Consider the following 230,686-nt stretch of genomic DNA (forward strand, 5'->3'; position numbering starts at 1 on the left):
TAGGTGGATGACTGAATACCACAGTTGGTACTAGGTCGTAGTCCATCTTCGCATCTGGTTTGTTGTTAAATAGGCGCTCAGAAAGCTGACGACCTGCTTTAACGGCAACTGGAGTGAGCTCAATGCCGCCTTCCATGATGTCACCAACACAGTAAATACCATCTACATTCGTGGTTTGGTACTCATCGACTTTGATGTAGCCACGATCGTTGGTTGCCACACCTGTAGCACCAAGATTAATTGCATCTGTCGCTGGGTGACGACCGATTGCCCAAATCAAGGTATCAACATTTTGGCTCTCACCGTTTTCAAGATGTAGCGTTAGGCTACCGTCCGCCTCTTTAACCACTTCTTTAGGCACGGAGTGGGTGTGCAGCGTTGGACCTTCGGTATTCATTACTTCAACCAACGTCTCGATGATCATTGGGTCAAAGCTACGTAGAGGTGATTCTTTACGGCAGAATAGGTGAGTTTCTGTACCTAGTGCGTGTAGTACACCTGCGATTTCTACTGCAATGTAGCCTGCGCCGATAACTGCAACGCGTTTTGGCTGCTCGCTTAGCTCAAAGAAACCATTAGAATCGATGCCGTATTCTGCGCCTGGAATATTTGGAATGGTTGGACGACCACCAACGGCAATAAGGATGTGATCAGCTGTGTAGTGCTCGCCGTTCACTTCGACAGTTTTCGCATCAACAAACTTAGCAAAACCACGAATGACATTAACTTTGTTGTTGCCAAGCACGCGATCGTAAGATTGGTGAATACGGCCAATGTATGCTTGGCGGCTCTCAACCAGTTTGCTCCAATCGAAGCCTTTAACGTCGACATCAAAACCATAGTCTTCTGCGTACAGGTTCATCGCTTCAGCAACTTGTGCACCGTGCCACATGACTTTCTTTGGCACACAGCCAACGTTTACACAGGTACCGCCAAGATCTTGAGCTTCAATCAGCGCGACCTTCGCGCCGTACATTGCCGCACGGTTAGCAGATGCGATACCGCCGCTGCCACCACCAATACAGATATAGTCAAAATGCGTTGCCATTACGTTCTCCGAGAGCTTATTAATTTTATGATTGCTAGTAACAGATACATTGGGGTGAAGAGTAGGGAACTCAATATCATCGCAATGTTTTGTTAAGAATCGCTATCCATACTATAAATCGAGTCTAGCAACTTTCTCCAATGGGAAAAAGCAGAGTTAATTATGAGTAATAACGATTAATGACGAGATAAGAGGGCATTACGCCCTCTATAAAAGTCGCTTAGCCACAACAGCTTGATGTTGAGCAATCTTGTTTAGCTTGTACGTCTTTTCCAGTAGCAAGGTAAGTATTAGTTAGGTAGAAATCAGCAAACTGCGTTTCAAAGTCGCTAGAGACGGTCTTCTCGACCAATCCTGATTCCATGATGTTGCGTTGCCACGCTTGCATTTTTGGCAGTCCGCAGAAAAAATCATAGCCAGAGTGCGCTTTTACAATTGCAGCGCGATGCAAGAGTGGTAACCACGCCATATCAACATTGCTGAAGGTGTCCGACTTGAAAAACTTGGTGTTACCAGATAGCTGATTCTCTGCCTTTTGGAATGCCTTAATCAGCTTTTCCGCACGCTCTTCAAAGGTCTCTTTATCTTTGCTGCTCATTGTGCCGCATTGAGCAAGGTAGTGTTTAGAGCCTAAATAGCTCCATGCACGATCGAGTGCGCGCTGCTCGTTACTCACGCCTTGCTCAATCGGACCATATTCATCTTCGATGTATTCAATGATAGCGTCTGATTCAAACAAAGCGGTACCTGATTCCGTGACCATCACTGGCACCTGACCATTGGGTGAGATATCTAGGAACCATTGTGGCTTGTCTTTTAGGCTGATGTATTCAATCTCATAGGGAATGCGTTTTGCTTCCAGTGCAGCAGTGACACGTTGGACAAAAGGACAAATCTTAAAGCTAACAATCTTAATCATCTGGGTTTTCCTCACTAGGCTATTAGGGTGTACACATTGCACATGGCTTCGGTACTTTCACTAGTAAGACGCAGGAGGCGAGAGAAAGACGAAAATAATTTCAATAAAGTCGAAATGTTTTCTGGAGAGCTAAAAATAAGCGCAATTAAGAAAGGCGCAATATTGCTTTAAAACAATTGATTACGCCTTTTCTTGAGATTAGAAGTGTTTCCCAAAAATTATTCTGGGACAATCCACTCCACTTTAAAGTGGCCTGTTGCTGGAGCGATCTTGTCTTTAAGGTACGGCAAAATGGCATTCATTTGCTGCTCTAGCTTCCACGGTGGGTTGATGACAATCATGCCCGAAGCTGTCATTCCGCGTTCGTTAGTATCTGGTGAGACACCAAGTTCGATTTGCAAAATCTTGCGAATACCAAGACCTTCTAAGCCTTCAATCATATCGTCGATATCATAGCGATTGACCACAGGGTACCAAATCGCATAAATACCCGTTGCCCAGCGTTTATAACTTTGGGCAATGGCCGTCACGACATCACGATATTCACGAGCGAGTTCATAAGGTGGATCGATCAAGACCAAGCCACGGCGTTCTGCTGGTGGCAAGCTGCCTTTTAAGCGCTTAAAACCGTCTTCTTTAAAGATTTTGACTTGACGGTCGCGATGGAATTCTTGCTCAAGTAATGGGAAGTCGCTTGGATGTAATTCTGTTAAAACCATGCGGTCTTGAGGACGCAAATGGGCACGCGCCACACGAGGAGAACCAGGGTAATAACGCAGTGTGTCGCTGTTGTTCAGTGTCTCTATCGATTCAATGTAGCTAGCGATATCTTCAGGAATGTCGGCATTGCCCCAAATACGGCCGATGCCTTGCTTGTATTCACCAGTTTTCTCTGACCACTCGTGGGTAAGGTCATAACGGCCTACGCCCGAATGAGTATCGTGATAAACGAATGGCTTTTCCTTGTTTTTTAGTGAATTAAGGATAAGACTTTGTACTATGTGTTTAACCACATCGGCATGGTTACCCGCGTGAAAACTGTGACGATAGCTCAGCAAAATAAAGACTCTGTTTAACAATAATGGACGGATTATAACCTCTTCTGACGAGAAGCGGCAGAGGTGTTGGTGTTTTGAATCACCGTAATTGAATCTCGAAGGATTGAAATTTCTCTTTCGAGACTACATTTATCTATTAATTACGCTCACTTGCCTTCCAATGAAGTGAGGGAATCCAATAACTAAAAAGGGACGCTGCATGGCAAATCCACTACTGACGTTTACCGACTTACCTCCTTTCTCTCAAATTAAGCCTGAGCATGTGAAACCAGCCGTTGAACAAGCGATTGAGGCATGCCGAGCAAAAATAGACGAAGTGCTTGAAGGTAATACCAACCCGACTTGGGACAATGTCGTTGCGCCAATTGAGCAAATTGATGACAAGCTTAGCCGCTTATGGTCACCTGTGAGCCATATGAACTCAGTGATGAACAGTGATGAATTGCGTGAAGCGTATGAAAGCTGCCTACCAATTCTTTCTGAATACGGCACTTGGGTGGGGCAGCACAAGGGGCTGTATGAAGCGTACAAAGCGATCAAAGCCAGTGACGCGTTTAACACGCTTTCCCAAGCGCAACAGAAAACCATCAAAGATTCACTGCGTGATTTTGAGTTGTCTGGTATTGGTCTGCCAGCTGATGAGCAGCATCGCTATGGTGAAATCAGCAAGCGTATGTCTGAGCTAGGCTCGCAATTCTCTAATAATGTCCTAGATGCCACCATGGGTTGGACTAAGCACATTACTGATGAGAAAGAGCTAGCCGGTATGCCAGAATCGGCACTCGCGGCGGCAAAAGCGGCAGCTGAGGCGAAAGAGTTAGAAGGTTATCTACTGACATTGGATATTCCGTCTTACCTCCCAGTTCTAACCTACTGCGATAACCAAGAGCTACGTAAAGAGCTGTACGAAGCCTACGTGACGCGCGCTTCTGATCGCGGTCCAAATGCGGGTAAATGGGACAACACTGAGATTATCGCTGAGCAACTTAAGCTGCGCCATGAAATCGCCCGCTTGCTTGGCTTTGGTACTTATAGTGAAAAGTCACTGGCGACCAAGATGGCAGAAAGCCCAGCCCAAGTGCTTGGCTTCCTCAATGATCTTGCGACTAAAGCTAAACCTCAAGGTGAGCGTGAAGTAGAAGAGCTACGCCAGTTTGCTGAAAAAGAGTTCGGCGTGACAGAGCTAAACCTTTGGGATATTGCTTACTACAGTGAGAAGCAAAAACAGCACCTGTTCCAATTCTCTAATGAGGAGCTGCGCCCTTACTTCCCAGAATCAAAAGTGGTCAGCGGGCTGTTTGAAGTGCTAAACCGCGTCTTCGGGATGCAGATTAAAGAGCGTGAAGGGGTGGACACTTGGCATGAGTCAGTACGCTTCTTCGATATTTTTGATAGCACTGACACACTGCGCGGTAGCTTCTATCTTGATCTGTATGCGCGTGAGCACAAACGTGGCGGTGCGTGGATGGATGAGTGTCGTGTACGACGCACCGATCTTGACGGTGAACTGCAAACACCAGTGGCGTATCTAACGTGTAACTTCAATAAGCCAGTCGGCGGTAAACCTGCCATGTTCACTCATGATGAAGTCGTGACTTTGTTCCACGAAACAGGTCATGGTATTCATCATATGTTGACGAAGATTGATACGGGGGCGGTCTCAGGCATTAACGGTGTTCCTTGGGATGCAGTTGAGCTGCCAAGTCAGTTCCTAGAGAACTGGTGCTGGGAAGAAGAGGCACTTGCGTTTATTTCAGGCCACTATGAGACAGGTGAACCGCTACCTAAAGAGATGCTCGACAAAATGCTAGCGGCGAAAAACTTCCAATCTGCGATGTTTATTTTACGTCAGCTTGAGTTCGGTTTGTTCGATTTCACGCTGCACACGGAATACGATCCAGACATCGGTGCACGCGTGCTAGAGACTCTGGCAGAAGTGAAGTCGAAAGTAGCCGTACTTCCAAGTCTTGAATGGAACCGTTTCTCACACAGCTTTGGTCATATCTTTGCGGGAGGTTATAGCGCGGGTTACTACAGCTACTTGTGGGCAGAAGTGTTGTCTTCCGATGCCTATTCACGTTTTGAGGAAGAAGGCATCTTCAATAAAGAAACAGGACAAAGCTTCTTGAATAACATCCTTGAAATGGGTGGCAGTGAAGAACCAATGGAGCTATTTAAGCGGTTCCGTGGTCGTGAGCCGGAGATCGATGCTCTATTACGTCATTCTGGCATCAGTGCGTAGTATCTAATTGAAGTAATATTTGGAGCCCTTAATCTTTGATTGAGGGCTTTTTTATTATGTTGAGAAAGCTAATTTTACCGGCTGAGCCAATAGTTAAGTTGGTAGAAAAGACCGTTAAGATGATATATCTCCCCAATTGAATAACTATTGAATAGCGATTAATAATCGATAATTCGTCATCAAAACCTTCCGACCTTGATCAAGGTCCGTCGTGTAAACAAGTTTCAATGTTCGAAAAAACAGAAGTGTTATTTCAGTGAAAATTAGGTGTTATTAAAATCTGCTTACAATGAATAATTAGTTCTAAGCTCTGAATAAAAAACTAGTTTGTTTTAAGTCAAAGAATCGTCCTAGAGTGCATGTAAGCGCTCCGAAAGTTAATTACAAGCCTATTTGGTTTCGGGTAATTTATTTTTACTCATCGCTTACGCATTAATTGTTAATAAACATGCAAACAGCGTTGAGATTTTAAAAATTTATATTCAGCGATTGCTTTTTATCGGTTTGCCATTCTACCGGTGTCGACTGAATTTATTCGGAGTATCCCCTATGACTAAAAAGTGGTTCACTGAAACCGTTGAGAATACCCAACAGATGATGGGTGTAGCGCCAGAGCAAGGTTTGTCTTCACAAGAAGCGGCGGAGCGTCAATCTCAGTACGGTAAAAACGAACTTCAAGAAAAGGCAGGAAAATCTGCGCTTGAACTCTTTGCTCATCAATTTAAAAACCCACTGATCTTCATTCTAGGTGTGGGTGCCATTGTTTCCTATTTCACCGGACACTTAGTGGATGCTATCGCGATTACCGCGATCATCTTTATCAATGCGCTTATCGCATTCTGGCAAGAATTCAAAGCTCAGAAAGGGATGGAAGCGCTGCGCCAAATGGCCGCACCGTCTGCACAAGTGAAGCGTGATGGTGAATGGATTGATATTCCAGCTAGCGACATCGTGCCTGGTGATATCTTAAAAATCAGCACAGGTGACATCCTAGCGGCTGACGTTCGTATCTTAGAAGCTAATCGTCTGTCTATCGACGAAGCGGCACTGACTGGTGAATCTGAACCGGTAGATAAAACGGCTAAAGTGATTGACGACGAAACGGTAGGTCTTGGTGACCAGTTAAACATGGGCTTTATGACTACCATGGTTACGTCGGGCACGGGTCTAGGTTTAGTTGTGGCGACAGGTATGCAGACCGAAGTAGGTCACATTGCCGACCTGATGGCGAACACTGAAGAAACTAAGACACCAATGCAAGAGCGTATGGATACCATCGCCAAGACTTTGATGCTAGTTGCGCTTGGCGTAGTAGCAGTAGTGTGTGCGATTGGTCTTTATTATGGCATGCCATGGCTAGAGATCTTAAATACAGGTATCTCACTGTCGGTAGCCGCTATTCCTGAAGGTCTTCCTACGGTTATCACTATTGTTCTGACCATGGGTTCTACTCGTATGGTGAAGAATAATGCTCTGGCTAAGCAGTTGGCGGCGATAGAGACTTTAGGTTCTACCACAGTTATCTGTTCAGATAAAACAGGTACGCTCACCCAAAACCAAATGCAGGTAATGAAGGCGTATGATGCAAGCGGTCGTTACTGGGAAGTAAGTGGTAAAGGCTTCAGCCCTGAAGGTCAATTTAAGCCGCTATCGCACAGCACAGATGCAAAGCAAAGCCCAGAGATGATGAAAGGGCTAGTGGTTGCAACATTATGTAATGACTCTGAATACATCATGGATGGCGACAAGTCGACGGTTCGTGGTAATCCAACAGAGGGCGCCCTGATTGTGGCGGCGGCGAAGGCGGGTCTTAACCAATCTGAGATGCTGACTTCAGGCGGCTATTCAATTGTTGAGAAGTTCCCATTCGACTCTTCTCGTAAGATGGCATCAGTGATTGTTAAAGATCCAGAGGGTAACCATTTCCTAGCGATTAAAGGTGCACCAGATGTGATTCTTCGCAATGCTGCAGGCTTTATGGTTGATGGTATGCCAGTAGACCACACACCAACCGCGACAGACGGCAACTTAGCGCTAGCGGCAAGCCCGAGCGAAGAGGTTGTGGCGAACTATGAAGCGGCGATTGAGAACTTTGCTCAAGATGCATTACGTACGCTAGCGGTTGGCTATAAAGCGTTATCTGAAGCTGACCTTGAGCGTGACCATAGCGAGCTTGAGAAAGACATTACTGTGCTTGGCCTATACGGCATCATGGATCCACCGCGTCCTGAAGTACGCGATGCCATTGAAAGCTGCTACCAAGCAGGGGTAAGAACGGTAATGATCACAGGTGACCACGCGCTAACTGCCGCGGCGATTGCTCGTGATATCGGTATCATCCGTAGTGAGAAAGACTTGGTTGTGACGGGTGCAGAGCTCGATGAGATGGACGATGATAAGCTTCGTCAAATCTGTCCAGACGTTGCGGTATTTGCCCGTGTAACGCCAGAGCACAAGTTACGTATCGTTCAAGCTCAACAGTTCAACAACGAAGTGGCTGCGATGACAGGTGATGGTGTGAATGATGCGCCAGCACTGCGCCGCGCAGACATTGGCGTTGCCATGGGTATTACTGGTACGTCGGTTGCGAAAGACTCAGGTGACCTTATCTTACTGGATGACAACTTTAGCACTATCGTGAAAGCGGTACGCCAAGGTCGTCAAATCTTCGATAACCTTCGTAAGTTCATCCGTCAGGCTCTGACAGCGAACGTTGGTGAAGTATCGGTAATTCTGTTCGCATTCTTAATGATGGGCCCAGAAGCTATTTTGCCGCTAACACCATTGATGATTCTATGGATCAACTTGGTATCGGACGGTCTACCAGCACTAGCGTTAGGTGTTGAGCCAGAAGAGAAAGATCTGATGGAGCGTAAGCCTCGCAAACGTAACGAGAGCTTCTTCAGTGACCATCTAGGTACTCGTATCCTGACTCGTGGTCTGGCACTAGGTGGCATGAGCTACATGGCGTTTAACTGGGCACTGACGAACGGTTTCTCAGCGAACTACGCACAGACAATGGCATTTGCGATGCTGGTGTTTGCTCAGCTATGGCACCTATTTGACTCACGTACCTTTACGTCGCTATACCGCAGAAACCCATTCACTAACCCGTATCTACTAGGTGCGGTAGCGGTGTCAGCGATTCTATCGCTAGGGGTTATTTATACCGGTCTAGGTCAGCTAATCTTCAACACGGAAGCATTAGCAGCAGGTCACTTATTCGGTGTCGTTATGGCAGCATCACTACCGACGCTGGTTATGTCTGCAGTGAAAGAAGCAACGAAGACTAAGTGGGTTTAATCCTTCACTTGGGATAGTAAAAAGGCGCTCTAAAGAGCGCCTTTTTTTGGGTTGGTGGGGCTTTGGAGTAGACCCCTGTCTGCGCAGGGGGACGGACTTAAAAGTATATTTCCTCAAAATGTTCCGTCATTCCGCTAGCTTCGCAGGAATCTACATACGGCGCACACAACCCTTAAGGATTCACATTGCGACTAATCGGGTTCTGCAACGAGATCAACGTTTCCGTCGATTGTACTTCTTCAATCGCTTGCAGTTTATCGATTAACACGTGCTGCAACTCCTCAATTGAGCGACACATCAGCTTCACGAAGATGTTATATGCCCCTGTGGTGTAGTAGGCTTCAACCACTTCATCCAAGGCATTTAGTTTCTCTAGTGCAGAATGGTAGTCACGCGCAGCGTAAAGGTTAATACCGATAAAACAGCACACGTCGTAGCCGAGTTTTTTGGTATTCACGACCACTTCGGTACCTTCGATAATTCCAGCGGCTTTCATCTTTTCAATGCGCACATGGATAGTGGCAGGGCTGACATCGAATTGCTTCGCCATCTCTGCATAGGGGCGACGGGCATCTTCCATCAGTGTTTTTAGGATCGCTTTGTCGAGGTCATCAAGTCCATTAGTGGCATGCATATCGAGTCCTAGGTTATGGTCGTATTGATGGGGCTAAAGCTTATCACTATTTCCATCTGGTCGTCTTTGTGCGGATCACGGTTATTGGTCACCGTTGCGACTTGAGGTAAACTTGCGCGCTATACCTTAGCCTTATTCGGAGCCTATCTTGCAAATCCAACTTATCTGCGAACATGAGCCACGCCAACAACAGCTACTGGATCTTGCCAGTCGTTGGGGCTTAACGGCGTGCCAATCGTCTGAGTTCGCTCTGGTTTTAACTGAAGAAAGGCTAGAACTACGCAAGTTGGATGAGCCTAAACTAGGCGCTATCTTTGTTGATCTTGCTGGTGGTGCGGTGGCTCATCGTCGTAAGTTTGGAGGTGGCAAGGGACAGGCTATTGCTAAAGCGGCAGGGTTAAATAAAGGTGCGACCCCCACCGTTCTTGATGGAACAGCAGGTCTGGGCCGCGATGCTTTTGTACTAGCTTCTCTGGGCTGTAAAGTACAAATGGTAGAAAGACACCCGGTAGTGGCCGCTTTACTTGATGACGGTCTTTCACGTGCCAAGCAGGATGAAGAAATCGGAGAGTGGGTCAGCGAGCGAATGTCTCTGTTGCACGCATCAAGCTTGGAAGCTTTGGATTCCCTCGCCGATGACAGCCAGTTTGAACGCCCCGATGTCGTTTACCTTGACCCGATGTACCCGCATCCAGAAAACAAGAAAAAATCTGCTCTGGTAAAAAAAGAGATGCGAGTTTTCCAGTCTTTGGTCGGCGCTGATACAGATGCCGATGGGTTACTGGATCCAGCTCTGAAGCTTGCGACTAAGCGGGTTGTGGTGAAACGTCCTGATTACGCCAATTGGCTGGATGAGAAAAAACCGACAATGGCGATTGAAACCAAAAAAAACCGTTTTGATGTTTATGTCAACGCATCAATGAGTTAACGCTCTTCATTTGTTTATTTGAGTAATTTGCTCGTTGTAACTGGAGCAAGTTACTTGAAACTGCCCGCATTAGACGTTATATCTAACTAAGAATCATTCCTGTTTTCGTTGTCTGGGTGTTGGAGAGTGGTATGAGTAAGCGTCTGTGTAAGTTAAATCGTCGTGATATTAGCGACAACCTCGGTGAAATACACCGATTAGTCACTGAGCCTAAATACCTATGCCGCTCCTGTTCCCGATCTTCTGTGGACAAATCAACGCTGTGCAAGCCTGCCGCGATTCCTCCTGCCTCTTGTCAAAATAAGCCAGTTCACGAGCAACAGCAATGTGGTGTTCTTGCTGAAGCTTTGCCTCAAATTCGCCCTGCTAAGTTGGAAAAGCTCTCAGAGAAAAAAGTAAGCAAAACATCAGTGTTAGAGGCAAATTTGATTGATTCAGAGATGATGGACGTAGTGGACAAAAAAGCGGTAAAACGAGCCAAGAAGGCCCTAAAGGCACAGAAAAAAGCTCAGAAGAAGTTGCTGAAAGTACTCAAGAAGAGCCAAAAGCTCGCTCGTAAACAGAGTAAGTTGGAACAGAAGTATCAGCTCGCGGCCAATGTGGTTGAGAAACAGGTTGTTAAAGTGCAGCCAGAACAGCTGCACTAGTTTTCTCTAGATGGAAGTCCTAAGCGTTATTGAACTGGGCTTCCGCTCTCGGTTTCACCCACAGTTCGTTGACCACTAACGACAGCAGAATGATACCGCCTCCAATCGACAGTTTTACTAAATCCACATCGCGATTCCAAATCACAATATTGACGATAAGCCCGGCAGGAACCAATAAGTTATTCATCACGGCTAGCGCCCCTGCATTGACCAGACACGCCCCTCTGTTCCAAATGAAATACCCCAAGCCCGATGCAATTACACCCAAGTAAATTAGCACGCCCCATTGCAGGTTGGTGGTCGGCATCTTGTCAAAACTGCCAAACAGCGCAAAGGCGATCGTTGCCACGATGGTTGCTCCAAAGTAGAAGTAACCAAACACACTATGCTGTGGCAGTTCAACGTCTGCTTGCTCCATCACATATTTATAACCAACCTGTCCAATAGCAAAACAGAGGTTGGCTCCCTGTACCACGAGAAAGCCCGTGATGAAGTTGTCGTTGATACCTGCAAATTTGATAAAGGCAGCGCCAGCCACCGCAATCGCGGCAGTGATAAAATACCAAGGAGAAAAGCGTCCTTTTAGGAAGTCATAGAAAAGTGTTACGTAAATGGGAGTAAAAACAGTGAACAGCAACACTTCAGGTACGGATAGCAATAAGAAGGACTGATAGTAGAAGCAATACATCAAGCCTAGTTGGATACCACCAATGGCCATCAGCTTGGCTTTTAAGGCTCCTGGCACTTGTCTAAAGTTAGTAAAAGGCAAAAAGACTAACGCGGCTAGCACCACACGCATTAGAACTGAGAACCACGAATCCACCTGACCCGCTAGATAGACCCCGATTAGGCTAAAAGAAAAAGCCCAAAGCAGAGTGACAGAATAAAGATAACCCATTGCTTAAACATGTTGTTAATGTGAACGATGGAGCTATTGTAACATCTTTGTGAATCAATACAGATCGGATCAAAAAAGGCTCCTTTCGAAGCCTTTTACTGCAAGTTAGTCCTTAATCGGAACCACTAACATATCGACAGGTGAGGTATTGATAAGCTGGCGAGTCGAAGACAGGATTTTACTCCAGAAATCTTGGTGATGACCACATACCACAAGGTCGACATTGTATTCACCAATGGTATCGCGTAGCTCGTTACTTAAATCACCACTACCTACTAATGAATGCTTAATTGGGTAACCTGCGTATTCTGCGAAATCTCTTAATTGAGTCATCGAGGCTTCCATCGCCTGATGTTGTGTCTCGGCCATGTTTAAATCAATCAGCCCGGTGTACAGCTCGGCATAATTGACATCAATATGGATAAATGAAACCTCTGCATCCAGTGGCTTCGCGAGAGAGACCGCCTTGTCTATGAGCATTTTGCTTTCTTCTGAGAGATCTAATGCGACCATAATATGTTTATAACTCATAACGCACTCCTCCTGACGTTAGTACTATGGAAAACATAGCATTTTCCTCCTTAAAATTATGTTGATGTGATCTCAAATCGTTATCCAAAGTACAAATTACAGGCGGTCATTCGTGATCCTGTGAAGACATATCGCGTTTGAACAGAGAGCCTGTTTTGCGCCAGCTAGAGATGAAAAAGTGGAGTCCATAAAGTTAATTCTCAGCAACAAGACAATAAATTGTGAGCAAAGTCGCCAAAGTTTTCTAGAATCAAAAGTAGCGATTGAGTATCCAGCAGGTTGCGAGTTTGGGTTTGAGATCAGAGACTCCTCAATAAGTTATGTTATAGTGGCGTTAACTTTTGAAATAAAATTAGGAGTCTAGAATGCTTTCTCCAGCAATGGTTCAGCATCTGAATGAGCAAATTAACCTCGAATTCTTCTCATCCAATCTATACTTACAAATGAGTGCTTGGTGTGAAGACAAAGGTTTTGAAGGCGCGGCGCTATTTCTTCGTAAACACGCTGACGAAGAAATGCAGCACATGCACAGACTGTTTACTTATGTGAGTGAGACTGGTGCGTTACCGATTTTAGGTAGCATCGAAGCTCCAAGACATGATTTCGAAAGTCTAGGTGATGTGTTCCGTGAAACTTATAAGCATGAGCAGATGATTACTGAAAGAATCAACAAGCTTGCTCATGTGGCGTTCACCGCTCAGGACTACTCAACGTTTAACTTTCTTCAGTGGTATGTTGCGGAGCAACACGAAGAAGAAAAATTGTTTAAAGGGATCTTAGATAAGCTAGAACTCGTAGGTGAGAATGGTCAGGCGCTATTCTTTATCGACAAAGATTTAGCAGTGTTAGCAAAAGAGGGTTCTTCTTCCATTATGGACGCCCCAGCTGAGTAATCTCAGCGTCTAAAAGTCGACTGTTCGTCTTTTTCTCTTGGGTGTCTAGGAAGATGTAGGGAGGAAAAGATGATCAGTGGAGACACTATTCTATTAGCATTGATGCTCATTACCTCAGTCAATATGGCGAGGTATCTGACAGCACTACGCGCACTTATATTCATCATGCGTGAAGCGCATCCGTTGCTCTATCAGCAAGTGGATGGACGAGGCTTCTTTACGGCGCACGGCAATATGTCGAAGCAAGTGAGACTGTATCACTATCTCAAAACTAAAGAATACCTCCACCACCACGATCCAGTGTTTACCGGAAAGTGCGACAGAGTGCGTGAGCTGTTTGTACTTTGCTGTGCGCTTATTGGTGTCACCTTGTTTGCTGGATTTTTGCTTTAACGACAAAGCATTACGGCACCTTTTATAAGGTGAGATTGAGGTAACACAAGGATAAGGCGTTGTCGCGAACCGGGCTAATGGCTCCGGGGAGTTGGCTTTATTTAATGAAGTCGCTAAAATAGCGCCAAATTGTCGAAAGGATGTGCAATCAGCACATCCTTTTTTTATTGAAATTCTTGTCGGAACGTCGTGATGAGTCAAAAAGTAGATGTGGTTGTTATTGGTGCTGGTGCTGCAGGTTTAATGTGTGCAGCAGAAGCGGGAAAACGTGGGCGTAGTGTGCTCGTGCTTGATCACGCCAAAAAACCAGGTCGAAAAATTCTTATCTCTGGTGGTGGTAAATGTAATTTCACCAACTACGACGTTTCTGCCAGTAACTATCTGTGTAGCAATCCACACTTTGTGAAATCGGCCCTGTCTCAGTATACCAACTGGGATTTTATTGCCATGGTGAGCAAATACGGCATTGAGTTTGAAGAGCGCGATCACGGCCAACTGTTCTGTTTAGAGTCGGCAAAAGATATCGTCAAGATGCTGCTGTCAGAATGTGAAACACCGAATATTCGCTTCCGTTATCAAACCGACGTACACAGTATTGAGAAGACGGAGTCCGGTTTCTCTTTGCACGCTGATACTGATGTTATCGAATGTGAATCATTGGTTGTCGCTACTGGTGGGTTATCGATGCCTAAACTGGGGGCAACCCCGTTTGGTTATAAGATTGCTGAGCAGTTTGGTCTCGAAGTAAAACCTACAACTGCGGGTTTAGTGCCATTTACTCTGCACAAGGAAGACAAAGAGGATTTTGCGGAGCTATCGGGTATTGCGGTACCTGCGGAGATTACCGCTAATGACGGCACTTTGTTTAAAGAAGCCTTGCTGTTTACTCACCGTGGTCTGTCTGGACCGTCAGTGCTACAGATTTCTTCTTTCTGGAAGCCGGGTCAAAGTGTGTCGGTTAACCTAGCTCCAGAAGCGGATATTGATGAACTGCTTGCTCGTTCGTTGGAAAAGCACCCAAATCAAAGCTTGAAGAATACTCTGGCACGTGTGCTTCCTAAACGTTTAGTGGAAGTGCTTATTGAGCGCAAAGTATTTGCAGACAAACCATTGAAGCAGTACCACGCCAAAGAGTTGGTGGCAATTCGCGAAGCATTAGAGCACTGGAAAATCGCACCGAATGGCACTGAAGGGTATCGAACGGCTGAGGTGACGCTTGGCGGTGTGAATACCGATCATCTCTCTTCTAAAACGATGGAATGCAAATCGATCCAAGGTTTGTTCTTTATTGGCGAAGTCATGGACGTCACAGGCTGGCTTGGTGGCTACAACTTCCAGTGGTGCTGGTCTTCCGGTTTTGTAGCTGGTCAGCACGTTTAATTAGCCACACTATTCAGCATTCTCTCTCGTTGGGCTTCTACACATTTAGAGAAGTCCATCGTGTACTAACTCTCATCTTCAACTCTCTTTATCCTATCTAAAAATGTGATGCACTTAAAAGACCTTATTTTTAAAGAGGTAATTGGAGAAAATAATTCTCCAATTTTGGTTTTTGATAGTAAATAAGGTAAAAAAAATCTCTAACAAAGCTCGTATAGTGTACCTATTCGCTTAAAAGCATATCAGCCTGAAACGCTTGTTGAACGGGTTGAGATTCATAATTTTCGGTCTTGGAATTCTGAGGCTTGGTGAGTATAGGTGTATTTATGAGAACTGAACTTTGGGATGGTTTTACCCGCTTAATTAAAAAAGAAGTCGTACCTGCATTGGGTTGTACTGAGCCAGTATCGGTTGCACTAGCGAGTGCGATTGCCGCTCAAAAGCTTGCTGGAGATATCCAGATGATCTCGGTCCATGTTTCTCCTAACTTAATGAAAAATGGTATGGGTGTTGGTGTTCCTGGCACGGGAATGGTTGGGTTGTCGATCGCGGCCGCTATCGGTGCCGTGGCTGGTGAGCCAGAGGCTGGGCTTGAAGTTCTCAAAAATATTACGCCGGAAGATGTGACTCAAGCGAAATCATTGCAAAGTGCAGTGACGGTCGAAGTAGCCGACGTGCTCAACATTATTTATGCCAAAGTCGTGGTCAGTGATGGTGAACATCGCGTCGCTGTGACCATTGCAGACAGCCATACTAATGTAGTGTCGATTGAAGAGGATGGCTTAACCACTTACATCAATACACAAGAGCAAGAGGCAGAAACAGCTTCTGAGCCAACAGAAAGTCCAATGAAAGATGCTTGCGCACAGGACATTTTTGACTTTGCTCTGAATGCGCCGTTAGAAAGCATCAGCTTTATTGAGCAAGCCTATCAGCTGAACAATGACCTATCCCATGAAGGGTTAAGCCAAGACTATGGTTTGCAAGTTGGCGCTACATTTAAGCGTAATGTCGACAAAGGTTTGCTTGCTAAAAGCTTGATGACGGACGTACTTTGTCGAACTTCGGCTGCGTCGGATGCTCGTATGGATGGTGCGATGAAGCCAGCGATGAGTAATTCGGGTTCGGGAAATCAAGGTATTTCCGCAACAATGCCTGTTGTGGTAGTAGCTGAGCATGTGCATGCTGACCGAGAAACCATGATTCGAGCACTGATGTTATCTCATTTAATGGCAGTCTATATTAAGAGCTATCAACATAAATTGTCGGCACTATGCGGAGCGACAACCGCTTCGATGGGAGCTGCGGCCGGAATGACATGGCTTCTCGGTGGTAACTTCAAACAAATTAGCGATGCGATATGTAGCATGATTGGTGACGTGGCAGGCATGATTTGCGATGGTGCGAAAACCAGTTGCGCTATGAAGGTCTCATCCTCTGCTGGTGCTGCTTTTAAGGCGACATTGATGGCGTTGGATGGTATTCGCGTAACAGGAAACGAAGGCATTGTCTCAGAAAATGTGGATGAGTCTATTCGTAATCTTTCTAGTCTTGCAAATGGCGCGATGACTCAGACTGATGTTCAAATTCTAGAGATCATGGTGAACAAGTAACGCTCTTTGGTGCCCAAATTGCTCTATGTGTTGATACGTAAAAATAAGCTAAATTGAATACAATAAAAGGCCAATGCTTCATTGGCCTTTTTTACTTTTCTTGTAGGGTTGTTTTCTTCAGCCTAAAACCACCTTCTTTCCTCTCTTTATGGAGCGTATATTCGTGCTTAATAGCATGTTAGTAATATTTGTTATTAACGTTATTTTCTGTGTAATTGTTGAATTTATATTGCAAAGAAATACCTATAAGTAGATTTTAGAACAAATTTCATAAAAGGGTTTATTATTCTTATTTGAAATAAAAGGCTTTTTATATATTGTTATTTATTATTAGTGCAGATATAAAATAAGAGGAAATTGGTTCGGTTATTTATTTTTGGTTATTTTATTTCTTATTGTGTGATCTTGTTCAACTTGAAGGACATATTAGTTAACGTTTTTATTGTTGTTAAATATTGTGCTATGTCACAAATATGCATTGTTTAAAGTTGGGGTTTATTGATTGTAATCAAAGTGAGAAATTGTTTTTGTGCAGTGTCTCTATGAGTAGAATTATATTCTAATTATCTATTTTAATTTAAGAAAAGGAAAAAAATTTTCTCATATTGTTAATGTACTCTCTAAAAATCATCTAAGTTCCACTTAGAAAATAACAAAAAAATAGAACAATAATTAATTCCAAAACGGAGACGTACAATGACACAGATTAGTGATGGCATCGAGCTAAGAGAGCAAGAAACGCCTTACGAAAAAGCAGGAATGTCGCTGCAAGAATGGCAAAAAGCCATTAAATTCGATAGCGTAGATATTGGTTGGATTGTGATGAGTATCGGTATGGCTATTGGTGCTGGTATCGTATTTCTTCCGGTTCAAGTCGGGGTAATGGGACTTTGGGTTTTCTTACTCTCTTCGGTTATTGGTTACCCTGCCATGTACTTATTCCAAAAGCTGTTCATTAATACATTGGCTGAATCAAAAGAATGTACTGACTATCCGGGAGTCATTACTGGCTATTTAGGCAAGAACTGGGGTATGGCTTTAGGTGCATTATATTTCATCATGCTAGTTATCTGGGTGTTAGTTTATTCCCTAGCAGTGACTAATGACAGTGCATCATACCTGCATTCATTTGGAGTGACAGAAACGAAGTTAAGCGATAATGTTTTTTATGGATTAGCACTTATTTGTGTGCTTTCTTTTATCGGCTCTAAAGGTGAAAAGCTGTTGTTTAAACTGTCTGGGTTTATGGCAGTAACGGTCCTCTCACTGGTTGCACTAATGGGTGTGCTTTTGGTTGCAAGATGGGATTTTAATAATATTCCAGCGGTGGGCAATATAGGCCCTATGATTAAAGATGCCATTATTACTCTACCATTTACGCTGACCTCAATTTTATTCATCCAGTCTCTTAGCCCGATGGTGATTTCTTATCGCTCTCACGAGAAGTCTATCGAAGTTGCGCGTTATAAAGCGACCCGTGCGATGAAGATTGCCTTTGCGATTCTCTTTGTTATCGTATTCTTCTTTGCTGTTTCCTTTACGTTTGCTATCAGCCAAGACCAAGCGGCTGATGCAATGAACCAAAACATTTCTGCGTTAGCGATTATTGCTAAATACTTCCCAGGCAGCTGGGCGACCATTGCTGGTATCGTAATCAATATCTTTGCTGTTGTGACGTCTTTCTTCGGCGTATTCTTGGCATTCAAGGAAGCGTGTACTGGTTTGGCTATGAATGTGATTCTACGTAAATACGATGAGTCTCAAGTAGATGCTAAATTGATCAGCAAGTTGGTTACTGTTTTCATTATATTACTTGCTTGGGGTGCTATCGCCATCAATGCTCCAATCCTATCATTTACTTCGATTTGTAGCCCTGTGTTTGGTTTGGTTGGCTGTTTGATTCCAGCGTACTTGGTGTATCAAGTCCCGCACTTAGCGAAGTATAAAGGCATGGCGACCAACATGATTATCGTAACGGGTATCCTGCTTTGTATCTCTCCGTTCTTAGCGTTCTTGTAATCAAATACATAATTATACGCTAGCCTAAAAAAACGCCGAGCATTGAGCTCGGCGTTGCTGTTTTTACATTATCCATTTCCACCAAATGAATAAGGCGAGGAAACCGAACAAATAGATTAAGCCTAGAATTGACAGTGCTTTTAGCTTACTGCCCATTTGGAGAGCTGTCGGTAGCTCCGTTTTAGAGACAAGAATGTAGTTCAAAAGAGCAAAAATAGGCGTCGTCACAAAGGCCATGATCATCGCAAAGTTGAGCATTGGCATTAGCGCTTGAGCAAAGAAGGCGATGATAGAGATCGCGACAATAGAAACCACGATGACCCAGGCTTGATAAGTCTTCGGATTCTCTTCCGTTTGATCTTGTAGCAGACGTTGTGACTCCGCGATTGCGCGTGAATAACCGTCGATCACCGTGATAGTACTACCAAAGATACAGAAGAAGGCGATGACCGCAATTAGATAACGAGACCATTCACCGATGGTCGAAGCATACATGCTAACCAACTGATGGGAAAATCCTACGCCTGATGCTGAAAGCTCAGTACCAGAGCCATGAATTACCAAAGCACCTAAGGCGACAAAAACAATCGCCAATACTGCTGTACCAATATAACCGACGTTGAAATCAAACAGAGCAGACTCAGCAGTTACTTTTTGTTTCTTACACTGACTCTTGAGCCACATAGATGTGATGCTAGAAATCTCAATTGGAGCAGGCATCCAACCCATGGTAACCACAATGAAGCCAATGGCGGCAATCGTCCAAGGAGAAGGGGATTGATAATCTGCCGGAGCTACACTGCCGTTAGAAGCGGCGATAACGACAGCTGTAACCGTCGCAACGGTGAGTGTTGCCATGATGGCTTTTGACAGCCCATCCAATGCCCTGTAGTGCCCTGCAAACAAAATTGCTACACAAGTCACTAAGACCACACCACATAGAGCTAACGAAGGTAGTTCAAAAGGTAGGAAATAACCAAGTAGGCTGGCACTGAATAGTAGAAGCGCTGCGGTGTTTACCACTGCAGAAATAACATTGAGAATCGTGAAGACCCAAAGGTAGCCGCGACCAAGTCCCGCGTAGCCTTGAATAAGGCTATCACCAGTACCTACGGTATATTGAACACCTGCTCGGAAGAATGGGTATTTAAATAGGTTTACGAGCAGAATGAGTGCAGCTAATTGCCAACCATAAATAGCACCTGCTTTGGTTGAAGCGACGAGATGTGAACCGCCAACGGCGGCGGCAGCCATCATAATGCCGGGGCCAAGTGAACGAATTAATTGAGAGATGCCGGGACGAGCGGCACTGGATGAAGGAATGGAATTATCCATAAAGCATTTCCTTTGTCATTATTATCCGTAGAGGGAGTGTTGGGCTGTATCTAAATATTTACACTTTGATTATTAATTTATTTAGTGCGCTTACATTTCTACAGGTTTTTTAGAGTGATGCAATGCCAAAAAGGCCATGTCATTTTCCAATTTGGAGTTAATGATTGTTTTGGTGGTTTTTTCTGGAGTTTTATGCTGATAAAGAGAAGGGCGGAAAAGGTTCGTTTTTGAGATCTAGGTAAAAAAAGTATGAAAAAAACGGCTGATGATGCAGTAAACCAAACGTTTAAAACGCTTGGTTTACTGCAGTTGATAAGCGGAGTGAAGTTATGCTTTGCGTTTGATTTGCTGAACAACTAGTCCGATAACAATCAGTACTAAGCCAACTAACGTGGATGGATGTATTTCTTCGCCGATAACATATGCTAGCAACATCAAAGAAATAAACGGTGATGCAAATATAAGGTTACTAATACGAGCGGTGTTCTGTGTTAGTTTCAGCGCACTTAGCCATAAGACAAAGGTTATGCCCATCTCAAATAGACCCACATAAGACACCGCCAGCCAACCTTTGATGCTGATGGTTGACCACGCTGCGCCTTCATAAAGTGCGACGGCAAAGGCAAACGGTAGTGCGACTAAAAAACCGAGTAACACACCAACAACAGGGTCGGCGGTATTGCGAGTATTTAAGATCCAATAACCCGCCCAAAGTAGAGTAGAAAGCAGGGCTAAACCGACGCCAGCAGGACTATCGAACTGTAATCCCAGTACATCGCCTTTAGTGGCGATAACCACAACACCTAAATAGCCCAACGCACATGCAAACCAGTCTTGAGGGCGAATTTTCTGCTTTAGAAAAACCGCGGCCATTAAGGTCAAGGTAATGGCCCAACTGTAGTTGATGGGCTGAGCTTGCGAAGCCGGTAGTAAGTCGTAAGCTTTGAACAAAATTAGGTAATATGCTAGCGGGTTAATCAAACCAAGTAGCAGATAATAAAATGGGTTTGAGACAAAGGTGGTCTTTACTTGCGACAAGGTACCTTGAAATGCGCAGACTGCGACTAAGGCAAGGGTTGAGGCGAATGAGGCTGCTGCGACCATTTGTGCTGGTGTGAATTCAGCTAAAGTCAATTTAAATGCCGTCGCGACTGTTGACCACAGGAGGACAGCGGACAATCCGAAGATGATTGCCTTGCGTTCGTTATGCATGAAAGTGAGTCTGGGTGAATAGGTTAGAATGTCAGCATCTTACCAGTGAATAAGGTGATGGGAACAAGCAATTTTCAGATTGTTAGCTTAGTCACAGCGAAATCAAGGGGGGCAGTGGTGTTAAGTCGATAAGCGGTGCTTGTTGCCAATGGGTTTCGCTGGCAAACAGCCACATTGTCGTCACGCGATCTTGTCTTAGTGAATTCACGTCGACTAATGCCAATAGAGCATAAAACCGGTGAACGTAGTGTGTGGTCTCAGTGGGTAATCGTAAATCTGAAAATTGCCGACTACCCGCTCTTTTGATGGCTCGCTGTACACGCCCTTCACCTGCGTTGTAGGCGGCGAGAGTCAGGTTAATATCACCGTCAAACTTGTTATACAGAAAGTCGAGATATTGCATCGCCGCATGTGTGCTCGGCGCTATCTCAAAACGTTGGTCGTGCTGCTGAGTCACTGTGAGCCCAAAACGTTTCGCAGTAGCCGGCATTAGCTGCCAAAGCCCGGCTGCTTTTGCAGGCGAAATAGCTTTAGGGTTATAGGAGGACTCAAGCATGGGAACTAAAACTAAACTGTCTGGCAGAGAACGCTTAGAGAGCTGTTTGAAGATCTCATCGACCAAAGGGTTGAATTCTTCAAACTTCTTCATGATCTGTTTTTGGTAAGGCTTTAGAGTGTCTAAATGGGGCTGGATTGCACTCTCTGGCGGCCGACTATTCGCATGACTAGGACGAAACCAGAGACACGCAAAGATAATTCCCACCCATAATAGTAAGTGGTAACAGTAGATGTTGCGGTTCAGGTTACCTGACATGTTCCCCATAACAGTGTTGTTTTTGCCCTGTTAACTCCCCGAGTAACTCATGGAAAGCGGCCGAACTTTGTCCATTGTCATGATTGTACTTTTGACACTCTTTAATCAGCGCCTCTAGAATTTGCCATTGCTTGGCAATACTATCGGACAGCTTGGCTGGCAGAGCGCGAATGAGCTTTTTAGCTCCGTTTTCAGAACATGGTAGTTGCAGTTGTTGCAACGTGTGGCTGCGTTTACTGGCATTGCTTCCTAGTTGCTTGAGAACTGGCAGTTGGTTATGAATATTGTTACTCAATGCTTCACCATCAAACTTTAAGTACAGCGCTTTTTGATGCTGTAGCAGTGCCAATAGCTTTCGATAAAGCTTGATGTCTTCAGAGATTGAAAGTACAAATTGCTGGACTAGCTCTGTCCTTGTTGCTGCCATTTAGTTGTCCTCTTGCTGAGACATAGCCCATTAAATAACGGCTAAGACTCATGTCCTGTATGAAAACGCATTACTGCTTGTGATAACGCTTTGACGTCTAGTCCCAACTCACCTTTCGCCAGTGCATTACGAACCGCCTCAACCTTTGCCATATCGACATTCGGCATTGCGGCAAGTTCGGCTTGGGCTTTATCCAATGCTGCTGTATTGGCATTAAACGCCGACTCAGAAACGGTCTTGCGCGTCGGAGCTTCAGTGGTCTGTGTTTTAGATTGATTAAAGTTGGTTTGAGGGACGTGCCCACCGGCCACCTTGTCGATTTTCATTGCTATGTTGTCCTGTCGCTGTGTCGTTAACAGTATAGGGCGGCAAAAGTGAAGGCAGTATTAAATCTGCCTTGATGAATTTGGGTCTTTTTATTTTTTTACAGCAGAAATCCGATTTGATTCGAGCACTAAAATCGAAAATTGTTATCTTGAGCCAGAAATTAGAACTGAGTGTGAACTTGGTTCAAACCTGTTACCACAGCTCGAATTACTTTCTTAGATTGGCTATTTTGCACCTCGATTTGCTCCCCAGCTCCACCGGTTTCCAACGCAATGCCTTTCGTGCTGGCATTGAATTTTCCTTTTGTTGCAATGATGACGACTTCATTGCCCTTCTCGACGAGCGGGGGCTTGACCACGAAGCTGGCATCAATGATTTGCCCTGTTCGCATACGGCGAGAGACTTGGTTGCCAATGATTTGTGATAAATCGGCAACGAAATGAACGGCGCGATTGAGAGTGCGAGTTTCCAGTTGTACTGATGCAGCAGTGATCTGAGTGTCTCGATTTAATGTTTGACTGGCGACGGCCACAGGCAGCGATAAGGTCACTTTGGCGCTGGTATTGATGCGCCAATCGTTGTGACCATCTTGGCATTGCACACTGCGTCTTAAGTTGCCTACAGGCAGTGCCTGACTATCTCGGCTTGTGATAATCAATGGTGCTTGGCATTTCGCTAAATGTTTTGCTGACTCTGGAACGAACATCACCAGATTGGTTTCGTAGTGTTGCCAGTTTTGTCTCTGGGCGGTGCGTTCGATCTCCGCCAAGACGGACTGTTGTACTGCCACTTCCACGTCTTGTGGCGTCATTTTTTGCTGAATTTCGGCCTGTGAAGGTAAAGTAAGCAGCAGCAAAAAAGCACTTCCTAGCCACTTCCTCATCCCACGTCTTGCTTCCGTAAAACGGAAGTTCCATTTCCTGATAAATATGTAAGTCATTGTTTTTGTTTTATAAAAAAATTGGCACATATCTTGTTATTTCCCTTGGTACTTCGCCCATTTAAGGACAAGAGACATGGCAATCAGTTTTGATAGTGCATTGGGGGTTCACCCACAAGCACTCAACTTTCGGGTTCAGCGTACCAAGGTGCTTGCTAGTAACTTAGCAAATGTCGATACCCCTGGATACCTAGCCAAAGACTTGAGTTTTACCACCGTGATGAAGCAAGCCAATCCAAATGGTGTGCATACGCCAACACCAAAATTGGACATTGCGACGCAATACTCAGTGCCTTACCAAAACAGTAAAGACGGCAATACCGTTGAGCTCGGTGTAGAGCAAGCCAAGTTCACCCAAAACAATATGGATTTCCAAACCAGTCTGACCTTTATGAATATGAAATTCAGTGGTTTGGCTAAAGCGATAGAGGGACGCTAATCATGTCATTCACTGATATCTATTCCATCGCAGGCTCTGCGATGACGGCGCAAACTGTGCGATTGAACACAGTGGCAAGTAACTTGGCAAACGCTGATGCCGTGTCGGCTAACCCAGATGATGCTTACAAAGCGTTAAAGCCAGTATTTGCCACGGTATACAGTCAAACTCAACTTGCCGCGGGACAAAATGTGTATCCGAATGCGGAAGTGCGCATTGTTGATGTGGTGCAAAGTGATACCAAAGCCGATCAGCGTTTTGAACCGAATAACCCGCTGGCAAATGAAGAAGGCTATGTGTACTACCCAGGTGTCGATGTGGTGGCGGAAATGGCCGATATGATGTCGGCAACTCGCAGCTTTGAAACCAACGTTGAAGTGCTGGCTAATGTGAAAAGCATGCAGCAAGGCTTGTTGAGACTAGGAGAAGGACGCTAATGAGTATCGCGCAATTTACCGCTCTGGATACGGACACGCCGGTTGCGAGTCAAAGTAATGCTGGTATCGCGGCTAACCCACAAGACATGAACAGCGCAACGTCACTGCAAAATGAGTTTATCACCTTGATGGTGGCGCAGATTCAAAACCAAGACCCACTGAACCCACTAGACGGCACTGAGTATGTCAGCCAATTAGCACAGTTTTCACAGGTACAGAGTACCGAGAATATGTCGATGCTGATGCAAAACAGTATGGTACTGCTGGATAACATGCAGGTGCTTTCAACGGCAGGGCTCGTGGGGCAAACCGTGTATGTCAGTGGTAATGAAGTGGAGTTATCGGACGGGATACAAAACGGCCGCGTTGAGCTGGCGCATTCATCCAATCAAGTGACCTTAGTTGTAGAAGACGAGTTCGGTCAGAAAACCAAAGTACCGCTTGGCGCACACCCTGCGGGAGACGTGGATTTTTCAATCAACCCTGAAGAGTTGGGTCTTAAGCCCGGTAAGTATTCGCTATCGGTAGAGGTTCAAGAAGGTCAGGCGGACCCTAACTTATTGCTTGCCGGTGAAGTGAAGCAAGTACGAATTCCAAGTAACGGAGGCGCAGCCATGGTGAATATCGCTGGTGTTGGCAATGTGCCTTTCTATCAAATCAGTCAGTTTGGTGCCTAGCGCCTACGCTCATCGCACAACAACGTGCTGAGACACATTATCAGAATTAGAGGACATTATGAGCTTTGATATCGCATTAAGTGGCTTGGACGCTACTAACACTCAGCTTAATACCATCAGCCACAATATCGCTAACGCATCGACTTACGGTTTTAAAGAAGCGCGCACAGAATTCTCTGCGGTGTATAACGGTATGCAAGCCGGAGGGGTAGAAGTCGCATCCATCTCGCAAAACTTTGATAAGAACGGTTCGGTTTCGGGAACAGGTCGTGCTATGGACTTGGCCATCAATGGTAATGGCTTCTTCGTCACTAAAGACCATATGGGGCAAACGCTGTATACCCGTGCGGGCGTATTTGGTACCGATAAAGACAACTATGTGGTTGGTAATACGGGAGCGAAACTACAAGGTTATGGTGTTGATAGCAACAATAATCTACTGACGGGTTCAGTGGGTGATCTGAAGATCAGTACTTCATCACTAGCCGCACAAGCGACTGATAAGTTGGACTTCGTGGCTAACTTTGACGCCAGCTCAAAAATCGTCGATCAAACGGTGAATCCTTTTGACCCAGCAGATCCAGATTCTTTCAACTCATCATATACCTCCAAAGTTTATGACTCATTAGGCAACTCGCATACGGTGACTCAGTACTTCACTAAGACTGCAGACAATACTTGGGAAGTGAATGTTCAGGTTGATGGTGGCAGTACGCCAGCACAAACGGTTCCGGTTACCTTCAATCCGGATGGCACACTAGCCTCGCCAACGGGTAGTTTTAACGTTGCGTTTCCTGCGGCAGGTGCGAATGCCATGAGCATCGATATTAGCCTCGAAGGCAGCACTCAGTTTGGAGCGGCATTTGGTGTGAGTACCAACAATCCCAACGGTTACACCTCTGGTGAATTAGCAGGCGTACGCGTTGAAGATAACGGCATGGTGTTTGCGACCTACACCAATGGTCAATCTCAACTGCAAGGACAAGTGGTGTTAGCCAACTTTGCCAACCCTCAAGGGCTTGCGAAAACCAATGGTACCGCATGGACTCAAAGCTATGGCTCAGGGGCACCAGTCATGGGTACCCCTGGCTCTGGTGTGTTAGGCGACCTAACGCCGGGTGCATTGGAAGGCTCGAACGTTGACCTGACCTCTGAGCTTGTGAACTTGATGACAGCACAGCGCAACTATCAAGCTAACGCTAAAACCATCTCAACGTCTGACAAGCTCACTCAAGCTCTGTTTAACGCAGTATAAGGTGTAGAGCATGGATAGCTTGTTATTCACAGCAACCACAGGGGCGAGCCGAGTACTCAAAGCGCAACACGTTCGCTCCAACAACTTATCGAACGCGGACACTGCAGGTTTTCGCGCAGATATGGAACGCGTTAAAAGCATTCCCCTACAAGGTTCTGGTTTTGATGGCCGCACTATGGTGGTCACCAACTCGGCAGCGACACGCTTTGATGCTGGCGATGTGGTGAAAACGGGCCGAGCGCTAGACATTGCCATCATGGGTGAAGGCTACATCAGTGTACAAACCCCTACCGGCAATGAGGCATACACTCGTGCCGGTAACATCAAAGTCGATGAACTGGGTGCGATGAGCATCAATGGTTTTGCCGTGGTTGGTGATAATGGCCCGATGGTACTGCCTGAGTTCCAAAAGGTAGAGATCAGTGAACGTGGTCGTGTTTCGGTGATTCCTCCAGGCGGTGGTGCCGAAGTGGAAGTAGGCACATTGAAGTTGGTCAAACCGGATATGAATCAACTGCAAAAGGAAAGCGATAGTTTGCTGCATAGCCTTGATGGTCAACCTTTTGCCGCTGATCCAACGGTAAACCTTGCCCCGGAACATATCGAAGGCAGTAACGTGTCAGCCATTGATGAACTGCTTAGCGTTATGTCACTTACCAGAAACTTTGAGATGCAAATCCGCATGATGAAAACGGCGGAAACCCTTGCGCAATCCGGCAACAAATTAATGAGTGCGAGCTAATCGCTCGCGCCAAGGAGTAAACCATGCATTCAGCATTATGGGTCAGTAAAACAGGGATGGCCGCCCAAGATACAAAAATGACGGCGATTTCCAATAACCTTGCCAACGTTAATACCGTAGGCTTCAAACGCGATCGAGTGGTGTTTGAAGACTTATTTTATAGCATTCAGCGCCAGCCAGGCGCGCAAGTCGACCAAGTGAACCAACTACCGACTGGGGTTCAGTTAGGTAGTGGTGTGCGTGTGGTGGGCACTCAAAAAGTCTTTACTCAAGGCAGCGCGCAAAACACAGGGCAAGACCTAGACCTAGCTGTGATGGGACAAGGCTTTTTCCAGATTGAAAACTCTGATGGCCAGATCATGTATACCCGAAATGGTCAGTTCCATGTCAATTCAGAAGGTCTGATGGTAAACAGCCAAGGTTTGCCATTGGAGCCTCAAATTCAGATTCCCGATAACGCTTTGACACTCTCTGTTGGTGTTGATGGCACGGTGACTGCGACCACGGCAGACGGTCCTGCGCCACAGGATCTAGGACAAATCACCCTAGCGAAATTTGTTAACCCAGCCGGTCTAGAAGCCATTGGAGGCAACTTGTTTAAAGAGACCGAAGCCAGTGGGCAAGCAGAAGAGCTGATTGCCGGTGAAGAAGGGGCGGGCAGTATCAAGCAAGGCGCATTAGAAGGCTCAAACGTGCAAGTAGTGGAAGAGATGGTCGATATGATCACCACCCAACGCGCTTATGAAATGAACGCCAAGGTGGTCTCGGCTGCCGATGACATGCTGAAGTTCGTCGCACAAGCGGTGTAGGTTAGTAAAGTTGGGAATTAACGGAAAAGGGATAAGTGGTATGAAATGGCTTTCTCGCTGGGGAGTGGTAATTGGGCTACTCGTGCTTACTGGCTGTGCAGCTCGACCAGAGTTTGTACCACCAGAGCCGGATGAACAAAAGTATGCACCGCCTGAGCTCAATTACGCGCTGCCACAAGCAACGGGAGGAAGCCTCTATCGCCATCAATATAACTTAACCTTATTCCAAGACCGTCGAGCGTACCGAGTGGGTGATGTACTGACGATTTTGCTGGTGGAAGAAACGCAATCGAGCAAGAAAGCGGATACCAAATTCGGCAAGACGTCTAAAGTGGATTTTGGTGCGGCAACCGTTGGTGGAAACACCTTTGACGAGACGGCGGTGGGTCTTAATGGCAGTCGAGCTTTTGATGGCAGTGCCGCTAGCTCCCAAGGTAATAAGTTAGAAGGTGCTATTACGGTCACGGTACATGAAGTGATGCCCAATGGCGTACTTAAAATTAGCGGTGAGAAATGGATTCGTCTTAACCAAGGCGATGAATTTATTCGCGTCACGGGCATTATTCGTGCCGACGATGTGGACCGTTACAACCAAGTGTTTTCTCATCGCATAGGGGATGCACGCATCACCTACTCTGGACGTGGTGCTTTAGCTGACAGCAACTCTGCTGGTTGGCTCACTCAGTTCTTTACCAGCCCATGGATGCCGTTCTAATGACTCAACAACGCTATTTCTTTACTTCAATTCTACTGGCATTTGCTCTCGGTATGATGTCATCAGCCAGAGCCGAGGTAGAAATCCCAATTATGGATCTGGTGGACGTACAAGGTGTGCGCACTAACCAGCTTGTTGGTTATGGTTTGGTTGTGGGTCTCGACGGCCAAGGTGACCGAAACCAAGTGAAGTTTACCGCTCAGTCTATCACCAATATGCTGCGCCAATTTGGGGTACAAATCGGTGATGATGCGAATCCAAAATTGCGTAACGTCGCCTCGGTGAGTGTCACTGCTTCGGTGGACCCGATGGCAGGCCCAGGGCAAATGTTGGATATAGTGGTCTCGTCAATTGGTGATGCCAAAAGTTTACGTGGAGGCACGTTACTCTTAACGCCATTGCGAGGTGTGGATGGTGAAGTCTACGCAGTTGCTCAGGGTAATGTGGTGGTTGGAGGTGTGTCTGCTGAAGGACGCAGTGGTTCTAAAATCGCAGTAAATACGCCCACCGCAGGACGAGTGCCTAATGGCGCAACCTTAGAACGTGAGATCCCGTCGGACTTTAACTCTCGTTCTCAAATCACGTTGAATCTACGTAAAGCCAGCTTCACCACGGCAAAGAATATCGCTCGTGAAATCAATGGTACGTTTGGTCCAGATGTGGCCATTGCTATCAACAAAGTGCGCGTCGATATGCGCGCGCCAAAAGATACTCAGCAGCGTGTGACCATGATGTCGATGCTAGAAGAAATGAGTGTTGTAGAGGGACGCAAACCTGCTCGAATCGTCTTTAACTCGCGTACCGGCACGGTTGTCGTAGGACAAAACGTAAAAGTGACAGAAGCAGCGGTAAGCCATGGCAACCTAACGGTATCGATTACTGAGTCTCAACAAGTGAGCCAACCGAATGCTTTCGCTGACGGTGACACGGTTGTGGTCGATCAATCGAAAATTGATATCAGTGAAGACCAAGCGCAAATGGTGATCTGGCCTGAAGGGACAGAGCTCAACACCATTGTGAATGCCGTCAACAGCTTAGGGGCAACCCCAACCGATTTGATGTCCATTCTACAGGCCTTGCATGAAGCAGGTGCGCTCAATGCTGAGTTGGTAGTGATCTAGGAGAGTGTGATGAAAATAGACGCGATGAATGACAGCACGAGAATTAATAGCATGCTCTATCACGATAATGCCGCTCTGACCAACATTAAACACAGTGCCGATGAGCAAGGGGCACTAAAAGAAGTCGCCGGGCAGTTCGAAGCCATGTTCTTGCAAATGGTACTGCGCCAAATGCGCAGCAGTAGTGACGTACTGGCAGATGAAGACAGCCCTTTCTCGTCGCAGCAACATGGCGTGTTTCGAGATATGCATGATGGACAATTGGCTATCGAACTTGCCAAAAAGCAGAATTCTGGCATTGCCGATATGCTGGTGAAACAGCTAAGCCCTACTCAAGCATCAGCCTCGAACCTCGAGGTGCAGTTCGACCCTAGCTTAACACGCACCCTAAGGTCGGCTAACGATATGGAAGCAACTTCACAGGTTAGCACAACAGCTTCGCTTCACAGTGACGATGTGATTAATGGCATCGATCATTCCGTCGCCTTCACTATTCAGTCCCCAAGCGAGGCGGCCACGACCATGGCGTTTTCTCAGCCTCTCATTAGAACAACGGAGCTCTAGTTATGAACCTCGTCAATATTGCGCTTTCAGGCATGAATGCCAACCGAGTGGCATTGGATGTGACCGCTCAAAACGTCGCCAATATTAATACGCCGGGATACAGCCGTCAGCAAGCGGTGATGGCGTCGTTGGCTGGGGGGAAATACGATAAAACCAACCCCGGAATGGGGGTGGAAGTGACCAGTATTCGCCGAGTGACCGATCAATATTTGGTGAAGCAAACGTGGTCAACGGCCAGTGCCGCTAACTACGCATCGGGTTATACCAGCGCCATGAGTCAGCTGGAAAACATGTTAGGGGCTGATGGCTTTAGCTTATCGGCAGGCTTAGATTCTCTATTTGCAGCACTGAACGATGCAACGACAAAGCCTGAATCAACCCCACTGCGTCAACAGGTGATTAATGAGTCGGAGGCCTTAGCTCGCCGCTTCAATACTTTGACCGAATCGCTGCACAATCAACATAAAGATGTACATGACCAGCGTAACGCCGCCATTTCTCATGCAAATAGCTTGATGTCCAATATCGCGGAAGTGAATAAGCAAATTGTTGAAATGCAAGGCACGGGTGGTAACCCTGCGCAGTTGATGGACACGCGTGATGCGCTTGTGGGAGAACTTTCCAAAGTGATGGAAGTGAAGACCACCAATCAAGCGGATGGCAGTATTCAAGTCTCATTGGCTTCAGGGCAGCCTTTAGTAATGGGCAGCGATGCCAGTGTGATTAAAGCGATTCCTGACCCAAGCGATCCATATCTTGCCGACATCCATATTGAGTTTGGCAATCAAACCTTTGCGGCTAAAGGTGACCTTGGCGGTAAGTTGGGCTCACTTCATGACTATCAAGTGGATGTACTCAAACCCTATCAAGACGCCATTGATGATATGGCGCGTAGCTTGGCGGATGAAGTGAATGCGGTCTTGGCAGCAGGTCAGGATCTTAATGGCAATGCGGGTAAAGCCTTATTTAGCTACGACCCAGCTAACCCAGCTGCCAGCTTAACTATCACGGATATTAAGTCGGATGAGTTAGCATTTTCGAGCGATGGTAACCCAGGTAACAGTGATAACCTCAAGGACTTGATTGCCATCAGTAACAAACCAGTGACCATTACTGGCTTTGGTTCCCTGTCGCTGAATGACGCGTTTACTGCGATGGTTGGCGAAACGGCAATCAAAGCCCGCCAAGCGGATTCAGATTACCAAGCGAAACAGTCAATGTTTGAACAGTCGGTGGCAGCGCGCGATAACGTCAGTGCCGTTAATAGTGATGAAGAAGCGGCGAACCTAATGACCTTTGCCAATGCGCACAATGCCAATATGAAGGTGATCAGTACGGCTAACCAGCTGTTTGATTCCGTTTTGCAGTTATTTTAAGGAGTTAGTATGAGAATCAGTGATACTCAATTTAGCCAGATGATGCTGCAAAGCTTGCAGACCAATAATGCTGGGCTTGGCAAAGTGCTACAACAAATGGCGACCGGTGATCGGCTAACTAAATTGTCTGATGACCCAATGGCCTCGATTCAGTTGTTGAACCTCGACCGTGAAGGCAGCGCAATTAATCAATATCAACGCAATATTGCTAATGTGAAAACCACGCTATCAAGCCAAGAGGTTTATCTTGATTCGGTCAATGAGAGTTTAAAAAGTATGCGTGAATTGGTGCTGTGGGGTTCTAATGGCACGCTAACGGACGAAGACCGCGACGGCATGATCACCGAGCTGGAAAGTCTACGTGATTCCATTGAGTCTTCGTTTAATGCTCAGGATGAAGAAGGCCACTATTTGTTCTCAGGCACCAAAACTGATACGCCAGCACTGTCAAACTCTGGGGCCGGTTATGTCGTGGATGGTAACAGCGATAAGCGAGTGGTGACGGTTGCTAAAGGCGTCACCATGGAGTCGAACATGACGGCCAAGGATATTCTTGAGCTTGGCGGAGGAAACAACGTACTTAATCAAATCGATGCGTTGATTGTTGAATTTAAGAACCCGAGTCCAAATTTCCAAGCTGAAGTTGATGCTAGCCTGAACGCCATAGATGATACCTTGGGTAACGTGCTTGGGGCGATGACAGAGATCGGTGGTCGCCACAATAACCTTGATTTGATGGATGGCGCACACGGTGAAAACAAGCTATTCGTTGATAAAGTGACCAGTGATATTTCTGCGTTGGATTATGGTGAAGCATCCGTTCGTCTCAGCAACTACATGGCAGCATTACAAGCAACTCAAGCCAGCTATGTAAAAATTAACGATCTCTCGCTTTTCGACCGTATTTAGGTCTAAGAATTAGTTAACAAGGAAAGGTGTTATGGCAGTAAGTACGGTTGAAGTTAGACCGCATAGTATCAAGCTAACAGGGCAAGAAGCGGCCAGTATCGCGCCCTCACAAGCGTCCACTGATACCAGTACCTCACTGTCAAAGCGCCTGCTAAGACCTCAAGCTGACATTACGTCAGCTTATTCACTTTCAGGCGTGTTGCTTACACAAGGTCAGCAACACGCTACTTCAGTGCAAATTGCCACTAAGGCACTGCAAGGTGTCGGTAAAGAGCTCACCCAAGTTAAACGCCAACTGACCCAAGCGCTTTCGCATGGTGTTAACAGTAACATGCCTGATTCGTTGGCACGCTCTAAAGCCACGATTGAAGCGACATTGAATCAAGCGAGGTTTGATGGCAAGCGAGTGGTGGATAATGAGCTTAATCTTAAGCTCGATAGCGCCGATGTGCGCCGTTTTTCTATTCCAGGGCTCAACGTCCATCGTATGAGCGAAAGAGCCGAGCAAATTCGACTGGATTTCCCAAGTGGCGGTTCGGTTGTGTTGCAGTTTGATGGCCAATCTGATGGTGTTCGAACGGTGAAACAGCTCGATCGCAGCTTAATACCTATGGGTATGCGAGCCTCTTTATCGCAGGATGGCAGCATTTTGTTTGATGTCCATGAATCTGCTTATGCGGCCATGCAGCAACAAGTGCTGGTCACTGGGCAAGGACACCGTTTCCCTGCCGGACAAGCGAACGCATTCAATATTCAAGCTGAGCCTGATGGCATGGCGGAGTTAAAATTCGACTTAGCGTCTCGAGATGGAATCAAACAGTCCATTGCTAAGGTCAATCAACATCTACAGCAAGCACAAGTAAGCTTAAACGAAGCTAGACAATTTCAATCTCAATTGAATACCCAAATGACGCGCATTCAAAGCCAGTCTAATGTGCCATCTTCAGAACAAGTTTCCCAAAAGCTCAATGACTTCACTCAGCTCTCTCAAGACTTCACCACTACATTTAAAGCCCTCAACGCACAAGCGAATGTTCGTCGTCATACTGTAGTTGCCTTGCTTAAATAATCCCTTCGAAAAACCTCGGAAACAAATCACTCTCCTCACGGATGTGAGGATCTGCAGTTGCCCGTGAAAAGAAAAATTGTCACGGCAGCATCCTGTCTCCTGCAATCTCAAATAGACCGTCATCTTCGTGACAACGAAGAATTTCTAATTCGCGTAGATGACTGAAAATTAGAGCGTAAGTCATGTTATTTAGGTTTGAGATGCACTGTATGAGATTCCCTTTTTCAAGGGAATGATGAACGTTTTTTTGGGGGGGATGACACCTGAGGTAAATGACTTATTAAATAGGGTTTAAGTCACACCAAAAAGAAAAAATACAAAAAGCAGATAAACGCTAACAGCGTCGCTGAAAGAGTGGGGTAGATGATGTAGGCGTCGCGCTTATTGGTTCGACGGAAGCAGAGGAAAGTCAGTAGGCCGTTATAGACTACGAGCAGCAAGCTGATCCCCGTTCCTCCTTTTAAAGACAGCGTGGATAACTGACTTAAAAACAGAGCAAGCAACGCGTAATCAATAATGATCAGCCACAAAAATGCTTTTTGAAGCGGGTCAGATTTGCTGTCTGCAATGTGAGGATGAGTTTGACGCATAACACGCTCTACTTCGATGAAATCAATAAGAAATTATTAGCATATTTAGGTGTTCTACCTAAGCATAGAACACCTGATTAAGCGCGCAAGCTAAAGTGCTTGTGGCTCAACGGAAGAGGTGCCTTCCGACTCAAAGCGAATGGTATCGGTTCGGAACACAGGTTGATTAAACTGAGCCTTCTCACGTGCCTTTTCGACCTCGTTAGTCGGCTGTTCGCCAAATAAGGTGCTGATCACTTCGGCAGCTGGAGTGGTCAAGATAAACAGTTCAATACGGCGGTTCTCACTCGATTTAGGATCCTGTTGATTGAGCAGCGCTCGGTCAGACATTCCGGTGACTTGTAGCACTCTTTGCTCAGGCATACCGCCAGCGACCAAGGTTTGTCGGGCGCTATTGGCTCGAGAAGAGGACAGTTCCCAGTTAGAGGAGCTACTAAACGCTTTACGGTATTGAGTTGCGTCGGTGTGTCCACTGATGATCATCGGGTTTTCAACGCGTTGGAATACCGGTGCTAATGCCAATAACAGGTCTTCAAAGAAAGGAGTAAGCGTTGAACCACCTCGTCGGAACATGTTTTGTTTGTAGTCATCTTGCAGCACGATTCTTAAGCCTTGTGGGGTGACCGTGACGTCAACGTTCCCATCAGCATTAATCTGGCGCATCATTTCATTGACCACTTTCGCCAAGGCTTCTAAGCGCTCTTGGGTATCAAAGGTGCCGTTTATCAGCGAGTCAGACTCTGGTCCATCGCGATCACCCTGGAAAAAAGAGGTCACGGTATGCACTGAGTCATGACGGCTGGTCACCGATGAGTCGGAGGCAAGATCAATAGGGGAGATACTTTGTGAAGTATCGAAAAGGCTGCCAGTGCTCTTATCAAAAACACTGGCCATTTGTAGGTGGGCGACAATCGCTTTGCGCTCTTCTTTGTCGACCACTTGCATTACCCATAACACGAGGAACAGAGCCATTAACGCGATCATAAAGTCGGCTAAGGCGACTTTCCAAGCACCGCCATGGTACTCATGGTCATGGCGGCGTCCTGAACGCTTAAAGACGACTTGCTCTTGTTTTTGCATTATCCCTCCTGTTCAGCTAGCCACCTCTCCATTTGATTAAAGGTTGGTTTGATGTCGAGCTGAATGTGTTTGCGGCCAGCATCAATCGCGAGCAATGTCGGCTTCTTCGCTACATAGGCGACCAGTGTCGCGCGGATGCAATCGAAGGCTGACATATCACGCTTAACGCGTTGAGCCATGGCATTACTGGCTGGGTCTAAACAGCAGTAACAACCAAAAATACCTAAAAATGTACCTACTAGAGCGGCGGCGACGTGATAGCCAATCAAGGCAATGGAACCATCAATAGCTTGCATGGTGATGATGATCCCGCCAACGGCTGCCAATATCCCAAAACCGGGTAGAGCTTCTGCCGTACGTTGCATTGAGCGAGATGGAAGCAGCAGGTCTGATTCAATCGCTTCAATCTCTTGCTCTAGTAGTCCCTCTAATTCATGAGGCGACATTTGTCCCATTGCCATTAAACGCAAATTGTCGGTAATGAAAGAAACAAGACGATAATCACGGCTAACCAGTGGGTAACGGTTGAAAATCGGGCTTTGTTCAGGGTTCTCGATATGTTTATCGAGTGCTTTGAAGCCACCACTGCGAACGGTTTCTAACAAGACTTGCAGTAATGCCATTAATTCCATGTAGAACGCTTGCTCGTCCTTGTGAGGTGACATAATAGAGCGAAGCTGGCTGCGCATTTCTTTCAAGACTTGCGGAGGGTTACCTATGATCAATGAACCGACTGTGGCACCTATGATGATCAGAAATTCGGCTGGCTGCCAAATGGCCATCATGCTTCCCCCGGCCCAAACGTAACCGCCGAAGACACACATCAGAATAATGATCGCGCCCATAAACTTTTGCATATGTGACTCCTAAGAAGATAGTAATTGGTTGAGTTGTTTTAGCGCTTGTTTGTGGAGCTGACAGATCCGTGGTGGTGTCAGTTCGAGTACCAAGGCAATTTCATGTAGGTTGAGTTCGTGCTGATAAAACAGTGTCATCAGCAGTTGTTCTCGTTTTGGCAATTTTGCGAGAGCGACCTCTAGACTGCGGCGAATATGCTCATGGCTCATACCTTCATAGGCACTATCTACCTGACCTTCCAGCCCTTTTTCTATCAACTGATCGAGACTTTGCATCTCGCCAGCCATTGAGGCGCTGAGCCGAGTGTGATAATCCGCTTGATCGGTGCCAAGGGCTTTAATGATCTCTTGCTCCGTCGGCATTCGTTTCAGTGCTTTGGTGAGATCGCGGGTGATATCGTTGAGCTCATGCGCTTGCTGGCGTGTTTTACGTGAACGCCAATCAAGTCGGCGTAGCTCATCCAAAATAGAGCCTCGAATACGACACACAGCAAATGCAGGGAAGTTGGGGTCATCGATATTGCCATAGCGACGCCCTGCTTCCAGTAACCCTATCAATCCTATTTGCTGCATGTCTTCGATGCTGCAATGGGTCGTAGCATGGTTACGCAGTTGATTGACCACTCGTTTCACCAAAATCTGGTGTTGGCTCAGAAGACGATTTTCATCAATGGGTGTCGTTGGCGAATTCACTTCGTCGGCGACACCATAACTGTCCGTGTAATTCATATCCAACATAGGCGGCCTCTACTGCACGACGTACTTGGTAAGCAGTACATCGTCGATATCGCGTATCACCTCAGTTTTAGCAAACGCCATCATCACAGTGTTTTTTACTTCGTCCTGTAGCGATGCAAGGGCTTGTTCGCCATGAAGGTCTTCATAAGTTTTTTGGCTGAACAAGTTGAGCATGGCATTGCGGACAATGGGCATGTAGTCATTGATGTTCTGCAGTCGATCTGGGCGGCGAGTTTCTACCGCTAGCTCGATCATTACAAAGTGAGTTTGCTTCTTGCCTCTGACACTCAGTACTACCTTGTCCAATGATTGAAAGCTTGGGCCTTGGCTATTTTGGTTGTCTTGGGTCAAAAACGACAGTGGAGTGTCTTCAATCATGCTGCGGTCATCGCCCGCTTGCTTTAAATACCAGGCTGCACCAAACACAGTAGCAGCAGAGACCAAGGCACTGGTCACTATCATGGCGATGAACATGGCAAAGAGTTGCGGTTTAGTCATAATTTATTTCCTATGAGGTACTTAGTGCATAGCACTAGGCTTGCGTACTGAGCCAGTGTTCAGCAGTGGTAAAGGTGGATTGAAATGAAGAGTCATCATCAAAGCGACGAGAGGCGAGAACCGTCGACTCTTCCTCCTGACTATGCTGCGGTGATTCGTGTTGGCCTTCTCCAGTACCGACCTGAACGTCAACATGCATAAAGTTCTGATTTTGCAGTTCAAATCGAAGACGTTCTGAGACCTGCATTAATGCCTCGCGTGTAGCAGCGGCATTGGCATTGATTTGCACACTTAAGCGATCGCCTTCAACACGAACCATAAGATCCAATTTACCAAGATCAGGCGGATCTAATCTGATCCGAGCCTCTTGCAAGTTTTGTTGAGCTTGTAGAGTGACTCGGTCGTTGAGCACTTGCAGCATTTGCTCCCCCCATTTACCTGCTTGAGTGTCCACTCGAACCGGTGCCCATTCTGTTGTGGAAGGTGTGGTGGATACTGGCGCAGGAGTAGTCTGGTGACCTTGAGTTTGTTGGGCTGTCACTGGCTGGCTACTTAAGTTTGTTAGTGAGTTAGCTATCTCTGCATTAATGGGGCGAGAGATGGTGTTGTCTGGAGCTGCTTGTGTCACCAGCAGAGCCGAGTTGACCGAGCTACGTGGTGAGTTTTCTTTACCTATCGCTATTGATGGGTGAGCGACATGTGCCTCAACTTGAGGTGCCGCGGAATGGCGTGTATTGGCATTGACCACAAACTGACTAAGTAGCTCGGAAGCTTGTTGCTGCAGTGAGGTTGCAGGTGTTTGGCTTGTTGCAACGGCAGAACCTTGAGGCAACTCTGGCTCGGTAATCAGTGTCGCTAGTGTAGCGTGCACAGCACTTTCGTCAGCGTTATCTGCCTCGTTGGTTAACAAAGGGTCATCAACCACGGATTGATCGTGTTGTTTTGGCGCTTTAACGAGCTGGCCAAAAGGGACAGCAGCGTCCTTAGGTGATGAGGTACTTGCTGCATTAATGCTCTGGTTTGATGAACCATCACTAACACGCGCCGAACTGTCACCACTTTGAATATTGGTCATGGTTAGCATGGGGTTACTCCAATGTCATCGCAAGTTGATAAGCCACCGTTCGCTCTTTTTCCTCGCTCACACTGTGGAGGCGTTTTTTGAGTTCACTGGTTGCAACGGACAACGCTTCGTACGCCGCTAAATGAGTCTGTCTAGCATGGCGAATTTCGGGCGCTAACCTAGGGTCCTTTAAGTAAGGTCTATGGGTGTCCAAAAGCTCACGAAGCTGTACGTCGTAGCGTTTTAGTGCGTGCCAATCTTCCGTTTTTGTCGCGATTTCAATAAGTTTACTGAGGTGTCTGAATCGCTCAGGGGACACCTTATGCTTGATTGCCAAAATTCAACCATCCTTCTCTGATATTGCCCATCACACGCTCTACACTGGCGAGTTTTTCCACGTCATTGTGAATACTGGCTTGATAGAGTTCGATTTGGCAGAAGTCATAAAGTTGGTGCAAGTTCTCGGCGATTTCGCCACCATTTTCATCATCAAGTGCGCTATCGAGGCCGACAAGAATGTTCATACACTTGCTGATACCATCTCCTTTTTCAGCTAAGCGCCCTGCGCCTATATGACCGCGCACACGTTCAATTTCATTAAGTAAACCGTCGATCAGCATCACCACTAGTTGATGTGGGTTTGCGGCTGCTGCTTGGGCATCTAAATCGACCTGCTGATATGAGTCGTAGCCTGAATCCATTAGCATAATTTTGTACTCCTAGCCCTAACCAAACATGCTCATGGTTTGGTTCATTTGTGTCATTAAGGTGTTCATTTGAGTGAATTGTTTGAGGTAGCGGCTGTACGCCATGTCGTACTTGCGCTCTAACGTTGCTTGTTTGTCGTCAATGCGCGAAATGTTCTGTTGTAAGGAGTCTTTACGGGTTTTGAAAAGACCGGTGGTCGACTTCAAAAATGGGTCAACCATGGTGTCGATGGAATCCAGAAGATTACCGTCGCCGTTAAACATGGCTTCTAGCGCGGCACTGTTATTTTTTTGCGCCTCTTCGAACTTGGTAGTATCCAGTGTCATCTTGCCGCTGCGATCAATCTCAATACCCACTTCACTTAGGCGCATTCCGTTGTATTCACCACGAATAATGCTGGTAAGTTGGCTTTCAATAGAGCGAAGTGTTGGGTCACTCGCTAACACGCCACGTGCTTTATCCTCCCCGCCGATACCAGTGTATTCATCCATGGTAGACATCAGAGTGTTGTAAGCATCAATGAAGGCGTTAACTTGTTCTTTTGTCGCTTCATCATCGGCACCAATAGTCAGCGTCAGCGGTTGCTCTCCCGAGACCTGCGCCTTACTGACCGTCAGGTCAACACCATCAATAACGCCAGTAAAGGTATTGCTACTGTTGGTCAGTTTTAGGCCGCTACCCTCAGCGCCTAGCCAAATGACGGCATCTTGCGGTGTACTGATATTGCTGGTGTTAGTAAAGGCATCTTCAAACCAGGATGCTCCAGTGCCTGAAGCTGACACGTTTACAGTATTGGCAACACCCGTTTCAGTACTCGACAGCATGAAGTGTGTCTGGCCATTGGAACGAACCAGAGTGGCATTGACGCCTGGGTTATCAGGGTCGTTATTAATAGCTGAAACCAAATCGGCCATAGTTGCTTTGCCATCGCCGTCGGTATCAACTGTTGATAGATCGAGTGATAGGGTTTTACCGTCAACCGTTAAATCGAGCGTGCCTGTTGTTGGAATCTCAGTGTTGGCATCTAGGTCGGCTGGCATACCCGTTGAGAGTTGGTGTGCGGTGGCAACTTGTTCCACAAACACTTGATAGCTGCCCGCCATGGCACTGGCATTGGCCGTCGCAGAAAGGAAACCCTCTTGTGAAACCGTTGCCGTATTCTTAATGATGTTCGAGCTGCTGCTGTTCATGTTGGTTACGGCAGTTCGGAACTCACGCAATGCCGATTCCACTTTACCTAGCGCAGTAATTTGAGCCTGATACTTATCCGCTTGCATTTGGTAGCGCTGCTGAAATGGCTGCACATCATAAGTGGCAAGGTTGGTCGCCATAGTGATTGGGTCAAACGAACTCATTGGAGTGCTCCTTAGTTTTGCTGCTCGCCGTGCAATAGGGATGGACAGCACAGTATTCTTAGTGGGTTAAATCAAGATGTATGCCATGATTTAAAACATTAAAATTCAATTGGTTAGGATAGTTTTCTCTCGTGGGCGGAAGCGGGGTTTCCATTGTGCTAGTTCCGCTTTTCCACCAGTAAACTGCCTATTACTCAGAGGGTTAAGGCGACTTGACGGTGAGAGGTATTAATCGTTGGTGATAAGATAAGTGGCAATATGAGATCTGGGTTCAGAGTTAGTTTTGTTTTCATCTCTTCACATCCCATCAAGCACCACCTAGTAATGAAAAAACCTCCCGAAGGAGGTTAAAAGGACGGATGAATAGTTAACGAAGGAAAATTCATCATATCCAAAAATAACCGATGCGGTTGGCTGGTAGCGATCACCGCACCAATTATTAAGGATGCTTGCTTTATTAACGAAGTAGTGACATCGCCATACCAGGTAGCTGGTTAGTTTGCGACAGAACTGTTGTACCCGCTTGCATTAGCATTTGGTTCTTCGTCATGTTTGAAGACTCAACAGCGAAGTCAGCGTCAGTGATACGACCTTTCGCAGCAGATGTGTTCTCAACCATGTTGCCAAGGTTAACGATAGTGTGCTCTAGACGGTTGATGTTCGCACCAAAGCTTGAACGTGTAGTACCGATATCAGCAAGAAGACCTGTGTCACCTGTTGCACCTGTTAGAGTAGTAAGTGCTGTCTGAGCACCAGCTTCTGTCGAGATATCACCTAGAGCAAAGCCACCAGCTGCACCGATTGCTGTGTTTAGAGCTGTGATGTCTGTAGATACGTCAACTGCTAGTTGCTCACCAGCATTAGTACCGATTTGTAGGTTAACTGCACCCGCAGCGAAACCAGTCGTGTTAAACAGCTTTTGACCACCGAAGTTAGTTGAATCCATGATGTTTACTAGCTCTTCGTTAAGCTGTTGGAATTCTTTGTTCAGTGCAGTTTTGTCAGCTGTAGAAGCAGAACCGTTTGATGCTTGAGTTGCTAGGTCGTTCATGCGGTAAACGATGTTTGTCATCTCGTCCATCGCACCTTCAGCAGTTTGCATCATTGAGATACCGTCTTGTGCATTACGCATTGCAACGTTCATACCGCGAGTTTGAGATTCTAAACGAGTAGAGATTTGAAGACCTGCTGCATCATCTGCTGCAGAGTTGATGCGGTAACCTGTGCTCAAACGCTCCATTGCTGTGTTTAGCAGACCGTTTGTGTTGTTCAGAGTGTTTTGTGTAACTAGCGAAGCGTAGTTAGTGTGCATCGATAAAGCCATTGTCATTCTCCTTGAATCTATATCAATGTGGGACATTCGCCCCGCTCACTAACAAGAGGCGGTCGGTTAATTTCTAGGATTAATTGGAAAATGAAAAAAACTTGGAAATTATTGATTTTGGGTGGGAAAGTGTGAGGTTTATTCCGAAAAATAGCGATTTTGTTAGGGAGGTTGGCCTCTCTTTTCTGCTAGAAAGAGTGAAAAGAGAGGCGCCGATGTGGTTTAAATAAGCGCTTGGTTAGTACTCATCATTACCGGCATCACCGAATGACTTAAATGACATTGAGGTCGGAATATCACTAAAGTAGCCAAAGTAATGACTGGCTCCAAGGCGCTTAAATTGGGTGAGTTCATCTTGATTACTGATTCGTCCTGCCACCCAAGCTAACTTATGATTACGACAGAATTTCACCAAAGGTAATAACCGTGTTCGGTCTTGTTTGTTTTCTAACGTTGCTGCTACTTTGAGCGCATCGGGCTCGAAGGGCAGTAACTGTTCGAACATACCTTGGCTCGGGTCAACGTCGAACCATAATGCGAAAGCTTGCTCTTTGAGGGTTTCGGTTAATGCATTAACCCGCTCATGCAAAGGGGTGGTCTCACCCAGTTGCAGTGAAGGGATAATATGGTAGAACGCGCCTGCGTGGTATCGAATCACTTGTTTGAGAAAGTGCTCACCCGATTCCCACAGCAGGGCATCACTACTAATAGGCACGACGACATTACTGGTGAGATCTGGGTGAAAGGTCTCTATTTGGAACTTGGTTTGGCGCAAGGCGAGATACAAACTGTACAAATCGAGACAAAAGCGCATCGTATCAGAAAGGTCAAACTGGTAGACGCTTTGCTCACTTTGGCTGCCGAATCGCAGCGTTAAATGCTGAAACTCGACTTCCCCGTTTTTGGTGTCGCGAATGGCCTGACAGGCATGGCGAATGTCATTTTGTTCAAAAGCGTCAAAAATAATCTGGTCGTCTTCCGTAACGACATGCTGCTCCACTAGCTGATGTAGGTAGCGATACAGCGCTTGGTTTGAAGTTAGGTTATCCAAGGTTTCCTACCACGTTTATCTGTTTGTTTTCTGGGATTTCGTTATAAGACAGTACCGCCAATCCTTGCGAGAAGGTGCGGGCATATCGAGCGATCAAAGGTCTTAGCTGGGGCATGACCAATAAGATGGGCGCAAGCCCTTGTTGCTTAAGCTGCTGTTTTATCAGCGGCAAGTTTTGCTGGAATTGACTTAGGATATTGGGCTCAATTGGGAAGCTATCTAACATGACGCTGCCATTGGCTTGAGCTTGTTGTAGTGACGTCATCAACATCTGTTCGAGCTCATCAGAAAGTGCGTACACGCTTAGCTCTTTACGTTGCCCAGCCACAAGGTTAACTAAAGTGCGGCGCAGTGCACAACGCACGTCGGCAGCAATAAGAATAGGGTCCTTAGTATTTTCTGCTGATTCCAGCATGGTATTGGCAATGGTGCGAATGTCCTTAAGAGGAACCTGATCGAGCAGTAGTTGCCTGTACACCTTTAACTGTTGTGCTGGGTTTAAAGCTGCACCGAGCGCTTCGGAGAGTTTAGGTGCTTGTTGGGTTAAGCGCAGATTCATTGCATCCACGTCATCATGAGTAAATAACTCCGCTAGATGCGACTTCATCACCTTACTAATGTGTGTGGCGATAACGGTGCCATCATCGACGACTTGATAGCCCATATTAAGCGCTTTAGCTTTGTCTTTATGTTCGATCCAAACCGCCGGCAGATGATAAGCAGGGTCACTGCCTAAGATGCCATCCACTTCGCCATAAGTTTCACCAACAGCGATAGCCATCAGACGATCGGGTTCGATAAAGCCTTCTTCGATGATTTCACCGTTAAGTGATAAGGTGTACTGGTTAGGTTTAAGACTCAGGTTGTCTCGAATACTCACCTCTGGAACTAAGAAGCCCACTTGTTCGGAAAGATTTTTACGTACCCCTCGAATACGCTGTGTCAGCGGCGCACCTTGCTCTTTATTCACTAGGTGAACCAATCGATAACCCAAAGCTAGCGATAAGCTGTGTACATGTGGGATATCATCCCAAGATAGTGGTTGCTCATTGTCTGCTTGCATGGCAGCAGAAATCGCTTGAACTTCATCAAGTTGCGGGTCGCTAACAGGAGCTTTGGATTGACGCCAGCCTGCAAACGCTAATACACCAGAAAACGTGAAGAAGGCGAGATGTGGCATGCCTGGTACTAGACCAATAATCAGCATAATGGCGGCAACCGTGTATAAGGTTGCTGGCGTCGCCAATAACTGCTTATGCATGGTATCGGTCATATCGTTATCGCTATCATTGATGCGAGTAACAATGATGGCCGCTGCCGTTGCCAGTAACAGTGATGGAATCTGTGCCACTAAGCCATCACCGATGGTCAGTAGTGCATAGGTCTTGAAAGCTTCAGAAGCGGGTAAGCCGTGTTCAAACACACCGATACTGATACCGCCGATAATGTTGATAAACAGAATCATTAAGCCTGCGATAGCATCGCCACGCACAAACTTAGAGGCACCATCCATCGAACCGTGGAAATCAGCTTCGTTGGCGACTTCTTTACGTCTTTGTCTTGCCGCTTCTTGATCAATCAGTCCTGCGTTTAAGTCTGCATCGATCGCCATCTGTTTGCCAGGGAGCGCATCAAGGGTAAAACGAGCCGAAACTTCAGAAATACGTTCACCACCTTTGGTGATCACCACAAAGTTAATGATCATCAAGATGACGAAGACAACCATACCTACGACGTAGTTACCACCAATCACGACTTCACCGAAGGCTTGGATAACTTTACCAGCCGCGTCTCCACCATTATGGCCTTCGAGTAGAACAATACGAGTCGAGGCCACGTTCAAGGTGAGTCGCATTAGGGTTGCGATAAGCAAAATGGTTGGGAAGATGGAAAAGTCGAGCGGTCTTTTGGCGGTGGTACTGACCAGTAACACCAAAATAGCCAGAACAATATTGAACGTGAACAACGCATCGAGTAGCAAAGGTGGCAATGGTAAAATCACCATCGCCAAAATCATCAGCAACACAATAGGGATGCCAATATAGCCTTTTCCTGAGCGTCTAAATTGTTTAAGACGATTCAACATGAGAGTTCCTTTGTTACTTGTTCTAGTTATCCGTTAGTGTTGCAAATGTTTAGGTATTGAGAACACGGGAAGTGGTAGCGGTTTGTCTCCCGAGCCTTGGCGAAACGCCTTTAATTGCATCACGTAAGTTAAAATATGTGCCACGGCGATGTAGAGCTGGCTTGGGATCGCTTGCTCTATGGCGGTGGTGTAGTAGATAGAGCGCGTTAATGGCGGCGAGTGTAATATTTCTACCTGATTTTCGCGGGCAATACGTTGAATGTGCATCGCCGTCTCATCGATACCTTTCGCCACCACAAATGGCGCATCTGACAAAGAGGTGTCGTATTTTAGAGCCACGGCGTAGTGCGTTGGGTTAGTGATCACCACATCAGCCTTGGGGACGGCTTTGTCGATTTTTCGGCGTGCAAACTGCTGTTGAATTTGACGAATACGCTGTTTTACTTCCGGACGCCCTTCATTATTTTTGTACTCTTCTTTCAGCTCTTGCTTGGTCATTTTAAGCTGCTTGAGATGCTCCCAACGTTGGTAAGGAATATCAATTACGCCGAAGATAAGCAGAGCCACACCCATCAGTAATAGACCTTCAAACAAAATCGTCATCACCATAGTGATACCCTGAGATAGGGTGAGCTTTTGCATGCCAAGTAGTTGAGAAAAGTTGCTATCCAAATAGGTATACAGTAAGGCAAAAATCACCGTGACCTTGAGTGACGACTTCAGTAATTCAACCAATGAACGTGTTGAAAACATACGTCCAACACCGGAAATGGGGTTGAGCTTACTCAACTTGGGTTGGATATTTGCTGGGCGAAACATCCAACCGCCAAGTATCATGCTACTGCCGATAGCGGCAATGACGATTACCATAAACATGGGCAGCAGTAATTCGATGATGATGCCAAGGCTTTGACCCAGTTGCTCAATCATTTGTTTAGGGTTTTCTAGGTCCTGACGTGTTAGTGCCATATTGAAGCGAAATACACCAGAAATGTGCTCCCAAATACGACCGATTTGGCTATAAAAATAGATGGCAACAATCAAAAACAGCACCGCAGTAGTGAACTCTTTGGCACGAGGAATTTGACCTTCCTGCCTCGCCTTTTTGATCTTCTGGGGTGAGGCTTTTTCGGTTTTATCTTGGCTGGACTGCTCGCTCATGCGCCCCCCACCATAAACAGGTTAAGTTGACTCAATGTTTCGTGTACCAGCGCGGTATAGCGACTAGGGATGCCACTAACTGTTAGCAAGATGCTAAACAAACCAAGCAACATGGTCATTGGGAAGCCAAGGGCGTAAACGTTTAGGCTGGGTGCCGCTCGGTTCATGACACCAAAACTGATGTTCGCCAATAGCATGGAGACGATGGCTGGCAACGCCAAAGCTAAGGCTGAAGCAAACATCCAACCAAACAAAGAAACGATATTGTCTAAAGAGGCGATGGTGATGCCAGAGCCGACCGGCCATACCACAAAGCTCTGCACCAAAATATCAATGACCAGAAGATGCCCTTCGAGTGCAAGGAATAATAACGTACACAGCAGCAAGAAAATTCGTCCCAAAATGGCAACGGAGAGTCCATTGACCGGGTCGTTCATGATCGCCATACCAAGCCCCATTTGTAGCGAGACGATTTGCCCTAGCATGGTGAAAATGGTGAAAAAAAGGTGCAGTATGAGTCCGAAAAAAAGTCCCCACATAGCCTGTTCAAAGGCCAAAAACAGAGAGGTCATCGACAGCAAATCAACGGCAGGCATTGCAGGCATAAGCGGTGCCGTGATCACCACAATCGATAAGGCAAGTAGGGCTCTGACCCATACTGGAATTAACGCATCACCGAAAAATGGCATGGCCAGAAAGGCAGCCCCAATCCTGAAAAAGGGCCACCATAACTGACCTAACCATTGAGATATTTCGGCGAACGTAATCTGCATTAACCAATCATCCCTGGAATGTTATGGAACAAGAAGTCGAATAGCTCCATGATTTTGCGTAGCATCCAATGCCCGGCAAAAATGACCATCAACAGGGTGGCCAATAATTTGGGTAAAAAGCTGAGTGTTTGTTCTTGGATTTGAGTCGCAGCTTGAAAAACCGCGATAACCAAACCCACAAGCAGTCCTGGCACTACCAGTACCATCACGATGCTGATGATGAGCCAGACGGCGTTTGAAAACAGAGTAACGGTCAGTTCTGGAGTCATGATTCACGCTCTCATCCACTGCCAAAGCTGGCGGATAGGGTTCCGACTGTCATCGCCCAACCATCAACCAAAACGAATACCACCAATTTGAATGGTAATGAGACAATCAATGGCGAAAGCATCATCATACCCATTGCCATCAAGACACTTGCGACTACCAAATCTATGATTAAAAAAGGAATAAACAGCATGAAGCCGATCTGAAACGCGGTTTTCAGCTCACTGATCACAAAGGCTGGAAGAACAATAGCAAAGGAAATGTCCTCCACTTTTGAGTTCACTGGTTCGTTGGCAATGCGCAGCATTTGTTCGAGTGAATTACGTTGTGTTTGTGCGAGCATAAAATTGCGTACCGGCTTTTCTGCGGTAGCAAAAGCTTGCATCAAAGTGATCTCGCCTTGGTCATAAGGAACAAAGGCGTGCTCATACACATCGCTCCAAACGGGCCGCATGATGAGGATGCTCAGACTGAGTGCAATACCAATCAATACTCGGTTGGGGGGACTTTGTTGTAAGCCCAAAGCCTGACGCAAAATCGCTAACACGACAATGATGCGAGTGAAGCTGGTGGCCATCAAAATGAACGCAGGTAAAAAGCTCAAAGCTGTCATCAAGAGCAAGATTTGCAGCTTTACGCTGTATTCTTGTTCTGATTGACCATCGTTAACGGTCAGAAAAGTCAGCCCGTTATCCGCTAAAGCGGGATGAGCAAACAAACCGAGCATGACGATGACCAAGCCTATGAGGAGCAGGCGTAGGTTCGAAGGATAAGCGATACCAGCTAAACGCAGTTTCACGAGCTACTTACCCATAGAGGTGAGAGCAGAATCAACAACATCAATCAGTCTCAGGCCGTACTTTTCGTTGACGACGACGACTTCGGCATGCCCCATAAGAGAACCATTAACCTTCACATCCAACGGTTCGCCGTTTAGCTTATCAAGTTCGATAATACTACCTTCACCAGCAGACATCAGATCGCCTAGCGCAACCTCTTTGCTGGCGACTTCAAGCGTCACAGTGACGGGGATATTTTTGAAGAAGCTAAGATCTCGCTCAGATTGAACTGGAGCGGCCATTGGGGCGTCGGTATCAAAGTCTTCAAGTTGAAAGTCATCGAAGCGCAGTTCGTCACCGTCGAAGACACTTTGTTCTGGCGAATCGCTCATCGGTTGGTTTCCTTATCATTATTTAAAATTAAAACAAGTTGCCCCTCTTGCTCTGCCACGCGCCCTGTGAATAGGGTCTCTTTACCAATGTTCACTGGAGCGTTATTGAGCAGTTCAATAGGGAGAATGTCGTCGGCTTTGAGTTTGAGTACTTGTGTTAAAGGCAACACGGTCTTACTCAATTGAACGTTTAAGCGGACCGGGGTTTTGTGCAAAGCATGATTGAAGTCACTTGCCATGTGTGGGTTGGGTGTTAGCTCCAGTTCGTCGATCAGCGTTTGAATCAGAGCACTATCTAATGTGACGGCCAATAGAGCTTGTTGGTTACGCACATAAATGGATAGCTTGGCAGCAATACCAATGCCCGGAATAACCTCGAATTCATGTTGCTTCCATGTGGTTTCTGGCGCTATCCACTGTGAGGCGCACTTGGCAATGCGCTGTAATAATCGCAAGTCGCTATTAGTGAGCTCCCCGCCGCCGCGTTCCATGCTAGTGCTATAAAATTGGTCAGATAAGCGCATTAGCATGGTGGGTTCCATCGACACATAAAGCATGCCGTCATCGTAGTGTTTGAGGACTGAAACACTAGTGGCATCTACGTTAGTTTGTGGTAGTTCAGTAAGCGAAACATGGTCCAATTCGACTAACACTTGTTGTGTTTTTAACCAAGCTTGTAGTTCAAGGCTTAGCTGTTGGCATGAGTTAATCAATAACTCTTCGAGTTTATTGCGAATGATATGAATGGGTTTACCTAATAATTCTACATTAAGAGTTTGCACCTGTTCAGGCATCTCTGTTTTTTGCATATCCATATCTTTACCAAACGTAATCTGAGTGGGGTTTCATTTGTAATTATGTGTTGCTATTTAATAACAAAGCGTCATTTTTCGTCAGTCTACTCTGGTTTTTTTATTTATTTTTAGCCCTCTAATGTAAATTTGTGAACTTGGTTCATATGTTTGTTTTCGCTATATAAAGCACCTTTAAATATAAAATAAATACAGGTAGCTTAATTAAATAATAATTATATTTCATGGGCAAAATTGCGACTAAATAATGCGCACAGCCCTTGTATAGCAACAATCAGAGTGAGTATTTTATCTAAATTTATGTTTTATAACGCCTATCAAGGGATTTTATAAAACGTCTCTCTCATATGAAAGTAGGCTTCTATGTATTATGTGAAAGAGATATAGATGGACAGCAATATGATCTATGGCTTAGTTAAAAAATATTATTTCTCATTATGTCGAGATTTTTCTCGGTCAAGAGAATGTAAAATACAAATTCACACTTTCGCTGTTAATAGGATGTATCCATTGGCGTTATTAATGGGGATGTTTTTTGGGATTAAGATCTCACACGCAGCGGAAGTAAATATTCCGATGGATTTGGTTAATTGGCAATTTGTAGAGGGAGAATTTGAGTGCCAGCTTGTTCAGACCTTGCCAAATAATAGGGGGAAGTTTTACTTCCATGCGGAACCTAATAACCAATTGTCGGCAGTTCTGCATTTACCTAACAATAACATCAAACAAGCCCAGCTATTTCAAATGTCAGCACCATGGCATACCCCAGTGCAACACACCATGATTGATGATGCTGCGAAAACAACGCGTGGCTACGCCATCTTTGATGTGGATATTGATGCTTTATTAGCAGCCACCACTCGTGGGGCTTGGATCAGAGTGAGCTCTATGCAAGCTGCTAATCAAGTAGGTGATGCCTTTGTTTTACCTTCCACTCGAATTGAATCGGCATACTTTAGCTTCAATCAGTGCCGCTCCAAATTACCTGAAATGAACTACAGCCAAGCGAGAGACGTGGTGTTGAAGTTTGATTTTGGCCAACGAGTGGTCACCAGTGAACAGCGTCAAACACTGCAATCATTAGCCAGCTATATCAAAGCAGATGGCCACATATCAAAAGTGCTAGTGGATGGACACACGGATAATGTTGGTTCGTCATTGAGCAACCTACAGGTGTCACGAGTACGAGCCGATGACGTCGCCAGTGTACTCACTGAGTTAGGGACGCCAGCCAAACTGATCGAAGTACGAGCCCATGGTGCCCGTTACCCCGTGAGCAGCAATGAGACTGAGTTTGGTCAAGCTAAGAACCGCCGAGTTACGGTTCGAGTGGTTCGTCATCCTTCCAACAACACAGCGTCTTCAACGGATCTGAAGACGGAGGTTCAGTAAATGAAAAAGGATATTCTCTACGTTGAGCCTTGTGAGCATAACGCTCAACCTATTATCGACCTATTAACGGAGCAGGGCTTTAGCATAAATCATGTTCGAACTGGTCGTTCGGCACTGTTAACCACTTCAGGCTCCATCAGTTTAGTCAGCTCCAATCTGCCCGATATGAGTATTCGTGAGTGGATTGCCTGTCATCAGCGAAAAGCTAACCCTGGTGTAGCCATTGCCATCGTCGAACAAGACCAAGGTATATTAGCTGCAGAAGCGATGAAGGCGGGGGCGACAGATTACTTGCTGCGTCCATTTGAAGCAGCGCAACTGGTCAACTTGATTCGTCGCGTTGAAGCGTTAGAGAAGCCAATGGCCAATATTGTGGCGGAATCTTGGCGGAGCAAACAAGTTTTGCAATTGGCGCACCGTGCGGCGTGCACCAGTGCTAGTGTGTTGATTACTGGGGAATCGGGTACCGGCAAAGAAGTACTCGCTCGTTACGTCCATGATCAATCGCCTCGTGCACAGCAGCCTTTTGTAGCCGTCAACTGTGCCGCTATTCCTGAGTCCATGCTAGAAGCGGTACTGTTTGGTCATGTGAAAGGAGCATTTACCGGCGCGACGGGTTCACAAACCGGTAAGTTTGAAGAAGCTAACGGTGGCACAATTTTGTTAGACGAAATTGGCGAAATGTCACCAGCCGTTCAAGCTAAGTTACTGCGAGTACTTCAGGAGAGGGAAGTAGAGCGTGTGGGCAGCCATAAGTCGATTGCTTTAGATATTCGAGTGATTGCGGCCACTAATAAAGATCTTCGCGAAGAGGTTCAAAAAGGGACGTTTAGAGAAGACTTGTATTACCGCTTAGACGTATTGCCGCTGCATTGGCCGCCACTTCGTGATCGCAAAGATGACATCCTACCTATTAGCCAATTCTTTATTAATAAATACAAAGAGCAAGCCAATTGCTACTTATCTGAGGATGCGCAGCAAGCGCTTAGTCAATACCACTGGCCCGGCAATATTCGTGAATTAGAGAACGTGATTCAACGTGCGCTCGTCATGCGCCACGGCGACTATATTACGGCTCACGACTTGATGTTGCCGATTGAGATACCTGCTTTTAATCCTGTGGTGTCCAATGAAAACCTAATGGGACACGTGGAAGTCAAAAAGCAGGCGGAATTCCAATTTATCTTAGAAAAACTACGTCAATTTGGCGGAAACCGAACTAAAACGGCGGACGCTCTAGGGGTTTCTACGCGAGCACTGCGCTACAAATTAGCTGCGATGCGAGAGCAAGGAATCGATCTACAGTCAGCCATTGGCTCGGCTGCGTAAAGGAGAAATTTGATGGCGATGCAACCTATAAATAACGCGTTATCCGCAGAGCAATTAATGCTGACAAAAATGCAGGTAATGCAGCAGCACGTGCAGCCTGATTTTGTGGTGTCCAATAACCCAATCGATGTGAACAAGGTTAATGAACCGATGGCATTTTCTGGTGCAATGAAAAATGTGCTTGATATGGTGAACCAGCATCAATCTACGGCATCACAGAAAATCACAGCAGTAGAGACTGGGGAGAGTGATGATCTTGTTGGAGCCATGATTGCTAGCCAGAAAGCGAGCTTGTCGTTTTCTGCTCTAATGCAAGTTCGCAACAAGGTAGTTGCTTCCTTTGAAGATATTATGAAGATGCCGGTGTAGAACATGTCAGAATTAGCACCTCAAACTGTGGCGGCAGCGGGACCAATCGATGTTGCCCCCAAAACAGCAAACTCATCGAATATGAACGATATCAACGCCAAGGTGAAGAAGCTGTGGTCAAGCTCGCAGCGTAACTTGGTATTGTCAGCAGTACTGGCTGCTATTGTTGCAGCCATTATTGTGGTGGCGCTGTGGAGTTCTTCGCAAAGTTATCGTCCGCTATACAGCCAACAAGAACGTTTTGATATTGGTGAAATTGTCTCGGTATTAGAGTCCGAAGGTATTGCCTATCGACTGCAAGAGCAGAACGGTCAAGTGTTAGTCGCAGAAGGTCAAGTGGCGAAAATCCGTATGTTATTGGCGGCGAAGGGCGTTAAAGCTCAGCTGCCAACCGGATTGGACTCACTTAAAGAAGACAGTTCTTTGGGAACGAGCCAGTTCATGGAAAATGCCCGTTACCGTCATGGACTCGAAGGTGAACTAGTACGCACCATCATTTCTCTTAATGCTATCTCTAATGCTCGTGTTCACTTAGCCATTCCAAGACAGACATTGTTTGTTCGCCAACAAGGTGAAGAGCCGTCGGCGTCGGTGATGATTGAGCTTAAGCCGGGCGAAGATCTGAAACCCGACCAAGTCGAAGCCATCATCAACTTGGTGGTGGGTAGCGTAACGGGAATGAAACCAGAGTTTGTTTCGGTTATTGACCAATATGGCCGTCTGTTGAGTGCCGATGTTGGCTCGGCAGAAGCAGGTAAGGTCAATGCGAAATATCTGGAATATCAAAAGAACGTTGAAAAGCAGATCATTCAACGTGCGGCAGATATGCTTACGCCGATTGTAGGTCCGAGTAACTATCGTGTCCAGGTTGCGGCGGATATGGACTTCAGTCGAGTGGAAGAAACGCAAGAAATCCTCGACACTAATCCGGTGGTGCGCAACGAGCACAGCATTCAGAACAATACCATTGATAAAATAGCACTTGGTATTCCGGGCTCTCTGAGTAACCAACCACCAGTGACAGGTGAAGTGCCAACCAATGATAGTCAAAATACCAATGCACGCAGTGAGCTAAATCGTCAGTACGCGGTAGGCAGCAGCGTGCGCCGTACTCAATATCAGCAAGGTCAAATCTCTAAGCTAAGTGTCTCTGTACTCCTTAATGAAAGTGCTGCGCCAAATGGTACAGCATGGACACCAGCCGAACGCGCACAAATATCAACGATGATCACCGATGCTGTAGGTATCTCCGCCGATCGTGGAGACAGCTTGAGTCTAATGAGCTTTAACTTCACCCCAATTGAAATCGAAGCGCCACCGGCTATGCCGTGGTGGCAAGACCCGACAGTGCAACAGCCTCTGCGTTATGTCATTGGCGGTATGCTCGGAATGGCGATGATCTTCTTTGTACTTCGTCCATTGATTATGCACCTAACGGGAGCGGACAAGCGTGGCAACGAACTTGAATTCGCTGAGCCTCAAGAAGAGGAATACCAAGAGAATATTCAGACTCGTGAAGAGCGCGAACGTGAAGAGATGCTGAATCGTCGATTGTCTGAGAAAGGCATAGAATCCACCTCTTCAGGTCTTGATGCTAGCAGTGACATGCTGCCCCCTCCAGGGTCGCCGTTGGAAATTCAACTTAAACATCTACAGCTTATTGCCAATGAAGAGCCTGAGCGCGTAGCGGAAGTACTTAAACAATGGGTAAATGTGAATGAAAACAGCACAGTCAACGCCAGCAACGCTTAGTCATGTTGAGAAAACCGCTCTTGTGCTTTTAGGTATGGGGGAGGATGCCGCTGCTCAGGTGCTGCGTCATTTCTCTCGCGATGAAACACAGCGTGTCACCCGAGCGATGGCACGCCTAAGTGGCATTAAAAGTGATAATGCCAAAGGGGTGATTCAACACTTCTTCGAAGACTTTAGACAGCACAGTGGTATTCGTGGCGCCTCAAAAGAATACTTGTCGAACACATTGCGTAAAGCTCTAGGTAATGATTTAGCTAAGGGATTACTTAACAACCTGTATGGTGATGAAATTCGCAATAACATGCAGCGACTGCAATGGGTTGATGCGGAGATCTTGTCGAGATTTGTAGCGAAAGAGCACCCACAGATGCAGGCTATATTCTTAGCGTATTTACCTCCAGAGACCTCATCGGCGGTACTGAGTTACCTTCCTGCGGATTATCACGATGAGTTGCTGTATCGCATTGCTCGCTTACAAGATATTGACCATCAAGTGGCAGCGGATCTTAACGAATTAATAGAACGCTGTATTGAGCAGGTCTCAGTAAGTCAAAGTGCACCTATGTCTGGCGTTAAACAAGTAGCCGACATTATCAACCGTTTCTCGGGTGACCGAGCAATGTTGATGGAAATGCTCAAACTGCATGATGAAGACGTCGTCAGTGAAATTGAAGAGAACATGTTCGACTTTATGGTGCTAGGTAGGCAGCGTGAAGACACCATGGATACGTTAGTTCAGCAAGTACCAATTGAGCTTTGGGCGGTGGCGTTAAAAGGGGCGGAAATTACCTTGCAGCAAGCGATCAAACGTTCGATGCCACAGCGTATGGTAAAAGCACTGGAAGACGATATGCAATTGCGCGGCGCGGTGCCTGTTAGTGCGGTTGAGCGTGCTCGCAATGACATTATGCAGATCATCAAAGAGCTATCGGAAGCGGGCGAGATCGAGTTGTCGCTATACCAAGAGCAGACAGTGGAGTAAGCCATGAAGGAAAAAGCGATTTTTACCTTGCCACCTAGTGGTTATAGACAACACCGCTTCCCGCCATTGGCACAACCTTCAGCAGTGGATGAGTTTACCGCTGAACTCAGTTGGGATGACGCACCGACACAAATCGACGTGCAGGAACGCCTTGAAGAAGGCTTTCAACAAGGGCTAGAGCGTGGTCATCGAGAAGGCTTAAACCAAGGAATTGAGCAAGGCAAGCAACAGGGTTTATTGGAAGGTCAAAAAGAGGGCTTTCAAAAAGGTTTTGTCTCGGGTGAACAGTCGGGCAAGCAAGCGTTCCTTGATGCCGTTAAACCTGTTAATGATATCTATGTGTCACTGTCTCGCTGGCAGGAAGAAAAAGAACAGCAACAACGCCATATCATCTGTGAGTTGGTGCAAAAAGTGGCGCAGCAAGTCATTCGTGCTGAGTTGACGCTGATGCCCCAGCAAATTCTGGCATTAGTCGATGAGACACTGGAGGCCATGCCGGGTAAAACTGAAAAGGTCACCGTACACCTAAACCCACAAGACCTAGAGCGTATTACCCAGATTAACCCTGAGTTAGCTGACGGTTGGAAGTTAGTTGCCAAACCAGAACTGCCCGTTGGTGGCTGTCATTTGGTGACAGAAGATGCTGAAGCTGATGCCAGTTGCGACTCTCGATTGGAGTCGTGTATGGATGCAGTAAAAGAGCACTTATTGGATGAAGTGACACCTATTGATTTAGCGAGTAACGATGACTAGTGCTTCCTCCCCTCTACTTCATGACCGCCTAAACGATGCGATTGCGTCGCTTAACCTAGTACCTGTTGCGCGAGTCACAGGTCGATTAGTAAAGGTAAACGGTTTAATGCTGCAAGCGGTTGGGTGTCGATTTAAGCTTGAGCAACGTTGTCTGGTTGAGACAGATGAAGGCGATATGATTGAAGCGCAAGTGGTGGGCTTTGACCATAATATTGCCTACCTCATGCCCGTTCGTCAGTTGGGGGGATTATTTGCCGGTGCCAAAGTCATACCGCTTGATGGTGATAGCTCGGTTAATTTGGGCAGCCATTGGTTAGGGCGTGTGGTGAATGGACTTGGTGAAGCATTGGATGATGGCGCGGTGCTAAAAGGGGGCGATCGTGTCTCTTTAGAGCCGAAACCAATAAACCCATTAAAACGTCGTCCCGTTGATACGCCACTGGATGTTGGTGTTCGTGCGATCAACGGTTTACTCACTGTCGGCAAGGGTCAGCGCATTGGTTTAATGGCAGGTAGCGGTGTGGGTAAAAGTGTGTTGATGGGGATGATTACTCAAAACACCGAAGCTGATGTCATTGTTGTTGGCTTGATTGGTGAGCGTGGCCGTGAGGTGCGTGAGTTTATCGAACGTAATTTGACGCCAGAAGCGCGTAAGAAAGCCATTATTATTGCGGCTCCTGCGGATGAGTCACCATTAATGCGCTTACGAGCCACATTACTTTGTCATCGAGTTGCCGAGTATTTTCGGGATAAAGGCAACGATGTGTTGTTGCTGATGGATTCTTTAACTCGCTATGCCATGGCGCAGCGTGAAATTGCGTTAGCATTAGGTGAACCTCCGGCATCAAGAGGATATCCACCTTCGGTTTTCAGTGTCTTGCCTCAGCTGTTGGAGCGTGCCGGGAACAGTGAGCATCCCGATGGCAGTTTGACTGCCATTTACACGGTTTTAGCAGAAGGGGATGACCAACAAGATCCTGTGGTGGATTCTGCCCGCGCAATTCTAGATGGGCATGTGGTACTCTCTCGCTCATTGGCGGAGCAAGGACACTATCCCGCGATTGATATTAATGCGTCGATCAGCCGTTGTATGTCAGGATGTACTCCTGAAGCGCACAGTACGCTAGCCAATCAATTTCGTCAGCTTTATTCCAACTATTTGCAAGTGAAAGAGCTGCTTCCTTTAGGTGGTTATCAGCCAGGCCAAGACCCTGAACTCGACCAATCGGTGGCGGTGCACCCTCAACTCAAAAACTATCTATTGCAAGCGGCCAATGATGCGGTGGATTTTCAGACATCGTTAACGGAGTTGGCGCAGCTATTTCAAAACCCTAATTAAGCAGGAAGCCAAACGCTAACCAAAAACTATGGACAGTAAAATTCGTGCAGTCGGTAAAATAACCCAAGTAGAGGAATTACGACGTGATCAGATTGGTGCGCGTTTGGAATCTATGCGCCACCAAAATGAGCATTTGGCTAAGCAGCTACTAGCATTGTCTGAACTGAAAACACTAAATCACAGTGGCTCAAATCAAACCAATAGCATGGGGTTGATGAACCTTAACCTTGTCGACCAAATGCTGCAAAAAATGCTGAATCATCAAAAGCATGAGCAAGCGGTGATGGAAGCACAGTGTCATTCGGTTCAGAAACAGCTGCAACAAAAAGCGGCAAGAGTACACGGACTAGAGCAAGTGCTGGATCGTTGGAGTAAAAAACAAAACTACGAAAAAGCAAAGCGTGAACAGAAGCTTATCGAAGATATCATCAACTCACGTATCAAGCGGCGTGCCTTGTAAATATCTGGACATTTATCCAGTATAAATTACCATTAGCTATAGAACCTAGGCTGATGGCACGTATACAATGCAATGGATAATTGATAACCAAACCCTCCTACTTTCAATCACTTCTATTTCAACTTGTCTCGGATTTTCCGCCGCTGCAATTCTGCACTTTAAGTCACGTCAGATGGAGCAGATGTTTGAGCAAAAAGCGCAGTTAGAAAAGACCGCTTTAGAGCAAGAAATTGAACGCTTACGCCACGACCTTCAAGACGCAAAGCAAGAGCTTGACGAACTGGATGACGAACGAGATAAATCGGCGTTTGAGCTTAAGCAAGCGCACGGCAAAGTCATGGCTGCAATGGAAAAGTTGCGTTACTTTGAAGCGGTGAAGCAAGAACGTCAGCAGTATGCGACTGACCTTGAATATGTGAAGCAGCAGCGGGCTCAGTCTGAAGCCGAGCTGCGTGAACAGTTAGCGACCTATCAGCAACAACAGCGCTCTGACCAAGAAAAACTTGAGCTTCTGCAGCAATCTGAATTGCGCTTAAAAGAGCAGTTTGAACGTCTAGCCAATCAAGTGTTTGAAGCCAAAACGGCTAAGGTTGACGCACAAAACCGACAAAGTTTAGAGGGCATCCTGTCGCCACTCAAAGAGCAGTTGGAAGGGTTTAAAAAGCAAGTTAATGATAGTTTCAGCCAGGAAGCCAAAGAACGCCATACCTTGGTTCATGAACTAAAGAACCTACAACGTCTTAACGATCAGATGACTAAAGAAGCGATGAACCTCACCCAAGCGCTAAAAGGTGATAATAAACAGCAAGGTAACTGGGGTGAGGTGGTTCTTGCGCGCGTGCTGGCTGAATCAGGGCTGCGTGAAGGTCACGAGTATCAAACCCAAGTCAGCCTGCAAAATGAAGCGGGTAAACGATATCAGCCAGATGTGATTGTTCATCTTCCCCAAGAGAAGCAAGTGGTTATCGACTCGAAAATGGTGCTGGTGGCCTATGAGCGCTACTTTAATGCTGAGACAGACGCCGAACGCGATCGTGCATTGAGTGATCATCTGATTGCGCTACGTAATCATATTCGAGGATTGTCGCAAAAAGATTACCATCAACTAAAAGGTATCCGTTCGCTCGACTACGTCTTGATGTTTATCCCGGTAGAGCCTGCATTCCAAGTGGCGATTCAAGCCGATCCGAGTTTGGTGAAAGAGGCGATGGAGAGCAACATCATCTTGGTTAGCCCAACCACCTTGCTGGTGGCGCTGCGTACTATTGATAACCTTTGGCGCAACGACCGCCAGAATCAGAATGCACAGGTGATTGCTGACAAGGCGAGCAAGCTTTACGACAAGTTGCGTTTGTTTGTTGATGATATGGAAGGGCTGGGCGGCGCACTCGATAAAGCGAACCAAAGTTATCAAGGTGCAATGAACAAATTGGCCACCGGAAGGGGCAATGCGATCCGTCAAGCGGAGAGTTTTAAGCAACTCGGTGTGGAAGTGAAACGCTCCATTTCTCCTTCTCTGACAGAAATTGCACAAAATGATGCGTTGGTGGAAAGACAACCAGACATGGATAAAGTAAACTGACCGTCTGCGGCGTAGGTGATGTTGCGCCGCCTAAGAGGAAGAATAATGACGGATAGTAACGTGCAATCAAATCAGCTTAATCAACAAGACGAAACCACACACTTTGGTTTCACAACAGTCGCGAAAGAAGAAAAAGTGACAAAAGTTGCTGAGGTATTTCACTCGGTAGCAGCAAAATACGACATCATGAACGATTTGATGTCTGGTGGTGTTCACCGCTTATGGAAGCGCTTTACTATTGATTGCAGTGGTGCGAGACCGGGTCAACGTATCCTCGACCTTGGTGGTGGTACTGGTGACCTGACGGCTAAGTTTTCTCGTATCGTTGGTGACAAAGGTCATGTGATTCTCGCTGACATCAACAACTCCATGTTGAATGTGGGGCGCGACAAATTGCGTGATACTGGTATTGTCGGTAACGTTCATTACGTTCAGGCTAATGCTGAAGAGCTGCCATTCCCAGATAATTACTTTGACTGTATTACTATCAGTTTCTGTCTACGTAACGTGACCGATAAAGACAAGGCGCTGCGTTCTATGTATCGCGTATTGAAGCCGGGTGGTCGCTTACTGGTACTTGAGTTTTCAAAACCTATCCTTGAGCCTCTATCTAAAGTTTACGATGCGTATTCTTTCCATCTGTTGCCGAAAATGGGTGAATTGGTAGCGAACGATGCAGAAAGTTATCGTTATCTTGCTGAATCTATTCGAATGCATCCAGATCAAGAGACTCTGGAAGGCATGATGAAAGACGCTGGCTTTGAGCAGACCAAATACTTCAACCTAACGGGTGGTATTGTTGCGCTGCACCGTGGATACAAATTCTAAGGACTGAGCTATGCCCTTTGACCCATTAGTCACCGCGGTGGTGGAAACCACGCTCAATACCTTAATCAAAGATGACGATGCGTTGGTTAAGCGCGTTGCACGTCTTAAAGGTCAGATTATTCAAGTTCATTTGCGTGAGTTTAATAAGTCACTCACTTTTGTGTTTAGTCATCAGTTGGATGTCCTTTCCAACTATGAGGGCGAGCCGGACTGTTATTTATCTTTAAACCTTTCGGTACTTCCTGAACTAAAAGAGCAGGCGAATATCACCAAGCTTATCAAACAGGATAAGTTGCAATTGGAAGGTGACATTCAACTGGCTCAGAAGTTCTCTGCTCTGCTAACCGATTGCAAACCAGATCTAGAAGAGTGGTTATCCCGTGTAACTGGTGATGTGGTGGCACATACTGCGGTTCAAGGAGTAAAAGGGCTCTTTTCCTTCTTCGCATCACAAGCTGCAAAGCACCAAGACCACTTTGGTCAAGTATTAACGGAAGAGTGGAAAATTGCTCCGCCACCGTTAGCGGTAGCAGCATTTTGTGACGACGTTGATGAAGTGCGTAGCCAAGCAGATAGATTGAGTGTGCGTTTGGAGCGTTTAATTGAAGCGACATCAAGCGATGATTCTAATGATGCATCGGCGGAGCGCGCATGACTCCAAGTGAAATCAAACGTCTTTATCGAATCATAAAGGTTCAGCTTGAGTACGGCTTAGATGAGTTGATGCCCATGCATCAGCTCACCAAAGCCCCGTTGCTAGCACGCAAATCTTTGTTCTGGATGAAGAATAAACATCCAGACAAGCCGCTTGGTGAAAGGCTTAGGTTGGCACTGCAAGAGTTAGGTCCAGTATGGATTAAGTTTGGTCAAATGATGTCAACGCGTCGGGATCTATTCCCTCCGCATATTGCTGATCAACTTGCGCTACTTCAAGACCAAGTGTCGCCATTTGATGGACACTTAGCTAAGTCGCAAATGGAACTGGCTCTCGGTGGCCCTATTGAACAATGGTTTGATGATTTTGATATTGAGCCTTTGGCATCGGCCTCAATTGCTCAGGTTCACACTGCTAAGCTGAAAGACTCTGGGCAAGAAGTTGTCTTGAAGGTGATTCGTCCAGATATTCGCCCTGTCATTGATGCAGATCTTAAGCTGATGTATCGCATGGCTAGGATAGTGTCGAATGCTCTACCTGACGCTCGCAGGTTAAAACCTGTTGAAGTGGTGCGCGAATACGAAAAGACCTTATTGGATGAGCTTGATTTAAGACGTGAAGCGGCCAATGCAATTCAATTGCGTCGCAACTTCGAAGGCAGTGAAGAGCTTTATGTTCCTGAGGTTATGCCGGACTTTAGTAGCGAAAGCTTAATGGTCTCTGAGCGAATCTACGGTATTCAAGTGTCTGATATTCCGACACTTGAAGCGAATGGCACTAATATGAAGCTGTTAGCGGAACGTGGTGTGAGCGTATTCTTTACTCAGGTGTTTCGTGACAGTTTTTTCCATGCCGATATGCATCCAGGCAATGTGTTTGTTAGCTATGAGCACCCAGAGAATCCGCTTTGGATTGGCTTAGATTGCGGCATTGTTGGCACGTTAAATAGCGAAGATAAACGTTATCTGGCGGAAAACTTCCTTGCTTTCTTTAACCGTGACTATCGTAAGGTGGCTGAGCTGCATGTCGACTCTGGTTGGGTGCCAACCGATACTAACGTCGATGAATTTGAGTTTGCTATTCGCATGGTGTGTGAGCCAATTTTTGCCAAACCTTTGTGTGAAATCTCTTTCGGCCATGTGTTACTGAATCTATTTAATACCGCGCGCCGGTTCAATATGGAAGTACAGCCCCAGCTTGTCTTGCTGCAAAAGACCTTGCTCTATGTCGAGGGGTTAGGCAGACAGCTCTATCCGCAGCTAGACTTATGGGAGACGGCGAAACCATTTTTAGAAAAATGGATGGCGAACCAAGTAGGGCCGCAAGCTGTTATAAACGGAATTAAAGAACGCGCTCCGTTTTGGGCAGAAAAGTTACCGGAACTACCAGAGTTGCTGTACGATAGCCTTAAACAAGGTAAGGCTATGAATCAACGCATGGACATGCTGTATCAAGGATACCGTGAAACAAAACGGCAACAAGGTACAGGTAAATTTTTGTTTGGCGTTGGTGCAACTTTAATCGTATGCTCTGCCATATTACTGGGAGGGCCATATCAGCAGTTATCTGCATTGTCAGGCGCTGTTGGTATCACATTTTGGCTGTTAAGTTGGCGTACTTACAGACGTTAAGCGATAAACTCGTATTAATTTTTTATTTGTTAATCAAGACCCGAGGTAGAAAGAATGGGTGGTATTAGTATTTGGCAACTTCTTATTATTGCCGTGATCGTTGTTTTGCTATTTGGTACTAAGAAATTACGCGGTATCGGTGGCGATCTTGGTGGTGCGGTAAAAGGCTTTAAGAAAGCCATGAGTGAAGATGACAACACAACGGCGAAATCAGACACGAAAGACGCTGATTTTGAGCCAAAGAACATCGAGCAAAAGCAAACAGCAGACGCATCGACAGAAGCGAAGAAAGATAAAGAGCAGGCATAATTCGTGTTTGATATCGGTTTTTGGGAACTGGTACTCATTTCAGTAGTTGGTCTAGTCGTTCTAGGACCAGAACGTCTACCAACTGCAATCCGAAGTGTTTCTCGTTTTATCAGCTCTGCGAAGGCTATGGCAAATAATGTCAAAGATGAGCTTTCACACGAACTCAAGGTGCAAGAGCTTCAAGAGAACCTGAAAAAAGCTGAGAAAATGGGCATGGAAGACCTCTCTCCTGAACTGAAAAGTTCGGTGGAGGAACTGAAACAGGCCGCGCAAGAGGTGACTCGTCCTTATGCGAGTGACAAACCAAAAGCGTCGACATCGGAAGCCAGTGCAGAAGCACCAGCTGCTGAAGTGGCAAAGCCTGTTGAGAATGAGTCTCCAGAAAAAGATCTTAATAAGGGCTGAGCTTCAGCCCTTATCGTTTTCATTCCGAAAGTGCCAATGAGATAAACCTTCTCTTAGCACTTTTATTTTATTCGAGGTTTTCATGTCTAGCGTCGAACAGACACAGCCTTTGATCAGTCACCTGCTTGAGCTAAGAAATCGACTACTACGCGCGATTACGGCTGTGTTAGTGGTTTTTCTGGCTTTGGTTTATTTCTCCGGCGATATATACGATTTCGTTTCTAAGCCTTTGGTAGAGCGACTACCTGAAGGTGCAACGATGATAGCAACTGACGTTGCTTCGCCATTTTTTACGCCACTGAAATTGACGCTCATTGCGTCCATCTTTATTGCGGTTCCTTTCATCCTTTATCAAGTATGGGCGTTTGTTGCCCCTGGTTTGTATAAGCATGAAAGACGGCTGGTGATGCCATTGATGTTCTCAAGCTCGCTGCTGTTTTACTGTGGTGTGGCATTTGCGTATTTTGTTGTATTCCCACTAGTGTTTGGCTTCTTTACTGCCATTTCCTTAGGAGGGGTAGAATTTGCGACGGACATTTCGAGCTATCTCGACTTTGTACTTGCACTCTTCTTGGCGTTTGGTATTGCCTTTGAAGTGCCTGTCGCGATTATCTTATTGTGCTGGACAGGTGCGACGTCGGTAGACAGCCTCAAGCAGAAGCGACCATACATTATTGTTGGTGCGTTTGTTGTCGGTATGATGCTGACGCCACCAGATATGATTTCTCAAACCTTGCTCGCCATACCTATGTGTTTGCTGTTTGAAGTCGGGTTGTTCTTTGCAAGATTTTATACTCGCAAAGATGATGAGGAAGAGTCTGAAGCAGAAGACGCATAAGCATCCAAAAACAATAAAAAATAGCGGCTACTTTGGCCGCTATTTTTTATTGTTGAATCGTTGATATATTGTACAGTCACGAACTTTATGTTCTTGATATGCAATTGTGCCATCTCAAAGGTGAGGAAATGTCACGGTTTGATATGAATAAACAACAATTTATAATTTAAATAGTGATTTAGCATTTTGTGTAGTGATGTCCAAGATCTGCTGCTCACTCATAGTTCGAACGTCTGCGATACGCTTTAAGACTAACTCAGTGTAAGCCGGTTCATTTCGCTTACCACGATGTGGGACGGGCGCTAGGTAAGGACAATCTGTCTCAAGAATCACCCAATCTAAGTTCAATTCTGGAATCACTTTGTCCATGCCGGAGTTTTTGAACGTTGATACGCCACCAAGACCAAGATGAAAGCCGAGGTCATTAATGGCTTTGGCTTCATCCAAGTTACCGCCAAAACAATGGAATACGCCAGAAAGGTTGCCATCTTGCTCACCTTTTAGCAGAGCTAGGGTTTCTTCAATTGAGTCTCGGGTATGGACAACAACTGGCAAGTCGAGCTCTTTCGCCCAGTTTAGCTGGGTAATAAAAGCGCGTTCTTGTTCCGCTTTATAGGTCTTGTCCCAATATAGATCTATGCCTATTTCACCAACGGCGATAAAGTTGTGCTTTTCAAACCAAGAGTAAATGGTTTTTAAGGTCTGCTCGACGTCGCCATCCACGTAGCAAGGGTGAAGTCCCATCATTGAGCGACACACCTCTGGGTAGGCGGCTTCGGTGGCCAGCATGGGCTCAATAGACTCTAAATCGATGTTGGGTAACAGGATATGTTCGATGCCCGCAGCGCGAGCTCGTTGTACGACTTCGTCGCGATCGTTATCAAATTCTGTAGCGTAGATGTGAGCGTGTGTATCTATCATAGTCGCGTCATTGTAGTTTCACTGATCAAATAATAGGTTGAGTATATCGTTTCTGATTTAGCATTTTCCAATTTTACTACTAGCATGATGAAACAAGAGTGATATGCTTGGTTTTCGCATTTGTCCAGACAAGGAGAGAAAGGTGTCTGTATCGATTCAAGGTCAATTCCCAGCACGACGTATGCGCCGTATGCGCAAGCATGATTTCAGCCGACGTTTGATGGCGGAGAATAAAGTGTCGGTGGATGATTTGATCTATCCAATGTTTATTCTTATGGGGAAAAACCGCAGAGAGACGGTAGATTCTATGCCGGGTATTGAGCGTCTATCTATAGACTTGATGCTGGAAGAAGCGGAATATTTGGCTCAGCTTGGCGTTCCTGCCATTGCTCTTTTCCCAGTCGTCACCCAAGACGCGAAAAGTCTTTGTGCAGCTGAGGCTCACAACCCAGAGGGTTTGGTGCAACGTGCAGTGCGCCTACTAAAACAGAATGTACCCCAAATGGGTGTGATTACCGATGTGGCGCTCGACCCGTTTACCACGCATGGTCAAGATGGCATCATCGATGAAGACGGCTATGTGCAAAATGATGAGACGACAGAAGTACTAGTCAAACAGGCGTTATCTCATGCAGAAGCTGGTGCGGACGTGGTTGCCCCATCAGACATGATGGATGGGCGTATTGGTCGAATTCGTGAAGCGCTTGAAGAAGCTGGCTATATTCACACGCAGATCATGGCTTACTCTGCAAAATACGCGTCAAATTACTACGGTCCATTCCGAGATGCCGTTGGTTCCGCTTCGAACTTGAAGGGCGGGAATAAGAAAAACTACCAAATGGATCCAGCTAACAGTGATGAAGCCTTGCATGAAGTAGCAATGGACATCAATGAAGGCGCAGATATGGTAATGGTGAAGCCAGGTATGCCTTATTTGGATGTGGTGCGTCGTGTACGAAGTGAGCTACAAGTGCCGACTTTTGCTTATCAAGTGTCCGGTGAATATGCGATGCACAAAGCTGCGATTCAAAATGGCTGGTTGAAAGAGCGTGAGACAGTCTTAGAGTCTTTGCTTTGCTTCAAGCGTGCTGGCGCAGATGGTATTCTTACTTACTTTGCTAAAGATGTCGCGGAGTGGTTAGCTGAAGAAAATGGTCAAGCAAAGACCTTCTTGAAATAGTTAGCTTAGATTAGCGACATTCTTGAGTGTGAAAAGCCGGTTGTATAAACCGGCTTTTTTGGTTTTGCCAATAACAGTTAGGAGTGAATGATATGTTGGTTCGTGAAGGAACGCTTGAAGAGGTGGTGAGTATCGTTGAACTTATCGAGGAATTTGCTCACAAAGAAACCATCGAAAGCCTGCAAGCACGCTTGAATGGCCACAAGCATCTGATATTAGTGGCAGAAAAAGCGGGAGTCTTGCTGGGCTTTAAAATTGGCTATCAGATTGATGAGGCTAATTTTTATAGCTGGTTCGGCGGAGTCTCTCCTGTGGCAAGAAAACAGGGTGTTGCTCAAGTTCTGATGGAGTGCCAAGAACGCTGGGCGAAGCAACAAGGTTACCAACACATTACGGTTAAATCGCGTAATCAGTTTCCATCCATGTTAAGGCTGCTGATAAAAAACGGATACTTTATCTATGATTGTGAGCCGAAGCAGTTAGTGATTGAAACCAGAATTAAGTTCATTAAGTATCTGTAAAATATAAATAAATGGAAGATGGGTGATGGTAATAAAAATTTAATGAGAAAAATTCTCAATTAGTTGTTGACGATTTAAATGAGAATGATTACTATTAACTCGTCCTAAGGAAAAAGGTTCTGATTACTTCAGTCGCACTAGTGACCAGATTTCAATCAAGCTTGGTTCTTTTTGACACGACATTGCTCACATTGCTTCCAGTGTATTTATAGCTTTTTGGTCGGTTAGATGTACTCAGATAATGAGATAACCTCCTCCTATTTTTGCTAGGCGACATCCATGATGTCGCTTTTTTTCTGTCTGGTGACTGAGTATTATTTGAGCGGTTATAAATAGAACATAATTCTGCAACGATTGCTTTCTGTAAAAGAAGGTTTTCCACATGGCGTGATCCTGAAAGGATCATAGTTATACATGTAGATCTGAATATATTTACATATAAAACAAAGGCTTAATTTAAAGTTTTTGTTCTTTTTCAGTTATCCACTTCGATTTAAAACAACTATATAAACAGACTTATCCACAGAAGATGATGTCATAATCGCCAATATTATTCTTAAGCTGTGTATATAGCCAGTGAAAGGTCGTGGCATAGTGCAATGAGACGTGGCATTCTTATAGCTTATAACCTGCAATCTTGGATAATTAGACATGGCTCATATACCAGACAACCCACTGATTCTCATTGATGGATCTTCCTATCTTTACCGAGCTTTCCACGCCTACCCAGAAACGATGAGCAATGGTGAAATACCAACCAATGCGGTTTACGGTGTAGTGAACATGCTGAGAAGCATGATGCGTCAATTTGCTTCTGAGCGAATTGCGGTGGTGTTTGATGCGAAAGGTAAAACTTTCCGTGATGATATGTATCCGGAATACAAGGCAAACCGTCCTCCAATGCCTGATGATTTGAGATGTCAGATTGAGCCTCTGCATAATGTGATTAAAGCAATGGGTCTGCCATTGATCTGTGTACCAGGCGTGGAAGCGGATGACGTTATCGGTACGCTGGCACATCAAGCATCGCAAGCAGGTATGCCTGTGCTTATTAGCACGGGTGATAAAGATATGGCTCAGCTTGTGGATGATAATGTTACGCTGATCAATACCATGACCAACGTAGTGATGGATCGAGAAGGTGTGGTAGAGAAGTTTGGTATTCCTCCAGAGCTTATCATCGATTATCTCGCTCTAATGGGCGATAAAGTGGATAACATTCCAGGTGTCCCTGGCGTCGGCGATAAAACCGCGACGGCATTGCTTCAAGGCATTGGTGGGATCAAAGATCTTTATGAACGCTTAGATGATATCGCACCGCTTGGTTTCCGTGGCTCTAAAACCATGGCTAAGAAACTTACAGAGCATAAAGATAATGCAGTTTTGTCTTATGAGTTAGCGACGATTAAGCTTGATGTCGAGTTAGACTGCACACCAGAGTCTCTTCTAAAGCAGCAACCGAACGTGGATGAACTGACAAAATTGTACGGTCAGCTTACCTTTAAGTCATGGTTAAATGAGCTACTTGAAGGTGGTACTGGTGAAGTTGAAGCAGTGGAGAGCGCAGCAAGAAAAACCACCAGTGCATCTCAAAGTGATGAACAATCTGCGATGGACACGTCACAAGTCACCATTGATCGCAGTGCCTATGAAACCATCCTGACTGAAGAGAGCTTTAACAGTTGGTTAGAGAAACTGAAATCTGCTCCTGTTATCGCTTTTGATACTGAAACCGACAGCCTAGATTATATGGTGGCGAACCTTGTTGGTCTGTCATTTGCGATTGAAGAAGGGGTGGCGGCATATGTCCCTGTAGCTCACGACTATATTGGTGCGCCTGAGCAGCTTGATCGTCAGTGGGTTTTAGAACAGTTGAAGCCGCTATTAGAAGATGATGCTATTGCTAAGGTTGGACAAAACCTAAAATACGATGCCAGCGTACTGGCTCGTTACGATATTGAGCTTAAAGGCATCAAGTTTGACACTATGCTAGCGTCTTATGTCTACAACAGTGTTGGTGGCAAGCATGATATGGATAGCCTTGCTCTGCGTTTCTTGCAACATAGCTGTATCTCTTTCGAACAAATTGCAGGTAAAGGTAAAGCGCAGCTCACTTTTAATCAGATCGATCTTGAGCAAGCATCACCTTATGCTGCAGAAGATGCTGACGTGACCTTCCGACTCCATCAGCGTTTGAATGCAGAGCTTGAGAAGAATGAAGCGCTGAATCGTATCTACCAAGATATTGAAGTACCACTGGTGCCAGTTCTGTCTCGTATTGAACGTACGGGGGTACTGATTGATGATATGTTGCTAGGCGCGCAGTCTCAGGAAATTGCAGCAAGACTGGATGAGCTGGAACAAAAGGCGTTTGAGATTGCCGGACAAGAGTTCAACTTAAGCTCGCCAAAACAGCTTCAAACCATTTTCTTTGAGAAGATGGGCTTACCTGTAATCAAAAAGACGCCATCCGGTGCGCCTTCTACTAATGAAGAAGTGCTACAAGAGCTAGCGCTTGACTATCCATTACCAAAGCTGATTTTGGAATACCGTGGGTTGGCTAAACTGAAGTCGACTTATACTGACAAGCTTCCTAAGATGATCAATCCAGAGACTGGCCGTGTTCATACGTCATACCACCAAGCCGTAACGGCGACCGGCCGTTTGTCGTCGACTGATCCAAACTTGCAGAATATTCCAATTCGTAATGAAGAAGGACGCCGTATTCGACAAGCGTTTATTGCGCCGCATGGGTGGAAGATTCTTGCAGTCGACTATTCTCAAATTGAACTACGAATCATGGCTCATCTGTCTGGTGACAAAGCGTTATTGGATGCGTTCAAAAATGGCAAAGATATTCACGCGGCAACGGCGGCAGAGATCATTGGTGTCGATATTGATCAGGTGACCAGTGAACAACGTCGCCGTGCAAAAGCGATTAACTTTGGTCTTATCTATGGCATGAGTGCATTTGGCTTATCTAAGCAGTTGGGTATTCCTCGTGGGGAAGCACAACAATATATGGATACCTATTTTGAGCGTTATCCAGGTGTGATGCAGTACATGGAAGACACGCGCTCGTTGGCTGCTGAAAAAGGTTACGTGGAAACCATCTTTGGTCGTCGTCTACATCTACCAGAAATCAAATCGCGTAATGGTATGCGTCGTAAAGCAGCGGAGCGAGCGGCGATCAACGCGCCTATGCAAGGTACTGCTGCAGATATCATCAAGAAAGCGATGTTACTCGTTGATGAGTGGGTGCAAGCGGAAGGTGAGGGTAAGGTTAAGCTTCTTATGCAAGTACACGATGAACTGGTATTTGAAGTGGAATCGTCATCTTTGAGCGAAATTGAAAGTAAAATACAAAAATTGATGGAATCAGCAGCAGAGCTTGATGTTCCATTGGTTGCGGAAGCTGGTCACGGTGACAACTGGGATCAGGCTCACTAGACAATTTTTGAGCAATTTGAGCAAATTAACATGAGCCAGCGCACAGTCGTTGGCTTTTTTTTGTCATTAAAAAAGTTTTTATATCTAAAACAGTTATGTCTATTAACAAAACTTTCATGAAAAAAAACTACAAAAACGGTTTCATTTTCTGATCAGTTGTTGTACATTAGGACGCGTAGGGTACAGAGGTAAGATGTTCTATCTTTCAGACCTTTTGTTTCACGTTATTGGATTAGGCTGATTCAGCCGCCCCAGTCAGTATTTGACTGGGGCGTTTTTTCTTGTGGCAAAGAAAATTTCTCTACCGCATCATCTCTTAAACGCCTTGTCATTTTTCTTCTGTTTTGACGCCCATTTACCATCCAATTTGTAATTTAACGACCTTCACAGTATTGATAATTTACACATAGAACTAAGCCATCTTTAGAGGTTCATAATTCAGGTATAACTATATGAAAAATAAAGATTAGGATGGGTTTTGTTACGAGAGGTATTTGGGGTGGTAGAGAAGACTAGCTCACATTTTGCGTGGTAGGCAATTGAATTATCAACGGACTTGATAGATTCTTTTTGCAAACAATAACTAAATCTTCTCTCTCCCATTGCCCTGCCAGGATGGCGGGGCGTTTTGTTTCTGGAGGCTTACTCTTCGATATCGTCGTTGATATCGTCTTCTAACATTTCAAATGCTGGAGCAAACCAAGTATCAAGTTTGCTGCGCAGTTGGTCGACACCAATTCCTTTCAAAGAAGAGAACGCATCTACTTGAACATCGCCACCAAAGGCCAGCGCAGCTTCACGAATTTTAAGCACTTGCGCTTTACGAGCACCGCTCTTTAGTTTGTCTGCTTTAGTCAGTAGCACTTGTACTGGAATATGAGATTCTACTGCCCATTGAATTAGCTGTTGGTCGAGATCTTTCATTGGGTGTCTGATGTCCATTAGGACCACAAGACCTTTTAAACATTTGCGCTTCTGTAAGTACTCACCCAGTGACTTTTGCCATTTCTTTTTCATTTCTAGGGGTACTTGAGCAAAGCCGTATCCTGGTAAGTCAACGATATGACAACCTTCATCAACCTTAAATAAGTTAATAAGTTGAGTACGGCCTGGAGTTTTACTGGTTTTAGCCAGAGCTCTTTGGTTCGTTAGACGGTTTAGTGAACTCGATTTACCTGCATTGGAGCGTCCTGCAAACGCGATTTCGATTCCTTCATCTTCTGGCAAGTGACGAATATCAGGTGCACTTGTTATGAAATGCGTGTTTTGATAATGAATTTTTACGCTCACTGTTAACTCCATCTCGACTTTGTGTAGTCGATTGATTACTTTTTTGTGAAATTGTGTAAAATAACCGTGCTCGGCATATGGCCACACATTGTACCATGAACGGTATTAATTGCCCGTGTTACCTCACTTTGTCCTTTTGGCACCATTCTGTTGGGTTTCGCGAGGCGTGTAGTGGTACTGGAAGCTTGATAATTATAATGGAATGTCATGAAAAAATTAGCGCTAATCTTGAGTCTTGTAGTCAGCTGCTCAGTATGGGCCCAAGGCGATATTGAAGCTGGTAAAGCAAAATCCCAAACCTGTGTTGCGTGTCACGGAGCTGATGGTAACAGTCAGTTAACCATGTACCCTAGCATTGCTGGTCAACACGCCAAATATATTGAAAAACAACTAAAAGATCTGAAACTCGGTATGACGAGTAGTGGTAAACAAGGTCGTTACGATCCTGTGATGAGTGGTATGGCAATGCCGCTATCTGAGCAAGATATGGCGGATCTTGCTGCGTATTACTCTTCAATGCCTCTAGCACCAAACAGTACCCCTGAGAATGTCGTTGACCAAGGTAAAGTACTTTACATGGCTGGTGATGCAGAACGTGGTATTACGGCTTGTATTGCTTGTCACGGCCCTCGTGGTAACGGTACAGAACTTTCTGGTTTTCCTAAAATTTCTGGTCAACACGCTGAATATGTTAAAGCTCAGTTAGAGAAATTCCGCAGTGGTGACCGTGCTAACGATATGAACGCTATGATGCGTGATATCGCTAAGAAGCTGAATGATGATGATATCGACACCCTATCTAAGTATGTAGGCGGTCTACACTAATCCAATTCAACGTTGCAACAACTTAGCAGCCCAACAATAGTTTCTTTACGCCAAACCGAGCGAACAATGCCCCTTCGAATGAAGGGGCATTGTTGTTTTTGGTGACTTATCTCACGAGTTGCTCGTTAAGCGTGTTGCTCTCATTGTTCTACTTGGCTGATGAGGTTGTGAGATATTTGCCATACTTGCTGTCACTAAACTGCCAGTAACTAAATTTAAGTGTTTGAAATTAATGATTTTTGTTCATTCTTCTGTAAAGGCAACATGAAAAAAGCGCTCTGCAGGTTGTTTTCAATCCTCGCTCGGGTAAATTGTTCCTTGTCGACAGAAAGTAGGCACAGGGATTTCAGACCAAGATGGTTTTCAAGGATGTCTAACTAGGAAGGTTAGAAGAAACACAACGGATTGGCTTGTACTAGGAGTACAGGCGGATAAGGATGGTCAACTTTTCTCAGGATGAGAACTTAAACGGACAGGGTTTAGGAAGAACTCGCGCAAATGGCTTTGCTAGGGAACGCGAAAACGCATCAGGATGATGACAAACAAGAATTAGCAGTGGAAGCACAAATAACAAACGGATATTTGTGAAGCATCAAAAGATGCTAACAGTTTCGCCGTATGGCGATAGAAAGCGACAGGTCTTCCTGTCGCTTTTTTTACGTTTGCTCACAAGATAAATGACATTAGTTATCATTTGTCTTGTGAAGTTAATTGATATCGATTATCATTTGCACTCTTTCGGAGGGTGGGAAATGAAAAATCAAACGAGTCGTGAGTCAGAGCATTTTGATGTGCCAACTAAGTTGCTTCGACCTCTTTGGTTTCGAAGTCGCGAAAGCCTATTAGATGATGGCATTATTTATGACCCTATTGCAGCTCATGCTTGCCGTCGTTGTCATCTCGCTCCCGATTGTCTCACCGGTAATGTAGATCAAAGTCAGCTTCTCCATGCCACTCTGACACAAATTTGTGATCTTCAAGTAAAGCGCTTTCTCGAAACCAACCCTGATGGCTGGGTTATCAACGTTGGAGCTCGGCTCGATACCCGATTTTATCGCCTTGATAATGGTCGTTGTCATTGGGTTGAAGTAGATACCAATGAACACCTTGTTTGGCGACAACGATTGTTCCATAAAAGTGAACGTTATCAATTAAGGTGCGGATCTATTGATGATATGAGCTGGCTACAATCTTTATCGGTTCCAAATGACAGACCTGTACTAGTGGTTTGTGAGCAAGCACTACTTGAAAGAAGAGAAAACCGCATTGCACACTTTATCCAATCGATCGGTTGCTATTTTCAACATGCTCAGGCGTGTGTGGTGTTGGCCGGTGATTTGACGACCTCGCGGTTGGGTAAAAGGATGGGAGGCGAGCGTTATCAACATGGTCTGCGCCGCCCAACTCAGAAATTGCTGAATTGGTTGCCGTGGATTCATAAAGTGTCACTCCTTTCACCCATCGACCAACATTGTCAGCGCTGGTCTAAGTGGCAACGTATTATCGCCAAGCTGCCACTTTATAAGCATCGATTAACACCGAACGTGATCAATATTGAATGGTAGGAGTAGGAACCTAGGGTCAATTAACGCTACTATAGCCCCAACTATTTTTTAACCACCACCATAGTTTCTATGGTGGTGTTGTTTTTGGGGTCTGCGTGTTTCGACAATATTTCTCTACTCTGTCTAATATTGAACTTCATCGCCGTGTCTTGCTATTAGCCATTCCCATGGTGCTTTCGAATATTACCGTGCCGCTTCTGGGGTTAGTGGATGCCGCAGTTATTGGTCATTTAGAGCATTCTTGGTATCTCGGAGGCGTGGCACTCGGTAGCACGATGATCAGTGTGACCTTTTGGTTACTCGGCTTTCTTAGAATGTCGACAACTGGGCTGACAGCTCAATCTTTTGGTGCTCAGGATAATCGGCAGCTCGCCTTAGTATTTTTGCAGGGAACACTGATGGCGTTGGGCTTTGCGTTGGCATTTTTATTGCTGCACAGCGTCATCGCCGACCTTGTCTTCTCATTGAGTAGTGCTAGTGAGGATGTGAAATACTATGGTCACCAGTATTTTTCGATCCGTGCTTGGAGTGCGCCTGCGTCACTACTCAACTTTGTACTACTGGGTTGGTTACTGGGTACACAAAATGCCAAAGCACCGATGTGGATGGTAATCATCACCAATGTAGTCAATATTGTGCTTGATGTTCTATTTGTCATCGGCTTGGGCTGGAAAGTCGAAGGGGCGGCGTTAGCATCTGTGATCGCCGATTACTCGGGTTGTGCTTTCGGACTTTGGTGCGTATGGCGTACTTGGAGTCATCGTCAGTTGCCTGCTATACGCTCATTGCTGTCCGGTGTCGCAAGTGATATTGGTCGTTTTGTAAAACTGAACCGAGATATTTTCTTACGCTCTCTTTGCCTACAAGCGACGTTTAGCTTTATGACCTTCCAAGGTGCGGCTTTTGGTGATGACATTGTGGCTGCTAACGCTGTGTTGATGAGCTTTTTAATGATCATCTCTTATGGCATGGATGGTTTTGCTTATGCGATGGAAGCCATGGTCGGTAAGGCGATCGGTGCAAAGAGTCGAACGGCGCTAACCGAGTCGCTGCTTGCTACCTTCTTCTGGAGTTTGATTATTTGTAGTGGTCTGACGGTGGTCTTTATGGCGTGGGGCAGTAATTTGATTGGTTTAATTACCAGTATTCCCGATGTCCAACAACAAGCGATGGTGTTCTTACCTTGGTTGATTGCTATGCCTTTGGTGTCGATGTGGTGTTTCTTGTTTGATGGCATCTTTATTGGAGCCACTAAAGGTCGAGATATGAGAAACAGCATGTTTGTTGCGACCTGTAGCTTCTTTGCCATTTTCCACATAACAAGTGGAATGGGTAATCATGCACTTTGGTTAGCCATGCTGAGTTTTATGGGAATGAGAGGCTTTGGGTTAGCCATGATCTTTTTGCATCAATGGCGCAGCAAAACCTTCCTCGAAGCATAAAAAAGGCGGCTATCAAGCCGCCTTTTTTTACTTTCGTTAAACACTAGAATAAGCGATTCAAACCATTAAGCGCCGCTACGCGGTAGGCTTCAGCCATGGTTGGATAGTTAAAGGTCGTGTTAACAAAGTACTCGATGGTATTTGCTTCGCCTTTTTGCTCCATTATCGCTTGGCCGATGTGGATGATTTCCGCAGCACGCTCACCGAAACAGTGGATACCTAAGATTTCTTTGGTTTCGCGATGGAACAAAATCTTCAAGCTTCCCACGTCTTTGCCAGCAATCTGAGCTCGAGCAAGATGTTTAAACGATGAACGCCCTACTTCGTAAGGGACTTTTGCTTCGGTAAGTTCTTGCTCTGTTTTACCGACAGAACTGATTTCTGGAATGGTATAGATACCTGTTGGAATGTCTTCAATCAGTTTACCGTCTGCTTCACCTTGCGTGATGGCTTGGGCGACGAAACGGCCTTGGTCATAAGCTGCACTAGCCAAACTAGGGTAACCAATTACATCACCCACGGCATACACGTGGTCAACATCGGTTTGATAGTTACTATCGACTTTCAGTTGTCCACGAGAATCAGCACTTAGGCCCACTGCAGATAAGTTTAACGCGTCAGTATTACCCGTTCGGCCATTTGCATACAGTAAGCAGTCAGCGCGCATTTTCTTCCCTGAGTTCAGATGAATGATGACGCCGTCTTCGGTCCCTTCTATTTTGGCGTAGGTTTCATCATTACGAATCATCATGCCGCTGTTCCAGAAGTGGTACGACAGTGAGTCAGACATTTCATTATCTAAAAATGCCAGCAGACGCTCGCGAGTATTGATAAGGTCTGTTTTGACATCTAAGCCACGGAAGATCGAGGCGTATTCACAACCAATAACCCCCGCACCGTAAATAATGATGTGCCTTGGGTCATGTTCTAGTGACAATATAGAGTCGCTGTCGTAGATACGAGGATGGGTAAAGTCAACATCGTCTGGGCGATAAGGTCTAGAGCCTGTCGCGATAACAAATTTATCGGCCGTGTAGGTATCGACGGTGCCGTCAGTTTTCGTGACTTCCAGAGTATTTGAATCGACGAAGCGAGCCGTGCCAAACAGTAACGTACACTCATTTCGGTCATAGAACCCTTGGCGCAGTCGAGTTTGCTTATCTATCACGGTTTTGGCATGACCAAGAATATTAGAGAAGGTAGAGTGGAGGCTGGTGTTATTGCCACAGAACAGTGGGTTGCTGTTGAACTCGATAATACGGCTGACCGCATGTCTGAGTGCCTTTGATGGGATAGTGCCCCAGTGAGTACATCCACCACCAACGCTGCTTTCTTTTTCTATGATGGCAACGTTCAGTCCTGCTTTAGTCAGTCCCATAGCAGCACCTTCACCACCGGGTCCACTTCCTATCACGATGGCATCAAAATGTTTGGAGCGACTCATAGTGTATATCCTCGTTGTACCTAACTGCATCACGCAAAAGACCTCCAGTTAGGCTTGCCTATTTAGGCACAACAGCAGGCATTGCGGCGTTAACATTGCTTAAATTCTTGTTAGCGAGATTCTAACGGATTATTAACCTTGGTAAACCAAGTTGCCGTGATAGGGTGTGAAAGATCACGAGATTTGTCTTAAGTTGCCATACCTTATGTGGTTTAGCCTTTGTAAGCTGCCAATTTTATAGAATATGTTGAGTTGCAAAGTGAAGTGAGACTTACAAAGTGTTTTATTAAAAATCCTTTTGCATAGGCTTATACAAACAGGCTATTCGCGCTATATTACCAGCACTCCCTCAATTACCGTATGAATGGTAGTCAACAAGTAAACCTAGGTAAAACATGAAATCAATGGGTATCCGTGCACAACAAAAAGAGAAAACGCGTCGTTCATTGATCGATGCTGCTTTTAGCCAGTTAAGTGCTGATCGCAGCTTTTCAAATTTGAGTTTACGCGAAGTGGCACGAGAGGCTGGTATTGCACCAACGTCCTTTTATCGTCACTTCAAAGACATGGATGAGTTGGGACTCACCATGGTAGATGAAGGAGGCTTGTTGCTGAGACAATTGATGCGACAAGCGCGCCAACGTATTGTCAAAGAAGGTAGTGTGATTCGTACTTCGGTTGAAACCTTTATGGAGTTCATTGAAAGTAGTCCTAACGTTTTTCGATTATTGTTGCGAGAGCGTTCGGGTACATCATTTGACTTTCGAGCCGCAGTCGCTCGTGAGATCCAGCATTTTTCAGCAGAATTAACCGAATACCTTGTGAGCACGGGCATGGACCGTGATGAAGCAATCGCTCAGGCTGAAGCTTCGGTTATCTTGGTATTCAGTTCTGGTGCTGAAGCACTCGATCTTAATAAGAAAGAAAGATATGAACTGGCAGAAAGGTTAATTGTCCAACTTAGGATAGTTGCCAAAGGCGCACACTGGTATCGCAAAGAACGTGAAAGAAACCGTCAAAAAGAAGGGTTGAACTAATGTCCAATGAAGTATCCTCCGAAAGCCGTAATAGCGGTAAGAAAACCCTAGTGCTAGCACTTATCGCTGGTATGTGTGGTAATGCAATGTTGTCTTGGCTAACTGTTAGCGAAGTCGCATTCTCTATTTTCCCTCTGATAGCTCTTGTTCTATCTGTTCAAGCGCTATATCAAGAGTACCTAAAGAACCCAATTCCAGAAGACTTCCCGATGGTAGGTTTGGCTGCGTTTTTTGTTGGCGCATTTGGTCATTCGGCTTTCACTAAAGCCCAGTACCCAGATGCCGGCTCCAACTTCTTCGCGATCATCGTTGTATTGGTTCTACTGTTCTGGATTGGTAAGAAACTTGGCTACATTATGAAAGAAGCCTAATAGGTATTATTAATGTCCGCGAATAAAAAACGAGCCGCTTGGGCTCGTTTTTTTGTTTATGCTGTGGCGGATTACGCTTTACGTTCTAACAACACACCGGCTTCGATGTGATGAGTAAACGGGAACTGGTCGAACAGCGCAAATCGAGTAATAGTGTGAGTTTCACTTAGTACATCTAAATTGTCTTTCAGTGTTTCTGGGTTGCACGAAATATACAGAATACGTTGGTAACCTTGCACCATTTTACATGTATCAATATCCATACCAGCGCGCGGTGGGTCGACAAAAATCGTGTTGCAGTTATAGCTTTTCAAATCGACATTCTGTTGCTGTAGACGGCGAAATTCACGCTTTCCTTCCATCGCTTCAGTGAATTCTTCAGCAGACATTCGAATAATTTGTACATTATCAATCTTGTTTTCAGCGATATTGAATTGTGCCGAGTCAACTGAAGGCTTGGCTAACTCTGTCGCGAGAACGCGTTCAAAGTTTTGCGCCAATGCAAGTGAAAAGTTGCCATTACCGCAGTAAAGCTCCAGCAAGTCACCTTTGCTTTCTTGGGTACAGTCCACCGCCCATTCCAGCATTTTCTGAGCCACGGGACCATTTGGCTGAGTGAAGCTATTCTCTACTTGTTGGTAGTGGTATGGCTGACCATTTACATGCAAGGTTTCTAGCACATAGTCTTGGTCTAAGACGATTTTCATCTTACGAGCACGGCCAATGAGGTTGAGTTTGAACCCCTCATCATTAAGGCGTTGCTTGAGGGCTTTTGCTTCTGCTTTCCAAGCATCATCTAATTGACGGTGATACAGCAACGAAACCAGAATTTCACCACTGAGTGTAGAGAGAAAGTCTACTTGGAATAGTTTCTTACGCAGAACGTCATTACCTTTCATTGCATCCATAAGCAATGGCATCAAATCGTTGATGAGGCGGCTTGCTGCTGGAAATTGGTCAACGCGATACTTTTCACGAGTTTCTTGATTGAACATGATGTAATACATGTCCTCTCCTTCGTGCCAAACGCGGAATTCTGCACGCATGCGATAGTGCTTCTCTGGAGAAGTAAATACTTCGAGTTCAGGAGCAGAATAAGGCGCCATCATATCGATCAATCGTTGAGATTTTTCTTCGAGCTGAATTTGGTAGCCTTCTGGTGTGAAGTCGAGATTTGCCATTGTGGTTGCCTATCGTCGGTAATGAGTTTTTAAAAGGAGGGCAGATTTTATTCAATCTCCCGTCGTTGTCCAGTTTTTCCCAGAATTGTCTCTCAATATGGCTGGATATCTATAGCTTAGTTCAATCTGTTATAGACAAATTACCATGTTGTTAATACCATTCCGCCTAGCTGGTGTGAGAATGACAAAGGAATCTCACTGAAAAGGGAATCTGGTGTAAATCCAGAACTGACGCGCAGCGGTAAAAGAGAACGACCCCTCAAATGACACTGTACGAGTTACGGGAAGTCGAGGCAGTAGGTTTAGGTTCACTGTGATCCTTACGCTCTTGAGTCCGAATACCTGCCAGCAGCCAAGCTTCGTTAACCAACAACGCTAGCTTGGTAGGACTTACGCGATTTAGGACAACATAACAAATGAACAAATCATTTTTGGCGATAGCAGTGGCTGCATCGCTCTCTTCTTATGCTTCTTTTTCACTGGCAGAAGCAACAAACCCAAGTGAACAAAGCAAACTCGCAAATGAAACCATGGTCGTGACAGCGAACCGTGTTGAACAGCAACTGAAAGATGTTCTTGCTCCAATTGAAGTTGTTGATCGTGAGCAAATTGACGCTATTCAAGCTAAATCAGTTTCTGAGATATTACGACGTTTACCTGGCGTACAGATCGCAAACCAAGGTGGCATTGGTCAAAATGCCGAACTGTATATTCGAGGTCGCTCTAGTAAGAACACTTTGGTATTAATCAACGGTGTTCGAATTGGGAGTGCAACAACAGGTGCTGCGAATCTGTCAGCCATTCCTCTTGATGGTGTGCAACGTATCGAAATTATCCGTGGTGCCCGTGCTGCGGTATATGGTTCTGATGCCGTAAGCGGTGTGGTTAATATTATCACCACTAATAAAAATGGCTCTCCAAGTAGAGTTAAAGCTGGAGCGGGAAGCTTTGGAAGTTACAACCTTGGTGGAACATTATCGTTAGGTGATGCGGAGAATGGATGGCTCAATCTGACAGCCACTCATCAGTCTAGTAATGGCTACAATGTCCAACCGACCAGCACTAATCCAATAGATGCGGATGACGATGGCTATACCAGTCAATATCTAGTCCTCGATATGGGTAAACGATTGGATCAAAACTGGCAACTAAAGGCCAATGGTTATTACCAAAAACATAATACTGAATTTGATAACCCTTGGACTGGTGTAGATAAGTCAGATAGTGACTTGTACAGTTTTAGTGTTGCTGGTGACTATATGCGTAATAACTTTGATTCTTCGCTGACACTGACGACGAATCAAGATAAAGCGAAATCTTATGGTCAAGGAGAGCCAGAAGGGACTATTTCGACCAATCGCGTTGCAGTAAATTGGAATAACAACGTAAAAATCAATGATGAATTGAGTTTCTTGGGCGGCATTGATTGGTACAAAGATAAAGTTGATAACACAACTAAAGCTATGACTAAAGACACTCGAGACAATGGAGCCGTCTTCTTAGGTGCACTCTACAATCAAGAACGCTTATCACTAGAAGCTAATGTTCGACATGATGACAATAGTGCCTATGGAAACTACACCACTTACCAGTTAGGTGGTGGTGTGAATGTCACAGAGCAATTAAAGGTTGTAGCCATGCATGGAACAGCATTTAAGGCACCTACTTTTAATGAACTGTATTGGCCTAAAGAGTGTGGTCCATGGGGCTGTTATGAAGGTAATCCAAATCTGGTCCCTGAAGAGTCAGCTACCTCTGAAATTGCTTTAGAGGGTGAGTTTGCTTTATTAGGATTTAGATTAGGCGCTTATCGCAGTAATGTGGATAAGATGATTGCCAGTAATGGTTCAACGAACGTCAATATAAACAAAGCTAAGATTGAAGGTATTGAACTAGTAACTCGTTTTGATACCGGAGCGATTGAGCATGAGGTGTCGTACGACTATCTAGATGCTAAAGATGAAAGCACAGGTAAGGACTTAGTAAGACGAGCTCGCAATAGCGGGAAGTGGAATGCCTCATATAATATTGCCTCTTGGAGATTCGAGCTAAGCTACCTATATCAAGGGAAACGCTATAATGATGCAGCCAATACTCAAGTATTAGACCCTTATTCGTTAGTTGATATTGCCGGCACCTACTACTTTGATAACGGCCTAAGTCTAGGTGCGAAAGTTGGCAACTTATTCGATGAAGAGTATGAAACGGTGAGTGGCTATAAAACACCAGAACGTAATTACTACGTGAATGCCATGTATCAGTTCTAATAGCAAACAGCGCCTCCAATTAAGAGGCGCTTTTTAATAGGTAGTCCTAAATGAAAAACATCATCATCAGTTGGTCATCTGGCAAAGATTCAACCCTTACATTCGAACGACTAATGGAATCTCCAAATTATAATGTCGTTGGTCTTTACACCACTCATGTTAAAGGTGAGGTTCCATTTCAAGTAACCCCATTAGAAGTCGTTCAATTGCAAGCAGATAGGTTAGGGATGCCATTAGTAACGATAGAGCTGCCAGAAGTTTTCCCACCTAACGATGTTTACCAAGCGCTCGTTATTGAGGGGGTAAAATCTTCTGGCTTGGCAGTAGATGGGATAGCATTTGGTGACATGTTCTGTAATGGAATTGTTGAATATAGAAAAAGCTATGTCGAACCAGCGGGGCTAGAGGCGGTTTTTCCTTTGGTTGGTGAAAGTAGCGCAAAGCTTGCACAGGAGATCATTGCCAGAGGGATTGAGACAGTGTTGGTTACCGTCGATAGAAATGTGCTTTCGGAAACATTTTGTGGAAAAGTTTATACCGACGAGCTTATTCAAGAATTACCTAATAATGTTGACCCTTGTGGAGAAGATGGGGAATTCCATACCTTAGTCTGTAACTCGAGGTATTTTAGTCACCCTATTTCCATTCAACAGGTTGAAATTGAATCAGCGCCGAGATTCAGTCATCTAAGATACAGCGTTGAGTCAGAACTTCGCGGATAAGTTTACCGACAATAGGGTTATGAGTATTATGTTGGCGAACAGGTTAGTAGTGAGCGTGATACGTTAATCAATGAATCGAAAAAATATACTAATATTTGACTCTGGTGTGGGGGGACTTTCTGTATTTAAAGAAATAGTCCAACGCTTACCTCAAGAAAACTATATCTATCTATTCGATAATGAGGCGTATCCCTACGGTGAATTGGCACCGGAAACACTAGTAAACCGCACCTGTACACTGATACAACAAATGATGCAGCGCAAAGCGGTCGATATTGTTGTTATTGCTTGCAATACGGCCAGTACTATTGTGCTCCCTCATTTAAGAAAACGAATAGACATTCCTGTGGTTGGCGTCGTCCCTGCCATTAAGCCAGCTTCACTACTCTCTAAAACAGCAGTTGGCTTGATTGCTACACCAGCAACGATTACTCGCCAATATACTCATGACTTAATTCGTAACTTTGCTACTGATAAAGAAGTAAAGCTGATAGGTGATAGTCGATTAGTTGAAATGGCAGAGCAAAAGCTGAGGAATGAGCAGGTCGACCTTCAAGAGTTGGAACTCATACTTTCTCCGATTAAAGGAAAAATTGATGTAGCAGTATTAGGCTGTACCCACTTTCCTCTTATTAAGGAAGAAATAGCATTGGTATTGGGAGACTGTGTTGAATTAGTTGATTCAGGAGCCGCAATTGCAAGAAGAGTTGAAAGTCTATTGGAGATAAAAGAGGCATCTTTGGGACAAGGAACCATGGAGGCGTTTAGTAGTGCTCCTCCTTTTGAAAAAGAAGCACTAAATAAAACATTACGACAACTCTGTTTTACTCCTGTTCAGTTGTTGCCGATTCAGGGTGCTTCGGATCATTAGCAATACGCACTTTCAAAGTACGTTGCATATAATCCTTTTCATTTAGAGCTTTGATTGCCGCTTTTGCATCGGAGCTCGCCATCACGACAAAACCAAACCCACGTCGTTTACCTGTGCGTTTATCCTTCATTAACCTAACGGCAAATACCTCACCATGCTCAGCAAAGAGCTCCTTTACGTGAGATTCATTTGCTTTATAAGGAAGATTGCCGACGTAGAGAGTTTTGGTCGACTTTGTAGTTTCTGCAGATGGTGTTGGTGAAGCAGTAGAAAACTTAACAACAAAAAAGGTGGCTACTACACCGATGACAAAAGCAACAGCTGGTGGTACGTCAGCGAATTGAGAAAATACAATACCGCCTAATATAGCAATTGCTACTACAAGAAAAAGAGATTTATTGGAGTCCATATTAAAGTACTACTTTTTTATTTACGAATAATGGCATCTATCGTTAACAAATAGATATAAGAATATTACGTAGTTGAGTGTGATTTTTCCAATTAATTGGTGTGATGTATTTCAAATGTTGAATTTTTATCGAAAAAACACCGTATCGATGGCTTTTTGTGCGAACGAAAAATAAATTCAAAAAAACACTTGTCATAGTTTGAGTGATCTCTATAATGCCGCCTCACCGACACGGAGTGAGACGAAAGTCACAAAGCGGAGTCGGTTGAGAGAGAAAAGAAAGTTTGAAAAAAACGCTTGACTCTCAAAACGGGAAGCGTAAGATACGCACCCCTAACGACGAGACGCGAAGCGGCTTGAGAGTTAGAAAATGTTCTTTAAAAATATAGACCTATCAATCTGTGTGGGCACTCGTTGATGATAATCAAATTAGAAACTTCGGTTTCAAATTAGGTTTTCAATGAACTGAGTGACCAATCAAGTCGAAAGACTTGGCACAGTCAATTCATTATCGTTCTGTTGGAACGATAATAGCTTTAGATTACTAAGGTAGTTTAAAGTCAGTATTCATTGAGCCGACAAAATCTTAAATTGAAGAGTTTGATCATGGCTCAGATTGAACGCTGGCGGCAGGCCTAACACATGCAAGTCGAGCGGAAACGAGTTAACTGACCCTTCGGGTGACGTTAACGGCGTCGAGCGGCGGACGGGTGAGTAATGCCTGGGAAATTGCCCTGATGTGGGGGATAACCATTGGAAACGATGGCTAATACCGCATAATGCCTTCGGGCCAAAGAGGGGGACCTTCGGGCCTCTCGCGTCAGGATATGCCCAGGTGGGATTAGCTAGTTGGTGAGGTAATGGCTCACCAAGGCGACGATCCCTAGCTGGTCTGAGAGGATGATCAGCCACACTGGAACTGAGACACGGTCCAGACTCCTACGGGAGGCAGCAGTGGGGAATATTGCACAATGGGCGCAAGCCTGATGCAGCCATGCCGCGTGTGTGAAGAAGGCCTTCGGGTTGTAAAGCACTTTCAGCAGTGAGGAAGGCGGGTACGTTAATAGCGTATTCGTTTGACGTTAGCTGCAGAAGAAGCACCGGCTAACTCCGTGCCAGCAGCCGCGGTAATACGGAGGGTGCGAGCGTTAATCGGAATTACTGGGCGTAAAGCGCATGCAGGTGGTTCGTTAAGTCAGATGTGAAAGCCCGGGGCTCAACCTCGGAACTGCATTTGAAACTGGCGGACTAGAGTACTGTAGAGGGGGGTAGAATTTCAGGTGTAGCGGTGAAATGCGTAGAGATCTGAAGGAATACCGGTGGCGAAGGCGGCCCCCTGGACAGATACTGACACTCAGATGCGAAAGCGTGGGGAGCAAACAGGATTAGATACCCTGGTAGTCCACGCCGTAAACGATGTCTACTTGGAGGTTGTGGCCTTGAGCCGTGGCTTTCGGAGCTAACGCGTTAAGTAGACCGCCTGGGGAGTACGGTCGCAAGATTAAAACTCAAATGAATTGACGGGGGCCCGCACAAGCGGTGGAGCATGTGGTTTAATTCGATGCAACGCGAAGAACCTTACCTACTCTTGACATCCAGAGAAGCCAGCGGAGACGCAGGTGTGCCTTCGGGAGCTCTGAGACAGGTGCTGCATGGCTGTCGTCAGCTCGTGTTGTGAAATGTTGGGTTAAGTCCCGCAACGAGCGCAACCCTTATCCTTGTTTGCCAGCGAGTAATGTCGGGAACTCCAGGGAGACTGCCGGTGATAAACCGGAGGAAGGTGGGGACGACGTCAAGTCATCATGGCCCTTACGAGTAGGGCTACACACGTGCTACAATGGCGCATACAGAGGGCAGCCAACTTGCGAAAGTGAGCGAATCCCAAAAAGTGCGTCGTAGTCCGGATTGGAGTCTGCAACTCGACTCCATGAAGTCGGAATCGCTAGTAATCGTAGATCAGAATGCTACGGTGAATACGTTCCCGGGCCTTGTACACACCGCCCGTCACACCATGGGAGTGGGCTGCAAAAGAAGTGGGTAGTTTAACCTTCGGGAGGACGCTCACCACTTTGTGGTTCATGACTGGGGTGAAGTCGTAACAAGGTAGCCCTAGGGGAACCTGGGGCTGGATCACCTCCTTATACGAATAGATTATTGCGATGAGTGTTCACACAGATTGATTGGTTTATGAATTAAAGACACCGTGTCCCGTTCGTCTAGAGGCCTAGGACACCGCCCTTTCACGGCGGTAACAGGGGTTCGACTCCCCTACGGGATACCATCTTTAAGCGTTTTCTCTTTGAGAATTCTTAAAAATGGTTACTTCATTAGAAGTGATTAGCTCTTTAACAATTTGGAAAGCTGACAGATAACAATTTGATTGATTGTTATCTATTAAAAGTTCTCAAATCCTAATCGAAAGATTAGGTACCAACACACATTCAAGTGTTCTTGGAATTTGAGTCCGGCAAAATCGAGTCTGCACATGTATAAAAATGCAGACAACTTTGGTTGTTTGACCGTTTGCTTTCACTTTTCAAAAGTGAAGACAAATAGAAAGACCCTTTGGGGTTGTATGGTTAAGTGACTAAGCGTACACGGTGGATGCCTTGGCAGTCAGAGGCGATGAAAGGCGTATTAACTTGCGATAAGCTCAGATTAGGTAGTAAAAACCTGTGAGTCTGAGATTCCTGAATGGGGAAACCCAACTGCATAAGCAGTTATCGCTGAGTGAATACATAGCTCAGCGAGGCGAACCGGGGGAACTGAAACATCTAAGTACCCCGAGGAAGAGAAATCAACCGAGATTCCGAAAGTAGCGGCGAGCGAAATTGGATTAGCCCTTAAGCTTTTAATGAGACAGGTGAAGGCTCTGGAAAGTGCCGCGATACAGGGTGATAGCCCCGTAACCGACATCTCATCATCAGTGAAATCGAGTAGGGCGGGACACGTGATATCCTGTCTGAATATGGGGGGACCATCCTCCAAGGCTAAATACTACTGACTGACCGATAGTGAACCAGTACCGTGAGGGAAAGGCGAAAAGAACCCCTGTGAGGGGAGTGAAATAGAACCTGAAACCGTGTACGTACAAGCAGTAGGAGCACCTTCGTGGTGTGACTGCGTACCTTTTGTATAATGGGTCAGCGACTTATATTCAGTGGCAAGGTTAACCGTTTAGGGGAGCCGTAGGGAAACCGAGTCTTAACTGGGCGTTCAGTCTCTGGATATAGACCCGAAACCAGGTGATCTAGCCATGGGCAGGTTGAAGGTTGAGTAACATCAACTGGAGGACCGAACCGACTAATGTTGAAAAATTAGCGGATGACTTGTGGCTAGGGGTGAAAGGCCAATCAAACCTGGAGATAGCTGGTTCTCCCCGAAATCTATTTAGGTAGAGCCTCGGACGAATACTACTGGGGGTAGAGCACTGTTAAGGCTAGGGGGTCATCCCGACTTACCAACCCTTTGCAAACTCCGAATACCAGTAAGTACTATCCGGGAGACACACGGCGGGTGCTAACGTCCGTCGTGGAGAGGGAAACAACCCAGACCGCCAGCTAAGGTCCCAAAGTATAGCTAAGTGGGAAACGATGTGGGAAGGCTTAGACAGCTAGGATGTTGGCTTAGAAGCAGCCATCATTTAAAGAAAGCGTAATAGCTCACTAGTCGAGTCGGCCTGCGCGGAAGATGTAACGGGGCTAAGCTATACACCGAAGCTGCGGCAATGCATTTATGTATTGGGTAGGGGAGCGTTCTGTAAGCCGTTGAAGGTGGATTGTAAGGTCTGCTGGAGGTATCAGAAGTGCGAATGCTGACATGAGTAACGATAAAGGGGGTGAAAAACCTCCTCGCCGGAAGACCAAGGGTTCCTGTCCAACGTTAATCGGGGCAGGGTAAGTCGACCCCTAAGGCGAGGCCGAAAGGCGTAGTCGATGGGAAACGGGTTAATATTCCCGTACTTCTTACAATTGCGATGGGGGGACGGAGAAGGCTAGGTGGGCCTGGCGACGGTTGTCCAGGTTCAAGTGCGTAGGCTTAAGGTTTAGGTAAATCCGGACCTTTTTAAGGCTGAGACACGATGTCGAGCTACTACGGTAGTGAAGTCATTGATGCCATGCTTCCAGGAAAAGCCTCTAAGCTTCAGATTGTAAGGAATCGTACCCCAAACCGACACAGGTGGTCGGGTAGAGAATACCAAGGCGCTTGAGAGAACTCGGGTGAAGGAACTAGGCAAAATGGTACCGTAACTTCGGGAGAAGGTACGCTCTTAGTGGTGAAGTCCCTCGCGGATGGAGCTACCGAGAGTCGCAGATACCAGGTGGCTGCAACTGTTTATTAAAAACACAGCACTGTGCAAAATCGCAAGATGACGTATACGGTGTGACGCCTGCCCGGTGCCGGAAGGTTAATTGATGGGGTTAGTTTTCGGACGAAGCTCTTGATCGAAGCCCCGGTAAACGGCGGCCGTAACTATAACGGTCCTAAGGTAGCGAAATTCCTTGTCGGGTAAGTTCCGACCTGCACGAATGGCGTAATGATGGCCACGCTGTCTCCACCCGAGACTCAGTGAAATTGAAATCGCTGTGAAGATGCAGTGTACCCGCGGCTAGACGGAAAGACCCCGTGAACCTTTACTACAGCTTGGCACTGAACATTGAGCCTACATGTGTAGGATAGGTGGGAGCCTTTGAAGCAAGCACGCCAGTGTTTGTGGAGGCAATCTTGAAATACCACCCTTGTATGTTTGATGTTCTAACTTGGTTCCCTAATCGGGAATGAGGACAGTGCCTGGTGGGTAGTTTGACTGGGGCGGTCTCCTCCCAAAGAGTAACGGAGGAGCACGAAGGTGGGCTAATCACGGTTGGACATCGTGAGGTTAGTGCAATGGCATAAGCCCGCTTGACTGCGAGAATGACAATTCGAGCAGGTGCGAAAGCAGGTCATAGTGATCCGGTGGTTCTGAATGGAAGGGCCATCGCTCAACGGATAAAAGGTACTCCGGGGATAACAGGCTGATACCGCCCAAGAGTTCATATCGACGGCGGTGTTTGGCACCTCGATGTCGGCTCATCACATCCTGGGGCTGAAGTCGGTCCCAAGGGTATGGCTGTTCGCCATTTAAAGTGGTACGCGAGCTGGGTTTAGAACGTCGTGAGACAGTTCGGTCCCTATCTGCCGTGGGCGTTGGAAGATTGAAGGGGGCTGCTCCTAGTACGAGAGGACCGGAGTGGACGAACCTCTGGTGTTCGGGTTGTGTCGCCAGACGCATTGCCCGGTAGCTAAGTTCGGAATCGATAACCGCTGAAAGCATCTAAGCGGGAAGCGAGCCCTGAGATGAGTCTTCCCTGGCGCTTAAAGCGTCCTAAAGGGTTGTTCGAGACTAGAACGTTGATAGGCAGGGTGTGTAAGCGTTGTGAGGCGTTGAGCTAACCTGTACTAATTGCCCGTGAGGCTTAACCATACAACACCCAAAGGGTTTTGATGGACTCAAAGCAAGAACTTTGAATGTGTATTTAGATTTTTAAATCAGTTTTCCAGATTTTTTGCCTTCAGTTTTTAATAAAAGCTGAAAGTAAAAGCAGAATTTGCTTGGCGACCATAGCGTTGTGGACCCACCTGATTCCATGCCGAACTCAGAAGTGAAACGCAATAGCGCCGATGGTAGTGTGGGGCTTCCCCATGTGAGAGTAGGACATCGCCAGGCTTTAAATTCGACTTGTCTTTAAGTAGACGAGTCACCATAAAGTTTTAAGAGAAAATCTTAGAGTTTTATGTTGACTTTCAAAGTAGACAGCGTATTATACGCGTCCTGCTTAAGTGCTAAGGCACTGAAAGCAAAGCTCTTTAACAATATAAACCTATCAATCTGTGTGGGCACTCGTTGATGATAATCAAATTAGAAACTTCGGTTTCAAATTAGGTTTTCAATGAACTGAGTGACCAATCAAGTCGAAAGACTTGGCACAGTCAATTCATTATCGTTCTGTTGGAACGATAATAGCTTTAGATTACTAAGGTAGTTTAAAGTCAGTATTCATTGAGCCGAACAAAATCTTAAATTGAAGAGTTTGATCATGGCTCAGATTGAACGCTGGCGGCAGGCCTAACACATGCAAGTCGAGCGGAAACGAGTTAACTGACCCTTCGGGTGACGTTAACGGCGTCGAGCGGCGGACGGGTGAGTAATGCCTGGGAAATTGCCCTGATGTGGGGGATAACCATTGGAAACGATGGCTAATACCGCATAATGCCTTCGGGCCAAAGAGGGGGACCTTCGGGCCTCTCGCGTCAGGATATGCCCAGGTGGGATTAGCTAGTTGGTGAGGTAATGGCTCACCAAGGCGACGATCCCTAGCTGGTCTGAGAGGATGATCAGCCACACTGGAACTGAGACACGGTCCAGACTCCTACGGGAGGCAGCAGTGGGGAATATTGCACAATGGGCGCAAGCCTGATGCAGCCATGCCGCGTGTGTGAAGAAGGCCTTCGGGTTGTAAAGCACTTTCAGCAGTGAGGAAGGCGGGTACGTTAATAGCGTGCTCGTTTGACGTTAGCTGCAGAAGAAGCACCGGCTAACTCCGTGCCAGCAGCCGCGGTAATACGGAGGGTGCGAGCGTTAATCGGAATTACTGGGCGTAAAGCGCATGCAGGTGGTTCGTTAAGTCAGATGTGAAAGCCCGGGGCTCAACCTCGGAACTGCATTTGAAACTGGCGGACTAGAGTACTGTAGAGGGGGGTAGAATTTCAGGTGTAGCGGTGAAATGCGTAGAGATCTGAAGGAATACCGGTGGCGAAGGCGGCCCCCTGGACAGATACTGACACTCAGATGCGAAAGCGTGGGGAGCAAACAGGATTAGATACCCTGGTAGTCCACGCCGTAAACGATGTCTACTTGGAGGTTGTGGCCTTGAGCCGTGGCTTTCGGAGCTAACGCGTTAAGTAGACCGCCTGGGGAGTACGGTCGCAAGATTAAAACTCAAATGAATTGACGGGGGCCCGCACAAGCGGTGGAGCATGTGGTTTAATTCGATGCAACGCGAAGAACCTTACCTACTCTTGACATCCAGAGAAGCCAGCGGAGACGCAGGTGTGCCTTCGGGAGCTCTGAGACAGGTGCTGCATGGCTGTCGTCAGCTCGTGTTGTGAAATGTTGGGTTAAGTCCCGCAACGAGCGCAACCCTTATCCTTGTTTGCCAGCGAGTAATGTCGGGAACTCCAGGGAGACTGCCGGTGATAAACCGGAGGAAGGTGGGGACGACGTCAAGTCATCATGGCCCTTACGAGTAGGGCTACACACGTGCTACAATGGCGCATACAGAGGGCAGCCAACTTGCGAAAGTGAGCGAATCCCAAAAAGTGCGTCGTAGTCCGGATTGGAGTCTGCAACTCGACTCCATGAAGTCGGAATCGCTAGTAATCGTAGATCAGAATGCTACGGTGAATACGTTCCCGGGCCTTGTACACACCGCCCGTCACACCATGGGAGTGGGCTGCAAAAGAAGTGGGTAGTTTAACCTTCGGGAGGACGCTCACCACTTTGTGGTTCATGACTGGGGTGAAGTCGTAACAAGGTAGCCCTAGGGGAACCTGGGGCTGGATCACCTCCTTATACGAAAGATTATTGCGATGAGTGTTCACACAGATTGATTAGGTTTGTAAAGATAAAGAGATTTTGTTTTTGCTGAAAAGCGAAAGCAGAAAATAGTAAGTGCCCAACACTTACTGCTTAGTGTCCCGTTCGTCTAGAGGCCTAGGACACCGCCCTTTCACGGCGGTAACAGGGGTTCGACTCCCCTACGGGATACCATTGGGTCGTTAGCTCAGTTGGTAGAGCAGTTGACTTTTAATCAATTGGTCGCAGGTTCGAATCCTGCACGACCCACCATTTCCTTCCACGGGAAATGTAAAAAAACTAAATGTGGGCGATTAGCTCAGTTGGGAGAGCACCTCCCTTACAAGGAGGGGGTCACTGGTTCGAGCCCGGTATCGCCCACCATTCTCTAAGTAATTTTGGATTAAGATTTTCCAAACCACTTCATTAAAACGTACGTGGTTGGGATTTTTGACGCTGAGATTCTTTAGAAAATGCATTAAGTTTGCATTGCTCTTTAACAATTTGGAAAGCTGACGAATAACATTTGATTAATGTTATTCATTTAAAAGTTCTCAAATCCTATATCGAAAGATGTAGGTACCAACACACATTCAAGTGTTCTTGGAATTTGAGTCCGGCAAAATCGAGTCTGCACATGTATAAAAATGCAGACAACTTTGGTTGTTTGACCGTTTGCTTTCACTTTTCAAAAGTGAAGACAAATAGAAAGACCCTTTGGGGTTGTATGGTTAAGTGACTAAGCGTACACGGTGGATGCCTTGGCAGTCAGAGGCGATGAAAGGCGTATTAACTTGCGATAAGCTCAGATTAGGTAGTAAAAACCTGTGAGTCTGAGATCCCTGAATGGGGAAACCCAACTGCATAAGCAGTTATCGCTGAGTGAATACATAGCTCAGCGAGGCGAACCGGGGGAACTGAAACATCTAAGTACCCCGAGGAAGAGAAATCAACCGAGATTCCGAAAGTAGCGGCGAGCGAAATTGGATTAGCCCTTAAGCTTTTAATGAGACAGGTGAAGGCTCTGGAAAGTGCCGCGATACAGGGTGATAGCCCCGTAACCGACATCTCATCATCAGTGAAATCGAGTAGGGCGGGACACGTGATATCCTGTCTGAATATGGGGGGACCATCCTCCAAGGCTAAATACTACTGACTGACCGATAGTGAACCAGTACCGTGAGGGAAAGGCGAAAAGAACCCCTGTGAGGGGAGTGAAATAGAACCTGAAACCGTGTACGTACAAGCAGTAGGAGCACCTTCGTGGTGTGACTGCGTACCTTTTGTATAATGGGTCAGCGACTTATATTCAGTGGCAAGGTTAACCGTTTAGGGGAGCCGTAGGGAAACCGAGTCTTAACTGGGCGTTCAGTCTCTGGATATAGACCCGAAACCAGGTGATCTAGCCATGGGCAGGTTGAAGGTTGAGTAACATCAACTGGAGGACCGAACCGACTAATGTTGAAAAATTAGCGGATGACTTGTGGCTAGGGGTGAAAGGCCAATCAAACCTGGAGATAGCTGGTTCTCCCCGAAATCTATTTAGGTAGAGCCTCGGACGAATACTACTGGGGGTAGAGCACTGTTAAGGCTAGGGGGTCATCCCGACTTACCAACCCTTTGCAAACTCCGAATACCAGTAAGTACTATCCGGGAGACACACGGCGGGTGCTAACGTCCGTCGTGGAGAGGGAAACAACCCAGACCGCCAGCTAAGGTCCCAAAGTATAGCTAAGTGGGAAACGATGTGGGAAGGCTTAGACAGCTAGGATGTTGGCTTAGAAGCAGCCATCATTTAAAGAAAGCGTAATAGCTCACTAGTCGAGTCGGCCTGCGCGGAAGATGTAACGGGGCTAAGCTATACACCGAAGCTGCGGCAATGCATTTATGTATTGGGTAGGGGAGCGTTCTGTAAGCCGTTGAAGGTGGATTGTAAGGTCTGCTGGAGGTATCAGAAGTGCGAATGCTGACATGAGTAACGATAAAGGGGGTGAAAAACCTCCTCGCCGGAAGACCAAGGGTTCCTGTCCAACGTTAATCGGGGCAGGGTAAGTCGACCCCTAAGGCGAGGCCGAAAGGCGTAGTCGATGGGAAACGGGTTAATATTCCCGTACTTCTTACAATTGCGATGGGGGGACGGAGAAGGCTAGGTGGGCCTGGCGACGGTTGTCCAGGTTCAAGTGCGTAGGCTTAAGGTTTAGGTAAATCCGGACCTTTTTAAGGCTGAGACACGATGTCGAGCTACTACGGTAGTGAAGTCATTGATGCCATGCTTCCAGGAAAAGCCTCTAAGCTTCAGATTGTAAGGAATCGTACCCCAAACCGACACAGGTGGTCGGGTAGAGAATACCAAGGCGCTTGAGAGAACTCGGGTGAAGGAACTAGGCAAAATGGTACCGTAACTTCGGGAGAAGGTACGCTCTTAGTGGTGAAGTCCCTCGCGGATGGAGCTACCGAGAGTCGCAGATACCAGGTGGCTGCAACTGTTTATTAAAAACACAGCACTGTGCAAAATCGCAAGATGACGTATACGGTGTGACGCCTGCCCGGTGCCGGAAGGTTAATTGATGGGGTTAGTTTTCGGACGAAGCTCTTGATCGAAGCCCCGGTAAACGGCGGCCGTAACTATAACGGTCCTAAGGTAGCGAAATTCCTTGTCGGGTAAGTTCCGACCTGCACGAATGGCGTAATGATGGCCACGCTGTCTCCACCCGAGACTCAGTGAAATTGAAATCGCTGTGAAGATGCAGTGTACCCGCGGCTAGACGGAAAGACCCCGTGAACCTTTACTACAGCTTGGCACTGAACATTGAGCCTACATGTGTAGGATAGGTGGGAGCCTTTGAAGCAGGTACGCCAGTATCTGTGGAGGCAGTCTTGAAATACCACCCTTGTATGTTTGATGTTCTAACTTGGTTCCCTAATCGGGAATGAGGACAGTGCCTGGTGGGTAGTTTGACTGGGGCGGTCTCCTCCCAAAGAGTAACGGAGGAGCACGAAGGTGGGCTAATCACGGTTGGACATCGTGAGGTTAGTGCAATGGCATAAGCCCGCTTGACTGCGAGAATGACAATTCGAGCAGGTGCGAAAGCAGGTCATAGTGATCCGGTGGTTCTGAATGGAAGGGCCATCGCTCAACGGATAAAAGGTACTCCGGGGATAACAGGCTGATACCGCCCAAGAGTTCATATCGACGGCGGTGTTTGGCACCTCGATGTCGGCTCATCACATCCTGGGGCTGAAGTCGGTCCCAAGGGTATGGCTGTTCGCCATTTAAAGTGGTACGCGAGCTGGGTTTAGAACGTCGTGAGACAGTTCGGTCCCTATCTGCCGTGGGCGTTGGAAGATTGAAGGGGGCTGCTCCTAGTACGAGAGGACCGGAGTGGACGAACCTCTGGTGTTCGGGTTGTGTCGCCAGACGCATTGCCCGGTAGCTAAGTTCGGAATCGATAACCGCTGAAAGCATCTAAGCGGGAAGCGAGCCCTGAGATGAGTCTTCCCTGGCGCTTAAAGCGTCCTAAAGGGTTGTTCGAGACTAGAACGTTGATAGGCAGGGTGTGTAAGCGTTGTGAGGCGTTGAGCTAACCTGTACTAATTGCCCGTGAGGCTTAACCATACAACACCCAAAGGGTTTTGATGGACTCAAAGCAAGAACTTTGAATGTGTATTTAGACTTTTAAATCAGTTTTCCAGATTTTTTGCCTTCAGTTTTTAATAAAAGCTGAAAGTAAAAGCAGAATTTGCTTGGCGACCATAGCGTTGTGGACCCACCTGATTCCATGCCGAACTCAGAAGTGAAACGCAATAGCGCCGATGGTAGTGTGGGGCTTCCCCATGTGAGAGTAGGACATCGCCAGGCTTTAAATTCGACTTGTCTTTAAGTAGACGAGTCACCATAAAGTTTTAAGAGAAAATCTTAGAGTTTTATGTTGACTTTCAAAGTAGACAGCGTATTATACGCGTCCTGCTTAAGTGCTAAGGCACTGAAAGCAAAGCTCTTTAACAATATAAACCTATCAATCTGTGTGGGCACTCGTTGATGATAATCAAATTAGAAACTTCGGTTTCAAATTAGGTTTTCAATGAACTGAGTGACCAATCAAGTCGAAAGACTTGGCACAGTCAATTCATTATCGTTCTGTTGGAACGATAATAGCTTTAGATTACTAAGGTAGTTTAAAGTCAGTATTCATTGAGCCGAACAAAATCTTAAATTGAAGAGTTTGATCATGGCTCAGATTGAACGCTGGCGGCAGGCCTAACACATGCAAGTCGAGCGGAAACGAGTTAACTGACCCTTCGGGTGACGTTAACGGCGTCGAGCGGCGGACGGGTGAGTAATGCCTGGGAAATTGCCCTGATGTGGGGGATAACCATTGGAAACGATGGCTAATACCGCATAATGCCTTCGGGCCAAAGAGGGGGACCTTCGGGCCTCTCGCGTCAGGATATGCCCAGGTGGGATTAGCTAGTTGGTGAGGTAATGGCTCACCAAGGCGACGATCCCTAGCTGGTCTGAGAGGATGATCAGCCACACTGGAACTGAGACACGGTCCAGACTCCTACGGGAGGCAGCAGTGGGGAATATTGCACAATGGGCGCAAGCCTGATGCAGCCATGCCGCGTGTGTGAAGAAGGCCTTCGGGTTGTAAAGCACTTTCAGCAGTGAGGAAGGCGGGTACGTTAATAGCGTGCTCGTTTGACGTTAGCTGCAGAAGAAGCACCGGCTAACTCCGTGCCAGCAGCCGCGGTAATACGGAGGGTGCGAGCGTTAATCGGAATTACTGGGCGTAAAGCGCATGCAGGTGGTTCGTTAAGTCAGATGTGAAAGCCCGGGGCTCAACCTCGGAACTGCATTTGAAACTGGCGGACTAGAGTACTGTAGAGGGGGGTAGAATTTCAGGTGTAGCGGTGAAATGCGTAGAGATCTGAAGGAATACCGGTGGCGAAGGCGGCCCCCTGGACAGATACTGACACTCAGATGCGAAAGCGTGGGGAGCAAACAGGATTAGATACCCTGGTAGTCCACGCCGTAAACGATGTCTACTTGGAGGTTGTGGCCTTGAGCCGTGGCTTTCGGAGCTAACGCGTTAAGTAGACCGCCTGGGGAGTACGGTCGCAAGATTAAAACTCAAATGAATTGACGGGGGCCCGCACAAGCGGTGGAGCATGTGGTTTAATTCGATGCAACGCGAAGAACCTTACCTACTCTTGACATCCAGAGAAGCCAGCGGAGACGCAGGTGTGCCTTCGGGAACTCTGAGACAGGTGCTGCATGGCTGTCGTCAGCTCGTGTTGTGAAATGTTGGGTTAAGTCCCGCAACGAGCGCAACCCTTATCCTTGTTTGCCAGCGAGTAATGTCGGGAACTCCAGGGAGACTGCCGGTGATAAACCGGAGGAAGGTGGGGACGACGTCAAGTCATCATGGCCCTTACGAGTAGGGCTACACACGTGCTACAATGGCGCATACAGAGGGCAGCCAACTTGCGAAAGTGAGCGAATCCCAAAAAGTGCGTCGTAGTCCGGATTGGAGTCTGCAACTCGACTCCATGAAGTCGGAATCGCTAGTAATCGTAGATCAGAATGCTACGGTGAATACGTTCCCGGGCCTTGTACACACCGCCCGTCACACCATGGGAGTGGGCTGCAAAAGAAGTGGGTAGTTTAACCTTCGGGAGGACGCTCACCACTTTGTGGTTCATGACTGGGGTGAAGTCGTAACAAGGTAGCCCTAGGGGAACCTGGGGCTGGATCACCTCCTTATACGAAAGATTATTGCGATGAGTGTTCACACAGATTGATTAGGTTTAGATTAAAGACGATGCTTGGGTCTGTAGCTCAGGTGGTTAGAGCGTTCGCCTGATAAGCGAGAGGTCGGTGGTTCAAGTCCACTCAGACCCACCAATCTTCCTCCCAGATGATTGGCGGTAAGCATCACACTGATGGGGCTATAGCTCAGCTGGGAGAGCGCCTGCCTTGCACGCAGGAGGTCAGCAGTTCGATCCTGCTTAGCTCCACCATCTTTAAGCACATTTGCTTAAGTGTTCTTAAAAATGGTTTCGAAAGAAATCTCGTTCTTTAACAATTTGGAAAGCTGACGAATAACATTTGATTAATGTTATTCATTTAAAAGTTCTCAAATCCTATATCGAAAGATGTAGGTACCAACACACATTCAAGTGTTCTTGGAATTTGAGTCCGGCAAAATCGAGTCTGCACATGTATAAAAATGCAGACAACTTTGGTTGTTTGACCGTTTGCTTTCACTTTTCAAAAGTGAAGACAAATAGAAAGACCCTTTGGGGTTGTATGGTTAAGTGACTAAGCGTACACGGTGGATGCCTTGGCAGTCAGAGGCGATGAAAGGCGTATTAACTTGCGATAAGCTCAGATTAGGTAGTAAAAACCTGTGAGTCTGAGATCCCTGAATGGGGAAACCCAACTGCATAAGCAGTTATCGCTGAGTGAATACATAGCTCAGCGAGGCGAACCGGGGGAACTGAAACATCTAAGTACCCCGAGGAAGAGAAATCAACCGAGATTCCGAAAGTAGCGGCGAGCGAAATTGGATTAGCCCTTAAGCTTTTAATGATGCAGGTGAAGAGTCTGGAAAGTCTCGCGATACAGGGTGATAGCCCCGTAACCGACACATCATAATCAGTGAAATCGAGTAGGGCGGGACACGTGATATCCTGTCTGAATATGGGGGGACCATCCTCCAAGGCTAAATACTACTGACTGACCGATAGTGAACCAGTACCGTGAGGGAAAGGCGAAAAGAACCCCTGTGAGGGGAGTGAAATAGAACCTGAAACCGTGTACGTACAAGCAGTAGGAGCACCTTCGTGGTGTGACTGCGTACCTTTTGTATAATGGGTCAGCGACTTATATTCAGTGGCAAGGTTAACCGTTTAGGGGAGCCGTAGGGAAACCGAGTCTTAACTGGGCGTTCAGTCTCTGGATATAGACCCGAAACCAGGTGATCTAGCCATGGGCAGGTTGAAGGTTGAGTAACATCAACTGGAGGACCGAACCGACTAATGTTGAAAAATTAGCGGATGACTTGTGGCTAGGGGTGAAAGGCCAATCAAACCTGGAGATAGCTGGTTCTCCCCGAAATCTATTTAGGTAGAGCCTCGGACGAATACTACTGGGGGTAGAGCACTGTTAAGGCTAGGGGGTCATCCCGACTTACCAACCCTTTGCAAACTCCGAATACCAGTAAGTACTATCCGGGAGACACACGGCGGGTGCTAACGTCCGTCGTGGAGAGGGAAACAACCCAGACCGCCAGCTAAGGTCCCAAATTATAGCTAAGTGGGAAACGATGTGGGAAGGCTTAGACAGCTAGGATGTTGGCTTAGAAGCAGCCATCATTTAAAGAAAGCGTAATAGCTCACTAGTCGAGTCGGCCTGCGCGGAAGATGTAACGGGGCTAAGCTATAAACCGAAGCTGCGGCAATGCATTTATGTATTGGGTAGGGGAGCGTTCTGTAAGCCGTTGAAGGTGGATTGTAAGGTCTGCTGGAGGTATCAGAAGTGCGAATGCTGACATGAGTAACGATAAAGGGGGTGAAAAACCTCCTCGCCGGAAGACCAAGGGTTCCTGTCCAACGTTAATCGGGGCAGGGTAAGTCGACCCCTAAGGCGAGGCCGAAAGGCGTAGTCGATGGGAAACGGGTTAATATTCCCGTACTTCTTACAATTGCGATGGGGGGACGGAGAAGGCTAGGTGGGCCTGGCGACGGTTGTCCAGGTTCAAGTGCGTAGGCTTAAGGTTTAGGTAAATCCGGACCTTTTTAAGGCTGAGACACGATGTCGAGCTACTACGGTAGTGAAGTCATTGATGCCATGCTTCCAGGAAAAGCCTCTAAGCTTCAGATTGTAAGGAATCGTACCCCAAACCGACACAGGTGGTCGGGTAGAGAATACCAAGGCGCTTGAGAGAACTCGGGTGAAGGAACTAGGCAAAATGGTACCGTAACTTCGGGAGAAGGTACGCTCTTAGTGGTGAAGTCCCTCGCGGATGGAGCTACCGAGAGTCGCAGATACCAGGTGGCTGCAACTGTTTATTAAAAACACAGCACTGTGCAAAATCGCAAGATGACGTATACGGTGTGACGCCTGCCCGGTGCCGGAAGGTTAATTGATGGGGTTAGTTTTCGGACGAAGCTCTTGATCGAAGCCCCGGTAAACGGCGGCCGTAACTATAACGGTCCTAAGGTAGCGAAATTCCTTGTCGGGTAAGTTCCGACCTGCACGAATGGCGTAATGATGGCCACGCTGTCTCCACCCGAGACTCAGTGAAATTGAAATCGCTGTGAAGATGCAGTGTACCCGCGGCTAGACGGAAAGACCCCGTGAACCTTTACTACAGCTTGGCACTGAACATTGAGCCTACATGTGTAGGATAGGTGGGAGCCTTTGAAGCAAGCACGCCAGTGTTTGTGGAGGCAATCTTGAAATACCACCCTTGTATGTTTGATGTTCTAACTTGGTTCCCTAATCGGGAATGAGGACAGTGCCTGGTGGGTAGTTTGACTGGGGCGGTCTCCTCCCAAAGAGTAACGGAGGAGCACGAAGGTGGGCTAATCACGGTTGGACATCGTGAGGTTAGTGCAATGGCATAAGCCCGCTTGACTGCGAGAATGACAATTCGAGCAGGTGCGAAAGCAGGTCATAGTGATCCGGTGGTTCTGAATGGAAGGGCCATCGCTCAACGGATAAAAGGTACTCCGGGGATAACAGGCTGATACCGCCCAAGAGTTCATATCGACGGCGGTGTTTGGCACCTCGATGTCGGCTCATCACATCCTGGGGCTGAAGTCGGTCCCAAGGGTATGGCTGTTCGCCATTTAAAGTGGTACGCGAGCTGGGTTTAGAACGTCGTGAGACAGTTCGGTCCCTATCTGCCGTGGGCGTTGGAAGATTGAAGGGGGCTGCTCCTAGTACGAGAGGACCGGAGTGGACGAACCTCTGGTGTTCGGGTTGTGTCGCCAGACGCATTGCCCGGTAGCTAAGTTCGGAATCGATAACCGCTGAAAGCATCTAAGCGGGAAGCGAGCCCTGAGATGAGTCTTCCCTGGCGCTTAAAGCGTCCTAAAGGGTTGTTCGAGACTAGAACGTTGATAGGCAGGGTGTGTAAGCGTTGTGAGGCGTTGAGCTAACCTGTACTAATTGCCCGTGAGGCTTAACCATACAACACCCAAAGGGTTTTGATGGACTCAAAGCAAGAACTTTGAATGTGTATTTAGACTTTTAAACAGTTTTCCAGATTTTTTGCCTTCAGTTTTTGATAAAAGCTGAAAGTAAAAGCAGAATTTGCTTGGCGACCATAGCGTTGTGGACCCACCTGATTCCATGCCGAACTCAGAAGTGAAACGCAATAGCGCCGATGGTAGTGTGGGGCTTCCCCATGTGAGAGTAGGACATCGCCAGGCTTTAATTTTGAAAGAGCCCGTTTGAAAAGACGGGCTTTTTTAGTCCTGAAGGACAACCACTATGCTGATATAGCTCAGGTGGTAGAGCGCATCCTTGGTAAGGATGAGGTCCCCAGTTCGAGTCTGGGTATCAGCACCAGTATTTAGAGTCATCTTGCAGAGCAAGGTGAACCCAAACAAGATTTTGTTTGGCGACCATAGCATTGTGGACCCACCTGATTCCATGCCGAACTCAGAAGTGAAACGCAATAGCGCCGATGGTAGTGTGGGGCTTCCCCATGTGAGAGTAGGACATCGCCAAGCTTTATTTCCACGCCTCAGCATTTGCTGAGGCGTTTTCGTATGTGTTGCTTGTAGATCGTCGCACCGTAGGATATTACCAAGCTTTAATTCCACGTTTCCGCATTTACTATAGTGCTTTGTTACCTATTTCCCTTCGCTACAGTTGTAGTAATGTTTGGATCTATTATTTAATTCCGTCCACCTTCTTCAAACTGCCATCTTTTATCACATCAAAACAGTGTTAGACTCGTTACTATCTTTACCTACTAGCAAGATTACGATGGAACGACATAGTCCCTTTATTATTACAGGCGGGCCAGGGTCTGGTAAGACAACACTGCTTGATGCTTTAGCCGCTCGTGATTGTAAGACGTTTGAAGAAGTACCGAGAAAGCTTATTGAAGAACAGTCGAAACTAGAAAATGGAATACTTCCTTGGAATCAATTAGCTGCTTTTGCTGAACTATGCTTTAAAGATATGATGAATCAAAAGCAGGTAGCGTCGACAAGTGAACAACTGAGCTTTTTGGATCGTGCCATTCCGGATATATGTGCCTACTTAACCTTTGGAAACGAGTCGATTCCGCCAAAAGTAACGGAACATGCTAAGGTAGGATATCAGGCCCTAGTTTTTACTTGCGAACCTAACACTGATACATACGTTCAAGATGACGTTCGACCTTATCCGTTTGAAGAAGCATTAGAGATTCATCGACAATTGATAAAACAATACCAGTCTCTAGGATACCGCTGTATATCAGTGCCTTTTTTAAAACTAGAGCAACGAGTAGAGTTTGTTTTGGCCGAGTCTTATGCTCATTTGGACCAGACAGGATAGCAAGGATTAATTAGATGCCAATCAAAAGCCCAGATGTGGTTATTAAGAGACTGTTATTTGTTGGGCAAGAAACCTTAAATTTCTCCCGTTATTTAGCTCAAAGAATGTCTCACGATAGGATTAATGTGAATGCAGGTTATCTTGCCTATATCACTTTGCTATCAATCGTCCCTCTTTTGACGGTACTGCTCTCGGTACTGTCCTCATTTCCTGTTTTTTCTAATACGGGAGAAGTGCTTCAAGACTTCATTATTCAGCACTTTGTTCCTGCTGCCGGAGATGCTGTGTACTCAGCGTTAGTCGAGTTTGTATCAAATACCGGTAAAATGACGGCAATAGGTAGTGCTTTCTTATTTATCGCGGCACTCATGTTGATTTCTAATATTGATAAGAATCTCAACTATATTTGGCGTGTCAGAGTTAAACGCCGCATGGTTTTTTCATTTTCCATGTACTGGATGATACTAACCCTTGGACCAATTTTAATCGGCGCAAGTATAGTTGGTACTTCCTATGTGACCTCTTTGAAAGCTCTAGAACATAATGTGGTTAGCGGTGCTTTTAGCCTCTTCATCGCATGGTTACCAGCAATAATGGCGTTCTTTGCGTTTATCGGGCTGTACATGTTAGTTCCAAACAAAAAAGTACGCTTCAGTCATGCTGTTGTTGGCTCAATAGTCGCTACCTTATTGTTTGAAATAAGCAAAAAGGGGTTTGCTTATTACATCACTCAGTTTCCGTCATATCAGCTTATCTATGGTGCTTTAGCGGCGATACCAATCTTATTCCTGTGGATCTACTTGTGTTGGTTTATTGTACTTATCGGTGCGGAGTTCACGGCTGCGATGGGGGAGAAAGAACACTGGCTACCCGATTCGGGCATGTTACAATCTGAAGCTGTGACTGAAATGCGTGATAACAAGGAAACCATAAGTGATAGCACTAATTCAAAGAGTGAGTGAATCGGCGGTAAAAGTAGACGGCGACGTCGTCGGAGAGATCGGCAAAGGTTTATTAGTGCTACTTGGTGTAGAAAAAGACGACGATGAAGCGAAAGCAAAACGTTTGGTCGAGCGAGTCACGACATACCGTGTTTTTGAAGACGAAGACGGAAAAATGAATCTCAACGTCAAACAAGTCGGTGGTAGTGTTTTAGTCGTATCGCAGTTTACCTTACCTGCGGACACTAAGAAGGGAACAAGAGCTGGGTTTTCGCGAGGGGCTCATCCTACTGATGCAGAGCGTCTGTATGATTACTTTTCAGATCATTGTTCTGAAGTTTTACCGACTGAACGCGGCCGTTTTGCTGCTGATATGAAAGTATCATTAGTCAATGATGGGCCTGTTACCTTCTGGCTACAAGTATAATCGAGTAGAGCATTAGTTTGCATGCGAAAGGATATCTATGTTTAAGCTTATTACTCCTAAAACTGACAACCAGTTAGCTAAGTACTACCAATTTAGATGGCAGATGCTAAGAGAGCCGTGGCGACTACCAGTCGGTTCTGAACGTGATGAATACGATGAAATGAGTCATCACCGTATGATAGTGGATGGTCGAGGAAGACCTATGGCTATCGGACGTTTATACATTACGCCAGATAACGAAGGCCAAATTCGTTATATGGCGGTAAAAAGCAATCGCCGTGATAAAGGGATGGGCTCTCTTGTTTTAGTAGCATTGGAATCATTTGCACGTCAAGAAGGGGTGAAGCGCCTAGTTTGTAATGCCCGCGAAGATGCAATTTCATTCTACGAGAAAAATGGATTCACTAGCCAAGGTGAACTTAATGATCAGAAAGGTCCTGTTCGTCACCTACAAATGGTTAAACAGCTTGACCCTTTGGCTAAAGTATTAAGAAGACCTGAATGGTGTGCTGAGCTGCAAGAGCGTTGGGAGCAACAGATACCAATCAGTGACAAAATGGGTATTAAGATTAACCAATATACTGGTTACCGCTTTGAATGTGGTGCCCAACTAAATCCTAACCTCAATCCACACAATACAATGTTTGCCGGTTCTGCCTTTACTCTTGCGACATTAACAGGATGGGGGATGACATGGCTCTTGATGCGTGAGCGAGGTTTACATGCTGATATCGTGTTGGCAGACAGTAGCATTCGTTATCGTCATCCCGTAGAAATGAGTCCAGTATCGGTGACTTCTCTTGATGGTATTAGTGGCGACTTAGACCGATTGGCAACTGGTAGAAAGGCGCGCATCATCATCAATGTTACGATCTACAGTGGAGATGTGCCTGCCGTCGAGTTTGTTGGTACTTATATGTTGCTACCAAACTATAAAGACACGCTACTTTCCACATAATAATCTCAATCGCAGCAGGTTATGGTTGAATCTGCTGCTTTTTTTGATCTGCACATTCCGCTTCTTCAAGCCCGATGTGACCAGTCAACAACTCAACATGATATTGAGAGCGGCACTCGGAGTGCAATGTTAATCGAAGTGAACGTAGTGGATCCTTTCTTAGGTCGATAGTGCTTTCTGCTTTCCCATTCCACTCTTGGCTCGAGACCTCGAATGCGGCAAGGGTCAGCTGCCCTCTATCTGCACTTAACTTAAATGGCGATAGAGAAACATTATAAGTATCAGTTTCTTCAGTTGTCATTTGAGTGTTGTAGAAATTGGCTTCAAGAGAGCCCGATAAAGTGTGCTGTAACGATAACTTGTCTGCCGTAAGAGCATTTACTGACAGCGCCACATCGGCTAAGCCGGAAATTTGTATTTGTTTACTGCCAGTTAAGTAATTGAGTAGCTCGACAGGGGCTGAATATGCTTCAGCATCAATTCGTAAAGGCTGACTTGGCGCAGCAAAGTCAAGTTCTGCTGAGGCGCTGATGTATCCTTTGTCATAAGGGATAAACAGCCGGTTGAGTTGCCACTTTCCATCAGTGCTTTTGGTTTCAACGGCCACCTGGTTGGCGATTATTTTATCGATACTAGCGCTATTGGCTGACGCAATAGTGCTTCCCTGCCAAAAGCCCCAACGATAATCTTTTTTGATAAGTAGATCTTCAGCTTGTAGGTTTAGACCCGTAACTTGCCAATAAGGCTTTCGAGCAAGTTGAATCCATTGACTACGGTTGATATTCAGCGAGTCGATAGAGAGCTGTTTAAGATCGCTGAGATGCAAGTGAGTAAACAGATCCGTTAAAGAGTGATTTTGTTGTTCTTGGTAATACTTGATGCCATCTAAATCGACTTTGTTCAATGCTATTGAATTTGGAGTTAACGTACCTGCTATTTGAATCCGACCTTGTTCAAGGTTGGTATCGAGATCTTTGATGTCGAGTTTATTTGGTGAAAAGCTGAGTTCTAGAGTCGGCTCAATGAAATCAAACTGTTGCCATTGAAGCTTGTCAGCATCGAGCGAGAGATACGCTTGACTTTGTGTCCATATCGAGCGAGTGAGGTCGATGTTTTCTAACGACGCACTAACGTTTTCTGCATGCGCTCCCTGGTAGGTAATATCAGAGTTTAAAAGATCCAAACTGTTAATATGGCCAATCACAGAAGTGAGTGAACTTAACGGTCCTTGGCTGAGTTCTGACAAATCAAATTTTAGCTTGTTGATAGTGGTGTTGACTAAAGACCAATGACCATTCTCAATTTGCGCTTGAGTGGTAACTTGCGCCTTTTTCCACGTGAATGAGGCACCGTAGATTTTCGTGTTGTCGCCAGCAAGGGAACCATCAAGGAGAAGCTCATCAATAGCTTCACCTTGATAGTAGACCTGGGAAGCACGAACTTGAAAGTCTGCTCTAGTACTTTCGATTGATGTACCTACCTCTAGGTTTCTTAGTTGGAGCTGCAGATCATTGATGATCACGTCGTGTCCAGAATAATCCATATGATCGAGAGCGATGTTGTTGATCTGGTAATCAGCTAATGCATCTAGGCCCAGCGTAAGGTTTGATAGATTGGCACCACTAACATACAACTCGTTAATGTGTAGCCACTTAGAAGTCGACGTTGGCAGTGAAAACCACACCGATAGCTTGTTGACACTAATGGAATCGTGCTCAGCTTTTGAAAAGTTGGCATTCGAAAAATCGATTCTATTAGGGTAGTGATAACTTATCGCCTCACTATCCACTTTTATGTTCAATGCTTGCTGCAGAGCATAAGTGATAATTGGTTTGGCATACTGTGTATGCAAGACACCAAAAACGATCAAAACTGAAAGTAAGCCAAGTGCAAGCAATGCTATCCAAAGTGCAATTATCTTTCTTATCACGAAGTTATTTTCCTACCTTCCAACATAAACAATAATTTAGCGTGAAAAACACGAAAAAGCCCCTCAAAAAGAGGGGCTAGAGTTAAAAAATTGAACGTTTATCTAACAATTAGTCCAATTGAGGGCCAGCGGCTACCAATGATTTACCTTCTGCATTATCAGTATACTTGTCGAAGTTATTGATAAAGCGTTTCGCTAGATCTTCGGCTTTGCTCTCCCATTGTAGTGGATCTACATAAGTGTCTCTTGGGTCCAAGATAGTTGGGTCAACGCCTGGAAGCGAAGTCGGTACCTCTAGATTGAACACAGGAATAGTCTTCGTTTCTGCTTGTTCAATAGAGCCATCTAGAATCGCATCAATGATACCGCGTGTATCTTGAATCGAGATACGTTTACCACTGCCATTCCAACCAGTATTCACAAGGTAAGCTTCCGCGCCTGCTGCTTCCATACGCTTCACTAGAACCTCTGCGTACTTAGTTGGGTGTAGCGTTAGGAATGCTGCCCCGAAACATGCTGAGAATGTTGGTGTTGGCTCTGTGATACCACGCTCAGTACCTGCTAACTTCGCTGTAAAGCCTGAAAGGAAATGGTACTTAGTTTGCTCAGGTGTCAATTTAGAAACTGGTGGAAGTACACCAAACGCATCTGCTGACAAGAAGATGACTTTGTTCGCATGACCACCTTTCGATACTGGCTTCACGATATTTTCGATATGGTGAAGTGGGTACGAGACACGAGTGTTCTCTGTCTTCGAACCATCATCAAAGTCGATAGAACCATCGTTGCGAACAGTAACATTCTCTAATAGTGCATCTCGACGAATCGCGTTGTAGATGTCTGGCTCAGCTTCTTTCGAAAGGTTGATTGTTTTCGCATAACAACCACCTTCGTAGTTGAATATACCGTCATCATCCCAACCGTGCTCATCGTCACCGATCAGTGCGCGTTTTGGATCGGTTGATAGCGTTGTTTTACCCGTACCTGATAGGCCAAAGAAGACAGCCACATCACCTTCTTCGCCCATATTCGCAGAACAGTGCATGGATGCGATATCTTTTAGAGGAAGGAAGTAGTTCATCATTGCGAACATACCTTTCTTCATTTCACCACCGTACCAAGTACCGCCGATAAGCTGCATTCTTTCCGTTAGGTTGAATACAGTGAAGTTTTCAGAGTTGAGCCCTTGTTCTTCCCATTTTTGGTTAGTGCACTTAGCACCGTTCATGACCACGAAGTCTGGCTCAAACGTAGCGAGCTCTTCTTCTGTTGGACGGATGAACATGTTTTTAACGAAGTGAGCCTGCCAAGCCACTTCTGTGATAATACGAATGCAGAGTCGAGTGTCTGGGTTCGCACCGCAATATCCGTCAATGACGAATAAGCGTTTGTTAGAAAGTTGACCTGTAACGAGTAGTTTTAGGTCATCCCATGCCTCTTTAGACATAGGTTTGTTGTCATTTTTAACTTTATCGGATGTCCACCACATGGTGTCGCGAGTGGTGTCATCATTAACGATAAATTTGTCTTTTGGTGAGCGACCAGTAAAGATACCCGTGTCTACAGCGACGGCGCCAAGTTCAGTGACTACGCCTTTCTCGTAGCCCTCTAGACCTTCGCGAGTTTCCTCTTCAAATAACTGTTCGTAGCTTGGGTTGCGTACAATGTCAGTTACGCCAGTGATTCCGTACTTGGTAAGATCGATTTGTGCAGCCTTATTAATGTCCATAACGGTCATAGGTGCTCCTTATTGGATTTTTGTAGGGATTTTAAAATTTTTTTTGTAATTCGTTATTTATTATTTGTTTTTTATTTTGAACTCCATGCTAGCAACGGCGACCCGAGAAAACAGGGATATAGTTCAAAAATTATTCATCAGTTATTGATGGTTTTAAGTGTTTTGTCACATATTGAAATTAGGCTAATTCTCCCCAAAGCAAACCTTTGCGTTAGATCAAATGTAACACATGATTTACGTCTTTTGTTAGTGCATTTGCATTAATAATTTGCGTATTTGTTAAATAAAACGAACAAAAAAAGCCAGATCACATCTGATCTGGCTTTTATTCATTTTTACACTCTAAAAATTAGTGTACGGTCTTGTTATCCGATTGGGCATCTGCGTAAAGTGCTTTGATCTCTGGCTCGTCAAAAGCGTAGGTTGAACCACAGTAATCACAGTGCAGGGCAACTTCGCCATCTTGAGCCAAAATGTCAAAAATTTCTTCCTGAGCGACAGTGACAATAGCTGCGCCGCTACGTTCACGTGAACAACCACAGAAAAATTCCACTTCTTTTGGTTCGAATAGCTGTACTTTATCTTGGTTATATAGACGGTAGAGCAATTCATTGGCTTCTAAACCAAATAACTCTTCATCTTTTACAGTATTCGTGAGCTGCTCTAGATGCTCGAAATCTTCTGGAGAACCGGTACCATCAGGCATAACCTGAAGCAGCATGCCTGCCGCATGCTTGTGACCATCAACTTCACCAGTACGGATCCATAAACGAGTCTTCAACTGTTCAGAACGCTCGAAATAGCCCTCTAGCACCTCTGACAAATTGTCACCTTCCAATCCGACAACGCCTTGATAGCGTTCACCTTGATCTGGAGTAATGGTGATAACTAGGTAGCCTTTACCCATCATGTCGTGGATTGAAGCATCATCAGCAATATCGCCTTCCCAGCGAGCAACACCACGTAGTTTTTGGTTGTGGTCTCCATTAATCACCGCTAAGGAAACTGGGCCATCACCCTGCAACTGCATGGTAATTGAACCTTCGAACTTCAACGTAGCAGTTAGTAGACTTGTCGCAACAAGCAACTCACCTAGAAGAGTTTGCAGTGGAGCTGGGTATTCTTTGCTGGATAGTATCTCCTGATAGGCGCTATCCAATTGCACGAGCTCTCCGCGCACTGATAGCTCTTCAAAGAGGTAGCGATTTAATGTGTTGTTAGCCATTTAGGAAACTCCAGCTTATTGATGTTTAAACTTAATAATGTCGCGACGCTGTTTTTTGTCAGGTCGACGCTCAGGGCTTGGGTTGTGAGCATTTAGTTTTCTGCGCAACGCGTTATCTTCTCGTTTGGCAATACTCTCTGATGTTTCTGAGTAGAGAGTTTGGGCTTCCGGTGCACCTCTGCGTTGATCTGAAATACGCTCAATAGTCACTGTCTTTTCTTCATTGCCTTGTCTGAGGGCGATGACAGCGCCTAATTCTACAATTTTACTTGGTTTAGAACGTTGTCCATTATAGTGGACTTTGCCACCATCGACCATGTTGCGAGCGATGCTTCTTGTCTTGTAAAAGCGGGCGGCCCACAGCCATTTATCGAGGCGAACGGCTTTTTCTTCGGAACTCATACTGAATCCTGCTATCTAACTCAATATCAGTGCTCTTGTGCTCAATAACCTGACAGTTTTAAGTAATTACTGACAAATTGAGGAGAGCTGCTGATAGGTTTATCATGCTAATATTCCTCTAAATGGAGTTTAGATCTAATTATTTCAACCCCATTCTGCGGATTGCACTACAGTCATAGTAGTTATGCTATAGTCAGATGATTAACCATACAAAAAACGATTGCTGATAATTTAGCAATAACAATTAATTACACAGTCAGTAAATGTTTAGTAGGGCAGGAAGTTAGGAGAGTGAAAGGAATATCCATATCGGCTGCGAGTATCAACACCGCTTCTATATCTTCATTTTTTCGTCGTTGTCTGCAGTATCAATCTCAAATTAGCCTAACGCTTACTCTAACCATGTTAGCGGTGTCCGCTTGGATTGCTGGCGTTTTACTATGGCAATTGTTTCCTCAAACTCATTCTGTTAGTCAATGGGTTGCGCCCGTTGCTGTTAATAACCAAGCGCAAACTCAATCTAATAATTTACACTCTTCCGATATCAACAAAGCCAATATCTTTGGACGGTACAATCGCGAGCAAAAAGTAGTACAGGCGCCAGTGGTGACTGATGCACCTAAAACACGTTTGAATGTGGTTTTAGTCGGCTCGGTAGTAAGTAGTAATCCTAACTTGAGCCTTGCGGTGGTTGCCAATCGTGGCAAGCAAGGAACGTATGGGATTGGAGAACAGATTGAAGGCACGCGAGCGACGGTGAGCGCCGTGATGATTGACCGAATCATTATTTCCAACTCCGGACGTGATGAGACGGTGATGTTAGAAGGCTTGGAATATAAAAAACTTGAGTTGAAGACGGCGCCACAAGTGGCAGCCTCCAATATTGCGGGAAATAACCCTATTGATTCAGAAGAAAAGCTGACAGCGATTCGCAGAACGATTACTCAAGATCCACAACAGATTTTTCAGTATGTCCGACTTTCTCAAGTGAAAAGAGATGGTCAGGTAAAAGGTTACCGAGTCAGTCCTGGACGAGATCCAGAGCTGTTTAACGCCGTAGGACTTCAAAATGGTGATATTGCTGTTGCACTTAATGGTGCCGATCTCACTGATCCTGCTGCTATGGGGAAAATTTATCAGTCTATTTCCGAGCTTACCGAACTCAATCTAACGGTAGAGCGTGACGGGCAACAACATGACATATTCATTCAGTTTTAGTTATGCGTAAGGCATTACAAGGGAGCAACAAGTGAAAAGTTGGCTTAAAACAAGTACCTGGTTATTGATGGGGAGCCTGATGGCTGCGCCAACGGTATCAGCCAATGAATTCAGTGCCAGTTTCAAGGGAACTGACCTACATGAGTTTATCAATATCGTTGGACGCAACCTCGATAAGACCATCATTGTTGATCCGTCAGTGCGCGGTAAAGTCGATGTGCGTAGCTATGATGTTCTAAATGAAGAGCAATATTACAGCTTTTTTCTTAATGTCTTAGAAGTCTATGGTTTCGCTGTCGTAGAGATGGACAATGGCATTTTGAAGGTTATCAAAGCAAAAGATGCCAAGACCTCGGCGATTCCCGTAGTTGGTGATTCCGATAACGTCACAGGAGACAGTGTCGTGACACGTGTGGTCGCGGTGAAGAATGTTTCGGTAAGAGAGCTTTCTCCTTTGTTGCGCCAGCTAAATGATAATGCTGGTGCAGGTAATGTGGTTCATTATGACCCTGCGAACATCATTCTTATTACCGGCCGTGCCGCCGTTGTTAATCGCCTAGCAGATATTATTCGCCGTGTAGACCAAGCGGGTGATAAAGAAGTTGAAGTGGTTGAATTAAAGAATGCTTCGGCCGCTGAAATGGTTCGTATTGTTGATGCTTTAAATAAGACGACAGACGCTAAAAACACCCCAGCACTCTTGCAACCTAAGCTGGTGGCGGATGAACGAACTAACTCTATCTTGATTTCTGGTGACCCTAAGGTTCGTGAGCGTTTACGTCGTTTGATTAATCAGCTTGATGTTGAGATGGCGACCAAAGGCAACAACCGAGTTCAGTATCTTAAATATGCCAAAGCTGAAGACCTTGTGGATGTGCTAAAAGGGGTGTCAGATAACCTTCAGAAAGAGAAGCAGTCTGGCTCTACGTCAGGCAGTGGAGCAAACCGCTCTGAAGTGATGATCAGTGCGCACCCTGATACCAACGCGCTTGTGATTACTGCGCCGCCAGACATTATGAAAGCCCTGCTTGAGATAATTAAGCAGCTAGACATACGTCGTGCGCAAGTTCTAATTGAAGCGCTGATTGTTGAACTTGCCGACGTTGATGGCGCTAACCTTGGCGTGCAATGGGGTAATGCCTCGGCGGGTAGTGTGGTTCAGTTCTCCAATACAGGCGCTTCTATCGGTAACGTTATGGTTGGTATGGAAGAAGCCAAAGACAAGACCACAACAGAAACTCGTTATCGAGCGGATGGAACGCCGTACAACGTTGAAACCAAAACCTCAGGTGATTATACCAAGCTTGCCAGCGCACTCAGCGGTGTTCAAGGTGCGGCTGTAGGTATTGCTCTTGGCGATTGGACCGCTCTTATTACTGCCGTTTCCAGTACCTCCAACTCAAATATTCTGTCTTCTCCTAGCATTACTGTTATGGATAACGGCGAAGCGTCGTTTATCGTTGGTGAAGAAGTGCCGGTATTGACTGGTTCGACAGCAGGCTCAAACAACAGCAATCCATTCCAAACGGTTGACCGTAAAGAAGTAGGTATCAAGCTTAAAGTCGTCCCACAGATCAACGAAGGTAACTCGGTTCAGCTTAATATTGAGCAAGAAGTTTCCAATGTTCTTGGTGCTAATGGCGCGGTAGATGTGCGTTTTGCTAAGCGTCAGCTTAACACTTCGGTGATGATCCAAGATGGTCAGATGCTGGTATTGGGTGGTTTGATTGATGAACGTGCCGCTGAAAGTGAGTCGAAAGTTCCTTTCCTCGGGGATATCCCATATCTGGGTCGTTTGTTCACTTCCACCAGTACAACGGTTGAGAAAAAGAACCTTATGGTCTTCATTAAACCGACGATTATCCGTGATGGCATGACGTCTGATGGTATCACTCAGCGTAAATATAACTACATTCGTGCAGAGCAGTTATTCAAGGCGGATAAAGGCTTGAAGCTGATGGATGACGGCTACATTCCAGTATTACCTGAGTTCAATAATACCACGCGCTACCCATCTGAAATTCAAGCATTCTTTGATCAGGTAGAAGCGAAGTAATTATGGACACTATCCAACAGCGCCCTTTGGTGACTCGCCTGCCGTTTAGCTTTGCTAATCGCTTTAAGGTAGTGTTCGAGTCTCTAGAGTCAGACGCCGTGCTCTACTATGTAGAGCCGCTGGCGTTGAATGCATTGCAAGAAGTTAAGCGAGTGTTTCGTCAGCCTTTCTCCTTACATGCTCTATCTTCTGAGGAGTTTGATTCAAAGCTTACTCAAGCTTATCAGCGCGACTCGTCTGAGGCTCGTCAGTTGATGGAAGATATTGGTGCTGACAGTGATGACTTTTTCTCTTTAGCAGAGGAGTTACCACAAGATGAAGATTTGTTGGAATCGGATGACGATGCACCGATAATCAAGCTAATCAACGCCATGCTTGGCGAGGCCATCAAAGAAGGCGCCTCGGATATTCATATTGAAACCTTTGAAAAAGTACTGTCGATTCGATTTCGTATTGATGGGGTACTGCGTGATGTGTTGGCGCCAAGTCGTAAGTTGGCACCGCTGTTGGTATCACGTGTCAAGGTTATGGCTAAGCTGGATATCGCGGAGAAGCGAGTTCCCCAAGATGGCCGTATTTCATTGCGTATTGGCGGTAGGGCAGTAGACGTTCGTGTCTCTACGATGCCATCATCACATGGTGAGCGAGTGGTGATGCGTCTACTAGATAAAAACGCGACGCGTCTAGATTTGCATAGTTTAGGTATGACAGCAGCCAACCATGAAAACTTTAGACACCTGATTAAGAGGCCACATGGCATTATTTTGGTGACCGGTCCAACTGGTTCTGGTAAATCCACGACTCTGTATGCAGGTCTGCAAGAGATCAACAGTAATGAGCGCAACATACTGACCGTTGAAGATCCTATTGAATTTGATATTGATGGTATCGGTCAGACGCAGGTTAACCCCAAAGTAGACATGACCTTTGCTCGAGGTTTGCGTGCTATTCTACGTCAAGACCCCGACGTGGTGATGGTGGGTGAGATTCGAGACCTTGAAACGGCCCAAATTGCTGTTCAAGCCTCATTAACTGGTCACTTGGTGATGTCGACACTGCACACTAATACGGCTGTTGGTGCGATTACGCGAATGCGTGATATGGGCATTGAACCGTTTCTGATTTCCTCTTCTCTACTCGGCGTTCTAGCGCAGCGCTTGGTCCGCACCTTATGTAATGACTGTAAAGCACCTTATGCAGCGGATGGCGCTACTAAGCAGTTATTCGGGCTGGCCGAGTATGAAGAGCTGGTACTACATAAAGCTGTCGGCTGTGAGAAGTGTAACCACAAAGGTTATCGTGGACGTACTGGTATCCACGAACTCTTGATGGTTGATGAAACAGTACAGACCCTTATTCATGATGAAGCAGGCGAGCAGGCGATTGAAAAAGCAGTACGCTCACATACTCCGAGTATACGAGATGACGGTTTCCATAAAGTGAAGCATGGAATTACCTCTCTTGAAGAAGTCATGCGTGTGACCAAGGAAGCGTAAGTGGCAGCGTTTGAATATAAGGCTCTGAATGCCAAAGGAAAGCAAGTAAAAGGGTTAGTTGAGGGAGATAATGCTCGCCAAGCTCGCTTACGCCTGAAAGAGCAAGGCATGATTCCTATCGATATTGTCGAAGCGAAAGGTAAGTCGAGCAAAAGTGCCAATGGTGAAACGTCAAAACCAGCCTTTAAGCGTGGTATCAGTACGCCTGATTTAGCGCTTATTACACGTCAGTTATCGACGCTAGTTCAATCGGGTATGCCGTTAGAAGAGTGTTTAAAAGCGGTTTCAGAGCAATCAGAGAAGCCACGAATTCGCAGTATGCTTGCTGCAATACGCTCTAAAGTCACCGAAGGTTATACCTTATCAGACAGTTTGGCGGAGTATCCGCATATCTTTGATGAGCTATTTCGTTCCATGGTTGCGGCTGGCGAAAAGTCGGGCCATCTAGACTCTATCCTTGAACGTTTAGCTGATTACGCAGAGAACCGTCAAAAACTTCGTTCCAAACTGCAACAAGCAATGATCTACCCTGTGGTGCTGGTGGTGTTTGCCGTCGCCATTGTGGCGTTCCTTCTAGCTGCGGTGGTACCAAAAATCGTCGGTCAGTTTGTCCAAATGGGACAAGAGTTGCCTAAATCGACTCAGTTCTTGCTTTCTTCCAGTGACTTTGTGCAGCAATGGGGCTTTGTCGTTGTCGCAGTATTTCTGGTGTTGTTTTACCTCTTCAAAGCTGCATTGAAAAGACCAGCAATACGAATGAGTTGGGATACCAAGGTGCTTAATCTCCCGTTGATTGGCAAAATAGCACGTGGTCTTAATACCTCTCGCTTTGCTCGAACATTGGCAATCTGTACCTCGAGCGCAATTCCAATTCTTGAAGGCATGAAGGTGTCAGTGGATGTGATGACCAATCATTTTGCTAAGAAGCAAGTTTCTAATGCCGCCGACAATGTACGCGAAGGTGCAAGTCTTCGTAAAGCACTGGAACAAACCAAACTGTTCCCTCCAATGATGCTGCATATGATTGCGAGTGGTGAGCAAAGTGGTGAGCTCGAAAGCATGTTAACGCGTGCAGCTGATAACCAAGATCAGAACTTTGAATCGACCATAAATATTGCTTTGGGAATTTTTACTCCCGCCTTAATCGCATTGATGGCTGGCTTGGTACTATTTATCGTAATGGCGACATTGATGCCAATTTTAGAAATGAACAATTTAATGTCTGGATAATCTAATCAGATAATGAAATCACAACCCTCTGTCTAGAGGCGTTTTCTTTGGAGTGAGAAATGAGAAAAACAAACAGAAAACAGGCTGGCTTTACGTTACTCGAAGTAATGGTGGTTGTCGTTATCTTAGGTATTTTGGCAAGCTTTGTTGTTCCTAACCTATTAGGCAACAAAGAGAAAGCGGATCAACAAAAAGCCATTACCGATATTGTCGCGTTAGAAAATGCGCTTGATATGTACAAGTTAGACAACAGCGTTTATCCAACAACGGATCAAGGTCTGGAAGCGCTAGTGACTAAGCCGGGTAACCCTGAGCCGCGTAATTACCGTGATGGTGGTTATATTCGTCGTTTACCTAATGACCCGTGGGGCAATGACTATCAATATTTGAGCCCTGGTGACAAAGGCACTATCGACATCTTTACGTTAGGTGCTGATGGTCAAGAGGGTGGTGAAGGCGCAGCAGCCGATATTGGCAACTGGAATATTCAAGACTTTCAGTAATCGGTAATCAGTAGGGCGAGTATTCGCCCTACCTTTTTCAATGGTATGTCATGCGTTCTCTCATACGGCAACATCATCAAGGCTTCACCTTACTGGAAGTGCTCCTAGTATTGGTACTGTTATCCATCAGTGCCGTCGCAGTCATTTCGACCTTACCTCAGCCGCAAGACGAACAAGTGAAACAACAAGCTCAGCGCTTATTCCAAAGGCTTCAGCTCTTCAATGAAGAGGCCATGTTAGCTGGAAAGGACTTCGGAATACGAGTTGATGAAGATAAAAAGCAGTATGTGTTTCTGGAGCTCCAAGCTGACGGTTGGCAAAGAGTGTCATTGAATCAGATTCCTGAAGAAACCACGTTGCCGGAAGAGATGACTGTCAAACTCGATTTAAGCAATGGTGTCTGGGGCAATGATGACCGATTGTTTGAACCTGGTACTTTGTTTGATGAAGATATGTTTGCTGATGTCGAGAAAAAGAAAAAAGCAGAAAAACCGCCGCAAGTTTTTATTCTTTCAAGTGGAGAGATTACGCCGGGAACCTTTGTTTTAGCGCCTGTAAATCGAGCGCTTAAAGCGCAGTCTTGGTATGTACAAATCCAAGATAATGGTTCGTTGCAGCTAATGGACGACAAGGATTGGAATGAAAACAAACGCTAGAGGGATGACCCTACTTGAGGTGTTGATTGCCCTTGCTATCTTTGCAACGGCGGCCATTGCGATCATTCGTTCAGTGAGTCAGCACATCAATACCTTAAACTATCTAGAAGACAAAGCCTTTGCCGCAATGGTGGTGGATAATCAAATGGCCAAGGTTATGCTGGATACGTCTGCGCTTAAAGCCCAAAAAGGGAGCGAGAAATTGGCGGGACGCGAGTGGTTTTGGAGCGTCACTCCCGTAAAAACATCTGATAATTTACTTAAAGCCGTTGATGTGAGTGTGGCACTAGATAAAAAAGCCAGTCCCATTGTTACGGTGAGGAGCTACGTTGATAGGTAAGCGTTCTCAAGGCTTTACACTGATTGAAGTATTAGTGGCTATCGCCATCTTCGCAAGTCTCAGTGTTGCTGCTTATCAAGTGGTTAACCAAGTTCAGCGAAGTAACGAACTCTCGCAGGAGCGCAGTGCTCGTTTGCAAGAAATCCAGCGAGGGTTTGTCTATCTGGATAGTGACTTTAGGCAAATGGCACTTAGGCAGTTTAGACACGAGGGAGAGGCGCCGTTAAATCGGTTGATCTTGTGGCAGCAAAACTTATTGGAGTCTGAAGGAAAAGGGTTACTTTTTACTCGTCTAGGGTGGCTCAATCCGCAAAATCAATTTCCGCGAGGTGAAGTAGCGAAAATTGGCTATCGACTAAAACAGGGCAAACTAGAAAGAGTATGGTGGCGCTACCCTGACACGACTGTGGGCGAGCCTCCTGTGGTGCTCCCTATCTTTAGCGGTGTAGAAGACTTTGACATGCGTTTTTACAATGGGGAAACGTGGCTTAAAGAGTGGCAAGCAGACTTGTCACTGCCATTAGCTGTGGAGATTAAGCTTACCTTCGAAGATTATGGCGAGATAACCAGGATTTACCTGACTCCTGCAGGTACCATTAACGCGTCATCGGCACCTAATAATGGTGATGGGAATCAAGATGGCAGTGGGAATCAAGGTGGTAATAACCAAGGAGGCAACTCGTGAAGAGAGTGATGCCTAACTCCCAAAAAGGGGTTGCCTTGATTGTTATTCTGCTGCTTTTAGCCATCATGGTATCAATAGCCGCTACGATGTCTGAGCGCTTGTTTAGTCAGTTCACTCGAGCATCGAATCAGGTTAATTATCAACAGGCCTATTGGTATGCCATTGGTGTTGAGGCATTGGCCTCTGTTGCGATAAAAGAGAGCTACAAAGATAACAAAGACAGTATTAATCTGAATCAACCTTGGGCTCTTGAGGAACGCACTTATCCTCTCGATTACGGTCAAGCAACTGGCTACATTCGAGATATGCAGTCATGCTTCAATGTCAATGCTCTGGCGAATGTGACACCGAATGCCAATAGCGCCACTAAACCATTTTTGGTGCGTTTCTTTCAGCGATTGCTGGAAGAAAGTGAAGTCGAGAATTACCAAGCCGAACAAATTGCTGATTCGACTTGGGAGTTTATCAATAAGGAAACGACTGTTCGCTCCGTGTCTGGAGTTGGAGACAGTTACTACGAGTCTTTGTCGCCAGCGTATGTTGCCGCTAATGGTCTAATCGCCGACAGTTCTGAACTGAGAGCAATTAATCAGATGTCTGGTGAAGCTATGTTGAAAATTGCTCCACTAGTGTGCGCGTTACCGACATCCAGTTGGCAGCTCAATGTTAATACGATTTCGGTCGAGCAAGCACCGTTACTCGCTGCGTTATTTGCACCGAATTTGTCGGTGGATAATGCCAAACAGCTTATTGAAAATCGCCCCTTTGATGGGTGGTCTGGTGTGAATCAGTTTTTAGCAGAGCCACAAATGGGTGCGGTGGATGACAATACAAAGCAGCAAGGTTTTCCTTTCCTGACTGTGGACAGTGTTTACTTTGAGTTAGATGCGCAGGTAGTTGTGGACGAATCAAGACTGCGACTAAGAACCTTATTTTTTAGCCAAGATAGGCAAGATGTGACGGTAGTGCGCCGTCGATTTGGAGGATTTCGTGAGCGAGTTTTTAACCGTTCGCCTGAATAGTCAGCCGACTAGCCCTGTACATTGGGCGGTTTGGTCGACCAATCAGCAAGAAGTGATAGCGAGTGGTGTGCTTGACAGTTTAGCGCAGCTCGAAGAGATCAAGGAATACGCGCAGCAGCGTGTCACAATGCTTATGCTATGTGCACAGGATGTTCACTTCGCTCAAGTTGAGATCCCTGCAGGTGGAGCTAGGCAGTTTGAAACCATGCTGCCATTTCTTGTAGAAGATGATATTGCTCAAGATGTCGAGCAGCTTCACTTTACGATTCTTAATAAACACGCTGACAAAGCGACAGTGTGTGCGGTTGATAAGCGCTATTTATCTGATGTGCTTGAGGCGTTTTTGCAACATGATATTGAAGTTAAAAAGGTCGTTCCTGATGTTTTAGCTTTGCCCAAGACACAACATGTTTCTGCGATTGAAATGGATGAGCAGTGGCTGTTTCGTACCTCTGAATGGTCGGGTATGACGGTTGATAACAACTGGCTTGAAGCGGTTATTAAGTCGGATTATTTATCCTCTCGGGAGCAGCAAGATCAAGAAGAGTCTGCTGTAGTAGTCGTAGAGAGCTATTCAGAAGAACCTACGATTGTTGCTTCGTATTCTGACCATGTTTCATGGCAAACTTTGCCAGCAGAACCCGCCATGGCACTACTTTCAAAAGGAGTGGTGGATAGCGGCTTTAGTTTACTCAGTGGTGACTTTAAACCTAAAGCTTCTTTCTTAAAACATTGGAAAGTTTGGAAGAAAGTAGCTATCGCGGCCTCAATACTTATCGTTGCTCTGATTGCGGAACAAGTAGTGCTTGTTAATCAGTATGAAGCTCAGGCAGCAGCTTACCGAGCGGAAAGTGAACGTATTTTCCGAAGCGTGTTTCCAGATAAGAAACGCATTCCTACAGTGAGCTACCTGAAGAGACAAATGCAAGATGAGCTAGGCCGATTAGGTGGCTCCGATATCTCCAGTGCGTCTGTGTTGGAATGGTTGTCGAAATTGCCCGACACCGTGGGTCAAGTGAATGGCATGCAAGTTGAGAGTTTTACCTTTGATGGCAATCGCAATGAAGTTCGTATGAGTGTCACCAGCAAGGATTTTGAAAGCTTTGAAGCGGCAAGAATAAAACTGGAAACGCAGTTCGATGTGTCACAAGGTCCCCTTAACCGTAATGGTGAAGTGGTGATGGGTAACTTTGTGTTGAAGGCAAAATAGGGTTAATCATGAAAGGTCTACTACTTAGCGCACAAAGCTGGTGGCTTAGTATCAGTCAAAGGGAACAGCGACTGGTTTTGGCATGTTCTGTCGTTGCCATTATTGGGATCATCTATTGGGGGATACTCGCCCCGTTTGCTCAGCGAACTGAGAATGCTCAAATGCGCATTCAATCAGAGCGTCAATTGTTGTCTTGGGTAAGTGAACAAGCCGATACCATCGTTGAAAAACGTCGTGCAGGCGGTGTGGTTGTCTCCAAGCAGCCTTTAAATCAGGTTATCACGTCGTCAACAAATCGATTTAATGTCGAGTTGATTCGAATGCAGCCTCGTAACGACCAGCTGCAAGTCTGGATCAAACCGATCCCGTTTGAGTTCTTCGTAAATTGGTTATTCTATTTACAGGAAAACCACGGAGTGACAGTGGAAAATATGGATATTGATAAGGCGGATTTGAGTGGTGTGATAGAGGTGAACCGTCTGCAATTTAAAAGAGGTAGCTAAGTGAAACGAGTCATTAAGTACGCGTTACTTTGCACCAGTGTATTTACCGCTAGTGCTATCTATCACTTGCCTGCAAGCGTGGCATTGAGCTTCTCACCGTTGCCTCAAGGTGTATTTATTGATAGCGCAGAAGGGACGGTTTGGCAGGGGCGAGCTCAAAATGTACGAGTTCAGAACTACCAATTAGGAGAGCTTAACTGGTCCTTCTCATGGTCGAGTTTGCTAACTCTGTCCCCAGAATATGCCGTTAGGTTTGGCCGGGGCAGTGCTCTTGGTCTCTCTGGAAAAGGGAATGTCGGTATTAGCTTCTCAGGACCTTACGTGGAGACCTTGTTAGCTTCGATACCGGCAGATACCGTTCTGCAATACTCTCCTATGCCCGTGCCTGTTTCGGCAGGGGGGCAGCTTGAATTGGCGATCAAATCGTTGCAATACCAATCTCCTTGGTGTGGAACGGGAGAGGGCAGTCTGTCATGGAGTGCTGGCTACATTGAAACCCCTGTCGGCAGCTTAAGCTTCGGGCCGACTATTGTTGATTTGGCGTGTAATGACAGTGTATTAACCGCGAAAGGCAGTCAATCTAGTAAGCAAGTCTCTAGTGAGTTCTCAGGGCAGCTGACGCCGAACCGACAATATCAATCCAGCGCGTGGTTTAAACCGGAAGGTGATTTCCCTGCGACCATGCGTCAGCAGTTGAGTTGGCTAGGTAACCCTGATAATCAAGGTCGTTATTCCTTTAATTATCAAGGAAGATTCTAGGAACTGGGGACGAAGTTGTTTGTTGAGTTAACAACTAAAAAAGGAGGCTTAGCCTCCTTTTTTAGTTTTATTTTAGTGTCTATTCTTGAATGAGAATCTTATTCCAAGCTAGCGATTGATCGCCAATCACAATGAAGTTTGGATTTTCCAATGTCTCTCTTTGGTTGTAGGACAGCGGACCTAACTCGGTGCTTAAGATGGCACCGCCAGCTTCTTCGACAATGCATTGGGTTGCTGCTGTGTCCCATTCACCTGTTGGGCCTAAGCGCAGGTAACAGTCCACCGCGCCTTCAGCCACTAGACACGCTTTTAGTGCCGCAGATCCAAGAGGAACCAAATCGTAGTTCCACGCAGAGCTCATCCTTGCTGTGACACGGTTGATATTTTGGCGACGACTAATCGCAATCGCGATGGATTGATCTTGAGTATCATGTTTGAGGACGTTAATTCTCAAGCTTTCATCCATGGATGGAATTTTCCAAGCCCCTTTATTCTCGTAGGCGTAATAAGTCACGCCTGACACTGGAGCATAGACGATTCCCATAATCGGCTTATTATTGCGAACCAGAGCAATAATCGTAGCGAAATCGCCACTGCGAGCAATGAACTCTTGAGTACCATCAAGCGGGTCAACAAGCCAGTAGGTATCCCATTGTGAACGTTGTTCAAGGCTGATATCTGCTGCTTCTTCAGACAGTACAGGGATGTCTGGTGTTAACTGACTAAGCTTTTCAACAATCAGTTTGTGAGCTGCGAGGTCGGCGGTGGTGACTGGAGTCTCATCTTCTTTGGTAAACGCCTCATATTGCTTGTTTTCATAGATGTCTAATATGAGCTGCCCAGCAAGGCGAGCAATGCTGATGGCGTCGGGAATGAGGTGGGAGAGATCTTTATTCAGTGCCGTCACGTTATAGTCCTAGTTCTGACTTCATTCTTAACATCAGCAGTAATGCGGTAATACTGCGCGCTTCGGAGAAATCCATATGAGAGAGGAGCTCGTCTGCCTGAGCCAGTGGCCATTTCACTATCTCTAAAGGCTCTGGTTCATCGCCTTCAAGCTGTTCAGGGTACAGATCTTGAGCAACGAACAAGGTCATGCGACTTGAAAAATAAGACGGTGCTAAGATCACTTCTTTAAGCGGAGTTAGCTTATTTGCCCCAAAGCCGATTTCTTCTTTCAACTCTCGCACCGCTGCTTGGTCAGGTGACTCGCCAGGGTCGATAAGTCCTTTAGGAAAGCCCAGTTCGTATCGCTCTGTGCCAGCTGCGTACTCACGTACCAATAAAATATCACCATGCTCTGTAATCGGAACCATCATGACTGCGTTACGACCACTTGGCTTCATTCGCTCATAAGTGCGCTTAGTGCCATTAGAAAACGCTAAGTCTAACGCCTCAATCTTAAATAGCCGAGATTCGGCAACGGTCTTTTGGGCTAAGATTTCAGGTCCTTTTTTGGACGGCATGGCTTATCTCCTTAGCGTTGTTCCACATAGATTAGTGATGTGAGTGTGCGGAACAGAAATTATTGTACTGCTTAATATATATAGGAATTGAGTCATCGCCAAATAGAACCATAAAAAAGCAGAGCGCAAAGGTTTCCCTTGGCGCTCTGCTCGAACTTCATGGCCGCTTGGGGCGAAAAAGTCACTTAGTAGTATGAGTGCTCGCCACGATCGTGCTCGGTCATATCTCTAACCGCTGTAAGTTCACCAGAGAACTCTTGAAGAAGTTGTTTCTCAATACCTTCTTTCAGGGTCACATCAACCATAGAGCAACCGTTACAACCACCGCCAAACTGAACGATGGCAATACCGTCTTCAGTAATTTCCATCAGACTAACGTGGCCACCGTGACCAGCAAGCTGAGGGTTTACTTGAGTTTGGATAGCATACTCGACACGTTCCATTAATGGCGCATCATCAGCGACTTTACGCATTTTCGCGTTTGGAGCTTTTAACGTAAGCTGTGAACCCATTTTGTCAGTGACGAAGTCGATCTCAGCATCTTCAAGGAAGGGTAGAGATAGCTCATCAACATAAGCAGATAGGGCTTCGTATTTAAATTCGGTGTCGTTTGACTCAATCGCTTCTGGTGGGCAATAAGACACACCGCATTCAGCGTTTTGAGTGCCTGGGTTAACGACAAAAACACGGATGTTCGTACCCTCTGGCTGTTGAGCCAGTAGTTTGGCAAAGTGGCTTTGTGCACTTTCTGTAATAGTAATTGGATTTGACACGACGAATACCTGAGTATAGTTGTAGGTTATTACCACTATTCTACTCCTGTCGTGAGTAGATGCCAAAATTATTTGTCTGTATTGTGTGCAACTTGAGGTTGCAGTGGTTTACCAACTCATTTTGGCGTGCGGCACAAGCAGTAAATATCGATTTTTTCGACCCCTACATCAAGTAATAATTCGCTTAAATGTCTGACAGTTGCGCCAGTTGTGACCACATCATCAATTATCGCAACATGACTTGCTTTTGGTCGTTGATGTAATGAAAACGCTCGTTGAACATTACGCAGCCTCGCGGTTTTATCCAAGGTTTTTTGCATAGGAGCCCGAGCGTGTTTGAGAAATACATTAGGCATGAGTTGAGTTTGAGGCGTGGACTTAGCTATCTCGTTAGCGATCACTTCACTAAGATTAAACCCTCTTAACAGATATTGATGCCATGTCATTGGTACGGTGATCACCATGGGAGCAGGGTGAAGAATCAAACCGTTGAGCATTCGTGCTAGAGGAGGAAGTAGCCAATAGCGTTTCTGCCGCTTTATCTGCTGGATGAGTGTTGAAAGTGGGTATTGGTAGTCACCCAAACAATACATTTGGTGCCATGGAGGCGGTGATTTAAGGCACTGACCACACTTATCGGCTTGTGTCTCTATTTGTAAACCGCAGCAATGACAGCGTTTAATGTGTAACGCCATTTGTCGATGACAATGTGGGCACCATAAATGGTGCTCCATGGTTGAGTCGATACGCAAACCGCATAAATGACACAGAGAGGGTATTGGAAGTGACAGTTTCATTGGTCTAATTTGACGTTTGAGAATATCTGTTTAGCATGAAGCAAAACAACCCCAACATAGTATGAATTCGGTAGGAGATAACGTGAGCTCAGCATCAAAAGTACATTGGCATTCTGAAGGTCAGGGACCCGATATCGTTTTGCTTCATGGCTGGGGCATGAATGGCGCGGTATGGTCCAAGTGCAGTGCCGAACTGGCTCAGTCTTTCACCGTGCATAGCGTTGATTTACCCGGTTATGGCTTCAGTCATGATGTTGAGTATCAGTCCCTTGAGCAGTTTTGTGAGTTGTTACTGGCGGATGCTCCCGACCAAGCCATTTGGTTGGGTTGGTCTTTAGGCGGGTTAGTGGCGACTCATATAGCTCATTATTATCCGCAAAGAATCTCGCAGTTGGTGACATTAGCAAGCTCGCCCAAGTTCTCTGAAGGTGAACAGTGGCGTGGGATTAAAAAGGATGTACTAGCTGCATTTACGGAACAGCTAACTGAGAACTTCAAGCTAACCATTGAACGATTTATGGCACTGCAAGCCATGGGCAGTCCAAGTGCTCGTCAAGATGTGAAACAACTAAAAGAGGCGGTGTTATCGCGGCCTATGCCTTCTCAAGAAGCGTTGATGCTAGGACTGAATTGGTTGGACTCCCTCGATCTGCGTCAACAGTTGGGAGAGCTATCGATGCCAGTTCACCGCTGGTATGGTCGATTAGATGGTTTGGTGCCAGTGCGTGTTGCAAAACAGCTAGATGAGCTCACATCCGGTCATCAATCACATGTATTTAAGGATTCTTCGCATGCTCCGTTTATTACCGAGCAAAGCGGTTTTATCGACAAGGTGCAGGCGCTAGTTCGCTGATATTTGCAGGATTTTTACACAAAATCGGTAAAGCTTTATGCATTTTGTCCGATACTGTATTGAGATGATTGACGATAATTCAATCGGTTAAAGATAAGGCTAAGTGTAGAGGTATTGGCTGTAATCACTCATTACAGAGGAGAGTGACCATGATAGTGTCACCCAACAGTGTAAGTGCCCCGGTTATTGCACCGTCCGTGAATCCGCAGACAGAGCAAGTGGCTCGTGACAACAAAGTGAGAGAGCCGATCATCGCTCCCGTGGAACTGGCGAGAACCAATGCTGAACGACGCATCAACGAAGATGAAAAACGCCGTAAGCGCAGCGCCTGGGATCCTGCTGAGCACCCAGAGTATGAAACGGAAGAAGAGGATTCTCAGCCGCATAATCCGGTAGAAAATTGGTTTCGGTTGTTGTCGCTAAATACCTATAGTCAGTCGCAAGGGAAAGGCTATGCTATGCGCTTTCGTTTACCGAAGAAAATAGTCGATGCAGCGATACTCGAAGGGAAGATGGCCAAACGTCGCACCGTGATTCGTTATCATTACGGCCATGCAGTAGCGCCTAATACACCCTCTGATATTCTTGCGGTCACTTAGTTGAACGGTTCGATATAACGTGAATTAAAAAGAGCACCTTAAGGTGCTCTTTTGTTATTGATAGAAACTACTTTTTCGCCTTGGCAAACGCCGCTGCGAATGCGCCACCCATGGCGCTATTACCGGATTCCTGACGAGGTTTGTGTTGACGCTGTCCGCCTCGAGGCTCTCTCGGCTTTTGAGATGAGCTGCGGCTAGTTCTGTTATCTTGTCTAGGTTCATCGTTTAAACGCATAGACAGGCTGATGCGTTTACGGGCTGCATCGACTTCCATTACCTTAACTTTAACGATGTCACCTGCTTTAACTACTTCGCGAGGGTCGGCGACAAACTTATCCGTTAGAGCTGAAATATGTACCAATCCATCCTGATGTACACCAATATCCACAAAGGCACCAAAGTTAGCGACGTTAGACACCACACCTTCTAGCACCATGCCGGGTTCTAAGTCGGAGATCTTGTTAACCCCTTCAGCAAAGGTTGCAGTCTTAAACTCAGGTCGAGGGTCACGGCCTGGCTTATCCAATTCGCGGATAATATCGGTGACAGTTGGTAAACCAAATGTCTCGTCGGTGTAATCAATGGCGTTAATAGACTTCAAAAAGCTGCTATCACCGATAATCGTTTGCACTTTACGGCCAGTTTTCTCAGCAATTGTTTTGACCACTGGATACGCTTCAGGGTGAACCGAAGAGGCATCAAGAGGGTTTTTGCCATTCATGATGCGAAGGAAACCTGCGCACTGTTCAAAAGCTTTAGGACCTAAACGGGCGACTTTCTTCAAGGTTGTACGGGCTTCGAAGCGGCCATTTTCATCACGATAGTCGACAATGTTTTGCGCCAGTGTCGATGAAAGTCCTGCTACTCGAGTGAGTAGCGCAGCTGAGGCCGTATTTACATCAACCCCAACTGCGTTTACGCAATCTTCCACGACTGCATCTAGACGTTTAGCTAGCATGGTTTGACTTACATCGTGCTGATATTGACCAACACCAATAGACTTAGGGTCGATTTTCACCAGTTCAGCCAGTGGGTCTTGCAGTCGGCGTGCAATAGAGACGGCACCACGTAGTGACACGTCCATATTTGGGAACTCTTTGGCAGCAAGTTCCGAGGCTGAGTACACTGAAGCACCAGCTTCGCTGACGATAATTTTCTGAACTTTAAGATTGCCACGTTTAATCACATCGGCAGCAAAGCTGTCTGTCTCGCGTGAGGCAGTACCGTTACCAATCGCGATTAGGTCGACATTGTATTGACGCACTAACTGCTCAATAACCTGTGCTGACTTATCGTATTGCTTTTGCGGTGGATGAGGGTAGATGGTCTCTGTTGTTAACACTTTACCTGTAGTGTCGACGACAGCCACTTTACAGCCTGTCCTCAAACCAGGGTCTAGACCTAGTGTTGCTCTTGGGCCAGCTGGTGCGGCCATCAGAAGGTCTTTCAAGTTTGTGGCGAATACGGTAATGGCATCGACTTCAGAGCGTTCTTTGAGCGCGCCCATCAGTTCGGTTTCCATATGCATCGATACTTTAATGCGCCATGCCCAACTGATGACTTGTTTGCGCCAAGCATCCGCTGGCGCTTGGCTTAGATGAACATCGTAATGCTCTGCAATGATGGTTTCACAGTGAGACTCGCGCGCGTTTTCTTGATTAGCTGGATCGGCGTTGAGAGACAATTGCAAGAAGCCTTCATTGCGACCACGAAGCATGGCTAGTGCACGGTGCGACGGAACTTTGCTGATGGCTTCGTCGTGTTCAAAATAGTCTTTGAACTTCTCGCCTTCGTGTTCCTTGCCTTGGATCACTCGAGCGCTAAGTTCCGCATTGCGGTTTAGGTAGTGACGAATTTTCTCTAATAGGTCGGCATCTTCAGCGATTCGTTCCATGATGATAGCGCGTGCACCATCAAGAGCGGCTTTGCTATCTGCGACACCTTTTGACTCATCAACATACTGTTGGGCAGCGTCTTCCGGAGTGTTATTTGGTTGATTCCAAAGCAGATCTGCAAGTGGCTCTAGTCCTGCTTCAATGGCAATCTGCCCTTTAGTGCGACGTTTTGGCTTATATGGTAGATACAGATCTTCAAGACGTGTTTTGTTATCGGCGTTTTCGATTTCAGTGCGTAATTCGTCACTGAGTTTGCCCTGCTCATCAATGGATTTCAGAATTGTCTGACGTCTTTCGTCCAATTCTCTTAGATAACTAAGGCGAGAATCCAAAGTACGTAATTGGGTGTCGTCAAGCCCGCCTGTTACCTCTTTTCGGTAACGTGCAATGAAGGGTACGGTGTTGCCGTCATCAATCAAAGTGACAGCAGCTTCAACTTGCTTAGTGCTGACGCTCAGCTCTTTAGCAATCAGTTGACAGATAGCTTGGCTCATCCGTGTATTCTCTTGTTGTGTGTTAGGGAAAGGAAGGTCCTTTCTTCGATATCTATAGGATATAAGGGCTTGAGCTAAGTTTTGCAATTGCTTGGTTATTTTTCTCTATCACTTAGCCGTGAAACAATTCAGTAATTTGCTAATTTATTGATAATCGCGTGGATATTCCGTTAATTTTCTGTAAAGTTAAAGAGAGTTGGCAATGAATTACAGTGGCCGTTGTCTCAAGACAAACGGGGTATTAAAAGTCGGTCAATGAATGGATGTATTAAAATGAATAGAACAGCAACTAAGTTGGCGTTAATTCTCGCCTCAATGACCAGTGGGTGGGCTATGGCTGCACCAGATCTCTCTACTACTCAAGCACCTGTACTTTCTATCGAAGATAAACTCGTCTTAGGTCGCGTTGAGAGTGTGTACTATCAAGATATTGATGCACTTAAAGGTATCCCTTTTGTTGGCAAGATTGATACTGGTGCGGACACTACATCGATGCACGCTGAAGATATCCATGTCACCAGCGACAACCCAAAGTACCAAGGGTTAACTGATGAGAAGCTGTTGCAGACCATCGTAGATGAGTATGGCGGCTCTGCCAGTGACTGGTGGCTAGAAGAATTTGATAATGAAGAACGAAACTTCGGTGGTATGGTGACTTTTACGCTTCGTCATCCATACACTGGAGAGAAAATCACTATGGAGCGACCTTTGACGCGCACCAGTGTGATTCGTAGCCGAACCAGTGCGACACCTATCTATCGTCCTGTGATTACCCTGCCGCTGACCATTGCAGGTAAAACAGTAGAAACCGAAGTGAACTTAACTGACCGAAGTGGTTTTAGTGCTCCTATCTTAATTGGTAAAACATTCTTAGCTGACAATGCCTGGGTCATGGCTGGTTACGACTATTTGCAAGAACAGAAAGACGCTCAAGTTATTGGTCGTCGTGAGTCTGGTGAAGTTGATGGTGTGCCAGTCGATGTAAGCCTATCTTTGCAAAATAACTACAGCATTCTTAATGCTCAGAATGTCGAAGTAAATAAAAAAGATAACAGCGTGAGCTTTGACTTAGCGGGGAAAGAAAACGCGAAAAAGCGTGTGACGTATCCACTGGTGAAAATGCTCTCTGTCAGTGGTAATGAATACCCAGTTGTTTTTGTGCCTTTCAAAGGTGGTAAAGACTTTGAGCAGACGATTCAGGTGTATTTAAAAGATCGCTCCAAATATAGTACTCAGCTTCGATTGGGTCTAGATACACTCAGTAAGAACTTTATTGTCGATACGGGTGCCAAAGATAAGCTAGACAAAAAGAAGCAAAGCTTTGAGTCTCGTATGAAGAATAAACCGCTGGTGGTTTCTCCTGTGGAAAGTCTGATTCTTGATGGCTACAAGTTAAACGCTGAGCCTTCGTTTGCGGTTAGCACGCCGTTATTAAAAGTCGCTAGCTTTGAAATGATTGAAGCTAAAGGTCGTGATAAAGTGGAGTACTACTTATCTAACGACCAAGGTAATGAAGAAAAAATCCGCAAGACCATTCTTCGTAAAATCAAAGTAGGTGATACGGTGCGTCCTGTTGTCGACGGTGAGTTCATTGTTGGCGACAAAGAAGTGACAGTTGAATTTGCTTTGGAAGCGTTGGATAGTGATGAAGGTGAAGAGCCTTATTTCATCATAGGCAAGAAAGCGACGAAAGCTGGTGTCTTGGTGAATACTCGAAGCGAAAATCTGCTGGACGCCTATCCTATCTTTACCGCAGGTCATATTGAGAATGCAACGGTAGAAGGCTTAAAGTTCCCTGTGAAACTTGATACCGGCGCTGATGTTAGTTCAATGAATGCATTGGATATTAAACAGTTCAAGAAAGACGGTAAAGACATGGTGACCTTCACTTATGCCAATGATATGGGGATGAAACAAGAATTCACCCGTGAAGTGGTGGATGTAATGCGCATCAAAGCGAAGGCGGGTGAAAAAGCCAATGTACGCCCAGTGGTTGAAATGCGGGTGAAACTTGGCGATGTCGAGAAGACGGTTCGAGTCAACCTACAAGACCGCTCTCGTTTCCACTACAGTATGATTTTAGGGAAAAATTTCCTTAAGTACGGCGTGGTGGTCAGTAGTGATGAGAATTTCCTTTTAGGAAATGATATCGGCAGTCACTAACTCAAACGTGAGCCAATAAAAAACGGCAGCGCCTAGGCGCTGCCGTTTTATTTTCTAGAGATTATTGCTGTTCATCTTTTTTGTTATCAGCATCGAGTTTCTTTTCTGAATCTGAGTTGTTGTCGACTTCTTCGTATTCTTCATCATCAGAACCATCGATCATACTGTGCTTCTCTTTCCAGTGTTCCCAACGCTGGTAAGCCAGTTCTTGCATGTCTGTGGTTTTGTCTGCTTCGTCGACGATCTCTTGGCCTAGTAAGTGCTCAAAAATATCTTCTAGCGTAATGATGCCCTGTATGGTGCCATATTCATCCACAATCATTGCAATCTGTAGGCGTGCAGCCATCATTTGCTCAAAGGCTTTAGGCAACATAATCGTGTTAAACAACACGTGGATAGGGCGCATTACAGAGCCTAACTGCTTTTCCCCACTGCCTTGTTGCTGCAACTTAAACAATTCCAGACGGTGTACAAACCCGAGGATATTGTCTTTTTGTTGGCTATAGACCAGTGGACGAGAGAACGGAGTCTCTTTGTGTTGGTCCAAGAATTCATTGATGGTCATTTCAGCTGCAACGCGGAAAACCACCGGGCGCGGTGTCATAACTTGCGTTACCGGGATATCTTGAATATTAAGAATATTGTTCAAAATATTGGATTCACCCTCAGCAAACTCACCACTTTCTTTTGCCAACATCGCCATCGCAGACAGCTCATCACGCATCTTTGGCGCTTCATGACCACGAGCCAGACGCTTAGTGATTTGCTCAGAAAACCAAACAAATGGAGTTAGTGCCCATACCATCCAACGTAAAATCGTGGCTGCGGTAGGAGCAAGCTGACGCCAGTAGGTTGCACCAATGGTTTTCGGGACGATCTCTGACAACACTAAAATACCTAATGTCAGTACCGCTGAGAAAACGCCTAGCCATTGACTACCAAACACTTTAGCAGCTTGTGCACCTGCCGTTGCTGCACCGATAGTGTGCGCGATAGTGTTAAGTGTCAAAATAGAAGCCAATGGTCGATCGAGTTCAGCTTTAAGCTTGCTAAGCTTTTCTGCTGCAGGGTGTTCTTGTTGGCGAAGCTGAGCCAGGTAGCTTGGTGTAATACTAAGTAACACCGCTTCAAGCACAGAACAGATAAAAGAAACACCGATAGCGATCGCTATGTAAACCGTTAAAAGAAACATTCATTTCCTAATATGTGCACACATCAACCTAACTTTGCTGCAAATGAGCCTGTGCATTGTTGGTGAGTGCTTAAAAAACAGTAGCCGCGCAATAGATTTATCAGGCTTATTAATTGTGCGGCAGTGCATTTATGGGACTTTATGCAATAAATTACAAGGTTTCAAACTCAATCTTCACGTAACAAATTGTGAGTTATTGCTCATAAAACGGTTAAATCTCGGTCATAAGTGAGAAAGATCGGCTACAAACCTTTGCCAGATGGGGGCTTTATGATTTAGAGTGGGCTCTAACTCGATAACATGAAGAAGGGAAACCTAATGAACAAGACCCAATTAATCGACTTTATCGCTGAGAAAGCAGACCTATCTAAAGCACAAGCTAAAGCAGCGCTTGAAGCGACGCTTTCAGGTGTTTCTGAAGCGCTAACTGAAGGTGACCAAGTTCAACTAATTGGTTTTGGTACGTTCAAAGTAAACCACCGTGCAGCTCGCACTGGTCGTAATCCAAAAACTGGTGAAGAAATCCAAATCGCTGCAGCGAACGTTCCAGCTTTCGTAGCTGGTAAAGCGCTAAAAGACGCAGTTAAATAATTTCTACAGCACCGATGAGTTTTCATCGGTGCTGTTTTCCTTCCCCTGCGGTTGATCGATAAACGTGTTAGCCGATGTAGTGCGCTTATCCATCAATCTCTCCCCAATACTCTGAATTGAAGTGAACGCCTTGTCATTCACGCTGTCCTACAGTAAGTAGAAGCTGTTGTTTGCCTACGTTGCTTTTGTTTGAGGTTATAGACATCAATGAAGAAAACTCTGTTGGTATCACTATTAGTTGCAACGCTCGCTGGTTGCTCTTCTTCTCCGTCACCATCTCTGAATCAGTATTCGGAATACACAGGTGGTCAAACGTTAGGGGATGCAACGAGCTTGTATTGGTATACCGAGCGGCTGACAAAACCGTTCAGTGCTGCTGACTATGTCAATATGAATGACTATGGTTGGTATAAGTCCAATTATCGTTGGAGCGGTGACACACTGCGTGAGTTTGTGCGAGAAGGGGTACAGAATGAGCTTGAGTCAGGTTCAGTCAATTACCGTATTCACGTGCGCTTCAATAAAGATGGCGAAGCTATTTATCAACAATACCGTCGAAATGGCAAAGTCCTACCTATTAAACGTGCTCAGTTAGAAAACTACCAACGTGAAGCTGACTTACTTGTGGAAAGAGTAAAAGAGCAGGATAGTGATGGTTTAGAGCTTATCCAAGGTCATTGGGATGGAAAATCGTTGGAAACCTGTAGCGGTATTGAATTTAACAATATTAAGTTTGAACAGAGTTTGCCAGACTTTGTTGTGCAGCGTTTGGCGGAAGTGGAAAGCTATGTCGCGTTTTTAGGCAGTACTCGACTGACTGGAGCAAAAGTAGAACAATTGCTAATGCTTTCTGATGGTTCGACCGATTGCATTAAACGTCCAGTGCTTGCCACTGAATAACCAGCACAAGGTGACTAGACTACAGAATAAAAAAAGGCGCTCAATTGAGCGCCTTTTTGCTACCGTTCGATAGAGCGAAAGCTACTCGCCTTGCTCGCGTGCAATGGCACGATAGCCGATGTCGTTACGGTGGAACATGCCGTCCCAGCTGATTTTTTTGGTTAGCTCATAAGCACGTGCTTGAGCTTCAGATACAGTGTTACCCAGTGCAGTTGCACAGAGCACTCGACCACCGTTAGTCACAACATTGCCGTCTTTGTCTGCTGTACCTGCGTGGAATACTTTCTCGCCTTCCACTTCTGTTGTTGGTAGACCAGAGATAACATCGCCCTTGTTGTAAGACGCTGGGTAGCCACCTGCCGCTAGAACGATACCGATAGATGCACGTGGATCCCACATAGACTCAACTTGGTCTAGCTTCTTGTCGATTGCAGCTTGGCAAAGCTCAACCATGTCTGATTGCATACGCATCATGATAGGTTGTGTTTCTGGGTCGCCGAAACGACAGTTGTATTCGATAACTTTAGGCGTACCGTCTTTGTCGATCATTAGACCCGCGTATAGGAAACCAGTGTATGGGTTTCCTTCTGAAGCCATACCGCGAACCGTTGGATAGATAACTTCTTCCATGATGCGGTTGTGGATTTCTTGAGTAACCACTGGAGCAGGTGAGTATGCGCCCATACCGCCAGTGTTAGGACCTGTGTCCTTATCACCAACACGTTTGTGGTCTTGGCTCGTTGCCATTGGCAATACATTTTCGCCATCAACCATCACGATGAAGCTTGCTTCTTCGCCATCTAGGAACTCTTCAATAACCACGCGGCTACCAGCGTCACCAAATGCGTTGCCAGCTAGCATGTCTTTGATTGCATCTTCTGCTTCTTCAAGCGTCATCGCAACGATAACACCTTTACCAGCAGCAAGACCGTCAGCCTTAACAACGATTGGTGCGCCTTGCTCACGAACGTAAGCCAGTGCAGGTTCAATTTCCGTGAAGTTAGCATAAGCGCCAGTTGGGATAGCGTGACGAGCTAAAAAGTCTTTGGTGAACGCTTTTGAGCCTTCTAGCTGAGCTGCAGCTTGAGTAGGACCAAAGATCGCTAGACCTGCTTCTTGGAATGCATCAACCACACCAATCACAAGCGGTGCTTCAGGACCAACAATCGTTAGCTCGATGTTTTTATCTTTTGCAAACGCAACTAGACCTTGAATGTCTTCAACATCAATCGCAACGTTCTCTAGCTTAGGCTCAAGCGCAGAACCTGCGTTGCCTGGTGCTACGAAAACAGTTTCAACATTTGGATTCTGAGCCACTTTCCAACCCAGAGCGTGCTCACGACCACCAGCACCAATAATTAGAACGTTCATTTAATAATCCTTTCAAAATTTGGATTACTCTAAGCAGTTGGTGTTGCAGCGCTAATGTGGCTACAGCACCAAATGCGATGAGTAATTAGTGACGGAAGTGGCGCATGCCTGTGAAGATCATCGCCATGCCATGCTCATCAGCGGCTGCGATAACTTCGTCATCGCGCATAGAGCCACCTGGTTGGATAACGCACTTGATGCCAGCTTCTGCTGCAGCGTCAATGCCATCACGGAACGGGAAGAACGCATCTGATGCCATTACGCAGCCTTCAACCTGCAGACCTTCGTCAGCAGCTTTGATACCAGCAATTTTCGCAGAGTACACGCGGCTCATTTGACCGGCACCTACGCCGATAGTCATGTCGCCTTTCGAGTAAACGATCGCATTGGATTTCACGTATTTAGCCACTTTCCAGCAGAATAGTGCATCTTTCAGCTCTTCTTCGGTCGGCTGACGCTTAGAAACTACTTTAAGGTCATCAAGTGATACCATGCCTTGGTCACGGTCTTGAACCAGAAGACCACCGTTAACGCGCTTAACGTCAAAACCAGTTGTCTTAGTTGTCCACTCGCCACACTCTAGCAAGCGAACGTTTTTCTTAGCGGCAACCACTTCTACTGCTTCAGCTGAAACAGAAGGTGCGATAATCACTTCAACGAACTGACGCTCAACAATGGCTTTCGCTGTGTCTGCATCTAGCTCTTGGTTGAAGGCGATGATGCCGCCAAACGCTGATGTTGGGTCAGTTTTGTAAGCGCGGTCATACGCTTCAAGGATGTCTTTACCCAGTGCAACACCACATGGGTTTGCGTGCTTAACGATAACGCAAGCTGGTTCATCAAACTCTTTCACACACTCAAGCGCCGCGTCAGTGTCAGCGATGTTGTTGTAAGACAGCGCTTTACCTTGAATTTGGTGAGCGGTAGATACAGACGCTTCTTCTGGGTTTGCTTCTACGTAGAATGCAGCGTCTTGGTGGCTGTTTTCACCGTAGCGCATGTCTTGTTTCTTCACGAACTGTTGGTTGAACGTACGTGGGAATTTAGACTCTTCATCACCCTCTTTGTTCTCACCGTAAGATGGAACCATAGTACCGAAGTAGTTAGCAATCATGCCGTCGTAAGAAGCTGTGTGCTCGAACGCAGCGATAGCTAGGTCAAAACGTGTCTCTAGAGTCAGAGACTTTTCGTTTGCGTCCATTTCAGCAATAACGCGGTCGTAGTCGTGTGCGTTAACAACGATAGTCACATCTTTGTGGTTTTTCGCAGCAGAGCGAACCATAGTTGGACCACCGATATCAATGTTCTCAACGGCGTCTTCTAGCGCGCAGCCTTCTTTAGCAACCGTCTCTGCGAATGGATAAAGGTTAACGACAACCATATCGATAGGGTTGATACCGTGTGTTTCCATAACAGCGTCGTCTTGACCGCGACGACCTAGCACACCACCATGAACTTTAGGGTGCAGAGTCTTGACGCGACCATCCATCATTTCAGGGAAGCCTGTGTAGTCAGATACTTCAGTTACTGCGATGCCTTTCTCTGCAAGTAGGCGAGCTGTACCACCTGTTGATAGGATATCAACACCACGTTGTGCTAGCGCTTCGGCAAACTCAACAATACCAGTTTTGTCAGATACGCTGATAAGAGCGCGGCGAATTGGACGAGCGTTATTCATGCTTCTGTCTTCCTCAAAATCACGGAGTTAACGTTGCTGTGTGTAGGTGTTTATACCTACGGCATAAAGATAGTTGCCAAAATAGCGTGGCTTGCACCATCATAGGGACAGGTCACTAATACTTTGGCAATTATCCTTGAGCAAAAAAGCATCATTTGTGTCGATGGCGCGTATTCTAACCAATCTATTACAAAAAAGCTCGCGCAATCGTTTGGCATCGCAAAAAAAAGTGCAAAAAAAAGGATTATAGGCCAGTTTTGTAACAAAGAGGTTAATTTAAACGGTTATGTTTCAGATAGGTGAGTTAGCAAAACGCTGCAAAGTCACAGCGGATACGTTGCGATTTTATGAGAAAAACCAACTTATCGCTCCCGCAGGGCGCAGTGAATCTGGGTATCGTCTTTATAATGAAGAGAGCCAAAAGCAGGTTAGCTTTATTTTAAAAGCCAAAGAGCTCGGCTTGAGCCTAGACGAAATCAAAGAACTGCTAGGCATTAAACTTGAAGCTACCGAGCATAGCTGTGCAGAGGTGAAAGCTATCACCTCTGCCAAACTTAGCATCATCGATGAGAAAATAGCGGAGCTAACACGTATTCGGACCGCGTTGAAAAAAATCAATGACGCGTGTTGTGGGCATGGTCATGATGCCAGTCATTGCTCTATATTAGCGGCGTTGGAATAACCACACCTCATAGCTATCCGCGAGGCTACCAACCTTAGTTTGCACCTTTGATCATCGGCATTGTATAGGTGAAAACTCTCAAGACCTCTATAATCGCGCCTTTCCACCGTCATCCGCTGGTAGCGTGGGGCTATAAAGTGCGGGGACGTGCAAGTGAGAGACGAAAATTCATATGGTAGAGGTCTATTTTCAAATCAACGACTGGGTTCTCAGTGTTGATGAAAATAAGCTGTATCGACAAGATAGGGAAGTCTCTGTTGAACCACGCTTAATCAATCTATTACATTTCTTAGCCGAACACTCTGGCCAAGTCTACTGTCGCGATGAACTAATTCGTTACGTTTGGGACGGCGCCATTGTCACTGATCAGGTTGTGACTCAGTCTGTGTTTGAACTGCGAAAAATCCTCCGAGATGGTCGTGAAGAGAATCTGCATTATGTCGGAACGGTGCCCAAACGTGGCTACAAACTAGTGGCTGCCGTCACACCAATGACGCCAGAGCAATTTCTTCAATATCGATCTTCTTCTATTGCCCCTGCAAGTTCGGAGACGTTAACGTTACACTCTAAATCCGATCCAATAATTGCGGAGAGTGACACCGATACTCAGGAAGCGATCGCTTTTCCGGCTGCGCCATTGACTCGAGCTCTGTACCAGAAGCAGAAGGCAACGCGAAGCAAAAAGCCCAAACGACTGTTAAGTCCATGGCGTTTAGGGGTTATCAATGCAATTTGGATTGGTATTTTGGTGGCTGCGATTGGCATCTTTACTTACCAACAATCTGAGGTGAGCATTACCCAGGTGATTGACACGCATCTTATCGAGTTTGAGTTTCAAGATGGCATTCGCAGCTTGGGGCGTAGCTATGAACTGGCGGATGGTTTTGCTCAAAAGTTGATGTCGGATATTACTCAAGTCAGTGGCTATCGGGTGATGCTGCATAAAACGGCATTCAAAACGGGAATTGTCCCCGGTAAAACTGTACTGGTAAGAGTGGATGAAGACGATGGCCGCGACTTTCTTGAATTGGAATATCGAGATAACTCCTCCGAAAAAGTGTTGTTTAGCCGTCAATATGCCTTAGCCGACAAGCATTTGAAATCTGTACTCAAACAAAGCTCCTTAGATTTGATGCGAGTGCTTAATGTAGCCAATGCTGAGCAACGTGCGGTGACCATGATGGCTGGAGTACCTAGTGATCCTGAAGCACTAGGGTTGTTTATTCGTGCTAACCATTATTTGAATATGTCTGATGTTAGGCAGTTCCAATATGGCATTGATTTGTTGGAAAAGGTGGTAGAGCAAGAGCCGGATAACGCCTATGTACAGTCTGAATTGCTGGCCGCCTATTATGTTAGAAGTGCTTTAGACGAGAGTAGCCCTTTAACCCAAGAGAAGCTAGGCAAACTCAGTGGTGCGCTAAAACAATACCTTGCGACATCGAATGGACCGATACAACCGCGTATCTACGAGGCACTGTCTTTACATGAAACCATGGTGGGAGACCAAGAGCAGGCCGCCGCCTACCTGAACCAAGCGCTTCAACTTCGTGATTCTGTGTTGGCTTATATCATTAAAGGTAAGCACGCTGAGTTATCAGGGGATGTGGATAGTGCAAGTGAGGCCTACAGTGAAGCCTTCTATATTGATACGTCCGTAGAAACCTACTTGTTGTGCGAAAATCTGATTTTTTATAGCAATCTAAAACAGATTGACCACGCCATGTATCGTGCAGTTCATCCTTCTGTTGTCCGACTTATCTAATCCTTGTTGAGCGCGTAGAGAATTCAGTAGCGCACCCATACTCAAATACTCGCCCTCCTTATTGGAGGGCGTTTTTGTATCTGGCATAGGGCTGTCTTGATATCAGGAAAGTACGTTTTTGGTGATAAAGGCTCACCTTGATATTTTTAGAATGGTTTAGCTTGGTAGTTTATTTTATCTATCTCATTGTTTTTTAACGGTTTAATTTTATTTTTGATAAGGTTTATATCAAGGTTGAACGTTTCTAGCTAATGGTTTTATTGATAACTTCAGATTGATTTCTTTGCTTGAAATTGGGCGTAACCTGCATCTCGAAAATTCACGAGGTGTTGCTCAACCTTCTTACGGTGACATCTCGAATCGGCTTCAGTTTGAACGCATGACGTTCAAGTAGAACTAATTTGGAGATGTTATGTCATCGAATACAAAGAAAATCGGCCTCATTGCCTGTACTGGTGTTGTGGCGGGTAACATGATGGGCAGTGGTATTGCGTTGTTACCATCGAGCCTGGCGGCTGTGGGTTCCATTTCACTCTATAGCTGGGTGATATGTATTGTTGGCGCGTTGAGCCTTGCATTTGTGTTTGCACGTTTGGCAACGAAGAACCCTCAAGAGGGGGGACCTATCGCGTATGCCGGTGAAATTTCTCCTGTGTTTGGCTTCCAAACCGGTGTGCTCTATTACCACGCAAACTGGATCGGTAATTTAGCGATTGCAATTACAGGTGTTTCTTATCTCTCGGTCTTTTTCCCAGTCTTAAACAACCCGATTCCTGCCGGTCTTGCGACGATTGCCTCGGTTTGGGTATTTACTATGGTGAACTTGCTCGGTGGTAGTTGGGTTAGCCGCTTATGTACATTGGGGCTTGTGCTTATCCTCATCCCTGTGCTCGGTACCGCGTTATTTGGTTGGACGCACTTTGAACCTGCGTTGTACAGCCAAAACTGGAATGTCTCTGCAGGCAGTGATAGTCACGCTGTTATCGCGGCGGTATTGATTTGTCTATGGTCTTTTGTTGGTGTTGAATCAGCAGCGGTGTCCTCCGGTATGGTGGATAACCCAAAACGTACTGTTCCACTAGCAACCATGTTAGGGACCGCTATTGCTGGTGTGATTTACATTGTGTCGACTCAAATGATCAGCGGTATGTTCCCTGCTTCGGAAGTTGCTGCATCTGGTGCACCGTTTGCACTAGCTACCACAGAGATCTTTGGTCACTGGACTGCGCCTTTCGTTGCCGCTTTCACTGCACTGGCCTGTTTTACCTCTTTGGGTTCTTGGATGATGTTGGTGGGTGAAGCCGGTAAACGGGCGGCCAATGATGGCAACTTCCCGAAAATTTATGGTGAAGTCGATAAAAATGGTGTTCCTAGAAAAGGTCTCATTCTCGCTTCAATCAAAATGACAGCGTTAATGTGTGTATTGATGGTGTTCAGTTCAAAAACTGCTCATGCGGCAGACCTATTTAATCAACTGACGACTGATGCCGTATTGCTCACTATGCTGCCTTACTTCTACTCCAGCATTAACTTGATTCGTTTTGAAGGTATGACGACTCGCAATGGTTTCGTGATGTTCTTCTCTGGTATCGCATGCTTGTTCTGCATGGTGGCATTAGCAGGAGCAGAAGGAACAACATTAACAGCCACCTTTATCATGTCACTCATCATCTTGATGTTCTACAGCAAAAAAGCGGGCTTAGCTCAGTACATGGAGCAACACCCTAACGAACTGTCTTCGCAGCAAGCGAGTCACTAATTCTTCGCTGGTGCGAAGTGCACCAGCCCATTTATTCCTAGGCGCTCTATTTACTCACTGTCTTTGGCAGGGAGCGCCCTCATTCACCTTGGAGATGTCCAAATGAATATTTTCGCAATCCTTAATCACATGGGTGTGTTCTTCAAAGAAGAGCCTGTTCGTCAACTGCACGCTGCGCTAGAAAAAGCAGGTTATGACGTAGTTTACCCAGTTGACGACAAAGACCTAATTAAACTTATTGAAATGAATCCCCGCGTCTGTGGTGTGCTGTTTGACTGGGATAAATACTCGCTCAATCTTTGTGAGCGCATCAGCGCAGTAAATGAGAAGCTGCCAGTACATGCATTTGCTAATGACCAATCTACATTGGATATTTCACTGACGGATCTGCGTTTAAATGTCAGCTTCTTTGAGTACGCTTTAGGTATGGCGGACGATATTGTCATCAAAGTGAACCAAGCAACGGAAGCGTATAAAAACGCTATCATGCCGCCATTCACTAAAGCGTTATTTAAATATGTCGAAGAAGGAAAATACACTTTCTGTACTCCAGGACATATGGGAGGCACGGCATTCCAAAAAAGCCCTGCGGGAAGTATTTTCTACGACTTCTATGGACCAAACACCTTCAAGGCCGATGTCTCAATCTCTATGCCTGAACTAGGGTCGTTACTTGATCATTCTGGTCCGCACAAAGAAGCGGAAGAGTATATCGCGAGAACATTTAACGCGGATAGTTCTTATATTGTAACTAACGGTACATCGACATCGAACAAAATCGTTGGTATGTACTCAGCGCCAGCGGGCAGTACTGTGCTTGTGGATCGTAACTGTCATAAGTCACTAACTCATTTAATGATGATGAGCGACGTGACACCGATTTACTTCCGTCCAACTCGCAATGCTTACGGTATTCTTGGGGGGATTCCACAACGCGAGTTTAGCCGTGAGGTTATTGCTAACAAAGTAGCAAATACTGAAGGGGCTAGCGCACCGACCTATGCGGTAGTCACTAACTCAACGTATGATGGTCTACTTTACAATACCCAGTTCATCAAAGAGTCTTTGGATTGTAAGCACATTCATTTTGACAGTGCTTGGGTGCCTTACACTAATTTCAACGCTATTTATGATGGCAAGTGTGGCATGAGCGGTGAAGCAATGCCGGGTAAAGTGTTCTATGAGACACAATCGACTCACAAATTGTTAGCAGCCTTCTCTCAAGCTTCCATGATTCACATTAAAGGTGAGTTTGATAAAGCTTCTTTCAATGAGGCATTTATGATGCACACCTCAACCTCACCACAATACGGTATTGTGGCATCAACAGAAACGGCAGCGGCAATGATGCGTGGTAATACTGGCCGTAAATTGATGCAAGACTCTATCGATCGTGCGATTCGTTTCCGTAAAGAGATCAAACGCCTTAGAGGTGAGAGTGAAGGCTGGTTCTTCGATGTATGGCAGCCTGACAACATCGACACAACAGAATGCTGGAAATTGGATCCTAAAGAGACATGGCATGGATTTAAAGATCTAGACGATGACCACATGTACTTAGATCCAATCAAAATCACGCTATTGACTCCGGGTATGAGTAAGTCTGGTGAGATGGAATCAACCGGTATTCCGGCTTCCCTAGTTGCTAAATACCTTGACGAACGCGGTATCGTGGTGGAGAAAACAGGCCCATACAATTTGTTGTTCTTGTTCTCCATTGGTATCGATAAATCTAAAGCAATGCAACTGCTGCGCGGTTTAACCGAGTTTAAACGCGGTTTCGACCTTAACCTAACCATACGTACTATGTTGCCGTCACTATATCAAGAAGACCCTCATTTCTATGAAAGCAAACGTATCCAAGAGGTGGCTCAGGGCATTCATGAGCTAACAATGAAATACCAATTACCAGAATTGATGTACAAAGCATTCGATGTTCTGCCTGAAATGAAAATCACACCACATGCGGCTTGGCAACAAGAGCTACGTGGTCAAATTGAGGAGATTAACTTAAAAGAGATGGTGGGTCGTGTCAGTGCTAATATGATCTTACCTTATCCTCCAGGTGTGCCACTTGTGTTACCGGGTGAAATGGTGACTGATAGTTCACGTCCTGTGTTGGATTTCTTGGAAATGCTGTGTGAAATCGGCGCGCATTACCCAGGCTTTGAGACTGATATTCACGGTGTTTATCGTCAGAAAGATGGCTGCTATACCGTTAAAGTATTGAAAGACCAATAAATAGATTGATTAGGGCGTCTGATGTCGTTTGCATGCTCCATCTTGATGCACTCATCCTAGAAAGTGGCCGCTACCCCGATTGACGACCGCTTAATATCAAAGGCGAACAGCGTGACTGTTCGCCTTTTTTTATTCTTAGTACTTAAGGCTAAGAGACTTTAAAGGTGCTTATACCAGAACTGAGTTGATGGCCGTTTTCCATTAACCGCTCACTAGCTTGAGCTAGTTTTTGAGCTTCTAGTGCTGATTGATTACCGTGATCTGCAATTTGTGTTAGGTTTTGGCTAATTTCATCAGTCGCCAAGGTTTGCTGTGAACTGGCTTCAGCGATTTGCTGATTCAGTGCAACGATAGCGTTCACTTGGGTGTCAATCTCTTGCAGCGCAAGCTTGGCGTTGCTCGCTTGTTCTAATGTTTGTTGTGACTGTTGCTGAGTTTGGGTCATCGATTGACTTACTTGCGCCGCTTGATTTTGCAACTTCTGAATAATCAGTTCGATTTCGTCCGTGCTGCTTTGAGTGCGGGTGGCCAATGTGCGAACTTCATCTGCAACCACCGCAAAGCCTCGACCCTGCTCTCCCGCACGAGCTGCTTCGATAGCAGCATTGAGCGCGAGCAAATTGGTTTGTTCAGCCACGCCACGAATCACCTCTAAGACAGCCCCTACCTGTTGGGTGTCACTCGCCAGTAGCTTGATGTTGTTATCCGTTTCTGTAAGACGCTCTGAAAGGGACTGCATGTATGACGCGGCAAGTTCTATCACTTCACTACCTTGCTGTCCTTGTTCACTGGCTAAAGTGGCAGCATGAGCGGCATGCTGAGCAGAGTTGGCCACTTCTTGGTTACTGGCATGCAACTCGTTCATAGCGGACGCTACGGTATCCACTGCTTGTTGTTGCTGCTGTGATTGACTAGCCCCGTTTTGTGCTACAGCGTTAAGGGAAATAGCAGCTTGGGTGATGTTGTCGGTTACCGGCTTAATATCGCGAATGATATGTTCCAACTTATGTGTGAAGCGGTTAAATGCAGCGGCAATATGGCTTAATTCATCATTGCCTTGCTCTGGTAGTTTCTTCGATAGATCGCCGTCACCGCTGGCAATCTCTGTCAGTGCCTCTAATGTTTCACGGCAAGGTTTCGCAATACTACGGCTGATGAGGGTGGCACATGCCAACATAAAGCCCAACGCGATCACGACGGTTATCAAGACTTTCTGTATGGCTTGCCAGACTTGCGCTTGAACATCATCGACATAGACACCAGTACCGATAATCCATCCCCAAGGCTTAAAGGTCTTGATATAAGAGACTTTTTCTACGGGTGTTTCTGAACCAGGCTTAGGCCAGAGATAAGGTACAAAACCCGCTTGTTGTTGTTTTGCAACTTGCACCATCTCAACAAACAGTTTTTTACCACTGGGATCGGCAATTTGACTAAGGTTTTGCCCGTTTAGTTGGGGCTTGATAGGGTGCATGACCATGGTGGGGGTAAGATCGTTAATCCAAAAATAATCGTTCCCTTCATAACGAAGACTCTGAATCGCTTTAGCGGCCGCTGCTTGAGCCTGCTGTTGACTCAACTTACCGGACAATTGTTGCTGGTGGTAATGGTCGACAAGCGTGTAGGCACTCTCAACTAAGTGGCGAGTTTTAGTTTTCTTTGCCGCTATCAGGGATTGTTGATAATCAACTAGGGCGAGAACGAGCGGGACCATCAGCGTGATAGAGACAATCGCTATCAGTAGATAGAGACGAGTTTGAATAGAGCTACGGCGCAAAAATGAGGCATTCATCCTAAGAACTCCTTTTTCTTATAGGTGAACACATTACCAACAGGGCAGTTGGCATGATGACTTTCATTGTTTGTTATTGTGTGGCCAGTCTGACAAGGTTTTGTGGTTATTGTGTGTTCTACGATACGTGATGGTGAAACATCCGGCTATTCCCTAATGGTCTAAGATTTGACCCAAGTTCCGTTTTATCGAATGCAATATGGCTGATAACAGCAGAGTTGTGATCTACAGACAATAAAAAAGCCAGAGCTAGGCTCTGGCTTTTTCACAAAAACAATCACAATGGATTAGTTCATGCCGTATTATCAGTTTTCTTATTTCTTTTTAATTCATTGTGACTCGCATTAGATTACCTAAGCCTTTCTATATCAGTGCCTTGTGAGGGTGTTGTGTCTACCTTTGTTTCCTTTTATCTTTGTAGTTGTAGGTTTAATTGTGGGTTTGTTTGTGGGTTCAAAGCAGAAGCCTATCAAAATATTTTCAAACTCATTATTACTTAGGACAGTTAGGACACTTAGGACAAAGTTATTAAATACAATGACTTAGCATGACCTAACTTACCTTTCAACTTAGGACACTATCAGGACAGGGTTAGGACATGGCACTAACAGACTCAAAGCTAAAGGCGCTGAACGGTAAGAAGCACGACAAAGCACCCATTAAGATTGCTGACCGTGACGGGCTGACCGTGTACCACCGCAAGACAGGCAAACTCTCCTTTGTGTATCGCTACAGGTACAACGGAAAACCTCAAGACCTAACTCTAGGCTCATATCCAGTGATCGGACTCGCAGAGGCAAGAGCGGAGGCACTTGAATGCCGTAAGCTCTTAGCCGATGGTCACGACCCCAAATTAATGCGCCAGCTTGCCAAGACAAAAATTCTTGAGGCTGTGACTGTTAAAGATGCCCTCACATACTGGCTGGACAACTACGCAGCAAAGAACAGGGCAAACCATGAAAAACACCGCTCTCAGTTTGAAAAGCATGTATTCCCATTCATTGGAAACCTACCACTAGAGAAATGCGAAACGCGCCATTGGGTGAAGGTGTTCGATGACATTACTAACGGCGCCAACCACCGAGCAGCTCCGAAGGCTAGTGGTTACATTCTCCAAAACGCAAAGCAAGCCCTTAAGTTCTGTAGAAATCGACAGTACGCACACTCAACCGCATTGGACGATCTCAACATTGCCGACATAGGCGAACACCAGAACAAGAAAGACAGGGTTTTGTCATGGTCTGAACTTATGGACGTTTGGCACTGGACTCAAGACATCAAATCAAACTGGTACTACAGAAACCTTGTCCATCTACTAATCGTGTTTGGTTGTCGCACACAAGAACTGAGGCTATCAAAGGTTGATGAGTGGGACTTGGAGGAAATGATCTGGACGACTCCTAAAGCCAATAGCAAAACTGGACAGGAAATCAAACGACCAATACCCGACCTCATAAAACCTCATATTGAAGCACTGATAGAGCAGTCAAAGAACGGGTTCATCCTTGGAGAATTGAAAAGACCAGAGGCCGTATCGTCATATGGAAGGGCTTTATCCAAGAAACTTAACCACAAAGAGCCGTGGACGCTTCACGACCTAAGAAGAACATTCACAACGGTACTAAATGACATGGAAATTGAGCCGTATGTGGTAGAGCAATTGCTAGGTCATGCTCTAGGCGGTGTTATGGCTGTCTACAACCGCTCTCAGCACTTAGAAAAGAAACGAGTCGCTCTCGATGTATGGATAGCAAAGCTTAATGAAACAGAGTCACAATCAAATGTTGTAGGACTCAGATAAAGAAACGCCCCGAGCAGCTACCAACTATCACGGGGCAGAACCGACACACAAGCAAAGGTGAATCAGTATGTTATCAAGTCTAACACTCAAGGACATTCAACGCATAGCACATCTTTTAACTCGCTCGCAGTTAATCAGTTTAATTTCAACACTGGAGGCTAACTAAATGGAATCACAAAAGCAGCAAGCACTAGAGCCGCAATCGGTCAGAAAAATCATAGAGCGATGGGATGCTAGAGGAGATAAACCAGATCTACAACTAACCACGCAGCACGCACAGCTAATATTCGCATGGAGAGCATTTCAAAAAGGAGAAGCCAATAAGCAGCAGCAACTAATAGTGAAAGAGATTTACCGCTATTTGATGACTTCACGCATACCAAAGAAGCAGCCTAGGTACGTTAGAAATATTAGAGTCGACGGCATGGTTGTAAGGCATGGCATGTCGGTAAATGAGGCGTCTGCTTATATCGCCAATATGGACGGAGAGAAAGTCAACACCGTCGAAAGAGCGTACTCAGATTGGAAGTCAGAGGGTGCTGAAGCAAATGAGCTAGATAGGCGTAGATTCCTTAAAGAACACAAGAGACTTTTTTTTCAAGAAATTGAATGGTAAGGGGTGCGAAATAATAAAAACCGCACTCATCCCAACAGAAGGACAACCCCTTAAACTGGTAGTCAAAGGTAAACAAGAGGAGATAAGGAATGGCACCAGAAAAGCTAATCAGCATTAAAGAAATGATGAATCTACTTGGTAAAGCACGCCCAACTTTATACAAGATGGTTAAAGAAGGACGCTTCCCACAACCAGTAAAGGTAAACAACCGGACTCAAGGCTGGACGGTATCCTCTTACCAAAACTGGATCGAATCACACAGCTAGTGGGTATCTATGTGGGTTTTATGGATTGAATCTCACTTGCTTGATTGCTTTGAGGTTAATTAAAACAATCACTTAAATGGACTTGGTTAATTCATTAGTAGTTATCAAAGGGGAAATTATGACTCTTATCTATAAAGATGAATGCTTTGAACTTGGCTTACCAGAGCCAAAGAAAGGCGAACAGCAAACACACTATGTCACTAGGGTGATGATGGAGGGAATTCAATTGGACACACGGCAAGCCCGTTATATTGGTATCGGAAACCTTCATAGTATCGTTTCAACACTGACTAAGAAGAAACTACCTTTCACGGTTAAGCATGATGTTAGGCGATGTCCCAAAACTGGAGAGACTCCACCGTATCAAGTCGATGTCATTTGGATGACTGACGAACAACGAAACGCTTACTCAGAAATGAAAAAAGCCCACTAAGTAAGCAGGCTTTCCAAAACTGGCTGGTGGTGTATCCGACCAAAGAATGACCGCCAGCCCTTAACAAGAGTTTATATCATTATGGCCAAGACCGCACGTAAAAAAGACGAGTCTTACCGACTTGAAAAGGCACTAGCTGACGCCATTTGTCACGAAATGCCCATCTCTTTTGGTGATGCTGAAAACATTGATTTGGCTTTGATCGCAGATGGCAGCAACAAGCGAATCATTGCTACATTCAAAGAGCTTTACCAAACGCCAACAACTCAACCAAACAACAAGCAAATAGCTGATGACATTCATTGTGAAATGCTAAGTAATGGCTATACAGCTACGGACGCAGATAAAGAGTCTGACGCTATCGAAAACCTTACAGGGCGCAAGCGAGAGCCATTTGTAAGCTTAGTATCTGAAGCGATCAAGCACTTCACTACCGACACAACCAAACCTACATATCTCCATTTGGTAAGCAGTGATGATTCTCCACTCGCTTATGATGCGCTGTTGGACCTTTGTCGAAAAGCTGACGGTGAACACCTGGAGGAAAACAGAAGCTCTATTGTTAACACGTTCAACTCTAGCCATTCAGTTGTTCTACATGGCTCAAAGACTCTGATTTGTGAAAGAGTGGCCGACCATAAGGATAATGTTGGTTATGTGTTCTCAGCAGTACCACAGAAGCGCTCATTCTACGCAAACCTAAACTTTCCACACATGGCAGACGATAAGATCAAATATGCGAACTGCTTTGATTTATGGATGAAAGACCATGATCGCAGGACTTATCACGGTGTTGTTTTTGACCCGTCCAACCGAGCCGGTGATAGGTTCTTGAATATGTGGTCAGGCTTTGCGGTTAATGCCATTGAGGGTGATAGCAAGTTGGATAACATAATGTCTCACTTGAGATATGTGATTTGCGGCGGTGACGTAGAGCACTTTCAATATTTATTAGCGTGGATGGCTCACATAGTTCAAAAGCCAGAGGAAAAGAGCGGTGTTTGTGTGGTTCTTAAATCCGAGGCAAGAGGTACAGGCAAAAGCACAGTGTCCATTTTACTTGAAAGGCTATTAGGTCAGCACGCTATGCGCGTACAGGACGGCAAGCATTTACTTGGGGCATTCAATAGCCACTTAGCTAATAAGCTATTTGTGACGATTGAGGAGGCTTTCTGGAGTGGTTCAGCAAAGGATGCTGGTAAGCTAAGAACGCTAATCACAGAGAGCACCGTCACTATTGAAGCAAAGGGCAAGGACGCTATTGAGGTCGATAGTTATCATCGCTTTATGATGTGTACTAACAATGATTGGGCAGTACCACAGACCCAAGATGAAAGACGTTTCTTTGTGCTGGAAGTTTCCGATGAAGTTAAGCAGAACAAGGAATATTTCTCACAGCTTTACAGTGACATTAAATCAGATGAAGCAATGGGACAATTGTTCAACTTCTTGAAGAACTACGACATTGAACCGTACAACTTGAGCAAAGCGCCAAAGACAGCAGCCACACAACAGCAGATAATGGAGTCATTACCCAGTGAGGGTGTATGGCTTAAGTCACTGCTTGATGACGGTTCGCTTATTGATGGAAATGCTTCATACGATCTCGACAATGCGCAGACCATACCAAAGAACAGCTTTTTCGATGCTTACATAGACTATTGCGACAAAATGAACGTTCAAGGTTATGACCGGTGTAGCCCTAACAAGCTTGGTATGTACTTAAAGAAAGTGGTCGGTTTTGGTGACGGTGGCAAGCAAACCATCAATGGAAATCGATTAAACTGCTACAGAACCAAACCACTGGAAGAAATGGAAACGCTATTCAATGAACACTATGAATACAGTTAAGGGGCGACATGAAGATAACCCTTATAAACCTCACAACAGTGGTAGTGTTCATGGTTGGTCAAAATGTAATGGCTGAAATTATCAACATACTACAAAGCTACTTTAACTAATCAAGGCCGCTCGAAAGGGCGGTTTTTTGTATCTGATAATGAATGATGAACAAATTTAATTATTTAAGTTGTTGTTATTATTTAATATATCTAAACAATTTAGCATCAAGTCATCTCCTGAAACCCACAGCAGAACCCATTTTAGGGTAAGTAATGGCTTAAAATAAAAGGTTCCTTGATAACCCTACCTTGATTCTTCGAACAATCCTTATCCCATTCAGCGCATGAGTTAACCCAGCACGCGGCTGAATTCATGTCGAAACTTTCGTTATGACAGCCCGGCTTTGGTGGATCAAACGCGAAAGTCACTGCGCAAAATTGCGCACTTTAAATTGATGGGATTCCAGCATTTAGATAGCTCAAAAGTTAGCTCACCTCAAAGCGCGCTACCTAGGGAAGAAGTTTCCCCAACTACAGTTGCCAAAACTGGCAATTGCTACCATTTACTAAAACCTGACAAAACCCGACATCCCAACCGTCACGACTGGTACACGATTCGTGCGAACACATAGCAAACGCATCCTAAGTGACCGAATAACAATAACGTTTCATTATGAATAAATGGCAATTACGCCCATTAATTATTGTTTATTGATAGGTAAAAGCTTTCACTGATGGTAAAATAAACAATAGATAAACAGTCGAATAACAAGGAATCTAAAATGCGTGAACAATTTAAGGCAGACATCAAAGAGCCACTAAAACAAGTTAAGAAAATCATGCGCGAGACAGAAGCAGCAGCGCGTGATCAGTTATCAACAATTGAACCTTCTAGTTGGATGCTTTATCGAAAAGAACAGCTTAGAGAGGCATTCATGAGCGTTAAGCCTGCAAAATTGGACGAGTCTACATTGAATCAAATCATTGGTAGCGTCGTTAATCCTGATGCCAATCGAGTGCTGATGGTTAAGCTTGACGAGGTTCGACGCAATGAAATTAAGGGCGAGTTAGGGACAAAGGTTTTTGGTCAGCTACATGCTGCGATTGTTGGCGAAAAGAAGATTGGTTTTTGTGACTTCTCCTCAATCAACTTTCACAACATTTCTGATGGTGATTACTCTTCAATGCTTGGCTTTATCTCACCAGGCGTGTTGGAGGCCAAACAGAAACAGTTCTCGGAACTGGAAGCTGAAATTGCCGATCTTAAATCATTGGTTGCGGATATTGAGGCTAAGAAGCCACTAGTCAACGAGGTATTCTGATATGAGCAAACCATTTAAGTTTTACGATGTGGTAAACGGCAAGCCACGTAAGCCAACACAAAAGACATACAGTGACGCGAAGGCAAACGAGGCAGCGAAAGCATTTGGTGATTTTGCGAAGGAATTACGCGACCACATGAAGCTTGAGAGCATTAAGCAAAAAGAACTATAGGAACAATGTTAGAGCAAAGGCAAGGGCGGTAGGGTTCGATTCCTTTACCTGCCGCCCGAACCTTTTATTGTAAACAACAGCGAATAAACAAGGGGTGTGTATGGCGTTTAAGAAAGGTGAATCAGGTAATCCTAACGGTCGCCCTACAGGTTCAAAGAACAAGCGAGGCAAGTTTGATGAAAAACTCACGAGTAAGGCGATCGAGAATATCCGCAAATTGGTGGATGCTGGCGACTATGCCGCATCAGTCGAAGTCCTAAAGCGTACCCATCCAACACTAAAGCCAATCACTCCAGAAGGCTCAATTGATGCTGAATACATTAATGCCAGAATCTTCGAGCTAACCGAGTTAGAGGAACGATTATCAGCACTGGAGGCAAAGAGCCATGAAAGCAACTAAGAGGCGCATAGAGGCTCTAGAGAAGCAATCGAATCCATCTAATAACATTCCCTCTATCACTCCAGACATACCAGCCACACAAGCAGCAAAGCTTTATCAAATGCTTATGACAACGCCTTACACGGTAAAGCAAACCAAACCAGCAGAGATAACGACACAAGAAGCACAGCGAGCTTATGACGAGGTGATGAAATGAAAGCCAGTATTACTAAGCGAATTGAGCAGCTAGAGCAATTGCCGGAACGAAAGGAGACCGTTGACGAAATTTACTTGGCTTCACCTGATGGTGATAAGGTTCTTTACTGGAAGCGCGAGGACAGCAAGCATGACGACAAAGAATGAAAGAGAAATGATCGCATCAATGGCGGTGAGTGAATACTTTGCTGAAATGTACGCCTTGATGAATGAGTTTATCCCCAAAGAGCGATTATCTAAAGCGCATCATAAATGCCAGAAGAAAGCAGTCTCTAACGTTCGCAGGTTAGGTGATGGAGAGTGGTGTAGTGATTGAGATTGCTGTCTGGTCTTTCATGTTGGCGTGGTTAGTGTGGATATTTATCAAAGACACGAAAATAGAAGTGTCCTAAGTAGTGTCCCAACTAGGTTAGGACAGTTGGCTAACTTAGGACACCAAAAAACCATTTAAAATCATAGGTTTGTCCTAACGTCCTAAGTGACCTGACTTTTTTGCGTTTTTTTCTCCACATATTTTTCCAACTTCACATGATTTATTTTTGGGTGAATTACGTGGGGTGTTTTTTGTCGTGTGGGTATTATTGTGGGTTTAGAAATAGAAAAGGCTCGTCAAATAAATGACAAGCCTTTTCAAAACAATAACTTAAAGAAAAATCTTTAGTTCATGCCGTATTTCTTAAGTTTCTTACGAAGAGTACCGCGGTTGATACCCATCATAGTTGCTGCGCGAGTTTGGTTACCGCGAGTGTACTGCATGATGGTGTCTAGTAGCGGCTGTTCTACTTCCGCTAGAACTAGTTCATACAATTCAGTGACGTCTTGACCATTTAATTGAGCAAGGTAGTTCTTTAGAGACGCTTTTACAGAGTCGCGTAGAGGCTTCTGTGTGATCTGGTCTTGAGATGTTACTGTAGTAACTGTCAATGGTTCTGAAGTCAAATTTTGTTCGAACATAATCGGTTTAGCTCTTCTCGTAATTATGATGCAACGTTTTCAAAATAGCCTTGCAATGCGTTTAGCTGCTCATTAGCCGCTTCAATCGCGTTGAAGGCACGGCGGAACTCACTGGCTTGTTCATGCTCTTTTAAATACCAGCCAACATGCTTACGAGCGATGCGTGGACCTAAATATTCACCATAAAATTGATGAAGTGCCTGAACATGACCTAGCAAAATGCCTTGTACGTCCTCGGTGGGACGCTCTGGCATCAGTGTACCGTTTTCCAAATAGTGTTGGATTTCCTCAAAAATCCATGGCCGTCCTTGGGCCGGACGTCCAATCATCAAAGCGTCTGCACCGGTATAATCCAGTACGAATTTCGCTTTCTCTGGGCTATCGATATCACCGTTAGCAATAACCGGTATAGAGATAGCGTTTTTAACCGCTTTGATGCTGTCGTATTCTGCCTCGCCTTTGTACATACAAGTTCTAGTTCGACCGTGAAGGGCGAGTGCTTGTATGCCGCAGTCTTCGGCTAGTTTTGCAATTTGGACACAGTTCTTATTGTCTGTATCCCAGCCCGTACGGGTTTTCAATGTCACAGGGACATCTACGGCATCAACCACAGTACGCAGAATATCTTCGATAATGTCTGGGTACTTAAGCAGAGCTGAGCCCGCGAGCTTTTTATTCACTTTTTTAGCAGGGCAACCCATGTTGATGTCGATGATTTGCGCACCGTTCTCAACACTGAATTGTGCCGCCTCAGCCATAAGCTTGGGATCGGCACCTGCTATTTGCACCGAGCGAATACCAGATTCACCCTCGTGCACCATGCGTTGCTGTGACTTAGCTGTTTTCCACAGTTTCGGGTTGGATGACATCATTTCACTGACCGCCATTCCCGCACCGTAACGAAGGCACAACTCTCGAAACGGTCTATCCGTAACACCCGCCATAGGCGCCACAATCAGATTGTTCTTAAGTTGGTATTGTCCGATTCTCAAAACATTGCCACAGGTTTACACAAGCAAGGGCGCGCATTTTACGCATTTTTTCGGTGCGTGAAAAGACTAATATTTGAGCATTTACAATTTGTTTCTGCAAATTGCCTGATTTTCAGGCGTTTAGTGGTAAAACTATTCTGTATCAACAAAAAAAAGCAGTGCGTTAGCAAGCTAACGCACTGCTTTGTAAATAATAATGGTTACTTTTTACCCGAGATTCGGCACCATTCATTGAGCTCAACGATTGGGTCGATAGTCATCTCATCACGGTAATAGTTCGCAACATCTTCTGCTTGGGTGTCTAACACGCCAGACATGGCAAGTTGGCCACCTTCTTTCACTAAGCCTTTAATGATGCCAGATAGGTCACGAAGAGGACCCGCAAGAATATTGGCAACGACCACATCGGCAATTAAGCCTTCCGGTTGGTTTTGTGGTAGGAATAGCTCCAATTGGTCAGCAACGCCATTGCGCTCAGCATTATCTTTCGATGCGGTTAGAGCTTGAGGATCGATGTCGATCCCGATTACTTTTGCTGCACCAAGCTTGATCGCGGCGATTGCTAGGATCCCAGAGCCACAACCAAAGTCGATAACGGTTTTGCCAGCAAGGTCTAAAGATTCAAGCCACTCAAGACACAGAGCTGTAGTAGGGTGCGTGCCTGTGCCAAAAGCCAAACCAGGGTCTAGCATCACATTTACGGCATCTGGCTCTGGAACATCGCGCCAGCTTGGGCAAATCCACAGGCGTTCGCCAAACTTCATTGGGTGGAAGTTTTCCATCCACTCACGCTCCCAATCTTTGTCTTCAAGCTGTTCAACTTTATGAGCAAAGCCCTCAGCGAGCATGTTTGACGCAGTGATTTGGGTCAAAATAAGCTTGGTGTCTGCTTCTGCATCGTACAGGGCTACGATGTCAGTATCGCCCCACAGACGAGTTTCGCCAGGTAACGGCTCAAAAACAGGGGTATCATGTGCATCTAGGAAGGTGACGGATAGAGCGCCAGTTTCTTCCATCAACATATCGCCGATTTGTTCTGCGTTTTCGTTGGTTGCATTTAGTTTGATTTGAATCCAAGGCATGAGTTGGGTCCTTGCTTGACGAATTTTGCGCAGAGTGTAGCAGATTCGCGTTAAGTGAGCATAAAAAAACCCACCGTAGTGGGTTTTTAGTATTTTTAGAAAGGGCTTAGCTCATGCCAAGCTTTTTCTCTAGGTAATGAATGTTGGCACCACCGTGTTGGAAGTTCTCATCATTCATAATCGATTCTTGAAGTGTGATATTAGTTTTAATACCTTCCACAATCATCTCACCCAGTGCGTTCTTCATACGAGCAATGGCAACATCGCGGTTCTCACCAAAAGTGATTAGCTTACCGATCATTGAGTCGTAGTGAGGAGGCACAGTGTAGCCAGTGTAGATATGAGATTCCCAACGTACACCCATACCACCTGGCGCGTGGAAACGCGTGATAGTACCTGGACATGGTAAGAAACGCTCAGGATCTTCCGCATTGATACGACACTCGATAGCGTGGCCACGAAGTTTGATGTCATCTTGAGTGAAAGACAGTGGCTGACCTGCAGCAACACGAAGCTGCTCTTTGATTAGGTCTACACCTGTTACCATCTCTGTTACTGGGTGCTCTACCTGAATACGAGTGTTCATTTCGATGAAGTAGAACTCACCGTTTTCGTATAGGAATTCGAACGTACCTGCACCGCGGTAACCAATTTCAATACATGCACGAGTACAACGCTCACCGATGTACTTACGCATTTCTTCTGTAATGCCTGGAGCTGGAGCTTCTTCCACTACTTTTTGGTGACGACGCTGCATAGAACAGTCGCGCTCACCTAGGTGAATTGCGCCACCTTGGCCATCAGCAATCACTTGAACTTCAACGTGACGTGGATTTTCTAGGAATTTCTCCATGTAAACCATATCATTGTTGAAAGCGGCTTTTGCTTCTGCACGTGTCATAGCGATAGCTTCAATAAGCTCACCTTCGCTACGAACAACACGCATACCACGACCACCGCCACCACCAGAGGCTTTGATGATGACAGGGTAGCCAATGCGCTTAGCGTGCGCTTTGTTCTTTGTTTCGTCGTCGTCTAAAGGACCATCAGAACCAGGCACGCAAGGAACACCCGCCTTCTTCATCGAGTTGATTGCCGAAACTTTGTCACCCATCAGGCGAATCGTTTCTGCTTTCGGACCAACAAAAATGAAACCACTACGCTCTACTTGTTCAGCAAAGTCAGCGTTCTCAGATAGGAAACCATAACCCGGGTGGATAGCAACGGCACCAGTCACTTCCGCGGCACTAATGATGCGTGGGATATTTAGGTAGCTATCGATGCCGCGTGCAGGACCAATACAAATGGTTTCGTCTGCTAGTAGAACGTGCTTAAGATCGCGGTCAGCCGTTGAGTGAACAGCAACCGTTTTGATACCTAGCTCTTTACATGCTCGCAGAATACGTAGTGCAATTTCACCACGGTTCGCGATTACTAATTTATCTAACATAATGAGCGCTCTCTATTATTCGATAATTACTAGAGCTTGATCGAACTCAACAGGTTGGCCATCTTCAACAAGGATTGCTGCAATCACACCAGACTTGTCTGCTTCGATTTGGTTCATCATTTTCATCGCTTCAACGATACATAGAGTATCGCCAGCGTTAACTTGTTGGCCTACTTTTACAAATGGTTTCGCATCTGGACTTGGAGCGCTGTAGAACGTACCAACCATTGGAGAAAGAACTTGGTGACCCGCAGGAGCTGCTGGCTCGTCTGCTGATGCTGCTGGCGCTGCCGCCGCAGGAGCAGCTGCAGGTGCCGGTGCTGCCGCTGGAGCAGGTGCTGCTGCGTATTGAACTGGTGCTGGTGCTGCACTGACCGGACTGTTACGGCTGATACGTACCGATTCTTCACCTTCAGAAATTTCTAGCTCTGCAATGCCAGATTCTTCTACAAGTTCAATTAGCTTTTTAATTTTACGAATATCCATGTTTCTTTCTCTTTATCTTGTGAGTAAGACGGCCTCAAATATTGAGCCGTAGAGTATTTGGTTATTTTGCTTTCAGGGCTTTAATGGCAGCTGAAAGCGCAAATTCATAGCCTTGCGAACCCAATCCGCAGATAACACCTTGGGCAACATCAGACAAATAAGAATGATGACGGAATGTTTCTCGGGCATGAACGTTAGATAAGTGCACTTCAATAAATGGGATTGAAACACCCAGTAATGCATCACGTAGTGCAACACTCGTGTGCGTAAAAGCAGCAGGGTTAATAATGATAAAATCAGTATTACCATGCGCAGCATGGATGGCTTCAATCAGTTCATATTCACGATTTGACTGGAGATGGGACAATTCAATATCCGCAAGTGATGCTTGATCAGTTAAGTTATCAACGATTTGCGCTAGTGTTTCATTTCCATAATGACCAGGTTCTCTTAGACCTAAGAGGTTAAGATTTGGTCCATTTAAAACTAGAATTCGTGACTTTGCTGCCATAATGTCGCCATCTTCGGTTAACGTGAAATAAACGTGATTTATTTCAAGTCTACATAAAAAAACGAGGGTATGAAAAGCTCATAACCATCATATTTTTAAAAATTGACCAAGATTATAGCTAATTCACAGCATTTAGCAGCAATTTACTGGTCTAATCACCTCTTGTCTGTCAGAAAAATTGCAACACAGAGCACATTTTGACGTCACCTTGATAAATCCTGATACAAAAAAACCGCCCGAAAAGCGGGCGGTTTGTTGATTAAGTGTCAAATAAGTTAAGCAAGTTCGGCTTTTTCTGCAATCAGCTTATCTACGACGCTTGGATCTGCCAAGGTCGAGGTATCACCAAGGTTGCTAGTATCACCAGTCGCAATTTTGCGTAGGATACGGCGCATGATTTTACCTGAACGAGTCTTAGGTAACGAGTCAGTCCAATGAAGTACATCTGGTGTAGCGATTGGGCCAATCTCTTTTCTCACCCAATCTTTCACTTCTTTATGCAGCTCTGCCGATGGGAATTCACCGTCATTAAGAGTGATATAAGCGTAAATTGCCTGACCTTTAATATCGTGTGGGATACCAACAATGGCCGCTTCAGCAATTTTATCGAAGGCAACCAAGGCGGATTCAATTTCGGCGGTTCCCATACGGTGGCCTGAGACGTTCAGCACATCATCAACACGACCAGTAATCCAGTAATAGCCATCTTCGTCGCGACGAGCACCATCACCAGTAAAGTACATACCTTTAAATGTAGAGAAATAAGTTTGCTCAAAGCGGTCATGGTCACCATAAACTGTACGCATCTGACCTGGCCATGAATCAAGAATGACAAGGTTACCTTCGGTGGCACCGTCAATAACATTGCCCATGTTGTCTACCAGAGCAGGTTGAACACCAAAGAATGGACGTGTCGCTGAGCCAGGTTTAAGTTCGGTTGCCCCTGGTAATGGGGTAATAAGAATGCCACCCGTCTCAGTTTGCCACCATGTGTCGACGATTGGTGATTTCTCATTGCCGATGGTCTTGTAATACCACTCCCAGGCTTCTGGGTTAATAGGTTCACCAACTGAGCCCATAATGCGCAGACTATCGCGAGTCGTGCCTTTGACGGCTTCATCACCTTTAGCCATTAATGCGCGAATTGCTGTTGGAGCGGTATAAAGGATATTAACCTGATGCTTATCAACCACTTCACTCATACGACTTGTGTCAGGGTAGTTTGGTACACCTTCAAACAGAATCGTTTTAGCCCCGTTTGCCAGTGGTCCATAAACCAAATAAGTATGGCCAGTGATCCAACCTACATCAGCGGTACACCAGAAGGTTTCACCTGGTTGATAATCGAAGACGTATTTAAAGGTCATGGTGGCGTACACGAGATAACCACCAGTAGTATGAAGTACACCTTTTGGCTTACCAGTAGAGCCAGAGGTGTATAGAATAAACAGCGGGTCTTCCGCTTTCATCTCTTCTGGAGGACAAACGTCAGAAGCTTGCGCTGTCGCTTCATGCCACCAAACGTCGCGGTGCTCGTGCCATTCGACATCGCCTCCGGTGCGCTTTAACACCATCACTTTGCTAATGGTTTTTACATCTGGATTGGTCAGTGCCTCATCGACATTTTTCTTAAGTGGAACTGCACGTCCACCACGTACTCCTTCGTCCGCCGTAATAACGACTTTGGCATCGGAGTCGATAATGCGTCCAGAGAGTGCTTCAGGCGAGAAACCACCAAATACCACCGTATGAACTGCACCAATACGAGTACAAGCTAACATAGCGATGGCGGCTTCTGGCACCATTGGCATATAGAGGCAGACGACATCGCCTTTGTGAACTCCTTGAGCTTTTAATGCATTAGAGAACTTACACACTTCTTTATGAAGCTCATTGAAAGTTAGAGTCTTGTCATCTTCTGGGTTGTCGCCTTCCCAAATAATGGCAACCTCATCACCTTTATCCGCTAAGTGACGATCGATACAGTTGGCAGATACGTTCAGGGTGCCATCTTCAAACCAACGAATATCAACGTGTCCAGTGTCGAATGAGGTTTGCTTTACTTTGGTAAATGGCTTAATCCAATCAACGATTTTTCCATGCTCACCCCAGAAGGCTTCAGGATCGCTGACGGATTGTTGGTACATGGATAGGTAAGTGTCGTCATCCGCGTGAGTGTTTGTTTTAATATTTTCTTTGACCGGATAAACATGAACTTCACTCATTGCTTCTCTCCTTGTGAATTGAGCTTTTTTGACTAGGGCTGAACTAGATCGTGTATTAACTCTCGGCTAGATTGCGGTATTCAGCAATTAGACTTTAGGCTTAGTATAGGAAAGACAAACAAAATTAATGACTTACAAGCCTACGTTAATGAGAGCTAAGTCGCATTCTGACCGATTAGCATAATTAGCTCTGTGGGCGAAAGGGTGGAAGTGAGCCTCGAGTCAGCTTGAGATAGACCATGGCGGCGGCTTTAGCGTCTTCCAATGCATCATGTTTGTGATAATTAGGAATCTGCAAATGTCGACAGATTGCCTCCAAACTTAGATCGAAGTAACCATTGGGAAGCAGCTTGAGTAGTTTATCATTGTAGATCTGACTAACTTCAATGAGCTCATTGGGTAGGGGGAACCCAAGGTGTTTTTTAGCTGCGCGATCAAGAATCTTCTTATCATAACGGATGTGATAGCCTACCAAAGGTCGATTACCAATAAAGTTCAGCAGTGCTGACATCGCTTGTTTTTCGCTAATGCCGTGTTTGAGCTCATCGTGAGTAATATGGTGAATCTTCACCGAGTCTTCTCCTAGAGATTTGGGTGCAGATAAACGCACTTCAAATGGGTCACTAGTGATTATTCGGTTATCAATAATTTTAGTTGCGGCGATGGTGACAATCTCTGCCACACTTGGGTCTAAGCTTGTCGTCTCACAATCCAAGGACACATACTCATTGTGTTTGGGGCGAGCAAACAAGTGCCGATGTGGCGAGTGGCGCAAATGATAGCGCCAATAGGCTCTTGAGATAATATTCATGGTACTGCCTTGCTCCGCTGAAATTAGTGACGTATTTGGTAGTGATATCCCAGCCACTGTTTAAATTTTTTCACGACATGGAATCCATGTCGTAGTAAGTCTCGCTCTGGTCTCTCTAAATCATTAAGTTGAATGGCATTGCTAATATCGTGATGAGACAGCTGCTGCTGCAGTCTGAGTTTAAAGAAATGCTTGAGCGCTTCGGCCAAGTTTTCTGCGGTGGAGGTTTCCAATACTCGCTTACTGACCAGTTGTTCGATGCGATCAAAGGTGTTGGTTTCGTTGATACCATACTCAAGACTGATGGCGCGCACCCCGTGAACTATCGGGAAGATACCCCCTTGTTTAAGATCAACACCTTGTTTTGATGATTTAACATTACCAAACAAAGTCAGAGGCACTGCAAAGTTGAGGGCTGGGCGAGTGAATTCGGTAAGGATTGCTTCTTGACCTTCCATCTGCTGTTGCAAATGTTGCTTAACTGGTGTTAACAATTCAGCGTTTCCTGCGACAGCTCTGGCGTCGGCCAGAATCGCGATTTCCATGACACTTTCACTATTAGCGCTACTCACGAGTTGTTCTATGCGCTGTTTCCATTCGCCGGTGGTGTTGACCCAATGAGCATTGCTGACCATCACATTGCCAGGGCAAAGTGGGTAACCTAGCCTGGCTAGTGTATGGTTTAACTCCTTGAGCGCGCTGTCTTTATTAGGCCAATCAATACCATCTTCTAAGATAAGCGCGTTATCTTGGTCAGTTTTTAGAATCTGTTCTCCACGACCTTCTGAGCCCATGACGATAAGACAGCAGTGACCGTGCATCGCAGGTGGCAGAATAAGCTCAAACGCGCGCTCAATGATTTGCTCGTTGATAGCAGAAACCAGTTCCATCATAAATCGAGTTCGGATTCCGTTAGTCACGAGACTATCTACCAGTTGCTGCTGTCGATTAGATGCTAACGCCAACTCATCAACATTGTTGGCTCTGGCGATACTGAGTGACAGCACATGCGAGTGTGTAGAGAAAGCACTGAGGATTTGAGTCATATCGAGCATGCCCACCGCTTTCTTCCCTTCGCATACCATTAGTCGCTTTACCCGTTGTCGAGTCATAGTCACCATTGCATTGAAAAGGAACTCTTCTTTGTCGACTTGGTGGACTGGAAAAGTAGCAATCTCACTGATTGGAGTGGTATTAGGTAGGTTTTCTAGCACGACGGCATGGAGCATATTGGTGCGAGTGACTATGCCGTAAGGCAGGGTATTAGGGTGGCGCTGCTGCGTGTCAGTATCCAGATTCAGTTCAATTAATGCGGCGTCGACACCATGATTGAGCAGCTGCTTAGTAACGTCAGTAATGGTTAAGTCTGGCCCTAGAATTAAAGGAGGGTGGTAGATGTCTTCGTCGACTTTGGTCAATATGAACTCAGCAAGGTTTTGTTGCTTCTGTGCTTCTTCTATCAACTGCTGACGGGTCGCCAAACTGGTATCAAAGTAGGCCGCAAACTGCCCGTTACTATGATAAAGAGATAAGAATACCTCTTTAGGTAACAAGTAAACTAAGGTGTCCTCTAAAGCGACATAATTGTGTTTCACGCTATCGCCCAGTAATGCACGGACGTCGAAGAGATCATCATAGGTATAGTGGGCAAATACTTCTTGGTTGTGTTCATCGCGCTCTTCGACAGAGCCTTTAATAATAATATGTAAACTGTCGCTGGGTGACCCGGCACGCAGCATGACGTCCTTATCTCGAAAGTACGCGACATCTAAGGCTGTTCTTAGCTGATTTTGTTGCTGTTCGGTGAGTCTGTCGAAAGGAGGTGACGACATATTGAATTTATCAGGCATAAAAACGAGCTCCGTAACCGTGGCTATGCTGATAGTCTGGCAAAATTAACGGCAAGCTCCAGACGACTTTAGTCGAATGTTGGCCACGTAATATTTAAGGCATTTTGATATGGGGAAATTCATTTCTATAAACAATTCCCTTTTTTGCAAACGTTTCGCATTGCATAATGGGCGCGATCTTATTCAGAGCGTCTCTTTGCTCTCTTTCCTGTCGTTGTTTTAGGTTGCTGCTATGTTGAGTCCATCCCCATTCGCTTGGGTATCCCAATATTTATTTGGTTTCTTTTTTGCCTACGGTGTTTATCTGCCTTTTTGGGCGTTATGGTTTGAATATCAAGGGGTATCTGCAGCAGATGTCGGTATGTTGATGGGATTAGGCTTTGCGACTCGCTGCGTTGCAAACCTATTGATTACCCCACGAATTCACAAAGCAGAAAGCCTGTTACCAGCACTACGCTGGGCAACGTTAGCGTGCACCATTTTTGTCGCTGCTCACCTAGCAGCAGGCCCAAGTTTTATGATGCTAGCCTTGGTCACAGTTCTGTTTAACCTCAGCTTTGGCCCGGTTGTGCCTTTATCCGATGCGATGGCTAACCACTATGCGAACCGCAGTATGTTGGATTATGGCCGTACCCGACTTTGGGGCTCTATTGCCTTTATAGCGGGTTCTTCTGTGGTGGGTTATTTAGCCTCACAGTTTGGCGCGAATATGATTGTTTACACCGCGATTGCGGGTTTCGTGTTCTCGATGCTGTTGGTGATGCGTAGTCCAGCGACTATGCCAGTTTCTCAACATGAAGATGATGCGGTTAGGCCAAAGCTGACATTACTGTTAAAAGATTGGTCGGTGATACGCTTTTTGGTGCTTATTGCGCTTATTCAGGGAAGCCATGCGGCTTATTACAGCTTTAGCTCTATTTATTGGAAGGAAGCAGGGCACCCAGAAAGTCTAATCGGCTATTTGTGGAGCCTAGGTGTGGTATCGGAAGTGCTATTGTTCGCTTTCAGTAAGAAATGGTTTGCAGGATGGTCGCTACGCACTCTGTTTGTTATTTCTTCTGTTGGTGTCATGGTTCGTTGGGGTTTGACGGCTTCAACGACCGCCGTTGGGGCACTTGTCGTTATCCAGTTACTGCATGGTGTGACGTTCGCAATCGCTCATATTGCTGCCATTCAATATATCCAAAAGTCTGATGCTAACAAGATGGTGGCATTGCAGGCCCTGTATAACGCCATCCCATTAGGTGCATTTATTGCGTTGATGATGGCCGTCAGTGGCTGGGGCTACGAACTGTGGGGAGCCAACGTTTTCTGGGGGATGGCGGCGATGGGCTTCTTCGCACTGTTTATTAAAGTTGAGCCGAAAAACAAAGGTGTGCGAGATATCAACGAAAATTCTCAGCCTGAGCCACAGAATTGAGGTTGAACATTTGTGAAAATTAGTGATAGCCCTTTAAATAATAGTTAAGGAATTTAAAGGGATATCACAACATGCAAGGATGGGTAGTCGTCCCCGTTTCACTGGCGTATTTGGGGATTTTGTTTCTTATTGCGTGGTATGGAGACAGACAAAAGAAATGGTTGTCTAACTGGCGACCTTGGGTGTATAGCCTGTCTATTGCTGTGTATTGTACTTCGTGGACCTTTTATGGAACCGTTGGTCAAGCCAGCTCCAATCCTTGGGCATTTCTACCCATTTATATCGCCCCCATTATCGTCTTCACATTAGGCTGGCGTGTTATTGCTCGCCTTATTTTGATAGCAAAGCGCGAACACATTACTTCAATCGCGGATTTTATTGCCGCACGATATGGCAAGTCTCAAGGCTTAGCGGTAGTGGTGACGCTGATTGCGGTAGCAGGCATCTTGCCTTACATAGCATTACAGCTTCGCGGTATTACGATGGGATTGGATGTCGTCGCACCGAATTTAGCGGATGAACTGGGCTATCAAGATAATCATATTTCGTGGTTTGTTGTTGGTGCGCTAGCAATTTTTACCATGCTGTTCGGCACTCGCCATATCGATAATACCGAGCACCATCGCGGCATGATGATGGCTGTTGCTTTTGAATCAATTATCAAATTGGTAGCATTCCTCGTTGTTGGCTTTTTTATTCTTTACTTGGCATGGCAACGCCCAGATATCCATCTTGGTGAACTGGCATCGAATACCTATCAATCCCCTAATATTCCTACCTTGCTAATTCATACCGGCCTGACCATGATGGCGATCGTGTGTCTGCCGCGTCAGTTCCACACGATTGTAGTGGAGAATGAGCGCGCCCAAGATTTACATACTGCAAGGTGGTTGTTCCCCGCGTATTTGGTCCTGATGGGGATATTTGTGTTGCCAATTGCTTGGGTAGGACAAGGCTTATTGATGGGAACATCTCCAGATACCTTTGTCATCAGTATTCCTAAGTTTGCAGAGGCGAACAATATCGCCTTATTGGCGTTTTTAGGAGGCACATCAGCCGCCAGTGGTATGGTGATTGTGTCTACCATTGCGTTGGCGATTATGGTGTCGAATGATCTGGTGATGCCATTGTTACTGCGCCGAATTAAACTGGCGCACCGCTCACACCGTCATTTATCCGGTCTGCTGCTTATTATTCGTAGAGCACTCATTTGCTTGTTGTTGTTTGGCGCTTGGGCGTTTTATCAGGCGCTGGACACAATACACTCGCTATCGGCGATTGGTTTTTTGTCATTTTCGGCTATTACCCAGTTTGCACCTGCTTTGATAGGGGGGATGTATTGGCGTCTCGGTAATCGAAAAGGGGTGTATGTCGGACTGTTTGTTGGATTCGCAATTTGGCTGATCACCCTGATGAGTGAAACTGGGCTTTTAGCTGGCGATGCGACCAATAACCTACTTTTACGAGTGATTACGCCGCCTGACATTCTCTCATCTCTACATATTGAAAGCTCTGACTGGGGCATGCTAATTAGCGTCGTGTTGAATGCTATTTGCTTTGTAGTAATTTCACTGGCCACTCGTTCAAGCCTAACAGAAAGACTGCAATCGGCTTCGTTTGTTGGTACGCCTCTTCCTGAAAGTGAGAATCTCAGCTTATACCAAAGCCGAGTCACAGTGGCTGAACTGGAGATGCTCGCTTCTCGGTTTGTTGGCAGAACAAGAGTCAGAAGTGCATTTCGACAGTTCTGGAAGCAGCAGGAAAAGCAGCCTTTACCCAATCAGCAAGCTTCTGCAGAGCTAATTCGTCATACAGAACGTGTTTTAGCCGGGGTGTTTGGCGCGTCATCGGCCAAACTGGTGCTAACGTCGGCCTTGCAGGGACGAAATATGCAGCTTGAGGAAGTGGCGACCATTGTTGATGAAGCGTCGGAGCTTTATCACTTTAGTCGCGGCTTGTTGCAAGGGGCAATTGAACATATTGGACAAGGCATAGCAGTAGTAGACAAACAGCTTAGGTTGGTAGCGTGGAATCGTCGATACCTCGAGCTATTCAGCTTTCCTGCTGGTTTAATCCAAGTTGGCAGACCCATTGCTGATGTCATTCGTCACAATGCACAACAAGGCTTATGTGGGCCAGGTGATCCTAATGAGCATGTTCGCAAACGCATCCATTATCTAGAGCAAGGCTCTCCTCATACGTCGTCTCGAGTGCGTCCCGATGGTAGCGTGATCGAAGTTCAAGGTAACCCTATGCCCGGCGGCGGCTTTGTTATGAGCTTTACCGACATTACGGTATTTAGAGAAGCGGAAAGTGCCCTACGTGATGCGAATGAACGGCTTGAAGAGCGGGTGATTGAGCGAACGCAAGAGCTCGAACAGCTCAACAAACGATTGGTGTTTGCCACCAAAAAGTCGGAATCAGAATCGCAATCAAAAATGCGTTTTCTAGCTGCGGTGAGCCATGACTTAATGCAGCCGCTAAATGCAGCTCGTTTATTTGCCTCTTCTTTATCGGAGGCAAGCAAGGATGATGAAACACGCCAACTCTCTTCTCATATCGAGAGTGCATTGGGAGCCGCAGAGGAGTTGATTGGCGATTTGCTGGATATTTCACGCCTTGAATCTGGGAAGTTGCAGACTAACGTGCGCGGGTTTCAACTGTCGGAAGTCTTTAACAACCTGAAAGCGGAATTTAGTGCTATCTCTATTGGTCAACAGATCGATTTCTCGGTCGTCTCTTCCTCGCTCATCGTAAAGTCTGATCCAAAATTGCTGCGCCGCGTGTTACAGAACTTCCTCACTAATGCGTTTCGTTATAACCCAGAAGGTAAGGTGCTGTTAGGTGCAAGAAGAGTTAACGGGCGAGTAAGAATTGATGTCTGGGATGATGGCATTGGTATTCCTGAAGACAAGCAAAAAGAGATCTTTAATGAGTTTACTCGGGTAGATCAAGCACGCGCGGATCAAGGCCTTGGGTTAGGGCTTGCGATATCACGTGGTATTGCAAGAGTGCTTAATCACCAGATATCGATGCGCTCGTGGCCGGATAGAGGAAGCGTTTTCTCGATAACTCTGGATGTGGCGACTGAAGTGGCTCCTGCTGCCGACAAAGCCAAATTGGCGCCAGATGCGGGGCTAAGTCATCTCAAAGTGCTATGCGTGGATAACGAACCCGACATTTTAGTCGGGATGCAAACCTTACTAGCTCGGTGGGGTTGTGATGTTCGTACCGCATTGGATTTGGTTGCTAGTCTTAAGCACTTAGAAGAGGGGTGGGAGCCTGATGTCATTCTATCGGATTACCGGTTAGACAATGGACGTACTGGGCTGGAAGTGCTTCAACAGTTTAGGTTACGTATCGGTGATTCATTTAATGGCGTTATTATTAGTGCCGATAGAACAGACTCAATGCTTGAAGGCATTAAGTCGAATGGATTCAAGTTTATTGCTAAACCTGTCAAACCATTAAAGTTGAGGGCTATATTAAGTCAATAAAATGTCAGAGAAAATGTAATTGTTATGGTTATGTTTTCTCTTTTTCTATGTCTTTACTAAATATGTTGTTGTCTTTACCTTCGTTGACAGACTCTTTACAAATGGCTCGGTAATCTAGACACCACTCACAGAGAGTCAGCCAACAATAAAAAGGTGAATACATGAAAAAACTACTAACCATCACATCATTAGTTTTAGTTTCTGGAAGTGTGTTCGCAGGAAGCGACTTAGGCAATACGGAAATTAGAACATCAGCTTTCGACTCGAAGCAACAAGCTTATGAAGCTGGGTACGACCTAGTTAAAGACCTAAAAGCAATGCCACATGGCGAACTTGCTCACGAGTTAAAACTCAATGGCCATGATACGGGATTTAACAGTATTGAACTAAATGACACAGAAATTGTGGTTCAGGAATTTGCGGAAAAACAAGGTGTTATTAAATACCGTGCTATTGTTGACGTAAATTATCAATATGACGCGAAAGATAGTTAATATCACGACGGTCTTTATATATCGAGATGCGTTAATCTGAATTGGTTATCTGACCGTAGAAACAGTAGCAAACTATTTTGCTAATGATAATACACATCATTTTGCGTTGTATTGTCACTACTGTTGGGTTGCTTAACTTTTAGTAAGTATGCACCGTAAGTAAGTTGGAGTCCGTTGAAGTACTTGGCTTAACACCAACATATTTGTATGTACGGTGAGGGGATATCCCCAAAAGGAAACAATGAGGTGAAATCATGAAAAAACTAGCATTTATTACAGCATCATTAGTTATGTCTACTGCCGCTATGGCAACTACTACGAGTTTGGTAGGTGATGCCGATTTCCGTACAGAAGGTTTTAACACTAAAGAGCAAGCGTATGAAGCTGGCTTCAAAATGGTAAACGATTTGAAATCTACCCCTTCTACCGATTTAGTGTATAAGCTTCGTGTCAACGAAAATGACCTTCTGCGTAATTCTATTGAGGTCCAAGATGCTCAAGTTACTGTCGAGGAGTTCGCTGAGAATAGCGGCAACGTCATGTATCGTGCGGTGATCGATGTCGATTACTCTTATAAAGAGCGCTCATAAGTTCGGCGTTGAACGAGAAAGCCACCGCAATTGCGGTGGCTTTTTAGTTTTAGCGTTTTAGCGCTATACTAGTGGTCGTGTGCTGCGCCCGCACCTTTCGGATAGCGGATTGACTCAACCATATCTTGTACTTCTTTCGGCACTTCAGCGGTGAACTTGTTAACGATGATAGAAACCGTGAAGTTCAAACACATACCTAGAGTACCGATACCTTCTGGGCTGATTCCAAATAACCAATTATCTGGTGTATTTGCTGCTGGGTTTACAAACTTGAAGTAGATGATGTAAGCAGCAGTGAACAAGATACCTGAAAGCATACCTGCGATCGCACCTTCTTTATTCATCTTCTTATAGAAGATACCTAAGATAATCGCAGGGAAGAAGGAAGCCGCTGCTAAGCCGAAGGCGAACGCTACTACCTGAGCCACGAACCCTGGTGGGTTGATACCTAGGTAACCTGCACCTATTACGGCGAGTGCGGCGCCTATCCGGGCATACATCAATTCTTGCTTATCGGTCATGTCGGGCTTAAACCCTTTCTTGAGCAAGTCGTGCGAGACGGCTGTTGAGATAACAAGCAGTAGACCTGCTGCGGTAGAAAGTGCGGCGGCAAGACCACCAGCAGCCAGCAATGCAACTACCCAGTTTGGTAATTGAGCAAGCTCTGGAGAAGCCAGTACGATGATGTCACGGTTAATCTTCATCTCATTGCGTTCGTCGCCTGAGTAGAACATTCTGCCGTCACCGTTCTTATCTTCCCAACCTACTAGACCAGTGCTTTCCCAGTTTTTGTACCAGCTTGGTGCTTCAGCTGCTGCGACACCTTTCATGTCTGGACCGTTGATCGTGTCAATCATGTTAACGCGAGCGAAGGCTGCTACTGCAGGCGCAGTGGTATAAAGTAGCGAGATAAAGACAAGTGCCCAACCTGCTGAGATACGTGCATCTTTTACGCGAGGTACTGTGAAAAAGCGAATAATAACGTGAGGTAGACCCGCAGTACCGACCATTAGAGCTGCACAGATAAAGAAGACGTCGACCATACTCTTCGAGCCATCAGTATAAGCGGTAAAGCCAAGCTCTTGAGTCAAGCCATCAAGTTTATCAAGTAAGTAGGTTTCAGAGCCCGAGATAGTTGAGCCAAAGCCCACTTGTGGGAAGACTGAGCCTGTCATCATGAGTGAAGTAAACACGGCTGGTACTAAGAATGCAAAGATTAACACACAGTATTGCGCCACCTGAGTATACGTGATGCCTTTCATCCCACCCATTACCGCGTAGAAGAAGACGATCGCCATACCGATAACGATACCAAGGTTAATATCTACCTCTAGGAATCGAGAGAATACAACACCAACGCCACGCATCTGTCCAGCCACGTAAGTGAAAGAAACGAAAATTGCGCAGAATACTGCTACCATACGTGCCGTTTTAGAGTAGTAACGATCACCGATAAAGTCAGGCACGGTAAATTTGCCGAACTTACGTAGGTATGGTGCTAGACATAGAGCAAGTAGAACATAACCACCTGTCCAACCCATTAGATACACCGCACCATCGTAACCGATGAATGAGATAATACCTGCCATTGAGATAAATGATGCTGCCGACATCCAGTCAGCTGCCGTAGCCATACCGTTCGCTACAGGGTGAACACCACCGCCAGCGACATAAAATTCACTTGTTGAACCTGCGCGTGCCCAAATCGCGATACCGATATAGAGCGCGAAGGTAATACCAACAAGAATAAACGTCCAAGTTTGAATATCCATTAGTGTGCCTCTTAGTCTTCCTGTACGTTATATTTCTTGTCGAGAGCGTTCATACGAGCGACATAAACAAAAATCAGTGCAACAAAGGTGTAGATTGAACCTTGTTGTGCAAACCAGAAGCCCAGTTTAAATCCGCCAAACTGAATAGCGTTAAGTGCGTCAACAAACAGGATTCCTGCGCCGTAAGATACGATGAACCAAACGGCTAATAGGGATCCCATGATTCCTAGATTTTCCTTCCAATAGGCTTGAGCTTGTTCTGATGATTCGAACGCCATGGCCTTCTCCTTTTGTGTGGTGTTAACGTATTGTTACGTTTTATAAGGTAGCAGGCTAAAGGCGATAACTCAGTGCAACTTTAGTCGACAGAAGAAAATGATTAAGCATATACAAAACAAAGCTTTGCTGAATTTCGGTATGAAAAGTGTGATGTTAATTTGATGTTAAATTAGCCAAAGGTCTAACGTTTATCGATAAGATTGGAAATAAAAGTAGTTGAATGAGGTAGGAATTTATTGCAAATACTGCATGAAATCCCCTTCAGAGCGCATAGTAACTAGCTCTAAAGGGAGTAGTGAAGCGAGTTGAGGAGCGGAAAGAGCTAGCTGTCGGATTCCATTTGCTGCAATAGAATCACCGCTTGAGTACGATTCTTTACACCAAGTTTTCTAAATATCGCCGTCATATGTGCTTTGATTGTAGCTTCAGAGACATTCAAATCATAAGCAATTTGCTTGTTCAGTAAACCATCAGACAACATGCCTAATACTTTGTATTGTTGTGGAGTAAGTGTTGCCAGCTTTTCCGCAAGGTCGTTGTTCTCAGCACTATCAATCAAAAGCTCAGCAGGGAAATAAGGTTCTCCGTTCAACACCTGATTCAAAGCATTAATCAGTTCACGCATGTCACTGGATTTAGGAATAAAACCAAAAGCGCCATGCGTTTTAGCTTGAGACACGATACTGGGCTCTTCACTAGCAGAGATAACGACGACCGGAATATCCGGATAGTCAGCTCGTAGGTGAATCAGTCCGGACATGCCATTGGCTCCTGGCATTTTAAGATCAAGCAAGATCAAATCTGGTTCATCATTCTTGGCAAGCAATCCAAGTAGCGAATCCAAGGAATCAGCTTCTAGTAGATTGGCACCACTTATCGCCATGTGCACTGATTGGAAAAGTGCATTCCTAAAGAGTGGGTGATCATCAGCGATAATAATGGTGTAGCTGGGTTCCATAACATCTCAACTTTTTACGAAAGTGTTAATTTATATTATTAATTCAGACGGCTCTTTGAACAAATGAATCAATGCAAAACTCTGATGAGAATCGAATTTTTATTGTCTATCATGGGCTAAAAGTATCAATCAGCTGGTTTTTACGAAGATGTTGCAAAAAGTCCTCAGCAGGAACAAAGCCTGTAAGACGAGCGCTGGACACCGCATTGCCTTTTGCATCCCAAAATTCAATCGTAGGGAGCCCAAGCACATCCATCTGTTTAAGCAACTCAATATCTTGAGGTTGGTTTTTAGTGACGTCGGCTTGAAGTAACACAAACTGAGACAACACGGGCTCAACCGAGGCATCATGGAAGGTGTACTTCTCGAACTCTTTACACGCCACACACCAGTCGGCATAGAAGTCCAGCATAACGGGTTTTCCGGCTTGTTTTGCTTTGGCGAGTTCCGCATTGAGCTCTTGCACATTATTAATCTGGATGAAACTGACAGTGACTTCGCTGCTTACATTATTGCTGGTGGAGCCAAACCAATGGTTCAGCAAAGGTTGTGCTGAAGCAAATAAACCTAGGATGGCCAGTATCCCAACACAGCTTTGTTTCCAACCGCCGAAGGGCAGTGCGTTTTTCTGATGATAAAGCCAACCAAAGGCAGAGATGCCCAGTACTGACCAAAGCACGGTACTCCAAAACTCAGGCAGTAGTCTTTCAAGTAGAAAGATTGGCGCTGCGAGTAAGACAAAACCAAACAGTATTTTAACTCGTTCCATCCAATTACCCGCTTTAGGCAGCAGTTTATTTCCAAATACCGCGGCAGCCATAAGAGGGATACCCATACCTAGGGCAAGAGCATAAAGCGCGATACCGCCAGTCAGTAAATCTCCACTTTGTGCTACATACAACAACGCTCCTGATAACGGAGCTGTAGTACAAGGAGAACAGACTAAACCTGAGATAGCTCCCATGGCGAAAACACCAAATAAGTTGCCACCTTGCTGTTTATTGCTGAGATTATTGAGCCAAGTTTGCAGTCCGCTTGGGAGCTGTAGGGTATACAAACCAAACATAGATAATGATAGCGCGACAAACAAAGTACTGAGGCCGATTAACACATACGGATGCTGCATCGCGGCTTGAAACTGCATACCAGCAGAGGCGACGACTAGTCCCAGTAGTGTGTAAGTTAACGCCATACCTTGTACATATACGAGGGATAATACCAGTGCTTGTTTATGGCTGCGTTTACCACCGCCCAATACAATGCTGGTTAGGATAGGGTACATAGGTAGCACACAAGGCGTGAATGCGAGCCCTATGCCTAATAGTAAAAATAACGCAGGTGTCCACCAGTTTTGAGCCAGTTTATCAGTCAGTTCACTATCTCGAGTTTTCGATGGTGTGGCGTTAGCAGTATCCGCAGCTGTTGTTTTAAAGACATTCGCGTTATCGAGAGGAGTTGCACTGTCAAAGTCGAATGGACTGATGTCTATGACACGTGTTTCTGGTGGATAACAGAAGCCTGCTTTTGCACAGCCTTGGTACTGCACAATGAGCTTGGCTCCAGTCTGATATTGACTCAATGGTACTTCGACAAAAAGGGGTTCTGTGTAGATATTGACGTCACCAAAAAATTCATCTTTATACGGTGTTCCGTCTTCCATCTTGATGCTGCCAATAGCGACATTTTCACCACTGATTGCAATGCGCTCTTGATAGAGGTAATAGTCCTCTTTGACCTGCCAATCGATGAACACTTTATTACCTTGTTGGTAGAAGTTCATAGGGAAAGCTTCATCAACAGGGACAAAAGTATTGGCGGTATTTGGAGCGAAAGCTGGTGCATTATTGGAGTTGCCAAATAGCGCCCAGCTCGGGGTAGAGAAGGCAATAGCGAAAAGTAAGATGAACGGAGACAATATTCGGTACATACAAGCCAAGTAAACGCGATCGTGAATAAGTTGAGGTTATATTAACTTAGGACAGGAAGATAGGCTGTTTTGTTTCAACTCAGACAAAAAAAGAGCCGCGTATCAACGCAGCTCTCATTTTTTAGAATAGCCTAAGGTTAGCCAATCAAAATGCCGCCAAAGGCAAAGCCTAGTGCGACTGCTGTTGCGATAGTTGCAACACCAGGAATGAAGAATGGGTGGTTAAAGACTAGATTACCGATTCTCGTTGAACCTGTGTCATCCATTTCTACCGCCGCCAATAAGGTTGGGTACGTTGGAAGAACGAATAGTGCACTAACCGCTGCAAATGAGGCAACCGCTGTGAGAGGAGCAACTCCAATCGCTAATGCTGCTGGCATAAGTGCAACTGTCGTTGCACCTTGAGAATAAAGCAGCATAGAAGCAAAGAACAGTACTAGGGCTAACATCCATGGGTAGTCAGCAAGTAGCGCGCCTGCAAACTCTTTGATGCCGTCCACGTGTGCGTTAACGAATGTTGAGCCTAACCATGCAACACCTAGTACGCACACACATGCTGTCATGCCCGAGCGGAAGGTGGCTGCTGAAGGAATTTTAGACGCATCGATCTTAGTGGTTAGCGTGATGATTGCTGCCGCTGCTAACATTACCGTCATAATTGCTTCGTTACGTCCAAGCGCAGGGTCTTCAATCAAACCAATAGAGCCAGAGATAGCCGCTGCGTAACAAACAACGAAGGCAATCGCACCTAGGAAGATGTAGGTTGCTTTCTTCGCTGTCGGTAGGATCTCACGTTTTTGAGCAGTGTTTAGTTTGATAAGACCTTGAGCCAAGCGTTCTTGATAAACCGGATCATCTTTAAGCTCGCTACCCATAAAGTTGGCAACAAACGCACCGACCATACAAGCGATAAAGGTGGTTGGGATACAAACCGCAAGAAGTGTTAAGTAATCAATGCCCATTGGCGCTAGCATAGCTGCAAAAGCGACAACTGCGGCTGAGATTGGAGATGCTGTAATCGCTATTTGGGAAGCGACAACGGCGATTGAAAGCGGGCGAGATGGACGAACGCCCTGACCTTTTGCCACTTCGGCAATTACAGGTAGTGTAGAGAACGCGGTATGACCTGTACCAGCCATGAGTGTCATCAAGAAAGTTACAATTGGAGCGTAAAAGGTAATCCTTTCTGGATGTTTGCGAAGAAAATCTTCAGCAACTTGTACTAACCAGTCCATGCCCCCAGCAACTTGCATTGCGGCAATCGCAGTAATGACCGACATGATAATTAGAATAACATCCACCGGGATGTAAGCTTGGCTTGTCGGTACGCCTAAGACTAAAGATAGGGCAATAACACCCGCACCACCCGCTAAACCAATTCCAATACCGCCTATACGTGCACCTAAATAGATAAATAGCAGTACGACGGCCAGTTCTATAGCAACCATAGCAATTCCTCGCATTATATCTTTGGGTCATTTGTGTAAATGACGGAAGATATTTGTTTATGTCGTGTTATTTGAATTTTATAAAGTCTTTAATTTGGCAAAGTAACAACTAAAAAGGCTCCCCAAAAGGAGAGCCTTAACTGCAGTATTACTCGTAGCGTTTCGCTTTATACTGAGGTTTCATCAGATTGTCTACTGAGAATATGTCATCGAGCTCTTCTTCTGAAAGTAGCCCTCTCTCAAGCACTACTTCACGAACACTCTTACCAGTTTCAGCACAAATCTTACCCACAATGTCGCCTTCGTGGTGACCAATATAAGGGTTTAGGTAAGTCACAATACCAATAGAGTTAAAGACATAGCCCTCACAGATTTCTTTATTAACGGTGATGCCATCTACACATTTATCACGAAGGTTAATGCAGGCATTCTTCAGAATATCGAGAGACTCAAACATGCTTTGTGCAATGACTGGCTCCATCACGTTAAGCTGAAGCTGTCCACCCTCTGCTGCAAATGAGATAGTGTTGTCATTACCAAGTACTTTGAAGCACACTTGGTTAACCACCTCAGGCACTACAGGGTTTACTTTAGCTGGCATAATGGATGAACCAGCTTGAAGCTCAGGTAGGTTCAGCTCGTTCAAGCCTGTACGTGGGCCTGAAGACAACAAACGAAGATCATTACAGATCTTAGATAGCTTAACGGCCAAGCGTTTTAGAGCGCCGTGTGTCATTACGTAAGCGCCACAGTCTGACGTTGCTTCAATCAAATCTTCAGCTGGAACACATTCTAGTCCTGTGACTTCAGTTAGGTGTTTAACGGCTAACTCTTGATAACCTTCTGCAGCGTTTAGGCCTGTACCGATGGCTGTTGCGCCTAGGTTTACTTCAAGCAGTAACTTAGAGGTGTAGTCTAGGTTACGAATTTCTTCGTTCAAAGTGACAGCCCAAGCATGGAATTCTTGGCCCACAGTCATAGGAACGGCATCTTGTAGCTGGGTACGGCCCATTTTTAGAATCGTAGAGAACTCTTGGCTCTTGTCTTCAAATGAACCTTTTAGATACTCGATAGCATCAATGAGTTTACGAACACTGTTGTAAACCGCGATGCGGAACCCTGTTGGGTACGCACAGTTGGTAGACTGGCTCTTATTTACATGGTCATTAGGGTTGATGAACTCATATTGACCCTTTTCTTTACCCATCAGCTCTAGCGCAACGTTAGCAATGACTTCGTTGGTGTTCATGTTGACAGAAGTGCCTGCGCCGCCTTGGAACACGTCAGATGGGAATTGGTCCATGCACTTGCCAGTTTCCAAAATAACATCACATGCTTGAATGATGAATTGCGCGATGTCTTTTGGAATGACGCCTAGTTCTCTGTTGGCTAATGCGGCTGCTTTCTTGGTCATTACCATACCGCGAACAAAGTCGGGTACATCAGAAATGGTAACGTTGGAGATATTAAAGTTTTCGATAGCGCGCAGCGTGTGAATGCCATAATAAGCATCCGCCGGGACATGACGTTGGCCTAATAGATCTTCTTCAATACGAGTGGCTTGAGTTGCTACAGGATTAGCGTGTGTGGTTGTAGCCATATTTTGGATCCTTAGATTATTGTTCTGCGTTGATTACAGTATATTTGCCAAATCTGTTTTAAGAATCCATTCGCCAGAATAATTGGCTAGTTATTACGTCCTGACTTATGGGGTACATATTACTCAAAGTAGCACATAAAAATAGTATCCAGATCACCTTTTTCACCGAAAGTTTGCACAACGTTGCGTAACGAGTCGGAGATGCGATAACCATCAAAAAAATTCATGAATTTATTGTTCAAATTTATACTTTGTAAAACTAAATCTGTGCTTTAGGCTGGTGAAACTGAGCATTTTATTTGTGGTTTGGTTCTAGGTCAGCGTAAACTGACATCAAACCAAGGAGGACGTTGTGTTTCCGATATTATTATTACTGTTTATTTTTGTACCAATTATCGAAATTGGGTTGTTTATTCAAGTCGGTGGTTTCCTAGGATTGTGGCCAACAATCGGGTTAGTTTTACTAACGGCTTTTGTGGGTGCGTCTTTAGTAAGAAGCCAAGGTTTGCAAACGCTAATGTCGGTGCAAACGCGACTTCAGCAAGGTGAAATGCCTGCACAACAAATTGTTGAAGGTGTCATGCTAGCGGTATCGGGTGTCCTATTGCTTACCCCTGGCTTTATGACGGATGCCCTTGGCATGTTAGTCCTATTACCGGCACCGCGTGCGGCGATAGCGAAATATTTGATGAGTAAAATGGTAGTGAAAACCATGTCTAACGGAGGGTTTCACCAAGGCGGCTTCCAAGGTCATGATCCTTTCCAACAAAATCCTTTCGACAAGCACCAAGATGGCAATACTTTTGAAGGTGAATACGAACGTAAGGATGACGATGATCGTAATAAGTTAAACTAACGTGATATTCAAACGTTTCAAGCTCACCAAGCGTCGTTGGAACAACATATTAATTATCGCCATCTCGGCGTTTATGTTGTTGATGGCGGCGCCAAATCTCATTAAGCAGTATCTTATTGAACAAGATGTCGAGCCTCAGGTTTTAACTGGGTTGGTGCTGGATCCAAATGCCAGTCCAATTGAAATTAACTACGCAGGCATACAGTTTTATCTTGATGACGAGACTTGGCATGCTATTCCTGAAAAATGGACGTCAGACGCAGCTAGTGTCATTCAGCGTTGGCGAGCCATTCAGGGGACTCCTGTGGATGAGAAGACCTACGCCAAACTAAAACCTGTATTGGAAAACCCAATGACGGTCGAGGTGTGGTATCAGGAGAAAGAAGAGCCTCAACGTATTACGGCCTATCAGCTTGAAAAATTCTGGCTGCTGAATACCTACGATGAAAATTGGGTTGCAGTCAGCTTTGAAGCCAGTAGTCTAATACCTACCGAATCCAATCAATAAAGGGCTCTTATGCCAGAGTTACCTGAAGTAGAAGTGTCTCGTCTTGGGATCAGTCCACACTTATTGGATGAGACCATTAAAGAAATTGTGGTACGCCAAAGACAATTGCGCTGGTTGATCCCACAAGAAATTCATCAGTTACATGGGCAAGCGATCACGTCGATTCGTCGTCGAGCTAAATATTTGCTGATAGACACTGACAAAGGAACGGCAATTGTTCACCTTGGTATGTCGGGAAGTTTACGTGTTCTTGAGAACCCACCTGAAGCGGAGAAACACGATCACGTTGATTTGGTTTTGAGTAACGGTAAAGTGATGCGTTACAACGATCCACGTCGCTTTGGAGCTTGGCTTTGGTGTGCGCCTGGAGAATCTCATGAACTCCTAGCGAACTGTGGTCCTGAGCCATTGACTGAAGAGTTTTGTGCCGATTGGATGTCGGAGAAAGCAAGAAACAAACGTGTGGCGGTAAAAACCTTCATTATGAACAACGCCAATGTTGTGGGGGTAGGCAATATATACGCTTGTGAGTCATTGTTTAGCGCTGGAATACACCCAACAACACCCGCTTATAAAGTGACTTTGACTCAGTGGCAGTTACTCGTTTCAGAAATAAAGCGTGTTTTAGCACAAGCGATCACTCAAGGTGGTACGACGTTAAAAGATTTTTCTCAATCGGATGGTAAGCCAGGATACTTTGCTCAAGAGTTGCAAGTCTATGGACGAGCTAACGAACCTTGCCATCAGTGCGGAGAACCAATAGAACAAATGAAAATCGGGCAAAGAAACACGTTTTTTTGCTCCCATTGTCAGCAGTAATCTTGTGTCTTGTATTCAAACAAAAGCGCTTGCCGAGGCAAGCGCTTTTGTTTTTGATTGATGCTTGGTGACTAGATATTGTCGTAGATACGAACACCATCACGTTGGGTTTCGAGAAGGTATAAGTTCCACATATACTGTTCAGGTTTATCTCGTAGCAAATCTTCAATCGCTTTATTCATCGCCCGTGCATCTTGCTCTTCATCACCCGTAGGGAAGTTATCGATAGCAGGCAGAATATGCACTTCGTATTTGCTGGTTTTGTCGTTATAGGCAGGCAGGACGGGCACTACTTTTGCTCGCGATAATCGAGACATTTTGCCAAAGCCTTTTAATGTGGCTTTTTCTGTGGCAAAGAAAGGCACAAATACTGAGTTTTGTGGGCCATGGTCCTCATCAGGCAGCCAATATCCGATATACCCATCTTTAATAGAGCGCACGAATGGTTTCACTCCAGCACTACGAGCAAAGATACGACCACCATATTGCATACGCTGAACATGCATCAGCCAGTCACCAATAGGGTTGTTTTGTGGCTTCATGATCGTTGCGACTTTGTAACCTTGCGCAGCGAGCATCACCGCCGGGTAATCAACAGCCCATGCGTGTGGTGCTAAGATAATCACATTCTCACCAGCATCTAATAAAGGCATCAGATTTTCTTCACCGATCATAATGCCACGCTGCTGGTTGTGTTTAGTTGAGCGAATCAAAAACTCTGAATACCCTAACAAGTATTGACCTGCTTTAGCAAACGTCTCTTCGACAATATGCTGGATCTCTTGCTCGGACTTTTCTGGAAAACACTTTTGTAGATTGAGGCGAGTACGCCTGACTACACGACCATTTTTGCCAACGATAATACCAGAGATGTAGCGGGCAAATTTATCGCGTGGTTTAGCGGGTACAAAAGCCAGTAAAACAGCAAAGAGAATACCGAGCCAAGTTCCCCAGTGCTTTGGGTGTAAGAATGCCCATTGGAAAGTAGGGTTATAGAGGTTTTTATCTATATTTTCTTGATTACTCATAAGGCTTAACAGTTAAAGATAGCGTGAGTTAGTTTGAGTTTCATCTGGCACAGATTTGAATCGTTTGTGCATCCACAGCCACTGTTCTGGAGCTCTTAGGATAATTTGCTCGACATATTGGTTCATCAGGGCAGCCGCGGCAACTTCATCTTTCTTCGGGTATTCATCTTCAATGGATTGATTTGCGATGATTTCATATTTGCACCTTTCGTTCCTAAATCCAGAGCCAGGAACAATAGCGCATTTGCTTGTATAAGCCAAAATACTAGTACCTGTTGTTGTACAAGTTTCTTTTACGGCGAAGAAAGGTACAAAAACGCTCTTATTGTGGCCATAGTCTTGATCTGGTAAATAGAACAAGCGGTGACCTTGACGCATTACGCGGATCATCGATTTGAGGTCTGTACGATAGATCAATTTATTGCCATTTCGGGTTCTGCCTCTATATTGGATGAACTCATAAGCAGGGTTGCTATGAGGACGATAAGCACCATAACCGGGAAGCCCTAACACTGCAAAAGCTCGAGCGGTAATTTCGAGGTTTAATGCATGCACACAGCACAACAGTACACCTTTACCTTCTGATTCATGTTTTTCGAGCGCACTGATATCTTTTGCAACCAAAATACGCTTGAAGCGCCATGTTGGCCAAAACCAGGTAATCCCTGTTTCAATCAAAGCCATACCTGAATTCTTGAAGTTCTCTTCTATAAAGGCATCATGCTCTTGCGGTGTTTTTTCAGGGAAGGCGAGCTCTAAATTGCGTTTGGCTATCTTGGCTCGTTTACCACCAAAACGCATCCCAAATTTGCCCAAACCTCGGCCTAACTTGAAGAGGAGTGAATAAGGAAGCAAATTTACAATCAGTGCGAGTAGACCAAACCCGAACCATACTCCCCAATATTTAGGGTGAAGTAACGACAAGGTAAAGTCTGGCTTTTTATCTGTTTTCATTCAGTTTACTGCAATTGTAGTTTGAGTAACGCCCAGTATTCATCAAAGGTGGACGTTGGCGTGTATTTAAAGTCAGAGCGAACAAAGCGGTTTAAGCTACCTTCAACTTGACCAAGCAGTTGTGCTGCTAGAATTTTATCATCAACAGGGAAGCTTTTACCTTCGCGAATTTTGCGCTCACGAAGGATTTGACGCAAAGATGTCTCAATTCTTTCATAAAGCTGATTAATTCGGTCGCGTAATCGTTCATTCTCAAACATTAGAGCATGACCAGAAAGAATGCGACTTAATCCTGGGTTGCGTTCGGAGAAAACGAGTATCAATTGAAGTACCAGGCGAATACGTGTCAGTGTGTCTTTTTCTTCATCGAGAATGCGGTTAATTCGAGACATTAAAGATTCTTCAATAAACTCGATAAGCCCTTCGAACATACGGGCTTTGCTGGGAAAATGACGATAGAGGGCTGCTTCAGACACCCCAACTTGCTTGGCAAGCTTTGCGGTGGTGATGCGAGATGTTCCTTCATTAGACTCAAGCATTTGAGCGAGTGCTTGAAGGATTTCCTCTTTTCTATTCGACTTTTTCGTAGCGGACATAAATCCTTTTCCTTTTGATTACTGCATGCCAATTTCAGCACGATATCGCCCATAAGTAGATCTGTTAGTGTACCTAAGCGGCTTATAACTACACAGTTCAACGTGGTAAATGGTTGAACTGTGTAACAATCTCTGTTTAGGAGAGTACATTAACGGAAAGGCACTCTGTGATAAGCAGTTTGCCTATGAGTAACACAAACAGCCTGTGCCACCTTGTCTCATTAGATTTATGCTAGCTGCTCTGAGATAGCTTCCAAAATGGCGTGACTTAACTCAGTTTTCATTGCGCTGCCTAATGACTTGCTACCGCCTTGCCAATATACGGTAATCGCATTCGAGTCACTGTTAAAGCCTTGACCAGCGATAGATACATCATTTGCACAAATCATATCCAGATTCTTACGTTGTAGCTTATCTAAGGCGTATGCCTCGACATCTTGTGTCTCAGCGGCAAAACCTACAGTAAAAGGACGTGATGCTGATAACGAAGCCACTGAGGCAATGATGTCAGGATTCTTCACCATAGTGATATGCATATCATCGTTATCTGCAGTTTTCTTGATTTTTTGAGCGGCAATATCGACAGGGCGATAGTCGGCTACAGCGGCGCAGCCAATGAAAATATCGTGATGGGTGGCATTGGCCATAGCCGCTTGATGCATCTCTTCGGCACTGACAACGTTAATGCGTTTTACTCCATTTGGCGTTTGGAGAGAAACTGGACCTGAAATCAACGTAACCTCAGCTCCGAGCTGCTGTGCTGCTTGAGCCAAAGCGAAGCCCATTTTTCCAGAGCTGTGGTTAGAAATATAACGGACAGGATCGATAGCCTCACGAGTTGGGCCTGCGGTGATCACAACCGACTTGCCCGACAATGGCTTAGGACCAAAGAACTGCTCACATTTCTCGACCAATTGCATTGGCTCAAGCATGCGTCCTGGACCAACGTCACCACAGGCTTGTTCACCAGCAGCGGGTCCCCAGATCATCATTTCTCGACGCGCGAGTGTGGCAATGTTTTCTTGGGTCGCTACGTTAAGGTACATTTGTTGATTCATTGCCGGTGATACGGCAACAGGAGCGTCGGTAGCCAGAACCAGCGTCGACAGTAAGTCATTCCCCATGCCCGCTGATATTCTAGCAATAAGGTCGGCAGTCGCTGGGGCTAGAAGAACAAGGTCAGCCCACTTAGCTAATTCAATATGACCCATGGAAGCTTCTGCAGCAGGGTCGAGTAAACTATCGGAGACTGGTCTGCCTGAGACGGCTTGCATGGTGAGAGGGGTAATGAACTCTTTGGCCGCTTTCGTCATGACGACTTGCACTTCTGCGCCGCGCTCGATGAGTCGACGCGTTAGCTCTGCACATTTGTAGGCTGCGATACCACCGCTAATGCCCAATAGTATTTTCTTTCCAGCTAATGTTTGCATAACCAGCTCCTTAAATTTTTCTGCGGCTAAGATACCAAATGCGTTGATGTCCCGCCACTTTCAAGGGGCTTACCTACAAAACTGCTGTTTGATAAACCTCGCAGTTACATACTAACGAGTATTCATTCGCAGCTTACTTGTTGCCTCCTGTCTATTTATTTCTAATTAAGTAATAAAGCAGAGACCGAAGTTCTACTTTAACTATCCATCATGGTTCTAAAACATCTCCCTAGTGAATCATTACCTCGAGAGAAGCTGCTAAATAGAGGCAGTCATGCTCTGAGTGATGCTGAGCTGCTTGCCATTTTTCTGCGTACCGGAACAAAAGGCATGAATGTAGTGCAACTGGCAGATGCTTTGTTGTCAGATTTCGGTTCCTTAAGAGCTCTGTTTACTGCTAGTCAGGAGGCATTTTGTCAGCGTAAGGGGTTGGGGCTGGCAAAATACGTTCAGTTGCAAGCTGTGTTGGAAATGAGCCAGCGCTATTTATGTGAGACCATTCAGCGAGGAGATAGCTTAAATAGTCCAGAGCAGACTAAACACTATTTAATGAGTGTGCTGCGAGATAGGCATAGAGAAGCTTTCTATGTTCTGTTCTTAGACAACCAGAATCGTGTCATTGCCGATGAAATAATGTTTGAAGGTACGATAGATGCTGCGTCTGTTTATCCTAGGGAAGTGGTAAAGCGCGCTCTGCATCATAATGCGGCGGCTTTAATCCTTGCTCATAATCATCCTTCGGGAGTGGCAGAGCCCAGCCAAGCCGATAGGCGTATCACTAGACGGTTATCTGATGCACTCGGTTTAGTTGATATTCGAGTTTTGGACCATTTTGTCGTTGGAGATGGGGAAGTCGTCTCTTTTGCAGAAAGAGGCTGGATTTAACGGCCTAAATAGAAGAAAGTACATTTTATTGTAATAACTGTGATACAGAGCTTTTGTTTTGGTGATTTTCTGCTATGATTCGCGCACTAAATTATCAACCAACATCAGCTCAAAGTGAAAAAGATCAGCAAATCCTTAAAAAAGGATCTGTTCGGGTCTTGAGCAATGCATGTCAAGTTAGTATAATGCGCGACCTTTGATAGCCTTGTATGGGTACTCCATAATGGTTATGGCCTCTTATAATTGAGGTTCGGCCACCAAGGTTGATATCGAGCTGAAACGATTTGGAGAAGACATTCATGTCCCGAGTATGCCAAGTAACTGGTAAGCGTCCTGTAACGGGTAACAACCGTTCACACGCACGAAATGCTACCAAGCGTCGTTTTCTGCCGAACCTACAAACTCATCGTTTCTGGGTAGAAAGCGAAAAACGCTTTGTTAAACTACGTCTGACCGCTAAGGGTATGCGTATTATTGATAAGAAAGGCATCGATGCTGTTCTTGTTGATATCCGTGCTCGTGGCGAGAACGTATAAGAGGAATTAAGCAATGGCTAAAGGCATTCGTGAGAAAATTCGTCTAGTATCATCTGCTGGTACTGGTCACTTCTACACAACTGACAAGAACAAGCGTAACATGCCAGGCAAATTTGAGATCAAAAAGTTTGATCCAGTTGTTCGCCAACACGTTATGTACAAAGAAGCTAAAATCAAGTAATTGATAAGTTTCTTCTTGTTATGTATTGAAAACCCAGCCTAGTGCTGGGTTTTTTATTGCCTAAATTTCAGGCTCGGTTAACGCTCTCGCTAATAAAGGGCTTAAACCGCCCCTTCAAAACCAAACTGTCGCCACGCTTCATAGGCAATAATCGCCACCGCATTGGATAGGTTTAAACTGCGCGCATCTGGCATCATCGGAATGCGAATGCGTTGCTCCATCGGTAGACTTTCAATCACTTCTGCGGGCAGACCGCGGGTCTCTGGTCCAAATAGCAATACATCACCTTGTTGGTACTTCGCATCCGTGTGATGGCCGGTGGTTTTTGTGGTGCAAGCAAACAAGCGGTAGCTCGGATTGTTCTCTTCAAGGTAAGCGATAAAGGCGGCGTAGTCTTTATGACGTTTGACGCGAGCTAGATCATGATAGTCGAGACCGGCGCGACGCACTTTCTTCTCTTCTAAATCAAAACCAAGTGGCTCAATTAGGTGTAGGTTTGCGCCACAGTTGGCACAAAGTCGGATAATATTTCCGGTGTTTGGAGCAATTTCAGGCTCGTAGAGGGCAATATCAAACATATAGGGTGTCGACTCAAATAAAATAATGAGTTGAGTATACCCGAAGTGATGAGAACGTGAGGCGACTAATTACAATAATGACGTCATCCCGAAGCATAACGTCACCTTGATAATCACGTCATCCCTGCGCAGGCAGGGATCTACCTAAAGCGATCACTCGACCTTAAGAAAATTCCTGCTTGCACATGCATATGTAAATAGGTAGTGACGAGAGAACAAAAAAACGATGTTCGCTCCCAGATTACAGCTTATCAGTGACCGCTAATGTCGCTGCCAACATATCACGACCAAACATAATACTGCGCTCAGGTGACCAACCGTAGAAAGGATCGGGATAGTTATTGTTATCCTTAAATGGCATTTCAATGGTGTAAGACAAGCACTTAAATTGCTCTGCAACCCAATTAGAGCCAACCGTTAGGTTAGCCTTGCCCGGTTCATCCTTATCATAGCCATAGTCGTCTTGGAACTCAGGTGTGATAGTCAGTAGTGCCTGTTTGAACGCTGATTCCAGTGATGCTAAGCGCTCATCATAAGATGGGATCCCTTCAGAGCCAGCAGCAAAGTTGTATGGAATTGCTTCGTCACCGTGAATATCAAGGAACATATCCACACCGGTTTGCAGCATACGTTCACGTACTAGATGGACTTCAGGACTCTGTTCCATAGAAGGCGTTTGCCATTCACGGTTAAGGTTCACGCCCACTGCATTGGTTCTAAGGTGGCCGCGAATGCTGCCATCAGGGTTCATATTTGGTACCACATACACAACGGCTTGCTCAAGTAAGGCTTGAGCGGCGGTGTCGCTGTCATCAACAAGACGCTGAATTAGACCTTCAATAAACCATTCCGCCATAGACTCACCTGGATGCTGGCGTGCAATGATCCAAATGTTCTTCTTACCTTCTTCTGGCTCACCAAACGTTAGCAACGACATATCGTTACCATCAAGAGTATGGCCTAGAGTTTCAAGGGTACAGTGGTGTTCGTTTTGAGCCATGTGTAATAAATCGAGATGGCGATCGTAGCTGTAGGGAGCAAAGTAAGCGAAGTACATTGAACTTCTCTCTGGAAGGAAGCTACAGCTCAAGGTGTCACCGTCAAAGTCACAAGGAATACGGAACCACTCCTCACGATCGTAGGACGCGACAATATCGTATCCCTTCCAGCCCTCTGGATAGGCTGACTTAGCTAAGTCTATGATCTTAATGGTATGTGCTAGCTCAGGTGTTGACTCCAAGCGAAAGTGAAACCACTGATAAAATTCTGACTGATTGTCGTTGACGATTTTAACTTGGATATCATCTTTGTCATCGGCTTTGACTACTTGGATATTGCCACTTTCAAAGTTGCTGAAGATTTTCATCGGCTGAGTTCTCTTTATTCTGTGTTTGAGCAAGACGTCGAGGCTACCACATACCGCGCCTATTTGAGTATAAATACAATGTCAGTTTCGTGCCGACTTTATAGCGGGAGCTCAACATGCATCTTTAAACCACCTAAATGGCTTCGCGATGCTGTTATCTGACCACTATGCTGCAAGATTGCGCTCTGTGTTATAGCAAGTCCCAAACCCGTGCCTCCGGAATCTCTATCGCGAGCTGTTGATACGCGGTAGAAAGGACGGAAAATATCTTGTAGCTCGTCATCTGGTACGCCTGGACCGTCATCCTCCACAGTAATCAGCAATGTCTCTTTATGAGTAGACAGGGTGATATCAATAGTGGTTGTGCCGTAGCGAATGGCATTTCTTACGATGTTCTCAATAGCACTCATGAGCAGTTTTGGGTTACCAGTGACTGTGACGTCTGGGATAGTGGTAAAGCGTAAGGTCTTGCCTACTTGCTCTGCTTCAAACTCCGCATCGCTGAAGATCTCTTCCCATAAGCTGCTAGCTGGTTGTGACTCGCGTGTTACATGGCTGTCAGTGTTCATGCGTGACAGCTCTAAAAGCTCGCCAATCATCTGTTCTAACCGTTGAGCTTCAGTATCAATACGCAATAGTTCTTGGCTTTCACCTTGCTTACGAGTTGCGAGTGCCGTTGCCATTCTCAAGCGGGTGAGTGGCGAGCGTAGTTCATGAGAAATATCGGACAATAAACGCTGCTGTCCAGAGATCATTTGATTTACGGCCATTACCATTTGGTTAAAGCTGCTGCCTGCTTGCTTGAACTCGGATGTGCCTTTTTCCAACTCAGGATCCTGTTTGAACTCACCGTTTGCCACTCGCTTCGCTGCACGCTCCAATCTTCTTGCGGGTTGGCTTAGTGCCCATGCGAGCCACAAGAGTAGTGGGGTACTGACCGCCATCACGGCAAATAGCAGTTGGAATGGCTTATCAAACATTCGCAGTAAGAACGGTGGCGGCTCAGTCCAACGTAAGCCTATATAAAGATAAAAATCTTGGTTGGCTAACTTAATCGGAACGGGACCTGCGAGCATGTAGCGGCCATACAATTTCTGCATCGGTGTATCGAATGAGTCGACAGAGGTGATAAAATTCTTGAGGATTTTGGTCTTAAAATCTGGGTGTTTTTGCGTACTGAGAATATTACCTTCTTGATCGACGATAAACATACTTGGGCTACGTGGCTTACGGTTACCCATATGTTTAGGTTCAGGTTTATCAAGCTGATAGATAATGCGCCCAAGGTTGGTTTGTCCTTCAAAACGTTTCTCTACTTTATCTCTTAAGGACAATAACTGTTGTAGTGGCTCTCCGGAGATCTCTTTAGTGACGCGCGGATCAAGGTGCGGCAAAGCAAGTACCGCAATGAGGACCAACAACATGGTAAACCAGAATATGGCAAAGATACGGCCATAAAGGCTGGTTATCTTGGGCAGTTTCATCATTACTCCTTAACCAACAAATATCCGCGTCCACGTAGTGTCTTGATACGTGGTTTGCCATCGGCTTTTTCTGGGAGTTTTTTACGTAAATTCGAGACATGCATATCGACGGCGCGATCGAAAGCAGACAACCTTTTCCCTAGCACATCAAGACTGAGAGACTCTTTGGTTAAGGTCTCCCCTGGTTTTTGTACGAAATAGTGTAACAGTGCAAACTCTGTAGTAGTTAAGTCCAGTAACTGCCCTTGGCAGTGAGCTTCTTGTTTGCCTGGGAAAACTTGAATATCGTCGAACGAAAGGCAATCAGCAGTTGCTGATTCTGGCTTAGATTGAGTGCGGCGAAGAATCGCTTTAATGCGAGCGAGCAGTTCTCGATCACTAAACGGTTTCGGTAAGTAGTCATCGGCGCCAAGCTCTAGACCGATAACACGATCTATTTCCTCACCTTTAGCCGTCAGCATCAAAACAGGGGTTTCCCACTTTTCGCGTAGTTTCTTTAGGGTATCCATACCATTGAGCCGTGGCATCATGACATCCATCAATACCAGATCGATATCCTGATGCATTGCTTCTAATCCGGCGATTCCGTCATTAGCCTCAGAGATCTCAAATCCTTCAAAGCTCAAGATGTCTTTAAGTAAGCTGGTTAGCTCGGTATCGTCATCAATGATAAGTATGTGTGCCATAAACTACCTCTATCTTGTCCTGTGCCTTGTAATAATAAAGCGTTAAATATCAGAAAAAGCGATCTTTACGATTCTTTACGCTCACTGTACGTTACTTTACTCACCAGACCCTATTCTATACTCAAGCGCTGCAGAGGCAGCCATGGTATGAATCACATAAGGGTAAAGATTATGAAATTTTCAAAAAAACTGGTTATCGCTGCAACGGTTCTTCCACTAGCATTAGGTTCAGCAAGCGCATTGGCATACGGTGGTGGCAAAGGTGGTCATCATGGTAAAGGCGGCGAAGGGATGTGCGGTGGCTTCGATGGTAAGCGTATGTTCCGTGAACTTGACTTGACGGATGCTCAGAAAGAGCAAATGAAAGAACTTCGTCAGGCAAACAAAGAAGCCATGAAAGCGAAATTCTCGGGTGACTTTGCTGCTAAGAAAGCAGAAATGCAAGCTCGCCAACAAAAGATGCAAGATCTAGTACTTGCTGACAACTTTGATGCGGATGCAGCGAACGCTCTGGCTTCAGAAATGGTACAGCAACAAACAGAGCGTCGTGTTCAAATGCTTGAGAAGCAACATGAAATGCTTAATATTCTAACGCCAGAGCAAAAAGTGAAGTTCAAAGAGCTTCAGCAAGAGCGAATGGAAAAGTGTTTCTCTAAAATGGAGTCTCGTGCGGAGAAGCGTGCTGCTCAGTAATTATAACGAAATCTTGGCTCGATAATATATAGCCCCTCTGAGCTTCCTAGTCAGAGGGGCTTTTGTTTATACGATGCACTAAAGAATTCTGTCTTCAGAGCCTTGTCCGAATATTTGTCACCATTTGGTGTGACATCCAGCACGCTTTTTCTATTTTTGTCATCATTTATCAGTATACTTATACCGTGTTAGCAACAAGACAGGGAACGAGTGCAAGCATGACAAAGGGCAACTACGCTAAGTTGGTGACTACCGCAGCATGGGCTGCTACCACGATCGCGACTATCCTTCTTATTACCAAAGTGGTTACATGGTGGATAACAGGTTCTGTTAGTCTGCTAGCGTCAGTGATCGACTCACTGCTAGATATTGCAGCATCAGTGGTTAACTTGCTGGTGGTGCGTTACTCACTGCAACCTGCTGACAAAGAACATACTTTTGGGCATGGTAAGGCGGAGTCGTTAGCTGCTCTAGCACAAGCTATGTTCATTTCTGGCTCCGCTTGCTTTCTTATCTTAAACGGTGTTGAACGATTCTTTAGACCTCATGAATTGAATTCGCCTGAGCTTGGCATCTATGTCAGCTTTTTTGCGCTAGTGGTCACCTCTGGTCTAGTTGCATTTCAGAAATACGTGGTGCGCGAAACAGGCAGTCAGGCGATAGCGGCGGACTCGTTACACTATCAAACTGACTTGTATATGAACGCCGCTATTATGATCGCGCTCGCCTTGAGTTGGTATGGCATAGGTCAAGCAGACTCAGTATTTGCCATCGGCATTGGTATCTTCATACTGGTAAGCGCCGTTAAGATGGCTTATGAAGCAATACAGTCATTGCTTGATAGGCAGCTTCCCGAAGAGGAACTCGTCAGAATTCGAGAAGTGTGTAACGAGGTTGAAGGTGTCATCGGCGTCCACCAACTACGAACACGAATGTCTGGACCAGTGCGTTTTATTCAACTGCATTTAGAGTTAGATGATAACTTGCGCCTGATTGATGCTCATAAAATTGCCGATTGTGCAGAAGAGCGATTAATGCTGGAGTTTCCTGAAGCGGATGTCATTATCCATCAAGATCCATACTCTGTTGTACTGTCGGAAGAAAAACAGCAAAAAGAGCAGGGCTGGTAACCAATACGTAAACAAAAGTGACTGTGAAAGCATTGAGAATGGCAACTTCAAAATCGATTGTCTATTATCAAGGCTCATGATAAAAAAGTGCGATTCTGATGTGAATCAACACAATAGTTCTTATAAACTGTAATACTCTTACATAAGTAATAAAGTTACGTCGGTGATGTTTTGGGGAACACATCGAAAAATCGTAGCAATAACAACAAATTCCGTGTATCGCTACCAGGCGGTGCACTCAAAATTGAAATTAGATTGCCAAATCGAGGGTGAGCATGATTAAGAAAATCGGTGTTTTGACAAGTGGTGGTGATGCACCAGGTATGAATGCTGCGGTACGTGGCGTAGTTCGTACGGCTTTGTCAGCGGATTTAGAAGTATACGGCGTATACGACGGTTACCTAGGTCTGTACGAAGACCGCATCCAAAAGCTGGATCGTTCAAGCGTTTCTGACGTTATTAACCGTGGTGGCACTTTCTTAGGTTCTGCACGCTTCCCAGAGTTTAAAGAAGTGGAAGTCCGCGAAAAAGCGATTGAAAACCTTAAGAAACACGGTATCGATGCTCTAGTAGTTATCGGTGGTGACGGTTCGTACATGGGTGCGAAGAAGCTGACTGAAATGGGTTACCCATGTATTGGTCTACCAGGCACTATCGATAACGATATCGCAGGTACTGACTACACCATTGGTTATCTGACCGCGCTTAACACTGTTATTGATGCGATTGACCGTCTACGTGATACGTCTTCATCTCACCAACGCATCTCAATCGTTGAAATCATGGGTCGCCATTGCGGTGACTTAACGCTTATGTCTGCGATTGCTGGTGGTTGTGAGTACATCATCACACCAGAAACTGGCTTGAACAAAGATCAGCTTATCAACAATATCCAAGACGGTATTGCGAAAGGTAAGAAGCACGCTATTATCGCGTTGACTGAGCTTATGATGGATGCTAACGAGCTGGCTAAAGAAATTGAGACTGCAACTGGTCGTGAAACTCGTGCAACGGTTCTAGGTCACATCCAACGTGGTGGTCGTCCAACTGCGTTTGACCGCGTACTAGCGTCTCGCATGGGTAACTATGCAGTACACCTTCTAATGGAAGGTCATGGTGGTCGTTGTGTGGGTATCCAGAAAGAGCAATTGGTACACCATGACATCATTGATGCGATCGAGAACATGAAGCGTCCAGTTCGCGATGACCTATTCAAGGTTGCAGAAGAGTTGTTCTAACTGACAGCGATTCTAAAGATAAAAACCGCGGCTTAAGTCGCGGTTTTTATTTGCCTCAATAAAATGAAGGCATAAAAAAACAGGCTCGAATGAGCCTGTTTTTCAGTAATGCGATAAGCGATTACTTAGCTTTTGCTGCTGCCGCTGCTTTAGCGATTGCTGCGAAGCTCTTAGCATCTAGAGATGCACCACCAACTAGAGCACCGTCGATGTCTGGTTGTGAGAAGTATGCTTCAGCGTTCTCTGGCTTAACAGAACCACCGTATTGAATGATTACTTGCTCAGCAACTGCAGCGTCTTTTTCTGCGATTAGAGCGCGGATAGAAGCGTGGATGCGTTGCGCATCTTCAGCTGTTGCTGCTTTACCAGTACCGATAGCCCAGATTGGCTCGTATGCGATGATAGCGTCGTTTAGCGCTTCAACACCGTATGCGTCGATTACTGCGTTGATTTGACGTGCACAAACTGCTTCAGTTTCGCCCGCTTCGTTTTGAGCTTCAGATTCACCGATACAGAAAACTGGCTTCAGGCCATTTTCTTTTAGGAAAGCAAATTTCTTAGCGATGAACTCGTCAGATTCGTTGTGGTATTCACGACGCTCTGAGTGACCAATGATGATGTGAGAAGCACCAAAGTCTTTAAGCATTTCTGGAGACATGTCGCCAGTGAATGCACCGCTGTTGTTTAGGTCTGTGTTTTGTGCACCAAGAATGATCTTGTTGCCGCCTTCAGCGATTACGCGCTCTGCTAGGTCGATGTATAGTGCAGGTGGAGCTACCGCCACGTCTACACCAGTTACGCCTTCAAGTTCAGCGTTTAGGCCAGTTAGCAGCTCAGTTACCATTGCTTTGCTGCCGTTGAGTTTCCAGTTACCCATAACTACAGGTTGACGCATGAGATTTTCTCCAAAATCAGTGTTTGTAAAAAACGAATGTAAAAAATAAACGTGATTACGAAAGAATATAACAGATTAATTCATGTAGATCATGATTGGGGTCATTTCTTTATCGCTTTGACGTTTTATCCTAGTAAACAAGCCCAGAAGCTCACCTCAGTGATCCAGTAAACAGAATAATAGAATACTTCTCGGAATTTTCCTTATAGCTTGTTATACCTTGTCGCTTGATGGTTAAAAATAGGGATGTACCATGCCAAACCTTGTACTAGAGTACTCAAATACAGCGGACGAAAGACTGAATGTTCAGGGGTTGCTGGAAGACTTACACAGAGTCACGCTAAACTGTGGATTATTCGAGAAAGATTCTGTGAAATCACGCTCTTTACGTAGCCACAATTGGTTGATTGGTGAGTATGGAGACAGTGAAGATTTTGTTCATATTAGCTTTGAACTTTTGTCAGGTCGCACTGAGGAACAGAAAAGAGAGCTTTCGAGAAAGTTAATGGAAGTACTTCGAGAGCAGGCGGGACATATCAAGAGCTTGACGGTCAATGTTCGTGATATGGATAAAAGCTGCTTTCAAAAAATTACCAATTAAAAGAGATTATGTGATGTCGTTTAAATCGTTACTGTTTTCGTTTCAAGGTCGTGTGGGACGCAAAACATTCTGGATGTGGAATGTCTGTTATTACCTTGCCATTATGATTTTTGCTCAAGGTATGAACGTGCTCTTCCCTGCATTGGTACATATTTTGTTGCCAATCTTCTTGCTCATTATCTTGATTCCAGATTTGGCGATTACGGCAAAGCGTTGGCATGATCGTAATAAATCGAGTTGGTGGCTATTGTTGAATATCCCATTGGTCTTTGGTCGAATGAGCCTGCCGACATTGGATCCAGCAACCGCAGCTCAGCCGTCCATGGTACAAAGTGTTATCTCCTTTGCTGCGCTGGCTTGTGGTTTGTGGATATTAGTTGAATGTGGCTTTATGAAAGGCACAGAAGGCGAAAACCAGTATGGACGTGAGCTTCAATAAAATTGACGAACAATCAAAAAGGGAAGCATGGCTTCCCTTTTTTGTTGGTTTAGCGCCATTCTTCAGGTTTAGAGAAAGGCAAAATATCGGCGCTTTTGTTGCTCTCTGACGCTTCTCCATTTAAGGCTTGCGAGAATTTAACGATTTGACGATGCAATTCTTGACGTAATAACACATTGGCGTGAATGGGGTTTTTGGCGCGCTGTAAAACCCGTTCAATGTGAGATTGTTGAGCGTGCAGTCGAGGCTGCATCTCATCAGAACAGGTAGCGATAAACTGCTGGGACAAGTCGTGACGCAGTCGACTCAACTTCTCGGGGTTGTCCTTGGCCATTGCGGCTAGTTCATCGAATGACGGTAGAGTAATAGGCGTTACCATGTACGTTCCTCACCAAAAGAATCTCCATGCATATAATCAGCGTAGGAGTTAATGAGAAAAGACAAAATAAAACTGTAAATAGTCTCAGGAGTGAGACGAGCCAGCAGCGTTGCTATGAGCTGTTTATTGAAGTTAGCTTCTGTTGCTAAAGATATATACGCAGCGACGAGCACCTTGAACAATATGTTCGTCTCGTTGAACCGAAATATCGTTACCAACGAGGGCTTGAAAGACATTCAGCTCAGACTGACACAGAGTTTCACAGCGTTGTGCGGCTTTACAGATTGGGCAGTGATTTTCAATTAAGACAAAACCATCTTCAACCTGTTGAAATTCAGCCATGTACCCATCCTTATCGCGCAGTTCAGTGAGTTTCTCTACTTTACTTTGTAGGTCGGGAAGGCTGTCAAAATGAGGACGATAAGTCGCGAGGGTGTTTGTTTCGCGCTCTTTGGATACTTTATTGAGTCCTTCAGTACCAAACACTTGTTCAATTGCATCAATAAACTGAACCGTTAAATCACTGTGGCGATCGGAAAACTGGGCATGCCCTTTGGCAGTGAGTGACCAATGTCGATTCGGTCGACCTACTTTAACTTTAACATCTTCAAAACGTAGAAATCCTTCCTCTTCTAGGCCCTGCAAATGTTGCCTAGCGCCCATCGTGGTGATGTTTAAACGTGAAGCAATCTGTTTAGCGGTGACTGCGCCTTCTCGTTTTATGATGTCAATAATTTGGTCAGTGGCTTTCATTAGTGCGTCCGTTTCTCTTAAATCAGCCTATGGATAACGATAGTTGGGGTATTATGGCGAATAAGGTTAATAAAGCAAATTATTTACTATCTTCATAATAGATGAAAAAAACGCTGGCTACAGCCAGCGCTTTATCTCAATAATGGCGATTATAAGATGATATCGCGAATCTCTGGGTCTTTACGCTCTAAATAGTGCGTTGATTTAATACGGCGAATAGTACGGCAGCGGCCACGAATAAGCAGTGTTTCACTGGTCGCGATATTGCCCTGACGTGTGATGCCTTCAAGCAGGTCACCTTTAGTAATGCCTGTTGCCGAGAACACCACATTGTCACTACGTGCCATGTCTTCCATGCGAAGCACAATGTTGGCTTTGACACCCATTTGTGCGCAGCGCTCAAGTTCAAGTTCACCCGCTTTACGATTTTCTTCGTTATCGCCTTTCACTTCATGACGTGGAAGTAAGCGACCATGCATGTCACCATCTAGAGCACGAATAACAGCGGCAGACACTACGCCTTCTGGTGCGCCACCAATGCAATACATAACATCTACTTCACTATCCGGCATACAAGTCAGAATAGACGCGGCTACATCACCATCTGGCACAGCAAAAACACGTACGCCCATGGCTTGCATTTCAGCGATAACGTCATCATGACGTGGCTTTGCCAGTGTCGTAACCACAAGCGTATCAAGAGATTTGCCTAAGGCCGCTGCAATGTTGGTTAAGTTTTTAGAAAGTGGTTTTTCTAGGTCGATAACCCCTTTAGCGCCCGGGCCCACTACCAACTTTTCCATGTACATATCAGGTGCTTTCAAGAAGCTGCCTTTTTCACCAGCGGCTAGAACAGCAAGTGCGTTCGACTGGCCCATTGCTGTCATGCGAGTACCTTCAATAGGGTCAACCGCGATATCAACAGCGTCACCACCAATACCAACTTGCTCACCGATATACAGCATAGGTGCATCATCAATCTCACCTTCACCAATAACGATTTCACCTTCGATATCGGTTTTGTTCAGTAGGCTGCGCATGACTTCTACTGCGGCACCATCCGCAGCATTCTTGTCGCCACGTCCAAGCCATTTATAACCTGCTAGGGCGGCACCTTCGGTAACTCGTGAAAAAGCCATTGCTAAATCGCGCTTCATACTGACTCCAATTAAATGAAAAATGACAAAAGGATTTATGGCGCGAATTCTAGCATATCCAAAAGGAAACGTTTGCTTTTTTGTGGTTTTGGTCGCTATCTTGTCGCTAAGTTATGATTACTCATTGAGAAAGTGCAGGGAGAAAGGTCAGAGTAAAGTGATAGCAGGGAAGGTTTGACAAGTTTTAGGTAAAGCTTATGTCATTTTGCGATGCTTTTTTGACCGAATGGTGAAAAATCTGCAATATAGGGCGTGTCTATCTTCTCTATGCTGAGTAGAATGGGACAATATAGAGTATGAAGTCTTTTCATGTCACAGAATTAAATTAAGGGTAGGCCGAGATGTCTTTTGAAGTACTGGAACAACTAGAAGCAAAAATTCAAACTGCAGTTGACACAATCGCGCTTCTTCAAATGGAAGTTGAAGAACTGAAAGAAGAAAAAGTGCAACTAGCAAATCAAGCGGAAGAGCTACGTAATAGCCGTGAAGAATTGGTTCAAAAGACTGAGCAAATGCAACGTGAGCACGGCCAATGGCAAGAGCGTATTCGTAACCTGCTTGGTAAAATGGACGAAGTAGAGTAATTCATTCGTCAAACGTATTCGAAAGCACTCATTTGAGTGCTTTTTTTATATCATTTGGTCTAACCAGTGCGACTCACCGTCTCATGACTTTTCGTACACAACTTGAGCACGTATACTAACCCCAACTAGGGAAAGGAAAAGTTAGAATGAAAACACGTGACAAAATAGTGTATGCCGCCCTCGACTTATTTAATTTAGATGGCGAGCGCAACGTGACGACCAACCATATTGCTGCTCATATCGAGATTAGCCCAGGTAACCTCTATTACCACTTTCGCAATAAACAAGAGATAGTGAGAGAGATCTTTGCGCTGTATTCGCAAGAGCTCATTGAACGTTTTACTCCTATCCAAGGTCAGCAAGAAAGTTTGGCGCTCCTCAAGCACTATCTTGATTCTATCTTTAATCTAATGTGGAAATATCGTTTCTTCTACGCCAACCTGCCAGAGATTCTGCAACGTGATCCTAAGCTGCACGAAGAGTATATTGAGGTTCAGGAGCGATTGCAGGGTAACTTAGTTAATATCCTAAGAGCCTTTGTTGAACTCGATTTATTGACGATTAACGAGAAAGAACTTAAGTCATTGGTGACCACTCTGCATATGATGGCGGTTGGTTGGTTGAGCTACCAATCGGCGATGTCACCGAAGACTCAAATTACTGAAGAGGTAATTCAGCAGGGTATGCTACACATGATTAATGTCGTGAAGCCACTATCAACGGCAAAAGGTCGTGAACAGCTGTCTCTACTAGAAGATGGTGTAAAAATGATGGGGTCGACAGACAGTCGCTCGCTCTAACGGCATGATATATAGCCAATTCATCTTGTTACAAACCCTGCTATCTTAGTAGGGTTTGTTGTTTTAGACACCAGATTAATTGGAGAGTGACGACGGGATGGCTGATAACGAAATGAAAGCAAAAGCACACTATGATGTATTCAATGGTGATGCCGATGGTATTTTGTCATTGCTGCAATTGCGATTAGCTCAGCCGAAAGAAACACAGCTGATCTCAGGGATTAAGCGTGATATTGCGCTGTTACAACGAGTCCCCGTCGCAGAAGCAGGCTCTGTTACAGTGCTTGACATCTCCATGGATAAAAACCAAAACGCCTTAGATGAGCTTTTGGATCATAATGTGCCTATTGCTTATATCGATCACCACAAAGCATCAACTATTCCCCACAGCGACATTTTGGATGCACATATCGACCTTGATGCCAATACGTGCACCGCACTGATTGTAGATAAGCTATTACAAGGTCAGTATCGAACTTGGGCGATTGCTGCGGCCTATGGAGATAATATGTTGAGTAGTGCTGAGCATTTAGCGAATGAGCTTAAACTCACGCACGAGCAACGACACTTTCTCAAGCAATTAGGAACCTTGGTGAATTACAACGGTTATGGAGAGAGCTTAGCTGATCTGCATTTTGACCCAGTCATCCTTTATCAGGCGTTATTGGCATACCCTGACCCGTTTGATTGCCAGAAAGACGCCTCTTCTCCGTATTACACTCTTAAATCGGCGTTTGAGAGTGATGAAATAGCGTTAGAGGGAACGGAAACTGTCTTTGAGTCGGACATCTTGAAAGTGGTAAAGCTGCCAGCAACGCCAGCGGCGAGGAGAATGTCGGGGACTTGGATAAATCGCTTGGCGAATGAAGCGCCTGACCAAGCTCATATTTCGTTAGTGCCGAGAAGCGGCTCGAGCAAAAGCGCTAGTTATACCGTTTCAGTCAGGGCTCCGCTGAACAATAAGCAAGGCGCTGCTGAGATTTGTAGTCAGTTTGCCACAGGTGGTGGGCGAGAGGCGGCAGGGGGCATCAATGAGTTGCCGGAGCATGAGGTAGAGCGACTGATTCAAGTCGCTCAAGAGTGTTATCGCTAAGTACCCACACTTGGCTTTACGTTATCGTTTTAGCCAGCTTTTTGGGTTTTGTACTTTACTGTTGCGGCGGATTTCGAAATACAGCGATGAGCTTGATTGACCGCCCGTGTCACCAGCAAGTGCGATGGTCTCTCCTGCGGAGACTTTATCCCCTTCTTTTTTCAGCAATGTCTGGTTATAACCATAAAGCGTCATGTCACCTTTACCATGGTCCAATAGTACCACCAGTCCGTAGCCGCGTAGGTAGTCGGCGAAGACGACAGTACCAGAATAAACAGACTTTATAGATTCTCCGTAATTAGCTTGAATAACCATGCCTTTCCAGTTCACTTGTCCAGTTTGCTTGGTCCCAAAGCTATGTAGAACTTTCCCTTTTACCGGCCAAGGCAGCTTACCTTTCTGTCGAGCCAGACCATCCATAGGTACTTGATTGCGCTTAGCGGCTTTGGCGATTTCCGCCTTCAAGCGTGTTTCATTACGTTGCAGTTCAGCTAGGTAGGTCTTATCGCTTGAGATGCTCTTTCTGATTTTAGATACCGTACTTTTGCGACTGGCTTGGTTTTTCGCAAGAGAGTTTCGCTTGTCTTTTTGTTGCTCGAGTAATTGTGCAATTTGATTACGTTCAAGCTCAAGGGCACGTTCACTCTCTGCCAGCTCCAGTTCAGTTTGTGCTAATTTCTCCAAAGTCTCAGCACGTGCTTTGGCAAGATATTGGTAGTACTGGCTAATACGGTCTTCATCTGGATTGGTACTAAACACATTCGAAGCTGAGTTGTTCTGCTTGGTCACGTAATAGGTTTGCACCAACTCGGCGAGGATCTTTTGCTGTTGTTTTTTCTGCTCGGTGAGCTCTTCGACTTGTTGATGAAAACTATCGAGGTTGCGATTAGCTTGAGCAAGTTGAGCGGTGGTCGATTTTATCTCTTTCTCAATGTTAGAAATGCCGACTTCTTGTTGACGCAAAGACTTTTGTAATTTATCGAGCTCTTTTTGCTGCGCAGACAGTTCTTTCTGTTGGCGTGTAATTTCGCTCTTTACGCCAGTCAGTTCATTTTGATTGGCTAAAGTGAGAGTCGGGTACGTAACAAGCCCGATGCTAAGAATCCATGCCGATATAGAGGGGATGAAAGGCGTTTTATTATTGGGTTTCATTCTACTTCCGTTAAAAATACCGACCAAGTCTGTTCGTGCCCAGATGCGCAACCACCATTATATCCACACTTAGGGCCAGAGGTGCAAGCATACAAAAACGCCGATGCGTATGCACCGGCGTTTTATCAAGCTTATGTCATTACTTTGCGAAGCTGATTACTTAACCAGTACGTCGCCAGACATTTCTGCTGGAATTTCCATGCCAGTCATAGAAAGCATAGTTGGAGCTAGATCAGACAGCTTACCACCTTCTTTGAACTCAACCGCTTTATCACCTACGTAAATTAGCGGTACTGGTAGGTTAGTGTGAGCAGTGTGAGTACCACCTGTCTCAGGGTCCACCATCATTTCAGCGTTACCGTGGTCAGCAGTGATCAGCATTTGACCGCCAACTTCTTTAATCGCTTCAACCACTTTACCTACACTTGCGTCTAGAGCTTCAATCGCTTGCTCAGCGGCTTCGTATACGCCTGTATGGCCAACCATATCTGCGTTTGGATAGTTACAGATAATAGTGTCGTATTTACCTGACTTGATAGCCGCAACCATTTTTTCAGTCAGCTCTTCAGAGCTCATCTCTGGTTGTAGGTCATAAGTAGCCACTTTTGGAGAAGCAACAAGTTGACGCTCTTCGCCGTCAAATTCGGTCTCAACACCACCGTTGAAGAAGAAGGTTACGTGTGCGTACTTTTCTGTCTCAGAAATACGTAGCTGAGTTTTGCCTGCTTTAGATAGCCACTCACCGTAAGTGTTTTCAAGAGAGGCTGGTGGGAATGCACACGAAAGTGGGATATCAGCTGCGTATTGAGTCAGCATAACGAAGTCAACCGCTGGGAAGACTTTACGCTCGAAACCATCAAATGCAGGTACGAATGCACGAGTAATTTCACGAGCACGGTCAGCACGGTAGTTCATGAAGATAACGGCATCGCCATCAACGATAGCAGCTGACTCTTGGCCTTCTGCACGAATTTCTGTTGGTGCAACGAATTCATCGTTTTCATCACGAGAGTAAGCCGCTTCTAAACCTGCAACTGCAGAATCAAATGTGAAGGCACCTTCTGCTTGAGTCAGTAGGTCGTACGCTTTTTCTACGCGATCCCAGTTGTTATCACGATCCATTGCATAGTAACGACCAACAAGAGACGCTACACGGCCTTTGCCTAGCTCTGCAAATAGAGCGTCAAAACGTTGCAGTGAACCTTCCGCGCTACGTGGTGGTGTGTCACGACCGTCTAGGAAGCAGTGTAGGTAGATTTTCTCTGCGCCACGCTCTGCTGCCATTTTCACTGCAGCGTAGATGTGATCTTCGTGAGAGTGAACGCCACCTGGAGACATAAGACCCATTAGGTGAACCGCTTTACCTGCTGCGATAGCTTTATCCATTGCCGCAACAAGGATTTCGTTTTGACCGAATTCACCGTCAGTAATAGATTTTGTGATGCGAGTAAGGTCTTGGTATACCACGCGACCAGCACCAATATTGGTGTGACCCACTTCTGAGTTACCCATTTGACCATCCGGTAGACCTACGTCCATGCCAGAAGCCGAAATTAGTGTACGTGGATTGTTTGCCCACAAGCCGTCCATAACTGGAGTTTTTGCGTTGTTGATTGCGTTGCTTGCGTTGTCTTCACGGTAACCCCAACCGTCAAGAATCACTAGAGCCATTGGCTTCTTAGCTGACATAGTTATAACCTCGTCAAATCGATAGTAACTTTACAGAAAACAAATTAGCGTAATTTTACTACACTTTTTAACCAAAACTGTAGTGGCAGATCAAATAATGTTTGTGATTGCCGTTACTTGTTTTCAGTTTTGGACAGTTGAAACCACTAATAGTTTTCCGCGTGAGGTAATCATAGACGCTATTTTTGGATGATTCCTCGCCTTTGTTTCTATTAATACGCCTTTACTAGCAGGTTTGGCTAATTGGTTTTCTCTATCTCTGCAATAGTAATGTCGCCTAGGTTGAGGAGAGGGATCTCAATTCTTTGTTCGAAACATTTTCCCCTCTCGCCAGAGCACGACTAAGCCGCTATACTCCTCGACTGATTTAATGTTCAACTATTAAGAGCGCAAGCTATGCAAGAGTATTTAGAATTTTTTCAACAAAACATGATCATGGCACTAGTGTGGGTTGCACTATTCGTCGCTCTGATTGCCAACATCTTCAAATCAGCAAATGCTGCATATAAAGAAGTATCGGCTGCGCAAGTGACTCATATGATGAACCGTGAGAATGGTTTAGTGGTTGATATTCGTTCAAAAGACGACTTCAAGCGTGGCCATATTACTGACTCGGTAAATGTGCTGCCGTCTGATATTAAGTCAGGTTCAATCCCAAGCCTTGAAAACCATAAATCAGACCCAATCATTGTTGTATGTAAGACTGGTCAAACAGCGCAAGAGAGCGCGAATCTGCTAGCTAAAGCAGGGTTTGAGAAAGTTTACTTGCTGAAAAATGGTCTGACGGCATGGAGCGAAGCGAACCTGCCACTGATCAAAGGCAAAAAGTAATCGAGAATTTTGAGTAATTTCGCGGCAGTTATGACTAAGGGATGTGATAAGTGCCACGGAATTAACGGCTCGCCTAGTCATAGAAGATTGGCTCGGATAGTCTGCAAGACAACTCATAAACGTTTTTGACAATTTTAGACGTATTTAAGGAAAAACATCATGGCTGAAGCAGCTCCACAAGAAGCACAACAAAACTTCGCAATCCAACGCATCTTTCTAAAAGACGTATCTTTTGAAGCGCCAAACTCGCCAGATATGTTCCAGAAAGATTGGAACCCAGATGTTAAGCTAGATCTTGACACTCAAAGCCGTGAACTAGGCCAAGGCATCTATGAAGTTGTTCTTCGCCTAACTGTGACTGTGAAAAACGCAGAAGACACAGCATTCCTATGTGAAGTTCAACAAGGCGGTATTTTCACTGCTGAGCAGATGGAAGCAGGTCAACTTGCACATTGCTTAGGCGCGTTCTGCCCGAACATCCTATTCCCATATGCTCGTGAAACTATTTCTAGCCTAACGATGAAAGGTACGTTCCCTCAACTGAACCTAGCGCCAGTTAACTTTGACGCTCTGTTCATGAACTACCTACAACAGCAAGCTCAACAAGAAGGCCAAGCAGAAGCTTAAGCCTTTTTCGCAGAACATATTTTCTGCACGAGTAAGCGAAGTGAATAGACTTAGCTAATAAAAATGCACAGCGCATCGCGATGTGCATTTTTTATTTGCTCCGTACGGAGTAGACTAACTACATTGAGCCATAACGAAAATTTGGTGGTGTTATGAATAACGCATATGGAAAAGAAATCGCAATGACCGTTATCGGTGCCGGTTCTTATGGAACCTCATTGGCGATCTCTCTTGCTCGTAACGGAGCAAACGTGGTGATTTGGGGACACGAGCCTGAACACATGGTGAAGCTTGAAGCAGACAGAGCCAATCATGAGTTCTTGCCTGGGATTGAATTTCCAGAAACGTTGATTGTCGAGTCTGACTTGAACAAAGCCGTTCAAGCCAGTCGCGATCTTTTGGTTGTGGTACCGAGCCATGTATTTGGTATTGTGCTTAACAGCATCAAGCCTCATCTTCGTCAAGACAGCCGCATCTGCTGGGCAACCAAGGGGCTAGAGCCTGAAACGGGTCGATTGTTGAAGGATGTTGCTCATGACATTATTGGTGATGACTATCCGTTGGCTGTGCTTTCTGGACCTACTTTTGCCAAGGAGTTGGCGGCGGGACTTCCAACTGCGATTGCCGTGGCCTCTCCAAATGCTGAGTTTGTGGCTGATCTTCAAGAAAAAATCCACTGTAGTAAAACCTTCCGTGTTTATGCTAACGATGACTTTACTGGCATGCAATTGGGCGGTGCGGTGAAAAACGTGATTGCGATTGGTGCGGGTATGTCGGACGGCATCGGTTTTGGTGCAAACGCACGTACCGCGTTGATTACCCGAGGTCTAGCTGAAATGACACGTCTAGGTGCTGCCTTGGGTGCTAAGCCGGATACCTTTATGGGTATGGCCGGTCTTGGTGATCTAGTCCTGACGTGTACTGATAACCAGTCTCGTAACCGCCGTTTTGGTTTGGCACTTGGTCAGGGTAAAGATGTGGATACGGCTCAGACAGAGATCGGTCAGGTTGTTGAGGGTTATCGCAATACTAAAGAGGTATGGTTGTTATCTCAGCGCATGGGTGTGGAAATGCCAATTGTTGACCAAATCTATCAAGTACTGTATCAAGGTAAAGACGCAAGACTTGCAGCGCAAGATTTGCTTGCTAGGGATAAAAAAGCGGAGCAGCAATAACGCTCTGTTGGTGATTGAGTACCAGTCGTAGGACAAGAAATGAAACACTGTGAAAAAAAGAATGTCTGGGAGTGCATTGTAAGAGAAGCGCGCGAACAAGCAGAGCAAGAGCCGATGCTTGCGAGTTTCTATCATGCCACCATAATCAACCACGAAAGCTTTGGTGCAGCATTAAGCTACATTTTAGCCAATAAGCTGAAGACTGCGTCAATGCCAGCAATGGCAGTACGTGAAGTGGTTGAGCAAGCGTTTAATGCTGATCCATCAATTACTGATGCTGCTGCTTGTGACATTTGTGCGACAGTGAACCGAGATCCTGCGGTTGCCATGTACTCAATGCCGTTACTTTATCTGAAAGGCTACCATGCACTACAAGGTTATCGCGTCGCCAATTGGCTGTGGAACCAAGGGCGTATGGCTCTTGCGACCTATTTACAAAACCAAATATCCGTTGCGTGTCAGGTAGACATCCACCCTGCGGCTCGCATTGGTAAAGGAATCATGCTTGACCACGCCACCGGCATTGTTATTGGTGAAACCGCTGTCGTTGAAAATGATGTTTCCATCTTGCAGAACGTCACACTAGGCGGTACTGGTAAAGAGTGTGGTGATCGACATCCTAAGATCCGTGAAGGCGTTATGATTGGCGCTGGGGCGAAGATTCTAGGTAATATTGAAGTCGGTAAGGGAGCCAAAATTGGTTCTTGCTCTGTGGTACTTCAGCCAGTACCTCCGCATACTACTGCTGCTGGTGTTCCTGCAAAGATTGTCGGTAAACCGAAAACCGATAAACCATCATTGGATATGGATCAGCAATTTAACGGTAAGTCACAAACCTTTATGGGCGGTGATGGTATTTAAACAAGTCTGAGAAATGAATCAAAAACGTAGAGCCAAGGCGAGCAGCCTTGGCTCTACGTTTTTAACTGGCTGGGTAAAGATGCTTTTTTCTCACACCAAGTGCATAAAGATACGCCAATAGTCCGCCCAGAACATTACCGACCGCAACGCCAATAAACATGCCTTCGACATCATAATAATGGCTACCTAGGGCCGCGGCTGGCAAGGTGAAGACAAACAGTCTCATCGCACTCCACATAAAGGCTTTGTTCGGTTCGTGTAACGCATTCATACCACTCCCCAGCATCATGATGATCCCTTGAAACCCATAGCTGAATGGTACTACGAGTAAGTAATGCCAAAGAATGTCTCTTACGGCTTGTTCTTGGGAAAACAGCGCAGAAATTGGAATGCTGAGTGGTACCATCATTGCGAAGATAAACAGCTGGAATACGATCGAAAACCGCATACTCAAAAATAAGCCGGCAAAACTTCGATCAGGCTGTTTGGCGCCAAAGTTCTGTGACATAAATGGCGTTAGTGCAGAGCTTAGCGAGATTAAAACCAAAATTAGAATCGACTCAACGCGCTGTGCAGCTCCATAAGCGGCGACCGCAGCGGTGCCATGAGAAGACAGCATCTTCATTAAAATTGCACCTGAGATCGGAGACATGGCCGTTGATAGTCCTGATGGTGTTCCAATGCGTAATATAGCGATCCAATCTTGCCAAATTTTCTTAGGTTTGAGCTTACCCAATAACTTTTCGCGTTTGATGAGTACAAACAGCGAGCCAAACAGGGCGCCAAACCAAGCAATGCCGCTAGCAATGGCAGCACCTTGAATGCCCAACTCTGGGAAAGGGCCTATACCAAAGATCAACAGAGGGTCGAGCACGCCATTAATGAAACCGGACAGCATCATGATTTTTGCGGGGGTTTTGGTATCACCAGTAGCTCGAATCGCACTGTTTCCCGCCATCGGAATAACCAGCAATGGAACCGTTAAATACCAGATCACCATGTACTCGCTGATTAATGGAATGATGTCATCGCTAGCACCAAGTAGTTTGAATAGTGGTTCTATGGTCAGCAGCCCGAATGCTGAAGCAATGGTCACGAGTACCACCGCGAGCAGTAATCCGTGAGTGGCAAAACGAGCCGCGTTTTGAGTATTTCCTTGTCCCAGTAATCGCCCAATATTGGTAGAGAGTCCCATACCAATACCCATGGTGATGCAATTGACCCCAAACGTAACCGGAAAAGTAAAGCTGATGGCGGCCAGTGCTTGTGTGCCAAGCAGCGATATAAAGAAGGTATCAACGAGGTTAAATGCCAAGATTGCAACCATGCCAAATACCATAGGAACAGTCATGTTTCTAAGGACAGTAGAGATGGGAGCGGAAAGTAAGCCGTGTTTATCTTGCATGGCATTCAGTGCTGATGAAACAGGCGCTTAGAATACAGCAATTGATGAGTTGGTGCGAGAATGGGTTTGGTAAGGAAGGTCATTCACTAGCCAAAGCTCATTTTCGTTATTTTTGTCACAATTTTTTGTCATGCTGCCCTTGGGATCGTAGAAAACGCCCCCAACATATTCAACACAAGGCCTTGAAGGCTATCTAATAAGCTAAATGGAAAATAATCAGGAGAATCGACCGATGAATATCCGTCCTCTACACGACCGAGTTATCGTTGAGCGCCAAGAAGTTGAATCTAAATCTGCTGGCGGCATCGTTCTAACTGGTTCTGCTGCAGAAAAATCGACACGTGGTACTGTTTTGGCTGTCGGCAAAGGCCGCATCCTAGAAAACGGTACAGTACAGCCATTGGACGTGAAAGTAGGTGATACGGTTATCTTTGCTGAAGGCTACGGCACGAAAACAGAAAAGATCGACGGTAAAGAAGTTCTGATCATGTCTGAAAATGACATCATGGCTATCGTTGAATAATTAAGTAGACGTTGAGTAATTTTTTACTCTAAACAAGCTATCCACTGAATTTAGATAAGGAAATAACAATGGCTGCTAAAGACGTTAAGTTTGGCAACGACGCACGAATCAAAATGCTAGAAGGTGTAAACGTTCTAGCTGACGCAGTAAAAGTTACGCTAGGCCCTAAAGGTCGTAACGTAGTTCTAGACAAATCTTTTGGTGCACCAACCATCACTAAAGATGGTGTATCTGTAGCGCGTGAAATTGAACTGGAAGACAAGTTCCAGAACATGGGCGCACAAATGGTGAAAGAAGTTGCTTCTCAAGCTAACGATGCTGCAGGTGACGGTACAACAACTGCTACTGTACTGGCTCAATCTATCATTTCTGAAGGCCTAAAAGCGGTTGCTGCTGGCATGAACCCAATGGACCTTAAGCGCGGTATCGATAAAGCTGTCGCAGCTGCAGTTGAAGAGCTAAAAGCTCTGTCTGTTGAGTGTAAAGACACCAAAGCGATTGCTCAGGTTGGTACTATCTCTGCAAACTCTGACTCTACGGTTGGTAACATCATTGCCGAAGCAATGGAAAAAGTAGGTCGTGATGGCGTTATTACTGTTGAAGAAGGTCAGGCTCTACAAGATGAGCTAGACGTAGTAGAAGGTATGCAGTTCGATCGTGGTTACCTATCTCCTTATTTCATCAACAACCAAGAAGCTGGTAGCGTTGATCTAGAGAGCCCGTTCATTCTTCTTATCGATAAGAAAGTGTCAAACATCCGTGAACTTCTACCAACTCTTGAAGCAGTAGCTAAAGCATCTCGTCCGCTGCTTATCATTGCAGAAGATGTAGAAGGCGAAGCGCTAGCAACACTTGTTGTGAACAACATGCGCGGTATCGTTAAAGTAGCGGCGGTTAAAGCACCTGGTTTCGGTGACCGTCGTAAGTCTATGCTTCAAGACATCGCTATCCTAACTGGCGGTACAGTAATTTCTGAAGAAATCGGTCTAGACCTTGAGAAAGTGACGCTAGAAGATCTAGGTCAAGCTAAGCGTGTAACCATAACTAAAGAAAACTCAACCATCATCGATGGCGCGGGTGAAGAAGCGATGATTCAAGGTCGTGTTGCACAAATTCGTCAACAAATCGAAGAAGCAACGTCTGACTACGATAAAGAGAAACTTCAAGAGCGTGTCGCTAAACTTGCTGGTGGTGTAGCTGTTATCAAAGTTGGTGCTGCAACTGAAGTTGAAATGAAAGAGAAGAAAGACCGAGTAGAAGACGCACTTCACGCTACTCGTGCTGCTGTTGAAGAAGGCGTAGTGGCTGGTGGTGGTGTTGCACTTATCCGTGCGGCATCTAAAGTTGCTGGTCTTGAAGGTGACAACGAAGAGCAAACAGTGGGTATCCGCGTTGCACTTCGCGCAATGGAAGCACCAATTCGTCAAATCACTGCAAACGCAGGTGACGAAGAGTCTGTAGTAGCGAACAACGTGAAAGCGGGTGAAGGTAGCTACGGTTACAATGCGGCAACGGGTGAGTACGGCGATATGCTAGAGATGGGTATTCTAGACCCAACAAAAGTAACGCGTTCTGCACTTCAGTTTGCTGCATCTGTTGCGGGTCTAATGATCACAACGGAAGCAATGGTAACAGATATTCCTCAGAAAGATGCTCCAGCAATGCCTGATATGGGCGGTATGGGTGGCATGCCTGGCATGATGTAATTCGTATCAGAATGTTCTGACAAGCCGAAGGGAAACCTTCGGCTTTTTTGTATCTGGTTCAATAATAACCAAGTAATTTGTGAGAATGTTGCTGAATATGACATTTCACTGACAAATCGTATGGTTGTCCTTTTTAGCATCGTCTAAACTTATTATTCGACAACAAGAAAATGTCAGTGGAGACAATATAATGAAAAAAGTCATTTCAGCCCTAGCAGTGGCAGCAGCGGTAGCTTCACCAATGGCGTTAGCAGACAGCACGCCAGTTATGTTCTCATCACTAAACGGCTTTAACGCACCAGATGCAAATGCAGTTGGTGGTGTTCGTTTAGCAGTACTTCATGGTCAAGTGAATGAAGTGAAAGGTGTCGACTTCTCTGTACTAGGTATGTCTGAAACTCAACGTACAACAGGTGTGAACTTCGGTCTATTCTTTGGTGCGTCTAAAGTAACTCAGGAGATGAAAGGTGCTTCTCTAGGTATCTTCAACTGGAATACTGGTTCAACAACGGGTGTTAACCTTGGTGCCGTTAACGTAACTAACGATGTGAAAGGTCTGAACTGGAGTGCAGTGAACTACTCTGAAGGCTATACAATGGCTGATATCGGTCTTGCTAGCTTCTCAAACAAGTCTAACTTCCAGTTTGGTTTCTTCAACAAAACCAACACGATCGACGGTGTTCAGATTGGTCTGATCAACTGTGCAGATAACGGTTTCTTCAAGTGCTTCCCAATCATCAACTTCGCGAAGTAATTTGAATTGATTCGTCAAAAAAGCCCTGAATAATCAGGGCTTTTTTATTTTCTCATTCGATTGCGATTTTGCATGGTTTGATGAACGCCGCGACGTAAGCTTTTAAAGCTGCTTTCAATCTTATCTACGCCCAATAGGACAGTTAATGCCAAAACGGTTAAAATGATCGATTCTTTATGATGACCGAGTCCAATCATCATTCCTAACCCTGCCAAAACCCAGATAACGGCCGCTGAGGTTACGCCATGAATTTTCCCATCTTGAGTCATCATCACCCCCGCACCTAAAAAGCCAACGCCAGTAATTATTTGCCCTAATACTCGTGCTTGATCAAGCGTGTTCGGAGAAAGGGATACGGCCATGGACATAAACAAGTACGTCCCCGACACAATTAGAATCGCGGTACGAATACCAACAGGTTTTCCGCGTGTTTGGCGCTCAAGGCCTACTAAGGCACCATTAAGCATACAAGCCCCAAGTGCAGGCCATGAAAAAGGCCCTAAGTCGAGCAGTTGTGCATTGAATAACTGTGTCAGTTCCACATTGCCTCCTAAAAAGCGCAGTATCTGACTATTAGACCGTCTGATCGAACAAAAATATTTTGTCGAGACGAAAAAGGTTACTCAAGATGTAAATCCAGTGGTGTCTTGCTGGCTCTACCGCCTTCTTCTCGCGTCAGTTTAGGGACTAAATACCCAGACACTCGTTTGATCAGCCCTTGAATGATGGCTTTGGCGTCGTCATCGCTAATAAAGAAGTGTGCCGCGCCTTGAACCTTATCCAACACGTGAAGGTAATAAGGCAATATGCCCACAGAAAACAGCGCATGACTGAGCTCAAACTGAGCATCAACAGAATCATTGACACCTTTTAGCAGCACTCCTTGATTCAACAATGTTGTGCCCGTGTTCTTAATACGTGCCATTGACGCAGAGAATTCAGAATTCACTTCGTTAGCGTGGTTGATATGCGTTACCAAAATGGTATTCAGTCGAGTCTGTTTAAGAAGCTGACACAACTCTTCTGTAATGCGCTTTGGGATCACCACAGGTAATCTGGAGTGAATGCGAAGTGTTTTTAAATGATGAATAGATTCTGCTTTTTGAACAAGCCATGCTAACTCAGAATCTTTGGCCATCAGTGGATCGCCGCCAGACAAAATGATCTCGTCGATCTCTGGATGAGCCGCAATATAGTCGAGTGCGACTTGCCAGTTAGCTTTACCGCCTTTGTTATCTTCGTAGGGGAAATGACGACGGAAGCAGTAGCGACAATTCACAGCACAGCCACCTTTGACAATTAGTAGTGCGCGATTGTGGTACTTGTGTAGTAGACCGGGCACCGCTGCATCTTGCTCTTCTAAAGGATCTTCAGAGTAACCGTTGTGGACTTCAAACTCTTGGCTTAATGGTAAAACTTGCCTTAATAGAGGGTCGTACGGGTTGCCTTTTTCCATACGATCGACAAAGCTTTGTGGAACACGCATCGGGAAAAGACGTCGAGCGGTTAAGCCGTTTTCCCACGGAGTCGCATCAATTTCTAGCTGCTTAAGCAGTTCATAAGGGTCTGAGATCGCATTCGATAGCTGTTTGAGCCAGTTTTGCTCAACAGAAACAAGATTTCGGGTTATGATAGGCGACATTAAATTTTAACTCGAAGAACACTAAGAGGATACAATGGCTACTGTTAGCACGAATGAATTTAAAGGCGGCCTTAAATTAATGCTGGATAACGAGCCTTGCGTAATTCTAGAAAACGAATACGTGAAGCCAGGTAAAGGTCAGGCATTCAACCGCGTAAAAATTCGTAAGCTACTGTCTGGTAAAGTTCTAGAGAAAACCTTCAAGTCTGGCGAAACTGTTGAAGTTGCTGACGTGATGGACATCGATCTAGATTACCTATACACAGATGGTGAATTCTACCACTTTATGAACAGCGAAACATTCGAACAAATCGCTGCGGAAGTTAAAGCTGTTGGCGATAACGCGAAATGGTTGGTAGAAAACAACACTTGTATGATTACTCTTTGGAATGGTAACCCAATTACCGTGACTCCGCCTAACTTTGTTGAGTTAGAAGTAACTGAAACCGATCCAGGTCTAAAAGGTGATACGCAGGGCACTGGTGGTAAACCAGCAACACTAACGACAGGTGCTGTTGTACGTGTACCGCTATTCATCCAAATCGGTGAAGTGATTAAAGTTGATACTCGTACAGGTGAGTACGTAGGCCGCGTTAAGTAAGCTTACTCTTTGCTGTATGAAGAAAGGTCGCTTAGGCGACCTTTTTTAATGGAAGAGGTATTACTCTTGTGGTCGCCAGCTTAAAGCACTGGCTACGGTGCCAAGCGCTAAGGTGTCCATTTCTGCTTTAGGCAGATTGGCTAAGGTTTGTAAGGTAATAGCGCCGTTGATTTGTGCTGCGGCTACCTCGATACTACCACGGCTAAAACTATAACCAAGTGGGTTATCGACACTCATCATTAAGCCTTCACCATCGTGGATGGATTCCACGTTAAAATGGGTACTGTCTAAGCGAATGAAGCCAGTTTCTTTTTTAGCTGTCGACAAACTAATAGCTTCCGACTTTCTGGCCATTTGATACTCACCAACCGACTTACCATTTTCGCTGATCTCACAAACATAGGGACCGTTACCACCGAACGAGAAGCTGCCAAGGTCGACGCTGGTACCGCCACCACTGCAAACGAGCGTCCAAGTTTTACCGTTATCCTTGCGAGTCACCTCTGCAACCATCTCTCCTTCTTTGGTATTAATGGTATTGAACCAAGAGCTAGTGGAAGCACTGCGCGAGTATTTACCTTGATACAATCCGGCAAGATCAAAACTGCCCTCAGGACCAAAGCCCCAAAATGTACCATCCGTTTTAAGCATCAGTTTTGGTTGAGCTGCCACGGCATCTGATGTGGTCATATTAACGGTAGAACCACACCCAAAAAGTGCACTAGAAATAAGCAGTGCGTAAATAGACTTCTTCATTGTTACATCTCTTTTTTATTATCAAGCGGCGCGGATTGTATAGAGAGAGTTGGGTTCTGCGTGTAAGCATTTGTCTTCTTAAATGCTGAGTCACAAAAAAACTGGCAATAAAAAAGGCAGCGATATCGCTGCCTTTGAGGTTTGTGTCTGTTGCTTAGATCATAAAGATGAAGATAACAGACAGTGCGCTGATTAAGCCTGCAAAGAAGTAGCAAGCGATTTTACCTGCTACGCCCGCGTGGATTTTCAGATCGTGCATACCGTGATGCAGGCGGTGCATCGCATGCCACATTGGAAGCGCTAATGTGGCTATGATGAATAGGGCACCAATGATGCTTGTAGCAAAATCTGCGACACGTTCATAACTCATCGCTTCTGGGCTAATAATGCCCATTGGCACTAGAATACCAAGCACAAGTACCGTTACTGGTGTAATCATGGCAAACCAAGTACCACCTGCACCAAATAGTCCCCACCATACTGGTTCGTCAGAGCGTTTTGGGTTTTGATTAATCACGATTCACTCCTTATACAATGATGAGAACGACTAGTGAGATAGCGGCTACCGCTGCCCACTGAGTAAGAACGATGGTTTTCTTTTCGACCAGTTTGCCTTTCAGCTTGATCGGCATAACTTGCGGCATCATGCTAAAGAAAGTTTGAGCATGGAATAGACTGCCTGCGAGTGCCACGATGTTAATCGCGATGACGATAGGGTTTGCCATAAACTCCAGCCAACCTTGCCACGCTTCAGGGCCTTTCACTAATGCACCCAAACCAAAAGTCAGGAAGATAGTGAATAGAATAAGAGGCAGTACCGTCGCTTCACGCAACATATAGAAGCGATAGAATGGATGGTTTTTCCACCACGTGCGTTTGATTTCACGAACATAAGGTTTTCTGTTACTCATTCTACGCCTCCTGTGGTTTTAGCATTGCAATGACGAAGTCTTTAGAAGACTCCACTTTACCTTGGTTAACCGCTGCTGCTGGGTCAACGTTCTTCGGACAGACTTCAGAGCAGTAGCCCACAAACGTACAGCCCCAAGCACCGTTTTCGCCGTTGATCATCTTCATACGCTCTGCGGCACCATTGTCACGGCTGTCAAGGTTATAGCGATGAGCAAGTGTCAGTGCTGCTGGACCGATGAACTCTGGGTTTAGACCAAACTGAGGGCAGGCCGCGTAGCAGAGGCCGCAGTTAATGCAGCCAGCAAACTGCTTGTACTTCGCCATTTGCTCAGGTGTTTGGATGTTGGTGCCATCTTCTGGTTTGCGATCATTACCGATGATGTATGGCTTGATAGCTTCAAGGCGCTCGATGAACGGCGTCATATCGACAATCAGGTCTTTCTCGATAGGGAAGTTAGCTAAAGGCTCAATCTTCAGGCCATTTTGATGGTCACGAAGGAAGCTTTTACAAGCTAACTTAGGCACTCCGTTCACCATGATGCCGCACGAACCACAAATCGCCATACGGCAAGACCAGCGGTAAGACAGATCTTTATCTAGGTGATCTTTGATGTAACCAATCGCATCAAGTACAGACATGGTCTCATCAAACGGAACTTCAAAGGTTTGGAAGTAAGGTTCTGAGTCCTTTTCTGGGTCATAACGCAGGATCTCAACTTTCTGAATACGATTAGCTGACATTATGCTTGCTCCTCCGCACTGTTATCTTGAGATGCTTTCGCTTCTGCCGCGGCAGCTTTTTCTGCTGCTTCACCGTATAAGCGCGCTTTAGGTTGAGACTTAGTGATCTTCACATCGCTGTAATCGATGCTTGGCGCGTTATCCTCTTGGAAGAACGCCAGAGAGTGCTTAAGGAAGTTCACATCATCACGCTCAGTACAACCATCATCTAAACGTTGGTGTGCGCCACGTGACTCTTTACGCAGGATAGCGGAGTGAACCATAGCTTCTGCAACTTCAAGCCCATAACCCACTTCAATGGCGTAAAGAAGGTCAGTGTTGAACACCTTACCTTTGTCTTTGATGCTGATTTTCTTATAACGCTGTTTGAGCTCAGCAATCTTATCAAGCGTGGCTTGCATTAGATCTTCTTGACGGTAAATACCGCAACCCGCTTCCATGGTGTGACCCATTTCAGTACGGATTTCAGCCCAGTTTTCATCGCCTTCTTGGTTCATTAGTGCAGCAATACGAGCTTCAACAGCTTCAACTTGTTGTGCGATAGCAGCGTCATCCCAGCCTTTAAACGCTTTGGCACGCTCTACAGCTTGTTCACCTGCAACACGGCCAAATACCACGAATTCAGCTAGAGAGTTAGAGCCTAGGCGGTTAGCACCGTGCAGACCAACAGAAGCACATTCGCCCACAGCAAATAGGCCTTGAATACGTGTTTCACATTGACCATTGGTTTCAATACCACCCATGGTGTAGTGAACGGTAGGACGGATTGGAATTGGCTCTTTCGCTGGGTCAACGTTCACATAAGCTTTTGCAAGCTCACAGATAAACGGTAGACGCTCCTGTAGATACTCTTCACCAAGGTGGCGAAGATCGAGATGTACAACATCACCAAGTGGATGCTTGATCGTGTTGCCTTTTTGCTGTTCGTGCCAGAATGCTTGTGAAACTTTGTCACGAGGACCCAGTTCCATATATTTGTTCTTCGGCTGGCCAACTGGCGTCTCAGGACCCATGCCGTAATCTTGTAGGTAGCGGTAACCATTCTTGTTAACGATGATACCACCTTCACCACGACAGCCCTCTGTCATCAGGATACCTGTACCAGGAAGACCTGTTGGGTGATATTGAACAAACTCCATGTCACGTAGTGGTACACCATGACGATAGGCCATCGCCATGCCGTCACCTGTTACGATACCGCCATTGGTATTACAGTGATAAACGCGGCCAGCGCCACCTGTTGCAAGCACAACAGACTTGGCTTTAATGGTAACCAGTTCACCTTCAGACATATGAATAGCAATCAGACCTTGAACCTCGCCTTCAACGACAAGTAGGTCAACCACAAAGTATTCGTCAAATCGTTTGATTTGCTCATACTTCATCGAAGTCTGGAACAGAGTGTGTAGCATATGGAAGCCGGTCTTATCAGCGGCAAACCATGTACGTTCAACTTTCATACCACCGAAACGACGAACGTTAACTTCGCCATTTTCCTTACGGCTCCATGGGCAACCCCATTGTTCCATTTGGATCATTTCACGTGTGGCATTTTCTACGAAATATTCGACAACATCCTGTTCACAAAGCCAGTCACCACCACCAACAGTATCGTTGAAGTGGTTATCTAGGCTATCTTCATCCTTGATTACAGCTGCAGAACCACCTTCCGCGGCCACAGTATGTGAACGCATTGGGTAGACTTTAGAAATCAGAGCAACTTCCATTTCTGGGTTTGCTTCTGCTGCTGCAATGGCAGTACGAAGACCGGCGCCGCCTGCGCCGATGACTGCGATATCTGTGGTAATTGTTTTCACAGTTATCCTCCAGTGTGTGAGAGCGAGTTAGCTCGCGAGTTATAATTAAATGCTTAAGTAAGCTTTTATAGAGTAAGGTTTTATATTAGATAAGCTGTATGGCAAAAAAATTGATTGAGTTAGGTTTTTGCTCCGGAAATGCAAAGAGAAGCATAGTATTTATATGATGTGTGATTAAAATCACGCGTTATTGAGTAGAAATCTCCACAATCGTATAATTATCAATAAACAGAGCTAATGAGTTTAATTATGATTTGCAATGAGTGGCAGCCCACAGCATCTGTGGCTTTGCTGAAAAAAAGAGCGCAAATAATCCATTCAATACGAGACTTTTTCCTATCAAGGAATGTAATGGAAGTGGATACGCCTGCTATGAGTCATGCGACCGTGACAGATATCCATTTACATACGTTCCAAACGGAGTTTGTTGGGCCGGGTTATGCGGATGGTCGTAAGCTGTATTTTATGACTAGTCCTGAGTTTCATATGAAGCGTTTGTTGGCGGCAGGCAGTGGCTCTATTTATCAAATCAATAAAGCATTCCGCAATGAAGAAAGCGGTCGCTACCACAACCCTGAGTTCACCATGCTTGAGTGGTATCGCGAAGGCTTTGACCACCACCAGTTAATGGATGAAATGGATGAACTGTTAAGGATGGTGTTGGCGTGTGATGGCGCTGAGCGAATGACATATCAACAGGCGTTTATGACCCACTTAGGAGTGTGTCCGCTAGTAGCGAGTATGCCAGAACTCCGAACGGCGGCTGGAAGCTTAGGGCTAAGTGATATTGCGGATAAAGAACAAGATCGAGATACGCTGTTGCAATTGCTTTTTAGCATGGGAGTAGAAACCAAGATCGGCCAAGACGTTCCTGCGTTCGTGTATGACTTTCCTGCCTCACAAGCTGCTCTGGCTAAGGTTAATCCAAACGATGAGCGTGTTGCTGATAGATTTGAAGTCTATTTTAAGGGCATAGAGCTAGCGAATGGTTTTCATGAGCTAGACAACCCAAACGAACAATTAGCTCGCTTTGAAGAGGATAATCGTAAGCGTCAGCAAATGGGACTTCCTCAGCAGCCAATTGATTACCATTTAATAGATGCACTAAAGTCAGGCCTTCCTGCATGTGCCGGCGTTGCTTTAGGTATTGACCGCCTCATTATGTTAGCACTTGGTGCAAAACATATTGATGAAGTGGTTGCGTTTCCGTTCCCGCGCGCTTAACTGACCAATATGCTGGTGCCCGCGACAGCTAATAGGGCACCTAACCAAGCATATTTATTGGGGCGCTGCTTGGTGTACAACCAAAGTAGTGGCAGCACCATAATCGGCGTGGTCGAAGAAAGCAAAGCGACCATCCCCACATTTCCGGTTTGCAATGCAAACAGAATCAGCGTCATGCCTACCGCCATCGCTAAGAAACCGTTAAGTGCCGTAATACCAAATATCGACCAAGTAATAGGGTTAATGCTCTTAGCGTGTCGAGCCCCGGTAAATAGAAACAAGCTATGAGCGATAAAAGCGGTGATCATACGTATGGCTGAGGCCGCGACAGGGTCCACTGAAGTTTGCATCACGGGCTTGGCAATAATTCCACCAAGAGCCTGACACAAGGCTGCGGTGATACCAAGTCCTACACCAAACCACACATTACCTTTGATGGTTTCGAGTTCGCTGGCTTTATGGTTACTCTTCCCACGTCGCCCAAAGAAAATAGCCGTAGCAACCCCGGAGAAAACTAAAGCGGAGCCGACCAACTCTAACGATGTCATGGTTTCTGCAAATAAGAAGTAACCTAATACCGCCGAGAACACGGCGTGGCAGGAAAATAGTAGCCCTGCTTGTCTCGGTCCCATACGGTTTAGGCAGGCGAACAGGGCGGTATCGCCTATAAAGATACCAATAAGCCCAGAGAGCATCATCGGTGTAATATGACTGGCTTCTACGCTTGACCAGCCACCAGTAATGGCAGCCATCGTGGAGAGTATGATTGCGGTACAACCCATGCGCCAGCGACTATAGGAAAAGGATCCTAGATGCTTGGCCGGGGTGACGGAAATAATGCTAGATACCGCCCATAAAAAAGCGGCGATCAACGCCAGCCATTCAAATCCCATTGTTATCCCTAACGTGTATTATCCCTGTTAATTCATTAGGTTTTACTATGGCACGGTGAAAACTGCAATGAAATCCTCTTACTTGTAAGCAAGAGGATTTCATTCACCTATGATCAGGTGAGGATGAGCGTTGCTGCATAGACTATGAGCAGGCCGATTACACCAATGATAAGACCGGTTTTTGCCATGTCTTTACTTTCTATAAGCCCGGTTGAGTACGCCAAGGAGTTTGGTGGTGTGGACACTGGCAAAATCATACCGAGGGATGCTGAGAATGCGACCACCACGAGCAACCCTTGTAAACCGCCAATGCTGGCTAAGCTTTCCATTGATGCACCGATTGCCGCCGCGATAGGCATTAACAGGTTTGCGGTTGCGGTATTGGACATAAAGTTAGCCATTAACCAACAGACAATCGACAGCGTAATCACGACTGCAAATGGAGAGAGGGACTCGTAATCAATGGCATGCGCTAATGCTGCGGCCAGTCCGGTTTTATCCAAACCAATCCCAATGGCGATACCACCAGCGACTAACCAAAGTACGTCCCAGTTAATGAGCTTCAGTTCATCTTTACCCATGATGCCTGTTAGCGTAAATACAGCAAGTGGAATGATAGAAACTACATAGGTATTCATGCCATGAAGCTTGGTGGTCATCCATAGTAGTATCGTTGTGGCAAAGGTGACATAGACAACCATAGCCCGCCAGTTTCTCTGGAAAGCGCCTTCCAGTTTGAGCACCATTTTGTCTTCAGAAGATGGAAACAGTTTCTGCAGTAGGAACCAAGCTAATGTGAGCTGAACGATGACAAACGGTAGTCCCATCATCATCCATTGCAAGAAATCAATCGTGTTTTCACCAGTAAGATATTGCAGCGCGATAGCGTTTGGTGGTGTTCCGATCGGAGTGGCAATCCCCCCGGTGTTGGCGGCTATCGGAATACAAAGTACTAAAGCTTTGATACCCAAGTCACCTTTGGGTGCTGAGGCTACGATAGGACCAAGAAGGGCTAACATCATGACTGTTGTTGCGGTATTAGACATGAACATTGAGAACACAGCCGTAATCAACATTAACCCTAGCATAATGAACTTAGGCTGCTGTCCAAAAGGTTTAAGCAGTACGCGAGCTAGGTTGTTATCAAGTTCGTATTTTGAAGCGGCGATCGCAAGCGCGAAGCCGCCCATAAACAGAATAATAATAGGGGATGAGAAAGCACTGAAAATATCGGTGTAAGCCATCAGTTCACCAAGTTCATGACCTGCTGGTGGCGTGCGGAATAAGTGAAGTCCTTTGTCAGAAATCATGATCAACTCAAGCGCAATGATCAAAATTGAGGTGGCAAAGACTGGTACTGGCTCGAGTACCCATAGCAAAGCGGCAAGTAAAAAGATGGCTAATAATCGGTGCTGAATCAGCGTGAGGTCATCAATCGGAATCCAATCAATAGGCATCATCAGGACGCCTAACGGCACTAAAAAGCAGATGAATAGCTTAATGAGTGTCCCAGTATGTATCTTCGGCATAGGGGCGGTCACCATGGTGGATATTTAAACTGCACCTAGGTTAAAAGATATTCTACTTGGGGTCTTAGACTGGTATTAAAGTTTTGAAAAGTAGAGGGAAGATTCGTAAGGTGTTTTGCTTTGCGTCAAAATCTGAATGGCTATTTATCACGGGATTTTAAAGTGAAGTATCGTTATATCATCTAAACAAAAAACGGTGCCTAGGCACCGTTTAAGTTTGTTATTCGTCGTCTTGTAACACACTTTCCGTTTGGTTTTGCTGATGAGCGTATGGGGTGCCCATAACTGTTGGCGCGTTATTCTGCATGCTGTCATCAAAGCGAATGCTGTCTTTAGCAAATAAGTTGATGACCGTTGAGCCCAGTTTGAAGCGACCCATTTCTTCGCCTTTCTTCAGTACGACTGACTTATCACCTTCTGCAGGGTAGTCCCAGGTGTAAACAGTATTACCGCGAGGTGGTGTTACTGTGCCAGCCCAGATAAGCTCAATACTGCCCACGATTGTTGCCCCAACCAGTACTTGAGCCATTGGCCCAAACTCAGTATCGAAAATACACACAACGCGCTCATTTCGGGCGAATAGGTTTGGTACATTTTCGGCTGTCAATGGGTTTACAGAGAACAGATCGCCTGGAACATAAATCATCTGACGCAAGGTGCCATCGCATGGCATGTGCACTCGATGGTAGTCTCTAGGCGATAGATAGAGAGTCGCAAATTCGCCTTCAGCAAATTCAGCCGCTAAATCAGCATTGCCACCAAGTAGCTCCTGCGCGGTATAGTCGTGGTTCTTCGCTTGGATGAGCTTACCATCTGTGATTGGCCCAAATTGGCTCACGCATGCGTCTGCAGGATGGGAAATCACCGTTTCACCTTCAGCAATTGGACGCATTCCTGGTTTCAGCTCACGCACAAAAAACTCATTGAAGGTTTTAAAGTGAGCCGGATCTGCGTGCAAAGCTTCGTCCATATTGACGTTATATTGCTTGATAAACCAACGAATGATCGCTGTTGTTAGACCGCCTGCTTTTGCTGATGCCAGTTTACCTACCAAACGGGTCAAGCCGTGCTGAGGTATCCAGTATTGCAGTCCAACTTTAATCTTATCCATTGTTTACTATTCCAACATTAATTGAGTGTTATTAATTCAGGGCGCGAGATACTAATGTAATTCGCCCTAAATGTCAGCAATTTGTGAATGATACACGGTCAGAGTGTTAATCTCGCCCATGTTCTAGGGTTATCACAAATCGGCTTTTTTGTTTCTTGAATATTGTCGGTTCGCTTTGCCTTCGCTCATGCTATCGATAATTCGATGGTAGTTATCAAAGCGTACTTGGTCGATTTTACCTTCTTCTACCGCTTCACGAAGAATGCAACCAGGATCATCGAGGTGTTTACAGTCCCTAAACTTACAACCACCTAGATAGGGCTTGAACTCAACAAATGCTTCGGTGACTTCATTTGGTTCCAAGTGCCACAAGCCAAACTCACGTACCCCTGGAGAGTCGATAAGATCGCCGCCTGATGGGAAATGGTACAATCTTGCTGCTGTCGTGGTGTGTTGGCCTAAACCAGAGTTAGTGGAAACTTCACCTTCCTCTACATCGAGTTCTGGCATCAGGGCGTTAACCAAGCTTGATTTGCCGACACCAGATTGACCAACAAAAATATTGATCTTGTCTTTTAGGTGGGCCTCGAGCTCTTCGATGCCTTCGCCACTTTCCTTACTGACCAACAGTACTTTGTAACCGATGTTCTTGTAGACATCTAAAAGTTGGTAAAACGTCTCGCGATCTTGCTCTGGAAGTAGGTCTATTTTATTTAGAACCACAAGTGGCGCGATTTCTAATGTTTCAGAGGCAATCAAATAGCGATCAATGATGTTTAAAGACAACTCTGGCACTACAGCAGAGACGATCACCATTTGGTCAACGTTTGCTGCTACGGGTTTGAGACCGTCGTAGTAGTCAGGTCTAGTTAGCATTGAGGTTCGTGGCTCTACAGCTTCTACAACGCCAGAAATACCATGCATAGATTCAAGGCCAACTCGCCATTTAACGCGATCGCCAGACACCAAAGATTCAATGCCGCGCCTTAAGTTACAGCGGTGAATTTCTTTAGTTTCGAGATCTTCAATGTCGGCATGTTGCCCAAAACGCGTGATAACAAGCCCCTGCTTGACTGCACCAAGCATGGTTTCATCCCACTGGACCGTTTCTTCCTTTGCCAGTTTTTTCTTTTGGTTGCTGCGTACACGACGCACCTGACCTTTGGTTAGTTTTTTCTTTTTCGCCACGATATTTCAATGATGCAATTTGCATCAAACCATTTGGGTTACTGAATTTAATTTCGGTATAGTACCTCTTTTAGCAGAAAACAAATAGACGAGGGCATTATGTCTTTCAGTGATGACAACTTGATCTGGGTTGATTTGGAGATGACAGGACTGGATCCTGAGCAACACAAAATTATCGAAATCGCCAGTATAGTGACGGACAGCGAGTTAAACATTCTTGCTGAAGGCCCAGTAATCGCCATTCACCAATCGGATGAAGAGTTGGCCAAAATGGATGATTGGTGCACTAATACCCATACTGCAAGTGGGCTGGTGGCTCGCGTTAAAGACAGTGAGTATGATGAAGCGGAAGCCATTAAACAAACCATCACGTTTTTAGAGCAATGGGTACCAAAAGGAAAATCACCGATTTGTGGCAATAGTATTGGTCAAGACCGACGTTTTCTCTACAAACATATGCCGGAACTTGAAGAGTATTTCCATTACCGATACGTGGATGTCAGTACGTTAAAAGAATTGACTCGTCGTTGGAAACCGGAAGTCCTTGATGGTTTTTCTAAACAAGGAACCCATCTAGCGTTGGATGACATTCGTGAGTCTATTGCTGAACTCAAATATTATCGTGAGACTATTTTTACTATCTGATCTTCGAATATTTGTTAAAAAGATAAGTTTAGGGCTGTAGCTGGCGGAAAAATAACGTATTTTTGTGTGCTTTTTCATCAAACGAAAAAAAAGTTGGTTTTTTTGCTGATAAGGACTTGCATCACAAAAAAATGCTCTTATAATTCGCAGCCCTGAACGACGAAAGACGTTCAATGCGACACTAGCTCAGTTGGTAGAGCGCAACCTTGCCAAGGTTGAGGTCACGAGTTCGAACCTCGTGTGTCGCTCCAGTTTGAAAGTTCTCACGGTACTTAACGGTGACACAATACGGACGCGGGGTGGAGCAGCTTGGTAGCTCGTCGGGCTCATAACCCGAAGGTCGTCGGTTCAAATCCGGCCCCCGCAACCAAATTTAATCAATAGCGTTTGCTGTTGATATGCGACACTAGCTCAGTTGGTAGAGCGCAACCTTGCCAAGGTTGAGGTCACGAGTTCGAACCTCGTGTGTCGCTCCAGTTTGAAAGTTCTCACGGTACTTAACGGTGATACAATACGGACGCGGGGTGGAGCAGCTTGGTAGCTCGTCGGGCTCATAACCCGAAGGTCGTCGGTTCAAATCCGGCCCCCGCAACCAAATTTAATCAATAGCGTTTGCTGTTGATATGCGACACTAGCTCAGTTGGTAGAGCGCAACCTTGCCAAGGTTGAGGTCACGAGTTCGAACCTCGTGTGTCGCTCCAGTTTGAAAGTTCTCACGGTACTTAACGGTGACACAATACGGACGCGGGGTGGAGCAGCTTGGTAGCTCGTCGGGCTCATAACCCGAAGGTCGTTGGTTCAAATCCGGCCCCCGCAACCAAATTTAGTCAATAGCGCTTGCTGTTGATATGCGACACTAGCTCAGTTGGTAGAGCGCAACCTTGCCAAGGTTGAGGTCACGAGTTCGAACCTCGTGTGTCGCTCCAGTTTGAAAGTTCTCACGGTACTTAACGGTGACACAATACGGACGCGGGGTGGAGCAGCTTGGTAGCTCGTCGGGCTCATAACCCGAAGGTCGTCGGTTCAAATCCGGCCCCCGCAACCAAATTTAGTCAATAGCGCTTGCTGTTGATATGCGACACTAGCTCAGTTGGTAGAGCGCAACCTTGCCAAGGTTGAGGTCACGAGTTCGAACCTCGTGTGTCGCTCCATTTTCCTAGAGTGAAAGAAATAATCGTTATTTAATTAGCGATAATAATGCGACACTAGCTCAGTTGGTAGAGCGCAACCTTGCCAAGGTTGAGGTCACGAGTTCGAACCTCGTGTGTCGCTCCAATTTCTTCCTCATAATGGACACCAAAAGCGGTCATCTCGTTAAGAGATAGCAAAGTTGAGAAACTTCGTCCCTTCACCGCATGCTCTTTCCTAATGCTGAGAAGCATCACTCCCAAAAATTAAGTCATTCAGTTATTGCATTACTCATAAGTAACGCAATGCACTGAACTGTGTATCTAATTTCTACACACCTGAACAGCACTAGGCGTCTGCCTTTGTTGCGATTCTGTCACAGTTAAATTAACAGACTTATCCACATTTTTATTTTGTGGATAACTTGGTTGATAAATTGTATTTGAAGGTCCTTAAGGTAGGGGGCTTGAAGGATCTTTACACCGACATTGGTAATACTAAAGATTGATATTTGTTACTAAGTGATTGAAATTAAATAAAATAAGTGGCGTTCTGTTGTTTTTTTCTTGACAGCAAAATGATCAGCAAGTGACGTTTTTTTGATCCTAGTCATATATTGAAACTGTGTTTAACCTGATTTCTCAACGACTAACCGCTAATGAAAATGTAGTTTTTCCACAAATGTAGATTTGAGATATTAGTCAAGAAAATTAATTTGATTTTTCTACAACCATTGATGGCTATGCGTCTCGGGGTAACCCTTTTTTTACGATACGGATGAGACGTTGGTTTTTAGTATGAAGGCTGGTATCTAGATTCACAGGTAGCTGCCCGAGCTGTTTCTGCAAGGCCCATTCGATGTGTGGATCTAGAAGGTCGGATTGTCCCTCTATCTGTTCTAGCTGCTCGATATAAGTTTGAGAGAAAGGCGCATTCCCCATCGCGATGATGATATTTCGTTGCCATTGCTCGTGACCGATTCTTCGAATGGCTGAGCCTTCCATATTTTTAAGGAAAGTGGCTTCATCCCAGGAAAGCAAAATGTCGAGATTGGTATCGGCAAAACTATTGCGTCTTTGAAAGTCTTGTCGTTGGCTGAGCTCTGCATAACGATTCCAAGGACAAACCAGTTGGCAGTCATCGCACCCATAGATTCGGTTTCCCATCGCTTCGCGAAATTCTAGTGGAATGACCCCTTTGTATTCGATGGTGAGGTAGGAAATACAGCGGCGAGCATCAATAACGCCGTTTTCCAAAATCGCACCAGTAGGGCAGGATGTTACGCACGCTCGACACTTTCCACACTCGTTATTTACCGGGTTATCCGTAGGAAGAGGCAAGTCGATAAATAGTTCACCTAAAAAGAACCAAGAGCCAGCTTCTTTATCCAGTAATAATGAGTGTTTGCCTATCCACCCTAATCCGGCTTTTTCTGCTAGAGGGCGTTCTAAAACGGGGGCTGAATCGACAAATGGACGATAACCAAGCTCTGAGACTTCTTGTTCTATTTTTTGACCTAGTTTTTTGAGTAGATTACGAATCAGTTTGTGGTAATCACGTCCAAGAGCATACCGACTGATATAACCCGAGTGCTTATCTTCTAAATTGGATGCAAAATTCGCGTCTTCCGGAAGGTAATCCATTCTGACACTGATAATTCGACAGGTATTTGGATGTAGCTTATCTGGGTGAATTCTTAAATCTTGGTGTGTTTCCATCCAAGCCATATCACCATGATATCCAGCGGCCAACCAGTTTTTGAGAACAGTTTCTTGGTCTTGCAAATCGATATCACTAATACCGACCTTTTGAAAACCGAGCTCTTGTCCCCATTGTTTGATGTCACTGGCAAGCTTGTTTAAGTCCATCATGATTACTCAAATAGAAAAGGACGCGTATTCTATACTCAAAACCAATACTAACCCAAGTATGAGCACCAAAAAGTCCTTAATCTACTTTAGAACAAACTTTCATCGACTATTTTGTGTATGCACAGTAGGGATAACGATAAAATAATGGTAAATTTTCTGATTACTTACATAAGATCACTTGTCTACGAAAAGCGACACAGTTTACTATTTCGACTCTCAAAGGCACCACTCAGAGAAAAATGTGATGAGCACTAAAAAATTTACCTTAGCAGATGAATCCGCAACGATTTTAATTGGAACTAAACTGGCCAATCTCTGTTCAAAACAGACAACGATTTATTTGCATGGTGATCTTGGCGCTGGGAAGACCACATTCAGTCGTGGCTTTATTCAGAGTCTCGGACATAGGGGTAATGTAAAAAGCCCGACTTATACCTTGGTAGAGCCCTATCAGCTTGATGGTTGGAACGTATATCACTTCGACCTATATCGCTTAGCGGATCCTGAAGAACTTGAGTTCATGGGTATTCGTGATTACTTCTCGGATGATGCCATCTGTTTAGTGGAGTGGCCTGAAAAAGGAATTGGTGTCTTACCTGATGCCGATATTGATATCGAGATTAAGTATGTTGGCGAGGCAAGAGAGATTGCCTTCACCGCAAATAGCGATTATGGAAGAGAATTAATAAGTCAGTTGGAGTTAAATTGATCAGTCGTTTTCTTAGCAGCATGGTTAAAGTCATGCTGCCAATCTTGTTGATGTTTCCTACCGTTACTTTAGCCAATGCGTTAGAGGGTCTCCGCGTTTGGCCGTCACCAGACGAAACGCGTGTTGTTATCGACCTTAAGTCTGAAGCGGACTACAGTTATTTCTCACTATCGGGCCCAAGCCGAATTGTAGTGGATCTTAAAAACACAACCTTAAACACCAAGTTACCAATGAACGTAACCGATAGCCCGGTGCTGAGCAAAATTCGTAAAAGCTCACCCCCTAGCAAAGGGACCTATCGTTTGGTGTTCGAGTTAAAGAAGTCTTCAACGCCGCAAATATTTAAACTGAATCCAACACCGGGGGGGCAGTACGGACATCGTCTGGTTATCGACTTGCCTCACGGTAAAGCGAGTAACCAACCTAAAGCAACGGTACTAAGCAGTAAAACGGCAGTAAGTCGTGATGCTTCTCAGTTGAGAGGCACAGCAGATATTATCGTTGCAATTGATGCTGGCCATGGTGGTGAAGATCCGGGTTCGATTGGACCAACTAAGAAATACGAAAAACACGTGACCTTGAGCGTGTCGAAAAAACTGGCTGCACAGATCGATGCTATTCCGGGCATGAAGGCAGTATTGACTCGCCGTGGTGACTATTTTGTCAATCTTAATAAACGTTCTGAGATTGCACGTAAGAATAAAGCACACTTATTGGTTTCAATTCACGCCGATGCGTTTAGAACGCCACAACCTCGTGGTGCGTCAGTGTTTGTCCTGAATACTAGACGAGCGAACACCGAGATTGCGCGCTGGGTAGAGAATCACGAGCAGCAATCTGAATTATTGGGCGGTGCTGGTGAGGTGTTATCGAAGAACACCAACGATAGAAATGTCAGTCAAACGCTCTTAGATTTGCAATTTAGTCACTCTCAAAAAGAGGGCTACAAAGTCGCAACTAAGATTTTAAAAGAGATGGGTAAAGTTGCGCATCTTCATAAGAAAGAGCCTGTTAATGCGAGCCTAGCGGTGTTGAAATCACCGGATATTCCTTCGGTTCTGGTTGAAACTGGCTTTATTTCCAACCCAACAGAAGAGCGCTTGCTGACGACTCGTAGTCACCAAGATAAATTGGCGCGTGCCTTAGCCAAAGCGATCGTCCAGTATTTTGAAGCGAATCCGCCGGAAGGGACTTTGTTTGCCAATCGCGGCCAGCAGAAAAAACATACCGTGAAGCGTGGTGAATCCTTATCTGTGATTGCTCAAAATTATGGGACGTCGGTCTCGGCTATTAAGAGTGCCAATAACCTGAAGAGTACTTCGCTGGCGGTAGGACAAACTTTGGTGATTCCTGGGAGCAGCGCACCAGTGAAGGTCAGCAGCAAGGTAAATACGGTTGAAACTAAAACGGTAACCCATACTGTGGCCAAAGGTGACTACTTGGGTAAGATTGCCAACAAATACAAAGTCTCCGTTGCGGATATTAAACGTGAGAACAACCTCAAATCTGATGTATTGAAACTGGGGCAGAAACTCAAAATCACAGTCAGTTTAAAAGACCTACCTCTTCGTAAGCACAAAGTGCAGCGAGGGGAGTTCTTAGGCAAGATCGCATCTAAGTATGGTGTGACCGTTCAAAGTATACGAGATGCGAACAAGCTACGTTCAGACTCATTGGCTGTAGGCCAAGTCTTGTTGATACCTAATAAGTAAACAAGAATGATGTAGCTCATTTTGGAGAAGATAAGTGACGATTAAGATACTCCCCGCTCGACTGGCTAACCAAATTGCCGCGGGTGAAGTGGTGGAACGACCAGCTTCGGTAGTAAAGGAGTTAGTCGAAAATAGTCTTGATTCTGGTGCGACTCGTATCGATATTGATATCGAAAAAGGTGGTGCCAAACTTATCCGCGTTCGTGATAACGGCAAAGGGATTGCTAAAGATGAGTTGCAACTGGCACTTAGTCGTCACGCGACGTCGAAGATTCATACCTTGGATGATCTTGAAGCCATTATGAGCCTAGGCTTTCGCGGTGAAGCATTAGCAAGTATAAGCTCTGTGGCTCGATTGACACTGACCTCTCGTCCAGCCACGCAAGAACAAGCTTGGAGTGCATATGCCGAAGGGCGTGACATGGCAGTGAAGCTTAAACCTGCTGCACACCCCATTGGTACTACACTTGAAGTCCTTGACCTATTTTTCAACACACCAGCAAGACGCAAGTTTTTACGTACTGAGAAAACGGAATTCACTCATATTGATGAGTTATTAAAACGGATCGCCTTGAGCCGTTTTGACGTCTCGATCAACCTGAAGCACAACGGTAAGTTAGTAAGGCAGTACCGTGCTGCAAAGACCGATGCGCAAACAGAGAAGCGAATAGCAGCCGTGTGTGGAGCGCCATTTGTGCGCAATATGCTTAAGATTGAGTTGCAGCATAATGATTTGAAATTACATGGCTGGATTACCACCCCGGAAGGTGCCAGAGCTCAAAGTGATCTGCAATATTGCTATGTGAATGGTCGTATGATGAAAGACAAACTCATCAATCATGCGATTCGTCAAAGCTACGAAAACAGTCTAGCCCCAGAGCAGTTTGCTGCTTATATCTTGTTTATTGATATCGACCCTCATCAAGTGGATGTGAATGTGCATCCTGCAAAACATGAAGTTCGCTTTCATCAAGCTCGTCTGGTTCACGACTTTATATACCAAGCTCTGAGTGATGCTTTGGTTCAGGCTAAGTCTATTGACGCTCAGCCAGTTTCTCCAGCAGCTTTTAGCACATCGGCTAACAGTCAAAATGAAACAAAAGTCACCGAACACCGAGAGCCGGAGCAAACATCGAGAATTGATGTCGACGATGCTACGCTGAGCGCTGTGGAAAGCATACCTGCTTATCCTGGTAGAGCGGATTATCAAAGACGCGATAGTCAATCAGAGTATGCTGTGCAAAGTACTTCGGTAGGTCATGAAATTGCAGAGCATTCTCCTCGCAGCGACTGGGTATCTGAGAGTGGTGCGAAGACTTCTAGCAATAAGAGTTCGGCTCGTGTCATAGAAAAAGCGCCAACGGCCGACGAAGTTCGAGTCTATCAGGAGTTGATGCAAACGCCCGATATTGAAACTAACGTCCATCAGTTGCCTGAACCTGAAATGCAAAAGCCAAACCAGATAGACGTGAATATTGAGCGAATTGGTAAGGCCATTGCCATTGTCGAACAATGTTATGTGCTGGTGAAGGCGGAGCCCATTTGCGCGGTGGTGTCTTTGCGCCGGGCTGAGTTTTACAAACTGTTCGCTCAATTGAGCCCAAAAACAAGTGCGTTGACCATGCAGCCACTGTTGGTGCCACTCTCATTGAAAGTCAATGAAGGGCAATTAAAGGCGGTTGAGACTCATGAGCAGCTTATGTTGAACTTTGGAATCGATATTAAGGTACGCAATAAACAAACTGCAATGGTGATGGGGGTACCTTCACCATTAAGGCAGCAAAATTTGCAATTGTTAATTGATGAAATGCTGTCATACTTGGCAACCCTTGAGCAGCATGATCAAACCACCAGTCAGTTAAGCCTTTGGTTAGCGAAAAAAGTGCTGCAAGTGAAAAGTAGCTACACTTTATCTGAATCCGTTCAGTTGCTTGGCAACCTTGAACAGCTCTACGAAGGTCAGCTACCGTTAAGCGACCCTAAATTTGTTCGACCTGTCGATTTTACGGCCACAATTGCAGCATTTTCATCATGAATCAAAAATTACCACTCGTTTTGTTTTTAATGGGTCCAACCGCATCCGGTAAGACCGACTTAGCCATTCGTCTTCGTCAGCAATACCCTGTGGAGATCATCAGTGTTGATTCAGCCTTAATATACAAGGGCATGGATATTGGTACCGCAAAGCCAGATGCCGATGAGCTTGCACTAGCGCCACATCGCTTAATCGATATTTTGGATCCAGCAGAGGCGTATTCTGCGGCGGATTTTAGACGCGATGCTTTGAACGAAATTGCCAAAATTCACGCTGAAGGTAAGATCCCGCTGCTGGTTGGTGGCACAATGCTGTACTTTAAAGCACTATTACAAGGCCTATCGCCGTTACCTGCAGCGAACCCGGAAATCCGCAAACAGATCGAGCAAGAAGCCACAGAAAAAGGGTGGCAAGCACTTCATAATGAACTTCGAGCGATAGATCCTGTCTCAGCAGAGAGGATACATCCAAATGATCCTCAGCGACTATCACGTGCGCTTGAAGTGTATCGTATCTCTGGTAAGTCATTGACAGAATTGACTGAAACCAAAGGCGAGCCTCTACCATTTCGTGTTAAACAATTTGCGGTAGCGCCCAAAGATCGTGCTTTGTTACATAAACGAATTGAATTGCGCTTTGAGAAAATGATACAAGCAGGCTTTGAAGATGAAGTCAAAGCGTTATATGCTCGTGAAGATCTTCACCCAGATCTGCCGTCTATTCGTTGTGTCGGATATCGTCAGATGTGGGAATATTTGGACGGAGAGAGCACTTTAGATGACGCGATCTTTCGCGGGATCTGTGCGACTCGCCAATTGGCCAAGCGTCAAATCACCTGGTTAAGGAGTTGGGATGATTTGGTTTGGTTAGACAGCGAACATGTTGAGGATTCAATGAAAACTCTCACAGATGCCATAGCATCTGATGGCATTAACTGTGTATAATGTGGTCGCTTTTGCGTATTTGTACCCAAAAAGGAACTGAGTTTTGTTTTCAAAGGCAATAGTTGTTCTATGATTATAAAACTAAGGGGTATTTCATTGGTTTAGCTCAGATGCAAAGGCAGCACCTAACATTGCAGTGCACCAATAGCTAAATAATTAAAACTACAATATTAATATAAGGAAAATAAAAATGGCTAAGGGGCAATCTCTTCAAGACCCATTCCTAAATGCACTACGTCGCGAGCGTATTCCAGTATCAATCTACCTTGTAAACGGGATCAAGCTACAAGGTCAAATTGAGTCTTTCGATCAGTTTGTGATCCTTTTGAAAAACACCGTTAATCAAATGGTTTATAAGCATGCGATTTCTACGGTTGTTCCAGCTCGTGCGGTTAGCCATCATAGTGGTGAGCGTCCAGCTGGTGATCGTCAACAAGAGAAATCTGACGATTAATACCGAATTTAATAAAACAAAACAATTAAATAGGAGTTGGTAGCTTGTTTGACCGTTATGAATCGGGGGAGCAAGCTGTACTTGTTCATATCAACTTCACGCAAGAAGGTGAGTGGGAAGATCTTAGCGAATTTGAGATGCTTGTATCTTCTGCAGGCGTTAATGCGTTACAGGTAGTAACCGGAAGCCGGCAGTCCCCTCACCCGAAATACTATGTTGGAGAAGGTAAAGCTCAGGAGATTGCGCAGACTGTGCAGTTAACTGGTGCTGACATTGTGATTTTTAATCACGCCCTTTCTCCTGCCCAAGAGCGTAATTTAGAAAGTCTGTGTAAATGTCGAGTCTTGGATCGCACTGGTCTGATCCTCGACATTTTTGCTCAGCGAGCACGTACCCACGAAGGTAAGTTGCAAGTTGAACTAGCACAGTTGCGTCATATATCGACTCGATTGATTCGAGGTTGGACGCACCTTGAAAGGCAAAAAGGTGGTATTGGTTTACGTGGTCCCGGCGAAACTCAGTTAGAGACCGACCGTCGACTTCTGCGTGATCGAATTAAAGCGATTTTGCGTCGTCTAGAAAAAGTCGCAAAACAGCGTGAACAAGGCAGACGAGCCCGAAACAGAGCTGAAATCCCAACGATTTCCCTAGTAGGTTATACCAACGCGGGCAAATCAACACTGTTTAACCGTATTACTGAAGCAGGGGTGTATGCTGCTGACCAGTTATTCGCAACACTCGACCCCACTTTAAGAAAAATACAATTAGCGGACGTCGGTCCGGCTATCCTTGCGGATACGGTAGGATTTATCCGTCATCTACCGCATGATTTAGTCGCGGCATTTAAGGCAACACTGCAAGAAACGCAGGAAGCTGACATTTTGTTACATGTTGTCGATGCCAGTGATGACCGATTTCGTGAGAATATTCAAGCTGTTCATGACGTGCTAGAAGAGATAGATGCACATGAAGTGCCTTCTCTCGTTGTGATGAATAAAATAGATAATCTAGATGGCCAACGTCCACGTATAGAACGTAATGACGAAGGAATTCCGAGAGCCGTTTGGGTTTCTGCCATGGAAGGGCAAGGAATCGAACTGTTGTTCGAAGCGCTAACAGAGCGCTTAGCGAGCCAAATGGTTCAATATCAATTGCGAATTCCGCCGCAGTTTCAAG

The 230,686-nt window shown here is 45.5% G+C and carries 208 protein-coding genes, 17 tRNA genes, 10 rRNA genes, 1 pseudogene and 1 riboswitch (2 of these 237 only partly in view); of the genes and pseudogenes, 145 read left to right on the forward strand and 91 right to left on the reverse strand.

Going from position 1 to position 230,686, the window contains the following annotated elements:
- The 3 genes from gorA to JKJ11_RS00295 form a co-directional block, all read right to left on the reverse strand.
- Positions 1 to 1,048, reverse strand: partial view of a glutathione-disulfide reductase gene (gene gorA, locus JKJ11_RS00285; RefSeq protein ID WP_006072074.1) — the 5' portion only. 308 nt of this gene lie to the left of the window's left edge; only the first 1,048 of its 1,356 coding nucleotides appear in the window; its start codon is at positions 1,046 to 1,048; its stop codon lies off the left edge, out of view.
- 220 nt (positions 1,049 to 1,268) lie between these two features.
- Positions 1,269 to 1,967: a glutathione S-transferase family protein gene (locus JKJ11_RS00290; protein ID WP_252038610.1), complete on the reverse strand. Its 699-nt coding sequence runs from the start codon at positions 1,965 to 1,967 to the stop codon at positions 1,269 to 1,271.
- 218 nt (positions 1,968 to 2,185) lie between these two features.
- A complete protein-coding gene (locus JKJ11_RS00295; protein WP_006072078.1) occupies positions 2,186 to 3,025 on the reverse strand; it encodes a 23S rRNA (adenine(2030)-N(6))-methyltransferase RlmJ in 840 nt (279 codons plus the stop codon).
- A gap of 199 nt (positions 3,026 to 3,224) precedes the next feature.
- On the opposite strand from JKJ11_RS00295, the gene prlC reads away from it, so the two are divergent.
- The gene (gene prlC / locus JKJ11_RS00300) at positions 3,225 to 5,267 is read left to right on the forward strand and encodes an oligopeptidase A (protein WP_006072080.1); all 2,043 of its coding nucleotides are present in this window, start codon (positions 3,225 to 3,227) and stop codon (positions 5,265 to 5,267) included.
- Between the two features lie 549 nt (positions 5,268 to 5,816).
- A complete protein-coding gene (locus JKJ11_RS00305) occupies positions 5,817 to 8,570 on the forward strand; it encodes a cation-translocating P-type ATPase (protein ID WP_252038611.1) in 2,754 nt (917 codons plus the stop codon).
- A 172-nt stretch (positions 8,571 to 8,742) separates the two neighbouring features.
- Here the strand turns inward: JKJ11_RS00305 and asnC are convergent, their stop codons facing one another.
- Complete coding sequence (asnC, locus tag JKJ11_RS00310) at positions 8,743 to 9,204, reverse strand: transcriptional regulator AsnC (protein WP_006072083.1); 462 nt, start codon at positions 9,202 to 9,204, stop codon at positions 8,743 to 8,745.
- Between the two features lie 148 nt (positions 9,205 to 9,352).
- Between asnC and JKJ11_RS00315 the strand changes: the two genes are divergently transcribed.
- Positions 9,353 to 10,132 carry a class I SAM-dependent methyltransferase gene (locus tag JKJ11_RS00315; protein WP_236111272.1) on the forward strand — a complete coding sequence of 260 codons (780 nt, stop codon included), beginning with the start codon at positions 9,353 to 9,355 and terminating at the stop codon, positions 10,130 to 10,132.
- A 131-nt stretch (positions 10,133 to 10,263) separates the two neighbouring features.
- Positions 10,264 to 10,779 carry a hypothetical protein gene (locus JKJ11_RS00320; protein ID WP_006072086.1) on the forward strand — a complete coding sequence of 172 codons (516 nt, stop codon included), beginning with the start codon at positions 10,264 to 10,266 and terminating at the stop codon, positions 10,777 to 10,779.
- A 19-nt stretch (positions 10,780 to 10,798) separates the two neighbouring features.
- On the opposite strand, the gene JKJ11_RS00325 is transcribed toward JKJ11_RS00320, so the two are convergent.
- The gene (locus JKJ11_RS00325; RefSeq protein WP_252038612.1) at positions 10,799 to 11,677 is read right to left on the reverse strand and encodes a carboxylate/amino acid/amine transporter; all 879 of its coding nucleotides are present in this window, start codon (positions 11,675 to 11,677) and stop codon (positions 10,799 to 10,801) included.
- 105 nt (positions 11,678 to 11,782) lie between these two features.
- Positions 11,783 to 12,208 carry a universal stress protein UspA gene (gene uspA, locus JKJ11_RS00330; RefSeq protein ID WP_006072089.1) on the reverse strand — a complete coding sequence of 142 codons (426 nt, stop codon included), beginning with the start codon at positions 12,206 to 12,208 and terminating at the stop codon, positions 11,783 to 11,785.
- 365 nt (positions 12,209 to 12,573) lie between these two features.
- Here uspA and ftnA point away from each other — a divergent pair, with 365 nt between their 5' ends.
- From ftnA to JKJ11_RS00355, 5 genes are all read left to right on the forward strand, one after another.
- Positions 12,574 to 13,101 carry a non-heme ferritin gene (gene ftnA / locus JKJ11_RS00335; RefSeq protein WP_006072091.1) on the forward strand — a complete coding sequence of 176 codons (528 nt, stop codon included), beginning with the start codon at positions 12,574 to 12,576 and terminating at the stop codon, positions 13,099 to 13,101.
- A 69-nt stretch (positions 13,102 to 13,170) separates the two neighbouring features.
- Entirely contained in the window at positions 13,171 to 13,494 is a 324-nt protein-coding gene (gene uspB / locus JKJ11_RS00340; protein WP_006072092.1) for a universal stress protein UspB, read from the forward strand.
- A gap of 192 nt (positions 13,495 to 13,686) precedes the next feature.
- Positions 13,687 to 14,874 (forward strand): BaiN/RdsA family NAD(P)/FAD-dependent oxidoreductase, encoded by a 1,188-nt coding sequence (locus JKJ11_RS00345; RefSeq protein ID WP_198558532.1) that lies wholly within the window; start codon positions 13,687 to 13,689, stop codon positions 14,872 to 14,874.
- Between the two features lie 326 nt (positions 14,875 to 15,200).
- A complete protein-coding gene (locus JKJ11_RS00350; protein ID WP_006072096.1) occupies positions 15,201 to 16,487 on the forward strand; it encodes an L-cysteine desulfidase family protein in 1,287 nt (428 codons plus the stop codon).
- A 696-nt stretch (positions 16,488 to 17,183) separates the two neighbouring features.
- Positions 17,184 to 18,506, forward strand: coding sequence for an SLC5/6 family protein (locus tag JKJ11_RS00355; protein WP_038228676.1), 1,323 nt, complete (start codon positions 17,184 to 17,186; stop codon positions 18,504 to 18,506).
- 63 nt (positions 18,507 to 18,569) lie between these two features.
- Here JKJ11_RS00355 and JKJ11_RS00360 read toward each other — a convergent pair whose 3' ends face one another.
- The 6 genes from JKJ11_RS00360 to flgA form a co-directional block, all read right to left on the reverse strand.
- Complete coding sequence (locus JKJ11_RS00360; protein ID WP_252038613.1) at positions 18,570 to 19,841, reverse strand: NRAMP family divalent metal transporter; 1,272 nt, start codon at positions 19,839 to 19,841, stop codon at positions 18,570 to 18,572.
- Between the two features lie 327 nt (positions 19,842 to 20,168).
- A complete protein-coding gene (locus JKJ11_RS00365) occupies positions 20,169 to 21,053 on the reverse strand; it encodes a DMT family transporter (RefSeq protein ID WP_006072101.1) in 885 nt (294 codons plus the stop codon).
- 91 nt (positions 21,054 to 21,144) lie between these two features.
- Positions 21,145 to 21,702, reverse strand: coding sequence for a lytic transglycosylase domain-containing protein (locus JKJ11_RS00370; protein WP_373682920.1), 558 nt, complete (start codon positions 21,700 to 21,702; stop codon positions 21,145 to 21,147).
- A 154-nt stretch (positions 21,703 to 21,856) separates the two neighbouring features.
- Positions 21,857 to 22,294 carry a flagellar export chaperone FlgN gene (gene flgN / locus JKJ11_RS00375; protein ID WP_252038614.1) on the reverse strand — a complete coding sequence of 146 codons (438 nt, stop codon included), beginning with the start codon at positions 22,292 to 22,294 and terminating at the stop codon, positions 21,857 to 21,859.
- A gap of 41 nt (positions 22,295 to 22,335) precedes the next feature.
- Positions 22,336 to 22,620, reverse strand: a complete 285-nt coding sequence (gene flgM, locus JKJ11_RS00380; RefSeq protein ID WP_006072105.1) for a flagellar biosynthesis anti-sigma factor FlgM — start codon at positions 22,618 to 22,620, stop codon at positions 22,336 to 22,338.
- Between the two features lie 161 nt (positions 22,621 to 22,781).
- Positions 22,782 to 23,504 carry a flagellar basal body P-ring formation chaperone FlgA gene (flgA, locus tag JKJ11_RS00385; RefSeq protein WP_252038615.1) on the reverse strand — a complete coding sequence of 241 codons (723 nt, stop codon included), beginning with the start codon at positions 23,502 to 23,504 and terminating at the stop codon, positions 22,782 to 22,784.
- Positions 23,505 to 23,637: 133 nt separating this feature from the next.
- Here flgA and flgB point away from each other — a divergent pair, with 133 nt between their 5' ends.
- From flgB to JKJ11_RS00445, 12 genes are read left to right on the forward strand one after another with little or no spacing between them, the layout of a single operon-like run.
- The gene (gene flgB, locus JKJ11_RS00390; RefSeq protein WP_006072109.1) at positions 23,638 to 24,000 is read left to right on the forward strand and encodes a flagellar basal body rod protein FlgB; all 363 of its coding nucleotides are present in this window, start codon (positions 23,638 to 23,640) and stop codon (positions 23,998 to 24,000) included.
- A gap of 2 nt (positions 24,001 to 24,002) precedes the next feature.
- Positions 24,003 to 24,437, forward strand: a complete 435-nt coding sequence (flgC, locus tag JKJ11_RS00395; RefSeq protein ID WP_252038616.1) for a flagellar basal body rod protein FlgC — start codon at positions 24,003 to 24,005, stop codon at positions 24,435 to 24,437.
- Positions 24,437 to 25,114: a flagellar hook assembly protein FlgD gene (flgD, locus tag JKJ11_RS00400; RefSeq protein ID WP_006072112.1), complete on the forward strand. Its 678-nt coding sequence runs from the start codon at positions 24,437 to 24,439 to the stop codon at positions 25,112 to 25,114. Before flgC ends, flgD begins: the two co-directional genes overlap by 1 nt.
- A gap of 58 nt (positions 25,115 to 25,172) precedes the next feature.
- Positions 25,173 to 26,369, forward strand: a complete 1,197-nt coding sequence (gene flgE, locus JKJ11_RS00405; RefSeq protein WP_006072114.1) for a flagellar hook protein FlgE — start codon at positions 25,173 to 25,175, stop codon at positions 26,367 to 26,369.
- A 10-nt stretch (positions 26,370 to 26,379) separates the two neighbouring features.
- Positions 26,380 to 27,111 carry a flagellar basal body rod protein FlgF gene (locus JKJ11_RS00410; RefSeq protein WP_006072116.1) on the forward strand — a complete coding sequence of 244 codons (732 nt, stop codon included), beginning with the start codon at positions 26,380 to 26,382 and terminating at the stop codon, positions 27,109 to 27,111.
- Between the two features lie 23 nt (positions 27,112 to 27,134).
- Complete coding sequence (gene flgG / locus JKJ11_RS00415; RefSeq protein ID WP_006072118.1) at positions 27,135 to 27,920, forward strand: flagellar basal-body rod protein FlgG; 786 nt, start codon at positions 27,135 to 27,137, stop codon at positions 27,918 to 27,920.
- A gap of 40 nt (positions 27,921 to 27,960) precedes the next feature.
- Entirely contained in the window at positions 27,961 to 28,635 is a 675-nt protein-coding gene (gene flgH / locus JKJ11_RS00420) for a flagellar basal body L-ring protein FlgH (protein ID WP_006072121.1), read from the forward strand.
- Positions 28,635 to 29,756, forward strand: a complete 1,122-nt coding sequence (locus tag JKJ11_RS00425; RefSeq protein WP_006072123.1) for a flagellar basal body P-ring protein FlgI — start codon at positions 28,635 to 28,637, stop codon at positions 29,754 to 29,756. Before flgH ends, JKJ11_RS00425 begins: the two co-directional genes overlap by 1 nt.
- Before the next feature lie 9 nt (positions 29,757 to 29,765).
- Positions 29,766 to 30,320 carry a rod-binding protein gene (locus tag JKJ11_RS00430; protein WP_252038618.1) on the forward strand — a complete coding sequence of 185 codons (555 nt, stop codon included), beginning with the start codon at positions 29,766 to 29,768 and terminating at the stop codon, positions 30,318 to 30,320.
- A gap of 2 nt (positions 30,321 to 30,322) precedes the next feature.
- Entirely contained in the window at positions 30,323 to 31,696 is a 1,374-nt protein-coding gene (gene flgK, locus JKJ11_RS00435; RefSeq protein ID WP_252038619.1) for a flagellar hook-associated protein FlgK, read from the forward strand.
- Between the two features lie 9 nt (positions 31,697 to 31,705).
- Positions 31,706 to 32,605 carry a flagellar hook-associated protein FlgL gene (gene flgL / locus JKJ11_RS00440; protein ID WP_006072129.1) on the forward strand — a complete coding sequence of 300 codons (900 nt, stop codon included), beginning with the start codon at positions 31,706 to 31,708 and terminating at the stop codon, positions 32,603 to 32,605.
- A gap of 31 nt (positions 32,606 to 32,636) precedes the next feature.
- Entirely contained in the window at positions 32,637 to 33,674 is a 1,038-nt protein-coding gene (locus JKJ11_RS00445) for a flagellin (RefSeq protein WP_252038620.1), read from the forward strand.
- Between the two features lie 296 nt (positions 33,675 to 33,970).
- Here the strand turns inward: JKJ11_RS00445 and JKJ11_RS00450 are convergent, their stop codons facing one another.
- The 18 genes from JKJ11_RS00450 to JKJ11_RS00535 all read right to left on the reverse strand — a co-directional run bounded on the left by JKJ11_RS00450 (position 33,971) and on the right by JKJ11_RS00535 (position 49,205).
- Positions 33,971 to 34,264 (reverse strand): hypothetical protein, encoded by a 294-nt coding sequence (locus tag JKJ11_RS00450; RefSeq protein ID WP_006072133.1) that lies wholly within the window; start codon positions 34,262 to 34,264, stop codon positions 33,971 to 33,973.
- 90 nt (positions 34,265 to 34,354) lie between these two features.
- On the reverse strand, positions 34,355 to 35,344 hold the full coding sequence (locus tag JKJ11_RS00455) for a flagellar motor protein MotB (protein WP_006072134.1): 990 nt from the start codon (positions 35,342 to 35,344) through the stop codon (positions 34,355 to 34,357).
- Positions 35,344 to 36,201 (reverse strand): flagellar motor stator protein MotA, encoded by an 858-nt coding sequence (motA, locus tag JKJ11_RS00460; RefSeq protein ID WP_006072135.1) that lies wholly within the window; start codon positions 36,199 to 36,201, stop codon positions 35,344 to 35,346. The genes JKJ11_RS00455 and motA overlap by 1 nt, the downstream gene beginning before the upstream one ends.
- A gap of 9 nt (positions 36,202 to 36,210) precedes the next feature.
- Positions 36,211 to 36,939, reverse strand: a complete 729-nt coding sequence (locus tag JKJ11_RS00465; RefSeq protein ID WP_006072137.1) for a FliA/WhiG family RNA polymerase sigma factor — start codon at positions 36,937 to 36,939, stop codon at positions 36,211 to 36,213.
- Between the two features lie 9 nt (positions 36,940 to 36,948).
- Positions 36,949 to 37,437 (reverse strand): flagellar basal body-associated FliL family protein, encoded by a 489-nt coding sequence (locus tag JKJ11_RS00470; protein WP_031493313.1) that lies wholly within the window; start codon positions 37,435 to 37,437, stop codon positions 36,949 to 36,951.
- 34 nt (positions 37,438 to 37,471) lie between these two features.
- Positions 37,472 to 38,521 (reverse strand): flagellar hook-length control protein FliK, encoded by a 1,050-nt coding sequence (locus JKJ11_RS00475; RefSeq protein ID WP_242456552.1) that lies wholly within the window; start codon positions 38,519 to 38,521, stop codon positions 37,472 to 37,474.
- Positions 38,522 to 38,525: 4 nt separating this feature from the next.
- Positions 38,526 to 38,837, reverse strand: coding sequence for a hypothetical protein (locus tag JKJ11_RS00480; RefSeq protein WP_006072143.1), 312 nt, complete (start codon positions 38,835 to 38,837; stop codon positions 38,526 to 38,528).
- On the reverse strand, positions 38,821 to 39,207 hold the full coding sequence (gene fliS / locus JKJ11_RS00485; protein WP_006072145.1) for a flagellar export chaperone FliS: 387 nt from the start codon (positions 39,205 to 39,207) through the stop codon (positions 38,821 to 38,823). Before fliS ends, JKJ11_RS00480 begins: the two co-directional genes overlap by 17 nt.
- Positions 39,208 to 39,225: 18 nt before the next feature.
- Complete coding sequence (gene fliD / locus JKJ11_RS00490; protein WP_236111281.1) at positions 39,226 to 40,563, reverse strand: flagellar filament capping protein FliD; 1,338 nt, start codon at positions 40,561 to 40,563, stop codon at positions 39,226 to 39,228.
- 457 nt (positions 40,564 to 41,020) lie between these two features.
- Entirely contained in the window at positions 41,021 to 41,887 is an 867-nt protein-coding gene (lafA, locus tag JKJ11_RS00495) for a lateral flagellin LafA (protein ID WP_006072148.1), read from the reverse strand.
- A 238-nt stretch (positions 41,888 to 42,125) separates the two neighbouring features.
- Positions 42,126 to 42,938, reverse strand: coding sequence for an EAL domain-containing protein (locus JKJ11_RS00500; RefSeq protein WP_006072151.1), 813 nt, complete (start codon positions 42,936 to 42,938; stop codon positions 42,126 to 42,128).
- Positions 42,931 to 45,024, reverse strand: a complete 2,094-nt coding sequence (gene flhA, locus JKJ11_RS00505) for a flagellar biosynthesis protein FlhA (protein ID WP_252038621.1) — start codon at positions 45,022 to 45,024, stop codon at positions 42,931 to 42,933. Before flhA ends, JKJ11_RS00500 begins: the two co-directional genes overlap by 8 nt.
- 33 nt (positions 45,025 to 45,057) lie before the next feature.
- Positions 45,058 to 46,185 (reverse strand): flagellar biosynthesis protein FlhB, encoded by a 1,128-nt coding sequence (gene flhB, locus JKJ11_RS00510; protein ID WP_031493095.1) that lies wholly within the window; start codon positions 46,183 to 46,185, stop codon positions 45,058 to 45,060.
- Positions 46,182 to 46,958: a flagellar biosynthetic protein FliR gene (gene fliR, locus JKJ11_RS00515; protein ID WP_006072156.1), complete on the reverse strand. Its 777-nt coding sequence runs from the start codon at positions 46,956 to 46,958 to the stop codon at positions 46,182 to 46,184. The genes flhB and fliR overlap by 4 nt, the downstream gene beginning before the upstream one ends.
- Complete coding sequence (gene fliQ / locus JKJ11_RS00520; protein WP_006072158.1) at positions 46,958 to 47,227, reverse strand: flagellar biosynthesis protein FliQ; 270 nt, start codon at positions 47,225 to 47,227, stop codon at positions 46,958 to 46,960. The genes fliR and fliQ overlap by 1 nt, the downstream gene beginning before the upstream one ends.
- Before the next feature lie 11 nt (positions 47,228 to 47,238).
- Positions 47,239 to 47,952, reverse strand: coding sequence for a flagellar type III secretion system pore protein FliP (fliP, locus tag JKJ11_RS00525; protein WP_252039081.1), 714 nt, complete (start codon positions 47,950 to 47,952; stop codon positions 47,239 to 47,241).
- Between the two features lie 75 nt (positions 47,953 to 48,027).
- Positions 48,028 to 48,396, reverse strand: coding sequence for a flagellar motor switch protein FliN (fliN, locus tag JKJ11_RS00530; RefSeq protein WP_038228711.1), 369 nt, complete (start codon positions 48,394 to 48,396; stop codon positions 48,028 to 48,030).
- Positions 48,393 to 49,205, reverse strand: a complete 813-nt coding sequence (locus JKJ11_RS00535; protein WP_252038622.1) for a FliM/FliN family flagellar motor switch protein — start codon at positions 49,203 to 49,205, stop codon at positions 48,393 to 48,395. Before JKJ11_RS00535 ends, fliN begins: the two co-directional genes overlap by 4 nt.
- A gap of 513 nt (positions 49,206 to 49,718) precedes the next feature.
- Here JKJ11_RS00535 and JKJ11_RS00540 point away from each other — a divergent pair.
- The 15 genes from JKJ11_RS00540 to tatC all read left to right on the forward strand — a co-directional run bounded on the left by JKJ11_RS00540 (position 49,719) and on the right by tatC (position 63,832).
- Positions 49,719 to 50,600, forward strand: coding sequence for a MotY family protein (locus JKJ11_RS00540; RefSeq protein ID WP_252038623.1), 882 nt, complete (start codon positions 49,719 to 49,721; stop codon positions 50,598 to 50,600).
- Positions 50,601 to 51,929 (forward strand): sigma-54-dependent transcriptional regulator, encoded by a 1,329-nt coding sequence (locus tag JKJ11_RS00545; RefSeq protein ID WP_252038624.1) that lies wholly within the window; start codon positions 50,601 to 50,603, stop codon positions 51,927 to 51,929.
- 12 nt (positions 51,930 to 51,941) lie between these two features.
- Positions 51,942 to 52,298, forward strand: a complete 357-nt coding sequence (gene fliE / locus JKJ11_RS00550; protein WP_006072170.1) for a flagellar hook-basal body complex protein FliE — start codon at positions 51,942 to 51,944, stop codon at positions 52,296 to 52,298.
- 3 nt (positions 52,299 to 52,301) lie between these two features.
- Complete coding sequence (fliF, locus tag JKJ11_RS00555) at positions 52,302 to 54,050, forward strand: flagellar basal-body MS-ring/collar protein FliF (RefSeq protein ID WP_252038625.1); 1,749 nt, start codon at positions 52,302 to 52,304, stop codon at positions 54,048 to 54,050.
- On the forward strand, positions 54,016 to 55,032 hold the full coding sequence (locus tag JKJ11_RS00560; RefSeq protein ID WP_006072174.1) for a flagellar motor switch protein FliG: 1,017 nt from the start codon (positions 54,016 to 54,018) through the stop codon (positions 55,030 to 55,032). The genes fliF and JKJ11_RS00560 overlap by 35 nt, the downstream gene beginning before the upstream one ends.
- Before the next feature lie 3 nt (positions 55,033 to 55,035).
- Entirely contained in the window at positions 55,036 to 55,785 is a 750-nt protein-coding gene (fliH, locus tag JKJ11_RS00565; RefSeq protein ID WP_006072177.1) for a flagellar assembly protein FliH, read from the forward strand.
- The gene (gene fliI, locus JKJ11_RS00570) at positions 55,778 to 57,124 is read left to right on the forward strand and encodes a flagellar protein export ATPase FliI (protein WP_124940498.1); all 1,347 of its coding nucleotides are present in this window, start codon (positions 55,778 to 55,780) and stop codon (positions 57,122 to 57,124) included. The genes fliH and fliI overlap by 8 nt, the downstream gene beginning before the upstream one ends.
- A 28-nt stretch (positions 57,125 to 57,152) precedes the next feature.
- Entirely contained in the window at positions 57,153 to 57,584 is a 432-nt protein-coding gene (gene fliJ, locus JKJ11_RS00575) for a flagellar export protein FliJ (RefSeq protein ID WP_124940499.1), read from the forward strand.
- A 172-nt stretch (positions 57,585 to 57,756) separates the two neighbouring features.
- Entirely contained in the window at positions 57,757 to 59,166 is a 1,410-nt protein-coding gene (gene rmuC / locus JKJ11_RS00580) for a DNA recombination protein RmuC (RefSeq protein ID WP_006072182.1), read from the forward strand.
- Positions 59,167 to 59,211: 45 nt separating this feature from the next.
- Positions 59,212 to 59,994 carry a bifunctional demethylmenaquinone methyltransferase/2-methoxy-6-polyprenyl-1,4-benzoquinol methylase UbiE gene (ubiE, locus tag JKJ11_RS00585; RefSeq protein WP_006072183.1) on the forward strand — a complete coding sequence of 261 codons (783 nt, stop codon included), beginning with the start codon at positions 59,212 to 59,214 and terminating at the stop codon, positions 59,992 to 59,994.
- A 10-nt stretch (positions 59,995 to 60,004) separates the two neighbouring features.
- On the forward strand, positions 60,005 to 60,649 hold the full coding sequence (locus JKJ11_RS00590) for a ubiquinone biosynthesis accessory factor UbiJ (protein WP_252038626.1): 645 nt from the start codon (positions 60,005 to 60,007) through the stop codon (positions 60,647 to 60,649).
- Positions 60,646 to 62,280: a ubiquinone biosynthesis regulatory protein kinase UbiB gene (gene ubiB, locus JKJ11_RS00595; protein ID WP_252038627.1), complete on the forward strand. Its 1,635-nt coding sequence runs from the start codon at positions 60,646 to 60,648 to the stop codon at positions 62,278 to 62,280. Before JKJ11_RS00590 ends, ubiB begins: the two co-directional genes overlap by 4 nt.
- Positions 62,281 to 62,334: 54 nt before the next feature.
- Positions 62,335 to 62,589 (forward strand): Sec-independent protein translocase subunit TatA, encoded by a 255-nt coding sequence (tatA, locus tag JKJ11_RS00600; protein WP_006072188.1) that lies wholly within the window; start codon positions 62,335 to 62,337, stop codon positions 62,587 to 62,589.
- A gap of 3 nt (positions 62,590 to 62,592) precedes the next feature.
- Entirely contained in the window at positions 62,593 to 62,994 is a 402-nt protein-coding gene (tatB, locus tag JKJ11_RS00605; RefSeq protein WP_006072189.1) for a Sec-independent protein translocase protein TatB, read from the forward strand.
- An 82-nt stretch (positions 62,995 to 63,076) separates the two neighbouring features.
- A complete protein-coding gene (gene tatC, locus JKJ11_RS00610) occupies positions 63,077 to 63,832 on the forward strand; it encodes a twin-arginine translocase subunit TatC (RefSeq protein ID WP_006072191.1) in 756 nt (251 codons plus the stop codon).
- Positions 63,833 to 63,991: 159 nt separating this feature from the next.
- On the opposite strand, the gene JKJ11_RS00615 is transcribed toward tatC, so the two are convergent.
- The gene (locus JKJ11_RS00615; RefSeq protein WP_252038628.1) at positions 63,992 to 64,753 is read right to left on the reverse strand and encodes a TatD family hydrolase; all 762 of its coding nucleotides are present in this window, start codon (positions 64,751 to 64,753) and stop codon (positions 63,992 to 63,994) included.
- 142 nt (positions 64,754 to 64,895) lie between these two features.
- Between JKJ11_RS00615 and hemB the strand changes: the two genes are divergently transcribed.
- The 4 genes from hemB to spfP all read left to right on the forward strand — a co-directional run bounded on the left by hemB (position 64,896) and on the right by spfP (position 70,145).
- On the forward strand, positions 64,896 to 65,933 hold the full coding sequence (gene hemB / locus JKJ11_RS00620) for a porphobilinogen synthase (RefSeq protein WP_006072195.1): 1,038 nt from the start codon (positions 64,896 to 64,898) through the stop codon (positions 65,931 to 65,933).
- Between the two features lie 92 nt (positions 65,934 to 66,025).
- On the forward strand, positions 66,026 to 66,454 hold the full coding sequence (locus JKJ11_RS00625; protein WP_252038629.1) for a GNAT family N-acetyltransferase: 429 nt from the start codon (positions 66,026 to 66,028) through the stop codon (positions 66,452 to 66,454).
- Between the two features lie 651 nt (positions 66,455 to 67,105).
- On the forward strand, positions 67,106 to 69,904 hold the full coding sequence (gene polA / locus JKJ11_RS00630; protein ID WP_252038630.1) for a DNA polymerase I: 2,799 nt from the start codon (positions 67,106 to 67,108) through the stop codon (positions 69,902 to 69,904).
- Between the two features lie 193 nt (positions 69,905 to 70,097).
- The gene (gene spfP, locus JKJ11_RS26140) at positions 70,098 to 70,145 is read left to right on the forward strand and encodes a small protein SpfP (protein WP_438356636.1); all 48 of its coding nucleotides are present in this window, start codon (positions 70,098 to 70,100) and stop codon (positions 70,143 to 70,145) included.
- A 401-nt stretch (positions 70,146 to 70,546) separates the two neighbouring features.
- On the opposite strand, the gene yihA is transcribed toward spfP, so the two are convergent.
- Positions 70,547 to 71,206, reverse strand: coding sequence for a ribosome biogenesis GTP-binding protein YihA/YsxC (gene yihA / locus JKJ11_RS00635; protein ID WP_031493055.1), 660 nt, complete (start codon positions 71,204 to 71,206; stop codon positions 70,547 to 70,549).
- Between the two features lie 195 nt (positions 71,207 to 71,401).
- Here yihA and JKJ11_RS00640 point away from each other — a divergent pair, with 195 nt between their 5' ends.
- The 3 genes from JKJ11_RS00640 to dinF all read left to right on the forward strand — a co-directional run bounded on the left by JKJ11_RS00640 (position 71,402) and on the right by dinF (position 75,026).
- Positions 71,402 to 72,019 (forward strand): c-type cytochrome, encoded by a 618-nt coding sequence (locus JKJ11_RS00640; protein WP_031493056.1) that lies wholly within the window; start codon positions 71,402 to 71,404, stop codon positions 72,017 to 72,019.
- A gap of 752 nt (positions 72,020 to 72,771) precedes the next feature.
- Complete coding sequence (locus tag JKJ11_RS00645) at positions 72,772 to 73,584, forward strand: class I SAM-dependent methyltransferase (RefSeq protein WP_038165398.1); 813 nt, start codon at positions 72,772 to 72,774, stop codon at positions 73,582 to 73,584.
- Positions 73,585 to 73,679: 95 nt separating this feature from the next.
- Positions 73,680 to 75,026 (forward strand): MATE family efflux transporter DinF, encoded by a 1,347-nt coding sequence (gene dinF / locus JKJ11_RS00650; protein ID WP_124940503.1) that lies wholly within the window; start codon positions 73,680 to 73,682, stop codon positions 75,024 to 75,026.
- Between the two features lie 43 nt (positions 75,027 to 75,069).
- Here dinF and sthA read toward each other — a convergent pair whose 3' ends face one another.
- Positions 75,070 to 76,470 (reverse strand): Si-specific NAD(P)(+) transhydrogenase, encoded by a 1,401-nt coding sequence (gene sthA / locus JKJ11_RS00655; protein WP_038228742.1) that lies wholly within the window; start codon positions 76,468 to 76,470, stop codon positions 75,070 to 75,072.
- 395 nt (positions 76,471 to 76,865) lie between these two features.
- Here sthA and fabR point away from each other — a divergent pair, with 395 nt between their 5' ends.
- On the forward strand, positions 76,866 to 77,507 hold the full coding sequence (fabR, locus tag JKJ11_RS00660; protein WP_006075522.1) for an HTH-type transcriptional repressor FabR: 642 nt from the start codon (positions 76,866 to 76,868) through the stop codon (positions 77,505 to 77,507).
- Positions 77,507 to 77,878, forward strand: a complete 372-nt coding sequence (locus JKJ11_RS00665) for a YijD family membrane protein (protein ID WP_006075523.1) — start codon at positions 77,507 to 77,509, stop codon at positions 77,876 to 77,878. The genes fabR and JKJ11_RS00665 overlap by 1 nt, the downstream gene beginning before the upstream one ends.
- Before the next feature lie 71 nt (positions 77,879 to 77,949).
- On the opposite strand, the gene trmA is transcribed toward JKJ11_RS00665, so the two are convergent.
- Complete coding sequence (gene trmA, locus JKJ11_RS00670; protein ID WP_006075524.1) at positions 77,950 to 79,059, reverse strand: tRNA (uridine(54)-C5)-methyltransferase TrmA; 1,110 nt, start codon at positions 79,057 to 79,059, stop codon at positions 77,950 to 77,952.
- Between the two features lie 154 nt (positions 79,060 to 79,213).
- A riboswitch (cobalamin riboswitch) is annotated at positions 79,214 to 79,423 on the forward strand.
- A gap of 52 nt (positions 79,424 to 79,475) precedes the next feature.
- Here trmA and JKJ11_RS00675 point away from each other — a divergent pair.
- From JKJ11_RS00675 to murI, 3 genes are all read left to right on the forward strand, one after another.
- Positions 79,476 to 81,326, forward strand: a complete 1,851-nt coding sequence (locus JKJ11_RS00675) for a TonB-dependent receptor domain-containing protein (protein ID WP_124940504.1) — start codon at positions 79,476 to 79,478, stop codon at positions 81,324 to 81,326.
- Positions 81,327 to 81,376: 50 nt separating this feature from the next.
- A complete protein-coding gene (locus JKJ11_RS00680) occupies positions 81,377 to 82,048 on the forward strand; it encodes a Dph6-related ATP pyrophosphatase (RefSeq protein WP_124940505.1) in 672 nt (223 codons plus the stop codon).
- A gap of 70 nt (positions 82,049 to 82,118) precedes the next feature.
- Positions 82,119 to 82,919 (forward strand): glutamate racemase, encoded by an 801-nt coding sequence (murI, locus tag JKJ11_RS00685; RefSeq protein WP_124940506.1) that lies wholly within the window; start codon positions 82,119 to 82,121, stop codon positions 82,917 to 82,919.
- On the opposite strand, the gene JKJ11_RS00690 is transcribed toward murI, so the two are convergent.
- Positions 82,873 to 83,328: an RNA recognition motif domain-containing protein gene (locus tag JKJ11_RS00690; protein ID WP_006075693.1), complete on the reverse strand. Its 456-nt coding sequence runs from the start codon at positions 83,326 to 83,328 to the stop codon at positions 82,873 to 82,875. The genes murI and JKJ11_RS00690 overlap by 47 nt on opposite strands.
- A gap of 588 nt (positions 83,329 to 83,916) precedes the next feature.
- On the opposite strand from JKJ11_RS00690, the gene JKJ11_RS00695 reads away from it, so the two are divergent.
- From JKJ11_RS00695 to JKJ11_RS00795, 21 genes are all read left to right on the forward strand, one after another.
- Positions 83,917 to 85,469 (forward strand): 16S ribosomal RNA (locus JKJ11_RS00695).
- Positions 85,470 to 85,533: 64 nt separating this feature from the next.
- Positions 85,534 to 85,609: transfer RNA gene (locus tag JKJ11_RS00700), tRNA-Glu, on the forward strand.
- Positions 85,610 to 85,905: 296 nt separating this feature from the next.
- Positions 85,906 to 88,792 (forward strand): 23S ribosomal RNA (locus tag JKJ11_RS00705).
- Positions 88,793 to 88,919: 127 nt separating this feature from the next.
- Positions 88,920 to 89,035 (forward strand): 5S ribosomal RNA (rrf, locus tag JKJ11_RS00710).
- A gap of 352 nt (positions 89,036 to 89,387) precedes the next feature.
- Positions 89,388 to 90,940 (forward strand): 16S ribosomal RNA (locus JKJ11_RS00715).
- 122 nt (positions 90,941 to 91,062) lie between these two features.
- Positions 91,063 to 91,138: transfer RNA gene (locus JKJ11_RS00720), tRNA-Glu, on the forward strand.
- A gap of 2 nt (positions 91,139 to 91,140) precedes the next feature.
- Positions 91,141 to 91,216: transfer RNA gene (locus JKJ11_RS00725), tRNA-Lys, on the forward strand.
- Between the two features lie 35 nt (positions 91,217 to 91,251).
- Positions 91,252 to 91,327 (forward strand) — tRNA-Val (locus JKJ11_RS00730).
- Positions 91,328 to 91,672: 345 nt separating this feature from the next.
- A 23S ribosomal RNA gene (locus JKJ11_RS00735) occupies positions 91,673 to 94,559 on the forward strand.
- A 127-nt stretch (positions 94,560 to 94,686) separates the two neighbouring features.
- Positions 94,687 to 94,802: ribosomal RNA gene (rrf, locus tag JKJ11_RS00740) — 5S ribosomal RNA — on the forward strand.
- 352 nt (positions 94,803 to 95,154) lie between these two features.
- A 16S ribosomal RNA gene (locus JKJ11_RS00745) occupies positions 95,155 to 96,707 on the forward strand.
- 64 nt (positions 96,708 to 96,771) lie between these two features.
- Positions 96,772 to 96,848, forward strand: a tRNA-Ile gene (locus JKJ11_RS00750).
- 40 nt (positions 96,849 to 96,888) lie between these two features.
- Positions 96,889 to 96,964, forward strand: a tRNA-Ala gene (locus tag JKJ11_RS00755).
- A gap of 291 nt (positions 96,965 to 97,255) precedes the next feature.
- Positions 97,256 to 100,142 (forward strand): 23S ribosomal RNA (locus JKJ11_RS00760).
- A gap of 126 nt (positions 100,143 to 100,268) precedes the next feature.
- A 5S ribosomal RNA gene (gene rrf, locus JKJ11_RS00765) occupies positions 100,269 to 100,384 on the forward strand.
- A gap of 63 nt (positions 100,385 to 100,447) precedes the next feature.
- Positions 100,448 to 100,523: transfer RNA gene (locus JKJ11_RS00770), tRNA-Thr, on the forward strand.
- Between the two features lie 48 nt (positions 100,524 to 100,571).
- Positions 100,572 to 100,687: ribosomal RNA gene (gene rrf, locus JKJ11_RS00775) — 5S ribosomal RNA — on the forward strand.
- The 16S, 23S and 5S rRNA genes sit together here with 7 tRNA genes alongside, the layout of an rRNA operon.
- A 259-nt stretch (positions 100,688 to 100,946) precedes the next feature.
- Complete coding sequence (locus JKJ11_RS00780) at positions 100,947 to 101,504, forward strand: AAA family ATPase (protein WP_252038631.1); 558 nt, start codon at positions 100,947 to 100,949, stop codon at positions 101,502 to 101,504.
- Positions 101,505 to 101,518: 14 nt separating this feature from the next.
- Entirely contained in the window at positions 101,519 to 102,466 is a 948-nt protein-coding gene (locus JKJ11_RS00785) for a virulence factor BrkB family protein (protein WP_252038632.1), read from the forward strand.
- Positions 102,438 to 102,872 (forward strand): D-aminoacyl-tRNA deacylase, encoded by a 435-nt coding sequence (dtd, locus tag JKJ11_RS00790; RefSeq protein WP_252038633.1) that lies wholly within the window; start codon positions 102,438 to 102,440, stop codon positions 102,870 to 102,872. Before JKJ11_RS00785 ends, dtd begins: the two co-directional genes overlap by 29 nt.
- 37 nt (positions 102,873 to 102,909) lie before the next feature.
- Positions 102,910 to 103,830: a bifunctional GNAT family N-acetyltransferase/hotdog fold thioesterase gene (locus JKJ11_RS00795; protein ID WP_006073348.1), complete on the forward strand. Its 921-nt coding sequence runs from the start codon at positions 102,910 to 102,912 to the stop codon at positions 103,828 to 103,830.
- Between the two features lie 19 nt (positions 103,831 to 103,849).
- On the opposite strand, the gene JKJ11_RS00800 is transcribed toward JKJ11_RS00795, so the two are convergent.
- The 4 genes from JKJ11_RS00800 to hslR all read right to left on the reverse strand — a co-directional run bounded on the left by JKJ11_RS00800 (position 103,850) and on the right by hslR (position 109,125).
- Positions 103,850 to 105,760 carry an AsmA family protein gene (locus JKJ11_RS00800; protein WP_252038634.1) on the reverse strand — a complete coding sequence of 637 codons (1,911 nt, stop codon included), beginning with the start codon at positions 105,758 to 105,760 and terminating at the stop codon, positions 103,850 to 103,852.
- A 109-nt stretch (positions 105,761 to 105,869) separates the two neighbouring features.
- Entirely contained in the window at positions 105,870 to 107,498 is a 1,629-nt protein-coding gene (pckA, locus tag JKJ11_RS00805; protein ID WP_006073350.1) for a phosphoenolpyruvate carboxykinase (ATP), read from the reverse strand.
- Between the two features lie 349 nt (positions 107,499 to 107,847).
- Entirely contained in the window at positions 107,848 to 108,723 is an 876-nt protein-coding gene (hslO, locus tag JKJ11_RS00810) for an Hsp33 family molecular chaperone HslO (protein ID WP_006073352.1), read from the reverse strand.
- 15 nt (positions 108,724 to 108,738) lie between these two features.
- Positions 108,739 to 109,125, reverse strand: a complete 387-nt coding sequence (gene hslR / locus JKJ11_RS00815; protein ID WP_006073354.1) for a ribosome-associated heat shock protein Hsp15 — start codon at positions 109,123 to 109,125, stop codon at positions 108,739 to 108,741.
- A gap of 291 nt (positions 109,126 to 109,416) precedes the next feature.
- Here hslR and gspC point away from each other — a divergent pair, with 291 nt between their 5' ends.
- The 12 genes from gspC to JKJ11_RS00875 are packed head-to-tail and all read left to right on the forward strand — an operon-like array spanning position 109,417 to position 120,803.
- Positions 109,417 to 110,343 carry a type II secretion system protein GspC gene (gspC, locus tag JKJ11_RS00820; RefSeq protein WP_006073356.1) on the forward strand — a complete coding sequence of 309 codons (927 nt, stop codon included), beginning with the start codon at positions 109,417 to 109,419 and terminating at the stop codon, positions 110,341 to 110,343.
- A 31-nt stretch (positions 110,344 to 110,374) separates the two neighbouring features.
- A complete protein-coding gene (gspD, locus tag JKJ11_RS00825; protein WP_006073358.1) occupies positions 110,375 to 112,399 on the forward strand; it encodes a type II secretion system secretin GspD in 2,025 nt (674 codons plus the stop codon).
- A 2-nt stretch (positions 112,400 to 112,401) separates the two neighbouring features.
- A complete protein-coding gene (gspE, locus tag JKJ11_RS00830) occupies positions 112,402 to 113,895 on the forward strand; it encodes a type II secretion system ATPase GspE (protein ID WP_006073360.1) in 1,494 nt (497 codons plus the stop codon).
- Positions 113,896 to 115,125 (forward strand): type II secretion system inner membrane protein GspF, encoded by a 1,230-nt coding sequence (gene gspF, locus JKJ11_RS00835; protein ID WP_198557232.1) that lies wholly within the window; start codon positions 113,896 to 113,898, stop codon positions 115,123 to 115,125.
- Between the two features lie 59 nt (positions 115,126 to 115,184).
- On the forward strand, positions 115,185 to 115,628 hold the full coding sequence (gene gspG, locus JKJ11_RS00840) for a type II secretion system major pseudopilin GspG (RefSeq protein WP_006073367.1): 444 nt from the start codon (positions 115,185 to 115,187) through the stop codon (positions 115,626 to 115,628).
- Between the two features lie 50 nt (positions 115,629 to 115,678).
- Positions 115,679 to 116,284, forward strand: coding sequence for a type II secretion system minor pseudopilin GspH (gene gspH, locus JKJ11_RS00845; RefSeq protein ID WP_031494721.1), 606 nt, complete (start codon positions 115,679 to 115,681; stop codon positions 116,282 to 116,284).
- The gene (gene gspI / locus JKJ11_RS00850) at positions 116,268 to 116,624 is read left to right on the forward strand and encodes a type II secretion system minor pseudopilin GspI (protein WP_006073375.1); all 357 of its coding nucleotides are present in this window, start codon (positions 116,268 to 116,270) and stop codon (positions 116,622 to 116,624) included. Before gspH ends, gspI begins: the two co-directional genes overlap by 17 nt.
- The gene (gene gspJ, locus JKJ11_RS00855) at positions 116,614 to 117,309 is read left to right on the forward strand and encodes a type II secretion system minor pseudopilin GspJ (protein WP_252038635.1); all 696 of its coding nucleotides are present in this window, start codon (positions 116,614 to 116,616) and stop codon (positions 117,307 to 117,309) included. Before gspI ends, gspJ begins: the two co-directional genes overlap by 11 nt.
- Positions 117,310 to 117,317: 8 nt before the next feature.
- Positions 117,318 to 118,331, forward strand: coding sequence for a type II secretion system minor pseudopilin GspK (gspK, locus tag JKJ11_RS00860; protein WP_252039082.1), 1,014 nt, complete (start codon positions 117,318 to 117,320; stop codon positions 118,329 to 118,331).
- On the forward strand, positions 118,300 to 119,541 hold the full coding sequence (gene gspL, locus JKJ11_RS00865) for a type II secretion system protein GspL (protein WP_252038636.1): 1,242 nt from the start codon (positions 118,300 to 118,302) through the stop codon (positions 119,539 to 119,541). The genes gspK and gspL overlap by 32 nt, the downstream gene beginning before the upstream one ends.
- 8 nt (positions 119,542 to 119,549) lie before the next feature.
- The gene (locus JKJ11_RS00870) at positions 119,550 to 120,044 is read left to right on the forward strand and encodes a type II secretion system protein M (protein ID WP_031493654.1); all 495 of its coding nucleotides are present in this window, start codon (positions 119,550 to 119,552) and stop codon (positions 120,042 to 120,044) included.
- Complete coding sequence (locus tag JKJ11_RS00875; protein ID WP_171391871.1) at positions 120,045 to 120,803, forward strand: type II secretion system protein N; 759 nt, start codon at positions 120,045 to 120,047, stop codon at positions 120,801 to 120,803.
- Between the two features lie 79 nt (positions 120,804 to 120,882).
- Here JKJ11_RS00875 and cysQ read toward each other — a convergent pair whose 3' ends face one another.
- The 4 genes from cysQ to JKJ11_RS00895 form a co-directional block, all read right to left on the reverse strand.
- Positions 120,883 to 121,710: a 3'(2'),5'-bisphosphate nucleotidase CysQ gene (gene cysQ, locus JKJ11_RS00880; protein ID WP_206379131.1), complete on the reverse strand. Its 828-nt coding sequence runs from the start codon at positions 121,708 to 121,710 to the stop codon at positions 120,883 to 120,885.
- 1 nt (position 121,711) lies between these two features.
- Complete coding sequence (nudE, locus tag JKJ11_RS00885; RefSeq protein ID WP_031493657.1) at positions 121,712 to 122,269, reverse strand: ADP compounds hydrolase NudE; 558 nt, start codon at positions 122,267 to 122,269, stop codon at positions 121,712 to 121,714.
- A 185-nt stretch (positions 122,270 to 122,454) separates the two neighbouring features.
- The gene (nfuA, locus tag JKJ11_RS00890; protein ID WP_031493658.1) at positions 122,455 to 123,042 is read right to left on the reverse strand and encodes a Fe-S biogenesis protein NfuA; all 588 of its coding nucleotides are present in this window, start codon (positions 123,040 to 123,042) and stop codon (positions 122,455 to 122,457) included.
- A 116-nt stretch (positions 123,043 to 123,158) separates the two neighbouring features.
- On the reverse strand, positions 123,159 to 123,839 hold the full coding sequence (locus tag JKJ11_RS00895) for a ComF family protein (RefSeq protein ID WP_252038637.1): 681 nt from the start codon (positions 123,837 to 123,839) through the stop codon (positions 123,159 to 123,161).
- Between the two features lie 61 nt (positions 123,840 to 123,900).
- On the opposite strand from JKJ11_RS00895, the gene bioH reads away from it, so the two are divergent.
- Together bioH and JKJ11_RS00905 are read left to right on the forward strand one after the other, a co-directional pair.
- Positions 123,901 to 124,692, forward strand: coding sequence for a pimeloyl-ACP methyl ester esterase BioH (gene bioH, locus JKJ11_RS00900; RefSeq protein ID WP_006073396.1), 792 nt, complete (start codon positions 123,901 to 123,903; stop codon positions 124,690 to 124,692).
- Positions 124,693 to 124,841: 149 nt separating this feature from the next.
- Complete coding sequence (locus JKJ11_RS00905) at positions 124,842 to 125,291, forward strand: hypothetical protein (RefSeq protein WP_006073398.1); 450 nt, start codon at positions 124,842 to 124,844, stop codon at positions 125,289 to 125,291.
- 67 nt (positions 125,292 to 125,358) lie between these two features.
- Here the strand turns inward: JKJ11_RS00905 and JKJ11_RS00910 are convergent, their stop codons facing one another.
- Positions 125,359 to 127,680: a Tex family protein gene (locus tag JKJ11_RS00910; RefSeq protein WP_252038638.1), complete on the reverse strand. Its 2,322-nt coding sequence runs from the start codon at positions 127,678 to 127,680 to the stop codon at positions 125,359 to 125,361.
- A gap of 273 nt (positions 127,681 to 127,953) precedes the next feature.
- Here JKJ11_RS00910 and JKJ11_RS00915 point away from each other — a divergent pair, with 273 nt between their 5' ends.
- A complete protein-coding gene (locus JKJ11_RS00915; protein WP_124940518.1) occupies positions 127,954 to 129,843 on the forward strand; it encodes a putative ATP-dependent zinc protease in 1,890 nt (629 codons plus the stop codon).
- 61 nt (positions 129,844 to 129,904) lie between these two features.
- Here the strand turns inward: JKJ11_RS00915 and JKJ11_RS00920 are convergent, their stop codons facing one another.
- On the reverse strand, positions 129,905 to 131,035 hold the full coding sequence (locus tag JKJ11_RS00920; RefSeq protein ID WP_006073403.1) for a CNNM domain-containing protein: 1,131 nt from the start codon (positions 131,033 to 131,035) through the stop codon (positions 129,905 to 129,907).
- A gap of 318 nt (positions 131,036 to 131,353) precedes the next feature.
- Here JKJ11_RS00920 and hupA point away from each other — a divergent pair, with 318 nt between their 5' ends.
- Both hupA and JKJ11_RS00930 read left to right on the forward strand, forming a co-directional pair.
- Positions 131,354 to 131,626 (forward strand): nucleoid-associated protein HU-alpha, encoded by a 273-nt coding sequence (gene hupA / locus JKJ11_RS00925; protein ID WP_006073404.1) that lies wholly within the window; start codon positions 131,354 to 131,356, stop codon positions 131,624 to 131,626.
- Between the two features lie 207 nt (positions 131,627 to 131,833).
- The gene (locus tag JKJ11_RS00930) at positions 131,834 to 132,526 is read left to right on the forward strand and encodes a DUF1481 domain-containing protein (protein WP_006073405.1); all 693 of its coding nucleotides are present in this window, start codon (positions 131,834 to 131,836) and stop codon (positions 132,524 to 132,526) included.
- A gap of 81 nt (positions 132,527 to 132,607) precedes the next feature.
- Here JKJ11_RS00930 and purD read toward each other — a convergent pair whose 3' ends face one another.
- The 3 genes and pseudogenes from purD to JKJ11_RS26060 all read right to left on the reverse strand — a co-directional run.
- Complete coding sequence (purD, locus tag JKJ11_RS00935) at positions 132,608 to 133,897, reverse strand: phosphoribosylamine--glycine ligase (RefSeq protein ID WP_124940519.1); 1,290 nt, start codon at positions 133,895 to 133,897, stop codon at positions 132,608 to 132,610.
- 85 nt (positions 133,898 to 133,982) lie between these two features.
- A complete protein-coding gene (gene purH / locus JKJ11_RS00940) occupies positions 133,983 to 135,575 on the reverse strand; it encodes a bifunctional phosphoribosylaminoimidazolecarboxamide formyltransferase/IMP cyclohydrolase (protein ID WP_252038639.1) in 1,593 nt (530 codons plus the stop codon).
- A 159-nt stretch (positions 135,576 to 135,734) separates the two neighbouring features.
- Positions 135,735 to 135,830: pseudogene (locus tag JKJ11_RS26060) on the reverse strand (phosphoribosylamine--glycine ligase); the annotation flags it as partial.
- Between the two features lie 31 nt (positions 135,831 to 135,861).
- Between JKJ11_RS26060 and zntR the strand changes: the two are divergent.
- From zntR to JKJ11_RS00960, 4 genes are all read left to right on the forward strand, one after another.
- A complete protein-coding gene (gene zntR / locus JKJ11_RS00945; RefSeq protein ID WP_006073412.1) occupies positions 135,862 to 136,257 on the forward strand; it encodes a Zn(2+)-responsive transcriptional regulator in 396 nt (131 codons plus the stop codon).
- A 172-nt stretch (positions 136,258 to 136,429) separates the two neighbouring features.
- Positions 136,430 to 138,022 carry a lysine decarboxylation/transport transcriptional activator CadC gene (gene cadC, locus JKJ11_RS00950; protein ID WP_252038640.1) on the forward strand — a complete coding sequence of 531 codons (1,593 nt, stop codon included), beginning with the start codon at positions 136,430 to 136,432 and terminating at the stop codon, positions 138,020 to 138,022.
- Positions 138,023 to 138,434: 412 nt separating this feature from the next.
- The gene (cadB, locus tag JKJ11_RS00955) at positions 138,435 to 139,781 is read left to right on the forward strand and encodes a cadaverine/lysine antiporter (protein WP_006073415.1); all 1,347 of its coding nucleotides are present in this window, start codon (positions 138,435 to 138,437) and stop codon (positions 139,779 to 139,781) included.
- Positions 139,782 to 139,883: 102 nt separating this feature from the next.
- Entirely contained in the window at positions 139,884 to 142,022 is a 2,139-nt protein-coding gene (locus JKJ11_RS00960; protein WP_252038641.1) for a lysine decarboxylase CadA, read from the forward strand.
- Between the two features lie 148 nt (positions 142,023 to 142,170).
- On the opposite strand, the gene JKJ11_RS00965 is transcribed toward JKJ11_RS00960, so the two are convergent.
- Complete coding sequence (locus JKJ11_RS00965) at positions 142,171 to 143,814, reverse strand: methyl-accepting chemotaxis protein (protein ID WP_252038642.1); 1,644 nt, start codon at positions 143,812 to 143,814, stop codon at positions 142,171 to 142,173.
- Between the two features lie 598 nt (positions 143,815 to 144,412).
- Between JKJ11_RS00965 and JKJ11_RS00970 the strand changes: the two genes are divergently transcribed.
- The 11 genes from JKJ11_RS00970 to JKJ11_RS01020 all read left to right on the forward strand — a co-directional run bounded on the left by JKJ11_RS00970 (position 144,413) and on the right by JKJ11_RS01020 (position 151,176).
- A complete protein-coding gene (locus JKJ11_RS00970) occupies positions 144,413 to 145,615 on the forward strand; it encodes a tyrosine-type recombinase/integrase (RefSeq protein WP_252038643.1) in 1,203 nt (400 codons plus the stop codon).
- Between the two features lie 166 nt (positions 145,616 to 145,781).
- Positions 145,782 to 146,231 carry a hypothetical protein gene (locus tag JKJ11_RS00975; RefSeq protein ID WP_252038644.1) on the forward strand — a complete coding sequence of 150 codons (450 nt, stop codon included), beginning with the start codon at positions 145,782 to 145,784 and terminating at the stop codon, positions 146,229 to 146,231.
- Positions 146,232 to 146,320: 89 nt separating this feature from the next.
- Positions 146,321 to 146,497, forward strand: coding sequence for a helix-turn-helix transcriptional regulator (locus tag JKJ11_RS00980; RefSeq protein WP_252038645.1), 177 nt, complete (start codon positions 146,321 to 146,323; stop codon positions 146,495 to 146,497).
- 118 nt (positions 146,498 to 146,615) lie between these two features.
- Complete coding sequence (locus JKJ11_RS00985; protein ID WP_252038646.1) at positions 146,616 to 146,930, forward strand: hypothetical protein; 315 nt, start codon at positions 146,616 to 146,618, stop codon at positions 146,928 to 146,930.
- A gap of 81 nt (positions 146,931 to 147,011) precedes the next feature.
- Complete coding sequence (locus JKJ11_RS00990) at positions 147,012 to 148,781, forward strand: DUF5906 domain-containing protein (RefSeq protein WP_252038647.1); 1,770 nt, start codon at positions 147,012 to 147,014, stop codon at positions 148,779 to 148,781.
- A 772-nt stretch (positions 148,782 to 149,553) separates the two neighbouring features.
- The gene (locus JKJ11_RS00995) at positions 149,554 to 150,093 is read left to right on the forward strand and encodes a hypothetical protein (RefSeq protein WP_252038648.1); all 540 of its coding nucleotides are present in this window, start codon (positions 149,554 to 149,556) and stop codon (positions 150,091 to 150,093) included.
- Position 150,094: 1 nt separating this feature from the next.
- Positions 150,095 to 150,265, forward strand: a complete 171-nt coding sequence (locus JKJ11_RS01000) for a hypothetical protein (protein WP_252038649.1) — start codon at positions 150,095 to 150,097, stop codon at positions 150,263 to 150,265.
- Positions 150,266 to 150,365: 100 nt separating this feature from the next.
- On the forward strand, positions 150,366 to 150,665 hold the full coding sequence (locus tag JKJ11_RS01005) for a DUF5681 domain-containing protein (protein ID WP_252038650.1): 300 nt from the start codon (positions 150,366 to 150,368) through the stop codon (positions 150,663 to 150,665).
- Positions 150,652 to 150,861: a hypothetical protein gene (locus JKJ11_RS01010; protein ID WP_252038651.1), complete on the forward strand. Its 210-nt coding sequence runs from the start codon at positions 150,652 to 150,654 to the stop codon at positions 150,859 to 150,861. Before JKJ11_RS01005 ends, JKJ11_RS01010 begins: the two co-directional genes overlap by 14 nt.
- Entirely contained in the window at positions 150,858 to 151,007 is a 150-nt protein-coding gene (locus JKJ11_RS01015; protein ID WP_252038652.1) for a hypothetical protein, read from the forward strand. Before JKJ11_RS01010 ends, JKJ11_RS01015 begins: the two co-directional genes overlap by 4 nt.
- A complete protein-coding gene (locus JKJ11_RS01020) occupies positions 150,991 to 151,176 on the forward strand; it encodes a hypothetical protein (RefSeq protein ID WP_252038653.1) in 186 nt (61 codons plus the stop codon). Before JKJ11_RS01015 ends, JKJ11_RS01020 begins: the two co-directional genes overlap by 17 nt.
- Before the next feature lie 341 nt (positions 151,177 to 151,517).
- Here the strand turns inward: JKJ11_RS01020 and fis are convergent, their stop codons facing one another.
- From fis to JKJ11_RS01065, 9 genes are all read right to left on the reverse strand, one after another.
- On the reverse strand, positions 151,518 to 151,814 hold the full coding sequence (fis, locus tag JKJ11_RS01025; RefSeq protein ID WP_006073423.1) for a DNA-binding transcriptional regulator Fis: 297 nt from the start codon (positions 151,812 to 151,814) through the stop codon (positions 151,518 to 151,520).
- A gap of 23 nt (positions 151,815 to 151,837) precedes the next feature.
- Positions 151,838 to 152,806, reverse strand: coding sequence for a tRNA dihydrouridine synthase DusB (gene dusB, locus JKJ11_RS01030; RefSeq protein WP_031494196.1), 969 nt, complete (start codon positions 152,804 to 152,806; stop codon positions 151,838 to 151,840).
- A 200-nt stretch (positions 152,807 to 153,006) separates the two neighbouring features.
- On the reverse strand, positions 153,007 to 153,888 hold the full coding sequence (gene prmA, locus JKJ11_RS01035; RefSeq protein WP_031494195.1) for a 50S ribosomal protein L11 methyltransferase: 882 nt from the start codon (positions 153,886 to 153,888) through the stop codon (positions 153,007 to 153,009).
- Between the two features lie 106 nt (positions 153,889 to 153,994).
- Positions 153,995 to 155,338 (reverse strand): acetyl-CoA carboxylase biotin carboxylase subunit, encoded by a 1,344-nt coding sequence (accC, locus tag JKJ11_RS01040; RefSeq protein ID WP_038223863.1) that lies wholly within the window; start codon positions 155,336 to 155,338, stop codon positions 153,995 to 153,997.
- A gap of 15 nt (positions 155,339 to 155,353) precedes the next feature.
- Entirely contained in the window at positions 155,354 to 155,824 is a 471-nt protein-coding gene (accB, locus tag JKJ11_RS01045; RefSeq protein WP_006073430.1) for an acetyl-CoA carboxylase biotin carboxyl carrier protein, read from the reverse strand.
- Between the two features lie 61 nt (positions 155,825 to 155,885).
- A complete protein-coding gene (gene aroQ, locus JKJ11_RS01050) occupies positions 155,886 to 156,335 on the reverse strand; it encodes a type II 3-dehydroquinate dehydratase (RefSeq protein WP_006073432.1) in 450 nt (149 codons plus the stop codon).
- A 275-nt stretch (positions 156,336 to 156,610) separates the two neighbouring features.
- Complete coding sequence (acs, locus tag JKJ11_RS01055) at positions 156,611 to 158,560, reverse strand: acetate--CoA ligase (protein ID WP_006073433.1); 1,950 nt, start codon at positions 158,558 to 158,560, stop codon at positions 156,611 to 156,613.
- A 184-nt stretch (positions 158,561 to 158,744) separates the two neighbouring features.
- On the reverse strand, positions 158,745 to 159,371 hold the full coding sequence (locus JKJ11_RS01060) for a 3'-5' exonuclease (protein ID WP_038222766.1): 627 nt from the start codon (positions 159,369 to 159,371) through the stop codon (positions 158,745 to 158,747).
- Positions 159,372 to 159,394: 23 nt separating this feature from the next.
- The gene (locus JKJ11_RS01065) at positions 159,395 to 161,221 is read right to left on the reverse strand and encodes a putative nucleotidyltransferase substrate binding domain-containing protein (protein WP_252038654.1); all 1,827 of its coding nucleotides are present in this window, start codon (positions 161,219 to 161,221) and stop codon (positions 159,395 to 159,397) included.
- 232 nt (positions 161,222 to 161,453) lie between these two features.
- Between JKJ11_RS01065 and JKJ11_RS01070 the strand changes: the two genes are divergently transcribed.
- From JKJ11_RS01070 to JKJ11_RS01085, 4 genes are all read left to right on the forward strand, one after another.
- Positions 161,454 to 162,641, forward strand: a complete 1,188-nt coding sequence (locus JKJ11_RS01070) for a 3-phenylpropionate MFS transporter (protein ID WP_252038655.1) — start codon at positions 161,454 to 161,456, stop codon at positions 162,639 to 162,641.
- A 71-nt stretch (positions 162,642 to 162,712) separates the two neighbouring features.
- On the forward strand, positions 162,713 to 166,138 hold the full coding sequence (locus JKJ11_RS01075) for a hybrid sensor histidine kinase/response regulator (protein WP_124940526.1): 3,426 nt from the start codon (positions 162,713 to 162,715) through the stop codon (positions 166,136 to 166,138).
- A gap of 161 nt (positions 166,139 to 166,299) precedes the next feature.
- Positions 166,300 to 166,632, forward strand: a complete 333-nt coding sequence (locus tag JKJ11_RS01080) for a DUF3316 domain-containing protein (protein WP_031493355.1) — start codon at positions 166,300 to 166,302, stop codon at positions 166,630 to 166,632.
- Positions 166,633 to 166,886: 254 nt separating this feature from the next.
- Positions 166,887 to 167,222 (forward strand): DUF3316 domain-containing protein, encoded by a 336-nt coding sequence (locus tag JKJ11_RS01085; RefSeq protein ID WP_031493356.1) that lies wholly within the window; start codon positions 166,887 to 166,889, stop codon positions 167,220 to 167,222.
- Positions 167,223 to 167,290: 68 nt separating this feature from the next.
- On the opposite strand, the gene JKJ11_RS01090 is transcribed toward JKJ11_RS01085, so the two are convergent.
- From JKJ11_RS01090 to aspA, 6 genes are all read right to left on the reverse strand, one after another.
- The gene (locus JKJ11_RS01090) at positions 167,291 to 168,994 is read right to left on the reverse strand and encodes a sodium:solute symporter family protein (protein ID WP_006075414.1); all 1,704 of its coding nucleotides are present in this window, start codon (positions 168,992 to 168,994) and stop codon (positions 167,291 to 167,293) included.
- 11 nt (positions 168,995 to 169,005) lie between these two features.
- Positions 169,006 to 169,272: a DUF4212 domain-containing protein gene (locus JKJ11_RS01095; RefSeq protein WP_006075415.1), complete on the reverse strand. Its 267-nt coding sequence runs from the start codon at positions 169,270 to 169,272 to the stop codon at positions 169,006 to 169,008.
- Between the two features lie 323 nt (positions 169,273 to 169,595).
- Positions 169,596 to 170,231: a response regulator transcription factor gene (locus JKJ11_RS01100; RefSeq protein WP_038223850.1), complete on the reverse strand. Its 636-nt coding sequence runs from the start codon at positions 170,229 to 170,231 to the stop codon at positions 169,596 to 169,598.
- 109 nt (positions 170,232 to 170,340) lie between these two features.
- Entirely contained in the window at positions 170,341 to 172,158 is a 1,818-nt protein-coding gene (locus JKJ11_RS01105; RefSeq protein WP_252038656.1) for a protein-disulfide reductase DsbD, read from the reverse strand.
- 137 nt (positions 172,159 to 172,295) lie between these two features.
- Entirely contained in the window at positions 172,296 to 173,606 is a 1,311-nt protein-coding gene (locus JKJ11_RS01110; protein WP_252038657.1) for an anaerobic C4-dicarboxylate transporter, read from the reverse strand.
- A 148-nt stretch (positions 173,607 to 173,754) separates the two neighbouring features.
- Entirely contained in the window at positions 173,755 to 175,206 is a 1,452-nt protein-coding gene (aspA, locus tag JKJ11_RS01115; protein WP_006075419.1) for an aspartate ammonia-lyase, read from the reverse strand.
- Positions 175,207 to 175,558: 352 nt separating this feature from the next.
- Between aspA and JKJ11_RS01120 the strand changes: the two genes are divergently transcribed.
- The 3 genes from JKJ11_RS01120 to mutM are packed head-to-tail and all read left to right on the forward strand — an operon-like array spanning position 175,559 to position 177,389.
- Positions 175,559 to 176,062: an FxsA family protein gene (locus JKJ11_RS01120; protein WP_031493359.1), complete on the forward strand. Its 504-nt coding sequence runs from the start codon at positions 175,559 to 175,561 to the stop codon at positions 176,060 to 176,062.
- A 1-nt stretch (position 176,063) separates the two neighbouring features.
- On the forward strand, positions 176,064 to 176,570 hold the full coding sequence (locus JKJ11_RS01125; protein WP_051647213.1) for a hypothetical protein: 507 nt from the start codon (positions 176,064 to 176,066) through the stop codon (positions 176,568 to 176,570).
- 9 nt (positions 176,571 to 176,579) lie between these two features.
- The gene (mutM, locus tag JKJ11_RS01130; RefSeq protein ID WP_006075423.1) at positions 176,580 to 177,389 is read left to right on the forward strand and encodes a bifunctional DNA-formamidopyrimidine glycosylase/DNA-(apurinic or apyrimidinic site) lyase; all 810 of its coding nucleotides are present in this window, start codon (positions 176,580 to 176,582) and stop codon (positions 177,387 to 177,389) included.
- Positions 177,390 to 177,460: 71 nt separating this feature from the next.
- Here the strand turns inward: mutM and lpxM are convergent, their stop codons facing one another.
- The 4 genes from lpxM to coaBC form a co-directional block, all read right to left on the reverse strand.
- Positions 177,461 to 178,417, reverse strand: a complete 957-nt coding sequence (gene lpxM, locus JKJ11_RS01135; protein WP_252038658.1) for a lauroyl-Kdo(2)-lipid IV(A) myristoyltransferase — start codon at positions 178,415 to 178,417, stop codon at positions 177,461 to 177,463.
- A 12-nt stretch (positions 178,418 to 178,429) separates the two neighbouring features.
- Positions 178,430 to 179,371 (reverse strand): LpxL/LpxP family Kdo(2)-lipid IV(A) lauroyl/palmitoleoyl acyltransferase, encoded by a 942-nt coding sequence (gene lpxL / locus JKJ11_RS01140; protein WP_006075425.1) that lies wholly within the window; start codon positions 179,369 to 179,371, stop codon positions 178,430 to 178,432.
- A 5-nt stretch (positions 179,372 to 179,376) separates the two neighbouring features.
- A complete protein-coding gene (gene slmA / locus JKJ11_RS01145) occupies positions 179,377 to 179,967 on the reverse strand; it encodes a nucleoid occlusion factor SlmA (protein ID WP_006075426.1) in 591 nt (196 codons plus the stop codon).
- A 227-nt stretch (positions 179,968 to 180,194) separates the two neighbouring features.
- Positions 180,195 to 181,397: a bifunctional phosphopantothenoylcysteine decarboxylase/phosphopantothenate--cysteine ligase CoaBC gene (coaBC, locus tag JKJ11_RS01150; protein ID WP_198557246.1), complete on the reverse strand. Its 1,203-nt coding sequence runs from the start codon at positions 181,395 to 181,397 to the stop codon at positions 180,195 to 180,197.
- A 210-nt stretch (positions 181,398 to 181,607) separates the two neighbouring features.
- Here coaBC and radC point away from each other — a divergent pair, with 210 nt between their 5' ends.
- The 3 genes from radC to rpmG all read left to right on the forward strand — a co-directional run bounded on the left by radC (position 181,608) and on the right by rpmG (position 182,999).
- Entirely contained in the window at positions 181,608 to 182,282 is a 675-nt protein-coding gene (gene radC, locus JKJ11_RS01155; RefSeq protein ID WP_107307341.1) for a RadC family protein, read from the forward strand.
- 299 nt (positions 182,283 to 182,581) lie between these two features.
- Complete coding sequence (rpmB, locus tag JKJ11_RS01160) at positions 182,582 to 182,818, forward strand: 50S ribosomal protein L28 (RefSeq protein ID WP_004728407.1); 237 nt, start codon at positions 182,582 to 182,584, stop codon at positions 182,816 to 182,818.
- Positions 182,819 to 182,831: 13 nt separating this feature from the next.
- Entirely contained in the window at positions 182,832 to 182,999 is a 168-nt protein-coding gene (rpmG, locus tag JKJ11_RS01165; RefSeq protein WP_002535344.1) for a 50S ribosomal protein L33, read from the forward strand.
- Positions 183,000 to 183,100: 101 nt separating this feature from the next.
- Here the strand turns inward: rpmG and trmL are convergent, their stop codons facing one another.
- The 4 genes from trmL to JKJ11_RS01185 form a co-directional block, all read right to left on the reverse strand.
- The gene (trmL, locus tag JKJ11_RS01170; RefSeq protein ID WP_171390012.1) at positions 183,101 to 183,577 is read right to left on the reverse strand and encodes a tRNA (uridine(34)/cytosine(34)/5-carboxymethylaminomethyluridine(34)-2'-O)-methyltransferase TrmL; all 477 of its coding nucleotides are present in this window, start codon (positions 183,575 to 183,577) and stop codon (positions 183,101 to 183,103) included.
- A 241-nt stretch (positions 183,578 to 183,818) separates the two neighbouring features.
- Positions 183,819 to 184,943, reverse strand: a complete 1,125-nt coding sequence (locus JKJ11_RS01175) for a M14 family metallopeptidase (protein WP_252038659.1) — start codon at positions 184,941 to 184,943, stop codon at positions 183,819 to 183,821.
- 98 nt (positions 184,944 to 185,041) lie between these two features.
- Positions 185,042 to 186,427: an envelope stress sensor histidine kinase CpxA gene (gene cpxA / locus JKJ11_RS01180; protein WP_124941211.1), complete on the reverse strand. Its 1,386-nt coding sequence runs from the start codon at positions 186,425 to 186,427 to the stop codon at positions 185,042 to 185,044.
- Positions 186,428 to 186,429: 2 nt separating this feature from the next.
- Positions 186,430 to 187,113, reverse strand: a complete 684-nt coding sequence (locus JKJ11_RS01185) for a response regulator (protein ID WP_124940532.1) — start codon at positions 187,111 to 187,113, stop codon at positions 186,430 to 186,432.
- 171 nt (positions 187,114 to 187,284) lie between these two features.
- Here JKJ11_RS01185 and JKJ11_RS01190 point away from each other — a divergent pair, with 171 nt between their 5' ends.
- The 3 genes from JKJ11_RS01190 (at position 187,285) to pfkA (ending at position 190,174) form a co-directional block, all read left to right on the forward strand.
- A complete protein-coding gene (locus JKJ11_RS01190; protein ID WP_107307343.1) occupies positions 187,285 to 187,806 on the forward strand; it encodes a CpxP family protein in 522 nt (173 codons plus the stop codon).
- A gap of 218 nt (positions 187,807 to 188,024) precedes the next feature.
- Positions 188,025 to 188,936, forward strand: coding sequence for a CDF family cation-efflux transporter FieF (fieF, locus tag JKJ11_RS01195; protein WP_124940533.1), 912 nt, complete (start codon positions 188,025 to 188,027; stop codon positions 188,934 to 188,936).
- Positions 188,937 to 189,211: 275 nt separating this feature from the next.
- The gene (gene pfkA, locus JKJ11_RS01200; RefSeq protein ID WP_062461752.1) at positions 189,212 to 190,174 is read left to right on the forward strand and encodes a 6-phosphofructokinase; all 963 of its coding nucleotides are present in this window, start codon (positions 189,212 to 189,214) and stop codon (positions 190,172 to 190,174) included.
- 121 nt (positions 190,175 to 190,295) lie between these two features.
- On the opposite strand, the gene tpiA is transcribed toward pfkA, so the two are convergent.
- The gene (tpiA, locus tag JKJ11_RS01205; RefSeq protein ID WP_006075481.1) at positions 190,296 to 191,069 is read right to left on the reverse strand and encodes a triose-phosphate isomerase; all 774 of its coding nucleotides are present in this window, start codon (positions 191,067 to 191,069) and stop codon (positions 190,296 to 190,298) included.
- 253 nt (positions 191,070 to 191,322) lie between these two features.
- Here tpiA and JKJ11_RS01210 point away from each other — a divergent pair, with 253 nt between their 5' ends.
- Positions 191,323 to 191,670 (forward strand): 5-carboxymethyl-2-hydroxymuconate Delta-isomerase, encoded by a 348-nt coding sequence (locus JKJ11_RS01210; RefSeq protein ID WP_038223817.1) that lies wholly within the window; start codon positions 191,323 to 191,325, stop codon positions 191,668 to 191,670.
- Positions 191,671 to 191,683: 13 nt separating this feature from the next.
- Positions 191,684 to 192,109 carry a DUF805 domain-containing protein gene (locus JKJ11_RS01215; RefSeq protein WP_252038660.1) on the forward strand — a complete coding sequence of 142 codons (426 nt, stop codon included), beginning with the start codon at positions 191,684 to 191,686 and terminating at the stop codon, positions 192,107 to 192,109.
- A 49-nt stretch (positions 192,110 to 192,158) separates the two neighbouring features.
- Here the strand turns inward: JKJ11_RS01215 and JKJ11_RS01220 are convergent, their stop codons facing one another.
- The 3 genes from JKJ11_RS01220 to glpX all read right to left on the reverse strand — a co-directional run bounded on the left by JKJ11_RS01220 (position 192,159) and on the right by glpX (position 194,398).
- Positions 192,159 to 192,488 (reverse strand): DUF3135 domain-containing protein, encoded by a 330-nt coding sequence (locus JKJ11_RS01220; protein ID WP_038223815.1) that lies wholly within the window; start codon positions 192,486 to 192,488, stop codon positions 192,159 to 192,161.
- 132 nt (positions 192,489 to 192,620) lie between these two features.
- On the reverse strand, positions 192,621 to 193,241 hold the full coding sequence (locus JKJ11_RS01225; RefSeq protein ID WP_006075485.1) for a helix-turn-helix transcriptional regulator: 621 nt from the start codon (positions 193,239 to 193,241) through the stop codon (positions 192,621 to 192,623).
- Positions 193,242 to 193,390: 149 nt separating this feature from the next.
- Positions 193,391 to 194,398 (reverse strand): class II fructose-bisphosphatase, encoded by a 1,008-nt coding sequence (glpX, locus tag JKJ11_RS01230; RefSeq protein WP_252038661.1) that lies wholly within the window; start codon positions 194,396 to 194,398, stop codon positions 193,391 to 193,393.
- 341 nt (positions 194,399 to 194,739) lie between these two features.
- Here glpX and zapB point away from each other — a divergent pair, with 341 nt between their 5' ends.
- From zapB to JKJ11_RS01245, 3 genes are all read left to right on the forward strand, one after another.
- Positions 194,740 to 194,982, forward strand: coding sequence for a cell division protein ZapB (zapB, locus tag JKJ11_RS01235; protein ID WP_006075487.1), 243 nt, complete (start codon positions 194,740 to 194,742; stop codon positions 194,980 to 194,982).
- A 146-nt stretch (positions 194,983 to 195,128) separates the two neighbouring features.
- Positions 195,129 to 195,782 (forward strand): TetR/AcrR family transcriptional regulator, encoded by a 654-nt coding sequence (locus JKJ11_RS01240; RefSeq protein WP_006075488.1) that lies wholly within the window; start codon positions 195,129 to 195,131, stop codon positions 195,780 to 195,782.
- A 97-nt stretch (positions 195,783 to 195,879) separates the two neighbouring features.
- The gene (locus JKJ11_RS01245; RefSeq protein ID WP_252038662.1) at positions 195,880 to 196,875 is read left to right on the forward strand and encodes a DHH family phosphoesterase; all 996 of its coding nucleotides are present in this window, start codon (positions 195,880 to 195,882) and stop codon (positions 196,873 to 196,875) included.
- Positions 196,876 to 196,896: 21 nt separating this feature from the next.
- Here the strand turns inward: JKJ11_RS01245 and JKJ11_RS01250 are convergent, their stop codons facing one another.
- Both JKJ11_RS01250 and gpmM read right to left on the reverse strand, forming a co-directional pair.
- The gene (locus JKJ11_RS01250) at positions 196,897 to 198,027 is read right to left on the reverse strand and encodes a murein hydrolase activator EnvC family protein (RefSeq protein WP_006075490.1); all 1,131 of its coding nucleotides are present in this window, start codon (positions 198,025 to 198,027) and stop codon (positions 196,897 to 196,899) included.
- Between the two features lie 156 nt (positions 198,028 to 198,183).
- Positions 198,184 to 199,716: a 2,3-bisphosphoglycerate-independent phosphoglycerate mutase gene (gene gpmM / locus JKJ11_RS01255; protein WP_252038663.1), complete on the reverse strand. Its 1,533-nt coding sequence runs from the start codon at positions 199,714 to 199,716 to the stop codon at positions 198,184 to 198,186.
- A 396-nt stretch (positions 199,717 to 200,112) separates the two neighbouring features.
- Here gpmM and JKJ11_RS01260 point away from each other — a divergent pair, with 396 nt between their 5' ends.
- From JKJ11_RS01260 to cysE, 4 genes are all read left to right on the forward strand, one after another.
- A complete protein-coding gene (locus JKJ11_RS01260) occupies positions 200,113 to 200,547 on the forward strand; it encodes a rhodanese-like domain-containing protein (protein WP_031493039.1) in 435 nt (144 codons plus the stop codon).
- Between the two features lie 159 nt (positions 200,548 to 200,706).
- A complete protein-coding gene (gene secB / locus JKJ11_RS01265; RefSeq protein ID WP_031493038.1) occupies positions 200,707 to 201,174 on the forward strand; it encodes a protein-export chaperone SecB in 468 nt (155 codons plus the stop codon).
- A gap of 152 nt (positions 201,175 to 201,326) precedes the next feature.
- Positions 201,327 to 202,349 carry an NAD(P)H-dependent glycerol-3-phosphate dehydrogenase gene (gpsA, locus tag JKJ11_RS01270; RefSeq protein ID WP_031493036.1) on the forward strand — a complete coding sequence of 341 codons (1,023 nt, stop codon included), beginning with the start codon at positions 201,327 to 201,329 and terminating at the stop codon, positions 202,347 to 202,349.
- A 39-nt stretch (positions 202,350 to 202,388) separates the two neighbouring features.
- Positions 202,389 to 203,210 (forward strand): serine O-acetyltransferase, encoded by an 822-nt coding sequence (gene cysE / locus JKJ11_RS01275; RefSeq protein ID WP_038223802.1) that lies wholly within the window; start codon positions 202,389 to 202,391, stop codon positions 203,208 to 203,210.
- 61 nt (positions 203,211 to 203,271) lie between these two features.
- Here cysE and JKJ11_RS01280 read toward each other — a convergent pair whose 3' ends face one another.
- Positions 203,272 to 204,615, reverse strand: a complete 1,344-nt coding sequence (locus tag JKJ11_RS01280; RefSeq protein WP_239940912.1) for an MATE family efflux transporter — start codon at positions 204,613 to 204,615, stop codon at positions 203,272 to 203,274.
- A gap of 232 nt (positions 204,616 to 204,847) precedes the next feature.
- Between JKJ11_RS01280 and JKJ11_RS01285 the strand changes: the two genes are divergently transcribed.
- From JKJ11_RS01285 to JKJ11_RS01295, 3 genes are all read left to right on the forward strand, one after another.
- Complete coding sequence (locus JKJ11_RS01285) at positions 204,848 to 205,138, forward strand: co-chaperone GroES (protein ID WP_031493033.1); 291 nt, start codon at positions 204,848 to 204,850, stop codon at positions 205,136 to 205,138.
- A gap of 68 nt (positions 205,139 to 205,206) precedes the next feature.
- Positions 205,207 to 206,844 carry a chaperonin GroEL gene (gene groL, locus JKJ11_RS01290; RefSeq protein ID WP_038223798.1) on the forward strand — a complete coding sequence of 546 codons (1,638 nt, stop codon included), beginning with the start codon at positions 205,207 to 205,209 and terminating at the stop codon, positions 206,842 to 206,844.
- A 190-nt stretch (positions 206,845 to 207,034) separates the two neighbouring features.
- Positions 207,035 to 207,598: a VC2662 family protein gene (locus JKJ11_RS01295; protein WP_006075442.1), complete on the forward strand. Its 564-nt coding sequence runs from the start codon at positions 207,035 to 207,037 to the stop codon at positions 207,596 to 207,598.
- A gap of 44 nt (positions 207,599 to 207,642) precedes the next feature.
- Here the strand turns inward: JKJ11_RS01295 and JKJ11_RS01300 are convergent, their stop codons facing one another.
- Both JKJ11_RS01300 and epmB read right to left on the reverse strand, forming a co-directional pair.
- Complete coding sequence (locus JKJ11_RS01300) at positions 207,643 to 208,065, reverse strand: MgtC/SapB family protein (protein WP_081836363.1); 423 nt, start codon at positions 208,063 to 208,065, stop codon at positions 207,643 to 207,645.
- 152 nt (positions 208,066 to 208,217) lie between these two features.
- Positions 208,218 to 209,240 carry an EF-P beta-lysylation protein EpmB gene (epmB, locus tag JKJ11_RS01305; protein ID WP_006075444.1) on the reverse strand — a complete coding sequence of 341 codons (1,023 nt, stop codon included), beginning with the start codon at positions 209,238 to 209,240 and terminating at the stop codon, positions 208,218 to 208,220.
- Positions 209,241 to 209,274: 34 nt separating this feature from the next.
- Between epmB and efp the strand changes: the two genes are divergently transcribed.
- The gene (gene efp, locus JKJ11_RS01310; protein ID WP_006075445.1) at positions 209,275 to 209,841 is read left to right on the forward strand and encodes an elongation factor P; all 567 of its coding nucleotides are present in this window, start codon (positions 209,275 to 209,277) and stop codon (positions 209,839 to 209,841) included.
- 60 nt (positions 209,842 to 209,901) lie between these two features.
- On the opposite strand, the gene JKJ11_RS01315 is transcribed toward efp, so the two are convergent.
- The 5 genes from JKJ11_RS01315 to frdA form a co-directional block, all read right to left on the reverse strand.
- Positions 209,902 to 210,597, reverse strand: a complete 696-nt coding sequence (locus JKJ11_RS01315) for a VV20781 family protein (protein WP_252038664.1) — start codon at positions 210,595 to 210,597, stop codon at positions 209,902 to 209,904.
- Between the two features lie 154 nt (positions 210,598 to 210,751).
- Positions 210,752 to 211,114 carry a fumarate reductase subunit FrdD gene (gene frdD, locus JKJ11_RS01320; protein WP_006075447.1) on the reverse strand — a complete coding sequence of 121 codons (363 nt, stop codon included), beginning with the start codon at positions 211,112 to 211,114 and terminating at the stop codon, positions 210,752 to 210,754.
- Positions 211,115 to 211,124: 10 nt separating this feature from the next.
- A complete protein-coding gene (frdC, locus tag JKJ11_RS01325) occupies positions 211,125 to 211,508 on the reverse strand; it encodes a fumarate reductase subunit FrdC (protein ID WP_006075448.1) in 384 nt (127 codons plus the stop codon).
- Between the two features lies 1 nt (position 211,509).
- Positions 211,510 to 212,250: a succinate dehydrogenase/fumarate reductase iron-sulfur subunit gene (locus JKJ11_RS01330; protein ID WP_006075449.1), complete on the reverse strand. Its 741-nt coding sequence runs from the start codon at positions 212,248 to 212,250 to the stop codon at positions 211,510 to 211,512.
- Positions 212,250 to 214,067, reverse strand: a complete 1,818-nt coding sequence (gene frdA, locus JKJ11_RS01335; protein ID WP_006075450.1) for a fumarate reductase (quinol) flavoprotein subunit — start codon at positions 214,065 to 214,067, stop codon at positions 212,250 to 212,252. The genes JKJ11_RS01330 and frdA overlap by 1 nt, the downstream gene beginning before the upstream one ends.
- Before the next feature lie 249 nt (positions 214,068 to 214,316).
- Between frdA and epmA the strand changes: the two genes are divergently transcribed.
- Entirely contained in the window at positions 214,317 to 215,291 is a 975-nt protein-coding gene (gene epmA, locus JKJ11_RS01340; RefSeq protein WP_275660706.1) for an elongation factor P--(R)-beta-lysine ligase, read from the forward strand.
- Here epmA and JKJ11_RS01345 read toward each other — a convergent pair.
- From JKJ11_RS01345 to rsgA, 4 genes are all read right to left on the reverse strand, one after another.
- The gene (locus tag JKJ11_RS01345; RefSeq protein ID WP_038223789.1) at positions 215,288 to 216,184 is read right to left on the reverse strand and encodes a DMT family transporter; all 897 of its coding nucleotides are present in this window, start codon (positions 216,182 to 216,184) and stop codon (positions 215,288 to 215,290) included. The two genes, epmA and JKJ11_RS01345, sit on opposite strands and share 4 nt — an antisense overlap.
- A gap of 113 nt (positions 216,185 to 216,297) precedes the next feature.
- Entirely contained in the window at positions 216,298 to 217,713 is a 1,416-nt protein-coding gene (locus tag JKJ11_RS01350; RefSeq protein WP_063604349.1) for an SLC13 family permease, read from the reverse strand.
- 220 nt (positions 217,714 to 217,933) lie between these two features.
- Complete coding sequence (gene asd / locus JKJ11_RS01355) at positions 217,934 to 218,824, reverse strand: archaetidylserine decarboxylase (RefSeq protein WP_031494866.1); 891 nt, start codon at positions 218,822 to 218,824, stop codon at positions 217,934 to 217,936.
- Positions 218,825 to 218,956: 132 nt separating this feature from the next.
- On the reverse strand, positions 218,957 to 220,012 hold the full coding sequence (gene rsgA, locus JKJ11_RS01360) for a small ribosomal subunit biogenesis GTPase RsgA (RefSeq protein WP_124940538.1): 1,056 nt from the start codon (positions 220,010 to 220,012) through the stop codon (positions 218,957 to 218,959).
- Between the two features lie 99 nt (positions 220,013 to 220,111).
- Between rsgA and orn the strand changes: the two genes are divergently transcribed.
- The 11 genes from orn to JKJ11_RS01415 all read left to right on the forward strand — a co-directional run bounded on the left by orn (position 220,112) and on the right by JKJ11_RS01415 (position 221,932).
- Positions 220,112 to 220,657 carry an oligoribonuclease gene (gene orn, locus JKJ11_RS01365; protein WP_006075671.1) on the forward strand — a complete coding sequence of 182 codons (546 nt, stop codon included), beginning with the start codon at positions 220,112 to 220,114 and terminating at the stop codon, positions 220,655 to 220,657.
- A 175-nt stretch (positions 220,658 to 220,832) separates the two neighbouring features.
- Positions 220,833 to 220,908 (forward strand) — tRNA-Gly (locus JKJ11_RS01370).
- 42 nt (positions 220,909 to 220,950) lie between these two features.
- Positions 220,951 to 221,027, forward strand: a tRNA-Met gene (locus JKJ11_RS01375).
- 30 nt (positions 221,028 to 221,057) lie between these two features.
- A tRNA-Gly gene (locus JKJ11_RS01380) sits at positions 221,058 to 221,133 on the forward strand.
- 42 nt (positions 221,134 to 221,175) lie between these two features.
- Positions 221,176 to 221,252 (forward strand) — tRNA-Met (locus JKJ11_RS01385).
- A 30-nt stretch (positions 221,253 to 221,282) separates the two neighbouring features.
- A tRNA-Gly gene (locus JKJ11_RS01390) sits at positions 221,283 to 221,358 on the forward strand.
- Positions 221,359 to 221,400: 42 nt separating this feature from the next.
- A tRNA-Met gene (locus JKJ11_RS01395) sits at positions 221,401 to 221,477 on the forward strand.
- Positions 221,478 to 221,507: 30 nt separating this feature from the next.
- Positions 221,508 to 221,583: transfer RNA gene (locus JKJ11_RS01400), tRNA-Gly, on the forward strand.
- A gap of 42 nt (positions 221,584 to 221,625) precedes the next feature.
- Positions 221,626 to 221,702, forward strand: a tRNA-Met gene (locus JKJ11_RS01405).
- A 30-nt stretch (positions 221,703 to 221,732) separates the two neighbouring features.
- Positions 221,733 to 221,808: transfer RNA gene (locus JKJ11_RS01410), tRNA-Gly, on the forward strand.
- A gap of 48 nt (positions 221,809 to 221,856) precedes the next feature.
- Positions 221,857 to 221,932: transfer RNA gene (locus JKJ11_RS01415), tRNA-Gly, on the forward strand.
- Between the two features lie 593 nt (positions 221,933 to 222,525).
- Here the strand turns inward: JKJ11_RS01415 and queG are convergent.
- On the reverse strand, positions 222,526 to 223,653 hold the full coding sequence (gene queG / locus JKJ11_RS01420; RefSeq protein WP_006075253.1) for a tRNA epoxyqueuosine(34) reductase QueG: 1,128 nt from the start codon (positions 223,651 to 223,653) through the stop codon (positions 222,526 to 222,528).
- A 247-nt stretch (positions 223,654 to 223,900) separates the two neighbouring features.
- On the opposite strand from queG, the gene tsaE reads away from it, so the two are divergent.
- The 6 genes from tsaE to hflX all read left to right on the forward strand — a co-directional run.
- Entirely contained in the window at positions 223,901 to 224,365 is a 465-nt protein-coding gene (gene tsaE / locus JKJ11_RS01425) for a tRNA (adenosine(37)-N6)-threonylcarbamoyltransferase complex ATPase subunit type 1 TsaE (protein WP_006075252.1), read from the forward strand.
- Positions 224,366 to 224,385: 20 nt separating this feature from the next.
- Positions 224,386 to 226,077 carry a LysM peptidoglycan-binding domain-containing protein gene (locus JKJ11_RS01430; RefSeq protein ID WP_252039083.1) on the forward strand — a complete coding sequence of 564 codons (1,692 nt, stop codon included), beginning with the start codon at positions 224,386 to 224,388 and terminating at the stop codon, positions 226,075 to 226,077.
- Between the two features lie 34 nt (positions 226,078 to 226,111).
- On the forward strand, positions 226,112 to 228,112 hold the full coding sequence (gene mutL, locus JKJ11_RS01435) for a DNA mismatch repair endonuclease MutL (RefSeq protein WP_252038665.1): 2,001 nt from the start codon (positions 226,112 to 226,114) through the stop codon (positions 228,110 to 228,112).
- Positions 228,109 to 229,056 (forward strand): tRNA (adenosine(37)-N6)-dimethylallyltransferase MiaA, encoded by a 948-nt coding sequence (miaA, locus tag JKJ11_RS01440; protein ID WP_006075249.1) that lies wholly within the window; start codon positions 228,109 to 228,111, stop codon positions 229,054 to 229,056. The genes mutL and miaA overlap by 4 nt, the downstream gene beginning before the upstream one ends.
- A 190-nt stretch (positions 229,057 to 229,246) precedes the next feature.
- Complete coding sequence (hfq, locus tag JKJ11_RS01445; protein ID WP_006075248.1) at positions 229,247 to 229,510, forward strand: RNA chaperone Hfq; 264 nt, start codon at positions 229,247 to 229,249, stop codon at positions 229,508 to 229,510.
- Positions 229,511 to 229,554: 44 nt separating this feature from the next.
- A protein-coding gene (gene hflX / locus JKJ11_RS01450) for a ribosome rescue GTPase HflX (RefSeq protein ID WP_006075247.1) crosses the window boundary here: on the forward strand, positions 229,555 to 230,686 show its 5' portion. Its footprint extends 158 nt past the window's final position; 1,132 of the gene's 1,290 nt are visible here — the first part of the coding sequence; the start codon lies at positions 229,555 to 229,557; its stop codon lies off the right edge, out of view.

Source organism: Vibrio sp. SCSIO 43133 (assembly GCF_023716845.1).
Classification (GTDB): domain Bacteria; phylum Pseudomonadota; class Gammaproteobacteria; order Enterobacterales; family Vibrionaceae; genus Vibrio; species Vibrio mediterranei.

Coding starts and splice junctions, on each gene's coding strand:
- JKJ11_RS00290 (WP_252038610.1), bottom strand. CDS start 1,967: ATGATTAAGATTGTTAGCTTTAAGATTTGTCCTTTTGTCCAACGTGTC.
- prlC (WP_006072080.1), top strand. CDS start 3,225: ATGGCAAATCCACTACTGACGTTTACCGACTTACCTCCTTTCTCTCAA.
- JKJ11_RS00305 (WP_252038611.1), top strand. CDS start 5,817: ATGACTAAAAAGTGGTTCACTGAAACCGTTGAGAATACCCAACAGATG.
- asnC (WP_006072083.1), bottom strand. CDS start 9,204: ATGCATGCCACTAATGGACTTGATGACCTCGACAAAGCGATCCTAAAA.
- JKJ11_RS00320 (WP_006072086.1), top strand. CDS start 10,264: ATGAGTAAGCGTCTGTGTAAGTTAAATCGTCGTGATATTAGCGACAAC.
- JKJ11_RS00325 (WP_252038612.1), bottom strand. CDS start 11,677: ATGGGTTATCTTTATTCTGTCACTCTGCTTTGGGCTTTTTCTTTTAGC.
- uspA (WP_006072089.1), bottom strand. CDS start 12,208: ATGAGTTATAAACATATTATGGTCGCATTAGATCTCTCAGAAGAAAGC.
- ftnA (WP_006072091.1), top strand. CDS start 12,574: ATGCTTTCTCCAGCAATGGTTCAGCATCTGAATGAGCAAATTAACCTC.
- uspB (WP_006072092.1), top strand. CDS start 13,171: ATGATCAGTGGAGACACTATTCTATTAGCATTGATGCTCATTACCTCA.
- JKJ11_RS00345 (WP_198558532.1), top strand. CDS start 13,687: ATGAGTCAAAAAGTAGATGTGGTTGTTATTGGTGCTGGTGCTGCAGGT.
- JKJ11_RS00350 (WP_006072096.1), top strand. CDS start 15,201: ATGAGAACTGAACTTTGGGATGGTTTTACCCGCTTAATTAAAAAAGAA.
- JKJ11_RS00355 (WP_038228676.1), top strand. CDS start 17,184: ATGACACAGATTAGTGATGGCATCGAGCTAAGAGAGCAAGAAACGCCT.
- JKJ11_RS00360 (WP_252038613.1), bottom strand. CDS start 19,841: ATGGATAATTCCATTCCTTCATCCAGTGCCGCTCGTCCCGGCATCTCT.
- JKJ11_RS00365 (WP_006072101.1), bottom strand. CDS start 21,053: ATGCATAACGAACGCAAGGCAATCATCTTCGGATTGTCCGCTGTCCTC.
- JKJ11_RS00370 (WP_373682920.1), bottom strand. CDS start 21,702: ATGAAGAAGTTTGAAGAATTCAACCCTTTGGTCGATGAGATCTTCAAA.
- flgN (WP_252038614.1), bottom strand. CDS start 22,294: ATGGCAGCAACAAGGACAGAGCTAGTCCAGCAATTTGTACTTTCAATC.
- flgM (WP_006072105.1), bottom strand. CDS start 22,620: ATGAAAATCGACAAGGTGGCCGGTGGGCACGTCCCTCAAACCAACTTT.
- flgA (WP_252038615.1), bottom strand. CDS start 23,504: ATGAGGAAGTGGCTAGGAAGTGCTTTTTTGCTGCTGCTTACTTTACCT.
- flgB (WP_006072109.1), top strand. CDS start 23,638: ATGGCAATCAGTTTTGATAGTGCATTGGGGGTTCACCCACAAGCACTC.
- flgC (WP_252038616.1), top strand. CDS start 24,003: ATGTCATTCACTGATATCTATTCCATCGCAGGCTCTGCGATGACGGCG.
- flgD (WP_006072112.1), top strand. CDS start 24,437: ATGAGTATCGCGCAATTTACCGCTCTGGATACGGACACGCCGGTTGCG.
- flgE (WP_006072114.1), top strand. CDS start 25,173: ATGAGCTTTGATATCGCATTAAGTGGCTTGGACGCTACTAACACTCAG.
- JKJ11_RS00410 (WP_006072116.1), top strand. CDS start 26,380: ATGGATAGCTTGTTATTCACAGCAACCACAGGGGCGAGCCGAGTACTC.
- flgG (WP_006072118.1), top strand. CDS start 27,135: ATGCATTCAGCATTATGGGTCAGTAAAACAGGGATGGCCGCCCAAGAT.
- flgH (WP_006072121.1), top strand. CDS start 27,961: ATGAAATGGCTTTCTCGCTGGGGAGTGGTAATTGGGCTACTCGTGCTT.
- JKJ11_RS00425 (WP_006072123.1), top strand. CDS start 28,635: ATGACTCAACAACGCTATTTCTTTACTTCAATTCTACTGGCATTTGCT.
- JKJ11_RS00430 (WP_252038618.1), top strand. CDS start 29,766: ATGAAAATAGACGCGATGAATGACAGCACGAGAATTAATAGCATGCTC.
- flgK (WP_252038619.1), top strand. CDS start 30,323: ATGAACCTCGTCAATATTGCGCTTTCAGGCATGAATGCCAACCGAGTG.
- flgL (WP_006072129.1), top strand. CDS start 31,706: ATGAGAATCAGTGATACTCAATTTAGCCAGATGATGCTGCAAAGCTTG.
- JKJ11_RS00445 (WP_252038620.1), top strand. CDS start 32,637: ATGGCAGTAAGTACGGTTGAAGTTAGACCGCATAGTATCAAGCTAACA.
- JKJ11_RS00450 (WP_006072133.1), bottom strand. CDS start 34,264: ATGCGTCAAACTCATCCTCACATTGCAGACAGCAAATCTGACCCGCTT.
- JKJ11_RS00455 (WP_006072134.1), bottom strand. CDS start 35,344: ATGCAAAAACAAGAGCAAGTCGTCTTTAAGCGTTCAGGACGCCGCCAT.
- motA (WP_006072135.1), bottom strand. CDS start 36,201: ATGCAAAAGTTTATGGGCGCGATCATTATTCTGATGTGTGTCTTCGGC.
- JKJ11_RS00465 (WP_006072137.1), bottom strand. CDS start 36,939: ATGTTGGATATGAATTACACGGACAGTTATGGTGTCGCCGACGAAGTG.
- JKJ11_RS00470 (WP_031493313.1), bottom strand. CDS start 37,437: ATGACTAAACCGCAACTCTTTGCCATGTTCATCGCCATGATAGTGACC.
- JKJ11_RS00475 (WP_242456552.1), bottom strand. CDS start 38,521: ATGCTAACCATGACCAATATTCAAAGTGGTGACAGTTCGGCGCGTGTT.
- fliS (WP_006072145.1), bottom strand. CDS start 39,207: ATGCTAATGGATTCAGGCTACGACTCATATCAGCAGGTCGATTTAGAT.
- fliD (WP_236111281.1), bottom strand. CDS start 40,563: ATGAGTTCGTTTGACCCAATCACTATGGCGACCAACCTTGCCACTTAT.
- lafA (WP_006072148.1), bottom strand. CDS start 41,887: ATGGCTTTATCGATGCACACTAACTACGCTTCGCTAGTTACACAAAAC.
- flhA (WP_252038621.1), bottom strand. CDS start 45,024: ATGTTGAATCGTCTTAAACAATTTAGACGCTCAGGAAAAGGCTATATT.
- flhB (WP_031493095.1), bottom strand. CDS start 46,185: ATGAGCGAGCAGTCCAGCCAAGATAAAACCGAAAAAGCCTCACCCCAG.
- fliR (WP_006072156.1), bottom strand. CDS start 46,958: ATGCAGATTACGTTCGCCGAAATATCTCAATGGTTAGGTCAGTTATGG.
- fliQ (WP_006072158.1), bottom strand. CDS start 47,227: ATGACTCCAGAACTGACCGTTACTCTGTTTTCAAACGCCGTCTGGCTC.
- fliP (WP_252039081.1), bottom strand. CDS start 47,952: ATGCTCGGTTTGTTTGCTCATCCCGCTTTAGCGGATAACGGGCTGACT.
- fliN (WP_038228711.1), bottom strand. CDS start 48,396: ATGAGCGATTCGCCAGAACAAAGTGTCTTCGACGGTGACGAACTGCGC.
- JKJ11_RS00535 (WP_252038622.1), bottom strand. CDS start 49,205: ATGCAAAAAACAGAGATGCCTGAACAGGTGCAAACTCTTAATGTAGAA.
- JKJ11_RS00545 (WP_252038624.1), top strand. CDS start 50,601: ATGAAAAAGGATATTCTCTACGTTGAGCCTTGTGAGCATAACGCTCAA.
- fliE (WP_006072170.1), top strand. CDS start 51,942: ATGGCGATGCAACCTATAAATAACGCGTTATCCGCAGAGCAATTAATG.
- fliF (WP_252038625.1), top strand. CDS start 52,302: ATGTCAGAATTAGCACCTCAAACTGTGGCGGCAGCGGGACCAATCGAT.
- JKJ11_RS00560 (WP_006072174.1), top strand. CDS start 54,016: ATGAAAACAGCACAGTCAACGCCAGCAACGCTTAGTCATGTTGAGAAA.
- fliH (WP_006072177.1), top strand. CDS start 55,036: ATGAAGGAAAAAGCGATTTTTACCTTGCCACCTAGTGGTTATAGACAA.
- fliI (WP_124940498.1), top strand. CDS start 55,778: ATGACTAGTGCTTCCTCCCCTCTACTTCATGACCGCCTAAACGATGCG.
- fliJ (WP_124940499.1), top strand. CDS start 57,153: ATGGACAGTAAAATTCGTGCAGTCGGTAAAATAACCCAAGTAGAGGAA.
- rmuC (WP_006072182.1), top strand. CDS start 57,757: ATGGAGCAGATGTTTGAGCAAAAAGCGCAGTTAGAAAAGACCGCTTTA.
- ubiE (WP_006072183.1), top strand. CDS start 59,212: ATGACGGATAGTAACGTGCAATCAAATCAGCTTAATCAACAAGACGAA.
- JKJ11_RS00590 (WP_252038626.1), top strand. CDS start 60,005: ATGCCCTTTGACCCATTAGTCACCGCGGTGGTGGAAACCACGCTCAAT.
- ubiB (WP_252038627.1), top strand. CDS start 60,646: ATGACTCCAAGTGAAATCAAACGTCTTTATCGAATCATAAAGGTTCAG.
- tatA (WP_006072188.1), top strand. CDS start 62,335: ATGGGTGGTATTAGTATTTGGCAACTTCTTATTATTGCCGTGATCGTT.
- tatC (WP_006072191.1), top strand. CDS start 63,077: ATGTCTAGCGTCGAACAGACACAGCCTTTGATCAGTCACCTGCTTGAG.
- JKJ11_RS00615 (WP_252038628.1), bottom strand. CDS start 64,753: ATGATAGATACACACGCTCACATCTACGCTACAGAATTTGATAACGAT.
- JKJ11_RS00625 (WP_252038629.1), top strand. CDS start 66,026: ATGTTGGTTCGTGAAGGAACGCTTGAAGAGGTGGTGAGTATCGTTGAA.
- polA (WP_252038630.1), top strand. CDS start 67,106: ATGGCTCATATACCAGACAACCCACTGATTCTCATTGATGGATCTTCC.
- yihA (WP_031493055.1), bottom strand. CDS start 71,206: ATGGAGTTAACAGTGAGCGTAAAAATTCATTATCAAAACACGCATTTC.
- JKJ11_RS00640 (WP_031493056.1), top strand. CDS start 71,402: ATGAAAAAATTAGCGCTAATCTTGAGTCTTGTAGTCAGCTGCTCAGTA.
- JKJ11_RS00645 (WP_038165398.1), top strand. CDS start 72,772: ATGAAAAATCAAACGAGTCGTGAGTCAGAGCATTTTGATGTGCCAACT.
- sthA (WP_038228742.1), bottom strand. CDS start 76,470: ATGAGTCGCTCCAAACATTTTGATGCCATCGTGATAGGAAGTGGACCC.
- fabR (WP_006075522.1), top strand. CDS start 76,866: ATGAAATCAATGGGTATCCGTGCACAACAAAAAGAGAAAACGCGTCGT.
- JKJ11_RS00665 (WP_006075523.1), top strand. CDS start 77,507: ATGTCCAATGAAGTATCCTCCGAAAGCCGTAATAGCGGTAAGAAAACC.
- trmA (WP_006075524.1), bottom strand. CDS start 79,059: ATGGCAAATCTCGACTTCACACCAGAAGGCTACCAAATTCAGCTCGAA.
- JKJ11_RS00675 (WP_124940504.1), top strand. CDS start 79,476: ATGAACAAATCATTTTTGGCGATAGCAGTGGCTGCATCGCTCTCTTCT.
- JKJ11_RS00680 (WP_124940505.1), top strand. CDS start 81,377: ATGAAAAACATCATCATCAGTTGGTCATCTGGCAAAGATTCAACCCTT.
- murI (WP_124940506.1), top strand. CDS start 82,119: ATGAATCGAAAAAATATACTAATATTTGACTCTGGTGTGGGGGGACTT.
- JKJ11_RS00690 (WP_006075693.1), bottom strand. CDS start 83,328: ATGGACTCCAATAAATCTCTTTTTCTTGTAGTAGCAATTGCTATATTA.
- JKJ11_RS00780 (WP_252038631.1), top strand. CDS start 100,947: ATGGAACGACATAGTCCCTTTATTATTACAGGCGGGCCAGGGTCTGGT.
- JKJ11_RS00785 (WP_252038632.1), top strand. CDS start 101,519: ATGCCAATCAAAAGCCCAGATGTGGTTATTAAGAGACTGTTATTTGTT.
- JKJ11_RS00795 (WP_006073348.1), top strand. CDS start 102,910: ATGTTTAAGCTTATTACTCCTAAAACTGACAACCAGTTAGCTAAGTAC.
- pckA (WP_006073350.1), bottom strand. CDS start 107,498: ATGACCGTTATGGACATTAATAAGGCTGCACAAATCGATCTTACCAAG.
- hslO (WP_006073352.1), bottom strand. CDS start 108,723: ATGGCTAACAACACATTAAATCGCTACCTCTTTGAAGAGCTATCAGTG.
- hslR (WP_006073354.1), bottom strand. CDS start 109,125: ATGAGTTCCGAAGAAAAAGCCGTTCGCCTCGATAAATGGCTGTGGGCC.
- gspE (WP_006073360.1), top strand. CDS start 112,402: ATGGACACTATCCAACAGCGCCCTTTGGTGACTCGCCTGCCGTTTAGC.
- gspG (WP_006073367.1), top strand. CDS start 115,185: ATGAGAAAAACAAACAGAAAACAGGCTGGCTTTACGTTACTCGAAGTA.
- gspH (WP_031494721.1), top strand. CDS start 115,679: ATGCGTTCTCTCATACGGCAACATCATCAAGGCTTCACCTTACTGGAA.
- gspI (WP_006073375.1), top strand. CDS start 116,268: ATGAAAACAAACGCTAGAGGGATGACCCTACTTGAGGTGTTGATTGCC.
- gspK (WP_252039082.1), top strand. CDS start 117,318: ATGCCTAACTCCCAAAAAGGGGTTGCCTTGATTGTTATTCTGCTGCTT.
- JKJ11_RS00870 (WP_031493654.1), top strand. CDS start 119,550: ATGAAAGGTCTACTACTTAGCGCACAAAGCTGGTGGCTTAGTATCAGT.
- nudE (WP_031493657.1), bottom strand. CDS start 122,269: ATGCCGTCCAAAAAAGGACCTGAAATCTTAGCCCAAAAGACCGTTGCC.
- JKJ11_RS00895 (WP_252038637.1), bottom strand. CDS start 123,839: ATGAAACTGTCACTTCCAATACCCTCTCTGTGTCATTTATGCGGTTTG.
- bioH (WP_006073396.1), top strand. CDS start 123,901: ATGAATTCGGTAGGAGATAACGTGAGCTCAGCATCAAAAGTACATTGG.
- JKJ11_RS00905 (WP_006073398.1), top strand. CDS start 124,842: ATGATAGTGTCACCCAACAGTGTAAGTGCCCCGGTTATTGCACCGTCC.
- JKJ11_RS00910 (WP_252038638.1), bottom strand. CDS start 127,680: ATGAGCCAAGCTATCTGTCAACTGATTGCTAAAGAGCTGAGCGTCAGC.
- JKJ11_RS00915 (WP_124940518.1), top strand. CDS start 127,954: ATGAATAGAACAGCAACTAAGTTGGCGTTAATTCTCGCCTCAATGACC.
- JKJ11_RS00920 (WP_006073403.1), bottom strand. CDS start 131,035: ATGTTTCTTTTAACGGTTTACATAGCGATCGCTATCGGTGTTTCTTTT.
- hupA (WP_006073404.1), top strand. CDS start 131,354: ATGAACAAGACCCAATTAATCGACTTTATCGCTGAGAAAGCAGACCTA.
- JKJ11_RS00930 (WP_006073405.1), top strand. CDS start 131,834: ATGAAGAAAACTCTGTTGGTATCACTATTAGTTGCAACGCTCGCTGGT.
- purD (WP_124940519.1), bottom strand. CDS start 133,897: ATGAACGTTCTAATTATTGGTGCTGGTGGTCGTGAGCACGCTCTGGGT.
- purH (WP_252038639.1), bottom strand. CDS start 135,575: ATGAATAACGCTCGTCCAATTCGCCGCGCTCTTATCAGCGTATCTGAC.
- zntR (WP_006073412.1), top strand. CDS start 135,862: ATGTTTCAGATAGGTGAGTTAGCAAAACGCTGCAAAGTCACAGCGGAT.
- cadC (WP_252038640.1), top strand. CDS start 136,430: ATGGTAGAGGTCTATTTTCAAATCAACGACTGGGTTCTCAGTGTTGAT.
- cadB (WP_006073415.1), top strand. CDS start 138,435: ATGTCATCGAATACAAAGAAAATCGGCCTCATTGCCTGTACTGGTGTT.
- JKJ11_RS00960 (WP_252038641.1), top strand. CDS start 139,884: ATGAATATTTTCGCAATCCTTAATCACATGGGTGTGTTCTTCAAAGAA.
- JKJ11_RS00965 (WP_252038642.1), bottom strand. CDS start 143,814: ATGAATGCCTCATTTTTGCGCCGTAGCTCTATTCAAACTCGTCTCTAT.
- JKJ11_RS00970 (WP_252038643.1), top strand. CDS start 144,413: ATGGCACTAACAGACTCAAAGCTAAAGGCGCTGAACGGTAAGAAGCAC.
- JKJ11_RS00975 (WP_252038644.1), top strand. CDS start 145,782: ATGGAATCACAAAAGCAGCAAGCACTAGAGCCGCAATCGGTCAGAAAA.
- JKJ11_RS00980 (WP_252038645.1), top strand. CDS start 146,321: ATGGCACCAGAAAAGCTAATCAGCATTAAAGAAATGATGAATCTACTT.
- JKJ11_RS00985 (WP_252038646.1), top strand. CDS start 146,616: ATGACTCTTATCTATAAAGATGAATGCTTTGAACTTGGCTTACCAGAG.
- JKJ11_RS00990 (WP_252038647.1), top strand. CDS start 147,012: ATGGCCAAGACCGCACGTAAAAAAGACGAGTCTTACCGACTTGAAAAG.
- JKJ11_RS00995 (WP_252038648.1), top strand. CDS start 149,554: ATGCGTGAACAATTTAAGGCAGACATCAAAGAGCCACTAAAACAAGTT.
- JKJ11_RS01000 (WP_252038649.1), top strand. CDS start 150,095: ATGAGCAAACCATTTAAGTTTTACGATGTGGTAAACGGCAAGCCACGT.
- JKJ11_RS01005 (WP_252038650.1), top strand. CDS start 150,366: ATGGCGTTTAAGAAAGGTGAATCAGGTAATCCTAACGGTCGCCCTACA.
- JKJ11_RS01010 (WP_252038651.1), top strand. CDS start 150,652: ATGAAAGCAACTAAGAGGCGCATAGAGGCTCTAGAGAAGCAATCGAAT.
- JKJ11_RS01015 (WP_252038652.1), top strand. CDS start 150,858: ATGAAAGCCAGTATTACTAAGCGAATTGAGCAGCTAGAGCAATTGCCG.
- JKJ11_RS01020 (WP_252038653.1), top strand. CDS start 150,991: ATGACGACAAAGAATGAAAGAGAAATGATCGCATCAATGGCGGTGAGT.
- fis (WP_006073423.1), bottom strand. CDS start 151,814: ATGTTCGAACAAAATTTGACTTCAGAACCATTGACAGTTACTACAGTA.
- prmA (WP_031494195.1), bottom strand. CDS start 153,888: ATGCCTTGGATTCAAATCAAACTAAATGCAACCAACGAAAACGCAGAA.
- accC (WP_038223863.1), bottom strand. CDS start 155,338: ATGTTAGATAAATTAGTAATCGCGAACCGTGGTGAAATTGCACTACGT.
- accB (WP_006073430.1), bottom strand. CDS start 155,824: ATGGATATTCGTAAAATTAAAAAGCTAATTGAACTTGTAGAAGAATCT.
- aroQ (WP_006073432.1), bottom strand. CDS start 156,335: ATGGCAGCAAAGTCACGAATTCTAGTTTTAAATGGACCAAATCTTAAC.
- acs (WP_006073433.1), bottom strand. CDS start 158,560: ATGAGTGAAGTTCATGTTTATCCGGTCAAAGAAAATATTAAAACAAAC.
- JKJ11_RS01060 (WP_038222766.1), bottom strand. CDS start 159,371: ATGAATATTATCTCAAGAGCCTATTGGCGCTATCATTTGCGCCACTCG.
- JKJ11_RS01065 (WP_252038654.1), bottom strand. CDS start 161,221: ATGCCTGATAAATTCAATATGTCGTCACCTCCTTTCGACAGACTCACC.
- JKJ11_RS01070 (WP_252038655.1), top strand. CDS start 161,454: ATGTTGAGTCCATCCCCATTCGCTTGGGTATCCCAATATTTATTTGGT.
- JKJ11_RS01075 (WP_124940526.1), top strand. CDS start 162,713: ATGCAAGGATGGGTAGTCGTCCCCGTTTCACTGGCGTATTTGGGGATT.
- JKJ11_RS01080 (WP_031493355.1), top strand. CDS start 166,300: ATGAAAAAACTACTAACCATCACATCATTAGTTTTAGTTTCTGGAAGT.
- JKJ11_RS01085 (WP_031493356.1), top strand. CDS start 166,887: ATGAAAAAACTAGCATTTATTACAGCATCATTAGTTATGTCTACTGCC.
- JKJ11_RS01090 (WP_006075414.1), bottom strand. CDS start 168,994: ATGGATATTCAAACTTGGACGTTTATTCTTGTTGGTATTACCTTCGCG.
- JKJ11_RS01095 (WP_006075415.1), bottom strand. CDS start 169,272: ATGGCGTTCGAATCATCAGAACAAGCTCAAGCCTATTGGAAGGAAAAT.
- JKJ11_RS01100 (WP_038223850.1), bottom strand. CDS start 170,231: ATGGAACCCAGCTACACCATTATTATCGCTGATGATCACCCACTCTTT.
- JKJ11_RS01105 (WP_252038656.1), bottom strand. CDS start 172,158: ATGTACCGAATATTGTCTCCGTTCATCTTACTTTTCGCTATTGCCTTC.
- JKJ11_RS01110 (WP_252038657.1), bottom strand. CDS start 173,606: ATGGTTGCTATAGAACTGGCCGTCGTACTGCTATTTATCTATTTAGGT.
- aspA (WP_006075419.1), bottom strand. CDS start 175,206: ATGGCTACAACCACACACGCTAATCCTGTAGCAACTCAAGCCACTCGT.
- mutM (WP_006075423.1), top strand. CDS start 176,580: ATGCCAGAGTTACCTGAAGTAGAAGTGTCTCGTCTTGGGATCAGTCCA.
- lpxM (WP_252038658.1), bottom strand. CDS start 178,417: ATGAGTAATCAAGAAAATATAGATAAAAACCTCTATAACCCTACTTTC.
- lpxL (WP_006075425.1), bottom strand. CDS start 179,371: ATGAAAACAGATAAAAAGCCAGACTTTACCTTGTCGTTACTTCACCCT.
- slmA (WP_006075426.1), bottom strand. CDS start 179,967: ATGTCCGCTACGAAAAAGTCGAATAGAAAAGAGGAAATCCTTCAAGCA.
- coaBC (WP_198557246.1), bottom strand. CDS start 181,397: ATGCAAACATTAGCTGGAAAGAAAATACTATTGGGCATTAGCGGTGGT.
- radC (WP_107307341.1), top strand. CDS start 181,608: ATGGTTCTAAAACATCTCCCTAGTGAATCATTACCTCGAGAGAAGCTG.
- rpmB (WP_004728407.1), top strand. CDS start 182,582: ATGTCCCGAGTATGCCAAGTAACTGGTAAGCGTCCTGTAACGGGTAAC.
- rpmG (WP_002535344.1), top strand. CDS start 182,832: ATGGCTAAAGGCATTCGTGAGAAAATTCGTCTAGTATCATCTGCTGGT.
- trmL (WP_171390012.1), bottom strand. CDS start 183,577: ATGTTTGATATTGCCCTCTACGAGCCTGAAATTGCTCCAAACACCGGA.
- JKJ11_RS01175 (WP_252038659.1), bottom strand. CDS start 184,943: ATGAAAATCTTCAGCAACTTTGAAAGTGGCAATATCCAAGTAGTCAAA.
- cpxA (WP_124941211.1), bottom strand. CDS start 186,427: ATGAAACTGCCCAAGATAACCAGCCTTTATGGCCGTATCTTTGCCATA.
- JKJ11_RS01185 (WP_124940532.1), bottom strand. CDS start 187,113: ATGGCACACATACTTATCATTGATGACGATACCGAGCTAACCAGCTTA.
- JKJ11_RS01190 (WP_107307343.1), top strand. CDS start 187,285: ATGAAATTTTCAAAAAAACTGGTTATCGCTGCAACGGTTCTTCCACTA.
- fieF (WP_124940533.1), top strand. CDS start 188,025: ATGACAAAGGGCAACTACGCTAAGTTGGTGACTACCGCAGCATGGGCT.
- pfkA (WP_062461752.1), top strand. CDS start 189,212: ATGATTAAGAAAATCGGTGTTTTGACAAGTGGTGGTGATGCACCAGGT.
- tpiA (WP_006075481.1), bottom strand. CDS start 191,069: ATGCGTCAACCTGTAGTTATGGGTAACTGGAAACTCAACGGCAGCAAA.
- JKJ11_RS01210 (WP_038223817.1), top strand. CDS start 191,323: ATGCCAAACCTTGTACTAGAGTACTCAAATACAGCGGACGAAAGACTG.
- JKJ11_RS01215 (WP_252038660.1), top strand. CDS start 191,684: ATGTCGTTTAAATCGTTACTGTTTTCGTTTCAAGGTCGTGTGGGACGC.
- JKJ11_RS01220 (WP_038223815.1), bottom strand. CDS start 192,488: ATGGTAACGCCTATTACTCTACCGTCATTCGATGAACTAGCCGCAATG.
- JKJ11_RS01225 (WP_006075485.1), bottom strand. CDS start 193,241: ATGAAAGCCACTGACCAAATTATTGACATCATAAAACGAGAAGGCGCA.
- glpX (WP_252038661.1), bottom strand. CDS start 194,398: ATGAAGCGCGATTTAGCAATGGCTTTTTCACGAGTTACCGAAGGTGCC.
- zapB (WP_006075487.1), top strand. CDS start 194,740: ATGTCTTTTGAAGTACTGGAACAACTAGAAGCAAAAATTCAAACTGCA.
- JKJ11_RS01240 (WP_006075488.1), top strand. CDS start 195,129: ATGAAAACACGTGACAAAATAGTGTATGCCGCCCTCGACTTATTTAAT.
- JKJ11_RS01245 (WP_252038662.1), top strand. CDS start 195,880: ATGGCTGATAACGAAATGAAAGCAAAAGCACACTATGATGTATTCAAT.
- JKJ11_RS01250 (WP_006075490.1), bottom strand. CDS start 198,027: ATGAAACCCAATAATAAAACGCCTTTCATCCCCTCTATATCGGCATGG.
- gpmM (WP_252038663.1), bottom strand. CDS start 199,716: ATGTCAGCTAAGAAGCCAATGGCTCTAGTGATTCTTGACGGTTGGGGT.
- JKJ11_RS01260 (WP_031493039.1), top strand. CDS start 200,113: ATGCAAGAGTATTTAGAATTTTTTCAACAAAACATGATCATGGCACTA.
- secB (WP_031493038.1), top strand. CDS start 200,707: ATGGCTGAAGCAGCTCCACAAGAAGCACAACAAAACTTCGCAATCCAA.
- gpsA (WP_031493036.1), top strand. CDS start 201,327: ATGAATAACGCATATGGAAAAGAAATCGCAATGACCGTTATCGGTGCC.
- cysE (WP_038223802.1), top strand. CDS start 202,389: ATGAAACACTGTGAAAAAAAGAATGTCTGGGAGTGCATTGTAAGAGAA.
- JKJ11_RS01280 (WP_239940912.1), bottom strand. CDS start 204,615: ATGCAAGATAAACACGGCTTACTTTCCGCTCCCATCTCTACTGTCCTT.
- JKJ11_RS01285 (WP_031493033.1), top strand. CDS start 204,848: ATGAATATCCGTCCTCTACACGACCGAGTTATCGTTGAGCGCCAAGAA.
- groL (WP_038223798.1), top strand. CDS start 205,207: ATGGCTGCTAAAGACGTTAAGTTTGGCAACGACGCACGAATCAAAATG.
- JKJ11_RS01295 (WP_006075442.1), top strand. CDS start 207,035: ATGAAAAAAGTCATTTCAGCCCTAGCAGTGGCAGCAGCGGTAGCTTCA.
- JKJ11_RS01300 (WP_081836363.1), bottom strand. CDS start 208,065: ATGCTTAATGGTGCCTTAGTAGGCCTTGAGCGCCAAACACGCGGAAAA.
- epmB (WP_006075444.1), bottom strand. CDS start 209,240: ATGTCGCCTATCATAACCCGAAATCTTGTTTCTGTTGAGCAAAACTGG.
- efp (WP_006075445.1), top strand. CDS start 209,275: ATGGCTACTGTTAGCACGAATGAATTTAAAGGCGGCCTTAAATTAATG.
- JKJ11_RS01315 (WP_252038664.1), bottom strand. CDS start 210,597: ATGAAGAAGTCTATTTACGCACTGCTTATTTCTAGTGCACTTTTTGGG.
- frdC (WP_006075448.1), bottom strand. CDS start 211,508: ATGAGTAACAGAAAACCTTATGTTCGTGAAATCAAACGCACGTGGTGG.
- JKJ11_RS01330 (WP_006075449.1), bottom strand. CDS start 212,250: ATGTCAGCTAATCGTATTCAGAAAGTTGAGATCCTGCGTTATGACCCA.
- epmA (WP_275660706.1), top strand. CDS start 214,317: ATGATTTGCAATGAGTGGCAGCCCACAGCATCTGTGGCTTTGCTGAAA.
- JKJ11_RS01345 (WP_038223789.1), bottom strand. CDS start 216,184: ATGGGATTTGAATGGCTGGCGTTGATCGCCGCTTTTTTATGGGCGGTA.
- JKJ11_RS01350 (WP_063604349.1), bottom strand. CDS start 217,713: ATGCCGAAGATACATACTGGGACACTCATTAAGCTATTCATCTGCTTT.
- asd (WP_031494866.1), bottom strand. CDS start 218,824: ATGGATAAGATTAAAGTTGGACTGCAATACTGGATACCTCAGCACGGC.
- orn (WP_006075671.1), top strand. CDS start 220,112: ATGTCTTTCAGTGATGACAACTTGATCTGGGTTGATTTGGAGATGACA.
- queG (WP_006075253.1), bottom strand. CDS start 223,653: ATGGACTTAAACAAGCTTGCCAGTGACATCAAACAATGGGGACAAGAG.
- tsaE (WP_006075252.1), top strand. CDS start 223,901: ATGAGCACTAAAAAATTTACCTTAGCAGATGAATCCGCAACGATTTTA.
- JKJ11_RS01430 (WP_252039083.1), top strand. CDS start 224,386: ATGGTTAAAGTCATGCTGCCAATCTTGTTGATGTTTCCTACCGTTACT.
- miaA (WP_006075249.1), top strand. CDS start 228,109: ATGAATCAAAAATTACCACTCGTTTTGTTTTTAATGGGTCCAACCGCA.
- hfq (WP_006075248.1), top strand. CDS start 229,247: ATGGCTAAGGGGCAATCTCTTCAAGACCCATTCCTAAATGCACTACGT.